Genomic DNA, 230,686 nt, shown 5'->3' on the forward strand with positions numbered 1-230,686 from the left:
GGTGCAGCCCTGGGTGGAAATTCCCGCTGTGTCGAGCATCCGGCCGGCTTCCTACCCTGCGCTGGCGGAAGGAGCCAACGACGGCGGCCGCCCGGCTTTGGCGGGCAAGCGCTTCGGAGTGCCGCGCATGTACATCAACGCGGATCCCGAGGCCGGCACGAGCGCGTCGCCGGGCATCGGCGGCCCCACCGGTCAGGGAATCCGGACCCGTGATTCCGTCATCGAACTGTGGGAAGCGGCCCGGCGCGACCTCGAAGCCTCCGGTGCCGAAGTGGTGCCCGTCGACTTTCCCGCCGTCTCCAACTACGAAGGCGACCGCCCCGGAGCGCCGACGATCGCGACAAGGGGCCTGGTGAGCCCCGAATACCTGCAGCGCGAAATAGTCGACCTCTCAGCCTGGTCCTGGGACGATTTCCTCGCCGCCAACAACGACCCCGCCCTCAACAGCCTCGCCGACGTCGACGGTTCAACGATCTTCCCGCACCCCGACGGCGCGCTCCCGGACCGCTACCACGGCTTCGACGACGACATCGCCGACTACCCCGCGCACATCCGGGCACGCAAAGTCTCCTCCGTTACCGAAATCCCGCACCTCGAACAAGGGCTGCGCGGACTCGAAGAGACCCGGCGCATCGACCTCGAGGAATGGATGGACGGCCTCGCGCTCGACGCCGTCATCTTCCCTGCGGCCGCCGACGTCGGTCCGGCCGACATGGACGTCAATGAAGCGTCCGCCGATCTCGGCTGGCGGAACGGCGTCTGGGTAGCCAACGGCAACCTCGTGCCACGGCACCTGGGAATCCCTACCGTCACCGTTCCGATGGGAACCATGTCCGATACCGGCATGCCCGTGGGACTTACCTTCGCCGGCCGCGCCTACGACGACACCGCATTGCTCTCGCTCGCCGCGGCCTTCGAAACCACCGGTAAACGCCGCACGGTTCCCCCGCGGACGCCGCGGCTCGACTGAGGGAAAGCCTCGCTGGGCCGGGTTACCCCGATCACGCAATCAGGTCGACTCGTCGTCGAACGGCGCCTTTTGCCCTTCCGCCAAGCGCACCACCGGGCGGGCAGGGGGCGCCGACGGCGGCGTCACCGGGACAGCCGCAGCCGCGCTCGGAACGGGCTCGTCCTCCAGGAGGGCTTCCCGGATGATCCGCCGGGGGTCGTATTGCCGCGGATCCATTTTGCGCCAGTCGATTTCCTCGAACTCCGGTCCGAGTTCCTGCCCGATCTTCTCCTGGGCTCCGGACGCCATGCGCCGGAGTTCGCGGATCAGCCGTGCGAGTTTCCGCGCATACTCGGGCAATTTCGTTGGTCCGAGGACAAAGACAGCGATGATCAGGAGAAGGGCAAGCTTCTCGATCGAAATGTCGATCATGGCTCCATTCTAAATCTGCAAACTTGGGCGGAAATCCGGGGTGCAAGGACGAACAACAGGACTACGATGCTGGCGCAGGGTCAAACTAGGACACTGCGTACAGCGCTACCGCCAACCCGGCCGCCAGGAAAGCCTCCCGCAAGCCTTTGATGCGCGGCACAGCGTGGGACTTGCTCTCAGCCGGCATGGCGAACGTAGCCAGGAGCCATCCGATCGCCGCGAAAAGCATGAGCAGCGCTGCGATGGCGTCCGCAACGATGACCCCGAGCTGGTGTGCCGGATGTTCGGTTACCGAAGCTGCGCTGCGCGCTGCCGACTCCAACACCCACGCAGAGAGTGCCGCAGTCACCGCGCCGTAGAACGCTGAGCCTCGCCCAAGGGCGCCCGGTTGCGCCTTTTCCGGTCCGGTTCCCGGCAGGAATATCCGCACTGCGAAAGACACGAAGACAAGTCCAATCACTATTCCGAGTGGAACCGCGGCAAAGGGAGCCCAGCCCAGGCCGACAATCACCATGGCCGCCGCGAGGACGAAAGCGGCAACCGCCTCCATCCGCACGGCCAGGCTCTTGGCCCGGAATCCTGCCCCGAAATCCAGCACCGCCGCGGCTCCGAAAAACAGCACCAACGCTGCCACAATCCACCAACTCCGGAACATTTCCTGCCAAACCTCCTGCACACTCTGCTTTGGATCCCACCCGCCTTCATATCACTTGAGGATGGGAGAATCCTGCCAGGATTCGCATTAATGAGAATGATTATTGATAGCATGTAGGAATTCCTCGCTCCCCGTCGAAAGTTCCCCCATGCACCACGCCCTCCTGGTTCACGAGCTGAGCGTCTCCCTTCGCGGACGCGCCTTGGTGGACAAAGTCAGTTTCACCATCGCGCCCGGCGAAAGCCTGGCCCTCCTTGGCGCCTCCGGATCGGGAAAATCCTTGACCGCCGCCGCACTGGCAGGCCACCTTCCCGCCGGCATGCACGCGACGGGCCGGTTGGAGATCGAGGGCAAGGAGAGGGACCTCGGCGAGCGCCGGATCGCCGGCACCGGGGTCGCGGCAATCCACCAGGATCCACTTCAGGCACTGAACCCCTTGGTCCGACTGGGAAAACAACTTGGCATCCCGCTGCGGAGCGCAGGATTGACGCCCCGCGATGCGCGCAGCGAAGCCGCCAGGCTCCTGCTCTCGGTGGGGTTGCAGGACACCGGACGAATCCTCTCCAGCTTCAGCGGCGAACTGTCCGGCGGCCAGTTGCAGAGGGTCTGCATCGCCTTGGCCCTCGCTTGCCGCAGCCGGGTCCTGGTGGCGGACGAACCCACCACGGCGCTCGACGTCGTGAGCCAATCCGCCGTCCTTGATGCGCTGTCCGGCTTCACCGGATCCTCCAGCGCAGGATCCTCCAGCGCAGGATCCTCCAGCGCAGGATCTTCCAGCGCAGGATCTTCCAGCGCAATGCTGTTCATCACGCATGACCTCGCCGTTGCCGCCGCCCTGTGTACGCGCGTCCTTGTCATGGAGTCCGGACGGATCGTGGATGAAGGGTCCATGGAGTCCTTGTTGAGGCACCCTCGCCACGTTTACACGAAGCGGCTCGTGGAGGCGGCCCGGCAAGGACTGCCGCCCCTGCAGAAGCAGTACCTCCGCCAGGACAAGCTCCATCAGGACATTCGGGCATGACATCCATACTGAGCGCCCACAATCTGGACGTCGCTTATTCCGCCCCGGCCTTCCTCAGGAAACGATTGGTCAGGACTGCGTTGTCTGGGGTTGGCCTCACGGTTGCCTCGGGGGACAGCATCGGACTGGTCGGCGGCTCCGGCGCCGGAAAATCAAGCCTCCTGCGCATTTTGCTCGCCTTGCAGAAGCCGGACGCAGGAGCCGTTACCTTCAACGGAAGGCCGGTAGCGCCCGGCCCGGCGTCGTCCCTGCGGTGGTATCGACGCGCAGTCCAGTACATCCCGCAGAATCCCGCAGCGAGCCTCGCTCCAGGCATGAGCGTGGAACGCCTCCTCCGTGAACCGCTGGAGCAACTGCGGATCGACGGCGACCACCGCCGCCTGATCCTGGACGCGTTGGAGCGGGTCGAGCTGGACAAGCGGCTCCTGGTGCGCCGGCCCCACGAACTTTCCGGCGGCCAAAACCAACGCGTCGCGATCGCCCGGGCCCTCGTCCCCTCGCCGGAGATCCTCCTCGCGGACGAACCGGTGAGCGGACTCGACCTCCCGCTCAGGAACGCCGTGTTGGACGTCATGGAGCAACTAGTCAGCCGGGACGGCCTTGGACTCGTTTTCGTCTCTCATGACCTGACGGCCGTGGCGCGGCTCTGTTCGCGGACCATCGTCCTGTCGCACGGGCGCATCGTGGAAGAAGGACCCATGGAAGCGGTGTATGCGGCACCGCGCAGTCCGGAAACCCGCGAGCTCGTAGCCGCCATTCCCCGACTGCCGGCGTTCGAAGAAGCCGAACGAACCGGGGGTACCGAATGAATGAGGGAGCATTTAAGGTACCGGACGAGTCCAAGCAACGAACGAATCCGTCGGCCCGGCTGCTGCTCGCCAGCCAATTGATCTTCAATCTCGGGTTCTATTCAGTTGTTCCATTCCTTGCGGCCACGATGCGCGGCGACTTCGGCCTGGGCGCCATGGCTGTCGGCGTCGTCCTGGGAGCACGGACCTTTGCGCAACAAGGCCTCTTCCTCCTGGGCGGCGCGGCCGCGGACAGGTGGGGAACACGGCCCGTGATGATTGCCGGCTGCGTGGCCAGGAGCGGCGGCTACCTGTTGTTGCTGTTGGCCTCCGATTTCCCTTTGTTCTTATGGGGAGCCGTGATGACCGGCATCGGCGGCGCCCTCTTTTCCCCCGCCCTCGAAAGCCTGGTGGGCGCGGCGGATGAACGGCGCCGCACCCTCCAGCCGGGCAAATCCACGCTGTTCGCCCTCTTGGTCGTATGGGGCGAGATCGGGGCCGTGGCTGGTCCGCTGCTCGGCTCCATCCTCTTCCACACCGGTTTCGACACCGCACTGCTCGCGGGAGCAGTGACCTTCGCCGTGATGGCCGTGGTCTTCCGGGCCTTCCTTCCCGGGCCCTCGCCACGCGCCCCCGAAGGGAACCGGCGGCACACGGGTCCAGTACCGCCGTCGGGAATCCTGGCTTGCCTCAAAGAGCGGAGGTTCCTCGCGTTCGCCGCTTTCTACGGGGTCAACCTGTTCGCCTACAACCAGTTGTACTTCGGACTGCCGATTGAGCTGGAGCGAAGCGACGCCGGGCAGGGCACCCTGCCGGCACTGTTTGCCTACGCCTCGGTCTTGACCATCGCGCTTCAATGGCCCATCGCCAGTGCCATGAAACGGACGGGTCCGCGATTGGCGCTCGCGCTCGGGTTTTCCCTTGAAGCGCTGGGATTCGCCGCCATGGCAGCCGTCCCCCCTCCAGCTGCGTTCCCGGCCCTTCCGGCACTGATCCTGGTGACCGGGCTTGCCCTCGGACACATGTGCGTGGCCCCCGTCGCCATGAGCCTGGTGCCCACCTTCGCTTCGGGCCGAGCCACGGGAGCCTTCTACGGCCTGCTCTCAAGCTGCGGCGGTGCGATGGTCCTCCTCGGCAATGTCTTCCTCGCTCCGCTCTACGAGCAGGCAAGCACCCCGACACTGGCCACGGCCTCGCCCTGGCTCATATCCGCGGCACTGGCCCTCGCCTCAGCGGCAATCATCCCGCGCTTCCCACCGGCCCGGGCCCGGGCGAGGGCAACCCAAAAGCTCCAAACCGCTTAAAACCAAGCATCAAAACAACGCACCACGAAAGAAAGGCACCAATCCATGGCACGTTCCCGTCTACGTCCACGTCCACACCTACGTCCGCGCCCACTCGCCACGATACTCATCACCTCAGCAATGGCGGCCGGGCTCAGCGGCTGCTTCGCCCCCGGAAACGCCTCGTCGGCCGGCAATTCCGATTCCCGGATCAAAGCGGCCATGATGCAACCGCCACGGTCCGGCCTCACTCCCCTCAGTGACGATGCATTCAAGCTCTCCCGCTGGAAAACCGCCGAAACCCTCGTTGTCCTGGACGCCCTCGGCGACGCCCAACCATCCCTGGCTACTTCGTGGCAACAACTCGACGGCAAGAACTGGCGCTTCGAAATCCGCCACGGCGTCACGTTCCACGACGGAACTCCCCTGACAGCCGAGCAGGTTGCGGCGTCGTTGACGGTTGCGGCGAAAGCGAGCCCCAAACCGCGGATCCTCGACGGCGTCCAACTGAGCGTCCGGGTGGAAGGCGGGGACGCCGTCGTCGTCACAACCCAGGCAGACGATCCCTTGGTTCCCCAAAGGCTCTCAAGTCCCCAGCTTTCCATCCTTGCCGCATCCGCCTACAAGGACGGAGGCGTCATCAGCCCCCTCCGGGCCGGCACCGGACCCTACGTCCTCACGGCAGCCAACGGCACAAGTTCCGCCACCCTTGACCGCTTCGACAACTATTGGGGCGGGAAAGCGGCAAGCAGCGGCGTCGACGTCCAATACGTGCCGGACGGCACGGCGCGCGCCGCCGCGCTGCGGACGGGAACCGCGGACGTCGTGGAGGCGATTCCCGTCGGGCAAGTTTCCCGGATCAAGCCCGAACTGGTCCACGAGGTTCCCATGCCCCGTACCAATACCCTGTACCTGAACACCAAGACCGGCCCTTTCGAGGACCCGGCCACCAGGGCGGCGGCCCGCGCCTCGGTCGACCGTCCGAGCATCGTTGAACGGGTCTATGAGGGTCGTGCCGACGTCGCCCAAGGCCTGCTTGGCCCCGCGCTCCCATGGGCCGCGGCAGAACGGGGCACCGATTCCTACCGGGAAGCGTTGAAGGCCCGGCCCGAAGCAACGAAACCCAACGGCCAGCGCATCAAGCTCGGAACGTTCACGGACCGTGCCGAACTGCCCGAGGTCGCCGTGCAGCTCGAGCAGCAACTCGAAGCAGCAGGCTTCGTGGTGGAACAGGAAGTCCGTGAATACCAGCACATCGAATCCGACGCCCTCGCCGGCAAGTTCGACGCCTTCATCCTGTCCAGGGCAACCGTGCTCGACTCCGGCGATCCGGTGGCCTACATGTTCAGCGATTTCTCCTGCAAAGGCTCGTTCAACATCTCCCAGTTCTGCGATGCCGAGGTAGATGCCGCATTGGCCAAAGCGGCGGCCGTCCCGGCAGGACCCGGCCGACGCTCAGCGATTGCCGCTGCGGAAGCACTGATCCTCTCGAAGGACGCCGCCGTGCCGCTCCTGCACGAACGCGTCATCCAAGGCGAATCAGCCCGGATCCGCAACGTGGAACGCGACCCCCGCGAACGGGCCTTGATCACGGGACAGACCGGACTCGCGGACTGATGTGGCGGGCGGCAATCGTCAAATCCACCGTTTCCCGAGCGGCGGCCCTGTGCGCGATCGTCTTGCTGATCGGGCTCTTGCCATGGCTTTCGGGGCATAGCCCGGAATACACCATCCTGCGAGCGCGGTACGCCGACAGGGAAGCGAACGATGAAGCGCTGGGGATGATCCGGGCGGAGCTGGGGCTCGACCAAGGTCCGTTGCATTTGTTCCTTTCATGGGCGGTGAACGTGCTGCGCGGCGACCTGGGCAGGTCTTGGATCACCAACACACCTGTTGGCCCGGGCACGATGGACGCTTTGGCGGTTTCCTTGACCTTGATGGCCTGCGCCGTGGTGGTTGCCACGGTTGTTGCCACGGCAGTGTGCGTTCCGTCGGTGGCGCGGGGACTGGCGGGCAACCCCGGGCGTGGTTCCGGCTTCGCGGCCACCGCCATGACGGCGCTTCCGGAATTCCTGCTGGCGGCGATGCTCCTGGTTGTCGGTGCGGTGTGGCTGAGATGGTTTCCGCCTTATGGCTGGCACGGAATACAGAATGCAGTGTTGCCTGCGCTCGCCTTGGGTGTACCGGCAGGCGGTTTGATGGGTCGCCTGCTTTCCGAAGCGATCAGCCTGGCGTTCGCGGAAAAATGGGTGGCGACGTGGGCTATGGCCGGGGCTGGCCGGGCCCGGTTGACAGCAGCCGTGTTGCGCCGGGCTTCGCCGTCGGTGATGAGCCAGATCGGCCTTGTGCTCATCGGCCTTACCGGCGGAGCAGTCGCGGTGGAGAAGGTCTTCGCCATTCCAGGGTTGGGGCGTGCTGTCCTGGGGGCTGCGAGCGCCCAGGACATTCCGGCCCTTCAAGCGGGGGTCCTCGCGCTCCTGGTGCTGGCCTTGGGAGCGGGCTTGCTCAGCGCCGCGGCGCGTCACCTCCTGATGGGATCCGCGGTGCGTTCGGGAACAGTTCCCGTTCCAGAGGAGTCGGGAGGATCACGACGGCGGGACGTCGCCGTTCCGTTCCTCGCTGGCGGTGCGTTGGTGCTTGTCGTCGTCGCGGGCTTGTTCCGGGACCCGTTCGCTACAGGCAACGGGAGGCTCGCCGCTCCGGACTGGGACCTGCCGTTCGGAGCGGATGCCAGCGGCAGGGACCTCCTGGCGAGGGTGGGGCACGGTGCCGTGTCGACGCTCGGCACGGCCATGCTCGTGGTGCTGGTGTGCCTGGTGATCGGCGTCGTCGTCGGGCTCTTCCCGCTGGCCGCCACCGGCCCCCTCGAAGTTGCCAACGCTGCTCCGCCGATCTTGGCGGGACTGCTCGTGGCCGTGATTACCGGGCCCTCGCCGGAAGGTGCCGCGCTCGCCGTCGCGGTCGTCAGTTGGGCGCCTTTGGCGGCCCACACGGCTTCCTTGGTCCAGGAGGCGCGGGCGCAACCGTATGTGAGGATCCTTCCTGTCCTGGGAGTCGGGAGGATCCGCGTCTTGTGGCGGTATATCCTTCCGGTGGTCCTGGGCCCGGTGTTCCGGCATTCGATGCTCCGGGTGCCGGGGATTGCGTTGGCCTTGGCGGCCTTGGGTTTCCTGGGCCTTGGCCCGCACCAGCCCTCACCCGAGTGGGGGCTCATCCTGGCCGAGGGGATCAATTACGTGGAGCGTGCTCCGTGGGCCGTCGTTGCCCCGGCGTCGGCATTGCTCCTCGCCTCGGTCCTGGCCGTCTCGATCTCCAGCCTCTCCCGCCCCTCCCGCCTCTCCCGCCCCTCCCGCTAGGAGTTTGTGTACACCTGACACCCCTTAAAAAGCCGAATAAGGGGCCTGATCTGTCCACAAACTCGAGGGTTGGGCGACACGCCCTTCAATTGACTTAATTCGAATATATGTTCGAAAATTGGGTATGCCTCACAGCCTGACTTCCGCTTCGACAGCTTCGCTGCGGGATGACCTGCAGGCAAAAATCCACCTCATGCAGGGCAAGCGCGGCAGTGAACGGTCCTTGCCCGTGCTCCCTTCCCTCAGGAGGCTGCTGCCGGGAGGCCTGCGTCCGGGTGCGGCCTATTCCATCCAGGGATCCATGTCCTTGGCCATGGCGTTGCTGGCCGGGCCTTCGCTCGATGGCTCCTGGTGTGGCGTGGCAGGGCTTCCGGATTTCGGGGTTGAAGCCGCGGCAGGCTTCGGCATCGCGCTTGACCGTTTGGTGCTGGTGCCGGACCCCGGTGCCTGTTGGTCTCCGGTGATTGCCGCCATGGCGGATGTCCTTTCAGTGGTCCTGGCCTGCGCCCCCGGCAAGGTTGCTCCGGCTGAAGCCGCCCGCCTGGGGGCGAGGCTTCGGGAGAGGAGTTCCACCCTCCTCGTCCTTGGGCCGTGGCCGCAAAGCGAAGCCGTGCTGCAAGTGAACGGTTATGAATGGGCGGGGCTTGGGGAAGGCCATGGGCATTTCGCCAAGCAAGAGCTTGAGCTCGAAATCGCCCTTCGCGGAAATACCCGCAGGGCTTCCATAGACCTTGCGGGCAACGGCACGGTGGAATTGTCCAGGCACAGGATGGGAGCCTGATGCTGGTCCGGGTCGACTCGCCGGTGCGCGCACTGGTCGCTTGGTTTCCTGATTGGCCCCTTGTCGCCGCCCGATTGGCAGATGACTTGCCTTCGGATGTACCGGCGGCAGTCATTGGGCAAGGGGTCATTGCCGCCTGCTCCGCGGAAGCACGGGCTGAGGGAGTGGTCAGGGGGCTGCGGCTGCGGGAAGCGCAGACCCGTTGCCCGGACCTGGTGGCATGTCCAGTCGATCCGGTGCGCGACGCCCGTGAATTCGAACCCATCATCACGTCCCTTGAAGAACGGACGCCTGGCGTGGAGGTTCTTCGTCCCGGCCTGTGCGCTATCCGGGCCCGGGGCGCCGCACGGTACTACGGCGGGGAACAAGCCGCTGCGGGTGCCGTGCTTGAATCCGCCGACAGCCTCGGGGTGGAGGCCCGGGTAGGCATTGCCGATTCCGTGTTCGCCGCAGAACAGGCAGCCCGGAGCACCACTGAGCTTTCTGCCGTCCTGGTACTGCCTCCGGGTTCCTCCAAGGACTTCCTCATGCCCTTTCCCGTGGATGTCCTGGGGCAAGCGAAACTTGCTTCCTTGCTCAAGCGCCTCGGTATCCGCACCCTGGGGAGCTTCGCGGCTCTTCCCGCCACAGATGTCCTTGCCCGTTTCGGAGCAACGGGCATCAATGCCCATGCTTTGGCCAACGGGCAAGATCCCCGCGGCGTGGTTCCCCGGACGCCTCCCCGAAAACTGGACCACGCAGTGGATTTCGAACCGGGCCTGGACCGGGTTGACCAACTCGCGTTCCAGCTTCGAGCCACGGCGGATGCCTTCGTGGCGGGATTGCAGACGGAGGGTTTGGTCTGCACGGAACTGAAAGTCCTCATCACTGATGAAGCAGGCAGCCGCTCAGAAAGGACCTGGGGCCACCCCCGCCACTTCACAGCCCTGGACGTCGTGGACCGGGTGCGGTGGCAACTCCAGTCTCCATCATCCGCTCCCCCGGGAAGCGGGGTGGGAAACGGGTTGTCCTCGCCGGTCACCCGGGTGGAGTTCCTCCCCGGCCGGGTGGACTCCATCGCCCATCACGGACGGGCACTTTTCGGCGACGGCGCCGAGGAACAGATCCATCATGGACTCAGCCGGATCCAAAGCATGCTGGGCCATGAAGCCGTTGTTGTCCCTGCGATCTCCGGAGGACGGCTGCTGTCCGAGAGGCGCCGACTGGTTCCCTGGGGCGACGCCCTGCCCGCCGGAAGCACCGGTTTGGCGGCCAGGCCTTGGCCGGGAAAGCTTCCTGATCCGCAACCCGCCACGGTGTTCGCTTCACTCATTCCGGTCCTGCTGCTGGATGCGAACAGGGAAAAAGTCCGCACGGATCACCGCGGCGGCTTGAAAGCGCCGCCAAAGTGGTTCTGTCCCACCGGAGACCCCGCACGACGGCGGTCGGTGACCAGGTGGGCAGGTCCCTGGCCGCTTCACCAAAGATGGTGGGACGCCGTCCACAAGCTCGAAGCGGACCGCTTCCAATTGGTGGACGGCGACGGAGAAGCCTGGCTCCTGCTTTTGGACGGACAAGATTGGTGGGCCGAGGCCAGGTACGACTGAGATGCAAGAACACTGGGATGCAAGAACAGGCGCCGGGCTTGAAGTAAGAACACTTGAAGTAGGAACAGGCGCAGGCAGAAAGGCAGGAGATGGGCTGGAACAACCCGCCAATGACCTGGCCTGAATTCGAAAGCACGCTTTCCGGCCGGCGAAAGCCGAACGCCGGCAAAGGCAAAGGGGACGGCGGGGACAGCCCGGCCTGGTCGAGGAAACGCGGGCCCTACCAGCGTCCGCCCCTCGATCCCGCACAGGCAGCCGCCAAGGCGAGTGCCGCCGTCGTGCCTTATGCCGAGCTGCACGCGCATTCGAACTACAGCTTCCTGGACGGTTCCTCCTCCCCCGAGCAATTGGTGGAAGAGGCCGTTCGGCTTGGCCTCCACGCGCTGGCGTTGACCGACCACGACGGTTTCTACGGAATCGTCCGCATGGCGGAAGCGGCCGAGGCCTACAGCCTGAAGACAGTGTTTGGCGCAGAACTGTCGCTCGGGCTCAGCAAGCCGCAACATGGCGAAGCAGACCCCGAAGGCGAGCACTTGCTTGTGCTTGCCCGCAAGGAAGAGGGGTACCACAGGCTGGCGGCGGCAATGACTGCCGCGCATCTGGCGGCCGACTCCGAAAAGGGGCGGCCCATCTACAACCTCGACGCCGTAGCGGAGTCCTTGCGCGGCCATTGCCTGGTGCTGACCGGATGCCGCAAAGGCGCAGTCAGGAGGGCACTCTTGCGGGAGGGCGAGCAAGCCGCCGCCCGCGAGGTCGACGCGCTTATTGAAAGGTTCGGGCGGGGGAACGTGGTGGTGGAGCTCTTCGACCACGGCAATCCCCTCGACAGCAGCCACAACGATGCCCTCGCCCGCGTTGCGGACCAGGCAGGCATCCCTGTCATCGCAAGCAACGCGGTGCACTATGCCGCCCCTGCCGGCTACCCCTTGGCCACGGCCATGGCCGCCGTCAGGGCCCGCCGCAGCCTTGACGAACTGGACGGATGGCTGCCCGCGAACAGCGGAGCCCACTTGCGGAGCGGTTCAGAGATGGCGGCCCGGTTCGCCCGTTACCCGGGCGCAGTCGAGCGGACTGTCGAGATCGCCGACGAAATCGCTTTCCAATTGCGGGCCGCCAGGCCAAAACTGCCGAAGCTCGACGTTCCTCCGGGACACAGTCTCATCACATGGCTCCGGAGCCTCGTCTCTGAAGGGATCAAAGATAAGTACCCCGACGCCGACGAACGGGTCCACCGCAGGATCGAGCAGGAGCTCGCTGTGATCGAAGCCAAGGACTTCCCCGGCTACTTCCTGATTGTGCACGATATTGTGCGGTTCGCCCGTTCCCGGGGCATCCTCTGCCAAGGCCGTGGTTCAGCGGCCAACTCCGCCGTCTGCTACGCACTGGGGATCACCGCCGTCGACAGTATTTTCTACAACCTCCCCTTCGAGCGCTTCCTTTCCAGCCTCCGCGAGGAAGAGCCGGACATCGACGTCGATTTCGACTCGGACCGACGCGAAGAAGTGATCCAGTACGTCTACGGCAAATATGGACGGTTCAACGCGGCCCAAGTGGCGAACGTCATCAGCTACAGGCCAAAGAACGCTGTCCGCGACGTCGCCAAGGCGCTCGGCTACAGCCAGGGCCAACAGGATGCCTGGTCCAAGCGGCTCGATCACTGGGGCGACCTCAGCGACGGAAAGACACACAACATCCCCGAGCCGGTCCTGAAGCTCGCCGAACAGATCATGGGTGCGCCCCGGCACTTGGGCATCCATTCCGGGGGGATGGTCCTCACCGAAAGGCCCGTCGGCGAAGTGGTACCGATCGAACGGGCCCGGATGGACAACCGCACCGTCCTGCAATGGGACAAGGACGACTGCGAATGGATGGGGCTGGTCAAGTTCGACCTCCTTGGCCTGGGCATGCTTGCCGCACTGCAATACTCCTTTGATTTGATTGACAACAATTTCGGCGAGCGCTGGACCATCGAGAGCATTCCGCGGGAAGAGCAGGCCGTCTACGACATGCTTTGCCGTGCCGACTCCATCGGGGTGTTCCAAGTGGAATCACGGGCCCAGATCAGCACCCTGCCCCGGTTGAAACCGCGGGAGTACTACGATCTTGTGGTTGAAATCGCGCTGATCCGTCCCGGTCCGGTCCAGGGCGGCGCCGTGCATCCCTACATCCGCCGCCGCGCAGGCACGGAGAAAATCACGTATCTTCATCCCCTGCTGGAGCCCGTGCTGAAAAGGACCATGGGCGTGCCCCTGTTCCAGGAGCAGCTCATGCAAATGGCTGTCGCCGTCGGTGGCTGTACCGCGGAGGACGCGGACCTGCTCCGCCGTGCCATGGGCTCCAAACGCGGACGGGAAAAGATCGAATCATTGGAAGCCAAGCTCTATGCGGGAATGGCCGCCAATGGGATCAGCAAGGACGACGCCGATGCCATCTACGCCAAGATCCAGGCCTTCGCGAACTTCGGCTTTGCGGAATCCCACTCCTTGAGCTTCGCGGTCCTTGTCTATGCAAGCTCATGGTTGAAGCTCCACTATCCCGGAGCGTTCCTCGCCGCCCTGCTTCGCGCACAACCCATGGGCTTCTACTCACCCCAGTCGTTGGTGGCTGATGCCCGGCGCCACGGAGTCCAGGTGTTGCGTCCCGACGTCCTCCGTTCCCGTGCCGAGGCAACCTTGGAAAAGATCGATGATCCGAAGGAAAGGGATCAGGGCGGCATGGATTCGTGCCTCGAGTTCCACCAGCCCCCCATCGGTCCCTTCCTGCAGGACCAACCCCGCGAAGACCACTTGCACCGCCGCGACGGTTCACATGCGGTGCGGTTAGGGCTCGACGGCGTGACGTCCATAGGCGCGGAGGTCGCGAAACGCATCGTCGCGGAAAGGGATCAAAACGGCCCCTTCCGGGACATGGGCGATCTGTCGAGACGCGCGGACCTCAGCGCGGAGCAATTGGAGGCACTCGCTTCGGCCGGGGCGCTCGATTCGCTCGGCATGAACCGGCGCGAGGCGCTATGGCAGGCCGGCGACGCGGCCCTGGAGCGGGAAGGGCAACTGCCGGGAACGCATGTCCCCGTCCAACCGCCCTTGTTGCCTGAACTCTCGCCGCAGGAAAACGTTGCCTACGATATGTGGGCAACCGGGATCAGCACGGATGACCACCCCATGCGGCACGTCCGTGGCGGCCTGGATTCAAGGGGCGTCCTGCGGGTGGACAGGCTCGCCCAGGTGAAGTCGGGCACCCGGGTGGAGGTGGCCGGCGTCGTCACTCATCGCCAACGGCCGCAGACCGCCCAAGGGATAACCTTCGTCAATCTGGAAGATGAAAGCGGAATCCTCAATGTCATCTGCAGCATCGGCTTGTGGAAGCGGCATCGTCGCGTGGCCAGGGAATCTTCGGCGTTGGTAGTCCGCGGGTTCCTGGAACGCACACAGGAAGGAGTCACCAACCTGGTGGCCGACAAGTTGGAGCCTTTGGTCCTGACGGTCAAGTCGGCTTCCCGCGATTTCAGGTAGCCGGACTGCCGGGACTCACGTGCCCAACTCCATCATGAGCGGCGGCAATTCGTCCGCGAGCTCCCGCGCAAGGTAGCCAACGCTGCCCTTCCGGCTGGCGAGCCTGTCGCCCGCGCTCGCGTGGAGGTGCGAACCCCAGCAGGCCGCCTGCGCCTCGGTTGTTCCCCTGGCCCGCAACCCGGCAACCGCCCCAGCGAGGACATCCCCGCTACCCGAGGTGCCAAGCCCGCCATACCCTGTGGTCAATTCCCACGGACCTTCCGATTCCGCGGCCGCACCATCGCCTTCCGCCACGACTCCGCGGCTCGCGACCACCGCCCCGTATTTTCGAGCGATCTCGACGGCGTCCATCACCGGATCGCCCGTTTCCCGCCCCAGGAGGTACGAGGCTTCCGTGGAGTTCGGCGTGAGGATCACCCGGCCACCCCATGGTTGGAGGTCCTCGCCGAGGTCCGGAAGGACTCCCAGGGCGTAGGCGTCGAGCACCAGGCATGTGCTCCCCCCGGGCTGGTACTCTGCGAGGAACCGCTTCAGCAAGGCGCGGGTTTCATTCGGGCTGTCCAACCCGGGACCGATGAGAACGACGTCGGCCGCGTCCAGTTCTTCGGAGAGGGCGTCGGTTCCCGGCCACCGCACCGAGCCGTTGCCGACTTCCGGCAGCCCAACCACCCCGGCCTCCGGGACCGCGACGGCCAACTGCACGGCAACGGCTTCCGAAACCGCCAAGGTGAGCCGTCCTGCGCCGACCCGAAGAGCCGAAATACCCGCCAACATGGCCGCTCCCGGCGTCCTCCTCGCTCCACCAAGGACCAGCACCGACCCGCGCTCGTATTTGTTTCCGGGGCCTGGAAGCCGCCACTTGCGCAGCATGTTCGGCGTGATCGGCGTCGGGCTCCGCTTCTCAGCGGGGGTGGACATCGGTGTTACCTCCATGCTCCGTCACGGTTACGCCCTGCGACGCCAAGTGGCCCGTCGAGTTGAACGTCTCGAGGGTCCACGGCTCCTCGCCCGGCGCACGTACATAGCGGGTCACGGAGGCGTTGAAAATGCTCGACGTTCCGGCGATGCCCAGCACTTGTGCTTCGCTGAGCCCTTCCAGGATGTAGCGAAGCAGCAGGATCACGGCATCATGGGTGACCAGCAGGATACTTCCGCCCGGCGTGGACCGTTCAAGGTCCAGCAGGAAGGAGCGAAGGCGCAGGACGACGTCGGCCCAGGATTCCCCGCCCGGCGGCCGGTAGTAGAACTTGCCCAGCCAACGCCGACGCCGGGCTTCCTCGGGGAACTTGGATTCCACACCGAGGGCCGTGAGCGTGTCCAGAATCCCCAGTTCCCGGTCCCGCAAACGCTCATCGATGTGGAGTGGCAGCTCCCACCCAGCGGTTCGGGAAGCGAGTGCCGCTGTCCGGTGCGCCCTCGCATACGGAGAGCACCAAATGGTGTCCGGAGCCCTGCCCTCCAACATCGCGCCCAAGGCCCTGCCCAGGGCCACCGACTGTTCCCGGCCCAGCGCCGAGAGATCGATGTCCGCATCCCGCGCCTCCACCGGGACTACTTCGGCAGCTGCCATGCTCGCGGTCGTCGCCGCGACATTGCCAAGGCTTTCACCGTGGCGTACCAACAGAAGCTCCACGGCCCCCTGCGAAACGTTCTTCCTGTTTTCGTTCACGGGTCTCCCTTCACACCGGCTGTGAACGCCACGCTACCGGCGTGAGGAGGAACGTTCCAGAGAAAACGCGTCCGGAAACCGGATGGGCTATATCAGGACGACAGTAAACTCAGCGTCCATCAGCACCAGGGCCTTTGGCCCCCCGGTCAATGGGGGATCCGGTGTCGCGTTTCTGAAGCGGCAAACAGAGACGCGGCCGATTCTTGCGCCGTGATTTCCAGTACGTATCGTGCGCCGCAATAGGGTGTCCATGATGCGTCAAATACTAGAGAAATTGAAAGAGCCACCCGACCGGGTGGCTCTTTCAATTTCCAAAAAGTTGAGGCCTTACTCGAAGGCACGAATTTAATCCGTGATTCGAGTAAGGCCTCTATGGTGGAGCTGAGGGGACTCGAACCCCTGACCCCCTGCATGCCATGCAGGTGCGCTACCAGCTGCGCCACAGCCCCATATTCTTGCTGCCTCGCCCGCTGAAACAACGGCTTTGACAGCCCCGTTCAGCTTCTCTTTCCTCCGAAGCAACTCCAATATCTTAGACCAGCGTTTCCGAAAATTCCAAATCGGGCATATTCCGTTCGGCGATGGCTTTCCGGCTACGATTCCTCGGCGGCCCGGGCCTTCGCCGACGCGTCGTCACCGAGCCCCAGGTCAACCACGGGGCAGTCTTTCCACAGGCGCTCCAGTGCGTAGAAGACGCGGTCTTCACTGTGCTGGACGTGCACCACGATGTCCGCATAGTCGAGCAAAACCCAACGGCCTTCAGCCCGGCCTTCACGGCGCACCGGACGGAGGTCCTGCTTGAGCAATTCCTCCTCGATGCCATCGACGATCGCGTTGACTTGCCGCTCCGTCGGGGCGGACGCGATGAGGAACACATCGGTCAGCGCCAGCCGTTCACTGACGTCCAGGGCGACGATGTCCTCGGCCAGTTTGTCCGCCGCCGCGCGGGCGGCGTGGCGGGCCAAGAGGACGGATGTTTCATGTGCAGTCACGGGACTCCTTGTAAGCGGCTTCGATGACGATCGAAGCCTGATTGATGGCCGAAAGCCTATGGTCAGCGTGATAGTCCGCTGCTGATCATGATGATGCCCACGATCAAGGCCAAAACTCCGACGCCCACGAGCCCCAGGACGATGAGGCGGGCACGCTGCGCCCGGCCAAGTCCTGCGGTCGCCGCGTCCAATGGCTCCAGTCCGTGTGCCGAACTCGCCGAAAGGGGCGGGTGCTCGGAGACTTCGGCTCCGGTCCCCCGCTCCGCTTCAATGTCCGACGCCGGACGCCGGACCGCCGCCTTCGCTGCGGCTTCCGCCCGGGCGAGGACTCCTGCCCTGCCGCGCAGCGTGCGTGGCTTGCCCGCTGACTGGCCGGGCTTCAGCTTGGGACCGGGCGACGTCACCAGGGGTACGAAGCTCGTGCTGGGCGGCTTCATGACCGGACGGTCCATGCCCGGAACCTTGACGAATTCCAAGGGCGTGACCATGGCGAGGTTGCTTGCCGCGGAAGGATCGGTCTTGGCCGGTGCCGCAGGACGACTGTTCTGCTCGGCCAGCTTCTGCTTGGCCATGGCCCTCTTGTTGAGGATCGCCTCGCGTTCGGCCTGGGCGATCTGCTCCGCCAACGCCTGTGGATCGGCCGCATCAGCGTCAGCGCCGGCTACTTGCGTATCAGCCCCGGACTGCCGGCCAGCGGTATCCACCTGGACAGCGGATTCCATCGCGGCGATGTGCTCAAGCTTGTTTGCCTGGTTGCTAGCCTGGGCGGCCAGGAGCTCTCGCGCCATGAGCGCCTGCTCCACGGTCATGTCGGGCGCGCCGGGCGGTGGACCGGCAGTCACGCGGACCGTTCCGTCAGGCGAGGTGGTGACGGGGCCACCGCCGGTCCTGGGCTTCGGGTTCGCGTTGCCCGGGGTGTTCGAAACAGGACCTTGCGACGGCGGTCCGCTGGTCACGGGACCACCTGCGCCAGGTCCGCCCGGGGTCCTTTGTCCCGGCGCGGGTGAACCCACAACCGGAATCATCGCGGTGCCCGGAGCAACTTCCTCTTGAAGCTCACGAAGCCGCATTTGCCGGCGGGTGGGCGGACCACCGCGGGAAAGCTGCTGCTCCTTGTCGGCCAGCTCCTTGATGGCCCGCAGCGCGGCACGATCGCGGGCACGCGCCTGGGAGGAACGTTCCGCCGCGGGCTGCGCGTCCAAGGGGGCATCGGCTACACGCCGGACCCGGTTCGCCGAGGCTGATCCGCCGCCCGGGTGCGCAGCCCGGGGGGTCGATTCCGGGGTCGCTGCGTCAGTGATCTCCAGGTCTGCGGTGTCCGGATCTACGGTCTCCGGGCTGGCGCCCGGCTGTTCCAGACGCGCATCCCGGGCTCGTCGAAGCTCACGCCGGCTACGGATAGGAGGCTGTTCCTGGCTCATTCACAACTCACTCGGTACGGGCTTGGTGGTCTGATCCGGTCATGGCATGCACGGACGAACCCAGGCCGGGTTTGCCCGAGTACAGCTTGTACTTGGCGATGTACTGCACCACGCCGTCGGGCACGAGATACCAGACCGGATTGCCGGCACCCACACGTGCACGGCAATCCGTGGAGGAAATCGCCATGGCGGGCACTTCCAGGAGGCTGACATCGTCTCCCCTGCCCATGTCGTCAAGGACGTGGCCTGGCCGGGTGACACCGACGAAGTGTGCCAGCGACCAGAGCTCGTCCACGTCTTTCCACGACAGGATCTGGGCCAAGGCGTCGGCGCCGGTAATGAAGAACAGATCGGCATCCTGCCGCAGAGTCCGGAGGTCCCGCAGCGTGTCGATGGTGAACGTCGGCCCGGGGCGGTCGATGTCCACCCGGCTCACCGTGAAGTTGGGGTTCGAAGCCGTGGCAATGACCGTCATGAGATACCTGTGTTCAGGTTCGCTGACCAGCCTGCTCGACTTCTGCCAGGGCTGCCCGGTGGGCACGAAGACCACCTCGTCCAATTGGAACTTGGCTGCCACCTCGCTGGCGGCAACCAAGTGGCCGTGATGGATGGGATCGAAGGTCCCGCCCATCACTCCCAAACGGATCCGGCGCCCCGACTGTTCGAAGGGTTTTGCAGCGGAAATGTCAGTGACCCAGCCCTGGGTGCTTGGCCGGGTGCTGGCGGTGCGGATCCGAGTGCTCCTCCACAGCATCGTGGCGGTTGCCGAGGTTCGTGTAGGAAACAGCGATGAACATCAGGATCAGCAGGATGCAGAACATCGTGCCTCCGATGACGAACGGAGGAGCCAACAACGGTGCAGGCGCCTCGCTTTCGCCTCCTCCTTGGGCGAGGACTGATATGGCGATCTGCTGAAACTGCATTTTCTCCCCTAGCGGTTCAAAGGATGTCGACGGCGGATCCCCACCGTCCAAGACTTCTGTTCTATGTTACAGCGTTGCTAGCCGCGGATCTGGCCTTCACCCTGGACGATCCACTTCGTGGTGGTCAGTTCGGTGAGGCCCATGGGACCGCGTGCGTGCAGCTTCTGGGTGGAGATGCCCACCTCTGCACCCAAGCCAAGTTCGCCGCCGTCGGTAAAGCGCGTGGAAGCGTTCACGATAACGGCCGCGGAGTCGATCTCGGCAATGAACTTCTCGGCGTTGGCAAGGTTGTTCGTCAGGATGGCTTCCGTGTGGCCCGTAGTCCATTTGCGGATGTGGGCGACGGCCTCATCCAGGCTGTCCACCATTGCGACGGCGAGGTCGAGGTCCATGTATTCGGTGGCCCAATCGACGTCGTCCGCCGGCACCGTTTCGACGGTACCGGTGAGCGCTGCCTGGACCCGCTCATCGGCATGGAGCGTGACCCCCGCCGACCGCAGGGCGGCCGCGACCGCGGGCAACACGGTGGATTTCGAATGCACCAGAAGCGTCTCTACCGTATTGCAGACACTGGGGCGCTGGGTCTTGGCGTTGAGCAGGATGTCCACTGCCATGTCTTCGCCGGCGGACTCGTCGATAAAGATATGGACGTTGCCCTCGCCGGTCTCAATGACAGGCACGGACGAGTTGTTCACCACAGTCTGGATCAGGTCACGTCCACCGCGGGGAATCAGGACGTCCACCCGGCCACGGGCGCGCATCAGGACGTTCGCACCCTCACGGCCGAACTGGTCCACGGTCTGGACGGCATCGGCCGGCAGCCCCACGGATTCCAAGGCATCGCGCAAGATGGCGACCAAAGCTTCGTTGGTGTGGGCGGCAGCGGAACCGCCGCGCAGGATCACGGCGTTGCCGCTCTTCAGCGCAAGTCCGGCGATGTCAACAGTGACGTTCGGGCGTGCTTCGTAGATAGCGGCCACCACGCCCATGGGGACGTTGACCTGGCGCAACCGAAGTCCGTTCGGGAGCGTCTGCCCACGGACCACGTTGCCCACGGGATCGGGCAAGCCGGCGAGGTTTTCCAAGGCCGCCACCAGGCCCTCGATGCGTGCCGTGGTCAGGGTCAGGCGGTCCAGCAAGGCAGCCGAAGTCCCGTTGCTGCGTCCCGATTCAACATCCTTGGCGTTGGCCGCAAGGATCAAGGCTTGGTTTTCCTTCAGGGCGGAACCGATGGCGTGCAAGGCACGGTCCTTCCAGGCGCGGTTTGCCTGGCCCATGCTCCGCGCCGCGTGGCGTGCGCGGTCCGCGATCGAGTGCACTGCCGCTTCCACCTGTTCAGGCGTGGACGGCACCTGCCCGGGCTCCGGAGCTTCCGGCGCCTGAGCGGCCTGGCCGGTCGTCAAGGAGTCGGTGATCACGGGAGAATCGGGGGTGAGTGCCTCAGTCATTCTCCAAGTTTAGTGGAGCGCGGCGGCTGGACCAGCACGAGGTCGTCAACATGGACAACCACGCGGTCATATCCACGGCCCAGGTCCTTGGCGAGTTCCTTCGTGGAACGGCCAAGCATGCGGGGAAGCTCCTCGGAAGAGTAGTTCACCAATCCCCGGGCAATCACGGTACCGGCAGTGGACAGCATTTCCACGGGGTCGCCGGGCTCGAAGTCTCCGTGGACGGAGGAGATCCCCGCGGGAAGCAACGAGGTGTGGCGGTCCCGCACTGCCCGGACGGCTCCGTCGTCGAGCACCAAACTGCCCCGTACCGACGCCAGGTGCGCCAGCCACAGGAGCCGGACCGGCTTGCGGCTGCCGTTGATGGCGAACCATGTGCCCACGTCCTCGCCCGCCAGGGCGGCGGCGGCGTTGGCGGTGGACGTTACCAATCCATGGATTCCGGAACTGGCGGCAATCGAGGCAGCCTCCACTTTGGTGGTCATGCCACCCGTTCCGACCCCCGCTTTGCCCGCCTTGCCGATGGTGACTCCAGCAAGGTCCTTGGGGCCGGTCACCAGCGGAATACGCTTCGCGCCGGCCGACGGCGGTCCGTCGTAGAGGGCGTCGACGTCGGACAGCAGCACCAGGGCGTCCGCGCGGACAAGGTGCGCTACCAAGGCAGCCAGGCGGTCGTTGTCTCCAAAGCGGATTTCGTGCGTGGCGACGGTGTCATTTTCGTTCACGACCGGTACGACGCCGAGATTCAGCAAGCGGTCAAGCGCCCGGTAAGCGTTGCTGTGCTGGGTCCGTCGCATCAAATCATCAGCAGTCAGCAGGACCTGGCTGACGGTGACCCCGTGCGCGGCGAAAGCCTGCGAGTAGCGCGCCATGAGCAATCCCTGGCCCACGCTCGCCGCCGCCTGTTGGGTGGCGAGATCCTTGGGCCGCTTCGCGAGGCCGAGGGGAGCCAGCCCGGCGGCAATGGCGCCGGACGAAACCAAAATGATCTCCGTGCCCGAGTTCCGCTTCTCCGCCAAAGCATGGACGAGCGCGGTCACGGACTTCTCGGAGATCCCGCCCTTGATACTGGTCAGCGACGACGAACCGACCTTGACCACGATCCGCTTGGCGTGGGCCAAGGCCCTACGTTCGACGGCGTCGCTCACCTCGCCGCGTTCAGCCGCTTCGGAAGTACTAGTGGTCATGGTCGTTGTCCAAGCCGCTTTCCTTCAGGGGCTGGGATGCACGACGGCGGTTGGCGGACTCGGTCCAGATTCCCGCCTTGCGCTCGGCTTCGAGCTCGGCGCGCGCCGCGGCTTTGGCTTCACGCCGTTCGATTTGTTCTTCGCGCTTTTGGGCGCGCGTGGGACGGTCGCCGAGATCGGCGACGCGGATGTCCGTGCCTCGCGGCGTGCCGAGGAGTTCGGCGCCGGCCATCATGGTGGGCTCCCAATCGAACACGACTCCGTCGTCTTCGCCGATCACCACGGTGTCACCCGGAACGGCGCCCATCTTGAACAACTCGGTTTCAATACCGAGTTTGGCCAAGCGGTCGGCGAGGTATCCAATGGCTTCTTCGTTGGTGAAGTCGGTCTGCTTGACCCAGCGGACCGGCTTTTCACCCAACACCCGGAAGAGCGGTTCGAGGTTCTTTTCCTCCCGGCGGATGCGGAAGCCGGTCTCATTGACGGCGCGCGGGCGGAGCACAGGGGCCGCCACCTTCGGAGGCGCAGCGGTAACAGCATCGCGGGCTGCCATGACGATCTCGGCCATCGCGAAGCTCAACGGGCGCAGGCCTTCGTGGCTCGTCGCCGATACTTCGAAGACGCGGTAGCCGCGTTCCTCCAATTCGGGACGGACGAACTCGGCCATGTCCCGACCATCGGGGAGGTCAACCTTGTTCAACACAACGAGCTTGGGGCGCTCATTCAAGGGCACTACCTCGCCGTCCACGCCGGCGTAGCTCATGTCCACCGCGTACCGGTCGAGTTCCTGCTCGATGATCGCAAGGTCGGAAAGGGGATCCCGGTCCGATTCCAGCGTTCCGCAATCGAGGACGTGCACCAGGGCGGCGCAACGCTCCACATGGCGGAGGAAGTTGTGGCCGAGGCCCTTGCCCTCGCTGGCACCCTCGATGAGGCCGGGGACGTCGGCAATGGTGAACCGGACATCTCCGGCCTGCACTACGCCCAGGTTGGGAATCAAGGTGGTGAACGGGTAGTCGGCGATCTTGGGCCGGGCTGCCGACATCGCCGCGATCAAGCTGGACTTGCCGGCGGACGGGAATCCCACGAGGGCGATATCGGCAATGGACTTGAGCTCAAGGACGATGTCGCTCGAATCGCCTTCGATACCGAGGAGGGCAAAGCCGGGAGCCCTGCGTTTCTGGGAGGACAGGGCGGCATTGCCAAGGCCACCTTGGCCGCCCGCCGCGGCGATGTACTCCGCGCCTTGGCCTACGAGGTCGGCGAGGACCACTCCGTCCTTGGTTTTGACAACCGTTCCTTCGGGAACAGGAAGGACCAGTGTTTCGCCGTTCTTGCCGCCTCGCCAGTCACCCATGCCGGGACCGCCGTTGGTGGCGTGGCGGTGAGGGGCATGGTGGTAGTCAAGGAGCGTCGTGGTCTGGGCATCGACCCGCAGGATGACGTCACCGCCGTTGCCGCCATTGCCGCCGTCGGGACCGCCCAAGGGCTTGAACTTCTCACGCTTGACAGAAACACAGCCGTGGCCGCCTGTTCCGCCGGATACATGAAGTACTACCCGGTCTACGAAGGTGGCCACGTGTTTCTCCTCAAAATGGATCCTGCTGCTTGATTGCGTTGGCGAAGCTGGCTCTCCGCCCCGCCCCAGTAGATTCTAGTGCGGTTAAAAAGACAGGTGGAGCGGGCCAACCGGCCCGCTCCACCCGTTCAGAACGTTGTATTACTCTGCAGCTGCAGCAGCAACGATGTTCACGACACGACGGCCGCGGCGAGTACCGAACTCAACCGCACCGGCCTGCAGTGCGAACAGGGTGTCGTCGCCACCACGGCCGACGCCGGCGCCCGGGTGGAAGTGGGTGCCACGCTGGCGGACGATGATCTCGCCTGCGGAAACAACTTGGCCGCCGAAGCGCTTCACGCCGAGGTACTGGGCGTTGGAGTCACGACCGTTGCGAGTGGAGCTCGCGCCTTTTTTGTGTGCCATGGGATATGCCTGCCTTTAAATTCTTGGGAATCTGTTGAAAGCCTGAACAGCAACCAGCGGTTACTTGATGCCGGTGATGCGGATCTTGGTCAGTTCCTGACGGTGACCCTGGCGCTTCTTGTAGCCGGTCTTGTTCTTGAACTTCTGGATGACGATCTTCGGACCACGGAGGTCTTCGAGGATCTCGGCCGTGACCTTGACCTTGGCAAGGTCTGCAGCGGCGGAGGTGACCTTGTCGCCGTCAACCAGGAGCAGTGCGGGCAGCTCAAGGGTGCTGCCGGCTTCACCGGCGACGCGGTTCAGGGTTACGTAGTCTCCAACGGAAACCTTTTCTTGGCGGCCGCCTGCGCGGACAATCGCGTACACCACTTGGGCACTCACTTCTCTCGACGTTTATTACTAAATTTGCGTGCGGAACCCCGAACCGAAACGGGCCTGGTTCACGCTGTGCCTCAACGCCGTGGACCCCTATGCGGAGTCCATGAGTTATCCCTGAACAGTCCCGAATCAAGGAACGGTTTCAAAGAAACAGTTCCGAACGAAAGGTTCTCTGGGCATAACCCAAGTGTTGGCGTAAGCACCGAGGATCTAGATTACGCTAGTTTCTCCCCCGGCTGCAAATGAGGCCCGGTCCGGAGGCCGCCATGTGATGGATGCCACGGACTGGCAATGCCGCCGTCCGGTACCGTGCCCGTACAGCTTACCCTTGACGTTGGCGAAACCCCGGACGTGCCGCCCGACACGCTGCGGCAGCGGCCCACACCGCGTACGGGGGTTGTCAGCCGTGAACCCGCGGCGCGTCGAAAAACGCTGTTTCATAGCGGCAGGACCGGGAAAACGCCTCCAACATCGCTTCCCGCTCCGCGGGCGACGCCGCGCCTGCGGCAACATCGATGATGCCGATGGCCGTGCGGGTGGCTTCGGCGAATGCTTCGTCAGCGTATGTGCGCAACCAATCGGCGTAAGGGTGCCCCGCCGGTGCGCCCGACTCGAGGTATCCGTCGTGGAGCTGCCGGCCCACCTCGGCGTACAGCCAATAGCACGGCAGGATGGCAGCGACCAGGACGGCATAGCTTCCCGATGCCGACGCCGCCACCAAGTGGTCCACGTAAGCCTTCGTGACGGGCCCCGGCTGGCTGCTGGATTCTCGGGTCGCCAGCCAGTTCCGGTGCAGCTCGGACTCGACCTCCAGGCAGGTTTGGGCTCCACGGGCCCAGAACAGCTGTTCAGCTTCGCTTGGAGCCAGTGCGCTTGCCCGCGCCAGGACCCGGGAGTATCCGTTGAGGTAAATGGCATCCTGAGCCAGGTAGTACGCGAAATGGTTTTCGCCAAGCGCCCCGGACTGCAGGTCCTTGATGAAGTCCAAGGCATGGATGGCGTCCAGTTCAGGGCGGGCCTCCTCCCACAACCGTGCCGCGAACTCCCCGGGCTGGAGGCCGTTGTCCAGCGCATGGAAGTGGTGGATCGGCCCGTTGCCCTTGCCGACTTCCAACACCGCTGATTCCGCCAGTGCCCCGTGGAGCCACGGCTTGACCACGCGAAGGGCGGACTCCCAATCGCCGGACCGCACCTTGGCGGTGGCCATCGCGGACGAGAGCGAGCAGCCCGTGCCGTGGCTGTTGCGGGTTTCCACCCGCTCGCCGGGGAAGACCACGACGTCCTGGCTCAGCAGTCCAACGGTGTTCACCAAGGCGTCCGGGCAGCCCGGTCCCTCCAAGTGGCCGCCCTTCACCAACACGGTGTTTCCACAGGCGGCGGCCAGCCGCTTGCCCTGCGCGAGTGCCGAGTCCCAATCAGCGGCTTCGGATTCGCCCAGGAGCATGGCCAGTTCCGGCAGGTTCGGGGTGATCAGATCGGCCAAGGGCAAGAGCTCGCGGAGCGCGGCTTCCGCGGATTCCGCGAGGAGGCGGTCGCCGCTGGTGGCGATCATCACGGGGTCGAGGACCACGACGGCGGGACGCACCTTCCCGAGCCAGCGGCGTACTTCCTCGATCACCGCGGCATCCCCGAGCATGCCGATCTTGACGGCGTCCACTTCGATGTCGTTGCCGATGGCTTCAAGTTGCTGGCGCAGGAAATCAACAGGCGGAACATGGACCCCGGTGACGCCTTGCGTGTTTTGGGCGGTGAGGGCCGTAATGGCGGCCATGCCATAACCACCTTGGGCGGCGATGCTCTTAAGGTCGGCTTGGATTCCCGCTCCGCCCGAAGGATCGGATCCGGCGATGCTGAGGACCCTGGGCACGCGTCGGCGCGTTGCCTTGAGCGGGTACACGAGTGAATGCGGTGATGAAGCCATGCGGGACATCCCTTCGCCGGTGCTAACCGGACAGGTTCAACGGGTCTGGTCTCAGCCGGCTTGGTGCGCGGCACCCCGTGTCAGTCCCTTAGCTTAACCCGGATCACACGAAGTCCGTGGATCGAGCGTTCGACGAGCCGCTGGGGGCCCGGGCCGCCCGAAGGCCGGAACGAAGAAGCCCCGGCAGTGTCCGCGGATGCGGAAACCACCGGGGCTTCGAATGAAGGTACCGTCAGAGCTCGGACTTCGGCACGCCGACGCCAAGGATGATCGGTTCCTCTGTCGACGTGGGCTTGGCGGATCCTTCAACAGGGACCTTGGCCTCGTGGGCGGAGCCGCCTGACGCAGCCGCGGAGGCCTCATGGTGTTCGACATCCGTGGCGTTGGCCGCGCCCTGCGCCCGGCTGGCGCTACGGTTGCGGCGTGCCCTGCGGCTGCGCGGTGCAGACTCCGCGGACCCGTTTGACACAGCAGGCCCAGGAGCGGGAGCTTCCTCCGCGCGAGCCTCGCCCTCGGAAGGCTTGCTTCCCGATGTTTCCGCTTCCGGGGCAGCCTGTTCGGGACCTTCCCCTGCCGGGGTTTCGTCTTCCGGGGCATGGCCGAGGCCGGCAAACGCCTTCGCCAGCAGGTCCAGGCTCATCGTCGGAGTGCCCGCAGCCTGGGGCTCCGGGTGGTGGACGAAGGGCAAGGCGACTTCTTCGCCACCAAACCGCAACACGGGCTTCACGCGTTCCTCGATGCCGAACGGGCTTGACGAAGGAGCAGCGGCTTCCTGTCCACCGGAGGACCCGGCCCCACCCGCGGACGAACCCGGCGTCGCGGCCGGAGCCTGGACGGGCGCTGCGCCGGACTCTTCCGCGGTTGCCTCGCCCGCGGCGAGTTCCGCGGCATGCCGCAGCTCGTCGTCGTGCACGTGTGCCGCATGGGCCGCGGCCGCAATGGTGGCAAGGGCCGCACGGGTGGCGGCCTGGCGGCCGGGATCCGTCGGTTCGACATGGACGGCACCCGCAGTGGTTACCGGGGCCTCGGACGAGCCCTGCCCCGACCCCCTGCTGCGGCGGCGCTTCCGCGGTTCAGTGCGGCCTGCCGGCTGGGATTCGGCGCGTGGGTGGTGGTGCTCGGCGGCCAAAACGTTGGCCCGGCGATGCTCCACGGGCTCGTCGTGGGTGACGACACCGCGCCCTGCACACACTTCGCACTGCTCGCCGAAGACTTCGAGCAGCCCGGTGCCCATCCGCTTACGGGTCATCTGCACCAGGCCAAGCGAGGTCACTTCGGCGACCTGGTGCTTGGTGCGGTCCCGGCCAAGGCATTCGACCAGGCGCCGCAGCACGAGGTCGCGGTTGGACTCGAGGACCATGTCGATGAAGTCGATGACGATGATTCCGCCGATGTCGCGCAGGCGCAGTTGCCGGACGACTTCCTCCGCCGCTTCGAGGTTGTTCTTGGTGACGGTCTCTTCAAGGTTGCCGCCGCTGCCGGTGAACTTGCCCGTGTTCACGTCAACAACGGTCATGGCCTCGGTGCGGTCGATCACGAGCGAACCGCCGGAAGGCAGGAAAACCTTCCGCTCCAGGGCCTTGTGGATCTGCTCATCCACGCGCCAAGCCGAGAAGATGTCCTGCTCGGACGTCCACTTTTCGAGGCGCCCCACCAGGTCCGGAGCCACATAGGTCACATAGGCTTCGATGGTGTCCCACGCCTCATCGCCCGAGACGATGAGCTTGGAGAAGTCCTCGTTGAAGACGTCGCGGACAACCTTGATGGTGAGGTCCGGTTCGCCGTACAAAAGTTCCGGAGCAAGGATCTTCGTGGACGTGGACTGGCTCTCGATGCCTTCCCACTGGGCGCGCAGGCGGTTGATGTCATGAGTCAGCTCTTCCTCGGAAGCGCCCTCGGCAGCGGTGCGGACAATGACACCGGCGTTTTCGGGAAGGCGGTCCTTGAGGATCCGCTTCAGGCGGTTCCTCTCGACGTCGGGCAGCTTGCGCGAGATGCCGGTCATGGACCCGCCGGGAACGTAGACGAGGTAGCGTCCCGGAAGGGAAATCTGGCTCGTCAAGCGGGCGCCTTTGTGGCCTACCGGGTCCTTGGTGACCTGCACGAGCACCGAATCGCCGGACTTCAGGGCGTTTTCGATGCGGCGCGGCTTGCCTTCCAGCGTCACGGTGTCCCAATTGACTTCACCGGCGTACAGCACCGCATTGCGGCCGCGTCCGATATCCACGAAAGCGGCTTCCATGGACGGCAGGACGTTTTGGACCTTGCCCAGGTAAACGTTGCCGATCAAGGAGTCCTGCTGCGTCTTGGACACGAAGTGTTCGGCCAGCACGCCATCTTCCAGGACCCCGATCTGGATCCTGTCGTCACGCTGGCGCACGATCATCTGCCGGTCCACGGATTCGCGGCGGGCCAGGAACTCGGCTTCGGTGATCACTTGACGGCGACGCCCGGTCTCCCGGGATTCACGCCGGCGCTGCTTCTTCGCTTCAAGGCGGGTGGAGCCCTTGACGCTCGTGACCCGATCCGGGCCCGTGGACTCCACGTGCGCGCGGGGAGCGCGGACGCGGGTCACAGTGTTGGGCGGATCGTCGTCTCCGCCGCCGGTGAGCTCGAGGTCCTGGTCGCCGCGACGACGCCGCCTGCGGCGACGCGAGGTCACGCCTTCTTCCAGGGCTTCCTCGGCCTCGGCTTCCCCGTTTTCTTCACCCTCGACAGAGGCCTCTTCACCGGGAACTTCATCGCGATCGGACCCACGGCGGCCACGCCGCCCGCGGCTGCGACGCCGACGGCGACTTCCGCCCTCATCCAGCTCGTTGTCATCGCCAGGCCGTTCGCCGCCCTCGGATTCTTCATCGACAACGGCAGGGCGCACAACCGTGCTCAAGTCCGGAGCCTGGAAAAGCATGGAGGTAATGGAGCCCGGTTCCAGGAAGAGCGACGCGGCAGGGCCGGCGGCAGCTGGCTCGGCGTTCCCAGCGACGGCCGGCTCAGCATTCTCGGCCAGCTCTTCGGCCTCTTCTTCAGTGACCGGTTCCGCGACTGCCACTGAAGGTTCTTCGGCGGGTGCTTCTTCGGCTGCGGGTTCAGCAGGGACTTCCTCCGCTGGTTCGGCTGCCGCCGCTTTCGTCGTACGACGGCGCCGCACCGGCTTTTCGGGTGCAGCTTCCGTTTGCGGGGTTTCGGGTTCGACGGCGGCAGCCTGCGCGGCGTCCCCGGAACCTTCAGGGGAAGTTTCTTCAGCGAAACCAGGCAACGGTTCGGCGTCGACCTTCTTGCGGGCCCGGCTGCGCCGGACGGGCGCCTTGGGCGCTTCAGGAGCCGTTGCGTCGGCGACCTGCCCTGCGGACGGGGCGTCAGCTCCGGCGTCGGGCGCTTCCCCGGGTGCCTCCGCAGCAGCTTTCGGAGCGGCCTTGCGGCGGGTGCGGGTGGCCTTCTTCGGCGTCTCCGGGGCTGCTTCCGGCGCCGCGTCTTCGGCGGCGGCTACAACTTGCTCATTATCCATATGTGGCAACACTCCTGCCCTTGCGCAACCGCCACATCCGGTGCCCAGAGGGGCAATATTTGTCAAAACCCGCAGGCGTTGACAGAAGTCAGTAGTTGTCTTTCCGGTTCGCACCGGCATGCGGGTGCGGCATCCACGGAAAGCCGGCCTTGCTCAAAACCCGTTGTTCTATTGCCACAACCAGGTGCCGTCCATTGCCGCTGCGGGCCTACCGAGGATCATCGGATCCGGCATGCCCTGCTGGCGGCTGGCGGTCTTGGGAACAAGATGCCGGACCGGAATCCGCATGTGGATCGGCTTCCGGCCATGTCCATTCTCTCATACGCCCGCGCCGCCAGCGGGAAAATGCGGTGTAAAGCTGCCGTGCCGCCGCGCACGCTGGACGCCGCCTTCAGCCTCCGCGGCTAGAATCCTCCCAAGAGCAGTCCCCGGTGAATGGCCGGGCCCCTCCAGAAAAGGACAGCGAACCATGCCGAGCCCTGCCAGCCCGAACCTGGCCAATGACGACGCCCGCCGCCTCAACGAGGACAAGGAAAGCAACAACAAATCCGGGAAGAACGCTGCGGCGGCAGCCTTGCCCCGCATGGTCCGCGATGTGCCGTTCGCCTGGCTGCTGCTGGCCACCGGCACGGTTGCCTGGTTGGCTTCCGGGTCCTTGGTCCTCGAGAAGCTGCAGGTCCTGATCAACCCCCAGGCCGGGACGTTCTGCGACGTCAATCCCTGGATTTCCTGCGGAGACGTAATGAAGACCCCGCAGAGTTCGGTCTTCGGCTTTCCCAATATGTTCATTGGCATCGTGGCGTTCGCCGTGATCATCACCACAGCCATGGCCCTGTTCGCGGGAGCCAAGTTTGCCCGCTGGTACTGGGTGGGACTCCAAATCGGTGTAACGCTCGGATTCATCTTCATCGTGTGGCTCTGGTCCCAGGCGCTCTACGCCATCCATATACTGTGCCCGCTCTGCATGGTGGTGTGGGCATGCATGATCCCGCTGTTCGTTTTCGTGACCATCCGGAACGTGGTCCACGGTGTCATTCCAGCCCCTGCCCGCTTGGCCAAGACCCTCGGCGAATCCGGTTGGATTATCTCGGCCCTGCTCTACGTGGGCGTCATCGCAAGCATCTTCTTCGCGTTCATCAACATGTTCATCGGGACTTCGGGCTACTGAGGACGTCACATACCGCGAGATTACAGTTAAGGCCGATGTTCACTCTCGAACATCGGCCTTAACTGTAATCTCGTTGAGCGGCGGCTACGCGCCGAACCAGATCTTGATCTCGCGCTCGGCGGAATCCACCGAATCGGAACCGTGGACCAGGTTCTGCTGGACAGCCAGGCCCCAGTCGCGGCCGAAGTCGCCGCGGATGGTGCCAGGTGCCGCCGTCGTCGGATCCGTGGTGCCCGCCAGAGAACGGAACCCTTCGATCACGCGGTGGCCCTCGAAGATCGCGGCGACAACAGGGCCGCTCAGCATGAACTCGACCAGTGGCTCGTAAAACGGCTTGCCGACGTGCTCTTCGTAGTGCTGCTCCAGCAGGTCGCGGGTAGCGTTCACCTTTTTCAGTTCGGCCAGAACGTAACCTTTGGACTCGATGCGGGCGAGGATGCTTCCGCTCAAGTTACGGGCCACGCCGTCGGGCTTGATCAGTACAAGGGTGCGCTCAATGCTCACAGTTGCTCCAATGATGGGTGTGTGGGTTTCCCAGCCAGTTTACGGGGTTTGGCTCAGGCGGATTGCCCGGTGGCGCCGTCACCGTGCGCGGCGTCCCACTCTGCCTGCTCGCGGTCACGCTGGACGTTCTCGCGGTCGATCCTCATACCGGCACGGATTCCGTACCACCAGCACGCCGCGAAGAGGATTCCGACCACGAACATCGTCGGTTCCGCGATTCCGGTCAGGATCAAGATGAGCTGCAACGCCCAGCCGACAGCGACTCCCCACGGCTTGTTGACGACGGCGCACGCGAGCACCAGCACCACGCTCAACGCGATACCGAAGGCCAATATCAAGCCCGGCGCCACTTCACCGCGTTTGAGCCCGAAAACGGCCAACGTGGCGAAGAACGCCACGAAAGCTTCAAGGAGCAGCACGGTGGAGGCGAACATCGCCTTGGTGGAACGGCGCTTCTTGGGCATGCCGGGGCGCCACTCGCGCTGGGCTTTCGTCAGCCTTGCCATGCTCAGGCACCTGCCTTTCCAAGCAGGATGCGGGCTTCAGCCACAACCGTGATGGAACCCGTCACGAGCACGCCGCCCGCGAGGTCGTCGTTGGATTCGGCACGCTCCACGGCCCATTCGATCGCGTCGTCAAGCTTCTCGGCGATGTGTACGTTTTCTTCGCCGAATCCGAGGTCGACAGCGAGATCGGCGAGTTCCCCTGCGGGAATGGCACGCGGTGAGTTGGACTGCGTGAAGCAGAACTCCTCGGCGAGGTCGCCCAAGGAATCCTTGAGCTGCCGGAGGATCTCTTCGGCGTCTTTTTCCTTCAGGATGCCGATCACCACCACAAGCTTGGTGAAGTTGAAGGACTCCTGGAGGGCTTCAGCCGAGACACGGATACCGTCCGGGTTGTGCGCTGCGTCCACAATGATCGTGGGGGCCGTGCGCACTACCTCGAGCCTGCCCGGAGAGGAAACGGTGCCGAAAGCTTCGCGAAGGACATCGGCGTCGAGTTCCCGCTCGCCGCCGCCAAAGAACGCTTCGAGGGCCGCGACGGCCACGGCAGCGTTCTCGGCCTGGTGGGCGCCGTGCAGGGGCAGCAAAAGGTCCTCGTAACGGCCGGCGAGTCCCTGGATGGTCAGCACCTGGCCGCCGACGGCGACGCTGCGGGATTCGACGCCGAATTCGACGCCTTCGAAGCGGAAGGGCACTCCTACTTCGCGGGCCTTCTCGAGCAAGACTTGCGCAGCGTCCACTGGCTGGGCGGCGCTCACGAGGAATCCGCCGGGCTTGATGATTCCGGCCTTCTCGTAGGCGATGTCCTCCGTGGTGTCGCCGAGGAGGTCCGTGTGATCGAGGGAAATCGGGGTGATGACGGAAACCTGGCCGTCGCCCACGTTCGTGGCGTCCGTGATGCCGCCGAGGCCGACTTCCACCACCGCGACGTCCACGGGCTGGTCCGCGAAGACCGCGAAACCAAGGATCGTCAGGCATTCGAAGTAGGTCAGCCGCGGCTGGCCGTCGGCCAGGAGTTCCTTGTCCACGATTTCGAGGTACGGCCGGATCTCGTCCCAGATCCGGACGAACGTCTCATCCGATACCGGCGCGCCGTCGATGCTGATGCGTTCCGTGACTTTGGACAGGTGCGGGCTGGTGTAACGGCCCGTGCTCAGTCCGTGGGCGCGAAGCCCCGCCTCGATCATCCGGGCTGTGGAAGTCTTGCCGTTGGTTCCCGTGATGTGGATGATCGGGTAGGCCTTGTTGGGCTCCCCCAACACGTCCATCGCCCGGTACAGCGGTGCAAGCCGCGGTTCCATCTTGTTTTCCGGGGCGCGGCCCAACAGTTCGGCGTAGACGCTTTCTACGGAGAATTCATCGCTCATGTACTAAGCCTCGATCTTGATAACGGTGATCTTCGGCTCGCCCGCGTCGCCCGAGACGACGGGGTCGAGCTTGAGGGACAGGGTTTCGGTCTTCACCAGCTCTTCGTTGGCACGCAGGGCGTCGACGACGTCGTGGGCGGCCAGCACTGAGGTGTGGATCCGGTCGCTGACGTTGAGCCCGGCGTCCTTGCGGGCCTGCTGGATGGCACGGACCATGTCGCGTGCCAAGCCTTCTGCGGCGAGCTCCGCAGTGACCTCGGTGTTCAGGACAACAAAGCCGCCCCCCGGCAGGACTGCGACAGCCGCGGACGATCCATCAGCCGATTCCGCGACGACAGTTTCCAGGGTGTACTCCTGGGGTTCCAGCTCAAGGCCGCCTGCGGTGACGACGCCCGCATCGTCCACGGACCAATCGCCGGACTTCGAGCCCTTGATGGCCTGCTGGACATTCTTGCCCAGGCGCGGACCGGCGGCCCGGGCGTTGACCACGAGCTTCTGCTCGATACCGAACTCCTCCGGCGAGGCCGTCGCGGCGTCCAGGAGCCTGACGGAGCGCAGGTTGAGTTCATCCGCGACGACGGCACCGAACCTTTCAAGTGCATCCGCTCCAGGTGCCACAACAGTGAGTTCCTGCAGCGGCAGGCGGACGCGAAGGTTGGCGGCCTTGCGCAGGCTGGAACCGGCGGAGCAGATCTGCTGGACACGGTCCATTGCTTCCACCAAGGCCGGGTTGGCCGGGAACAGCGACGCTTCGGGCCAGTCGGCGAGGTGCACTGAGCGGCCACCGGTCAGGCCACGCCAGATCTCCTCGGAAACCAACGGCAGCAGCGACGCAGAGACACGGCAGACGGCTTCGAGTGCCGTGTACAGGGCGTCGAAAGCGTCCACGTTCTCGTCGAAGAAGCGCTGCCGGCTGCGGCGCACGTACCAATTGGTGAGCATGTCCAGGTAGCCGCGCAGTTCGTCGCAAGCCCCGGAGATGTCGTACTCGTCCAGGCTCGCGGTGACATTGCGGACAAGGTCGCCCGTGTTCGCCAGCAGGTACTGGTCCAAGGTGTCTGCGTAGCCGTCGTACCGCAGCTTCGCGTCGTAGCCCGCACCGTTATTCGAAGCATTGGTGTACAGCGTGAAGAAGCTGTAGACGTTCCACAGCGGCAGGATGACCTGGCGGACGCCGTCGCGGATTCCTTGCTCGGTGACGATGAGGTTGCCGCCGCGCAGGATCGGGCTGGACATCAGGAACCAGCGCATCGCATCCGAACCGTCGCGGTCCAGGACCTCTGAGACGTCCGGGTAGTTGCGGAGGCTCTTGGACATTTTCTGGCCGTCGGAGCCTAGCACGATGCCGTGGCTGATCACGTTGCGGAACGCAGGCCGGTCGAAGAGAGCGGTGGACAGGATATGCAGCATGTAGAACCAGCCACGCGTCTGCCCGATGTACTCCACGATGAAGTCGGCCGGGTTGTGGGTGTCGAACCATTCCTCGTTCTGGAACGGGTAGTGCACCTGGCCGTACGGCATGGAGCCGGAGTCGAACCAGACGTCCAGGACGTCTTCGACGCGGCGCATGGTCGACTGTCCCTCTTCCGGCGAGCGCGGATCGTCCGGGTTCGGTCGGGTGAGTTCGTCGATGAAGGGGCGGTGCAGGTCCACCTGGCCGTCGTTGTTCAAAGGCAAGCGGCCGAAGTCGGCCTCCAGTTCGGCCAGCGAACCGTAGACGTCCGTGCGCGGGTATTCGGGATCATCGGACTGCCATACCGGGATGGGCGAACCCCAGTAGCGGTTGCGGCTGATGGACCAGTCGCGGGCGTTGGCCAACCATTTGCCGAACTGGCCGTCCTTGACGTTGCCCGGGATCCAGTTGATCTCCTGGTTCAGCTCGGACATGCGGTCCTTGAACTTGGTGACCTCGACGTACCACGAGGACACCGCCCGGTAGATCAGCGGGTTGCGGCAACGCCAGCAGTGCGGGTAGCTGTGTTCATAGCTTGCCTGGCGGACCAGCCGTCCGGCGGTGCGCAACGCCTGGGTGATGGGCTTGTTGGCTTCGAAAACCTGCAGGCCGGAGATTTCGGCAAGCGGGCCGTGGGCGAACAAATGGAGGAACTTCGCGCCTTCGTCCACGGAAAGGACCACCGGGATTCCTGCGTCTTCACAGACTTTCTGGTCGTCCTCACCGTAGGCCGGGGCCTGGTGGACGATGCCCGTACCGTCGGTGGTGGTCACATAGTCCGCCACCAGGATGCGCCAGGCGTTCTGCGTGCCGTACTTCTCCGTATCCGAGAAGTAGTCCCAGAGCGGCTCGTATTCGATGCCGGACAACTGGGCGCCCGTGTAGCTGGCCGTGACAGCGGCGGTGGCGGCAGCTACGTCGTCGTACCCAAGGTCCTTGGCGTACGTGCCAAGCAGGTCTGCCGCCAGCAGGAAGCTGCCGGTGACCGGCGCGTCCGCGGAGGCGGCTTTGACGCCGTTGGGACCCGCGGGCACCACGGCGTAGGAGATTTCGGGCCCGACGGCGAGCGCCAGGTTCGTGGGCAGCGTCCACGGCGTCGTGGTCCAGGCGAGGGCCTGCACGCCCGCGAGCGCCTTGGAGACCTCCGAACCGCCGGCCTTGAGGGGGAATGTCACGGTGACGGTCTGGTCCTGGCGGTTCTTGTAGACGTCGTCATCCATGCGCAGTTCATGGTTGGAGAGCGGGGTCTCGTCCTTCCAGCAGTACGGCAGGACGCGGTAGCCGTTGTAGGTGAGGCCCTTCTCATGGAGCTGCTTGAAGGCCCAGAGAACGGACTCCATGTATTCGACGTTGAGCGTCTTGTAGTCGTTGTCGAAGTCCACCCAACGGGCCTGGCGGGTGACGTAGCTCTTCCATTCGTCGGCGTACTTCATCACGGAGGCACGGCAGGCGTCGTTGAACTTGTCGATGCCCATGGCCTCGATCTGGGTCTTGTCCGTCATGCCCAGCTGCTTCATGGCTTCGAGCTCGGCGGGAAGGCCGTGGGTGTCCCAGCCGAAGCGCCGTTCGACCCGCTTGCCGCGCTGGGTCTGGTACCGGCCCACGAGGTCCTTGGCGTAGCCGGTCAGGAGGTGGCCGTAGTGCGGCAGGCCATTGGCGAAGGGAGGGCCGTCGTAGAAAACGAACTCGTTGCTGCCATGCGTGCCGCCGGGAAGATCAGCGCTGCGCTGGTCGATGCTGGCTTGGAACGTGCCGTCTTCATCCCAGTATTTGAGGATGCGCTCCTCGATCTCCGGGAACTTCACGGAGGCGGACACGCCGGATGCGGCGCCTGAGGGGGCTGCGGAGGCCTTGGGGTAATACGTCATCTCTTCATCCTGGGTTGAGCTGGTGAACACAAAGTTTCTTCAGGATGCGAGGACGGCGCCAGGCTGTCGTTTCCAACAGCGCAGGTACCGCGGTACCACCTCACTTACCGTCGACGGCGTGCCCTTCCAGCGGAGGGGCGGACCGGCGTCGGCCGCTCATTGGCTGCTGTGACGGGCTTACCCGTCCGGTTCTACTGGCCCCGTGTTGCCGGGGTGTTCTTCCGGAAGCTCACCGGTGATGTCCGGGTCGATGCTTGTGCCACAAGTCTAGCGGCAGCTGCGCCGCGAGCTCCACTTGGGAGCCGCGGCGCCGCGGCTGCGTTTTGATGGGCCGCAGAGTCAGCCCTTGCGGATCAGCTTGTGCGTGGCGGCCTGTGCCACGGGGCGGATGATGATCTCGTCGAGGTTGATGTGGTGCGGCAGGGAGACGGCGTATTTGACGACGTCGGCGACGTCCTCGGGGGTGAGCGGCTTCTCGACGCCGGCGTACACCTTCGCGGCGGCGTCCGCGTCGCCGAGGCGGTTGAGCGCGAATTCCTCGGTACGGACCAGCCCGGGGGCTACCTCGATCACGCGGATGTTGTTTTCGGCTTCCTCAAGGCGCAGGGCTCCGGTCATCGCGTGCTGGCCAAACTTCGCCGCGTTGTACCCGCCGCCGCCCTCGTAGGCGGTGAGTCCCGCCGTCGACGTCAGGTTCAGGACGGTGCCCTCGCCGTGCGCGCGCAGCATCGGGAGGAATGCGCGGGTCAGCTTCAAGGTGCCCAGGACATTCACCTGGTACATCCAGTCCCAGTCTTCGGTGTGCGCGTTCCCTATCGTGTCCGCGCCGCGGGCGCCGCCTGCGATGTTAATGAGGGTGTCCGCTCCCCCGGCTTCGACGACGGCGGAAAGCAGGGCCGCGACGTCGTCGTCGCTTGTGATGTCGGCTGCGAACGGGACGGCGCCGGTCTCGGTGCCGAGATCTTCAAGCCGTTCAGCGCGCCGGGCCACCGCGAAAACCTTCCACCCGTCCGCTGCGAGGGCGCGCACAGTCGCCTCGCCGATTCCAGTGCTCGCGCCCGTCACTACTGCCGTTTTGGTCCGTACTGCCTCAGTCATGGGACCACACTAACGTGCTTTGCGCGGGCTGATCGCACGGCCCAGAATGTGCTCGAACGACGGCGCAAGCGGAGCGGCACCGAAGCTGAAGCGCCGGTTTTGCACCACTTTGAAACCGGGCTCAAGACGGCGGTGTCCGCGCTGCGGTCCGGGGCGGGGATCTTTTCAGCCATGTGGCGTCACTTGCCGGCCTTCCCGTGCCGGTGCGCGGATCCGCGCTTGGAATCTTCAAGGTACTCGAGAAGGACCTTCGCGTGGTTGATCTCCGGGTCCTTGGCTCCGTAGAGCAGGGTCACTCGATTCTTTCCATCCGCCAGGTCCAGCAATTGGTCGACGGCGGGGTTGCTCTCCAGTTCGGCTTCATAGTGGTGCTTGAAGTCGGCGAAGTGTTCCTCCATATGCCCGAACTCCTTCCGCAGCGGCGGCGAGGGTGCGATTTCCTTGAGCCACAGGTCAAGGTGCGCATCATCCTTCGACACCCCGCGCGGCCAAAGCCGGTCCACGAGTACCCGGTATCCGTCGTCGTCGGCTGCTTCGTCATAGATCCGCTTGATCACGAAAACGTCCTTGGAAGCTCCCATGGAGTGAACGCTAGCGCAGTTCGACCTACCTGGCAGTGACGTTTTTGAAGTCGGCACTGCAGTTTGATGAAACAATGGGTCAATGGCTGAATCAACGCAGGGTACAGACACGCCCGCCACCGCCCCCATTAACGTTCCCGACAAGCCGGCCCTCGAGGGCCTCGAAGCCGCCCTGACCCGGCGCTGGCTGGACGAAGGAACCTATAAGTTCAACCCGGACACCACCCGGGAGCAGGTCTACTCGATCGATACTCCCCCTCCCACCGCCTCGGGTTCGCTGCATGTGGGGCATATGTTCTCCTTCACCCAGACCGACGTCCAGGCCCGTTACATGCGCATGACCGGGAAGAACGTCTTCTACCCGATGGGTTGGGACGACAACGGCCTGCCCACCGAACGCCGCGTCCAGAACTACTACGGCGTCCGCTGCGATCCCGCCGTTCCGTACAACGCCGACTACCGCCCGCCGGCACAGCCCGCCAAGAACCAGCGCGATTTCGACGTCGTCTCGCGTCAGAACTTCATCGAACTGTGCGAGGAACTCGCCGTCGAGGACGAAAAGGTCTTCGAAAACCTGTTCCAGACCCTCGGGCTGTCCGTCGACTGGGACCTGACCTACCGGACCATCGACGACACCTCCCGTGCCGTATCCCAGCGTGCCTTCCTCGCCAACCTCGCTGCCGGCGACGCCTACATGGCCGAAGCCCCGACGCTGTGGGACGTCACGTTCCGCACCGCCGTCGCGCAGGCTGAGCTTGAGGACCGCGAAGTGGCCGGCGCGTACTACCGCTACCCGTTCTTCACCGAAGACGGCGAAAAGATCTTCATTGAGACCACGCGTCCCGAATTGCTCGCCGCGTGCGCGGCTTTGGTGGCAAACCCCGACGACGAGCGGTACAAGCCGCTGTTCGGCAAGACCGTGAAGTCTCCCCTGTTCGACGTCGAGCTTGAGGTGAAGGCCCACCCGCTCGCCAAAGCGGACAAGGGCTCCGGCATCGCCATGGTCTGTACTTTCGGCGACCTCACCGACGTGACGTGGTGGCGCGAACTCCAACTGCCGACGCGCGCCATCATGGGCAGGGACGGACGCATCGTCTCCGAAACCCCCGAATGGATCACCACCGAGGCCGGCAAGGAAGCCTACGCCGCGATCGCCGGCAAGACCGCATTCTCCGCGAAGGAAGCCGTTGTGGAGCTCCTCGCGGCAGCTGAGTTGCTGGACGGCGAACCGAAGAAGATCACGCACCCGGTGAACTTCTTCGAAAAAGGCGACAAGCCCCTTGAGGTGGTCACGTCCCGCCAGTGGTACATCCGCAACGGTGGACGCGATGAGGACCGCCGCGAACGGTTGATCGCGCGCGGACACGAAATCGACTTCCACCCGTCCTTCATGCGGTCCCGCTACGAGAACTGGATCTCCGGCCTGAACGGCGACTGGCTCGTTTCGCGCCAGCGGTTCTTCGGCGTGCCGATCCCCGTCTGGTACCCGCTGGACGCCCAGGGCAACCCGGAGTACGAGAACCCCATCTTGCCGTCCGACGCGTCCTTGCCTGTAGACCCCGCCGCCGACGCCGCCCCCGGCTTCGACGAATCCCAGCGCGAGCAGCCCAACGGATTCATCGGGGATGCCGACGTTTTGGACACATGGGCGACGTCGTCCCTCACCCCGCAGATCGTCGGCGGATGGAGCCGGGACGAGGACCTGTTCGGGAAGGTCTACCCGTTCGACCTCCGTCCCCAGGGCCACGACATCATCCGGACCTGGCTCTTCTCCTCGGCCGTCCGCGCGGACGCCCTGCAGAACAGCGCGCCCTGGAAGCACGCCGCGATCTCCGGCTGGATCCTTGACCCGGACCGCAAGAAGATGTCCAAGTCAAAGGGCAACGTCGTTGTTCCCACCGATGTGCTGAACGAGTACGGTTCCGACGCCGTCCGCTACTGGGCCGCTTCGGCGAAGCTTGGGGCCGATACGGCGTATGAAATCGCCCAGATGAAGATCGGCCGCCGCCTGGCCATCAAGCTCCTCAATGCCTCCAAGTTCGTCCTGAACCTGGGCGCAACCGAGAACTCGGTGGTAGGTACGGACCTTTCCGTCCTGACCAACCCCTTGGACCGGGCATTGTTGGCGCAACTGGCCGACGTCGTGTCCCAGTCCACCAAGGCGTTCGACAACTACGACTACGCCCGCGCCCTGCAGATCACGGAATCGTTCTTCTGGCAGTTCACGGACGATTACGTCGAACTCATCAAGGACCGGGCCTACGGTGCTGCCGGAGAAACCGAGCAAGCGTCCGTCCTTGCGGCGCTCGCCACCACCCTGGATGCGTTGCTTCGCCTCTTCGCGCCGTTCCTCCCCTTCGCCACCGAAGAGGTCTGGAGCTGGTGGCGTGCCGGTTCCGTCCACCGCGCGGCGTGGCCGTCGGCCGTGGAAATCGTCGACGGCGACACCACCATGCTGGGGACCGTAGGCATCGCGCTCAGTGGCATCCGCAAGGCCAAGTCCGAGGCAAAGGTCAAGCAGCGCACCGAAGTGTTGTCCGCGACCATCACCGCGGGCGAGTCCTTCGTGGCCCAGTTGCAGGCCGGACTGGGAGACCTGAAGGCAGCAGCGAATGCCCAGGAAATCTCGCTGGTGGCAGCTGAAGGCGAACTTACCGTGAGCGACGTTGTCCTGGCACCTGCCGAGGAACCTGCCCAAGCCTAGTTCCTGGACACTGCCTTATTTCGGGCAAAGGGGAAGCCCCATCAGCGTTTCGCCGTTGGTGGGGCTTCGACTCTTTCGGCTGTCTGGTGACGTCTTGACAGTCTGGCGGAATCCTCAGACTTTCAGGTCTTCCTACCGTCGTCACTGGTAGCCTGTAACTAACTTTGCCGATGGCTGCGTTAGCTACAAATCACTGAATCTTTGGTTTCCGTGTCCCCCTTCTTTCGAAGTGGGTAAGTTCTATTGTTGACCTGAGGCACCGCCAGCACAAGCCCCCTCCGCGAACTACTCGCATGTAATTAGGGCGCGCCATTATGCGGCGGTTTGCCGGGTTCTGGCTGAAGTTCCTTTGTGGCACAGTGATGCTATGCCAGAACTTCCCGAAGTAGCCGGCCTGGGCGCCTTCCTTGGACGCAATCTTGTCGGCGCCAGGTTGACGAAGGTCCAGATCACGTCGTTTGCCGTCCTCAAGACCGCTGACCCGCCCTACTCGGCCTTGGAGGGACGGACCATCGTCGGCGTGGAACGCTTCGGGAAATTCCTCAGCCTCGACGCAGAGGGAATCCACTTCATCTTCCATCTCGCGAAGGCTGGCTGGCTTCGGTATACGGAGCAGCCTTCCACGACGCCGCTCCGCTTGGGTGGCAGCAACATCGCGGCCAGGCTCGCTTTCACCAAAGGCGACGGATCCACCCACGTCGGCGTAGACCTGACCGAGGCCGGCACGAAGAAAAGCCTCGCGGTCTATGTGGTGAACAAACCAAAGGACGTTCCGGGCATCGCGACCCTTGGCCCGGACCCGCTCAGCCCCGGGTTCACGGCCGAAACCCTGGCCGGAATACTCGCGGGCAGCCAGCAGCAGATCAAAGGACTGCTTCGAAGCCAGGCCGTGATCGCCGGAATCGGAAATGCTTACAGCGACGAAATCCTGCACGCAGCCAGGATTTCTCCGTTTGCCATCGCCAAGTCACTCGACCCGGAAACAGTCCAGGTCCTTTACCAGTCGATCGAATCCGTCCTGGGAGCGGCCGTTGAGGCTGCCATAGGGAAGGCCTCCAGCGAACTCAAGGACACAAAGCGGAGCAACATGATGGTCCACGGCAGGGCAGGTCAAGCCTGCCCTGTGTGCGGGACCACCATCCGGGAAGTGTCCTTCGCTGACACCGCGCTCCAGTACTGCCCGGGTTGCCAGACCAACGGGAAAATCCTGGCGGACCGGAGGACGTCGCGGTTCCTGAAGTGAAGCCGAACTCCGCGAAAATCCTGGCGGACCGGAGGACGTCGCGGTTCCTCAAATGAAGCCGAACTCCGAAGTCAGTTGAACTCGGGGCTTTCAGTCCGGCTGCGCTTCAACTCGAAGAAGTGCGGGTAGCCGGCCAAGGTCACAGTTGCGTCCCACAGCGCTCCGGCTTCCTCGCCACGCGGAATGCGGGTAAGGACCGGACCAAAGAACGCCGTACCGTTCACCGCGACAACCGGGGTTCCTACATCCTGGCCGACCAGGGAAATCCCGGCTTCATGGCTTGCACGCAACTGGACGTCGTAGTCTTCGATGTCAGCGAAGCGTGCCAAGTCGGCCGGCAGGCCTGTTTCCGCGAGTGCTTTGACGATGACCTCGTTGAAGTCTTTGATGCCTTGTTCGTGGATGAGGGAACCCATTGCGTCATAGAGCGGCTTGATGACCTGACGGCCATGCAACTCGCTCGCCGCGACGATTACGCGGACCGGCCCCCAGCCGTGGGTCATCTTCTCAGCATAGGCGGCCGGAAGGTCACGGCCTTCATTGAGAACCGAAAGGCTCATGACGTTCCATGTGGTCTCGATGCCGCGGACGCCTTCGACTTCGCCGATCCAACGCGACGTCACCCAAGCGAAAGGGCACATCGGATCAAACCAGAATCCAACCTTGTTAGTGGTCTGCTCAGGCACAGGAATCTCCTTCAATAGGATGTGAGGGGCGCGGCCAACCGGACGAAAGTACGTCCAGACCCACTAATGCCAACCTCGGCCTATGCGGACTTATTCCTGCGCTTCGCTACCACCTCATGGGCGATCATGGTTGGTTGCGCCTTCTTGGTGACGGCGTCCGCGGTGATGACAACGCTGGCGATATCGTCACGGCTCGGGAGGTCGAACATGACCGGCAAGAGGACTTCCTCCATGATGGCGCGCAAGCCACGGGCTCCCGTACCCCTTTCCAGGGCCTGGTCCGCGATGGCATCCAAGGCGTCGTCGTCAAAAGAGAGTTCCACGCCGTCTAGTTGGAACATCTTCTGGTACTGCTTCACCAACGCGTTCTTCGGCTTCGAAAGAATCTGGATGAGCGCCGGGCGGTCCAGGTTCGAGACCGTGGTGATGACCGGCAGGCGGCCGATGAATTCCGGGATGAGCCCGAACTTCAGGAGGTCCTCCGGCATGACCTCGCCGTAGCTGTCCACGCTGTCCTTGACCTCGTTGAGCGGAGCTCCGAAGCCGATGCCCTTGCGTCCGGACCGCGAGCCGATGATGTCCTCCAGGCCGGCAAAGGCGCCGGCCACGATGAACAGCACGTTCGTGGTGTCGATCTGGATGAATTCCTGGTGCGGATGCTTGCGGCCACCCTGCGGCGGAACGGAAGCCACCGTACCTTCGAGGATTTTCAGGAGGGCCTGCTGGACGCCTTCACCGGACACATCGCGGGTAATCGACGGGTTTTCGCTCTTGCGCGAGATCTTATCGATTTCGTCGATGTAGATAATGCCCTGTTCGGCCTTCTTGACGTCATAGTCGGCGGCCTGGATGAGTTTCAGCAGGATGTTCTCGACGTCCTCGCCCACATAGCCGGCTTCCGTGAGGGCCGTGGCATCCGCGACGGCGAAGGGGACATTCAAGCGACGGGCAAGTGTTTGCGCGAGGTAGGTCTTGCCGCAACCGGTGGGACCTATCAGCAGGATATTGGATTTGGCGATCTCCACGTCCTCGTGGTGGCCGCCTTCGCCAAGTCCGGTCTTGGGCGCGTGACCGGCCTGGATGCGCTTGTAGTGGTTATAGACCGCGACGGCGAGGGAGCGCTTCGCGGGCTCCTGCCCGATGACGTATTCCTGGAGGAAATCGAAGATCTCCCGGGGCTTGGGCAACTCAAAACTGCCCAGATCCGATACTTCCGCGAGTTCCTCTTCGATGATCTCGTTACAGAGTTCGATGCATTCGTCGCAGATGTAGACGCCGGGCCCGGCAATCAGCTTCCGCACCTGCTTTTGGCTCTTTCCGCAGAAAGAACACTTCAGCAGATCCGTGCTCTCGCCAATCCGAGCCATATGGGAATCCCTTCATTTCATGCGGGTGGAGAAACAGCCTGGCTTTCCGGCAAGATCACCGGCGAGCAGCGGGGACGCCACCATGACAACTTCCACTGTAGGACACAATCCGCCGCTTGGGTTGAAACAGAACGCCGACGCGGTCCAAATTTCTGGACCGCATCGGCGTCCGGGTTCCAGTCAAACTAGCGGGCGATGGCCTGCGGCTTGATCTTGCGGGAGTCAAGCACTTGGTCGATCAGCCCATAGTTCATCGCCTCTGCGGCGGTGAGGATCTTGTCACGCTCGATGTCGTTGTTGACCTGTTCGGAGGTGCGGCCTGAGTGGTGGGCCAGCGTCTCCTCAAGCCAGGTACGCATGCGCATGACTTCGGCTGCCTGGATCTCAAGGTCCGAAGCCTGCCCGCCCTGGCCACCCGAAAGGGCCGGCTGGTGGATCAGGACCCGGGCGTTCGGCAGGGCCAGCCGCTTGCCCGGGGTACCCGCTGCAAGGAGCACAGCCGCGGCGCTTGCGGCTTGGCCGAGGCAGACAGTCTGGATCTCGGGGCGGATGTACTGCATGGTGTCGTAGATCGCAGTCATGGCGGTGAAGGAGCCGCCAGGAGAGTTGATGTACAGGGTGATATCGCGGTCCGGGTCCGTGGATTCGAGCACCAATAGCTGTGCCATGATGTCGTCGGCCGAAGCGTCGTCCACCTGCACACCAAGGAAGATGATCCGGTCCTCGAAGAGCTTCGTGTACGGGTCCTGGCGCTTGAAGCCATACGGCGTACGCTCCTCGAATTGCGGGAGGACGTAACGGCTGGACGGGAGATTACCGGCAGACCATCCAAAGTTGTAGTTCATGTTCATTGCTCCTGATCTGAATGTTTCTTGTGCCGGTCAGTTTTCGGAAGGCGAGGAGTTGGCCGTTCCGCCCCCACCGGCCACGGAGCCTGCATGGGCCGAGATCTTGTCGAAGAATCCATAGGCAAGGGCTTCGGTGGCCGTGAACCATTTGTCACGGTCGTTGTCCTTGAGGATGGTTTCAACCGTCTGCCCTGTCTGCTCCGCGGTGAGCTCGGCCATGACCTTCTTCATGTGCAGGATCAGCTCTGCCTGGATCTTGATGTCCGATGCCGTGCCGCCGATGCCACCGGAAGGCTGGTGCATCAGGATACGCGCATTGGGAGTGGCGTAACGCTTGCCCTTGGTGCCCGAGGAAAGCAGGAATTGGCCCATGGAAGCCGCCAAGCCGGTAGCCACCGTCACAACATCGTTCGGGATGAACTGCATGGTGTCGTAAATGGCCATGCCCGCTGTCACGGAGCCACCGGGAGAGTTGATGTACAGGTAGATGTCCTTCTCAGGATCTTCGGCGGAGAGGAGGAGGAGCTGGGAGCAGATCGCGTTGGCGTTCTCGTCGCGGACTTCGGATCCGAGCCAGATGATGCGCTCTTTCAGCAGGCGGTTGTAGATGTAGTTGTCCTGGGCCGCCGGATCGACAGTTGCCATCCTGGGCGCCTCTGCTTGCTGTGACATAAGTACTTACCTCTCGCTGGTGACAGGGCCGTTGCTGAACTTGCCATCCCTGATCTTCACTACTTGGACACTAACCGTTTTCCGTGGTGATTTGTTCTCCCGAATCGCACTGTTCGCTGACGGCGCACGATTGCCGAATTACACGCCGGACCGCTGCTGACGCAACGTGAAACGCGGCCAAAAAAAGACGCCCCGGATCAAAAGATCCGGGGCGTCTTCAGTCAAAACTAGAACTTCACGGCTGCGGGGTCGTCGCTGGGGACAACAGCTGCCTCTTCGGTTTCTTCCTCGACCACAGCTTCTTCGGCTGCTTCGCCGGCGGGGCGGACGAAGTCGGTGAGGTCAACCTTGTTGCCTTCGCTGTCTACAACCTCGGCCTGGCCCAGCACTACAGCCAGGGCCTTGCGGCGGCGGACCTCGGAAACCATCATCGGCACCTGGCCGCTCTGGTCGATGATCTGCGCGAACTGGTTCGGGTCCATGCCGTACTGGCTCGCCGTGGAGACGATGTAGTCGATGAGCTCGTTCTGGCTGACGCCGACTTCTTCCTTGTCTGCGATCGCGTCGAGGATGATCTCGTTCTTGAACGCGCGCGCGGTGTTGGCCTTGACCTCTTCGCGGTGCTCTTCGGTGTCGTGCTCGCCCTCACCGTGGGCGTTCTCCGGGTTGAAGTGCGCTTCGAGCTGCTCTTCCACAACGGAGTCCGGAACCGGAACCTCGATGAGCTCTACGAGCTTGTCCAGAACCTTGTCGCGGGCTTCGACGCCCTGGCCCATCACCTTGGACTGGGCGGCCTGCTTGGCGAGGTCCTCGCGAAGCTCCGCAAGGGTGTCGAATTCGGACGCCAGCTGGGCGAAGTCGTCGTTGGCCTCGGGCAGTTCGCGCTCCTTGACGGACTTCACAACCACCTTGACCTGGGCTGCTTCGCCGGCGTGCTCGCCGCCCACAAGAGTGGTGTCGAAGATCGCCTCTTCATCGGCGGAAAGGCCGGTGACGGCTTCGTCGAGGCCTTCAAGCATGGTGCCGGAGCCAACCTGGTAGGACAGGCCGGTCGCGGAGTCGATCTCGGCGCCGTCGATCGAGGCAGTGATGTCGATCGACAGGAAGTCGTCCGTAGCGACCGGACGTTCGATGGTCTTGAGGGTACCGAAGCGGCCGCGGAGCTCGTCCAGTGCCTTGTCAACATCGGCGTCGGAAGACTCCGCAGCGGCAACCTCGACCTTGAGGCCGGCGTAGTCCGGCAGTTCAACCTCGGGGCGGACGTCGATTTCGACCTGGAACTTCAGCTCGCCGTCGGTGGCCGACGGGTCCGGAACCTCTGTGATCTCAACCTCGGGACGGCTCAGCGGGCGGACGCCGGTCTCCTGGACAGCGGCCTGGTACCAGCCGTTGAGGCCATCGTTGATGGCGGTTTCCAGGACGTAGCCACGGCCGACGCGCTGGTCGATGAGCTTGGCCGGCACCTTGCCCTTGCGGAACCCGGGAACCTGGATCTGCGAAGCAACGGTCTTGTAAGCGGCATCGATGCTCGGCTTCAGTTCCTCAAAGGGAACCTCAACGTTGAGCTTGACCCGCGTGGCGGTGAGGTTCTCGACAGCGCTCTTCACAGTCTAAGTACTCCTGGTTTTGTGGGATGGGTTTCTGCCGCGTCCCAGATTGGAACAGGCACACAGAGTCGGGGTGACAGGATTTGAACCTGCGACTTCCTGCTCCCAAAGCAGGCGCTCTAGCCAAGCTGAGCTACACCCCGTGAATGCACAGGACAGTCTACGGGCATCACGCCCGAGAATGCACATTTGACAGGTGGCCCATGTGTTAGGTTTAGTTATACCCGGCTTGGAGATACACGCTTCAGCCGCTCGGAGAAACACGGAATCCTTACAGGTTCAAGGTGTTGTGCCCGGGGACGTAGCTTAATGGTAAAGCCTCAGTCTTCCAAACTGATTACGCGGGTTCGATTCCCGTCGTCCCCTCCACTGGTAGCAAGCAGAAGGACCCCTCGTCTGAGGGGTCCTTCTGCATTTTCCCAAAGTACTTAGAATCCACGCCCTTGGATTTATGTCTGCGACTTTCGGTTTTATGTCCCGGCCAGGGGCCGATTTCGCAAACACGTCAGCCTTGGCAGCCGGCGCACCAATACAGCTTGCGGGCACTTATCTCGGCCATCCCGACAACTCCGGAGCAGCGCCGGCACGGCTGGCCCTCGCGCTTGTAGACGAAGTGGGCATCGTCGTCGGCAGCTTTCCCGCTCCCGACGCCCCACAGCGACGAAGGCGTGGTAACAATCCGGCCGTCGCGGACGCCGTCGGACATTGCCGCGACGGTATCGTCCCACACGCGCCCGGCGGTTTCGGCGTCGAGGGCACTACCGGGCGTCCACGGGTCGACGCCTTGCCGGAAGAGGACCTCAGCGCGGTAAATGTTTCCGATACCGGCCACGACGGATTGGTCCATGAGGAGGAGTCCGACGGCGGTCTTGCGGCGCCGGATGCGCCCGATGAATTCTTCTCGGTCGCCAGGACGAAGATGGAGGGGGTCGGGTCCGAGGCGGGCTATGACGGCGGCTGCCTCCGGCTCCGTGATAGCAGCGCAGGTCGTGGCACCGCGAAGGTCCGCCCAGCCGTGCCCGGAAACCAGACGCGCCCGGACAGCGCCGACGGGATCCGGCGGTCCGGAGTAGGGACCCGGGGCCTCCCCGCCCGGTTCACCGGGCCGGGAGGCGGTTTCACGCTCTCCGATCCGCCGGGGAGCCCCGATGCTGGAGGCTCCCCGGAACGATTCATCGCCGCCGAAACTCCACGCTCCGTAAAGACCCAAATGGACGTGCAGGAACAAGCCATGGTCAAAGCGGAGGAAGAGTTGCTTGCCGTGTGCACTCGCCGTGAGCAACTCATGGCCGTCCAGGAGCTCCGCGCCCGCAGCGAACCGGCCCTGTGGACTGGTCACGGTGAGCGTGTGCCCGGCGAAGACATCCTGGAACTGGCGTGCCAGGCGGTGGATGGAATGCCCTTCAGGCACTATTCGACGACTTCGCCACTGGTTTCGTACGTCGCGATCTTGCCGATGCGGCGGATGTGGCGCTCGTCCTTGCTGAAGGGCTCCTGGAGGAAGGCTTCGATCAGTTCGGTTGCCTCTTCCACGGTGTGCTGGCGACCGCCGACAGCGACCACGTTGGCGTCATTGTGCTCACGGGCGAGCTTGGCGGTGGAAAGGTTCCATGCCAGGGCAGCGCGGACACCCTTGACCTTGTTCGCCGCGATCTGCTCGCCGTTGCCGGAGCCGCCGAGGACGATTCCGAGCGCGTCAACGCCGGCTTCCTGGTCAGCGACCACTGCGGCGGCCGCGTTGATGCAGAAGGAGGGGTAGTCGTCCTGGGCGTCATACACCTTGGGGCCGTGGTCAACGACTTCGTAGCCCTTGGCAGACAAGTGGCTGACGAGGTGGGCGCTGAGCTCCATGCCGGCGTGGTCCGTGGCAATGTGGACGCGGGGTGTGGTCACGAGAAGTCCGTTCGGTCTGGCGCGCGAACACGGCGGAGCCGGGCGCGGCGGTGGTGGATGCGGTTCCTACGTTACTAGGAACGTGGGCAAGCCCGACCCGCCCAAACGGACAGGACATCACCGGTAGGGTCAGGTCATCATAGGCTCGGCGGCTCATCACTGCGCCGGGCTCGGGCGGCCACGCGGTTCAGCAAACCCGCGAGGCTGTCGGCCGCTGCCACGCTCCCCGCGCTGAGCGCGAGCTTTCTGCCGTCGACTTGCCGAACGACGACGGCGGGACCGCTGCTCACGAGCATCGCCGTGGCACCCCCGTGGTGCCGAAGACCCCAGCCGCCGAAATCCGCAGCGCGGACATCCTGTGCGGCGGCTCCCGCGATGTCGGCTGCGGACACCGTCATGACCTTCAGCACGCCGGCGAGGAATACCTGGAGTCCTCTCCTGTCGGCGCGCACCCGGACAAAGAGGAAGCTGGCCCCCACTATGGCTGCCACAGCAAGCAAGGCTCCCAACCAAGGAAGGGCGATGGCTATCAACGTAGCGGGAAAAACGGCGGCTACGGCGATCATCACAAAGACCGAGCTTCTGGCGTGGACCCACAGCAGCATCGAATCCTCCGTGAGGGAGGGATCTTTTGCATGGACAACCTCGATCGCGAGGGCGGCGTCGTCCTCGCTCGTCCAGCGGGGATCGGGCTTGAACGCCATCATCATGACAATCCCCATGGGCAACGCCGCGCCCGCGCCCAGCGCCAGGACAGTGGCGTCGACGTGCGACATCCGCGCGTCGGCCAACCCGGATTGCCCCACCAGTCCAGCGGCGAGAACGGCAGTGACAAAGAGGGAGACCATAAGCCCCAGTCCCATCATGATCCTCCGCATGATCACGGGCCGTGAGAGGGGCGCCGCTTGGATGAACACCAACCAGCCCGCGACCACCAGAATGCCGCCCCCGCCCAGCACATAGGCGGGGAAGGGCGCGAAGCTGCTTCCGCCGTCGGCGTTCCACGCTATTGCGACCGGTTCCGGGAGGGTGTTTCGGAGCATCAAGGCACAAACGGCAAAAGCCGCGGCCAGCAGGAGCGGGAAGGCAATGGCAAAGCGCAGTGCCCGCAGGTCCCAATTTTCGCGCATCTTCCCGCGCATTTTTCCCATAATCCAACGCTACCCCCGGCGGCCGACACTTTAGCCGCGCCTCCTTGCCAAGCAGTGTTCAAGTGAAAGAATGGCTTCACAGTGCCGGCGTCGGCTGAAGCCAGCCGGCTTTTTGCGAACCATCCTTGGAGGGACCACCTTGCCAGGCCTGAACCTGACGCGCGCCGAAGCCCGGCAGCGCGCGGAACTGCTCACCGTGACTTCATATGACGTCACCCTCGATCTGACGAAGGGCGCTTCTGTCTTCGGCTCCACCACGGTGGTCAAATTCTCCGCCGTCCAGGGTTCGTCGAGCTTCATCGACGCGATCACGGAAACCGTGCACAGTGTGACTTTGAACGGAGTGGAGCTGGATCCGGCCGAAGTGGCCGATGGCGTCCGCATCCTGTTGCCGGACCTCGCCGCCGAAAACGAGCTCAAAGTTGTCGCCGACGCTCCATACATGAACACCGGCGAGGGCCTGCATCGCTTCGTGGATCCCGTGGACAACGAGGTCTACCTGTACACCCAGTTCGAGGTCCCTGATTCGCGCCGCATGTTCGCAGTCTTCGAACAGCCGGACCTGAAGGCCTCCTTCACCTTCACAGTCACGGCCCCTTCCCATTGGGACCTGGTCTCGAACTCCCCCACTCCCCTTCCGGAAGAAACCGCGCCAGGTGACGACGGCGGTGCGCGCTCGGTGTGGCGCTTCGCGCCCACCCCCCGGATCTCCTCGTACATCACCGCGCTCATCGCAGGTCCTTACCAAGCGGTCCGCAGCAAGGTCAGCAGTTCCGACGGCCGGGAGATCCCGCTGGGAGTCTTCGCCCGCAAATCGCTCATGCAGTACTTGGATGCCGAGAACATCTTCGAACTCACGAGGCAGGGCTTTGAGTTCTTCGAAGCCCAATTCGGTTTCCCCTACCCCTTCGAGAAGTACGACCAGCTGTTCGTTCCCGAATTCAATGCCGGGGCCATGGAGAACGCCGGAGCGGTGACCATCCTCGAAGGTTACGTGTTCCGCAGCAAAGTCGCCGAAGCCCAAGTGGAACGCCGCGCCATCACGGTCCTCCACGAGCTCGCCCACATGTGGTTCGGCGACCTCGTCACGATGCGCTGGTGGAACGACCTCTGGCTCAACGAGTCCTTCGCCGAATACATGTCGCACCTCGCGGCCGTGGAGAACACCGAATTCGACCACGCGTGGACCACTTTCGCGTCGGTCGAGAAATCCTGGGCGTACCGCCAGGACCAGCTCCCCACGACCCACCCGATCTTCGCCGAGATCAACGACCTCCAGGACGTCGAGGTCAACTTCGACGGCATCACCTACGCCAAGGGCGCCTCGGTCCTCCGCCAGCTTGTTGCCTGGGTGGGACCTGAACAGTTCATGGCGGGCGTACGCGAGTACTTCCGGAAGCATGCGTGGAAAAACACCGAACTGGTGGACCTCATGACGGAACTCGAGGCCGCCAGTGGCCGCGACTTGGACCAGTGGGGCAAGCTCTGGCTCGAAACCGCCGGCGTCAACACCCTCGCGCCCGAGATCGAAGTCGGCACCGACGGCACCATAACCTCGTTCGCGATCCTCCAGACGGCGGTCGAGGAACAGCCCGTGCTGCGTCCCCATCGCCTCGCCGTGGGTTTCTACGAGCTGACTGCGGACAGCAAGCTTGAGCGTACTTTCCGTGAGGAGCTCGACGTCGACGGCCCGCGGACCGAGGTACCGTCCCTTGCTGGACGTGCACGGCCGGACCTCATCCTGCTCAACGACGACGACCTCGCGTATGCGAAGATCCGCCTCGACCCGTCGTCCTTGGCCACGGCGACAACCCATTTGAAGGACTTCGCCGCGAGCCTGCCCCGCACCCTGGTCTGGGGTTCGGCCTGGGATGGAGCCCGCGACGGCGAGACGCCAGCGCGCGGCTACGTCGAGCTGATCCTCGCCAACATCGCTTCCGAAACGGACTCTTCGGTCATCCTGGTCCAGCTTCGCCAACTGGCCACAACCCTGACTTACTACGTCGCTGCGGAACACAAGGAATCCACAACGATTGCCGCGGCGGACCGGCTCTGGGAACTCGCTTCCGCGGTGGCCCCGGGCTCGGACGCACAGCTTCAATTCGTGAAATCCTTCGCGCTCCTCGCCACGAGCAGTACCCAATTGGACACGGTCCAGGAGGTCTTCGAAGGTTCGACTGTCCTGGACGGCCTCACCGTGGACCAGGACTTGCGCTGGGAGCTCCTCACTTCCCTCGTGGTGGGAGGCCGCCAAGGACAGGAAAGCATTGATGCGGAACTCGCGCGCGACCATACGGCCAGCGGCCAGAACGCCGCGGCCCAGGCGACGGCAGCCCTGCCGACCGCCGAGGCGAAGGCCGAGGCGTGGAACAAGATCGTAGTCACCGGCGAAATGTCAAACGCCATCCAGAGCTCCGCCGTCGCAGGCTTCACGCGAGTCCTCGACACCGCGCTTCTGGAACCGTACGCCGAAAAGTACTTCGAGGCCGTTCCGGAAATCGTTGCAAACCGCACCCACGCACTGGCCCAGCAGATCGTCGTCGGGCTCTATCCGTCACAACTGACCACTCAGGCCACGGTGGACCGCACTGACGAGTTCCTCGCGGCGCTTCCCGCGGAAAGTGCCGCCCTGCGGCGCATGATGCTCGAAAACCGCGACGGCGTTGCACGCGCCCTGAGGGCCCGCGCCGCAGACGTCTAGCAACGGTGGCCCGGTTCCGTCAGCGGAACCGGGCCACCCTCCGACAGCACGGCCACTAGACTCTTGGCATGAGCCTGGATGAGCACCACTACTCCGTGACCGTCCGCTGGACGGGGAACCTCGGCAATGGAACCTCCAGCTACCGGGGATACTCGCGCGACCACGACGTCGAAATCCCCGGACTGCCGGTCCTGCCCGGGTCGGCAGACCCGACGTTCCACGGCGACAAGAACCGCTACAACCCGGAGCAACTGCTCCTCACGGCGCTTTCCCAATGCCACATGCTGTCCTTCCTGCACGTCGCGGTCAAGCGCGGCGTCGTGGTCACGGACTATGCGGACACCGCTGAGGGAACCATGCGGCTCAACCGCGACGGCAGCGGACAGTTCGAGAGCGTCGTCTTGAAACCGCAGGTGGCCTTCGCGGACCCCGCACACCTGCCGCTCGCCGACGAAATGCACCGTGAAGCGAACCAGCTGTGCTTCATCGCCCGCAGCGTCAACTTTCCGGTACACCACGAAGCGATCACGACGGCGGCACCAGGCCCACGGTCACAGTGAACCAACAGGCTCCAAGCGGTCCTGATGGCGCGTACCCCTGCGCGGCGGCGATAGGGTTGAACGTGGACAAAATGTTCAGCGCCCGGCAATTTCAGGGCCCGGCGAACAATTGGACCCCGTGAGGAGCTTTCCCGTAGATGAACGTCACCACATCGACCGAAAGCATCGTGGCCGATGCCGCAAAGATCGATTTCGTGTCAATCTTCGTCACCCTGGGCATCGGCTTGGTGTTCTGGATAGCAGCCCGGTTCATCATCCTTCGCATCACGCGCAGTGTTGCCGAAGGCACGAGCTTTTTCAAGAAACCGCATTTCAGATGGGTCCAACCTGCCTTCCGGGCCCTCGACCATGAACGGCGGTCCCAGCGGGCACACACCATCGGTTCGCTGCTAACGAGCGTCCTGAGCCTCGTAGTGGTGGTCATCGTCATCATCTACGTCCTCAAATTCCTGAACGTCGACATCGCCCCCCTCTTGACGAGCGTCGGTATCCTCGGTGTGGCCATCGGCTTCGGCGCGCAACAGCTCATCCGGGATTTCCTGTCCGGCATCTTCATTACGATCGAAGACCAGTTCGGGATCGGCGATGTGATCGTGACCGCCGAGGTGGTTGGTACCGTTGAGTCCGTAGGCCTCCGCATCACACGGCTACGGGCCGAAGACGGCGCGATTTGGTACCTCCGCAACGGTGAGATCCTTCGCGTCGGCAACCGCTCGCAAGGAGACTACGTACCGGTGGAAGCCCCTGCGGAGGATGACGCATCGGCCAACCCCGCCGTTCCGGGAAACGCCACGGCACCGACCGCGCCGCAAACCGCGAAGGGCGCGGCCAGGGAACAAGAACAGAAAGCCAGTGAGTGACATGAGCAGCCAGCAGGAATCCGCAGCCCCGAATCCGGACGGGCGTCCGCAGTTGATGCGGGGCGATCCCTTCAGTCAGCCCGCCTACACTGACAGCTTCTACGACGCCGTGGGGGGACACGAAACGTTCGTCAAACTCATTGACGTCTTTTACGACGGCGTGGCCGGGGACCCGCTGCTGCGCCCGATGTACCCCGAAGAAGACCTCGCCCCGGCCAAGCGCCGCTTCCTGATGTTCCTTGAGCAATATTGGGGCGGCCCAGGCACCTACAGCGAAGAACGTGGCCATCCCCGCCTGCGGATGCGGCACATGCCTTTCCAGGTCACCCCGGAAGCCAAGGACCGGTGGCTTTCCCACATGCGCACCGCCGTGGATTCCCTCGGCTTGTCGCCCTTGCATGAGGGCACCCTGTGGGACTACATGGAGCGGGCTGCCCTCACCATGGTCAACAGCCCGTCCCTCCAGCAGCCCTGATCGGCCAGGCACTAGGCCATTCCGAGGTTGTTGCGCCGGCTTGAATGATCATCCGGGCCGGCGCCGTCGTATCCAGCCCGGTGCCGCGGCTTGGTGGAGGCCGAGGCTGTCGTTAGAGGCCGAGGCCTGAGCCCGACCGGGCCAGGATGTGCCCGCGGCTTCCGCTCAAGCGGAACCACCGGCCATTACGGAACAGCCGGTGCTCGCCGTCGCCCAGGAAGCCCAAGGCCAGAGCGGCGAATGCGGCGCCGGCGGGGACGCCGCCCAAGCCGGGAATTTCCCGGCCCCACACCGTTGCCCGGGCGTTATTGACGATCAAGGCCCCCGGCTGTTCCGGCACGATCCCTGCCACCTCCGCCATACCGGCGTCGGCAACGGACTTGAGTTCGGCGTCGGGCACTGATCCAAGCGGCTCCCAGCCGCTGCGCGGAGCCCCGACGCCCGTCCAGGACTCGGAAACCGTCGACGGCGGGATCGGCAGTTCGACGTCGTCGGCACCGGACCGCGCGAGCCGGTCCAGGATCGACGCCAAGGTGACGGTAACGTCGACGTCGGCGTCCTCGGCCAGTGCCACGGTACGCAGCCCCAGGATGGTGGGGGTGGATTCGCCGAGCAGCCGCGGCCTCAGGACGCAAACGTAGGCAGCAAGGACGCCGCCGCTGGCCTGCAGGCGGATGGCGCCGTCGTCGATGCTCTTGGCGCGGGTGGCATAAGTGCGCAAATCGGCGAGATCCCGGGGATCGACGAAACGGAAAGACTGGGTCAAAACATCGGACACATCATTGACTCTACCGGCATGTCCGCGGTTGAGAGGGGTCCGGACGGCGTCTAGAGTCGAACCATGACTGACACCCATGCCGGCGCGGATCATCAGGTCGCCCTCGAGGACCCGACGTCCACCCTCATCGAGTTGTTGTCATTGGCCGACTTCGACGGCGCCAGGACGGCCGAGGACATCTTCCTTGGCCCCTCCCAGAAGCAGCCCCGCCACCGCGTGTTCGGCGGCCAAGTCCTCGCCCAATCCCTGGTGGCCGGCATGCGGACCGTGGACCAGGACCGCACTGTCCATTCGATGCATGGCTACTTCCTCCGTCCGGGCGACGCCAACCAGCCCATCACTTTCAGCGTTGAACGGCTTAGGGACGGTCGCTCGTTCTCAGCGCGTCGCGTCCACGCCTATCAGGAAGGGCAACCGATCCTGTCGATGATCGCGTCCTTCCAAGCTTCGGCGGACGGCGTGGAGCACCAGGCAGCCATGCCGAAGGGTATTCCGGACCCCGAATCCCTCCCGAGCACCGCCCAACTATTGCGGAAGTTCGACCACCCGTTGGCGCGCCATATGTCTTTCGAACGGCCTTTCGACGTCCGCCACGTGGACCCCGCCCTTTATGTGCAGGCGCCGAAGGAGCATACGGCCACCAACGCGGTATGGATGAAGACTTTCGGTCCCATGCCCGACGAGCCCAACCTCCACCTGGCCGCCCTTGCCTACGCGAGCGATTACACCATCCTTGAATCGGTTCTCCGGAATAACGGCTTGAGCTGGATGACTCCCGGCATGAGCGTTGCGAGCCTTGACCACGCGATGTGGTGGCATCGGCCTGTGCGCGTCGATGAGTGGCTGCTGTACGTCCAGGAGTCTCCCAGCGCCCAGGGCGCGCGCGGGCTCGCCACGGGCAAGATCTTCAGCCGGGACGGCCAGCACGTCGCAACAGTGGCCCAGGAAGGCATGATCCGGATTCCTTCGTGAACCGGGCTTTCGTGGACTGGATTGATTGTTAGGCGGCGCCGGTCCCGCAGCAAGAAGGCCGGTGCCCTGGCTTCCCAAGACACCGGCCTTCTTGCCGCAAACCCGTATTAGTCGCGGGTCAGCTTACGGTGCGTGACGCGATGCGGCTTGGCTGCGTCCGGGCCGAGCCGCTCCACCTTGTTTTCCTCGTACGATTCGAAGTTGCCCTCGAACCAGTACCAGCGGGACGGGTTTTCCTCGTCGCCCTCGTAGGCGAGAATGTGGGTGGCTACACGGTCGAGGAACCACCGGTCGTGCGAAACCACTACTGCACAGCCCGGGAACTCGAGCAGGGCGTTCTCAAGGCTGCTGAGGGTTTCGACATCGAGGTCGTTGGTGGGCTCGTCGAGCAGCAGGAGGTTTCCGCCCTGCTTGAGGGTCAGTGCAAGGTTGAGGCGGTTGCGCTCGCCACCGGAAAGCACCCCGGCCTTCTTCTGCTGGTCAGGACCCTTGAAGCCGAACGCGGCAACATACGCGCGGGACGGCATTTCGACATTACCCACCTGGATGAAGTCGAGTCCGTCAGAGACGACCTCCCAGAGGGTCTTGTTGGGGTCGATGCCGCCGCGGGTCTGGTCTGAATAGGAGATCTTGACGGAGTCGCCCACCTTGAGGTCGCCGCCGTCGAGCGGTTCCAGACCGACGATGGTCTTGAACAGGGTGGTCTTGCCAACGCCGTTCGGGCCGATGACGCCGACAATGCCATTGCGCGGCAAAGTGAACGACAGGCCGTCGATGAGGGTCCGGTCGTCGAAGCCCTTTTGCAGGTTCTTCGCTTCCAGGACGAGGCCGCCCAAGCGGGGTCCCGGCGGAATCTGGATTTCCTCGAAGTCGAGCTTCCTGGTGCGATCGGCCTCGGCTGCCATTTCCTCGTAGCGCGCCAAGCGGGCCTTGGACTTGGTCTGGCGGCCCTTGGCGTTGGAGCGGACCCATTCAAGTTCTTCGCTGAGCCGCTTGGCTTGCTTGGCGTCCTTCTTGCCCTGGATTTCCAGCCGGGCGCGCTTCTTCTCAAGGTACGTGGAGTAGTTGCCCTCGTACGGGTAGAGCCGGCCGCGGTCCACTTCACAGATCCACTCAGCGACGTGGTCAAGGAAGTAGCGGTCGTGGGTGATGGCGAGGACGGCACCCGGGTAGGTCGAGAGGTGCTGTTCCAACCAGAGAACGCTTTCGGCATCCAGGTGGTTGGTGGGCTCGTCAAGGAGGAGCAGGTCAGGCTTCTGCAACAGGAGTTTGCAAAGCGCGACGCGACGCCGCTCGCCACCGGACAAGACGGTGACATCGGCATCGCCCGGCGGGCAACGGAGCGCGTCCATCGCTTGTTCGAGCTGGGAATCGATGTCCCAGGCGTCGGCGGTGTCGATCGCTTCCTGCAGGTGGCCCATTTCTTCCAGCAGGGTGTCGTAGTCCGCGTCCGGGCTGGCCATTTCCTCGGAGATTTCATTGAAGCGCTGGATCTTGGAGTAGATCTCGCCTACGCCTTCCTGGACATTGCCCAGGACGGTCTTTTCCTCGTTCAGGGGCGGCTCCTGCAGGAGGATGCCCACGGTGTAGCCGGGGCTGAGGCGGGCTTCGCCATTCGACGGGGTGTCGATGCCGGCCATGATCTTCAGGATGGTCGATTTGCCGGCCCCATTCGGGCCGACGACGCCGATCTTCGCGCCAGGGAAGAACGACATACTGACATCGTCCAGGATAAGTTTCTCGCCAACGGCCTTGCGGGCCTTGGTCATCGTGTAAATGAATTCCGCCATGCCGTTAAATCTAATGGGTGGCACGGCAGAACTCACATTCGGTGCCCCTAGCGGGAGTCCCCCACGAAGCATTTGCCGCTGGCCAGCACGGGCAGCACGGACACTGAGACCTGGCTGTCCCTGATCTCGCCCATGACGCAGTCCTTGCCCGACCTGGCGGCGGCTTCGATGGCGTCCACATCCAAGCCGGTGGGAGTCTTGCTCGCCGATACTTCCACCGCGGAAGCAGGAATTCCTGCGGACTCGAGGCGCGACCGCAGGACATCCTGGGCAGGCTTGGAGGTTTCCGACACCACGGCTTTCAGCGTGGATTCCATGGTCTGGACCAGTTTCGCCGTAGCGGCGTTTGCCGACGGGGTACCCGTACCAGCCGAAGGCTGAGTCGAAGGAGTACCGGCGGAGCCGCTGGACGGCGGAGCCGGACTGGCCGAAACCGATCCGGATGCAGACGCCGAACTTCCACTCACAACCGGTGCGGGAGCAGAACAACCGGCCGCCATCCCGGCGACGGCCAGGGAGAAGACAAGGAACCTCATCAAGTTGGCGGGTGCTTGCTGGCGTCCTGGCGATTTTGGCGAAGTTCCCCTGGTGATCACCCGGCCATTCTGCCATGCGGCGCACCACGCGCTGCGCCGCACGGCATCCTTGGGCTCCGCAGTCCGCAGGGCGATCGGAAGGGCGATCGTTAGGCTCCGCACCCATGACGCTTTCCCACGCCTCAATTCAGGTCGCCTTGCGGGTCCCCTTGCCGGGTCCCCCTGCCGAGAGCCGATGAGAGCCGCCGAGCGCCGCCGGCGCGCCTGTCCCCGGGACAGCCATCGGGGCTTCCGCGACGGCTCACGACGGCGAGCCGACGAGCTCTCCCGTGGCTGCATTCACCCTAACGGGCTCGTTACCTGCACCGTTGACTACGATTTCGCGATCCGCATCAGGAGCACCGTCATCGTCGTCGTCCTCAGGTGATCCCCCATCGCCGTGGGTGTCGTCGCTGTCCTCCGCGGTGGGCCAAGGGTGGTTCTGTCCAGCGTCCACCACTGCCGGAGCGCCCTGCGGATTCGTCCCGCTCGTGGTCCGGATGAAGTTTGCCGATCCCCACATGAGGTCGTGCCCCACCGATTCAGCCACGATTTCGGAGGCGTGGTAGAACTTGCCCTCATGTTCCCACTGCCGCAACTTGAGCCGGCCGACCACAATGACCCGCTGGCCCTTCTTGACGCTGCAACCTATGTTTCCGGCGAGGTACCTGAAAGCCTGGACGGTAAACCAATTCGTATTCCCGTCCACCCAGATGTTGTTCTTGCGGTCGAACCTTCGCTCCGTTGAGCCAAGCCGAAACGACGAAGTTCCCGTTCCTCCCGGCGTGGTGGAACTTGTGATCTCGGATGCAACGAAGCCGCGGACAGTGATGAGGTCGTTCATGGTGTTTGTCCTAACGTAAGTTGAACTGCCTGTCTGGCCTTTCCAGCTTCACGCCCATCCGGTCTACATGGCATCGGCAACTTCGCCTATGTGGAAACCCGCCGCAAAATTGCGGATGTTGAGGAAAAGTCATCCACGCTGTGGGCTTTGTTTCGCGGTCAAATTTGCGTCTTTGAGTTTTTGGAAACTTGGACTAAATTGGGTGCCGTTGCCCGGATTGGGGCTTGCTTTTCTTGGGGGAAATCGTGAAAATCGCTCTGTCAAAGAGCGCCGCATGTGTCGGCGCTCTCATCCTGATGACGTTCCTCTCGCTCTGGCGGTTACCCCAAAACGCCCAAGGAGTGGTGTGGGCCGAAGATGGGGCAGTGTTTCTCACGGACGCCCTCGCGCCTGATCAAGCGTTCACGCCGCTCCGCCCCTACTCCGGCTACCTCCACCTGGTACCGCGGCTGGCGGCCGGGTTTGTGGTTCGGTTTCTCCGGCTCGAGCACTTTGGCATCGGACTCACTGTCCTGGCCTGCCTCGCAGTAGCCGGAATCTGCCTCCTGACCTACCACTGCGCTTCAGGCATCAGCAACAACCGATGGATCCGGGCCGCATGGGGTGCGATCCCACTGGTTGTCAACGTTGGGGCGATGGAGACGCTGGGTAATTTCGCGAATCTCCACTGGTACCTGCTCTGGCTCGCTCCATGGCTTTTGATGAAGCCGGCAAAATCGAAGCTTGAGGGCGGACTCCTCTTTGTCGTAGCAGCCTTGACATCGCTGACAGAGATCATTTCCGTCGTCTTTGTCCCGCTGTTCTTATACAAGATTCGACACAAGAACATGTGGCCGGCCCGAGCAGGCCTCGGCCTGGGGCTCGCCTGCCAGGCATACGCGACGTTGAGGCGCCCCCGGGGCGCCGCCGGACATTACGACCTTGACCCGTTGTCCGTGGTTTATGGTTGGTTCCTTAATACGGCCGGCCCGATCGTCCACGGCTCACCGGCCAAGGTCATGCAGCAGATTGTGAACTTCGGTGCCGCACCAATGATCGTTGCGGCACTCGTTGTCCTCGCCGGAATCGCGGCGGTACTGATCCTTGGCACAAGGAGCGAGAAATGGCTGGCGGTTTTCTTTGCCACGGCGTCCGTGGTCATTTGGGCAGCATGCGTCCTTTCCAATCCAGCGCAATACCTGGACTACGCAACCTTCTCCACGGCGGATTGGAAGCAGTTTTTCGTCTTCGGACGTTACTCCGTAGCGCCAACGATGTTCGTCCTTGCCATCGTTCCCCTCTTGGCCTCCGCGGTGGCCAAATTCGGGAAAACCGCTCCCTTCGCGGTCCTGACGGGGTTTTCCCTGCTGGCGGTTTCAATGTACTTCCCCGGTACCACCGCAACGGACAACGGGCCTGATTGGGCCGAACACGTCTCTATCGGGCGCGATCTTTGCGGAACTGTTCCCGAGACCGAGTTCTACGACATTCCTACATCTCCAACATTCTTCGAGGGCAGGGTCCGCATCCCGTGCGACGTCCTGCGGGCTCCGTAGACCCTGAATTGTTGCAGGACCGGCCCGGCGATACACTGGGGTGCGGTCCCTGCCCCAGTAGCTCAGAGGATAGAGCAGCGGCCTTCTAATCCGACGGTCGGGGGTTCGATTCCCTCCTGGGGCACCGTAAAAAGAGGTCCTGAACTGCGCAAACGCGGTTCGGGGCCTCTCGCCGTCCTGGACCCGCCCCCTTCGGTCTACGCTGATCCCATGCCGCCAATCCCAGCAGACCCGGCCCTGCCCATCACCACCAGTCCGGCAAACTGGCCTGACCTGGAAAAGCTGTTCGGCGTCCGCGGGGAGCCGTCCCGGTGCTGGTGCCGCTGGTTCGCCTTGCCCGGACAGGACTGGAAGGCCACCGCACCCGGGACGCGGAAGGAACAGCTCAAGGCAAAATTCGACGACGGCCCCGAACCAGGCGTCCTCGCCTTCCGCGGCGACGAAGTGGTCGGCTGGTGCGGTGTCGAGCCGCGGCAGTGCTACCCCCGCATTGAACGTTCCCAAGTATTGAAGGCCGCCGGCCCGGCCGCCAAAGCGGATACCGGTGTCTGGTCGGTCAGTTGTTTCGTCGTCGCTCCCAGCCATCGCCGGACCGGGGTGGCGGCCGCATTGTTGAGTGCCGCCGTCGGGCACGCTTTCGCCAATGGGGCCGACGTCGTCGAAGGCTATCCGGTAGATCGTGCGCTCCGTCCGAAGGCAGGTGCCGCGGACCTCTACCAGGGAACCGTTGGACTATTCACGGCTGCCGGATTCACGACTGTCTCGAAGAAAATACCCGGAAGGGAAGTCATGCGGCGATGGCACTGACCGGCATGCGTCGACGGGTGCCTTAGAGTCGTCGATATGGAAGGCGAACGAATCGCGATCATCAGGGATCGGCTGCGGGCGGAATCCGATCCGGAGCGGGCGAAAGCTGCGCAAGCCTACATGAGATCGTCCATACCATCCCTCGGGGTCAGGGTTCCGGTGGTCCGGCGCATGGTACTCGCGACGGCACGGGAACTGCCGTTCGGTTCTCCCGAAGAATTGCGCGACGACGTCCTGACGCTGTGGCGCGAAGCCACTTGGCGGGAGGAACGCTACGCCGCGATCGATCTCACCTCGCTCAAGTCCGTAGCGGGCGATCTCGAGATGCTGCCCCTCTATGAGGAGATCATCCGCACAGGTGCCTGGTGGGATTTTGTGGACGGCGTCTCTGAGCGGATTTGCACCCTTCTACAACACCACCGGAACATCCTGACACCGCTTCTGCGATCCTGGGCCGTGGACGAGGACTTCTGGATCCGCCGGGCCGCCATCACGGCCCAACTCAAGGCAAAGGCGGCCACCGACCTGGAACTTTTCGCAGCAGTTTTGGATCCGAACCTGCGGGACAAGGAGTTCTTCATCAGGAAGGCCATCGGGTGGTCCCTGCGTGAATACGCGAAAACGGACGCGCAATGGGTGCGGAACTACGTGGAATCGAAACGCGCGGCGCTCAGTCCGTTGTCGCTGCGGGAAGCGTTGAAGAACCTCGCCTGAACACCCCCGGGAAGCTCAGGACCGCGACTTCACAATCCCGCGTCGCGCACGGAACAGGACGTGGGTCTTCTTGTCGTAGAACACCAAGTACGCAATGAACAAGACCGCGATGGCGATCGCCACCCCGCGCACTACGGCAAGCGGAATCCAGCCGAAGACACTCAACTGGTCCGTCAGCCCGATGAGGGTGAAAAACGCGGTCAGGTAAAAGACCGTCCGGATCGCCGGGCCGTCCGGTATACCCGTTACGGCAAAGAATACGAGCAGCCAGACCACGTACCACGGCTGGATGACGGGTGCCAGGATCACGACGGCGGCAAATGCCCAGGCCATTCGGCGAAGGACGGTCTTGTTGAAGCCTTCTTCGTCGTCGATAGGTCGCCCCATCCCGATCCCCCGGCCCGGGGTACGCACGGTCAGCCAGACAATAACGAGGGCCGAGACAACAGTGAAGACGGTCTGGATGATCTCCTTCACCACGGGACCCGGACCACCTATGAGATCGACGACGGATCCCGCCGTGCGCGCAACCAGGCCAACCGGGGCGTACCAGATCCATACTGTGCCGGGGGTCTGGAGTGCGCCGAGCCAACCGAATCCCAGGCCGTTCACGACCCCGGCGACGGCTAGGAGGCCTACCGAAATCGCGAGAGTCGCGGCCCAGCGGAGGATCCGTCGGCCCCATCCCGCGCGGGCTCCCGCCCACAGCATCCCCGCGAAAGGCAACGCCACCAAAGTGATCGGCTTGATGGCGATCGATGCAGTGATCAGGACGATTCCAAGAACGGGCCGTTTGACTGAGGCGTAGTAGATGCCTGCGACCACCAAGCCCAACATGAGGGAGTCGTTGTGGGCGCTGGCGATGAAGTTGATCAGGAGGACAGGGTTCAGGACGGCGACCCAGAGCGCCCTGTCCGGGTTGATACCGTGGAGCGCGGCCAGGCGAGGAACGTAGACCGCCAACAGCCAGACGCCCGCGAGCGCTGCGAGACGGAATGGAATCAGTGCGAGTTCAGGGACTCCGGAATCGGGACTGCCGCCACTGATCCAGACCGCTCCCTGTTCGATCCACAGCCACAACGGTCCGTACGGGGTGGGCGCTTCGGTCCACATCGTGTCCGGGCCGAGGGAGAAATAGTTGCTCAGCGCCGAGATTCCGTTGGTGTACGGGTTCAGGCCCTGCAGCATGAGCCTACCTTGCCCGATGTAAGCGTAGACGTCCCTGCTGAACAGCGGCAGCGAGAACATCAGCGGCAGGGACCACATCCATAGTGCACGCATCAGGACCGGACGGGAGGACGGGTTCCACCCGCCAATGCGCTGGGCGATGCGAAGCCAGGAGCGCAGCAGCAAGAGCGCGCCCAGGCAGAGCATCACGGTGCAGAGGATGACGGCTACCGGCGAAGTGCGGGCCATGATGAAAATCGGCAGGCGGATGAGTGTGCCGCTCGTCGTGGCAAGCCAGCCCACTCCGACCGATCCCGCCACCATGAGCAATGAACCAACAAAGCCTTGGAGGATGGCGGTCCTGGCCGTCTTAGCGATCACAGCGCGGTGAGCCGGGGTGTTGGAACCGTCCAGAGCATCCGGATGAGCCAACGAACTCTCCACCTCACGCTCACGAGTCTTCGACGACGCCATCAAAAAAAATCCTGTCCGGTTCCCTGCTGCATCCATCCGAGGCGGCCGCGCCTGCCTCACGGATTATTGCAACTCTAGCATCGACGATTGCAGCCGCCGTGGGCCGTCAAACGCGGAGACGGTCCCCGAAAGGGGCCTGAGATAGGATTAACAAGGCCTTGGCTCGACGCCGAAGACCTGTGGCCACGCCGGTTCCGCGTGAAATTCATAGGAACCGCCATGTCCGAAGCGGCCAGCGCCGCTACGGTTTGCGGCACCTGTGACGACCACTACCTGACAAGGATCCTCCCATTTCAACGGACTCATTCTTCAGCGCGCTCACACGGTTCCGCCATCGTGTCATTCCCTCAGCTCTTGAGGCGAAGCTCAACTCTCCCGGCGGCCTGCTGGCAGCTTTCTGCGTGGTGCACTTGGTGTTCCTCATCTTCGCTTTGCTCGTTTCCCTCCGCGGCGAGGCCTTCAGCGACACCTTTATCTACCGGGATTGGACCACTGCGGGGTTCCGGGACGAGAACTTGAGCGGCGGCCCGAGCCCTTGGGTCTACCCTGTTTTGGCATTGGTTCCGATGGCCATTGCCGGCGTGGCCGGTCCAGGACCGTTCTTTTTCCTGTGGGTGGTCATGATCACGCTGCTGAACGGTGCGGCAATCGCGAAATTAACCGGTTGGGGTCGTCGTCGTGAGGCGATCCCCGCGGCATGGTGGTGGCTGGTTTTCGTCTTCATCCTGGGGTGGCTGGGCTTCGCCCGCGTGGATGGGTTCACCGCGCCAATCGTGCTGATCGCGTTGGCCTACGGAGTGTCGAACCCCTTCATCGCCTCGACGCTCCTCAGCGTCGCGACATGGATGAAGGTCTGGCCTGCGGCGGTTTTGCTCTCCTTGTTCACCGTGGTCAGGCAAAGGACCAAGGTAGTGCTTGCCGGAATTCTGACCACCGCCTTGGTGGTTGCCTTGACCGCTGCTGTCGGTCAACTGCCGAAGCTCTTCAACTTCCTCACCCAGCAGGGCGATCGCGGAATGCAACTGGAAGCCACTTTCACGACGCCGTGGCTGTGGCTCTCGGTCCTGCACGTCGGCGACTCGCGGATGTACATGAATACGGACATCAACTCGATGCAGGTGGACGGTCCGGGCACCGCATTCATGTCCTTCCTCATGCAGCCCCTTCTTGCTTTGGCGGCGATCCTGGTCGCGGCACTGACATTCTGGGCCCTCCACAACGGGAAGCTCAGCGGCGGCTCGGACCGCACTGAACTGTTGTTGGCTGGTTCCCTGACCATGGCAAGCGCCTTCGTGGTCTTCAACAAGGTCGGGTCACCCCAGTTCATGGTCTGGCTGGCACCCGCAGTCGCTGTGGGCCTTGCCCACAGCTGGAAGGAATGGCGGGTCCCTGCGGCCATGCTGATAGCGATCGGCGTGGCCACGTACTTCATCTATCCCCTGTTCTACGATGCCTTGAGCCATAACAACCCGTGGATGGCCTTCGTCCTGACCGTGCGCAACCTCCTCCTTGTGGTCTTGTTCTGTTGGTCCGTGCGCCGCCTTTACCTTTTGGGCAAGAAGATTCCGGCCGACGCACCGGCCCCCGTCGCCAAGGAGTCCTGAGATTTCCGTCCGATTCTTTGACGCGCTGGTCCGGGCGCGCTATACCGTAATGCCCCCTGCCGCCGTCGGGTGGTTTACCCGGCCGTCCAGCGTGTGGTGGGGCTTCGCCGTCGTCCATATCTACTTCCTTGGCTGGATGGCGAGCTTCTTCCTCGCCGGGAACACCTTCAGCGACACCGAGCAGTACCGCCAGTGGGCGATGAACGGCTACAACCCGGCGGACCTCAACGGCTCGATCAGCCCGTGGGTTTACCCCGTCCTTGCCCAGATTCCGATCTTCCTGGCCGATATCGCCGGCCCCGGCCCGTATCTGTTGGTCTGGACGCTGATCATCACCGCGCTCAACGCCGCGGGCCTGCTCATCCTGACGCGGGGACCACGCAAAACGAGCGGTATTGCGCCCGCATGGTGGTGGCTGTTCTTCACCGTTTTCATGGGCTACCTCGGTTTCGCCCGGGTGGAGGGAATCACGGCTCCCATCGTCCTCGTGGCGCTGCTTTACGCAGCCACGCGTCCCGTCGCCGCCGGAATACTCCTGAGCATCGCGACGTGGATCAAGGTCTGGCCGGCCGCGGTCCTGGCGCCGATCGTCATTGCAAGCCATGCGAGGTTGAAAGTCATCGCGTGCGGCGCAGCCGTCACCGCGGCTGTCGCTTTAGGCACCTACCTGTCCGGCGGGTTCCCGCACATCCTCGACTTCCTGACCAACCAGGGCGAGCGCGGAATGCAATTGGAAGCCACTTTCTCGACTCCGTGGGTCTGGCTGAGCGTTTTCAATATCGGCGGTTCCAAAATCGCGGACAACGTCGCCATCAACTCGACCGAGGTGTATGGTCCCGGCGCCAGTGTTGCCGCATTCATGATGCAACCGCTCCTGCTGCTGGCCGCCGTCGCCGGCGCGGCCCTCTTGGTGTGGGCCCTTCGACGCGGCGCCGAACCGGAAGAACTCTTCCTTGAAGGCGCCCTCATGATGACCACGGCATTCATCGTGTTCAACAAGGTAGGTTCACCGCAGTTCATCATCTGGCTGTCACCGGTGGTGGTCGCCGGCCTCACCCATGACTGGCAACGGTGGCGGGTGCCCGCGGCGCTCCTCATGGGAATCGCGATGACCACATTCGTGATCTATCCGTTGTTCTACACTCCGCTCATCCACGCCAATCCCGTGATGGCGGCCGTGCTCACAGCACGCAATGTCCTGCTGGTCGTCCTGCTGTGGTGGTCCGTGCAGCGGTCCCTCGAATTGGGGCGCAGCTCGGATGCTCCGGAAGCAATCCGGAGCGCCTGAGGCGCCGGCCCGGACTGAACGCCGGGCCGCTTACTGAGCCGGAAACCTGAGCCGGCGCTCGAGGCGGCGGAACAGTTCTGCCGGCGTCGACCGAATGAGCAGCTTGCGCGTGTGAATGTCCAGGACCATGAGGTAGATGGTGAATCCCACTGCCACCACGAACGCAAGGGAAGACACCTTGACGTTCAGTTCGACGAAGGACAACACGGAGATCTGGTCCTGGGCGCCGAACGCAACAAAGAACGTAATGGCAACGTAGAGGGACTTGATCTGCCAATCGTTCCGGATGCCCGTTAGCGCGAGCAGCGGGATGAACCACAGGATGTACCACGGCTGGATGATCGGTGAAAGCATCACGACGGCGGCAAACGCCAAGGCGGCGCGCCTCACCAGGCGCGAGTAGTCGCCACGGAACATCAGGAGCACCACCAGGCCGATCCCGGCCCACTTCATGAGAGTGCGCAGTCCTGTGGCCAGCGCAGACCCGGGAAGGCCAAGGAGGTTGGCGATCACCTCAACTTGCTGGCCCAGGAAGCCCGACGGCGAATAGCCGGTATAGCCAGGCGTAGGATCGAGGATCGCCCAGACCCATCCGAAGCCAAGGTTGTACGGGATCCCGCTCAATGCAAGCACCCCGAAACTTATGGCCGCGGTGGCACCCCAGAACAAGAACTTCCGGGCCCAGCTTGCGGCAGGGCCAGCCCACATCAGGCCGACAAAGGGCAAGAGGAGCACGGTGATGGGCTTGATGCCGATCGACGCCGTGACCAGAAGAATCCCGGTGATGTGCCGTCCTGTGGCGGCGAAGTACATACCGGCAACCGCCAGGCCCACCATGAGCGCGTCGTTGTGCGCGCTCGCGACGAAGCTGATCAGGAAGAGCGGATTCGCAACGGCGATCCACAGGGCCCGTCCCGGAATGATGCCGTGCAGTTCGGCGAGCCTCGGAACGTACACGACGCAAAGAAGCACGCCAACAAGTGCCACCAGGCGGAAAAGCAACACGGAGAGATCGGGTTGGGCCCCGGTGATCCCGACCACCCACTTAGCGATCCAGAGGAAGTACGGACCATAGGGCGTTTTGGCCTCGGCCCAGGCAGGGTCGGCTCCGAGCGAGAACCAGTTGCTGAGGGAGGAGATGCCGGTGGTGTACGGATCCTGCCCTTCCAAGACCAGTCTCCCTTGGCCGGTGTAGGCATAGACGTCGCGCGAATAGATGGGAACGGCGAACACCATCGGGGCAGCCCAGGCCGCAACGGCGATGACCACCGATCTCAGCGAGCCTGGACCCCATTCCTTGAGCCTTTGCCCGAGCCTGAGCCAGGACCTGACCAAGAGCATTGCCCCGGCCGTGAGCAAAATCGTGGAGGTGGTGACGCCCCACCCGTCCGTGCGAAGAGCGATCACCAGAGGGTGCCTGAACATCGGGGATCCATTGGCGATCCAACCCGCTCCGATCGAACCGGCGAAGATCATGAGGGATCCGAAAAAACCCTGCCAGATCGCCACGTAAGCCTTGGGTTGGCGGGGCATCTCCTCTTCGATGCGGGTAGTTTCGGACGATGTGGTCCCACGGGAATAGCCGGCTGCAGCTTGCCCCGCCGGCGGCGTACCGGGCTCCCTGGCATCATCGCGGCTATTTGGAGTGCCCACGCTCGTCCCGCCTGCCGTCATGATATTCCAGCCCCTACGTACTTTGGTCCAGCTCATCGATGCCGGCAACAACCGCTCGACAACGGCCCAGTTTACCAGCGGAGACTGCCGTGGACGTGGAATCGGGGCGTCCCGCCACGCTTCCGAAGCGGCCGAACGGTAGGCTTGGCGCGTGCCTATTACTAATGAACGCATCGTTTGGATCGATTGCGAGATGACCGGCCTGGACCTTGAAAACGATGCCTTGATCGAGGTGGCGGCCCTGGTCACGGACTCGGAACTGAACATCCTGGGTGACGGCGTCGACGTCGTGATCAAACCGGACGCGGCAGCCCTTGAGCAGATGAACGACTTCGTCCGTGACATGCATACGCGCTCGAAGCTCCTGGAGGAACTCCCCCACGGCAAGACCATGGCCGAAGCCGAAGCGATCGTCCTCGAATACATCGAGAAGTGGGTCCCGGATCCCAAGAAGGCTCCGCTTGGCGGCAACTCGGTGGGTACCGACCGGATGTTCCTCGCACGCGATATGCCCAATATCGTGGAGCACCTCCACTATCGGGTCATCGACGTCAGCACTATCAAGGAACTCTCGCGCCGCTGGTTCCCCCGCGCCTATTTCCAGTCTCCTGCCAAGCACGGCGGGCACCGGGCACTGGGTGACATCAAGGACTCCATCGACGAACTGCGTTACTACCGCGAAGCAGTCTTTGTTCCGGCGCCCGGACCCGATACCGCGACGGCCCAACGTATCGCCAAAGGGGTCGCTGCCAGCCAACAGGTAGCCAGCGAAACGTGATCTAGAGCACGTTTTCGGGAAATTTCATCTAAACGGCCAAAAGTGGCAAAACCAGCCCCCAACTCGGGGTATAGTTTTTGTCGTTGCCTTCGCAGCGAACGGGTCATCCGGTTGCGGTCAAGGCACATGGTGGGCGTAGCTCAGTTGGCAGAGCGCCTGGTTGTGGTCCAGGAGGTCGCGGGTTCAACCCCCGTCGCTCACCCTCATGAAGCCGGTACTGGTGTGCCGGCCGGGACAAAGGCCGTACTGGTATCCAGTACGGCCTTTCTCTTTTCCCGGCCATCTTGTCCCGGCACACCATGCTGTGTCTAAATATTTGCGGCCACTTCGTCGCCCGGACCGAGAACCAGAGGAATCCTGACATGACCGTCCTGCCAGTCACCATCTGGGGCGAACCCGTGCTCCACCGCCGGGCAAGCGAAGTGGAAGTCTTCGACGACGAACTCCGCACCTTGATCGCCGACATGTTCGAGACGAACGATGCCGCCAACGGCGTCGGGCTCGCTGCGCCCCAGGTAGGGGTCGGCAAACGCATTTTCGTGTTCAAGTATGCCAACGAAGACGACGCACCTGACGAAGGCGTTTTGGTGAACCCGGTCCTGACGCTTTCGAAGATCCCGGGAGCGCTTCCAGACCCCGAGGAAGACGTCGAAGGCTGCCTTTCCTTCCCCGGAGAGCACTACCCCCTGCAAAGGGCGGAGTGGGCGAGGGTCCAGGGCTTCGATGGACACGGCAACCCCGTGGATTTCGTGGCGACGGGTTGGTTCGCGCGGGTGATGCAGCACGAGTTCGACCACCTTGACGGCAAGCTCTACGTGAACCGCCTCGTTGACCGCTACGCCAAGAAGGCAATGAAACAGGCCAAGAAGAACGGCTGGGGAGTTCCTGGACTGACCTGGATGCCGGGGGTCGATCCGGATCCATTCGGCCACTGAGCCGGCAAGGCTCCGCGAACCGTCCTACGACGCCCTGATGGTCTGCTGGCCCGGGCAGGAATCTAAGACCCGTCTCATGGCGTCTTTCTCGGCTTGAGTAACCCACAACCGGTAGGCAACCTTGACCGATACCTGCCGCGCTACGTAGTGGCACCGGAAGCGCTTGTTCGCCGGCAGCCAGCTTGCGGCATCGCTCGCGCTCTTCTTTACGTTGGCCGGACCGTCGACGGCGATGAGGTTGACGGGATCGTTGGCCAGGCTTTGCCGCTGTTTCGGGGTCAGCTGCCGGGCTCCTTTTTGCCACGCGTCACCGAGCGCGACAACGTGGTCGATCTGCACGGCGGCACTGCTTTCGGAACCCCTGCGGAATTGCACGTCGTGCCCCACGTAAGGCTCCCGAAGCGTTCCTGAGGCGACTTTGCACGTTGAGCCTGCGGTGAACTCGACCGATTCGAGATCGCGCCTCAGGATGTCGTTCCGGGTATCGCAACCGTTGCGGTCGACGTCGAGCCAGGCCTGGCCGAATTCTTCGCGGCGGTAGTCGTCCTTCGCCGCACGCCCCTTCACTGGGAGGGTGTCAAGGGCGTCGACTGCCAGTCCAGTGGGAATTGCTTCGACTGCTTGGACCGTCTTCATCCAGGCCGGATTAACGACGGGCGCTTCGGACGGTCCGTTGCCGGGACCTTCAGATACGGTGAACTGGCCCTGCGCGAAGAACCAGACAAGGCCGGAGGCAGCGCCCACGACCAAGAGGGCGATCAAGGCCCAGGCTTGGCGTGACTGGCGGCGGGCACGCCGGTAAGCGGCCCAGGTTGTGCTCAAGGGATTGCGTCCTTTCGAGGGGAGCGTCTCCCTTGAGACTAGGGCAGGAGCTGATCATCGACGGCGAAATCCACAGTGGGGAGGGGAAGTCGCCGACGGTCTATTGCTCCTTGGTGACCCGTTTCACGTCTTCCGTGGCGACAGCAAGGAGCGACTCCAACTGAAGCACGCGTTCCTCGGAGATGTCTCCCGCGGCAAACGCTGCCTTGGCGCCGTCGAGCAAGCGCTGGGCTTCCTTCTGGTTGGCGAGCGCAACGTCGAGTGCGTGTTCCAGGGTGGTCTCGTGTACCAGGATCTTTTCGTGTTCCATGCGACCATTCTGGTCAGGATTCCCAGCTGGCGCTAGCGCCCCAGCTGGGAATCCCCTGTGTCTTTCCAGACTCCGCGCCTTGGCTACAGGGCGGTCCGGGAGCGGCTAAACGCCGGCCGTGGCGAGGGAGGCGGGCAGTTCGGCCACCACAACATCGCGAGCGGGGAACGACGGCGGATTGACGCCGGCCATTTCTTCCATGACGCGAACAACCTGGCAGCTGTAGCCGAACTCGTTGTCGTACCAGACGTAGACCACGAGGTTCTTGTCGTTGGCGATCGTCGCCAGGCCATCCACGATGCCGGCGCGGCGCGAGCCGACGAAGTCCGTGGAGACGACCTCGGGGGAATCGATGAAGTCGATCTGCTTGCGCAGGTTCGAATGCAGCGACATCTCGCGGAGGTAGTTGTTGACCTCTTCCTTGGTGGTTCCCTTTTCGAGGTTCAGGTTCAGGATCGCCATTGAGACATCCGGGGTAGGAACGCGGATGGCGTTACCCGTCAGCTTGCCCTGGAGTTCCGGCAGGGCCTTCGCCACGGCCTTGGCCGCCCCGGTTTCCGTGATGACCATGTTGAGCGCAGCCGATCGGCCGCGACGGTCGCCCTTGTGGAAGTTGTCGATCAGGTTCTGGTCGTTCGTGAACGAGTGCACGGTTTCCACGTGGCCGTGGATCACTCCGAACTTGTCGTTGAGCGCCTTCAGCACGGGCGTGATGGCGTTCGTGGTGCAGGAAGCGGCGGTGATGATCCGGTCCGTGTCCTCGATCGAGCCGTGGTTGATGCCGTGCACGATGTTCTTGAGCGCACCCTTGCCCGGAGCGGTCAGCAGGACGCGCGCGACGCCCTTGCTCTTCAGGTGCTGGGAGAGTCCTTCTTCATCGCGCCAACGGCCCGTGTTGTCCACCACGAGTGCGTTGTCGATGCAGTAGGCCGTGTAGTCGATCGTGGCGGGGTTGTCCGAGTAGATAACCTGGATCTCCACGCCGTTGGCGGTGATGGTGTTGGCTTCCTCGTCCACGCGGATGGTGCCTTCGAAGGAACCGTGGACGGAGTCGCGGCGCAGCAGGCTTGCCCGCTTCACGAGGTCGTTTTCCGCGCCCTTGCGGACAACGATGGCGCGCAGTCGCAGCCCGTGGCCACCGCCTGCCTTTTCGATCAGGAGGCGGGCGAGGAGCCTGCCGATCCGGCCGAAACCGTAGAGGACGACGTCGGTGCTGGTGCGGTCGTCCGCGCCGCGCTTTCCGACGATCTCGGCGAGCTCAGCTCGGAGGAAGTCCTCCAAGGAGATGCCGGCCGCCTCGGCCTTGTACTTCTCATTGAGGCGGGCAATGTCAATGGCGGCAGCCCCAAGCTCGAGGCCCGCGAGGACATTGAGCAACGGTGCTGTTTCTTCGAGCGGAAGTTCGGCGTTGCTCATCCGGCGGGCAAAGCGGTGGGCTTTCAGGATGTTCATCGACGACTTATTGATGAGGCTGCGTCCGTGGATGCTGGTGACCACGTTGTTTTCACGGTAAAGCCGGCCGATCACCGGGATCATGGCTTCAGCCAACGCTTCGCGGCTCATCCACGTATCAAGACAAGAATCTGACGACTGGCTCACAGAACTACCTTCCTAGGGTCAGCTACATACGCCCTCGTACATAGTTGGCGGCCGCCCGGAGTAATCCTGCGGCACTGGCATCGGCGGGACTTCGGTCTGCCCGGACACCTCGAACGTTGCAAGGAAAAACCGCCGGCTGCGAACGCAGACCCGGCGGTGGAACTTCTACGTTCACTGTCCATTCTAAAGTCAGGCAGGCAGCGCTTTGGCCGCGGGAGCGCGTGAATTCACTCACATGGCAGACCGGCGCTCATGGTGGATGGGCTGGCCGGTACGCCGGGTTCTGTGTTCCCCTGCCGTTGCCAACAAGGGAGTGGCGACCATCCATCTACGAACGCCGTTGCCGACGCCCTCCAGCGGCCTACCCGGACACTCGGGCGGGCAGCCCTCAATCGTGTCCTGTCTGGCCTTGCTCCGGGTGGGGTTTACCTAGCCTCCGCGGTCACCCGCGGAGCTGGTGGTCTCTTACACCGCCGTTTCACCCTTACCTGTTGCCTGCCTGTGCGGACACAAGCAGGCAACGGCGGTCTGTTTTCTGTGGCACTGGCCTGCGGGTTACCCCGAGTGGGCGTTACCCACCACCCTGCCCTATGGAGCCCGGACGTTCCTCGAGCCACTCGCGTGGCGCGCGGCCGCCTGGCCAACCCATCCGCCGTACAGTCTACCGGCGCTTGCCCGGCACTCTGACCGCTAATATCGTCAGGTGCTGATTCTCCTCCCGCCTTCCGAAGGCAAGACCCCTGCCGTCAAAGGCCCCTCCGTCGATTGGGAAGCGCTGAGCTTCCCGGAGCTCAACAGCTACCGCGCCAAAGTGCTCGACGCGCTCGGCCTGGTCAGCGCACACGAGGACGCCTTGGCGTTGCTGGGCGTCGGAGCGTCACTCAAGGACGACGTCGAACGCAACACCCGCTTGCACGCGGAACCGGCGGCACCCGCCCACCAGGTGTATTCGGGGGTCCTCTACGACGCGCTCGGCTACCGGAGCCTCACCGCGGCGCAACGGCGCAAGGCCGCCGAATCGATCCTCGTCGTCTCCGCGCTGTGGGGCGCCATCGGGTTCGGCGACCGGGTGCCCGCCTACCGCCTGTCCATGGGAACGGCACTGCCCGACGTCGGACGCCTCGCCTCGTTCTGGAAGCCGAAGCTCACGCAGGCCCTTGCCGCCCGCGTGGAAGGCGAACTGCTGGTGGACTGCCGGTCCAGCACTTATGCCGCGGCATGGGCTCCGCCAGCAGCCCAAACGGTTTCCGTGAACGTGTTTTCAGAGGCCAACGGCAAACGCACCGTCGTCAGCCATTTCGCCAAGCACACCCGCGGCGAACTTGCCCGTCACCTGCTCAGCCGGCGCGGCAAGGCTCCGTCCACCCCGGAGCAACTCCTGAAGGCCACGGAAGAAGCGTGGCCTGCCGAACTGGTAGAGGGCACGGTCCGCAAACCGCACAGCCTGAACATCATCCTCCGCGCCTAGCTAGTTCCATTCAGCAGAACGCACCAGAATGCAGCCGGAATCCGGGCAGAAGACGATATCGTCCTCCGCGGCCGCTTTGACTTCGGCTAGGTCCCCGGGGCTGAGGGTCATCCCCGAGCCTTCCGATTTGCCATGGAACAGCCGAGCTGCCCCGACTCCCCGCTTTGCGAGGGTCCGTTCGTAGATCGCGAGCATGCCGGCGTCGAGCCCTTCCGCGAAGCCGCTCCGCTCGGCGTGGAGGGCAGCTTCCTCGGCCGCAATCTCCGCGATGGCTTGGTCAAGTTCCGCACGGATCCCGGAAAAAGAGCCCTGGATATCGTCGACTATCTGCTGTTGGGCAGCTTGGCTCCCCCGCAGGGAGTCCAGTCGTTCCAGAATCTCCAGCTCGATGTCCTCAAGGTCGGAGCGGCGTTTGTTCAGCGATGCAATATCGTTCTGCAGCGCGACCAAGTCCTTCGAAAGCCCGGTGCCGCTGTTCAGCCGGGCCTCGTCCCGCTCGATGCGGCCGGCGACCTGCTCGACGTCGGCCTCGGACTTGCGCAGCTCGGCTTCGGCGTCATGGACGGCCAGTTTGGCGGTCCCGAGCTGCCCGTTGGCAACTGTAAGGGCGTCCTGAAGATCGACGATGCGGGGATCGTTTTCCAAAACACGACGGCGACTGGCCAGCGATTTGAGCTTGGCGTCCAACCCCTGCAGCTCAAGCAATTTCAACTGTTCCGCCGGTGCTGCCTTGGCCACGCGCTTACCTCCGCTTGATCGCGCCGGGTGAACTTCACTCCGGCCGGGCCATCGGCCCGTTTCTCGACTCTAGTCGCCGCCAGGAGTCAGAATGAAGTCCCACGGGTCGCTGTTGGTCGTAGCGACCCGGATCTCCACCTCGTGCCCTTGGTCGGTGAGCACGTTGCCGAGGGCTTCGGCCGCGGCCGGGAGCCACAGCCATTCGCTTGCGAAGTGGGATACGTCAATGAGGTACGGCCGGCTGTCGACGGCGGCCTCCCTGGCCTCCGAGGCGGGGTGGTGGCGCAAGTCGGCCGTAACGTAGACGTCGGCATGGCTTGCCCGTACGGCGTCGAAAAGGCTGTCTCCCGCCCCGCCGCATACTGCGACACGGCGCACGAGTCCGTCCTTGTCACCAGCCACGCGCACTCCGCCGGCCACAGCCGGGAGGACTTCGAATACACGTGCCGCGAAATCGCCAAGGGTCATGAGTTCGGCAAGGTCTCCAACCCGGCCGATGCCCTCTTCCGGCAGTCCGTGCGCCGCCGGAGCCAAGGGCACCACGTTTTCCAGGCCGAAGGCGTCAGCCAGGACGTCCGAAACACCGCCGACGGCGGAATCGCCGTTGGTATGAACGGTCAGGAGGCCGGTTCCCGACTCGATAAGGCGGTGCACCGCCAGGCCTTTGGCGCTCGTAGCAGCCACTGAAGTGACTCCTTTGAGGAGCAACGGGTGATGCGTGACGAGTAGCGCGGCACCCCATTCAATGGCTTCTTCGATAGCCTCGAGCGTCGGGTCCACGGCGAACATGATCCGGGAAACCGTGGCGGCAGGACGTCCGGCCACCAATCCGACCTCGTCCCACTCTTCCGCGAGGGACTCCGGCCAGAGCTCTTCCACGGCAAGCAACACCTGGCCAAGGGTCGGGATTCCCGTTCCTGGCGTTCCGCCTGCACCGTCTTCCGGCTCTTCTCCGGATCCTGCATCTGTAACGGCGGTGTTCACAGCTTCCATGCCTTCCATTCTTACCCATTCCGAAGGAAGGACACGCGTACGTCCTCCTCCGGATTCAAGTCCGGTTGCCACTCAACGCGGCTGCGACGTCATAGTCCTGTAAGTTTGTGCGGGAATCATCCAGCGTCCCCGGCCATTGAAGAGATCATGAAAACCTTTGTACTTGGCGGTGGTTGCTTCTGGTGCCTTGATGCCGTCTACCAAAAGACCAAGGGCGTCACGGCCGTCGTCTCCGGATACACAGGGGGCCATGTCCGCAACCCCGACTACTACGACGTCTGTTCCGGGATGACGGGCCATGCGGAAGTGGTTGCCGTGACATTCGATGAAGACACCATTCCCGCGGACATCGTCCTGGACATGTTCTTCGCCCTGCACGATCCCACAACGCTCAACCGGCAGGGTTACGACGTCGGGACGCAGTACCGTTCATCGATGTTCTACTCCACGACGGAAGAGAAGATCCTTTTCGAGGAAGCCATCCTCCGTAACCAGGAGCTATGGCCGAAGCCGATTGTGACCGAGGTAGTCCGGCTTCCGGAGTTCTACGAGGCAGAAGCGATCCACCAGAATTACTACGCGAAGTTTCCCGGACAGGGCTATTGCCAGGTCATCATCAACCCCAAGCTCGCCAAAGCCAGGAAATATTACTCTTCGTGGCTCCGCGCGTAGCAGCGTTTAGCACCGCTCGTTAGGCTGACCTCAGCAGTAGCTATTTCAGCGAATTCAGAGAATAGGCATGAATACATGGCACGGATCTACGACGACGTCACCCAGCTGATCGGCGGAACCCCCCTGGTCCGCTTGAACCGGCTCACCGAAGGCCTCGAAGCCCAGGTTGCCGTGAAGCTGGAATTCTACAACCCGGCCAACAGTGTCAAAGACCGCATCGGCGTGGCAATCATCGACGCCGCCGAGAAGTCCGGGTCGCTGAAGCCGGGCGGCACCATCGTCGAAGGTACGTCGGGCAACACCGGAATCGCCCTCGCATTGGTGGGCGCAGCCCGCGGCTACAAAGTCATCCTGACCATGCCGGAGACCATGTCAACCGAGCGCCGCGTCATGCTGCGCGCGTACGGTGCCGAGATCGTCCTGACGCCGGGCTCCGAAGGCATGCGCGGCGCCGTCGAGAAGGCCCAGGAAATCGTTGCCAACACTGAGAACTCAATCTGGGCCCAGCAGTTCGCCAACGAAGCAAACCCCTGGATCCACCGCACCACCACGGCAGAGGAAATCTGGGCGGACACCGACGGCGCAGTGGACATCTTCGTTGGCGGGGTGGGCACCGGCGGTACCATCACCGGCGTCGGGCAGGTCCTCAAGGAGCGCAAGCCTGAAATCCAAGTAGTCGCCGTTGAACCAAAGGACTCCCCCATCCTCAACGGCGGTGCTCCCGGCCCGCACAAGATCCAGGGCCTCGGCGCGAACTTCGTGCCGGAAGTCCTTGACACCAACGTCTACGACGAAGTCCTGGACGCCACCCTCGAAGACTCGGTTGCCACCGCCCGCGCACTCGGCACCAAGGAAGGCATCCTCGGCGGTATCTCGGCCGGTGCGGCCGTGTGGGGAGCCCTGGAATTGGCCAAGCGTCCCGAGAACAAGGACAAGCTCATCGTTGCAGTGGTTCCGGACTTCGGCGAACGTTACATCTCCACCGTCCTTTTTGACGACATTCGCGGCTGATTGCGGACTCCGCTCCACCGCGTTCTTTCATTTCCTGTAGAAAGGTCTTTGTGAGCTTCTTCGCAAGACTGAGGGAAGACCTCGAGGCCGCCCGGTCGCATGACCCGGCGGCCCGAGGCTCCTTTGAGAACTTTTTTGCGTACTCCGGGTTGCATGCCATCTGGGCGCACCGCCTGACCCATAAGTTGTGGCAGAACCCGGACCTCCGGTTCCCCGCGCGGCTTATTTCCCAGCTCGCACGGTTCCTCACCGGAATCGAGATCCACCCCGGAGCCACCATCGGCCGGAGGTTCTTCATCGACCACGGCATGGGAGTGGTCATCGGCGAAACCGCTGAAATCGGCGAGGACGTCATGATCTACCACGGCGTCACCCTTGGTGGCCGCTCCTTGGCCAAGGTCAAGCGCCACCCCACCATCGGAGACCGCGTCACGATCGGTGCAGGTGCGAAGGTCCTCGGACCCATCACCATCGGTGCGGACAGCGCCGTGGGTGCCAACGCCGTCGTCGTCAAAGACGCTCCGCCGGAGTCCATCATCACGGGCGTCCCCGCAACCTGGCGCCACCGCGACGCCAAGAGCGAAACCAAACCGGCGGTCGACCCCGCCGAGTACTACATCGAATACCGGATCTAGCGGGAAAAGCGAACGTAGGCGTTCCAGAAGACCGCGTCGAAGGCGCGGTCCGGAAGGATACGCCGCAAACCCAGAATGGTCCTGGCTCCCCTGCCCACCGGGTATCGGGTCTTGGGCCGACGAGCCGTGGCGGCGTGGAGCACTGCTCCCGCCACGGTTCGCGGATGCGTGGAAAGAGCAGTTCCCGACGTCGACGCCAAGGCCGTCGCGACAACGAGCGCCTGCTCCCTGTACGGACCTTGGCCGGATACCGCCAGCAACCCCTCACCGGCGATCGTGCCCCATTCGGTGTCCGTACCGGCAGGCTCAATGATGGCGACGTCGATCCCGTGCGGCTTCAACTCAAGGCGCAGCGAATCGCTGAGGCCCTCGACGGCAAATTTGCTCGCGTGGTACCAAGCGCCCAGGGGCTCGTACATTTTGCCGCCAATGGAGGAGACATTCACGATCCTGCCGGACCCGGCGGCCCGCATCACGGGAACCACCAATTGGCTCATCCTGGCGAGCCCGAAGACATTGACCTCGAATTGGCGGCGCCCCTCGTCCAGCGGCACCTCTTCGAGCGAACCATAAGATCCGTACCCGGCATTGTTCACAAGGACATCGATCCGTCCCTCCTCGGCAAGGATGAGATCCACCGCGGACCGCATGGAGTCTTCTTCGGTGACATCGAGGGACAAAACCTTGATCCCGGCAGCCTTCAGGGGCTCCATCCGTTCGACCCTTCGGGCACCCGCGTAGACCAGGAGTCCGGCCTTGCGGAGCCGCAGGGCCGACTCGAAACCGATTCCGGTTGATGCACCTGTCACGAATGCTACTCGTTTCGGCATGGACTGCTCCTTGTCTGCGAACGGTTGAGGCCCGGCCGACTTTGCAGCGTACGGCAAAGGCCGGCGCCTCCCACAGTATCGGGGAAGCACCGGCCTTTGTCAGGAGCGGAGCGGGGCAGCCCGCTTCACTCTTCTAAAGGTGCCTCAGTGAGTGTCGACGGCCGAAATTTCGGACTTGTCTTCGCTCCAGAGGGTGTGGAAGGTTCCTTCGGCGTCGACGCGGCCGTAGGTGTGAGCTCCGAAGAGGTCGCGCTGTCCCTGGATCACGGCGGCGGCCAGGCGCTTGCGGCGCAGTCCGTCGTAGTAGGCCAGCGAGGAGGAGAACACCGGTACCGGGATGCCCAGCTGCACGGCGGTGGCCACGACGCGTCGCCAAGCCGGCAGCGCTTCGGCGATTGCCCTGGTGAAGGCCGGGGCGAACAGCAGGTTCGCCGGCTTCTGCTCGGCAGCGTAGGCGTTGGTGATTTCCTTCAGGAGTTCGGCACGGATGATGCACCCGCCACGCCACAGCGAAGCGATCTCATCCAGCTTCAGCTCCCAGCCGTATTCCTTCGCGGCGGACGTCAGCATGTCCAGGCCCTGGGCGTAGGAGACCAGCTTGGAGGCGTAGAGCGCCTGGCGGACGTCCTCGACGAAGTTCTCCGGAACCTCGACGGCGATTTCCTCACCGGCGAGCAGTTCCTGGCCCAGCTTGCGCTGTTCGGCCTGGGAGGACAGCGCACGGGCGAAGACGGACTCCGCAATGCCGGATACCGGCGAGCCCAGCTCCAGGGCCGAGATCACGGTCCAGCGTCCGGTGCCCTTCTGGCCAGCGGCATCGACGACTACATCCACGAACGGCTTGCCCGTCTTGGCGTCCACGTGGCCCAGGACCTCGGCGGAGATTTCAATCAGGAACGAGGCAAGCTCGCCCTTGTTCCACTCGGCGAAGATCTTGGACTGCTCGGCCGGTTCGATGCCCGCACCCGAACGCAGGAGGTCGAAGGCTTCACCAATGACCTGCATGTCGGCGTATTCGATGCCGTTGTGGACCATCTTGACGAAGTGGCCGGCACCGTCGGTGCCGATCCAGGCGCAGCACGGCTGCCCGTCGACTTTCGCGGAGATCTTCTCCAGCAACGGGCCCAAAGCGTCGTAGGATTCACGCGAGCCGCCCGGCATGATCGAGGGGCCGTTCAAAGCGCCCTCTTCACCGCCGGAAACCCCGACGCCCACGAAGTGCAGGTCCTTCTCCGCCAGGGCGGCTTCGCGGCGGCGCGTGTCCTCGTAGTGGGAGTTGCCGGCGTCGATCACGATGTCGCCCGGTTCGAGCAAAGGCACCAACTGGTCAATTACTGCGTCCACCGGCTTGCCGGCCTTGACCATGATCAGCACCCGCCGCGGCTTCTCCAAGGAATCCACGAGCTCCTGCAGGCTCTCCGTACGGATGAAGTCCCCGTCGGAACCATGCTTGGCCAACAACGCATCCGTCTTTTCCACGGAACGGTTGTGCAAAGCAACGGTAAAACCGTTGCGAGCCAGGTTTCGCGCCAGGTTGGCGCCCATCACTGCAAGGCCAGTCACACCAATATGTGCAGACATCAAAACTCCAATTCTTCGTGTGCATCGAGTCCTGCTCAGCGCGAGGAAACGTTTTCCAAAGCAACAGCTGGAATAAACCATACGTATTTAATCGGCATCCTGGGAAGCTGATGTCCACGTTTCGGAACGCCCCGCGTCACAAAAGAGTCTATGTGCGCGGACCGTCCCGTGCGGAGCCGATAGCCGTGGACGGCGCCCAGTGGCGCCTAGCGGCGCCATTATGCTTACGACTATGTCAACCAGTCTCCACTTCCGCGCCATCGAGCATCTGGGCACCAGGATCGTCAGCGGAAAGCTCCCAACCGGCCACGTCATGCTGGCCGAACACCTCGAGGACGAACTCAAGGTGTCGCGATCGGTGGTCCGGGAAGCCGTCAGGGTACTGCAGTCCCTCGGACTGGTGGAAACCATCAAACGGGTTGGCATCAGGGTGCTTCCGGCACACCGGTGGAACCCGTTCGATCCCATGGTCATCCGCTGGCGTTTGGCCGGCGAAGGACGCGGCGCCCAGCTGCGCTCGCTCGCCGAACTCCGTTTCGCCGTCGAGCCCGCAGCGGCGGAACTTGCCGCGGACAACGCTCCCGACACCCTGCGGAGCGAATTGGTGGAGGTCTCCTTGGCCATGCGCGATGCCGGCCGTGCCGGCGACATGGCCACCTTCTTGGAACTCGATATCCGCTTCCACGCCTTGGTACTCTCTGGCTCCGGAAATGAGATGTTCGCCAACCTGATCGGCCAGGTCACCGAGACACTCACAGGCCGGACGGTCCACGGACTCATGCCCGAGCACCCAAAGGAAGCCGCGTTGCAATGGCATATGGAGGTGGCTCAAGCCATCAGCGATGGCGACGGCGACAAGGCGCGCGAGGCCTCGTCGAGCATCATGCGTGAGACCATCGCGGACCTGTCCCCCGGTTGGGAAGGCCAGCCGAGGGTGTTTGTTCCGGTCGAGCGGCGCTGACAAGGAACGCCAACGCCGCCCACAGAGCCGGAAGCCAGCGGACCCTACGCCGCCGGGCCGAAGTTCAGGAGCACTTTTCCTGATTCAGCGGAATTCCTGGCCACTTCGAAGGCTTCGAGGCCGTTGTCCAGGGTGAATTCATGGGTGACCACGGGATCGACGTAGAGCGAGCCGTCCGCGAGGGCGGTGATGACCTCGTCGATTTCGTCGTTGAAGCGGAACGAGCCGAGCAGTTCGAGTTCGCGCGTGATCGCCAGGGAGATGAAGACCGGCTGGGGTCCGGAGGGCAGCAACCCGACCATGACCACCTTGCCGCCGCGCACGGCGCCCTTGATCGCCGATGCCAGGCCGAAGTGGCTGCCGGAGGATTCGATCACGACGTCGGCCTCCACCGCCGCGATCGCCTCGGCGTCGTCACCCTTGAGGACCTCATCGGCGCCGACGGCGCGGGCAATCTCCAGCGGCTTGTCGTGCATGTCCACGGCCACGATACGGGACGCGCCCGCCCGCTTCAGGACAGCGACTGCCAGCGCACCGATCGGACCGCTTCCGATCACGAGCGCGGTCTTGCCTGCCACATCGCCGGCACGGGACACCGCGTGCCAGGCCACGCTGGCCGGTTCCACGAGCGCGGCCGTGCGCAGGCCCAGTGTTGCGGGAAGGGGCCGGAGCATCCGGGAGGGCAAGGCCGCGTAACGGCTGAAGGCGCCGTCGGTGTGCGGGAAGCGTGCCGCGCTGCCAAGGTAGGTGCAGCCCGGGGACAGGTTCGGCCGGTCCTCGGGGTACTTCGCAGCACCCGGGCCAGGGGTGGCCGGGTGGACCGCCACCGGGGTCCCGGCCACCGGGCCGGTTCCGTCTGCCGCTTGCTGCACCACGGTGCCCACGATCTCGTGTCCGAGCACCAGGGGCGCCTTCAGGATCGATTCGCCCGCTGCTCCGTGGAGCCAGTAGTGCAGGTCCGAACCGCAGATCCCGCCGTAGGCGATCTCGACGACGGCCTGATCGGCCGCGGGTGCCGCAAGTTCGATGTCCTCGATGCGCAGGTCCCCCGCGGCGTGCGCGACGACCGCGGGCGTGGACGCGGGAAGCTGGAAGCCGCTCATCAGACCACCACCGTCATTCCGCCGTCAACGAAGATCGTCTGGCCGTTGACGAAGTTCGACGCATCCGAGGCCAGCCAGACCGCCGGTCCGGCCAGGTCCTCAACCGTCCCCCAACGGTGCGCCGGAGTGCGGCCCAGGATCCAGGAGTTGAAGTCTGCGTCATCCACCAGGTTCTGTGTCATCTCGGTGTGGATGTATCCCGGAGCGATGCCGTTGATCTGCAGGCCCGAGGCCGCCCATTCGGCAGTCATCGCCCGGGTGAGGTTGCGCAAGCCGCCCTTCGCGGCCACGTACGGCGCGATCGTGGGACGGGCAAGGTCGGTCTGCACCGAACAGATGTTGATGATCTTCCCGCGCCCGCGCGGGATCATGTGCCGGGCAGCCTCCCGGCCCACCAGGAACGCGCTCGTCAGGTCGGTGGTGATGACCCGCTCCCAGTCCTTCACGTCCAGGTCCAGCATGGGGACGCGGTGCTGGATGCCGGCATTGTTCACCAGGATGTCCAGGGGGCCGACGTTCTCCTCCACCCAGGCCACGCCACGGGCAGCTTCGGCGTCATTGGTGACATCGAACGCCACGCTGTGGACGCGCCCCGGCCCGAAATCCGCGGCCATGGCCGCTTCCGCGTCCTTGAGCCGCTCGGCATTGATCCCGTTCAAGACCACCGTCGCACCGGCGTCAGCCAGCCCACGGGCCAGCGCGTTGCCGATCCCCCGACTGGACCCGGTCACGAGCGCCACGCGCCCCGTGAGGTCAAACATTCCACTCATTTTGTTCCTTACTTAGTTCAGCTGGCTGCGTAGGTGCCGCTGAGATTTGCGATTGCTTGCCTGACGACTGCGAGGTCTTTCTCGCCCAGGCCTTGATCGATCAGCTCACGGTAGAGTTCGACGCCGGCACTCGCCATGGGGACGGCGGCACCGACCGCTTCGGCGCTTTCGAGCACGAATTTGAGGTCCTTGTGCATGAACTTCGCCGGACCTGTGGGGACGTAGTCCTTCGCTGCGAGCCGCGGGCCGACGATCTCCAGCACACGGCTGGCGGCCAGTCCGCCGGCAAGGACCTCGAAGAGGGCCGCAGCATCCATGCCCGAGCGCTCGGCGAGTTCGGCCGCTTCGGCGAGGGCCGCCGTCGTGGTTCCGACGATCAACTGGTTGCACGCCTTGGCGAGCGACCCGGCGCCCAGGGCACCCATTCGCCGGACCGTGGTCCCCATCGCTTCGAACAGCGGAAGCAAGCGCTGGAAGACCTCCTCGGACGCGCCGGCCATGATCGCCAGCGTGCCATCCTGCGCACCCGTGGTGCCGCCGCTGACGGGGGCGTCAACAACGACGGCGTTCCCGCCGCTGGCGCTGTGGACTGTCCGGGCGAATTCCTGGACGCCCGTCGGAGACACGCTGCTCATCACGACGACCGCGGTTCCAGGTGCGGGTGCCAGCGAGCGCCATTCATCCAGCAGGCCCGAAGCTGATTCCTCGATGTAGGACAGGTCGGGAAGCATGAAGACGATGACGGGTTGGTCGCGAAGAGCCGCGACGGTCTCCGACGGTTTGCCGCCCAGTTGCCGCAACTCGGCCACTGCCCCGGCAGAGCGGTTCCATGCGGTCACTTCCCAGCCGGCCTTGAGCAAGTTGGCTGCCATCGGGAACCCCATAAGTCCAAGTCCCACAAAACCTGCGGTTTTGGCTGTCACGATCCGTTGCACCTCACTTCTTCGTGGTTCATGTTTCAAAAACTGTTCAATATCCTAGCCTCAATTCAGTATGATGAACACTATGACGACTGATGAACTCACCATCGCGATCGCTGTCCCGCTCGAAGCTGAGCATGTGGAGCGAATCCGTGCAGTAGATCCGCGCATCACGGTGCTCTACGAACCCGATCTCCTCCCTCCGGAACGCTTCCCCGCCGACCACGCGGGCGATCCGGATTTCAAGCGCACCCCGGAACAGGAGGAGCGTTACTGGTCGATGCTGAACAAGGCGCAGATCCTCTACGGTTTCCCGAACGAAAACCCGGCCGGCCTGGCGCGCATTGCCCAAAGCAACCCGCACCTGCAGTGGATCCACGCGATGGCCGCGGGCGCAGGCGGAGCCGTCAAGGCTTCCGGCCTCGACACCGAGACGCTGCAGAAGTTCAAGGTCACCACATCCGCGGGAGTGCATGCCCTTCCGCTCGCCGAATTTGCCGCTCTGGGCATCCTGAACGGATTCAAGCGGAGCGCCGAACTTGCCCAAGACCAGGCCGCCAAGGTCTGGCCCGAGCTTCGAATCCCCACCAAGCTGGTGAACGGCTCCAAGCTGGTGGTCACCGGCCTCGGCGAAATCGGCCTGGAAACCGCGCGTATCGCACGCGCGCTGGGCATGAAGGTCAGCGGGACCAAGCGGAATGTCGAAGCGATCGAGGGTATCGACGAGGTCGCGGACAACTCAGGCCTTCCCGGCCTGTTGGCGGACGCCGACGCAGTGGTGAACACGCTTCCCGGCACGCCGTACACCGAGAAGCTCTTCAACCGCGATGTCTTCTCGGCGATGAAGCCGGGAACGGTTTTCGCCAACGTCGGCCGCGGAACCGTGGTTGACGAGGAGGCGCTCCTGGAAGCCCTGGACAACGGCCAGGTCTCCTACGCCTGCCTGGATGTGTTCGCTGTAGAGCCGCTGCCCCAGGACAGCCCCCTGTGGAGCCACCCGCGGGTCATGGTCTCGCCGCACACTTCGGCGCTCAGCGCTGCCGAGAACCGCCTGATTGCCGAGCGCTTCGCCAGCAACCTGCGCACGTTCCTGGACGGCGGCGAACTCCCCCACCTCGTCGACACGGTCCACTTCTACTAAACGGCGCATTTTCTTTTACTAAACGGCGCATTTTCGCAGAATCCCGAACGGCCCTCCGGTACTCCGGAGGGCCGTTCGGCGTTTGGGCACGTCTTGCATCGTTTTCAAGGGCTGGTTCGCGGGCGGACTTCTACGCGCAAGGCGCCCGCCCTGGCCTGCGGGCATCGTGGCGCGAATCCTTTGGACCAAGACAGGGCGGCGGCCCACTCCAGGTCTTCCCGGAGCAGGCCGCCGCTCTTGGTGCCGGAACGCTGGGCGCTACTGCGCGTCCTCCAACTCAAGCATGTCGCGTCCAACAGTTTCAGGTGTGAAGAAAGTGGTGATGAACGAGATCAGGGACAGGACGAGCGAGTAGCCTGCCAGCACCATCCACGAGTTACCCGTAGCGGCAAGGAGCGCGGCGCCAAACAGGGGCACTAGCCCGCCCGCCAGGACGGCGGATATTTCACGGCTCAAGGCAACACCCGTGAAGCGGTATTGCGAACCGAACAGTTCCGGGAGCAGGGGGCACTGGGGGCCAAGCATCCCCTGGACGCCGATGGCGATGCCGACCGCCATCACAATCCACACGAGGGTGACGTTGCCAAGGGTGACCAGGTAGAACGCGGGCACAGCCGTGATGACCTGGAACAAAGCGCCGAATCGGTAGACCCGAACGCGGCCGAAGCGGTCCGAGAGCGCCCCGAAGGTAACAACCATGATCGCCGCGAAGCCGGCGGCAATCAGCAGGCCGACCGGACCGATGAACTTGTCGCCAGGGAAGACGCCTTCCTTGACCGACATGAAAGAGATCAGTAGCGCCGAGTAAATCGAAGAGTTGCCGTTCTCGCCCATGCGGAGGCCGATGCCGACGAGCACATTCTTCTTGGAGTGCCGCAAAAGCTCCGCAACCGGGTTCTTCACCACGTTCTTGTGCTTTTCAAGCTCCTGGAACACCGGCGTTTCCTTCAACCGGAGCCGGATGAAAATGGCCACGGCGATCAGGATGACGCTGGCAAGGAACGGTATGCGCCACAGCCAGCCTTCAAGGACACTCTTGTTTGCCAGGCCGATCAGGGCGAAGGTACCGGCGCCCAGCAGGGTGCCGAGCTGAATGCCGACGAATGGCAGCGATGCGAAATAGCCGCGGCGCCTTGGCGGTGCGACCTCCGAAATAAGCGTGGTGGCGCCTGCTTGCTCGGCACCGGCACCCAAGCCCTGGATGATGCGAAGCGCAACAAGCAGAATGGCTCCGAGCATGCCGGCCTGGTCGAACGTCGGCAACAGGCCGATGGCGAAGCTGGCGAGGCCCATCATGCCGATGGTGAGCAAAAGGACCATCTTGCGTCCGAAGCGGTCTCCGATGAAGCCGAAGAAGATGCCGCCGAACGGCCTGGCAAGGAATCCAACACCGTAGGTGGCAAACGACGCGATAAGCGCGCCGCTCTCACCCAGCGGCTTGAAGAACAGCGGTCCGAAGATCAAGGCCGAAGCGAGGCCGTAAATGTAGAAGTCGTAGTACTCCAGAGCGGAACCTACGGAACTGGCAAGAGTTGCCCTTCGCAGCTGTTCCGGCTCAACTACTGCGCCGTCCGTCTCAGCAAGCTTTGTCTTAGTACGAGTTGTCACTAGCACTCCCTCAAGAACACTCCAGGCCCCCGTTGGCCTGGCGAGATAGCGTCCGCCGCCATGGCGTGAATCACTATAGTGAACAGCGTACAGCACAATGAACAGCTTTCAAGTGCTGTAATCAGATTTAATCCGGAGAGCCACCGGTGCCCAGCGCACCAACGAGCGCCAGCCAACTAGCCCATCGGATTACCCAGCGAGTGCGCCAATTCCTTGAGCTCCTTGACCATGAGGGTGGCCTGCTCCTCGGAGAAGGTGGCCTTGAGGGCCGTGACGGACAGGCCGAGGCTCGGACCATGCGCTCCATGGGTGGGAACCGGAACGGCCAGGCAGACAACGCCAAGGGTCGATTCCTCGTCTTCCAGGGCGTAGCCCTGCTTGCGGATGGCAGCAACCTGGGCCTTGAGCTCGGCCGCCGTCCGGAGGGACTTGGGGGTCATGACGGGAAGTTCCACGTCGTCCGGGAACATCGCCTCGATATCGTGGTCGTGAAGTTGGGCGAGAAGGACCTTGCCTACGGCACTCAACGACAGCGGCATCTTGTCGCCGATATTGGACGTGAGCCTGACGGCCGGATGACCCTCGTAGCGGGCGAGATAGATGATGTGGTCGCCGTCGATCATGGCAATCCGCACCGTTTCCCCGGACAAGGTGGGTGCTTGTTCGCAGAACTTGTAGAACTCCTGCACCTCATCCAGACGGCTCAGATACGCGGCACCGAGCTCCACCAGTTTCCGGCCGAGTGAAAAGTCCGCACCTTCCCGGGTGATGAGCCGGGCCTCCTCGAGCGCGAGGAGCAAGTTGGAAGTGGACGATTTCGGAATGCCAAGCTCCCGAGATAGGTCGCTGAGGGTCAGTCGGCCCGCGGGAGCCTCGGCCAGGGCGTCCAGTACGGCCGCTGCGCGGGTCACGGCCGGCGCAGGCGAAGAACTCCCCAATCCTTCGGCGGAACGGGTTGTGCGGGAATCGACCATGATTCTCCTTCGCAATCGTGCGTGGGACGCAGTGTTGGGGCGGCTTGAGCGGATGCCCGGACCGGGAACCGAATCCGCCAGCTAGTGCCGCACTTGTTCAATCCGCGCGTGTTCAATCCACTGAACAACTACCATCATAGTGGCTCATTCCAGCAAGGAAGCGCCCCGGTCGCCAAAGCGCTTCCTTCCCATATCCAAAAATTGTCTGTATATTCATTTTTGAGCTCTCCACCGCGGCATCCCCCAATAGTCGCGGTGGAGAGCTCTTCCAGTTCCCGGACGGCCTTCCGAACAGCGCCCAGCACGCGAACACAAAGAAAAACCCCGCTGTCCAAGACTTTCGCCTGAGGACTGCGGGGTTTCAAATGGTGGGTCCTACCGGGATCGAACCGATGACATCCACGGTGTAAACGTGGCGCTCTACCAGCTGAGCTAAAGACCCATTCAGCGTGATTTCAGCACCTCAGCGCTTCAACCAACGATCATGTACTCTACCGGATCATTCGCCCGGAACACCAATCGGCTCTTGCGGGACCGGCAGCTCAGGGAGTTCTTCGGCCAGCCAGGTCAAAGCACCACTGACTCCGGCGTCCACTTTGAGGCTCGCGAATTCGTCACCGCGGGTTGGCCCCCTGTTGATGATCACTATCCCCTTGCCGCTCTTGGCAGCATGCCTGACGAACCGCAGCCCGCTCATCACTGTCAACGATGAACCCGCCACAAGGAGCGTCTCCGCGGCATCGACCATGGCGTACGCACGCTGCACCCTTTCCTTGGGCACGTTCTCGCCGAAGTACACGAAGTCCGGCTTGAGGGTTCCGCCGCAAACAGGACATACGGCCACGACGAACGAGCGGATCAGCTCCGGGTCCTCCACCAAGGCATCGGCGTCGGGAGCCATCTCGACGCCACCGGAAGCCTGCGCCGACTCCAGGAATCCCGGGTTGATTTCCTCGAGGATCGAGGCCACCAGCTGCCGGCTGAAGACGTGGCCGCCGTCGAGGCAAATCACGCGGTCGAAGCGACCGTGCAGGTCAACCACGTTGACGCTTCCCGCGTCCTCATGCAGACGGTCCACGTTTTGCGTGATGAGTCCGGTCATAAGCCCGCGCCGTTCCAAGCGCACGACGGCGGCATGTCCGGCATTCGGATCAGCGTGCCGCAGGTGGGACCAGCCAATGTGGTTCCGGGCCCAGTACCGTCGCCGGTTCGCGGCGCTTCCAACGAACTCCTGGTAGGTCATGGGATTCCTGGGCGCCGACCCCGGACCACGGTAGTCGGGGATGCCGGAGTCGGTACTCAAGCCCGCCCCGGTAAGCACGGCAATCCGCTTGCCGCCAAGTATCCCGACGGCGCGCTGGAGTTCCGCGATCTCCCCTGCCTCGATGTCCACGGGTGTCGCCGGCGGCAAAATGGCGAAACCCGTCATTCCGACGCCGGGCCGCTGCGCACTCATCCGGCTCAGGCCTCGCTGAGTGCGGAAATCGCCTCGCGGTATTCACCGAGGTCACGCGCCTGGCCCCGGGGATTGACGACGACGTAGCGGACTATTCCGGAGGCGTCGATGATGAACGTACCCCGCAACGACATGCCACTGGAGGAATCGAATACGCCGTACTGCTCGGCTACAGCTCCGTGCGGCCAGAAATCGGCCAGGAGGTCGAACTCATAGTTTTCCTTGTCCGCATAGGCGCGCAGTGCGAATTTGCTGTCCACGGACACCCCAAGGATTGTCGCGTTGCCGTGCTCAAAAACGGCGAGGTTATCGCGGATCTCGCACAGTTCACCCGTACAGATGCCGGAAAACGCAAACGGAAAGAAGACAAGCACTACGTTGCGCCCGCGAAGCGCAGACAAACGTACTGGTTCGCCATATTGGTTCACCAACTCGAAATCCGGGGCCTCTTGGCCCACGACGGGAACTCCGGGCCGCAGGCCGGCCTCAGCCGGTTTCGAGCGGGTCACTTGTTCTTCTTGCGCGCTACCAGCCGGGTAGCGCTCCAGTCCTTGGAAACACCTGCCGACGTAGTGCAGTGCAATCCGGCAGTCGGAGCAGCATCCTGAATATCGGAAGGAGAAACATAGTTTTCGCGGCCCGACTTGGGAGTCAGCACCCAGACGACGCCGCCTTCTCCCAGCGTGGTCAAGGAGTCAACCAAGGCGTCCACGAGGTCGCCGTCGCCATCCCGCCACCAAAAAATTACTGCGTCGACTACTTCATGATCGTCTTCGTCGAGCAGCTCGGAACCCGTTAGTTCCTCAATGTCATCACGCAAATCGAAATCGACATCGTCGTCGTAACCGAGTTCCTGAATCAGATCCCCATCCTTGAAACCCAATCTTTCCGCCACATTTACCGATGTGGCGGCGTCGGCCTCGCTCACGTTTCCTCCTCTTGAAGTGATTTCGATTACTACAAGCCAACACCCTTTGGGCGTGTGCTTCAAGCCATTGTCCCGCGTTCCACCACATTCCGCGGCATCCAGAGGGGATCGGGGAACGTCAATGCGCGATGCTGCAGTGGTTGCAACCGCCAGAGTGTGACATACAACGCGTTTGCCGAACCGCGGCTACGCATCCCGGCGCCGACGAAGCTACAGTGGCCAATGAAGACATTGGGCTGCAGGGCAACCGCCCGCCGCGAAAAGCGCAGCCCGAGTTCAAGAGAACCTGCCCGGCGCACCTGACCGGGCTGTTGTAACCGATATGTCGCACACGCCGCGATCATGACGGGCAGTTACCCTGCCAGACCTGAGGCGACGACAAGTGCGCCAAAAGAGAGGTTGGACGTGGCTGCAGGAGAAGAGACCTCACACATCCTTAGCGGGTTGACTTCCCAGTTGCCTGATCGTGATCCCCAGGAGACGGCCGAGTGGGTTGAGTCTTTGGATGCGTTGATCAGGGAGCAGGGTACGGAGCGGGCGCAGTTCATCATGCGCAGCCTGCTTCAGCGGGCGGGGTCCCAGTCGGTGGGGGTGCCGATGGTGACCACGACCGATTACGTGAACACGATCCCGGCGGACCAGGAGCCGGTGTTCCCGGGCAACGAGGAGTTCGAGCGCCGGTACCGGGCGTACATGCGCTGGAACGCCGCGGTCATGGTCCACCGGGCGCAGCGGGCCGATATCGGGGTGGGCGGGCATATTTCCACCTATGCCGGGGCCGCGACGTTGTACGAGGTCGGGTTCAATCATTTCTTCCGCGGCAAGGACCACCCCTCGGGCGGTGACCAGGTCTTCTTCCAGGGCCACGCGTCCCCGGGCATGTATGCCCGGGCGTTCATGGAAGGCCGCCTCACGGAGGAGGACCTGGACGGGTTCCGGCAGGAAAAGTCCAAGGCCGGCCATGCCCTGTCCTCCTACCCGCACCCGCGCCTGATGCCCGGGTTCTGGGAATTCCCGACCGTGTCGATGGGCATCGGCCCGATGAACGCGATCTACCAGGCCCAGTCCAACCGGTACCTGCACGGCCGGGGCATCAAGGACACCTCCGAACAGCAGGTCTGGGCGTTCCTGGGCGACGGGGAAATGGACGAGCCCGAGTCGAGGGGCCTGCTGCAGCTGGCAGCGAACGAGAACCTGGACAACCTGAACTTCGTGATCAACTGCAACCTCCAGCGCCTGGACGGTCCCGTGCGCGGGAACGGGAAGATCATGCAGGAACTCGAAGCGTTCTTCCGCGGCGCGGGCTGGAACGTGATCAAGGTCGTCTGGGGCCGGGAATGGGACGAACTGCTCGCCCGCGACACCGACGGCGCCCTGGTGAACATCATGAACGAAACCGTCGACGGGGACTACCAGACCTACAAGGCCGAGTCCGGCGGGTTCGTCCGCGAACACTTCTTCGGCAAGTCCCCGGCCACCAAGGACCTCGTCGCGGACCTCTCCGATGACCAGATCTGGAACCTCAAACGCGGCGGCCACGACTACCGCAAGGTCTACGCCGCGTACAAGGCCGCGACCGAATTCAAGGGCAAACCCACCGTGATCCTGGCCAAAACCGTCAAGGGCTACGGACTCGGACCCCACTTCGAGGGCCGCAACGCGACCCACCAGATGAAGAAACTGACCCTGGAGGACCTGAAGTCCTTCCGCGACCACCTGCGCATCCCCATCCCGGACGAAGCCCTGGAAAACGACCTCTACCGGCCCCCGTACTACCACCCCGGCACCGACGCCCCGGAAATCCGCTACATGCTCGACCGCCGCGCCGCCCTGGGCGGGTCCCTGCCCGAACGCCGCACCGCCCACACCCCGGTCACCCTGCCCGAGGACAAATCCTACGACGTCGCCAAACGCGGCTCCGGCAAACAAAAAGCCGCGACCACCATGGCCTTCGTCCGCCTCCTGAAAGACCTCATGCGGGACAAAAACTTCGGCCACCGCTTCGTGCCCGTCGTCCCGGACGAATCCCGCACCTTCGGCATGGACGCGTTCTTCCCCACCGCGAAAATCTACAACCCCAAAGGCCAGAACTACCTCTCCGTGGACCGCGACCTCGTCCTGGCCTACAAGGAATCACCCGCCGGCCAACTCATCCACCCCGGCATCAACGAAGCCGGCGCCGTGGCCGCGTTCACCGCCGCCGGAACCTCCTACGCCACCCACGGCGAACCCCTCGTGCCCATCTACGTCTTCTACTCCATGTTCGGCTTCCAACGCACCGGAGACTCCTTCTGGGCCGCCGCGGACCAAATGACCCGCGGCTTCATCATCGGCGCCACCGCAGGACGGACCACCCTCACCGGCGAAGGACTCCAACACGCCGACGGACACTCCCCCCTGCTCGCCTCCACCAACCCCGCCGTACGCACCTACGACCCCGCCTACGGCTACGAAATCGCCCACATCTTCCACGACGGCCTCAACAACATGTACGGACCGGACTCCCAAGACCGGAACCTGATGTACTACCTCACCGTCTACAACGAACCCATCACCCAACCCGCCGAACCAGCCAACCTCGACACCACCGGCATCATCAAAGGCATCTACAAACTCTCCGACGCCCCCGAACCCGGCACCAAACCCCGCGCCCAGATCCTCGCCTCCGGCGTCTCCGTCCCCTGGGCCCTCGAAGCCCAGCACATCCTCGACCAGGACTGGAACATCGCAGCCGACGTCTGGTCCGTGACCTCCTGGAACGAACTCCGACGCGACGGCCTCGCCGCCGAAGAACACCACTTCCTCAACCCCGGCGAACCCGCACCCACCCCCTTCATCACCCAACAACTCGCCGGAGCCCACGGCCCCGTCATCGCCGTCTCGGACTACATGAAAGCCGTCCCCGACCAAATCCGACAATTCATCCCCAACGACTTCGCCTCCCTCGGCGCCGACGGCTTCGGCTTCTCCGACACCCGCCAAGCCGCCCGACGCTACTTCAAAAACGACACCCACTCCATCGTCACCAAAACCCTCCAACTCCTCGCCCAACGCGGCGAAATCGATGCCCAGGCTCCGGCCCAGGCCATCGAGAAGTACCGTCTCCTCGATGTCAACGCCGGAACCACCGGTGGGGCAGGCGGAGAAAGCTAACCGCTGGGAGCTGGAAGAACCAGGAGCTGGCAAAGCCAGAAATACGGCGACGGCGGTCCGCACCGGAAGGTGCGCACCGCCGTCGGGCGTTAACCCCGCCGCGAGAGGAAGGTGACGCCACCTGCCAGCAGCAGACACAGGCTCCACGAAGTTGTAGCCTTCGCACAAATGGAGCTTGCTGAGGATGGGCCGTATGCTCAAGGCATGGCCGAGCCGATTCAAACTCCCGCAAAACGCAAAGCTGCTGCGCGCGCAGTGTCGCCGGAGAAGGCGGAAACCCTGAAGCGGCTGCGCGCAAATGTGGGGCAACTCTCCACCACCACCATGCGAAAGCTCGAAAAGTCGCTGCCTTGGTACAGCCGCCTGAGCTCGGATGAACGATCGGCCCTGGGCCTGGTTGCCCAAAACGGCATCGCGGCGTTCGTGACGTGGTACGAAAGGCCCAGTTCGCCGTCGTGGATTTTGACGGATGTCTTCGGCAACGCGCCCACGGAACTGACGCGTTCCATCAGCCTGCAAAAGGCCCTCCAGCTGATCCGGATCGTGGTGGAAGTAGTCGAGGACCAGGTACCCGTCATCGCGCCCGAGGCCGACCAGCCTTCGCTGCGCGAAGCAGTGCTGCGCTATTCCCGCGAGGTGGCCTTCGCCGCCGCGGATGTCTATGCCCGAGCCGCTGAATCCCGCGGCTCGTGGGACACCCGGCTCGAAGCCCTGATTGTCGACGCCATCCTCCGCGGCGAAAACACCGACGCTCTGCGCTCCCGCATTGCCGCCCTCGGCTGGAAAGCCCAGGAACGCTTCACCGTGATGGTGGGCAACTCCCCCTCCGAACCCAGCGCCAGCTACGTCAGCGAATTGCGGCGCACCGCGGGCCGCTACGCGGAGGACGCGCTGGTGGGCATCCAAGGCGACCGCCTCATCCTCATCCTGGGCGGACTGCAGGACCGCGACAACGCATATGTGAAGCTGAGCGAGCTGTTCGCGCCGGGCGCCGTGGTCTACGGACCTGAGGCCGGAACCCTCGTGGAAGCGAGCAGCTCGGCCCAGGCGGCCTTCGCGGGACTCACCGCGGCGAAGGCGTGGCCCTCGGCCCCGCGGCCGGTAGCCGCCGACGATCTCTTGCCGGAACGCGTTGTTTCGGGCGACGACGCGGCCCGCCGTTCACTCATCAAGAACATCTACCGGCCGCTCCTCGCGGCATCGAACGGACTCGTCGAAACGCTCGGAACGTACTTGGAGCTCGGCCACTCGCTTGAAGCCACGGCCCGGGAGCTCTTCGTCCACGCCAATACAGTGCGGTATCGTCTCAAGCGCGTCTGCGACGTCACTGGGTGGGACCCGCTCTTGCCCCGGGAGGCGTTCGTCCTCCAAACTGCCTTGGTTGTGGGCAGGCTTTCGGCCCAGCCGAAGGCGACGTCGGAGCGTCACGGTACCCGATCCGCGGGGTGAACCGTTGTAGACTTCCTACAAACTGACCCAGTGAGCTTGGTGTACGCAAACACCGGAAGTTCACGCGGCAATTTGGAAAGCTGGTTACGTGCTTGCAATCGTCTGCCCTGGACAGGGCTCCCAGACCCCTGGATTTTTGGCCCCGTGGCTGGAGCTCCCATCCGTAGAAGGCCACCTCGCCTCGCTGAGCGAAATCGCAGGCATCGACCTCAAGGCCCACGGCACCACCTCCGATGAAGAAACCATCAAGGACACCGCCGTAGCGCAGCCGTTGATCGTCGCCGCAGGACTCGTGGCGGCAAAGTCCCTGTTCGACGTCGAACTCAGCACGCTTCCCGTTGTCCTGGCCGGTCACTCGGTCGGCGAAATCACCGCTTCCGCCCTCGCGGGCGTCCTCAGCGAATCCGATGCGATGGCGTTCGTCCGCGAACGCGCGAACAACATGGCTGCTGCCGCCGCCGTCACCCCCACCGGCATGAGCGCCGTGGTGGGCGGCGATCCCGCGGAAGTGTTGTCGGCCATCGAGGCGGCCGGCGCAACCCCGGCAAACGTCAATGGCGCGGGACAGACCGTGGCCGCCGGCACTTTCGAGCAACTCCAGGCCCTCGCCGACAACCCGCCGGCCAAAGCCAGGGTCATCCCGTTGAAGGTTGCCGGGGCGTTCCACACCGTCCACATGGCCCCCGCCGTCGACGCCCTGGAAGCACTGCGGCCTTCGCTCAAGCCACAGGCGCCTACCGTTCCTTTGCTTTCGAACTTCGACGGCCAGCAGATCACGGACGGCGGTGCCGCCGTCGAAAGCCTGATCGCCCAAGTGTCGCGGCCGGTCCGTTGGGACCTTTGCATGGAGAACCTGGTCCAGCGCGGCGTCACCGGCCTCATCGAACTCGCCCCCGCAGGAACCTTGGCAGGCCTCGCCAAGCGCGGGATGCCGGGAGTCAAGACTGTCGCCGTCAAGACCCCGGACGATCTGTCCGCGGCACTCGCGCTCTTCGCGGAACTGGAAGGACAAGCATGAGCACCCCCGTACTCAAGCAAGCACCGACCCACGAATACTCGCGGATCATCGGCATCGGGGCATACCGCCCGGACGTCATCGTGACCAACGACGACGTCTGCCAGTGGATCGATTCTTCCGACGAGTGGATCCGCCAGCGCACTGGAATTGTGACCCGCCACCGTGCGCCGGCCGGGGTCAGCGTCATCGACATGGCCGAAGGCGCCGCACGCGAAGCCCTCAAGCAAGCGGGCATCGAAGCCTCGCAGTTGGGCGCCGTGATCGTCTCCACAGTCACCCATCCCTTCGCGACGCCGTCCGCGGCGGCCGCCCTCACGGACCGCCTGGGCGCCACGCCTGCCCCGGCTTTCGATATTTCGGCCGCATGCGCGGGCTACTGCTATGGCATTGCCCAGGCCGATGCCCTGGTCCGCTCGGGCACCGCGGAGTACGTCCTGGTAGTCGGCGCCGAGAAGCTCTCGGATGTCATCGACAACCACGAGCGCACGATTTCCTTCCTCCTCGGCGACGGCGCCGGCGCCGTGGTGATCGGCCCCTCCGAGACCCCGGGCATCGCCCCGTCAGTCTGGGGATCCGATGGAAGCAAATGGAACGCGATCGGGATGACGCATTCGCTCGACGACGTCCGGAAGCTGGGCGAGACTGCCCGCCACTCGGACGAATCGGACGACCAAGCAATCATTGAGGCGACGCAGGACATCTGGCCGACTCTGCGTCAGGACGGCCAGACGGTCTTCCGCTGGGCTGTGTGGGAGATGGCCAAGGTGGCCCAGCAAGCGCTGGACGCTGCAGGGATCGAAGCGACGGACCTAGCTGCTTTCGTCCCGCACCAGGCGAACATGCGCATCATTGATGAGATGGTCAAGAAGCTCAAGCTTCCCGAGACCGTGGTGGTTGCCCGCGACATCGCCGACGCCGGTAACACGTCCGCGGCTTCCATCCCCCTCGCCACGCACCGCCTCCTGCAGGAAAACCCCGGGCTCAGCGGCGGACTCGCCTTGCAGATCGGGTTCGGCGCAGGTTTGGTCTTCGGCGCCCAGGTAGTAGTACTTCCGTAGCTCCGTCCGTAACTGAATAGCACTTCGAAACCCAAGCCGTATCCGCGGTTTGCCCCATTTCCGGCAGCAGCCGGCATAACAAGAAAAGGAGCCGACAATGGCTAGCAACGAAGAAATCCTGGCCGGCCTGGCTGAAATCGTGAACGAAGAGACGGGCCTCGCCACTGAAGCCGTCGAGCTCGACAAGTCTTTCACCGAGGACCTGGACATCGACTCGATCTCGATGATGACCATCGTCGTCAACGCTGAAGAGAAGTTCGGCGTCCGCATCCCGGACGAAGAGGTCAAGAACCTGAAGACCGTCGGCGACGCCGTCAACTTCATCTCCAACGCGCAGGCCTAGTCTGGCCTCAACTGTGCCGGACTTCGGGTGCGCCCTGTTGCATCCGGAGCCCGGCACAGCTGCTTTATCTCCCAAAGTCTTCTTTTGGCGCCCGCTTGGAAACAGCACGCGGGCAGGCCGATCCAACAGAGAGTGATCGCATGGCACGCAAAGTAGTCATAACCGGTCTGGGCGCAACCACGCCCATCGGCGGCGACGTCCCCACTATGTGGAAGAACGCGCTCAAAGGGGTCTCCGGTGCCCACACGCTCGAGGACGAGTGGGTTTCCAAGTATGACCTTCCGGTCCACTTTGCCGCCCGGTGCTCGACTCCCGCACTTGATGTCCTGACCCGCGTCGAGGCCAAGCGCATGGATCCCTCGACGCAATTCGGCGTCATCGCGGCCCGCGAGGCCTGGGCGGATTCCGGCATCACGGATATCGACCACGATCGCCTGGCCGTGGCCTTTGCCACCGGCATCGGCGGTGTGTGGACACTTCTCGACGCATGGGACACACTGAAGGAAAAGGGCCCCCGCCGGGTGCTGCCCATGACGGTGCCCATGCTGATGCCGAACGGTGTCGCAGCCGCCGTCAGCCTCGACCTCGGCGCCCGCGCTGGTGCCCACACCCCGGTTTCAGCCTGCGCGTCCGGAACTGAGGCCCTCCACCTCGGGCTCGACCTCATTCGCTCGGGAAAGGCTGACGTTGTGATGTGCGGTGGCGCCGAAGCAGCGATCCACCCGATGCCCCTTGCCGCGTTCTCTTCGATGCAGGCGCTCTCCCGCCGCAACGACGATCCGGAACACGCGTCGCGCCCGTACGACCGTGACCGCGACGGCTTTGTCATGGGTGAAGGGGCCGGCGCCCTGGTGCTGGAAGCCGAAGAGCATGCCATTGCGCGCGGCGCCCGTATCTACGCCGAACTCGCCGGTACGTCCGTTACCGCCGACGCCTACCACATCACCGCTCCGGACCCGGAAGGGCTTGGCGCAACCCGCGCGCTGAAGGCCGCCATGTTCGATGGCCGGATCCAGGCCGAGGACGTGGTCCACGTCAACGCACACGCAACCTCCACGCCTGTGGGTGACAAGCCTGAATACACTGCCCTCCGCGCAGCGTTGGGTGCGCACGTCGACAACGTCGCCGTCTCGGCCACCAAGTCACAAATGGGACACTTGCTGGGTGCGTCCGGCGCCGTGGAAGCCGTGCTGACGGTGCTCGCCGTCTACGAACGCCAGGCCCCGTTGACTATCAACTTGGAAAACCAGGATCCCGAGATCCCGCTCGACGTTGTCACATCCGCCCGGACCCTTCCTGCCGGCGATATCGTCGCGTTGAGCAACTCTTTCGGTTTCGGCGGACACAACGCGGTCATCGCTATCCGAAGCCTCTGACGAACTTGAGTCATAGCGAAAGAAGAGGCCCCACCATGGTGGGGCCCTCTTCTTTCGCTATGGAAGAGCTGGCTACGGTACGGGACCGGAAGCCACGGCTGTATCCGGCCTAGCCAACCTGGTGGAGCCAGCGGACCGGGGCGCCCTCGGCCGCGTGCCGGAACGGTTCAAGCTCTTCGTCCCATGCCTCGCCCAGGGCCAGGGAAAGCTCATGGTAGACGGCTGCGGGATCGCCTGCGGCGGATTCGTAGGCGTAGCGGATGCGGTCCTCGGTCACCATGATGTTCCCGTGTACGTCCGTGACCGCGTGGAAAATGCCCAATTCGGGAGTGTGCGACCAGCGGCCGCCGTCCACGCCTTGGCTCGGTTCTTCAGTCACTTCGTACCGAAGGTGCGCCCAGCCGCGCAAAGCAGAGGCCAGTTGCGCGCCCGTCCCGGGAGCGCCTGTCCACGAAAGCTCGGAACGAAACATTCCGGGCGCAGCAGGCTGAGCGGTCCACTCCAAGTCGGTCCGCTTATCCACGACCGACCCGATGGCCCACTCAACGTGAGGGCACAGCGCCGTGGGGGCCGAATGCACGAACAAGACACCCCGGGTTATTGCAACAGACATTCCATCCTCCATAGCTGTAGGTACGTCTTCCCCAACGACCTCCGCCTGGATGAAAGTTTGTTGCGCGGGTGTCACGCGATTCGGTTGATCCTGGCTATCCCTGCTTCCTGCGATATTTGGCTTTTGCGTTGAATTCGATTTTTTGCACGCCGGAGAAACATTCAACTAGAAGGTGAGAGTTCCCCGACGTTGCTTTCATTTTGCCGTACCCGCCGGAATTACGCCAGTGCGATTCCGGCGTGGGACATTTGCGACGTTATGGGTCGAGCCCGGTTCACGAGCGGTCATGATTTACGCCCTCGGATGGGCTTGTTGGTAGCTATTCCGGAGCCTTTCCACAGATACATGAGTATAGATCTGGGTGGTCGCAAGGCTGCTGTGGCCAAGGATTTCCTGGACTGCCCGGAGGTCTGCCCCGCCGTCGAGCAGGTGCGTGGCGGCCGTGTGACGCAGGGCGTGGGGACCGCTCGCAGCGGTATCCCCCAGCGCTTCCAGAAGTTCGCTGACAACCGTCCGGGCTTGGCGCTGGTCCATCCTGTTCCCACGCGCACCGAGGAAAAGCGCCGGTCCACTGCGTTCCGTCACGAGCCGACCGCGGCCCCGCCGAAGCCAATCGTCGACGGCGAGCGCCGCCGGTACGCCGAAGGGGACCGTCCGTTCCTTGTTACCTTTGCCCAGAACGCGAAGGGTCCGGCGATCCGTGTCAAGGTCGTCGATGTCCAAGCCGACAAGCTCACCAACCCGGATTCCCGTGGCGTAGAGGAGCTCGACGACGGCCCGGTTCCGCACGGCGATCGGCGAGCCTTCATGGGCGTCTTCTTCCAAGCGTTCAAGAATCCTGCCGATTTGTTGCCGGTGGAGCACGCCGGGCAGTGGGTGGTCGCGTTTAGGGGCTTGGAGCCGAAGAGCCGGGTCGACTGAAATCAGCTCCTCCCTCAGTGCCCAGGACGTGAACGCCCTGGCCGTGGCAGCCCGACGGGCAAGGGTTGCCCGGGACATGCCGCCCTCGCTCTGCGAACCCAGCCAGCGCCGGAGCGTTCCAAGTTCCAGGGCAGGAAGATCGACAACGCCTTCAGCGACGGCGAAATACAACAGGCTTTCGACATCGGCCAGATACGCCCGCACTGTATGGACCGACCTGGCGCGTTCGCCCTCCAAGTACCGGCGAAAGTCCTGCACGGACCGGTCGAGCCTCTCGGGAAGCGGATTCTCCTGCACCATCCCACTCTGCCAGCTCTGTGGCGGTGCGGCTGGCATCGCCACGCTCAGCCGCATTACTCCACGCCGGCTTCAGCCTTTCTTCCCCGAGCGCTTCCAGCCACCGCTGACGGAGACGGCCAAGCCCAACAAGCCGAGACGCCCGAGCCCCGCTTTGACCGAATTCTGACTGAGTCCCGCGACCACAGCGAGTTTCTCGACCGAGCTCGTGGACCGGAGTGGCAGGGCGTCCAGAAGAATCAAATCTTCGAGTGTCAGTCCGTCGTGCTCGGAAGCCTCAGTGTCTTTGTCGCCGACGAGTCCCTCACCGCTGGCTCCGGCAAGTTCGACGATTTCGCCCACATCCGTGACGCAAACAGCACCACCGTCCCGGAGCAGCCGATGGCATCCAGCCGAGTTGGCGCTGTGAATCGAGCCGGGGACGGCTGCGACCACCCTGCCCATGGATTCGGCATGGTGCGCCGTGTTCAGGGCTCCCGAGCGCCAACGGGCTTCAACCACAACCGTCACGGATGCCAAAGCCGCAATGATCCTGTTCCGCTGGAGGAAGCGGTACCGGGTTGGCGCTGAGCCCGGTGGAACCTCGGCAATCACGGCGCCCTGATTCGCAACTGCACGAAGGAGGTCTTCGTTTCCCGCCGGGTAGTATCGATCCACGCCCCCGGCCATGACGGCCACGGTCGGCATGGCGTTGGTCCCTCCCGCCAAGGCGCCGCGGTGGGCATGGGCATCGATTCCGTAGGCGCCACCCGATACCACCGTGTAGCCGCGCTGCCCGAGGCCGTAACCGAAGTCGCCGGTGACCGAGGAGCCATAACTGGTACTGTCGCGGGAGCCGACTATTGCCACGGCCTTCTGGATGACGGGGAACTCCAGCTCGCTTCCCCGCCACCACAGGCACAACGGTTCATGGAGGTCAAGATCGGCCAACTGGGCCGGCCAAAGCCGGTCCCCGGGGACGAGCAAGCGGCCACCGAGGCGTTGCATGGTGGCCAGGTCCCGCTCGGGGGCCAGATCGCCAACACGCGGCTTCCACCGTTGCAAAGCAGAGGCCAGGCTGGCAGCTGCCGGGGCGGCCCCGCTGTCCACCAACAGGGAGGTGACCTCCTGCTGAAGGGCTGGACCGAAAGCCACTTGACCGCTCGCAATCCTCAAGGCGTCGGCCGGTCCAGCTGCACGCACCAAAGCGAGTCCAGTGGCGTCTTGCGGCTCCATCAGCCGCGACAACGCTGCCCGGGCTAAACGCTCGCTTGAAGGCGCCTCCGATTTGGCCAGGGCCGGTTCATGGTCAGTCATGGCGTTTCCTTTCATGCGGCCGCTACCGCCTGCCTCAATCCGAGGGCTTGCCCGATGTCGTCGGCGCCGGGCTGATCGCGATAGTCCAAGTCCGCCAAAGTCCACGCGAGACGCAAAACCCGGTCATAGCCCCTTGCCGTGAGGATTCCCCGCTCGAGGGAGGTGTCAAGGATGCGAGTGGCCGCGGCTGGAAGGCGCAATTCACCGCGCAGGATGCGCCCGGGAACCTGCGCGTTGGTCTCCATACCGAAGATCGCCAGCCGTTCGCGTTGCCGGGACCGCGCGGCCCCTACCCTTTGTGCGACAGTGGCGGTGTCCTCTTCCACGGTTGCCTGCCCGAAGTCCGCGAGCGAGACGCGTTCTACGGAAAGCTGGATGTCCACGCGGTCGAGCAACGGCCCGGACATGCGCCCGAAGTAGCGGCGCCGCATCACTGGCGTGCACGTGCATTCGACGCCTTTGCCAGTCGCCTTCCCGCATGGGCAGGGATTGGCGGCGAGGACAAGCTGGAAGCGGGCAGGGTACGCTGCTGTCCCCGCGGAGCGGTGGATGACGAGCTCGCCGCTCTCCAAGGGTTGCCGCAAAGCGTCGAGCACCCGGCGTTCGTACTCCGGGGCCTCGTCGAGGAATAACACTCCGCGGTGTGCCCGGGACGCCGCACCGGGCCTTGGAAGGCCGGAACCTCCGCCGATGATCGCCGCGGCCGTAGCGCTGTGATGCGGGTTCTCAAAGGGCGGACGGCGCAGCAGATGGACTGAATCGACCTGGACAGCCGCGAGCGAATGGATCGCCGTGACTTCCATGGCTTCCTGGTCGCCCAGATCCGGCAAGAGTCCCGGAAGGCGCTCCGCGAGCATCGTTTTGCCCGCCCCAGGCGGTCCGCACAGCAGTACGTGATGTGCTCCGGCAGCCGCCACTTCCAGGGCCCGCCGGGCATCGTGTTGCCCCGAGACGTCGCACAAGTCCGGGGCAATGAGGTCACCGGTGTCGGCGTCGCTGACCGGCTCCTCTTCAACGGGGTCGTAGTCCAAGGCCAGGTCCTTGGGTTCGGCGCCGAAATCGAAAGCAAGGCGGGCGAGGGTCTTGTAGCCTCGGACGACAGCACCGGGAACAAGCCGCGCCTCGGCGACGTTGGCTTGGGCTACGACGATCTGGTGGTGGCCCGCCCGCACCGCAGCCATTACAGCCGGCAGGACGCCCCGCACAGGCCTGAGCCTGCCGTCCAAGCCTAGTTCGGACAGAAAGACGGTATCTTCCGTCGAGCGGATATCGCCGGCAGCGCGCAAGGCCGCCATAGTGATGGCAAGGTCAAAACCCGAGCCTCGCTTTGGCAAGGACGCAGGAATGAGGTTTGCCGTAATCTTCCGGCGGCTCAACGGGATTCCCGAGTTTTGGGCGGCCGATCGAATCCGTTCCTTGGCTTCGTTAAGGGACGCGTCCGGCAGCCCGAGGATCACGAAGTTCGGGAGGGTCTGGCCGATGTCCGCCTCTACCTCGACGATGTAGCCGTTGAGGCCGAGCAACGCCACGGAATAGCTCCTGCCAACGCCCATCTAGCCCACGCCCTTGAGGTGTTCGAGCGTTGGTTCGTCCGAGCCGCCGTCGACAATGCCCACCACGTCCACCCTTCGCAGCGCCGTACGGAACTCGTGCTCACGGCACCAGTTCGAGGCCAGGCGATGAAGGCGCGCGAGTTTGGCAGCGTCGATGGCTTCGAAAGGATGCCCGTAGGCCAGGTTCTTCCGAGTCTTGACCTCGGCGATCACCAGTGTGTCGCCGTCGAGCGCCACGATGTCGATCTCGCCGTCTGGACATCTCCAATTGCGGTCCACAATGCGCATTCCCTGGTCTTCAAGGAATCCGACGGCCAATGTTTCACCGTGCCGGCCCAACAAGTCTTTGGCTTTCATAACCACCTCCACTACTAGCGTGGAGGTTCGGCAGGTCCGCTGGCAGGTGTCGGATCGGCTATGTGGAAAACTTCGTCAAACGAACGGTGTGGAGGAGCAGCGGGTAGGGTCAGTTGCCCAAGTCGCCGAGATCGCCCAAGTCTCCAAGGTCGCCGTCCTTCGGCAAGGAGAGCTCCTCGTTCCGCGGCAACTCCTCCACGTTGACGTCCTTGAACGTAATGACCCTGACGTTCTTCACGAAACGGGCCGAGCGGTACACATCCCAGACCCAGGCGTCCTGGAGCGTCAGGTCGAAGTAGACCTCGCCATCCGCGCTGCGGGCTTGCAGGTCAACGTGGTTAGCCAAGTAGAACCGGCGTTCGGTCTCGACAACGTAGCTGAATAATCCGACGACGTCGCGGTATTCGCGGTAGAGCTGCAACTCCATGTCGGTTTCATAGTTCTCAAGATCCTCGGCACTCATAGTTCCATCTTGCACCATGGAGCGGTTGAGTGCCGCCAGCTTCCCCTTGCGGGACAGGCCATGACGGAACCAACAGAAGCTAAATCAGGTTCCAGCTGGTCCGGTGGTATGGGGTCGGGCCGGCCAGTCGGAGCGCATCGCGGTGCGAGGCGGTTGCGTAGCCCTTGTTCTCGTTCCAGGCGAAACCCGGATATTCGGAATGAAGTTCGACCATAATACGGTCCCTGGCCACTTTGGCCAGGACGCTGGCAGCTGCGACGCTGAGGCAGCTCATGTCCGCTTTGACCCTGGTATGTACGGGCGCCTCGCATGCCGGCACGGCGGGCTCAGCATCGAAGAGCGAGATTTGGCTTGGCACCGAGAGCCAGTTGTGGCTGCCGTCGAGCAACACGATGTCCGGACTCACGCCCCCGGCAAGGATTTCGAACCACGCCCGTGTCCCTGCAAGTCGCAGAGCCCCGATAATCCCGAGCGTATCGATCTCAGCCGAGCTCGCATGGCCCACGGCCGAGGCGAGGGCCCATTCCCGGACCAGGGGTTCCAACCGCTCCCGGTCGTCGGGCTTGAGCAACTTGCTGTCGCGAACGTCGGCGAGCAATCCGTGGTCTTCGAGGTCCACGACCACAATTCCCACGGAAACCGGTCCAGCGAGGGCTCCGCGGCCCACTTCGTCCACGCCCGCGAGCAACCTGACGCCCGGGGCGAGGAATCCCCGTTCGACGTCGAGGGTAGGAAAGCCCGGAACCTTTCGGATCCGTGCGGCGACGGAGGCCACTATTTGCCCGCTGGAGCCGTAGGCGAGGACGTGTTTTGCGGGGACGGCGCAGGAACGTCGCGGAAGACGTCGGAATGGTTGTCGATGATCTGCCAGCGGTTGATGGGCCAGGCGATCACCGTGGCCTTGCCCTCGACGTCGGAGATGTTGATGAATCCGCCGTTGACCGCCGTGTGTTCGCGCGAGTCCGCCGAGTTGTTGCGGTTATCTCCCATAACCCAGATTTTCCCTTGCGGGACCACTACATCAAAGGGTTTGGCCTCGGGGACTTGGGCCGGATTGATGTAGGTTTCGTTGAGGACGGTTCCGTTGATGCTGACCCGCGCCGAACTGTCACAACACGTCACGTGGTCGCCCGGGAGCCCGATGACCCGCTTGACAAGGTGCTGGTTGGTCTCATCCGGAAGCAAGCCGACGAAGACCAGGGCGTCCTGGACCCACGAGAACGGGCCGGGCGTCGCCTTCTGGGTAGCCGGCAGCCAACCCTGCGAATCCTTGAAGACCACGACGTCTCCGTGCTGCAGCGCAAAAGGCTGCGGCACCAGGAGGTTGACGAAAATCCGGTCGTTCACGTCGAGCGTGTTGACCATGGATTCGGAGGGAATGTAAAACGCGCGGAACAGGAAAGTCTTGATCAAGAACGACAACACCACGGCAATGACAACCACAGTGGCGATTTCCCGAAGCCAGCTGAGGAAAGGGCTGCGTTGGCCTGCACTCTCCCCGTCCGGGGCCGTCCCGCGCCGGGCCGCACGCCGGGACGGTGGAGGTGCCGGTTCCGTCCGGCCGGGAACGTCGTCGGGATCGGCCTCGCCACCGGGAACAGACTGCGCGCCCAGGACCTCGGCCTCGTCTTCGTGCCGTTCTGGCTTCCCGGGAGTTATGTCCGGCATCTACTGTCCGTTCTTCGAAGGTGTGGCCTGCGCGGGGCGAGGCAGTGCTGCAAATCTATCAAGCGGCCAGAGGATCTGGACCGGACGCCCGATGACGCGCTCCAGCGGCACCATTCCCCCGCCCGGCGCACCCAGGAGGCTACGCGAGTCGGCGGACCGTGAACGATGGTCCCCCATCAGCCACAACCTGTCCTGCGGCACGATGACATCGAATTTCTCCTCGCTCGGCGTGTCCCCCGGATAAATATAGGGTTCCTCAAGCGGCTGGCCGTTGACTGTGAGCTTACCGCCGGCCCCGCAACATACAACGTGGTCGCCGGGAAGCCCTATGACGCGTTTGACATACGTCGTGTCACTACCAGTCAGGCCCAGCCAGTGCCCGAGTGCACCGACTGCGTCAGCGAGCGGACCCTTGCCGCTGTTCAACGGAGCAAAAGTACCCCTGCCGTCGAAAACCACGATGTCTCCGCGACGGATGGGGTCCGCGGCGAAGTCCGTCCGCGAGACGAGGATCCGGTCTCCAGTGCCCAGGAGCGGCTCCATTGATTCCGAAGGAATGAAGTAGACGTCGAGCCAAAGGGACCGGACAAGTCCGCTGATGGCCACCGCCAGGACCAACGCGAGCAAAACAAAACGCCAGCCCCGTTTCCGGGGCTGGCGTTCTGCGTGGTCCATGATTCGTTTCCTGTTGCGTTGCGGATTTCTCCGGCACGGGCCGGTCACGAATCCAGAACCCGCTGGCGGTCGCTAGACCTACTTGGCAGCGGTGAAGTCGCGCTTTTCCTTGATCTTCGCAGCCTTACCGCGCAGTGCGCGCATGTAGTAAAGCTTGGCGCGGCGGACGTCACCCTTGGTGACGACCTCGATCTTTTCGATGATCGGGGAGTGTACCGGGAAGGTACGCTCGACGCCGACACCGAAGGAAACCTTGCGGACGGTGAAGGTTTCACGGACGCCATCGCCCTGGCGGCCAAGGACGAAGCCCTGGAATACCTGGACACGGGTGTTCTTGCCTTCGATGATGTTCACGTGAACCTTGATGGTGTCACCCGCGCGGAACACGGGAACATCGGTGCGCAGCGAAGCTGCATCTACGCTATCGAGGATATGCATTAATCCACTCCTGGTGAACGCCACAGGTCATCCACTTTGGGTCACGGCGGGCAAGCCCGGGGCACAAGGCCATCCGGAAATAACCGCCGAAGATTCAATGCCCGATCCCACCGCTGTTTGATGGTTCCGGGTTGTCATGCTGTTGGTGTCGCTCCCCCTGTGGCAGGCGCGAACCCAGTAGACACAAGGGTTAATTCTGCCACACCTCGAAAGTTCCAGCCAATCCCGCGCTCAGGGCGCCTGTTGCGGCGGGGCATCAGGGGAAAGTGCCCGACGGCGGCGGGCTCAGTCCGCGGAACCGGCCTCCGGGCGGAGGAGCAGCCGGCCGTCGACGACGTCATAGCCCAGTTCCCCGAAAGCTGCCTTGTCCGCCCGGGTCAGCGCACCGGCGTCGAACTCTGCCAGCAAGTCGGGACGGCGCGCCGCGGTGCGGCGAAACTGCTCATGGCGGCGCCATTGCGCGATCTTGCCGTGGTTGCCGCTCAAGAGGATGGCCGGCACGTCCCGATCCCGCCAGGAAGAAGGCTTCGTGTAGACCGGATACTCAAGCAAGCCGTCCGAGTGGGACTCCTCCACGAGCGACTCCGGGTTGCCGACGACGCCGGGAAGCAACCGCCCGATGGCCTCAACCATTGCCAGGACGGCAACTTCTCCACCGTTGAGGACGTAATCTCCCAAGCTCATGGGCCGGACGGTGAAATGGCCGGCCGCCCACTCGATGACGCGTTCGTCAATCCCCTCGTACCGCCCGCAGGCAAAGACGAGTTGTTCCTCTTCGGCCAACTCGTAGGCGAGGGCCTGGTTGAAGCGCTCCCCCGCCGGTGAGGGGACGATCAGGACAGGCTTCTTGGCAGCCCCGCCTTCAGGGGTCGTCCCGCCCGTAGCGATGGATTCCAACGCCTGGGCCCACGGCTCCGGCTTCATCACCATGCCGGCCCCACCGCCATACGGGGTATCGTCCACAGTTCGGTGCTTATCCGTGGTGAAGGTCCGCAGGTCGTGGACATTCAGTTCCAGGAGACCATCCTGCCGGGCTTTCCCTATGAGCGAGAGCTCAAGCGGAGCCAGGTACTCAGGAAAGATGCTGACGACGTCGATGCGCATCTAGTCCCCGTTCGAGGAGCCGGCGCCTTCGGCGTCGTCGACGTTCAGCTCAAAGAGGCCGGCCGGCGGCGTGAGGAGGACATAGCCTTCTTCGAGGTTGACCTCGGGGACGATCTCCTCGACAAACGGCACGAGGATCTCACGGCCCGCAGCGTCTTCGATGACGAGGAGGTCCTGCACGGGCATCGTGTTGAGCGCGGTTACTTTGCCCACGGTCTGCGAGCCGACGCGCGCGTCGAGGCCGAGCAGTTCGTGTTCGTACCAGCCTTCGTCGTCGTCCTCGTCAAGCTCTTCGGTCTCGATGAACAGCTTCGCGCCCCGGAGTTCCTCTGCCTGGTTGCGCGTGGCGACTTCTTCGAAGCCAAGCAACAGGATGTCCTTGTTCCAGCGGGCGCTCTTGATGGTCAAAGGCCCGGCTTTTGCCGGTTCCACCACAAATTCGGTTCCCCGGACGAATCGCTCGTCGGGAGCGTCGGTGAGCACCTGGACGGTGACTTCGCCACGGATTCCGTGGGGTTTGCCGATTCGGGCAACCTGGACCTGCATGGGATTCCTCTGATTTCTCGCTGGGCCGGGGAGGGGCAAGGCTGGACCCGGCTGAAAATCGGTCCCGCCCTCGTAAAACAATCCGGCCCCTCCACCGACGTGCGGTGAAGGGGCGGGACCAAAGACAAGTACTGCTGAGCGCGTTACCGGCGGCGGTCGGTGTCGACGACGTCGACCCTGACCTGTTCGCCGCCCGCCAAGGCCGCAATCACAGTGCGCAATGCGCGCGCGGTGCGTCCTTGGCGACCGATCACCCGTCCGAGGTCGTCCTGGTGAACGCGCACCTCGAGGGACTCCCCACGGCGGTTGTTCTTGGCAGTGACCTTGACGTCCTCGGGGCTGTCAACGATCCCACGGACCAGGTGTTCGAGCGCTTCTGCCAGCAATCTACTCAGCCTCGGTGGTCTCTGCTTCTGCAGCTTCCTCGGAAGCCTCAGCCTGCTTCGCCTTCTTGGTGATGGCTTCCGGGATGATGACGGAACCCTTCTCCGGCGCAACGAAAGCAGGCTTCTCGACCTTGGTCTTCAGCGTGCCTTCCTGGCCCGGGAGGCCCTTGAACTTCTGCCAGTCACCGGTGATCTTCAGGATCGCGGCAACCTGCTCGGTCGGCTGCGCGCCGACGGACAGCCAGTACTGGGCACGCTCGGAGGCAACCTCGATGTACGAGGGCTCCTCGGTGGGGTGGTACTTGCCGATCTCTTCGATTGCACGGCCATCGCGCTTGGCGCGGGAGTCCATGACGACGATGCGGTAGTACGGTGCGCGCATCTTACCGAAGCGCTTGAGGCGAATCTTTACGGCCACTTTTGTGGTCACTCCTGTTTCTGAAACGGGGTTGAACCCGTCGTTCTGCTCCCGTGGGGCGGGCCATACTTGAGGGTTCCAAGGACAAGATGCACCCACGGAGAGAGGGGCCGCGAGGATCAAGTACCTGTCCATTGTGCCAGATGGCGGACAGGATTTCGAACCGCGGCCGGCCGGCGGGTCGGGCGGCGGCTACTCCCCTACGGACCAGACATACAGCCCGGCGCGGTCGACCTTGTCCACATCAGTGGCGAGCGCGGCCAACTGCTGGACGTACAGGCGTGATTGCCTCGCATCGAAAGGCATGTCCTCCTGGGCCGCCCACTGATCCGCGACGTCCTCGAGCACGCTTCCTTCGCCCTCGGTCTCGTAGCTCAGCAGTTCGGACAAGGCCCGCACCATGGCTTCAGGTACGCCAAGCAACGCATCGCTGGCAACATCCACCAAGGCGAGTTCGTAGTCGGCGCCTGCGGCATGCACGGCCGTTCCGGCAAGATCGCCGAGTTGCTCCACTTCGAAGTCGCTGATGTCCGGGATCCGCACCGCGCTTCCCGCAACTCCACTCCCCTTCTCGAGGGCGGATGCCCGCTTGATTGCTTCATCGTGGGTGGCAACAAAAATTTCAGCAAAGCCCATGGAAACTACCCTCATTCAGTGGTGCCGACGGAGCGCGGCGCGGCGCCTGAAACAGGCGCCACGCCATCAAGCCCCAAGTTTAGCTTGCTAGCGGACGGCGATCCGGAGGCGGTTGCGCCACGGGTCTTCGAAGCGCAACTCCGCTCCCGTGTGGTGGGAAGAAATTCCGGCGACCTTGAGGCGGTCGGCGAGCGCGCCGACGTCGTCACCTGACGGAACTTCGATGACCACTTCGCCAAGGCCGAGCGTATCCTTGCGCGGACCGGCGCCGCGGCTGTTCCAGACATTCATGGCCATGTGGTGGTGGTAGCCGCCGGCGGAGACGAAGAGCGCCTGCCCGTGCCAACCGGCAGTCTTCTCGAAGCCCAGGGTGTCGACATAGAAGTCGTGGGCGGTCTGGACATCGCCGACCTGGAGGTGGACGTGCCCGACGCCGGCACCGGCCTCATGCTGGCCCGTCACCGATTCTTCGCTCAGGAATTGCTGGAGGTAGCGCTGCGGCGGGAGCGGCAAGCTGTCCATCACTACGGAGGCGCCGTTCCACTCCCAGCCTTCGCGTGGCTTGTCGTAGTAGAGCTCGATGCCGTTGCCCTCGGGGTCGGTGAAGTAGAAAGCTTCGCTCACGAGGTGGTCCGCGCTTCCGGCGAAGGCGTGCGGCTCATACTGGGCGGCCGTTGCGACAGTCGCGGCCAAGGAAGACCGGTCTTCGAAGAGCAACGCTGTGTGGAAGAGGCCCGCTTCCCCACGCCCCGGGATCTGGAGTCCCGAAGCGGGCGCCAAGTGCACCAGCGGCTTGCCGAGCCTGCCGTAGTAGAGCCCGCCGTCCTGCTCCGCGACGACCTCCAGGCCCAAGGCCCGCTGGTAGTAGTCGGCCATGAGCTTCATGTCCCCCACTTTGAGCATCACGGTGCCCATGGTCAGGTCGGCAGGAAGGAGATCCTGGCTGGGTGTGGTGGTCATGTGAAACTCCCGGCTCTTGTGGTCGCCGCCCATCGACGACCCTTTACATATCTAAATTACTTGAAGCTTCAATTTATTCCTCATCGACGTCTTTGTCCACAACGCTCCCCCTAAGAACCACCGTCTGCGGATTCAGGACGACGTCGAGCGAAGCGCGCGGATCCTTCGCATAAAGCACGACGTCGGCACTGGCACCTTCGCTGATGCCGTCCGCTCCGAGCCAGTTCCGGGCGGACCAGCACGCGGAATCGAGGGCCGCCGCGGGAGGAAGCCCGGCCCGGTGCAACTCGAGGATTTCCTCGCCGATGCGGCCGTGCTTGATGACGCTGCCCGCGTCCGTTCCCGCGTAAATCCGGATTCCGGCTTCATGCGCCTCACGGACCCGCTCGTATCGGCGCTCCCACAGCGCCGCCATGTGGCCGGCGTACAAGGGGAATTTCGGCGCGGCTTGTTGCACAATGTCCGGAAAGGTCGCGATGTTGACGAGGGTGGGGACGATGGGGACACCCTGATCGAGCAATCGCGGAATATGCCTCGGAAGTAAGCCTGTGGCGTGCTCGATGCAGTCGATCCTGGCGTCAAGCACGTCGTCGATGGTCTGTTCGGCAAAGCAATGGGCTGTAACCCGGGCGCCTTCGTCGTGCGCGGCGGCGACGGCGTCCTTCACCACGGCCGCGGGGAACGACGGGCCGAGGTCCCCCACCGAACGATCGATCCAATCCCCTACGATCTTGACCCACCCGTCCCCGAAGCGGGCCTGCTTGCGCACCGCCTCCACCAGGCCTTCCGGCTCGACTTCTTCCGCCAGTCCCCGGATGTACCTCCCCTTCCTGGCAAGGTGCCGTCCGGCACGGATGATGCGGGGCATGTCCGGCCGGTGCTGCAACCAGCGCGTGTCGCTGGCGGATCCGGCGTCCCGGATGAGGAGGGTTCCGGCGTTCCGGTCGGTTGCGGCCTGCACGCGGGCGGTCTCTTCGTCTACCGCTCCGCCTTTGCCCAGGCCCACATGGCAATGGGCGTCCACGAGTCCCGGCAGCACCCATCCATCGAGGATCGCCGACGGCGCGCCGTCCGGCCGGACAAAGGTCAATCGTCCGTCGACCGACCACAGGCCGCGCCGTTCTTCTTCCGGGCCGGTCAGCGCCACGCCGCTGAATTCGATGATCTCTGGCATGTTTCCAGAGTAGGACCGCAGCGCATTTCGGCCGAGCCCTACCCGGCCGCGGGCATGTTCCTTCCTGTCATGTACGCCACAGCAGCTTCCGCGTGTGGTAGCTTCGTCTACGACCACACGGGGGCCCTTGCCAGGGGCTGAGATCAGGCTGACGCAGCCTGCGACCGTCGAACCTGTCCGGGTAATGCCGGCGAAGGAAGTGAGTACTCAAGTGAGCTCCAAAGAAGCACAGCTTAGCCCTACCCAAAATGAAGCGGACCGCGAGGTGACGCAGTCGCTGAAATCGCATTCGCTTGCGTTCATCGAGGACGCTGAGACCGGAATCCGGGTACCAGTAACGGAAATCGCCTTGGAACCCTCGCCGAACGGCGAGGGGAATGCTCCTTTCCGGGTGTACCGCACGGCCGGCCCCGGTAGCGATCCCGTAGTGGGCCTCCAGCCTTTCCGCAACGAATGGATTGAAGCCCGCGGTGACACCGAAGCGTACCGTGGCCGCGAACGCAACCTGCTCGACGACGGCAAGTCGGCCGTGCGCCGCGGCGCCGCCTCGGATGAGTGGAAAGGCGCGCAACCCGTCCCCCGCCGTGCCATCGACGGAAAAACCGTCACCCAGATGCACTACGCCAAACAAGGCATCGTGACGCCCGAAATGCAGTACGTCGCCCTCCGCGAGAACTGCGACGTCGAATTGGTGCGCAGCGAGGTTGCTGCCGGCCGGGCCATCATCCCGAACAACATCAACCACCCCGAGTCCGAGCCGATGATCATCGGCAAGGCCTTCCTGGTGAAGATCAACGCCAACATCGGCAACTCCGCCGTCACCAGCTCGATCGCCGAAGAAGTCGACAAACTGCAGTGGGCGACGCAATGGGGAGCCGACACGGTCATGGACCTGTCCACCGGCGACGACATCCACACCACCCGTGAGTGGATCATCCGCAACTCCCCTGTTCCGATCGGAACCGTGCCCATCTACCAGGCATTGGAAAAGGTCAACGGCGAAGCCAACAAGCTCACGTGGGAAATCTTCAGGGACACTGTCATTGAACAGTGCGAACAGGGCGTGGATTACATGACGATCCATGCCGGTGTGCTGCTGCGCTACGTCCCCCTGACGGCCAACCGGGTCACGGGCATCGTTTCGCGCGGCGGTTCGATCATGGCCGGCTGGTGCCTGGCGCACCACGAGGAGAACTTCCTGTACACCCATTTCGACGAGCTGTGCGAAATCTTCGCCAAGTACGACGTCGCGTTTTCGCTTGGCGACGGGCTTCGTCCGGGAGCGACCGCGGACGCGAACGACGCCGCGCAGTTCGCCGAGCTGGACACGCTCGCCGAGCTCACGAAGCGGGCATGGAAGTACGACGTCCAGGTCATGGTGGAAGGTCCGGGCCACATTCCGTTCCACCTTGTCCGCGAGAATGTCGAGCGCCAGCAGGAACTCTGTGACGGCGCGCCGTTCTACACGCTCGGCCCGCTCGTCACGGATGTCGCGCCGGGATACGACCACATCACCTCGGCGATCGGCGCCACCGAGATCGCCCGCTACGGCACGGCGATGCTTTGCTACGTCACGCCGAAGGAACACCTTGGCCTGCCGAACAAGGACGACGTGAAGACGGGCGTGATCACGTACAAGATCGCCGCCCATGCCGCCGACCTCGCCAAGGGACACCCCGGTGCTCACGAACGCGACGATGCTTTGTCCAAGGCACGCTTCGAGTTCCGCTGGCGCGACCAGTTCGCCCTGTCCCTGGATCCGGTCACGGCCGAAGCGTTCCACGACGAGACACTCCCGGCCGAACCGGCCAAGACCGCACACTTCTGCTCCATGTGCGGACCGAAGTTCTGCTCCATGCGCATCAGCCAGGACATCCGCGACGAGTACGGTTCCGCCGATTCCCAGGCTGCCATCGCGGAAATGTACAGCGGCATGCGCGAAAAGAGCGAGGAATTCCTCGCTTCAGGCGGCAAGGTCTACCTGCCGGAACTGTCAGTGCCTGGCGCAACGGCGGGCCCGGGAAACGTGAACTGATCAGGAAGCGTGGACAGATCCGGCACGGCTGACGTCCGCGATGAAGGAGCGGATAATCCGGTCTCCTTCAACTGAATCATTGGGCCGGTGCCCTCCTGCCGCAATGCGGTGGAGGGCACCGGTTTCCTGCAGGTAGCCGGCAATCTCCTCATAGAGTGGCTCCCAACCACCCGTCAGGACGAGCGTGGGAACGCCGGGGACAATGTGCAAGGGCGCCTCCCAGGGAGGGGCTTGCAAGCGCAGGCGGCGGGCCGTCCGACGGGCCTCCGGGGTATCGGGGACCGCCGCTTCGGAAGAAAAAGCCCGGCGCAGGTATTCGCGTTGGTAGTCGTCATCGCTGAGCTCGTGCCTGACACGGAACAGCGGCTCCATGAGCGCCTTGTACGCAGCAGTTGCCGGAAGCTCCGCCGTCAAGGACAAACACGCCGGCTCCACCAACACGAGCGAACGGACAAGGTCCGGCCGCTCCACCGCGGCGAGCATGGCGGAAATCGCGCCTTGGGAGTGCGCCACGACGTGGCCGCCCCGCGCCGAACCGCCGGCGGGTACGGTTTCGGAGGCTCCAAGGCACTCAAGGAGCATGTCCACATCTGCCGGGATATCCGATTCCAAGGGCTCGGCCTGGGCATCGAAACCGTGGCGCTTCAGGAAGAGCGCGTCAAAACGCAAGGCCATACCATGCTGCTTCGGCCAGGCGGCGGCCCCGAACGAGCCCGCCCCATGGACGAAGACAACACGGTGTTTTTGCATTCCTCAAGCCTAGGTCACGGGACTGACATCACCGCTGCCGGCGAAGCCGGCAGCGGGCACTTTACTTGCCGAGGAACTTGTCGAAGCCCTTGGGGAGGTTCAGCTGGGACGGATCGAAGTCCGCGCCGGGCTGGCCGAATGCCGCACCGCTCGGAACCGACTTCGACCGCCTGTTCTCGGCGTCGCGCAGTTCCTGGGCGGCCTTCGCCGGGTTTCCCGAACGTGCCTTCTTCTTCGGAGCGCTCTTTCCCTTGCGGGCGCCGCCGCCCCCGAGCCCGGGCATACCGGGCATACCCGGCATGCCACCGCCCTGGGCCAGCTTCTTCATCATCTTCTGCGCCTGGGCAAACCTCTCCAGGAGCCCGTTGACCTCGGAAACATGCACGCCGGAACCACGGGCAATACGCGCGCGGCGCGAGCCGTTGATGATCTTCGGGGCAACACGTTCGTGCGGCGTCATGGAGCGGACGATGGCTTCGACGCGGTCGATCTCGCGCTCGTCGAACTGCTCGAGCTGCTGGCGGATGTTCTGGGCACCCGGCATCATCATGAGCATCTTCTTCATTGAACCCATGTTGCGGATCTGCTGCATCTGGGCGAGGAAGTCATCCAGGGTGAAGTCTTCCTGGTCGGCGAATTTCTTCGCCATCCGGGCGGCTTCTTCCTTGTCCCACGCCTTTTCCGCCTGCTCGATCAGGGTCAGGACGTCGCCCATGTCGAGGATGCGCGAGGCCATGCGGTCCGGATGGAACAGTTCGAAGTCGTCCAGGTTCTCGCCTGTGGACGCGAACATGACCGGCTTTCCGGTGACGGACGCGACCGAAAGGGCGGCACCGCCGCGGGCGTCGCCGTCGAGCTTTGACAGCACCACGCCAGTGAAGTTGACGCCTTCGTCGAACGCGACCGCCGTGTTGACGGCATCCTGGCCGATCATGGAGTCGATGACGAAGAGCACTTCGTTCGGGATGATCGCCTGGCGGATGCGGCGCGCCTGGTCCATCATCTCGGCGTCGACACCGAGGCGGCCTGCGGTGTCCACAATGACGACGTCGTGCAGCTTCTGGCGGGCCTCCTCGACGCCGGCACGCGCGACGGCGACAGGGTCTCCGGTGGGAACGTCATGTTCGGAGGTGGTGCCGGGATGCGGCGCGAAAACGGAAACCCCCGCGCGCTGGCCGACGATCTGGAGCTGGGTCACGGCGTTTGGCCGCTGCAGGTCGCAAGCCACAAGCATCGGGCTGTGGCCCTGCGCCTTGAGCCACTTGGCGAGCTTGCCGGCGAGCGTCGTCTTGCCCGCACCCTGCAAGCCAGCGAGCATGATGATGGTGGGACCGGTCTTCGCCAAGCGGATACGGCGGGTCTCGCCGCCGAGGATCTCGACGAGTTCCTCGTTGACGATCTTGACGATCTGCTGGCTGGGGTTGAGGGCGGCGGCAACTTCAGCGCCCAGCGCCCGCTCACGGATGCGGGCAGCGAACTCACGCACCACGGGAACGGCAACATCCGCGTCCAGGAGGGCGCGGCGGATCTCCCGGACGGTGGCGTCGACGTCGGCCTCCGTGAGGCGGCCCTTGCCGCGGAGATTCTTGAAGGTTGCTGTCAACCGGTCAGAGAGTGAATTGAACACGCGCCGTGCACTTCTTTCAATGGTCTACGAATGGCGGCCAAGGCGGCACGCCAGCTTCTTGACGATTCCTGCCCCAAACAGATCTGGCTCAACGAAGGGACTCGACTATCTAGGGTACCAACTAGCACCACTTAGGTGCTCATACACCAACATAGGTACCCGATTTTCACCAACTGACACCAACAAGATGGCATGCTGGCACGGTGACCAACAAAACAACTGTCAAAACGTTGCTCATCCTCGGCGCTTCGGGGGACCTTACGGGCCGGCTGCTGTTGCCGGGCCTTGCCAGGCTGGTTGCAGGCGGCCTGGCTGACGGGCTCAAACTCGTCGGAGCAGGCTCGGACCCGTGGACCGCCGAACAATGGACGGACCGTGTGCGGAGCGCCTTTGAGGATGCCGGAAAAGACGCCGACGCGGCAGGACGCGAGTCGATCGCGGCCATGGAGGCAAACACCGAATACCACCAGGTCGATGTCACCGCGGACGGCCAACTGGCCGCGTTGCTTACCGGGCTCGAAGCTCCGGTGGCCGTCTATTTCGCCCTTCCTCCGCACGTCAGCCAAAAAGCCTGCGAGGTCCTGACCGCCGGCCAACTGCCGCCGGGAACGCGCCTCGTGCTCGAGAAACCCTTCGGTTCGAGCCCGGAATCGGCCGAAGACCTCAACAAAACCCTCGCCCGGCTCGTCCCCGAGGAACACATCTACAGGGTGGACCATTTCCTCGGCAAGGCCACCGTCCTGAACATCCTGGGACTGCGTTTCGCCAACCGCTTCCTCGAACCGGTGTGGAACCGGGACCACATCGAAAAAGTCGAAATCATCTTCGACGAAGACCTCGCGCTCGAAGGACGTGCGCGCTACTACGACACCGCGGGCGCGCTCAGGGACATGATCCAAAGCCATCTCCTGCACATCATGGCCCTGCTGGCCATCGATGCCCCCGCGACCATCGGCGAGCGCGACCTCCGCGACGCGATTTCCACGATCCTGCGCGCCAGCACCGTGGAGGCACCGTACGCGAAATCCACGCGCAGGGCCCGCTACGCAGCAGGCACAATCGGTGATCGCAAGGTGCCGGACTACGCAGAAGAAGCCGGCGTGGATCCATCCCGGAACACCGAGACCCTCGCTGAGGTCGAGGTCGGCATCGAGAACTGGCGCTGGAAGGGCGTTCCGTTCATCCTTCGCTCCGGCAAGGCCCTCGGCCTCATGCGGAAGGAAGCGATTATCACCTTCCGTCCGGTGCCGCACTTGCCATCCGGCTTCGAAGGCGTGGATGCCTCGAACCAGCTGCGTATCGGGTTTGGTCCGGACACCCTCCAGCTCGACGTCGATGTAAACGGTCCGGGCGATATCTTCACCCTGGACCGCGTTACCCTCGACGCGGAGCTTAGCGCCTCGGACCTCCTGCCGTACGGCGAGGTCCTGGAGGGCATCATCAAGGGCGATCCGCTGTTGTCCGTCCGCGGGGATACCGCGGTGGAATGCTGGCGCATCGTGGAGCCTGTGCTCAAGGCCTGGGCCGAAGATTCGGTTCCGCTCGAGGAGTACGACGCCGGTGGTGCCGGTCCCGCGGACTGGCCCACCGCCGTCGGGGGCTAAGCAAGCAAAAGCGGTCCGGCTACCTTCCAGGTAACCGGACCGCTTTTGCATATATCGGGTGCTTAGATGGCTGCGGCGCCCCGCTCGCCGGTGCGGACCCGGACGGCCTCATAGACATCGACGGTCCAGACTTTGCCGTCGCCCGCCCTCCCCGTGTTGGAGGAGGCGATCAGGACATCGAGGATGTCGTCCGCTTGCTCATCGGTGGCCAGGACCTCGACGCGGATCTTCGGAAGGAGGTCGACGTTGTACTCGGCCCCCCGGTACACCTCGGTGTACCCGCGCTGCCGGCCGTAACCGCTGGCAGCGCTGACCGTCAAACCCTGTACCCCGTATGCTTCGAGTCCCTCGCGAATGGAGTCGAGTTTCTCCGGGCGGACGATCGCCGTGATGAGTTTCATGCCTGGATACTCTCCTTGCCCTTGGCAGGTGTTTCGTCGGAGGCTTCGGCGGATGCCTTGCCGGTGATGAGGTCGTGGAGCGGCTGGAAGCTGCCACCGTGTCCGCCGACGCCGAATTCGTAGGCGGTTTCGGCGTGCAGGCTGAGGTCCGCCCCGGCGATTTCCTGGCGCTCGGAGATGCGGAAGCCCATGATCTTGTGGATCGGGTAGGCGATGACGAAGGTCATGACGCCGGTGAAGACGATCGAGCAGAGCGCCGCCAAGGACTGGGCAACAAGCTGTGTGGTGCCGCCGCCGTAGAAGAGGCCCGCCGCGCCCTGGGTCGGAGTGGCGAGGAAGCCGATGGCGACGGTACCGATGATGCCGGACACGAGGTGGACGCCTACGACGTCCAGGGAGTCATCGTAGCCGAGCTTGAATTTGAGGCCGACTGCGAGGGCCGAGGCGACACCTGCGGCGACGCCGAGGGCGATGGCACCGAGCGGGGAAACGTTGGCACACGCCGGGGTGATGGCAACAAGACCGGCGACGACGCCTGAAGCGGCACCGAGGGACGTGGGGTGTCCGTCACGGATGCGCTCTACTACGAGCCAGCCGAGCATTGCAGCCGCGGGCGCGACGAGCGTGTTGATCCAGATGAGTCCGGCCTGCTGGACTGTAGCCGCGGCACCGGCGTTGAAGCCGAACCAGCCGAACCAGAGGATGGCCGCGCCGAGCATGACCAGGGGCACGTTGTGCGGGCGGTGGTTCGGGTCCTTGCCGAAGCCCTTGCGGTTGCCGATGATCAGGACGAGGATCAGGCCGGCCACACCGGCGTTGATGTGGACCACGGTGCCACCGGCGAAGTCGATGACGGGAGCGAACGTCTGGCCAAACCAGCCAGTCGCAGAGAAGAGGCCGCCGCCCCACACCATGTAGGCCAGGGGTGCGTAGACCAGGGTCGCCCAGATGGGGGTGAAGAGGGTCCACGCCGAGAACTTCGCGCGGTCCGCGATGGCGCCGGAGATCAGGGCAACCGTGATGATGGCGAAGGTGGCGGCGTAGCCAACGTGGAGGAGGTCAGCCGGGTCCGTGAAGTTGTGCAGGCCGAAGTGGCTGAAGGGGTTGGCGAACAGCTGGAAGAAGTTGTCCGTGTTGCTGGTAGACATCGACGCGCCCCACAGAACCCAAACGAGGGTCACTGTGCCGATGGCGATGAAGCTCATCATCATCATGTTCAGGGCGGCTTTGGCACGGGTCATGCCGCCATAGAAGAATGCCAGGCCCGGGGTCATGAACAGCACGAAGGCTGAGGCGACCAGGAGCCAAACGAGACCGGCGGTGAAATCCATGTCTACGTCCTCTCTGCTTTAGATGCGGACTAAGCCCGCCTATCCCAACGCCATTTGCGTTCTACGTAAGATTTTTGCGGGGCAGTGTTTCACCTGCGAAGGTTTTAGATTGCGGGGCTGTTACAAGAACTTCTCGAACGTAAATGGTGCATATCACACTTGTTACGTGAGTGTTTCGTTCGCCGCACATCCGCGAAATTCCGCACGAACCAGAGGACGCAAGCACAATGAGAGCAAGCTCCAAATCCGGCCCAGACCAACGGATCGGGGCCACGAAGGCCGAAATGCCGCGGGACATCAGGGTGATGTTGGTGGCCGCGTTCCTGATCGCGCTCGGTTTCGGTTTGGTGGCCCCCGTGCTTCCGCAGTTCGCGACGACGTTCGACGTCGGCGCGACGGCAGCCGCCGTGATCGTGAGCATTTTCGCTTTCATGCGTTTGGTCTTCGCTCCAGCCGGCGGAGCCTTGATGGCCCGCTTCGGCGAGCGGCCGGTCTACATCACGGGCTTGCTCATCGTGGCGGCGTCGACGGCGGCCTGCGCCTTTGCCCGGAGCTATTGGCAGCTGCTGGTGTTCAGGGGTCTCGGTGGTGCCGGATCCGTGATGTTCACGGTGGCGGCGATGGGTCTGCTTATCAGGCTTGCCCCGCCGGAAAGCCGTGGCAGGGTCTCCGGCGCCTACGCCTCGGCCTTCCTGGTCGGAAGCGTGCTGGGTCCGGTAGTCGGCGGGCTGTTGGCAGGGCTCGGCCTCAGGGTGCCGTTCCTCGCATACGCAGGGGCATTGCTCGTAGCTGCCGCAGTAGTACGCACCCAACTCAAAGGCACCCCTGGTTCGGCCTCGAAGGCGGGCACGGACGCTCCGGCAATGCCCATGAAGGAAGCCCTCAGTGATTCGGCCTACCGCGCCGCGCTGTTCTCGAGCTTCAGCAACGGCTGGGCGACCTTCGGCGTGCGGATGGCCACTGTGCCGTTGTTCGCGGTGGAGGTCCTCGCGGCGGGGCCGGCCTCGGCCGGTTGGGCATTGGCGGTTTTTGCCGGGGGCAACGCCGCGGCCCTAACGTTTTCCGGGCGCTTGGCGGACACTTTCGGACGCAAGCCGATGATGCTCCTTGGGCTCACCGTCACTGGCCTCGCGACGGCGACCATTGGGCTGACTACCGGTCTGCCGACGTTCTTCGCCGCCTCCGCCGTGGCAGGATTCGGCGCCGGGCTGCTGAACCCTGCCCAGCAGGCCGGGGTCGGGGACATCATCGGCCGTGGGCGCTCCGGCGGCAAGGTGCTGGCCGTCTTCCAAATGGCCTCCGACGCCGGAGCGATCGTCGGGCCGGTCCTTGTGGGGCTCCTGGCGGACGGGCTTGGCTATGGTTGGGCCTTCGGGGCCACGGGAGGAATCGTCCTGCTGGCCGCCGTCGGCTGGTCGGTCGCCCGCGAACCCATGCGGCGGGCGACCGTGCCTGTTGATTCAGGCCGGCCCTAGTTCAGGTGTCCGGCTAGTTCAGGAGGGCGTCGACGAAAGCCTCGGCTTCAAAAGGTGCGAGGTCGTCCGGGCCCTCGCCCAGGCCGACAAGCTTGACGGGAACGCCGAGCGCCTTCTGGATCGCGACGACGATTCCGCCCTTGGCCGTGCCGTCCAACTTGGTCAGGACGATGCCCGTGATGTTGACTACCTCGGCGAAGACCTTGGCCTGGTTCAGCCCGTTTTGGCCCGTGGTCGCATCCAGGACGAGGAGGACCTCATCCACTTCGGCCAGCTTCTCGACGACGCGCTTGACTTTGCCAAGCTCGTCCATGAGGCCGACTTTGTTCTGCAAGCGGCCCGCGGTGTCGATCATCACCACATCCACTTCTTGCTCGATGCCGGCCTTCACTGCCTCGTAAGCAACCGAGGCGGGGTCCGCGCCGTCGATGTCCGACATGACCGTGGGTACGCCGACGCGCTGGCCCCATGTAGCGAGCTGGTGCGAGGCCGCCGCGCGGAACGTGTCGGCCGCGCCGAGGATGACGTCCTTGTCCTCTGCGACAAGGACACGAGCGAGCTTTCCCACCGTGGTGGTCTTGCCGACGCCGTTGACGCCGACGACGATCATGATGGCCGGATGGCCGCCCTTGCGATCGACGTTCAGGCTGCGGTCCATATCGGGATCAACCAGTTTGACGAGTTCATCGCGCAAAAGCGCCTTGACATGCTCGGGATCGCGGGTTCCCAGGACCTTCACGCGGTCGCGCAAGGAATCGACAAGATGCGTGGTCGGCTCGGTTCCGAGGTCGGCGAGGAGAAGGGTTTCTTCGACTTCGTCCCAGACGTTCTCGTCGATCTTGTCGCTCGAAAGCAAGGCGAGAAGGCCCTTGCCGAGGATGTTGTTGGATTTGACGAGCCGGGCGCGCAGCCTGTTGAGGCGCCCCTCGACGGGAGCTGGGGTCTCCACCGGGACCACTTCCAGGCCCGCCGCGTCGTCCGGTACGTCGATCTCCGGCAGCACAGCATCGGACGGTTCGACGACGGTACCCGGCGCCGGGGTGGCTGTGCCCGGGGCATCTTCGACAATTGTTCCGCCTGCCGGCGCGGCATCGGCGGGGTCGTTTGCGTCGCGTGGTCCCGCGTAGGTCGAAGTGGATTTCCGCCTCTTAAGGAAGACGGGAATCAACCCTCCGACCACGATGATGACAGCGACAATGGCCAGGATTATCGGAAGGAGATCATTCACTCCCTTAGCTTCTCACAAAGCTAGACCTCGGCAGCGAGCCTCTGGCTGATGACGGTGGACACCCCGTCGCCCCGCATTGTCACCCCGTAGAGTGCGTCGGCGACCTCCATGGTCCGCTTCTGGTGGGTGATGACAATCAACTGGCTGGACTCTCGGAGTTCTTCGAAAATGGTAATGAGGCGGCCCAGGTTGGTGTCATCCAAGGCAGCTTCCACCTCATCCATGACGTAGAACGGCGATGGCCTGGCCTTGAAGATGGCAACGAGCAGGGCGACGGCGGTCAAGGACCTTTCGCCGCCTGACAGGAGGGACAGCCTCTTGATTTTCTTTCCCGCCGGCCGGGCTTCCACTTCAATGCCCGTGGTCAACATGTCCTCGGGATCCGTCAGGACCAGCCGGCCTTCCCCGCCGGGAAAGAGCCGCGCGAACACGTGGTCGAACTGCTTGGAAGTATCGGCGAACGCCTCAGAGAAGACCTGCTGGACCCTGTTGTCCACTTCCTTGATGATGTCCAGAAGGTCCTTCCGGCTGGATTTGAGGTCTTCAAGCTGGGTGCTGAGGAACTGGTGCCGTTCTTCCAAGGCGGCGAATTCCTCAAGCGCCAAGGGATTGACCTTGCCGAGGGCGGCGAGGTCGCGTTCGGCTTTGCGGAGCCGTTTCTCTTGCTCCGACCGGGCAAAGGGAATGCCCTCGATGACGGGGTTGCCGTCCTCGTCAACAGGAGCCCGCAGCTCTGCCCATTTGTCCGTGGCAGCGGCGGGAACCGGAACGGGCTGATCGGGCCCGAAGCCGGCCACGAGTTGTTCCGCCGAAAGGCCGAGTTCATCGATGGCCCGGGCCTCCAGTGCTTCGATCTTCAGGCGGTGTTGGGCACGCGCCATTTCGTCGCGGTGCACGGAATCGGTAAGCTGCGCCAGTTCCCGGGCCAAGGCGTCGTTGCTGCTGCGCACCTCTCCCAATTCCTTTTCGCGCTGCTCACGGACCGATTCGGCGTCATCCCGGGCACGGGCTGCCAGTTCCACCGAAACGTCGACAAACCGCACCGCTTGTTCAACAGCGGCAGCGACGGCGGAAGCCCGTTGGGCCTGCGCCCTGCGACGCACTGCCCGCCGGGCGGCTTCCTCGCGGGCACGCCGCTCGCTCGCCGCGGCACGTTCCAAGGATGCCGCGCGGTTGCTGGTTGCTGTGAGTTGCTCCTCTGCACTGCGCAACCCGAGCCTGACTTCCATCTCATGTGCCCGCGCTTCGCTCGCCGCACGGGACAACGCATCCCTTTGCTCCGTGGACGGTTCTTCCTCTGCCGGGGCTTCCTGCGCCGCAGCCAGGCGCTCGGCCGCGACTTCAAGCGATTCCTCGGCCACCGCGATGTTCAGTTCCGCCTTGGCCAGGGACTCGGCCAAGCGATCCCTCTCCGCCACGGCGCTTCGCAACTGGGAGTTCAAGTGCCCGAGCCGTTCGGCAACGGCGGCCAAACGGGCATCGGAGTCATGGAGCTTATCGAGGGCGGCGTCGGCGCGTTCCTGGGCTTCGGCCCTGCGCGCTTGGGCACCGGCCAACGCAAACCGGCCACGCTCCAAGCGTGAGATGGTCTCCTGAAGGCGCATTTCGGCGTCGTCGACTGCCGCTTGGACTTCAAGGAGCGACGGCGCGCTTGCCGATCCGCCGTGCACGGTCAACGCAGCGAACACGTCCCCGTCCAAGGTGACGGCCGTGAGCCTGGGGTCGCCGGAAATGAGGCTTGCCGCCTCGTCCAAGCCATCGACGACGGCGGTGCGCGCCAGGAGCCGCACCGCGCCTTTGGCGTGGTCGTTGTTCGCCGTGACCAGCTCCGCGGCCCAACGGGCGCCGTACGGCAGCACCGGCAAATCGTCTGGCAGGACCGGCAACTCGGCGGGCCCGAGCTCCGGCTCCGCCGACCCGACCGGCCGCGAGAGCACCAGCGAAGCCCGGCCGGCGTCGACCTCTTTCAGCAACTGCAGCGCGGCAACTGCTCCCGCGCCGTCGGCCACCACCACGGCGTCCGACGCAGCACCCAAGGCCGCCGCCACCGCGGCCTCGTACCCCGGCTGCACGGCTAGGAGCGAAGCCAGCGGCCCGAGGACCGCGGGGTGCCCGGAAGAGAGGATGCGTTCGGATCCGTCCTTGCGGTTGAGCCCCAGCTGGAGCGCGTCACGGCGGGCGGTGAGGGCGTCGCGATCGCGGACGTCACGCTGCTCGGCAAGCTTCAAAGCCTCGATCTCGGCCTCGATCCCGTCAAGGAGGGTGCCTGCTTCCTCGTACTCGGCGTCGAGGCTTTCCTCACCGTCCTCCGCGCCTGCCACTTGTGATTCAAGGGCGACGAACTCGCTCTGTGCTTGGCGTCGGCGCTCTTCACCCGCGGACAGCGACTCCCGGAGCCTGCCGCGTTCGGCTTCGGCTGCCTCCGCCCGCGATCGGGCGGCCGCGAGCTGACCGACCAGCTTCGCCAAGCCTTCCCGACGATCAGCTGCTGCCCGCAGCACGGCCGTGAGGCGCCGTTCTTCTTCGGCCGCGAGGTTTTCCGCTTCCTGCTTCGCCGCGGTTGCATCCAGGAGTGCCGCCTGCTTGGCGAGGATATCGTGCTCGAGTTCGGCCTGCTCCTGCCTGACACGGGCGGCCTGGCGATCAAGGTGATCCGGGTCGCGGCCGGATTCCTGCGCCGCGTCCGAAGACCCCAAAAGGCGCCTTCGCTCTGTCGCGAGGGATCCCAACGCCCGAAGCCGGTCCCTGGACGCGGACAATTTGTACCAGTTGTCCCTCGCCGCGTTGAGCCGGGGCGTTGCCTCCGCCGCGAGTTGCTCGAGCCGCGCCTGGCGTTCGCGTCCGGCGCCCAGTTCCGTTTCAACGGATTCGCGGCGTTCCTTGAGCGCTGCCTCGTCGGCAACATCCTTTTCCAGCGCCATGGTGAGCTGGACAAGTTCATCCGCGAGCAACCTCGATTTGGCATCCCGAAGGTCGAACTGCACGGTCTGGGCCCGGCGGGCGACTTCGGCTTGTTTGCCGAGGGGCGTGAGCTGGCGGCGGATTTCGGCCGTGAGGTCGCCGAGCCGCTGGAGGTTCGCCTGCATGGCTTCGAGCTTCCGGACCGTCTTTTCCTTGCGCCGCCGGTGCTTGAGGATTCCGGCGGCTTCTTCGATGAAGCCGCGACGGTCCTCGGGGGTGGCGTGCAGGACGCGGTCCAATTGGCCCTGGCCCACGATCACGTGCATCTCCCGGCCAAGGCCGGAGTCGGACAGCAGTTCCTGGATGTCCAGGAGGCGGCACGACGAGCCGTTGATGGCGTATTCCGATCCGCCGGCGCGGAAGAGGGTACGGGAAATGGTGACTTCGCTGTACTCGATCGGCAGGGCGCCGTCGGCGTTGTCGATCGTCAAGGATACGTGCGCGCGGCCCAAGGGCGGACGGCCGGACGTCCCGGCGAAAATGACGTCTTCCATCTTTCCGCCACGAAGTGTCTTCGCCCCCTGTTCGCCCATGACCCAGGCCAGGGCATCAACCACGTTTGACTTACCCGAACCGTTGGGGCCGACCACGGCTGTGACGCCCGGTTCGAAGTCGAACGTCGTGGCTGACGCGAACGACTTAAAACCGCGAACGGTCAGACTTTTCAAGTGCAAAGTGTTTCGGATCTCCTGAGTGGCTGATATCCCATTCCCAATTTACTGCCAAGGGGCGAAAATCCGCGGATTTGCTGCTGTGGTTGGCCGGCAGCGGGGGTTGGCTACCAGCGGGCGTTGCGGGGCTTCGGTTGGCAGACGGGGCAACGATACGACGAGCGGTTCATGAATTGTTCGCGCCTGATGATGCTTGCCAGCCCGAGCGCGGCGCATCGCCTGCACGGCTCGCCGGCCCGTCCGTAGGCATCCAGGGAGCGTGCGAAGTACCCCGAGTCTCCGTTGACATTGACGTAGAGGGAGTCGAAACTCGTGCCGCCGGCGGCCAGGGCGTCGCCCATGACTTCCCTCGCGGCCTCGACAATCCGGACGGCATCGGCACGCCGAAGGGTGTCCGTGGGCCGCGCATAGTGGAGTTTCGCCCTCCAGAGAGCCTCGTCCGCGTAGATATTGCCTATGCCCGAAATAAGGCCCTGATCGAGCAAAGCGCGTTTGAGTCCCGTCTTGCGTCGTTTGACCTTGGTGTAGAAATCGTCAAAGGAAAAATACGGATCGAGGGGATCGCGGGCAATGTGTGCTGCTTCCTCCGCGATTTCCGGAAGAGGTGTTTCACCTTGGCCGCCCGGCTGCCCATCCGGGGTCGGGATGAGGGAGGTAACGAAAAGTCCGCCGAAAATCCGCTGGTCCACGAACCGCAATTCCTCCGGCATGCCATCGGAACTGCTGAGCCGAAGCCGGACTTTCAAGTGCTTTTCGTCAGGGACGTCCGGATCCTGCATGAGCAATTGCCCGCTCATGCCCAGGTGAGCCATGAGCGCGACGCCGGGCAGCGTGCCTTCGCGCGATCCCTCGGCCTGCAGCGGCATCCACAGAAACTTGCCGCGTCGGACAACGTCCAGCACCGTTGCATGCTCAAGGTTGCCGATGAAGTCTTCCGTGCCAAGGGCATGGCGGCGGATCGAGCGGGGATCCACGACGTCGACTCCGGTGATCGTCCGGCCCCGCACCCAACGGGCCAGGCCTCGACGGACCACTTCGACTTCGGGAAGTTCCGGCACGGGACCTCAGGCGCTGTGGGCAGGATCGGCTGAAGCGCCTGCCGTGCGTTGCGGCTTGTTCTTGCTGTTCAGGGTGCGCCACGCATCCGCCGCGGCTTCCTGTTCGGCTTCCTTTTTGGAGTGGCCTGAGCCCTTGCCGTAGGCGGTGCCGGCGATCTGGAGCACCGCTTCGAAGGTGCGCGCGTGGTCCGGCCCCGAACCTTCTACGGCGTAGTAGATGGAGCCCATCTGGCGGCTGGCGGCGAGCTCCTGCATGCTGGTTTTCCAGTCGGTGCCCGCGCCCAAGGCTGCGGCGTCCTTCAGTAAGGGGCCAACAAGGCGCATGACCAGTTGCCGCGCCGTCTCGATGTCGTTGGACAGGTAGGTCGCGCCGATGAGGGCTTCCATGGTGTCGGCAAGGATCGAGGACTTGTTCTTGCCGTCGGTGAGCCTTTCGCCCTGCCCGAGGTAGATGAACTCCCCCACGCCGAGCTCCCTGGCGATACCAGCCAACGCCCGCGTGCTCACGACGGCGGAACGGCGCTTGGCGAGTTCACCCTCCGGAAGCTCCGGGTTGTCCCGGTAGAGGGAATCGGTCACGGAAAAGCCCAGGATGGAGTCACCGAGGAATTCGAGGCGCTCGTTGGTGGGGATCCCGCCGTTTTCGTACGCGTAGGAACGATGTGTCAGAGCAAGACGAAGCGTCTCGGCGTCAATTGAGACACCGAGACGCTTCAGAAGCTCTTCAGTTGAAGACATCCTTTATCAGCCTGTATGGCGGATTTAGGCGTCTGCGACCTTGCGGCCCTTGTATTCAAGGAACAGCGCAGTGCCGGCAGAGTCGGTAACGACCTTTGCCTGGTGCGGCAGGCTGTAGACAACCTGGCCGTTTTCGATGGTCTTGACCAGGTTGGGGGCAGTTGCCTTCCACTGGGCACGGCGGGCGCGGGTATTTGCGCGAGACATTTTCCGCTTGGGAACAGCCACGGCTATCTCATTTCTCTCTTAGTCAACACTTACTAATCAGTTTGCCGGTCAGGCTTAGCCAGTTCAGCTAGGGCAGCCCAGCGAGGATCCAAGACCTCGTGGTGGTGCCCCGGCTCGTCTTCCAGACGCACTCCGCATTCGGAGCAAAGGCCCTGGCAGTCTTCCCGGCACACCGGCTGGAACGGCAGCATGGTTACAACTGCGTCCCGCAACACCGGTTCAAGATCGATTAGATCGTGCTCGACTCGACGTTGCTCTTCATCGTCTTCTTCGTCCGAAAGCTCAACACCTTCATAGAAGAAAAGCTCTTGCACATTGACCTCAAGGTCATACGCAAGGGGATCCAGGCATCGTCCGCATTCGCCCTTGACTTCGGCGAAAACGGTTCCGGATACCAGAATTCCTTCGTGTACGGCCTCAAGCTTCAGGTCGAGCTCGATATCCGAGCCTTCCTGAACGCCAATGAGTGCCACGCCAAGGTCGCTTGGCGCGGGTACATGTTCACTGAGCGTCCGCATGCTTCCTGGACTGCGTCCGAGGTCCCTGACGTCGAGCGTCAAAGGCGAACTTACATCTCGATTAATGAGAACTCCTGTAGAACATATGACCGACGTACCATCTTAGCCTGAACGCGGGAACGGACTCAAACCGGGTCCGTCGTTGAGCGCCCCGCCAGAGGTACCGACCCAGCTTACCCTTTACGTGGCTGCTCCGCTGCCGACTCGCCAGCCAGAATCCTCCTCAGCACGGACCTGGGGACGAAATCCGAGACATCGCCGCCAAGGACCGAAATTTCCTTGATGAGCGTGGACGACAAATGCAGGTAATGGGCTTCCGCCGGAAGGAAGACAGTCTCCACACCGGACAATTGCCGGTTCATGGTGGCCATCGGCAATTCGTAGTCGAAATCGGACGAGGAGCGCAGGCCCTTCACGATCGCTGAAATTCCGCGGTGCCGGCAGTACTCCGCCAGGAGCCCGTCCCCCATCGGTTCAACGATGATGCCCTGCAAGGACGCCAGGGTTTCACGCGCCATGTCCATGCGTTCTTCGAGGCTGAAACGATACTTCTTCGCGTAGTTTGTGGAAACCGCCACCACCACTTCATCGAACAATCCAGCGGCCCTTGCGATGACTTCCAGGTGTCCGTTGTGGATGGGGTCAAAGGATCCGGGGCACACTGCGCGTCTCATGGTTCGAACCTATCGCATCCATGGCCGGCCGCACTATGGGCGATACGATGACTGGCAGGGCGGTCCGGACCAGCCGGAGCCCCGTTCAGGAAGGCAATCCCACCGTGACGAGCCCGGTCCCCCTCAGCGTGAACGCACCTGCTTCCCCGTGGAAGCGTGCGGCCAGCGGCGCCAACCTCCTGTCAGCCCAGGGCGAGCTAGGCACCACGATCTTCGAAGAGATGACCACCCTGGCGCTCGCCACCGGAGCTATCAACCTGGGCCAAGGATTCCCCGACGAAGACGGTCCGGCCGAAATCAAGGCAGCGGCCCAATCGGCCATCGCGGCGGGATCCAACCAGTATGCTCCAGGCAAGGGCATCCCTGAGCTTCGGAGCGCCGTCGCGGCGCACCAGGAGCGCTTCTACGGGCTGGCGCTCGATCCACAGACCGAAGTCGTCGTGACCACGGGAGCAACCGAGGCGATCGCGGCGGCGTTGCTTGCCTTCGTCGAACCCGGCGATGAAGTCCTGACTTTTGAACCGTTCTACGACTCTTATGGCGCAATCATCGGACTCACCGGCGCGCGGCACGTCACGGCTCCCCTGCTCGCCCCGGATTTCCTTCCGGACCTCGACGCCCTCGAATCGGCCTTCACCGAACGCACGAAAGTAGTTCTCCTCAACAACCCGCACAACCCCACGGGTGCGGTCTTCCCGCGCGCCGTCCTCGAACGCGTCGTCGAGCTCGCCAGACGCCACGACGCCGTAGTTGTCAGCGACGAAGTCTACGAGCACATGACCTTCGGTGTCCCGCACATTCCTGTTGCCACCATCCCCGGAGCCGCCGAGCGGACCATTACGATTTCATCCGCGGGAAAGACGTTCTCCTTCACGGGGTGGAAGGTCGGATGGGCGAGCGGGCCGGCGCACCTCGTCGCAGCCCTCCGAACGGTCAAGCAATTCCTGACGTACAGTTCGGGAACCCCTTTCCAAAGCGCGATCGCCGGGGGCTTGGCCCTGCCTGACGACTTCTACGCCGGGATCATCTCGGAACTCCAGCGCAAACGGGACATCCTCGCGGACGGGCTTCGGGCAGCTGGCTTCGGCGTCTACGCGCCCCGCGGAACCTACTTCATCAACGTGGACACCGCGCCCCTTGGCATCAGCGATTCCGTGGAGCTGGCACGGCGCTTGCCATCACTTGTGGGCGTCGCGGCCATTCCCGTTCCCGTGTTCTGCCATCCGGAAGGCGCGGAGCGCACACGGAGCCTGCTCCGCTTCGCCTTCTGCAAGCGAACCGAGGTGCTCGAGGAAGCGGCCACCCGGCTCGCCACCCTTCGGGACAAGCTGTGACGGTGCCTGCCAAGGAAAGCCATGAAGGACGCAGGTTCCTCCGGACCACAGGGCAACATGCCGGGATCGAAGCCGACACGCTGATCGACGGGGCCTACATCCTGCGGATCGGGGGCGCCGAACAATCCCATGTCAACCTCGCCGAACCCGCGGAAATCTTCTACGAATACCTCCGCCGGATCGGCCACGTCGTGGATCTCGCCGCACCCCGGGGACAAGCGGTCTCCGCGCTCCATCTCGGGGCCGGAGCCCTGACCCTTGCCCGCTATATCGAGGCGACGCGCCCGGGATCGGTACAGCACGCCGTCGAACTCGAACGGGAACTGCTGGACTTCGTCCTTCAGAAACTCCCGTTGCCGGAAGGCACCCGGCTGACCACCCATATCGGCGACGCACGAGAAACCCTCGCCGAGCTGCCCGCGGAACTCGATTTCGACGTCGTCATCCTCGACATCTTCTCCGGCCCCGAGGCTCCGGCGCACATCGCCTGCCAGGAGTTCTACGAGGAAGCCGCCGCCCGTCTCCGGCCAGACGGCGTGCTCATTGTGAACATCGGCGACGAAGCCGCCTTGACGTTGGTCCGCAGCCAGGTCGCTGCCATGCGCAAGGCGATGACCGACGTCGCCGCCTTCGCCGAGAGCGGCATGTTCGCCGGACGGTACCCGGGAAACATCATCGTGATCGGAACCCGGCGGCCGTGGCCTGCCGAGTGGACGGCGGAACTGCTGGCCCGCGGGCCACACCCCGCAGCCGTCCTCACCGGAGTGGACCTGGACCGCATCTCCGACTGAGGCGCACTAGACGGGTTCAGCGAACCAGAGCTTGGTCTCGCCATATTTCTTGTCCGCAAACCGTTCGAGGGTGTCCGGCCAGTCCGGCTCAGGTGACCGTGAAGACCGCTCGACGACAACCACCGCGCCCTCGTCCAGATGGAAAGCCAGCTTCGTGAGGACGGCCCTGAGGGAAGGTTCGTCGAGGGGATACGGCGGGTCCAGGAACACAAGGTCCCACAGGACACTGTCCGCGGCCCGCTCCAGGAACGATTCCACCTTCGACCGGTGCACGGATACGGTCCTATGGCCGAGGACCTGGTTCGCCATGTCGGCGTTGCGCTGGCACACCTCCGAGGCGCGGGCGTCGAACTCGACAAGTTCTGCCGTCCTGGCTCCCCGGCTTGCCCCTTCGATCCCGAGCGAACCAGAGCCGGCATACAGATCGAGGACCCTGGCGTCGTCAATTGCGTCAAGTGCCTCAAGGCGCGAAAACAACGCCTCCTTGACGCGGTCCGTAGTGGGCCGCGTGGCATTCCCCGGAACGCTCGCCAAGGGGTTTCCGCCTGCGACTCCTGCGATGATCCTGCTCATTGGAATGTCCCCCGAACACGATTTATCGCTCTGGGTTCCTTAGCCGCGTTCAAGGAACGCCTCCTTCTCCGGGTTGAGGTACTCGTCGATTGCGGCCGCCAACGCCGGTTGCGCATCCAGCGCCGGATCGTCTGCCACCAGCAATTGCGCGTCGGTGCGGGCACGGGCAATGAGGTCCTCATGCTCCAGGACCCGCAACAGCTTCAAGGTGGAACGGCCGCCTGATTGCGAGGCACCAAGGATGTCGCCTTCCCGGCGCAGTTTGAGGTCTTCCTGGGAAAGCACGAAACCATCGGTGGTCGAAGCCACAGCGTCCAAGCGCCTGCGGCTCGGGTGGCCGGGCTCCAGCGTGGTGACCAGCAAACATGTCCCCGGAAGTCCACCGCGACCCACCCGGCCCCGCAACTGGTGAAGCTGCGAGATGCCGAAGCGGTCGGCATCCAGGATCACCATCAACGTCGCGTTATGGACGTCCACCCCGACCTCGATCACCGTGGTGGAAACCAGCAGTTGCGTGTTGTTGGCGGCGAACGATGCCATCGTTTCGGACTTGAGCGCAGGATCCTGCCGTCCGTGGAGGGGTTCCACCCGGACGCCGCGCAGCGCGGGCTCCCGGCCAAGGGTTTCGACGACGGCGGTCACGGACGCGAGCTCGCGCGCCGGCTCCTCATCGGAAAGGCCGTCGTCGGAAAGCCCTGCGTCGCTTGGTTCCGTTTCCCCGGGACTGAAGTCGCCGTCGTCGTCATCTCCGATCTTCGGGCACACCACGTACACCTGGTGGCCCGCATCGATCTCCTCCCGCGAGCGCTTCCAGATCCTCGCGGCCCAACCGGGGTTTTCGGCCAGCCCGACGACGTGGGTGGAGATAGGTGCCCTGCCTGCAGGAAGCTCATCGAGCACCGATGTTTCGAGGTCTCCGAAGACGGTCATGGCCACGGTTCGCGGGATCGGAGTGGCGGTCATCACCAAGAGGTGCGGTGGCCGGTGCGCCTTCGCCCGGAGCGCATCGCGCTGCTCAACCCCGAAGCGGTGCTGTTCGTCCACCACGATCAAGCCAAGATCCTGGAATGTGGTCTTGTCGCTCAACAAGGCATGGGTGCCGATGACAATGCCCGCGCTGCCCGAAGCGGCGTCGAGCATCGCCTGTTTGCGGGCGGCGGCGGGCATGGAACCAGTCAGCAACGTGACGTGGACTGAGCCCGCGCCGCTCCCGGAATCCTGGCCCAGCATTCCCGCACCGCCGAACACGGCATCGCTAGCGAGGTTACCCAGCGTTCGCCGGATGGAGTCGAAATGCTGCGCGGCCAGGACCTCGGTGGGGGCGAGCAGCGCGGCCTGCCCTCCGGCGTCGACCACTTGCAGCATGGCGCGCAGGGCCACAATCGTCTTCCCGGAACCCACCTCGCCCTGCAGCAAGCGGTTCATTGGTGAGTCTTGCGCCAGTTCGTGGGAGAGCGTCTTCCCGACGGCGGCCTGGCCGGCGGTCAGGGTGAACGGCAACTGGCGGTCGAATGCCGAAAGGACGCCGTCCGGCAGTGGCCGCCGCGCTGTGGCTTCTTCCGCGGCAAGCTGGGACCTGCGCCGGGCCAAGGCGGTCTGCAGCACCAAGGCTTCCTGGTAGCGGAACCGGTCCCGGGCGCGGCGCCAATCCGTGGCCGTCTCGGGCGAATGGATCAGGCGGTATGCCTGCCCTATGGAGAGGAATTCCTCGCGGGCGGCGATTCCGGGCGGCAAAGGATCGTCGATGGCGTCCGGTTCAATGGTGTCCAGCAGCGTGGTGATGGCCTTATGGATGGACCAACTGGTGAGTTTCGCCGTGGCCGGATAGACCGGGATGGGCATGGCGGCGAGCTTTTCCGGGTCGTTCGTTCCGCCGATGTCCGGCTCGGCGTCAAGCAGGATGAAGTCCGGGTTGGTCATGCTCAAAGAACCGCCGTACCGGACGACCTTGCCGGAGAACATCACCCGGCGTCCCGGTTGGAGTTCACTACGCGCGCGGAAGCCGTTGAAGAAACTGATCTTCAACGTCCCTGGAACGTGGTCACCGCCGGCGTCGTCGGTGACCATGACGTCGGTCAGTGAGCCGCGCCGGGCACGCATCTGCCGGGTCGAGTTGGAGAGGACCTTGGCGATGAGCGTGGCTTCCTCGTCCAAAGGCAGCTTGCTGATGGGAGTGAGTTCCCCGCGGGTCAAGTAGCGCCGGGGAAAGTAGTTCAATAGTTCCCCGACGGTGCTTAAGCCGAGGTGTTTCCCGATGACAGAAGCCGAGCGTTTGCCGATTCGCCGCTCGAGGGGAAGCTGGAGCTCAGGATTCATGCGCGTTTTGCACCACCGGGATGCCCGGATCGCGCGGCATGGACAATTGGCTGATCGTGATGTCCGTGGGATCGCCCAGGGACCGGATGAGCGCGACTGCGGGTTCCGCCTCGGGCACGTGGACATGCACGCGCCAGCGGTAGCTTGTTTCGGGAGCGTCGTCATCGTCGTCACCGTCGCGGGCCGAAACGCTTTCCCCATGGCCGGAGCGGTTTCCCAACTGGCTCATGATCACGGAGTCACCCAGTTCATCCAGCCGCTGGCGCAGCGTTGCCGCCGCCAGCGGCGGAAGGCTGATGGTGCACATGACTTCCACGCCGTCGTCGTTCGGCATCCCTGCGTGGATATGCGGATCCTGGACGTCGTAACCATGGAGGCCGTCGAGCAATTCGTCCTGGAGTTCTTCGCCGAGAACGGCTGAACGAAGGCAGTCGAGGATCAACAACATGCCCACTCCGCCGGCGTCGACAACGCGGGCTGCATGCAGCGGGGCGAGCTGGTCCTCGGTCCGCACCACGGCCTCGAGCGCGGCATTCACCGCGGCATCGAGGGCCAGGCCAAGCGCCTGGTTGCTGTCATCGCCGTTGTGCGCGGAATCGCATTCACCGGCGGCTCGCGCTGCAGCTTCGAGGACGGAGAGCATAGTGCCCGGGACGGGTTCGCTCAGTGCCGACCAAGCCCGGATCTGTGCCCGGTTCAGTGCACTGGCGAGCAACGGCGCGCTCAAGCGCGTATGTCCGACGAGGGGCTCGGCCGCTGCGCACAGGAAGACGGCGAACAGGGTTCCGGAGTTTCCGCGCGCCTGTTCCATGGCAGCCTGGCCTGCGGCGCCAAGGACGGCGCCGACGTCGTTGGCGGGTTCGCCGCCCGCGCCATTGACCAGCGCAGCCGCCGCCGCACGGACCGTGAGGTAGAGGTTGGTGCCGGTATCGCCGTCGGCCACCGGGAAAATGTTGATCGCATTGATGCGGTCGCTGTGGTTGCCAAGAGTCGTCTCGGCTTTGCCCAGCCACCGCTTCATGGCGTGCGCGTTGGCGGCAATCTTAGTCTGCAAAGTGATCCCATCCCACGGTGTCAGCGGGCATGCCGGCAATCCGGACGCCGCTGTGCTGCCCTTCGGCAACGGCATGGACCGAGCCTATCGCAGTGAAGCCGGAAGGTAACTGAACATTGGCTGGAAAAGTCGCCAACAGGCCGTGGTCTTCGCCGCCGCCAAGCACCCAGTCCATCGGATCGGTTCCGAGCAACGCGGAAGCGGCTTCCAAAGCGACAGCAAGTGATTTAAGGGCCACCGGATCAAGGTCGAGAATCACGCCGCTTGCCGCCGCGAGCCGTGAACCATCGCGCAACAACCCGTCCGAGACATCCATCATGGCCGTAGCGCCGGCGGCCGCGCCCTGCGGGCCGGCGGCCAAGGGCGGATTCGGACGGCACTGGCTGTCCATGAGTGCGCGCTGCACGGCAGTGAGCCCGGCCACGGGCACCTCGCTTTCAAGCAACGCGAGACCGGCGGCGGCGCGGCCGACAGTACCGGCGAGGGCCAAGCAATCGCCTGCCCGCGCACCTGAGCGCAGGACCGCGGGAAGTCCGTGCATGGTGCCGACGATCGCGACGGTCACGGCGAGTTCGCGGCCGCGGCCGAGGTCTCCCCCTGCCACCGAACAATCGGCGGCTCCGAGGCCTGCTATGCCGGCGGTCAGCCCGTCGGCAAAGTCTTCGACCCACGCCACCGGAGTTCCGGGCGGCATGGTCAAGCTCACCACGAGCGACAAAGCGGTTCCGCCCATCGCGTTGATATCGCTGAGGTTTTGCGCCGCCGACTTCCAGCCGACGTCGTACCCGGTGGTCCGGTACCCGTTGTTCCATTCCAGGCGGAAGTCCTGGTCCTGGGTCTGCGTGTCGATCGAAATGAGCGTCCGTCCATCCGGAGCTGCGACGACGGCGGCGTCGTCCCCCGGTCCGAGCAGCAGGCTGCCGCCAGCGTTGAGTGGCTTGTTCAGGGGCTTGTTCAGTGGCTTGTTCAGGGGTTTGCTCAGTGGCTTGTTCAGTCGCGGAAATATGCGTGCAAGGAGCTCCCCCTCGGACAGCTCGGCAACAGTCAGTTCTTCTCTGGACACAGCTCTACGCTATCGCGAACCACCGACAACGAACGGGACGATGTTGCCGGACAGGATGTGACTGGCCATGCCCGAACGGGATATGGGATGCTGCGCCTCCGCCGAGATTCCGGAGCCACGCAGCCGCGATACGCTTGACTAATGCAACAAACGAAAACCGCCGTGTACGTCCGCGCCCTTTGTACCGTGACGGCCGCCGCGGTTTCGCTCCTTGGCCTGTCAGCCTGTACACCCGCCGTCGATGTCCAGGCGGCTTCCGATGCCGCCAATCCCGCGTGTGCGCCCATGATGGTGGCCCTCCCCGACAAGGTGGGCGACGCGTCCCTGCGGAACACAAACAGCCAGGCCACGGCCGCATGGGGAGACCCGTCGGTGCTGATCCTCCGATGCGGTGTCAACATACCGGGCCCCACCACGGACCGTTGCGTCACGGTCAACGACGTCGACTGGGTCATCAAGGAAGGCGACCCCGTCTGGACGCTCACCACTTACGGGCGCGAACCAGCGACCGAAATCCTGATGGATCCGAACAAGATCAGCTCCGCCACAGTCCTCGCCGACCTCGCACCGGCGGCGGCCAAGATCAAAGCCGTCCGCAAGTGCGTGGGCCAGCCGGAGCTGCTGCAGGGCCTGCCGACCAGCAAGTAGCCGACGCCGGGCCGTCCGGAGTGCAGCTGCGGGCGGCTGCACTCCGCCGCCAGGGGACGCCCCACTGCTCGCGGAGGAACTGCTTCCTGGGGACCGCTGCTAGCGCAGGCCGGTTTTCCGGTGGAGAGCCAAATAGATGAGTTCGTCAATCAGTTCCGGATAGGCCAAGCCCGAGGCCGCCCACATCTGCGGATACATGCTCTTGGGCGTGAACCCCGGCATCGTGTTGATTTCGTTAATGATGAGCTCGCCCTCGGGCGTATAGAAAAAGTCCACACGGCTGAGGCCTTCAGCACCGACGGCGTCGAACGCCGCCGCGGCGAGCTCGCGGACACGCGCGATGGCATCTTCCGGGATGTCCGCGGGGCAACTCAGCGCAGCTGCGCCGTCTTCCACATACTTGGCGTTGAAATCGTAGAATTCATGTTCGCCGGGAGCGACTGCGATCTCACCGGGCATCGACGTGCGGGGCGCGTCAGTACCGCGGCCCTCGAGCACGGCGCATTCGATTTCCCGGCCAACAATACCTGCCTCGATCACAAGCTTGAGATCGTGCTTGCGGGCTTCCTCGATGGCGGCATCCAGCCCCTCCATGGAATCCACTTTGGAAATGCCCATGGACGAGCCCGCGCGGGCCGGCTTCACGAACACGGGGAAACCGAGGCGGTCCACACGCTTGCGAACCGCTTCGGCGTCGTTCATCCATTCCCGGTCCGTGACGGCCACATAGGGACCTACGGCCAAGCCGGCCGCTTCGAAGACGACCTTCATGAAGTGCTTGTCCATCCCGACGGCGGACGCCAGGACTCCGGCGCCGACGTATCGGGTGTCGGAGAGCTCCAGGAGTCCTTGGATAGTGCCGTCTTCGCCCCAGGGACCGTGCAGGAGGGGGAACACGACGTCGACGGCACCCAGTTCCTCGGGCACGGCGTTCGGAGCCGTGACAATGAGCTGGTGGGATCCGCCAACCTCGGCGAGCGTGACGGTCTTCGCGGAGGGACCTACTTCCGGCAAGGACGAAGCGCTTAGCGACCACTGGCTGACGTCGCCGGAGGGAATAACCCATTGGCCGCTCTTGGCGATCCCGATCGGAATGACGTCGTACTTTTCCTGGTCGATGGCCCCCAGGACTCCCGCCGCCGTCACGCAGCTCACCGCGTGCTCGCTGGACCTGCCCCCGAACAAGATCGCGACGCGTGGGCGGTTGCTTTCAGCCGGGCTCGCGGTGGCCGCCGCGCCAGCAGGCTCGGCGGTAGCGGCGGAAATGGATTCATTGGTCACGGTCAGTAATCGCCTTCGGACTTCAGGGATCGGGCCAAGAGTGTGGGCCCAAGTTGATCAACGGACAATTTGCCTTCAAGGACGGCTACCACTGCGGCTGTGATCGGCATTTCCACACCGAGTTTCCCGGCCAGTTCGTAGACAGCGTACCCGGATTTGATGCCTTCCGCGGTTTGCGTCATGCGCTCGGCCACCTGCTCGAGCGTCAGGCCTTGCCCGAGCAGACGGCCTGCCGTGTGGTTGCGGGACAGAGGCGAAGAACAGGTGGCCACGAGGTCTCCGAGGCCGGCGAGGCCGGCCATGGTGTGTGCTTCGCCGCCCAGCGCCAAGGCCAGGCGCGTCGTCTCCGCGAGGCCCCGGGTAATCACCGAGGCTTTGGTGTTGTCCCCCATCTCCTTGCCTTCGCAGATGCCGACGGCGAGGGCGATCACGTTCTTCACGATCCCGCCGATTTCGACGCCGATCACATCATTGCTCGTGTAAGGGCGGAAGTAGGGCGCCGTGCAGCAGTGCGCAATTGCGGCGGCGGTGGGCTCGTCGCTGCACGCCACAACGGAGGCCGTTGGCTCCTGGCGTGCGATCTCCATGGCCAGGTTGGGACCGGAAATGACGGCGACCCGCTCGTGCGGAATACCCAGTTCCTCCGAAATGACCTGGCTCATGCGCGAATCCGTACCGAGTTCCAAGCCCTTCATGAGGGACACCACCACAGCTCCCGGCGCAACAAACGGCTTCCATTCCCGTAGCTGCAGCCTGAGCGACTGGGCGGGGACAGCCAGAATCACGATTCCCGCGCCGTCCAACACCTTGGAAACATCCGTTGATGCCGTGATGGACTCGGGAAGCGCAACGTCTTTCAAGTACTGCTCGTTACGGTGCTCCGCGTTGATTTGGGAAACAACCTCGCTCCGCCGGCCCCACATCCGGATGTCCCGCCGCACCCCGGTTGCCGTGGCGGCATCGGCCAGGACCTTCGCGAAAGTAGTACCCCACGAACCGGCGCCAAGCACCGCGACAACGGCGGAGTCAGCAGCAAGCAATTCGCCAGCGGTCACTTCGGCCCGTCCGTGCCGTTGCGCTCGGCGGAGTCGCCGGCTTGGGATCCCTGGCTCTCAAAGCGACCGTGCTTGGACTGGTTATGTGCCGCAGGGTCCCAACGTTCGGCAGGCGGTTCTTCCCCCCGCAAAGTGGCAAGCAGTTCGGTAATGGCGTCCATGATGACGTCCGTTGCCTCCATCAGGGTGGTGCGGTCCATGGGCCGGTCCCTGAACGCGCTGAGGTCCACGGGGTCCCCTACCAGGATCCTCGAAGTCTTCCGGGGGAAGACATAAAGGCGCTTCGCGTATCGAGGGAACACCTCATGGGCACCCCAATGGGCGATCGGCACTACCGGGGCTCCGGTCTTGATAGCCAGGCGCGCTGCGCCCGTGTGCCCCTTCATCGGCCACAAGTCGGGATCGCGGGTCAGTGTTCCCTCGGGATAGATGATGATCGCTCCCCCGGAATCAACCACCGCCTGGGCGGCTTGCAACGATCGGTTCGCACCCGTCGTCGAACGCTCCACCGGAATCTGGTTGGTGGCACGCAGCAACGAACCCAGGACGGGCGCCTTGAAGAGACCGGCCTTCGCGAGGAAGTGCGGCGGGCGCTTGTTGTTGTAGAGCATGTGCCCTACGACGACGGGGTCGATCTCGGTGCAGTGGTTGGGGGCGGCGATGAAGCCCCCGGCGGGGAGCTTCTCCGTCCCTTCCCACTTTTTCGCCATCAAGAGGTTCATCAGCGGACGCGCAACGCCTGCGAGAACAGCGAACATGGCACGGCTCTGGGCCGATTCCTTCAAGGTATCCCCCGTTACTTGGCGTCGTTGATGTCGAAATCGGCGCCCAAGGCGGCCAGTTTTTCGGTGAAGCGCTCGTAGCCGCGATTGATGATGTCGATCCCGGTCACCCTTGAGGTGCCCGTCGCGGCGAGCGCGGCGATCAAGTGGCTGAATCCGCCGCGGAGATCGGGGATGTCGATATCGGTGCCCCTGAGTGGAGTCGGTCCCGAAATCACGGCGGAATGCAGGAAGTTGCGCTGGCCGAAGCGGCACGGCACGCTGCCCAGGCACTCGCGGTGGAGTTGGATGGTCGCGCCCATGCGGGCCAAGGCGTCGGTGAACCCGAAACGGTTCTCGTAGACCGTTTCATGCACGATCGAAACGCCTTCGGCCTGCGTCAAGGCAACCACCAAAGGCTGCTGCCAGTCCGTCATGAAGCCCGGATGCACGTCCGTTTCGAGGACGAGCGGGCTGAGCTTGCCGCCGGGGTGGTAGAACCGGATGCCGTCCTCGCGGATGTCCATGCCCCCGCCCACCTTGCGGTAGGTGTTGAGGAAGGTCATCATGTCCCGCTGCGACGCACCCTCGACGAAGATGTCTCCTCGCGTTACAAGTGCGGCCGACGCCCATGAGGCCGATTCGTTGCGGTCGGGCAAGGCCCTGTGGTCGTAGCCGCCGAGGTCCTTGACCCCTTCGATCCTGATAGTGCGGTCCGTCTGGACGCTGATGATGGCGCCCATTTTCTGCAGCACCGCAATGAGGTCGACGACTTCAGGTTCGGTGGCTGCACCGCTGAGTTCAGTAATTCCCTCTGCACGCGTAGCGCTCAGGAGGACTTGCTCCGTGGCTCCGACCGATGGGTATGGCAGGGAGATCTTGGCGCCGTGGAGCCCCTTGGGCGCTGAGATGTGGATCCCGCCGGGACGCTTCTCGACGACGGCACCGAACTGGCGCAGGACATTCAGGTGGTAGTCGATGGGCCGATCACCGATCTTGCAACCGCCGAGGTCAGGGATGAATGCTTCGCCGATCGCATGGATCAGCGGGCCGCACAGGAGGATCGGAATGCGGGAGTCGCCCGCGTGTGCGTCGATTGCCGTGCTTGACGCGGTCTTGGCGCCCTTCGGGTCCAGCGTGAGATCGCCGGTCACCGGGTCCTTTTCGACGGTCACTCCGTGGAGCTGCAAAAGGCTGGTGACGACCTCCACGTCCTTGATTTCCGGGACGTTCCGCAGCACCGAGGGTTCGTTGCCGAGGAGGGAAGCAACCATGGCCTTGGGAACAAGGTTCTTGGCACCTCTGACGGTGACACGGCCGGTCAAAGGGACTCCGCCGCGGATTGTCAGGACACTACTCATCTATACCGGTTTCCTCACACGTTGATGCCCCCACACTTACGAAGGCTCAAGCTAAGCATAAAAGCTGGCGTTACCGATTCGAAATGCATCGTGCCGAGGCGGGTTGCGGTGGGGCGGGGTGCCGGTGTTCGCGTAACCGGGGTTTTCCACATACGACGACGGCGGGCTGGCCACCGCGGGTTTCACGCCAGAGGCTGGAGGCATGGCACCCTTCAGGCCCGATACCTGGGTCACCCCGTACTCCAACCCCGACGACGACCACGGGAGTCGCACCGTCGCGAGGGCGGCCCGGCGTGGAGAGCTCGTGCGGATCCGACGTGGGCTGTACCGTCCTCCGGACCGTTGGGTGGATCTAGAACCGTGGGAACGATTCCGGGTCAAAATCCAGGCCGTCAACGACGCCGCCCGCAAGCCGCCGGTCTTTTGCGGCCAGTCAGCGGCGGCTTTGTGGGACCTCCCACTCGTCGACGTCCCGGACGAAGTGGAAACCTTGGTCTTCCCTGGCCGCGGCGGGGGCAGGTCCAAGAACGGCATCCGGCGCCGGACAGCAGGCATAGGAGATACAGAAATAGCCCGCGTGGACGGCTTGCTGGTGACTTCCGAGGACCGGACCATCAGGGATCTCGCCATTCGACTGCCATTGACCGGATCACTGCCGGCCGTGGACCGTGCAGCGTTGTTTTGGCAGAGGACGGGACGGCCTCCGGAGGAATTCGGCGACGGGATACGTTCCACGCTTGGCACCCTGAGCAACGCAAAGCAGCAGCGAACCCACCGGGTCCTCGCCGCGGCTGATCCCCGATCCGGCTCGTCGGGCGAGTCCCTCAGCCGGGCCGTCATGATCCAAGCGGGTCTTCCAAAGCCCCGGATCCAGGAGCCGCACCACGACTCCGACGGGCTCATCGGCTACTCGGACTTCTACTGGCCGGACCATGGCGTCGTGGGCGAATTCGATGGCTGGGCCAAATACAGCCGAGGCGAATATCTGGCCGGAAGGACTCCCGAAGACGTACTGGAAGCGGAAAAGATCCGTGAGGATCGGCTACGCGCAACAGGGCTGACAGTGGTCCGATGGATGTGGCCCGCTGCAAAGGATCCGGCCGAATTGCTCCACAAACTGCGCAACGCCGGGATCAGGCCATGAACATCCGGCAAACCCACATCGCACAAGGTGCCCGTTGCCCCGGGTCCTACTGCCCTCGGCCGCGTGCCCCAAAGGTCCGCACCCCAAAGTTCTGCACCGCAAAGTTCCGCGCCGCAAGTGCCCAAAAAAGGACAGGCGCACCCGATGCTTCGGGTGCGCCTGTCCTTTCAAGAAGCGGAGCATCCGTGCCGCGACGAACGGCCGGCAGGATGTTACTGCGTCCGCGCGGGGAGGGTCTTCGGCTTGAAGGATGGCCTCGTGGCCTCGTACGCCATGATGTCTTCCTCGTGCTGGAGCGTCAGTCCAATGTCGTCAAGGCCTTCGAGGAGGCGCCACCGCGTGTAATCGTCGATGTCGAACGGGGCCACGACGTTGCCGCATTCCACCGTCTTGGAAACGAGGTCCACTTTGACTTCGGTGCCGGGAGCGTTTTCGAGCACCTTCCAGATGAGTTCAATATCGTCCTGGGCCACCTGGGCCGCCAGGAGTCCCTGCTTTCCCGAGTTGCCGCGGAAGATGTCCGCGAACCTGGAGGACAGCACGGCCTTGAAACCGTAGTCCTTCAGCGCCCAGACTGCGTGTTCACGGGAAGATCCCGTCCCGAAGTCGGGGCCGGCCACGAGCACGGAACCCGCGCTGAAGGGCTCCTGGTTCAAGATGAAGGATTCGTCCTTCCGCCAACCGGCGAACAAGGCGTCTTCGAAGCCGGTGCGGGTGATCCGTTTCAGGTACACCGCAGGGATGATCTGGTCAGTGTCGACGTTGCTCTGGCGCAGCGGGACGCCGATACCGGTGTGGGTGGTGAATTTTTCCATGGGATCCTCCTAGGCGGCGTCGGTGGTGGTGGATGCCGGGACCGCGACGGGTTCGAGGTCCGACGGCGAACTGAGCGTTCCCCGGATGGCCGTTGCAGCGGCAACAACCGGCGATACCAGGTGGGTCCGCCCGCCCTTGCCTTGGCGTCCTTCGAAGTTGCGGTTCGACGTGGAGGCGCACCGCTCCCCCGGTTCGAGTTGGTCAGGGTTCATGCCGAGGCACATCGAGCAACCGGCGAAGCGCCATTCCGCACCGAATTCCTTGAAGACCTTGTCGAGGCCCTCGGCTTCGGCTTCCAAGCGGACCCGGGCGGAGCCGGGAACTACGAGCATGCGCACCTTGGGGTCCTTTTCCCGGCCGCGGATGATGTCGGCCGCCGCGCGGAGGTCCTCGATGCGGGAGTTGGTGCACGAACCCAGGAAGACGGTGTCCACCCGGATGTCCTTCATGGGCGTACCGGCCTCAAGTCCCATGTACTGCAGGGCGCGCTCGGCCGCGAGCTTGGCGTTCTCGTCGCCGAAGTCTTCCGGAGAAGGGACCTCGGCGGACAGGGAGACACCTTGTCCCGGGTTGGTACCCCACGTCACGAAGGGCTCCAGTGTGTCGGCGTCGAGGTCCACCTCAACATCGAAGCGCGCATCGTCGTCGGTGCGGAGCGTGTTCCAGTACTCCACAGCTGCGTCCCAATCGGCGTCCTGCGGAGCGTGGGGACGGCCCTGCATGTAGTCATACGTCGTCTGGTCCGGAGCGACCATGCCCGCGCGGGCACCGGCTTCAATGGACATGTTGCAAATGGTCATGCGGGCGTCCATCGACAAAGCCCGGATGGCGGAGCCACGGTATTCCAGGACGTAGCCCTGGCCACCGCCCGTGCCGATCTTGGCGATGACGGCCAGGATGATGTCCTTCGCTGTCACGCCGGGCCGCAGCGTGCCCTCGACGTTGATTGCCATCGTCTTGAACGGCTTGAGCGACAACGTCTGGGTGGCCATGACGTGTTCCACCTCGGACGTTCCGATGCCCATCGCGAGCGCACCGAACGCGCCATGGGTGGACGTGTGGGAGTCGCCGCAGACAACGGTCATGCCAGGCTGGGTGAGGCCCAACTGCGGGCCGACGACGTGCACGATGCCCTGTTCGGCATCGCCCAAGGAGTGCAGGCGGACGCCGAACTCCTTGCAGTTGTGGCGCAGGGTCTCGATCTGGGTCCGGCTCGTGAGGTCGGCAATCGGCTTGTCGATGTCCAGCGTCGGAGTGTTGTGGTCCTCGGTAGCGATGGTGAGGTCCGGCCGGCGCAGGGGGCGGCCGGCGAGCCGCAGGCCCTCGAAGGCCTGGGGCGAGGTGACTTCGTGCACGAGGTGCAGGTCGATGAACAAAAGATCCGGCTGGGCGTTGGCTCCTTCACCATCGCCCTTGCGCACAACGTGCGCGTCCCAGACTTTTTCGGCCAGTGTCTTTCCCACGGCCTGCTCCCTTCAGTGCGGTTGGCTTGACTACTTCAACTGAACATCAGCGCGTCGAACGGCGCCAGCGAAACAACTTGCATCTCAGATATTGAGACGGCAATATCATTACATGGACAATTCTAGTGGAGTCGGCGTCATCGATAAAGCGGCCCAAGTGCTCGACGCACTTGAGGCGGGACCCACCACCCTCGCGCAGCTCGTGGCCGCTACGGGACTGGCACGCCCGACCGTGCACCGCCTGGCCCTGGCCCTCGTCCACCACCGCCTTGTCAGCCGGGATATCCAAGGCCGTTTTGTCCTTGGCAGCCGCCTTGTCGAGCTCGCTTCCGCGGCGGGAGAGGACCGGCTGATTGCCTCGGCCGGACCCGTTCTCGTCCAACTTCGCGATGCGACCGGTGAAAGCGCGCAGATCTTCCGCCGCCAGGGCGACTGGCGAGTGTGTGTTGCTTCCGCCGAACGCCCCATCGGATTGCGAGACACCATCCCTGTAGGCACCCAACTGTCCATGAAGGCAGGTTCCGCCGCCCAGATCCTGCTCGCCTGGGAGGACCACGACCGCCTCTTGGACGGGCTCCAGAATGCGCGTTTCACGCCGACGGTCCTCGCGGGAGTTCGACGCCGGGGCTGGGCACAGAGCCTCGGCGAACGGGAACCGGGGGTCGCCTCAGTCTCCGCACCAGTGCGCGGACCTTCCGGCCGCGTCATCGCCGCCGTGTCCATTTCGGGTCCGATCGAACGCCTTACCCGCCAACCTGGCCGGCTGCACGCGGAAGTAGTGTGCAACGCTGCCCGCGTCCTGACCGAAGCCTTGCGGAAGAACAACGACTAAAGCCGTGCAGCCAGCCATTGCCAGTAGGGTTGGCGCATGAACAGCTTTGCGGTATTCCTCCGCGGCATCAACGTTGGCGGAATCAACATCAAAATGGGCGACCTGAAGGCTGCCCTCGCGTCCTGCCCTTTCACGGGCGTCAAAACCCTCCTGGCCAGCGGCAACGTCGTGCTTCAAAGCGAATTGGACGCCGCACAGGTCAAAGAAACCTTTGAAAAATGCTTGAGGGACACCTTCGGCTATGACGCTTGGGTCGTCGTCCTCCCTGCCGGCAGGCTCGCCGAGCTGGTAGACGTTTGTCCCTATCCTGCCGACGACAAAACGACGCACAGCTACGTCACGCTGGCTTCGGATACGGCCATGCTCGATGAACTGTTCGACGCAGGAGCGGCACTGGGAGAGCCTGGCAATGGCGGCGTCGAGCAGGTCCGGCTCGGTCCCGAAGCCACGGCATGGCTAGCTCCCGCCGGAGGAACGTTGGACAGCCCCTTCAGCAAGCTCTCCTCGAAAGCCCGCTACAAGGTGAGCACCACTACCAGGAACCTGCGCACCCTCATCAAAGTCCGGGACGCGGCAGCGGCGCTGTAAGCCCGTGAAGGCGCCAAAAGGGTAAGTACCCCGCAACCAAGTGGGTTTCGGGCAAAAAGAAAGCTTCGGAAAAAAGAAACCCCCGGAAACCCTTTGGGTTTCCGGGGGAATTTGTGACCCCAGCGGGATTCGAACCCGCGTTACCGCCGTGAGAGGGCGGCGTACTAGGCCGCTATACGATGGGGCCTTGCACTTTACTTCTTGCCGTACTTTATTTCTGGCCGTACTTTATTTCTGGCCGTACCTTATTTCTCTACTCGAACACCGTTTCCGCCATTCAAGCTGAATGAGTATTTCACACATTCCCTTTCGTTTCAAATCGGCGGACCTCTTCGAAACTCCTGAATTATCGGGCAAATACCCGAATTATTCAGAGCTGGGATACCAGGACTCGAACCTAGAATGACGGTACCAGAAACCGTAGTGTTGCCAATTACACCATATCCCATTGGCGCTTTTAGGCCGGATATTCAGGCCTAAACCTTCCCTCCGTGCCCCTCAGCACGAGTAATTACTCTACCCGAGACTTTCGATGCGCACAAATCGAGAGGAACCCGCGTCGGGCAAAAGCCCTGTTGGCTGCATCACATCCGACAGCTTCCGCTCCAGTTGAACCCGGGCAGCACCTGGTGCGGCCGGGTTCAACTGTTCAGGCAAGCAATCGGGACAAGGAGTCGATTTCGGTGCCCTTGAAATCGACGACGACTTCCCCGGTCCGGTTCAGCCAAACACCGAGCAATCCCGCCGCGGTGGCGCCGTCTGCGTCGAGCAGCCGGTTGTCCCCCACGAAAAGGGTCTCGGCCGGATCGGTGCCAAGGCGTCGGACGCCTTCGAGGTAGATGGCGGGGTCCGGCTTGGGCACCCCGACGGTGTCGGTCCCGACCAGCACCGAGACGCGTTCGAGCCCGGCGCTGTCGAGCTTGACCCGCTGGTAATCGTGAACGTTGTTGCTGACGGCACCGTATGGGATCCCAGCCGCGTCAAGCGCATCGAGGATCGGCGCGACATCGCTGAAAGCCCTCACCAGGCTGGGCTGCAGGAGGGCGTAGTCGTTGAGCCACACGTGGGATTCCTCGCCGCTGAGTTCGACGCCGAAATGACCCAATGCCGCCCGTCCCCGCAGGAGCCTCTGCTCGTTGAAGGTCAATTCACCCGCGAGGTAGCGGTCGTAGAAATGAGTGGTCTCGTGCGTGAAGATGCGGCCGAACTTCTCCCACCCGGCCTGGTCAAGGCCGGGCAGGAGATGTTCGCTGACGTTACGCAATGCGGTGGTCATGGCAAACTCGAGGTCCACCAAGGTGTCGTCGATGTCGAACAAGACACCTTTGACCGTGCCAAACGAAGCGTGGAATGTGCTGCTCACGGTTTGCCTGGTCTAGCCGCGGAACGAACGCAAACGCGTGAGCGAGGATTCCTTGCCCAGGATGACCATCGATTCGAAGAGCGGCGGCGAGATGCGGCGGCCCGAGATGGCGGTCCTGACCGGGCCGAACGCGAGGCGCGGCTTGATGCCGAGATCCTCGACGAGTGCCTGCTTGAGCGCCGTCTGGATACCCTCGGCGCTCCAGTCTTCCACGGGCTCCAAGGCTGCCAGCGCTGCGTCGAGCACCTCGCCCAGATTCTCGGGAAGGCCCTTGCGGGCGTCCTCGGCGATGTCGATCTTGTCGTCGCCCTTGAACAGGAAGGCGAGCATTTCCGGCCCTTCACCCAAAAGGGTGATCCGTTCCTGGATCAGGGGTGCCGCTTCGGCGAGGATCTCCTCCTCGCGCGGGGTCAGGATCTCACCCACGAAACCGGCGGTGCGCAGGTACGGGACAAGCCGCTCCCGGAAGTCCCCGGGCGTCAGCATACGGACATGGGTGCCGTTGATGGCTTCGGCCTTCTTGAGGTCGAAGCGCGCCGGGTTGCCCAGGACATCGTGGATGTCGAAATGCTCCACGAGCTGTTCGACCGTGAAGATGTCCTCGTCCGCGCTGAGGGACCATCCCAGCAACGACAAGTAGTTGAGCAGTCCTTCGCGGATGAAGCCACGCTCGCGGTGAAGGAACAGGCTGGATTCGGGATCGCGCTTGGAGAGCTTCTTGTTGCCCTGGCCCATGACGTAGGGAAGGTGGCCGAACTCCGGCATGTACTCGGCCACACCGATCGCGTACAGGGCGCGGTAGAGGGCGATCTGCCGCGGGGTCGAGCTGAGCAGGTCCTCGCCGCGGAGGACGTGGGTGATTCCCATGATGGCGTCGTCCACTGGATTCACCAGGGTGTACAAGGGCGCACCGTTGGCGCGCACCACGGCGAAGTCCGGCACGGAACCGGCCTTGAACGTGATTTCACCGCGGACGAGGTCGTTGAAGGTCAAGTCTTCATCCGGCATGCGAAGGCGCAACACAGGCTGGCGGCCTTCGGCTTTGTACTGCGCGAGCTGTTCCTCGGTCATGTGACGGTCGAATCCGTCGTATCCGAGCTTGGGGTCGCGGCCGGCCGCACGGTGCCGGGCTTCAATTTCCTCGGGGGTGGAGTAGGACTCGTAGATGTGCCCGCCGGCCTTCAGCTTGGCGATGACGTCCTGGTAGATGTCGCTGCGCTGCGACTGGCGGTACGGTTCGTGGGGACCGCCCACCTCGACGCCTTCGTCCCAGTTGATGCCGAGCCACTTCAGCGCCTCTAGCAACTGGTGGTAGCTCTCTTCGCTGTCACGGGCGGAATCGGTGTCTTCGATGCGGAAAACCAGCTTGCCGCCCGTGTGCCGCGCGTACGCCCAGTTGAAGAGTGCCGTACGGATCAATCCGACGTGCGGGGTTCCCGTGGGCGAAGGGCAGAACCGGACGCGGACAGGGGTTTCGGCGTTGACGGCGGGAATTGACGAAGTTGAAGAGTTCGACGTGGCAGCAGTAGTCATAGTGGTTCCAACTTTACCGCGTGGAACCTGCCGGAATTCGCCGGAGGAAGCGCCCGACGGCGGCACCCGGCTTTCCGTTCACCGCGCCGCCGGGTGCCGCCGTCGGACCTTACATGCAGTGTCGCCTAGCGGCGGACCACCGGGTTGGACAAGCGGCCGATGCCTTCGATCTCGACCTCGTACCGGTCGCCTTCCTGCACGAGGCCTACGCCGGCCGGTGTTCCAGTCATGATGACATCGCCGGGCAACAGCGTGAATGCCTGCGAAACAACGGACACGAGCTCGCGCACGCCGCGGATCATCTGGTTGGTGCTGCCGTCCTGGCGGAGTTCGCCGTTGAGCCAGCCCTTGATCGCCAGGTCCTCAGGATCCAGTTCCGTCTCGATCCACGGACCCAACGGTGCCGAGGTGTCAAAGCCCTTCGCGCGGGCCCACTGCAGGTCGGTCTTCTGGACGTCCCGTGCGGTGAGGTCATTCCCGCAGGTGTAGCCGAAAATGACGTCGTCGGCGCGGTCCTCCGGCACGTCTTTGCAAATCCGGCCGATGACGACGCAAAGTTCGGCTTCGAATGAGACTTCCTCCGAGAATTCCGGAAGGACGATGGGATCGTTGGGGCCCACCACGGCGGTATTCGGCTTCAGGAAGAGCAGCGGCTGCTGCGGCACCTCGTTGCCAAGTTCCTTCGCGTGCTCAGCGAAGTTTCGTCCGACGCCAATGACCTTGCTGCGGGGAATGATGGGCGCCAGGAGGCGAACGTCCTCAAGCTTGTGGCGGACGGAAGTCCGCTCAACACCGTTGAAGAAGGGATCCCCGTGGATCGCAGTGACAAACTCACTGCCGGGCTCACCTTCGACGACGCCGTAGACGGGATCAGAATCAACAACAAACCGGGCGATACGCATGGCTCCTACCCTACCGTCCGGGAGTAGCCGGTCGGCGCCCGGACGCCACGCCCGCGTCAGCCGCGGAGGTAGTCCAACTGCGCCGCAACCGAAGTTTCCGCGGCCCACCGCACGGAAGGGTCGACGTCGGGATACACCACGTCGGTGACGGCATGGACGTCTGCTTGCGCGCCGATTCGCGAGAGGGCGGCACGGATCTGGTCCAGCCGCATTTCCCGGTGGGCACGGTACTCGCGGCACACCGCATCCACCGCCGGAAGGACCGGTCCGTGCGCGGGCAACAGGGTTGCCGGACCAAGTGCCTCAAGGACGTCGAGGCTCGCGAGGTAGTCGCGCAAGGTGCCGTCGGGATAATCCAGGACAGTGGTGCCGCGGCCGAGGATGGTGTCGCCGGTCAGCACGGAGCCGCTCGGACCGTCACCCGGCAGGTGGAAACAGACCGAATCCGAGGTGTGCCCGGGAGTGGACAAGACGCGGATCGGGACTCCGCCGGCCTGGATGACCTCGCCGTTGCGCAATGGTTCGCCGCCGTGGCAGTGTGCAGGGTCCGCTGCCCGGACGGGCGCCCCGGTGAGTTCCCGGAATCGCACGGAGGCCTCGGTATGGTCCTTGTGGCGATGCGTGATGAGGACGAGTTCGACGGCGCCGCTCGCGGCCAGCGCGGCAAGGTGCGTTTCGTCGAGCGGACCGGGATCCACAACCACCACCCCGGCGGAACCAGGCGCTCCGATGACGTACGAATTGGTGCCGTCGAGGCTCATCGGGCCCGGATTGGGCGCCAGCCGGTACCGGGTCAGGGTGCTGCTTTTGACGAAGGAGGCGTCATCGACCGAACTCACGACTCCATCTTTGCATAAGCCCCGAACCCCGAAACCCCGAACCCCGTAGCATGGGTCCAGGCAGTAGGGGGATTTCAATGTTGCGAATCTGCGGGGCCCGCAGGCGGCTCTGGTGGGCGGCGATGGCAGTTGCAGCCGCCCTCGTGCTGAGTGCTTGTTCCACAGACACCGGTCTGCCCTCCCCTACGGCAACCCCACGGACCACGGTGGTGATCATCGGCGATTCGCTCAGCACAGGCCACGGCACCTCCCCCGCGGACGCCTGGCCAAACCTCGTGGAAAACGATCCCGCCTTCCAGCAGTACCAGGCGACCATCGTCAACGCCGCGCAGGACGGAAGCGGATACGTGAGCATCGGCAACGGCGGCTCGACCTTCGGATCACAAGTCGTCCAGTCAGTAACCTCCGATGCCCGATTGGTCCTGTTCTTTGGTTCCGAGAACGACATGGGCTCCCCGCCTGGGCAAACCGAACTCGCGGCATCGCAGGCATTCGCCGCCGCCAAGGAACATGCTCCCCGAGCCGCGATCCTCGTCGTGGGCCCTCCCGCCTACAGGAGCACTCCCGAGCAGGAATGCCTCGATATCAGGGACGAAGACAAGGCAGCTGCCTTGAAGGCAGGCGCCGAGTTCGTGGACCCGATCGAGCTTGGCTGGATCGTTGACGACGTCGCGAACCTCATCGGCCCTGACGGCGATCATCCTTCAGTCGCGGGACAGCATTACCTGCAGGCGCACATGGAAGCGCTCATGGAACCGATGATCAAGCGGCCGCTGCCGCAGTAGCGGCGCCCGCTGCTCGTCCCGCGGGGATAAACGCCGACGGCGGCCAGGCCACCGAAGTGGAGGGCCGCCGTCGGGCTCCAAGACAGGACCCACGCCGGCGAGGGACCCGAGCCGAGCTTTCGAGGCTTGGGAGCCGGTGGGGACTTAGGCGAGGCGCGTCAGCCAGCCGTGCCGGTCCTCGATGCTTCCCGTCTGGATGCCCAGGAGCTGCTCGCGGATGGCCATGGTGGTCTCACCGGCCTTCGCGTCCTCGGAACCGATGAATTCCGTCTCGTCCTTCAGTACGCCGATAGGCGTGATCACGGCCGCGGTGCCGCACGCGAAGACCTCTGCGATATCGCCGCTGGCCACGCCTTCACGCCACTCGGCGAGGGTGATTTTGCGTTCGGAAACCTCGCGGCCCATGTCCTTGGCCACCTGGATGACCGAAGAACGGGTCACTCCTTCGAGGATGGTGCCCGTGAGCGCCGGAGTGACCAGCGAGCCGTCCTTCATGACGAAGAAGACGTTCATGCCGCCAAGCTCTTCAACGGCGTCGTCGTTGAAATGGTCCAGGAAGAGGACCTGCTTGCAGCCGTTGGCTTCGGCTTCCATCTGGGCAATGAGCGACGCGGCGTAGTTGCCGCCGCACTTGGCAGCGCCCGTACCGCCGCGGCCCGCACGGGCGTATTGGCGGGAAATCCAGATGGACACCGGCTTGAGCTCGCCGCCGAAGTAGTTGCCGGCCGGCGAAGCGATGACCCGGAAGGACACTTCGCGGGCTGCGCGGACACCGAGGAAAGCCTCGGTGGCAATCATGAAGGGCCGCAAGTACAAGGCCTCGCCGTCTCCCGACGGAACCCATTCCTTGTCCGCCTGGACGAGTTCACGAATAGCGCCGAGGAAGTACTCCTCCGGGAGTTCTGGAAGGGCCAGGCGACGGGCCGACTTGTTCAAACGGGCCGCGTTCGCCTCGGGACGGAACGTCCACACCGAGCCGTCGGCGTGGCGGTAAGCCTTGAGTCCCTCGAAGATTTCCTGGCCGTAGTGGAAAACGGCCGCCGAAGGATCCAGGGAAATCGGTCCGTAAGCCTCGACCCGGGCGCTGTGCCAGCCGCCCTTGCCCTCTGCGTCGACGCTGTAGTCGACGATGACGGTGTTGTCGGTGAAGTAGTCGCCAAATCCCGGGTTTGCCAGGATTTCTGCACGCTCCTCAGCAGACTTCGGGTTCTCCGAGAGTTGCTGGCTGAATTCGACGCCGTGGGCAGTCTGAGTCATGTTTCCTCCAGTCGGCTACCTGTCAGAGCGAACCTTCTCTTGGAGGATATGGTTCAGCGACGGACCACGGCAGCAGGTAAATAATCCAAGTAAAGCTTACGCCCGAGTAGGGGAACTAAAGTGCGGCCGCGATGGCGTCGCCAATGGCAGCCGTCTTGCGGGTTTCGCCGGTCCGGCTTTCAATGTCTGCCACCACCGCTGTTTCGATCCTGCGGGCCGCGTTCGAGTAGCCAAGGTGGTCAAGCAGGAGCGCAGCGGACAGAATGGCGGCGGTTGGATCCGCCTTCTGCTGGCCGGCGATGTCCGGAGCGGAACCGTGGACCGGTTCGAACATGGATGGAGCAGTGCGGTCCATGTTGATGTTTCCGGAAGCAGCCAGGCCGATGCCACCGGTGACGGCTGCGGCGAGGTCCGTGATGATGTCGCCGAACAGGTTGTCGGTGACAATCACGTCGAAGCGCGAGGGGTCGGTCACCATGAAGATCGTGGCCGCGTCAATGTGCAGGTAGTCGTGGGTGACCTCGGGGAATTCCTTGGCTACGGCTTCAACCGTGCGCTTCCACAGGTGGCCGGCGAAAACCAGGACGTTGTGCTTGTGGACCAGGGTCACGTGCTTGCGGGGCCGCTGGCTTGCGCGCCGGAAGGCGTCCCGGACGACGCGTTCGACGCCGTGGGCCGTGTTGAGCGAAACTTCCGTTGCGACTTCGTGCGGAGTGCCTCCACGCAGGGTTCCGCCGTTGCCCACATAGGGGCCTTCGGTTCCTTCGCGGACCACGATGAAATCGATCTCGCCCGGGCTGGCCAAGGGGCTGCCGACGGTGCCGTACAGCCGGGACGGCCGCAGGTTCACGAAGTGGTCCAGGCTGAAGCGGAGCTTGAGCAGCATCTCGCGTTCAATGATGCCCGAAGGGATGCGGGTATCGCCGGGGGCAGCTCCAACCGCGCCGAACAGGATGGCGTCCCGGGTGCGCAGGTCCTCCAGGACTTCGTCCGGAAGAGTCTCTCCCGTCTCGAGCCAGTGCTGGGCCCCGAGCTTGTACTCGGTCTGCTCGAGGGCAACGCCTTCCTCGGCGACAACCTTTTCCAAGACCTTGAGGGCTTCGGCGATGACTTCGGGGCCAATGCCGTCACCGGGGATGACGGCCAGGTTGATCGTTGCGGAGGGGTGTGTTGCGCTCATGCTTTCAGGGTGCCAAGGCATCCACATGCTGGTCAAAATCGTCTCGCCATTCGAACAGCTGTCGCCCGTTCCCGGCCTTCTGGTGCGTTATCCGCCGGGAACCGGTGAAGCAACCACTGCAACATTCTTGCCCCACAGGTCCTGCGTGTAGCAACTGATGATCACCAAACGGTTGGCTACCGCGTTCCAGATAGGACTGTCCTTCAAATTCGATTTTGTGTAGGTGGTGACGGACTCGACTTTGTAGGTCATCGTTCCCGTTGCCGTAACCACCTTGAGATCATCTCCGGTGGCTGCTGCCGAACTGAGATGGTTGAACGGAGCATCAAGTCCTTCCCAACTGTGCCCGATCACGTAGGTGGTGTTCGTCGATCCAGCACCCGGGGTGCCAAACGTACTGAGCCAATATCCGTCCATGGTCTCCGGCGGCTCAATGCCGTCCCCGCTCGCTGCAGCCGGGTCTGGCTGCAGCGGGTGTATCGCCACGTCAAGGTTGGCCGCCGGATAAGTAATCCTCACCGGAGCCGACGCGGCCGGCAACGAGATTCCCGGCGCGGAAGGTGCGCCCAAAGCCTCGTGGATCGCTGAGGGCTTGTCCGAAGGAGCCGGCGATGACGGCGTCCGGGTCCCGGCAACGGCGTCCGCCGTTGAACTCGCCGGGAAAGCCGAAGGGACCGCCGCACCGATCGATGCCCCCGCCGTCTGGCCCGCGCCGAACGCGGGTGGACTGCCGGAGCCTGAAACGCCATAGACCACCCAGGACACGAGCAGGCCACCCGCGCAGATCGCCAACACGAGAAGGTCCCTGGGACTGATCAGGACGCCGCCGATGCCACGTGCACGGGGCTTACGCGTGGAGCGGTGACTGGCCATGATCACTCCTGGAGATTGTGAAGCAAGTGGCTGGGTGCCGAACATTCGCGTGCGGCACCCAGCCGGGTCTGCCTAGCGGTGGGCCTTCCGGGCCCGCATGCCGCTCTTCGAAATCACGAAGGCGGCAACTGCGCCGAAGAGCCCAGTCAGGCCGGCAAGCCAAGCCGGGATACCGGCGTCCGGCCGCGCACCGACGGCTGTCTGGACGTTGTAGCCCACATTGGTTACCGGGGCGGTAGGCGAAACAGCGGGCGCCCCACCGGCTGCGGCAGGAGTAGCGGCGACCGGTGCCGATACGGGCACCGGCGCGGCCGCAGGTGCGGCGGCCTCGGGCGCTGGCGCCGCGGCCGGTGGAACCACGGATGTCACGGGCACCGACTGATCCACTGGCGGCGTGGTCGCGGGCGGGGTGCTCGCCGGCGAGTCAACCGGCGGGGTGGTCGCGGGCGGGTCGACCGGCGGGGTGGTCGCGGGCGGGTCGACCGGCGGGGTGGTCGCCGGCGGGTCAACCGGCGGGGTGGTCGCCGGCGGGTCAACCGGCGGCGTGGTCGCCGGCGGGTCAACCGGCGGCGTAGTCGCGGGCGGGCTAACCGGCGGTGTAGTCGCCGGCGGGCTAACCACAGGCGGGTCTGCAAGCTTGCACCCTGAGTTGAGGATTGCGATGTTTTCCGGAGTCAAGTTCTGGCCATTGGGCAGAATATTGCCGGAGTTTGCGGGAATAATGTCGTTAGCATCCCCTGCATGCCCGGACAATGTACTGAGTTTAATGGTCAATTCCACGTACGGGTTCGTCGCTGAATGAGTTGCATGGCAGATCGTGATCTTGTCTGTTGTTGCTGCGTTGGCCGACACGGCGGCACCCAGCAACCCCAGACCCACGACCCCCACGGTCGCAATAGTTCTTTTCATTTCGGTTCCTCCCGGCAAATCAGGTTCGAATTGACCGGACTTTGCGGAGTAACCATCTATGAGACCAAGTAGGAATAAGTGCGGTGGACCTCAAGCAGCGAGATGAATCTTGACAGTTACTCCCCAGAAAGTGCCATCAATTCGCTTGCTTTTCAGGCTAGGTTTTTGCCTCCTGATTAACGCGAGTGGAGTGTACGCGTTTAGGTACAGGTTCCAGCGCGTCTTGTCCTGGCCGCTACCTGCACCGGGCCGGCCCCCACTCGCCCGCACGAAGAGACCACTTGGAAACACAACGAGCTGTCGACGTTGTCCCCGAAGGCACGCAGCCATAGGACGGGAACAAAAACGCTCCCCCACTCGGCCAGGTCCGGCCAGGTGAGGGAGCGCTTGAAAACGCAACTCGAAGCGAGCGCCTAGGACTCGGCGGGCTCCTCGTAACGCGGGAAAACCGGCACTGGTGCCGGGAGCTGCGTGTCGGCGGCAATCGGCGTGGCCAGGGCGGTGAACTGGCGCGCCTCGCCCTCCATCTGCCCCAATGCGTCCAGCAACTTGGCGGCCGACGTCGGCATGACCGGCTGGGCGAGGATCGCCACCGTGCGGACTACCTCCAGCGTGACGTACAAAACCGTGTTCATGCGCTCGACGTCGGTCTTGCGCAGGACCCACGGTGCCTGCTCGGCGAAGTACGCGTTGGTGTCACCCAGCACGGACCAGATCGCCTCAAGGGCACGGCTGAATTCCTGCTTCTCAAAAGCTGCGCGTGCGGCATCAAGGAGGCCGGAAGCCTGCGCCAGCAACGCGGAGTCCTCGGCCGTGAATCCGCCCGGAACCGGAACTTTGCCTTCGCAGTTCTTGGCCACCATGGACAACGAACGTTGAGCGAGGTTGCCGAAGTTGTTGGCCAGATCCGCGTTCATCCGGCCCACGATGGCCTCGTGGTTGTAGCTGCCGTCCGCACCGAACGGCACCTCACGCAGGAAGAAGAACCTCACTTGGTCCAGGCCGTATTGCTCCACGAAGTCCTGCGGAGCAACCACGTTGCCCAGGGACTTGGACATCTTGACGCCGTTGTTCGTCAGGAAGCCGTGGATCATGACGCGCTTGGGCAGCTCAAGGCCTGCGCTCATGAGGAATGCGGGCCAGAAGATGGCGTGGAAGCGGGAAATGTCCTTGCCGATGACGTGGACGTCCGCGGGCCAGAACTTGTTGAAGCGCTCCGACTCGACGTCCGGGTAGCCGACGCCGGTCAGGTAGTTTGTCAGGGCGTCGACCCACACGTACATCACGTGCTTGTCGTTGCCGGGAACCGGGACTCCCCAGTCGAACGTGGTGCGGCTGATGGACAGGTCCTGCAGTCCTTGCTTGACGAAGCTGATGACTTCGTTGAAACGGTAGTTCGGCGCCCCGAACTCCGGCTGGGATTCGTACAGGGCCAGCAACTTGTCCTGGTACGCGGAGAGGCGGAAGAAGTAGCTCTCCTCTGCTGTCCAGGTCACTTCGGTGTCCGTACCGACCGAGTAGCGGACCCCGTCGTCCTTCACCACGGTCTCGTCTTCCGTGTAGTACGCCTCGTCGCGCACCGAATACCAGCCCTCGTACTTGGACAGGTAGATATCGCCGTTGGCTTCCATCTTCTTCCAGATGGCCTGCGAGGCAGCATAGTGGTCGGCGTCGGTGGTGCGGATGAAGCGGTCGTACGAAATCCCCAAAGCGGCGTGGGCGGCCTTGTAGATTTCGGCGTTCCGGTCCACGAGTTCCTTCGGCGTGATGCCTTCCTTGTCGGCAGCCTGGGCGATCTTCATGCCGTGCTCGTCCGTACCGGTCAGGAACATCACATCGAAGCCGTCAAGGCGCTTGAAGCGGGCCATCGCGTCAGTGGCGATGTACTCGTAGGCGTGGCCGATATGCGGTTCGCCGTTGGGGTACGTGATGGCCGTAGTGATGTAGAACGGGGTTTTTTCTGGAGACGTCACTCTACGAAGTTACCTTCTCTTGGAGATGGAAGACGGGACCGGCCGAAATCGACGGCCGGCCCCGATGGCATCGGTTGCTAGTTCAGTTCAGTCAGCGTATCGCTGAGCCGGACAAGCTCATGATCGTGCGACGCCACAAGTACCGCAATGCCGTCGTTGGTGGTGTCCTTGAGGATGCTGATGATGCGGTTGGCCGAAGCCCGGTCAAGGCTCGCCGTGGGCTCGTCCACCACAAGGACCCGGGTGCCCAGGATGAGTGCGCGGGCGATCGCGACGCGCTGGCGTTCCCCACCGGACAACTGCGCGGGACGATGGCGCATGCGGCGCCCCAGTCCCACGAGGTCCAGAAGGTCCTTGGCCATTTCCGTCCGCTGTTCGACTTCGCCGTCGGGAACCGCTGGCAGCAGCACGTTTTCCAAGGCGCTCATGCCGTCAATCAAGGCACCGCCCTGGTCCACATAACCGATCAGCGCGCGACGGCGGTCGGCGATTTCGTCGTCGCCCATCTGTTCAAGCGAGTCGCCTTCCCAGAGCACCCGGCCCGACGTCGGGAACGTGAGTCCCGCGCCCACCGTCAGGATGCTGGTCTTGCCCGATCCGCTTCGGCCGGCGATGCAGTGCATCTCACCGGCGTGCAGCGTGAGGTTGAAGTCCTCGACGACGGTGACCGGCTCGGCGCCGCCCCTGTCGCCACCGTACCGGATGGTGATGTTGCTCAATTGCAAGGGCCTCGCGTGGTCCTCGGCCTTCACGATCGTGTTGGCACGGGTCAGCTGCGACTCATCGGTGGATTCCGTCGTCGTAGTCAGCTCGGGGTTGAGATTGTCAGTCATTTGACCACTTTCGTTGCGATGGGAATCCAGCAAAGTACAGCCACAAAGCCGGCCAGGGCTGCCCACAAGGCGGCATACGGGGCGAGGAGGAGGCCAAGGCCCAGGGCGCCAAGGATGGCGAGGACCAGCGCGACGGCGCCCACGAGGGCATTTTCGAAGAACCGGACCTGGCCCAGCATGTCCGGGTTCCAGCCCATGGCCCGGAGCGTGCCGATTTGTTCACGCTTGGCGTGGAGTTCGAAGCGCCCGGTCACCAAGGTCAACACCAGCCCGACGAACACTCCGCCGATCGCGAGGACCACGCTCGGCAGGGCAATGGAAGCGGCGGCAAGTCCGCTGAGTGCGCTCGCTCCAGCCGCCCGCGGAATGTCGATCAGCAGGGCGATCAGGGCACCGACTGCGGTGCCGAACACTCCGACCGCAATAGCCAGCGCAATCGAGTTGAAACGGTTTGTTGCCAATTGGCGGTAAGCGAACGTGAGGGGCGAGTCGATGGCGATGAGTCGTTCATCGTGTTGCGGTTCCTGGTCCACCACATCCCGGTGCCGCAATTGCTGGGCGGCGAAGAAAGCGGCAGCGAAATAGATGAGCAGCACGGAGGCGGAAACAATGGCTGTCGCGAGGTTCCAGCTCAAGAGGCTCAACGCGATGCCCGCCACGGCGATAATCGCCGCCCCTATGCCGAATTCCTCAAGGACCCAGCTGCGTATCTTTTTCTGGTTCCACCCCATGGCCCGCAGGATGCCTGCTTCGCTGCGGCGTTGCCGGATGTAGCTCACCGTGGATGCACCGGTCAGCAAGGTGGCCCCGCACAGCGTCAGGAACAACAAAGTGATGTTGGTGCTCGTCAAGGAACCCGAAACGGCGTCGGCTGCGTCCTGCCGTACCCACGACTGCTGGACGGTGCCCAGCGCGGCTTCCTTGCCGGCGTCGTCCTTCGAGTAACCCGGGACGAAAATGTTGGCGTCTTCGCGCGCGGACCCGGCCACGACGGTCGCCTCAAGCCCCATATCGCGGATCTCGGCAGCCAACTTGTCCACCTCCGGTTGAGCCTGCTTCCAGTTGCCCGGAGCGCTGGCGCGGACGCGGACGGCGTCGATCACGTCGGCGTTGGAGGTGTAGCCGCGGGCCGCAGCCAAACCGTAGTAGTCGGTAATTGCGCCTGCGGACTGGCTGACGAGGCCGGTGGCGCTCAACGACGGCTTGAGGACTTCGGCGGCGGTGCTGTTGCCCGAGCCATCCTTCTCAAGCGTCATCGGAGCAGGATCGTAGCCACCCAAGGGCAGTTTGTTGACATCGCCCGCGGCCTTCTGGATCTGGGCCGGGTCGAATGTCCCATAGACCATAGGCAAGGGAGTGGCCGGCTTGGAGCCGGTCGCGAGGTTGTCACGGTAGGAGCGTTCCTGCACTGGCGTGCGCTGGGCCTGGTCCACGATTGCCCCGAAGGCAGACTTCTCGGGCAACTTGTTAACCGTCACCCAGTCGCCGGGGGTGGCGGATTTTTGCACCGAGCCGTTGGCGGAAGTGTCGCCGTCCTTGTACTTAGGCGCGGCGGCGAAGTCCGTGGTCCACTGCGCCGGCTGATACAGGCCCTGGCTGAAGTTGCCGGTGTTCCCGAGCAATTGGCTGTGGTCCGTGGACCCGGGCCATTCGAGCGCGAACGGCGACCGTGAAACGAATGGCAGGTAGTCCTTGTCCAAGGAACGCGAGACCGTGCCTACGTCCTTGACGACCTTGCCCGAATCGTCGATTTCCTCGATCTTCACCGAGTACTTGAGGTCAAGTGACGTGCCCTGGCGGACAATCAGCGGAATCGCCTGCGATGAATCGGTGAGCTGCCCCGCGAGCTTGGCCTGCTGGTACTGGGTCATAAGCGGCGCCCAATACTTGAGCTTCACGCCAAGGAAGTCCGGGCCGTCCTCGAGTTCCTGCTGTGTGGGGCTCTTGGCAAAGAGCTGCTCGAAGTAGCGTCCGATCGCCCCTGCATTACGGGCATCGGCAGGTGGCGCCTTCTGCAAAGGCGCCAGGAAGTCTCCCGCCGAGCCGAGGAGGGCGCGTTCGGCGGTGGGGTCGACGGCGACCACGGACTCGGTTACTTGGGGAGCCATCGGCAGCGCCACTGAAAGGTTGAACAGATTGTGCTCGGAACCGCCCGCCGGTGCCGGGAACTTGATGCCGGTCTCCCCCGCGGGACCGGTGATCTGGATGCTCTTGCCGCCAGCCGTCTGTTGCTCGACAACCTTTCCCTTGCCCAGGGTGCCCTCGGCGCTGGTGGTGAACAGGGTGTGGTCGGAGACTCCGTCCGAACTCACGGCGGTTGCCGTCAGCCGGTATTTCTTGGGTTGGTCGGAAAGGACCGATTCCGGAGCCGGCCAGTTCTTGGCGTCCGTTCCGGTCGGGTCTCCCGCAGTTGCCCCGCCGGCAAGGCCGGCGTTGTAGCCCAGGTAGTCCATTGCGTCGAGCCGGGGCGTCTCCAGGTTCTGGGTGACGCGCGAAACGAGGCTGATCGGTGCGGCGACCGAAGTGCCGTCGAGTCCACGGATCTTTTCAAGCTGTTGGAAGCTGATCCCGCCTTGGCCCGTAGCGATGTCCGGCTGGATGAGTGCGCCGCCGTCCTTGGAATTGGCCGACTTGGCCTGCACAAGGATGTCGTACAAACCGCGTGAATTTTCATCCACCGTCCGGTTGAGCGCAGCCTGCGATTGGGTCTGGATGAATACGGACAAGCACATGGCGACGATCAAAATGGCCGCGGTCAGCAGCAGCACACGGCTTCTGATGAACCTCTGGACGGCGTTCATAGGGCTCCCTGAGTCCTGGATTGCGGGCGTGCACACAGCTCTCCCTGGATCCATGCAAGGCAAAAGGAATCCACCGGGCGTGTGTAAAAGGTATTGGCCGGCCTGCCGCCGGATCCGATTTTCGGACCAAGCCATTGTAGGCAGACCGGCCAACTATCTGTGTCCGATGTGAACCCGGGCACATTTTGCTATCGCGAACGCGGAGAGAGGCTAGTCCTCCAGGTCCACTTCCCGGACCATCTCGGCCCCGATGCCGGCCTTGATGGCCTCGAGCACCTGCTGGGGCACAGAGCTATCGATCGTCAGCAGCGCGAGAACCTGGCCGCCTTCGCTCTGGCGGGCAACCTGCATGCCGCCGATGTTGATGTTGTTCATGCCGAGGATGTGGCCAATGGTGCCAATGACGCCGGGACGGTCCGCGTAGGAAACCACCACGAGGTGTTCGCTGATCGGAATTTCGACGTCGTAGCCGTTGACGCCGACCAGCTTCTGGACCTGCTTGGGTCCAGTGAGCGTGCCGGCCACCGAAATCTGCGAGCCGTCGCTCAATGCGCCGCGGATGGTCAGGACGTTCCGGTAGTCCTCTGCTTCGGAGGTGGTGATCAAGCGGGTGTTGATTCCACGCTGCTCGGCGATCACGGGAGCGTTGACGTAGGAAACCTGCTCGGTGACGACGTCGGCGAACACGCCCTTCAAAGCCGCAAGCTCAAGGACCTTGACGTCCAAAGTGGAGATTTCGCCGGCAACTTCGACGTCGATCTGCGTCAACGATGCATGGGTCAACGCGGTGAAGATGCGACCCAGCTTTTCGATCAGCGGGATGCCCGGCCGTACGTCGGAGGCGATGACGCCGCCGGCAACGTTGACCGCGTCCGGCACGAGTTCCCCGGCAAGTGCGAGCCGCACGGACTTCGCGACGGAGACGCCGGCCTTTTCCTGGGCTTCATCAGTGGAAGCGCCCAAGTGGGGCGTGACGATGACGTTGTCCAGGCCGAAGAACGGGAGTTCGGTGCTCGGTTCCTTGACGAAGACGTCGATGCCGGCACCGGCGATCTGGCCATCCTGGAGCGCCTCGTGGAGAGCCGCTTCGTCAATCAGTCCACCCCGTGCAACGTTGACCACGTACGCCGTTTCCTTCATCTTCTTGAAGGCGTCCGCGCCCAGCATGCCGACCGTTTCGGGGGTCTTGGGCATGTGGATGGTGATGAAGTCGGACTTCTCCAGCAGTTCGTCCAAGGTGACGAGCTTGACGCCGAGCTGCGCTGCCCGGGCCGAGGTGATGTAGGGGTCGTACGCCAGGATCTCGGTCTCGAAGCCCTGCAAACGGGCAGCCACAAGGGCTCCGATGCGGCCAAGGCCGATGATGCCGATCTTCTTCTCGAAGAGCTCGATGCCCGTGTACTTCGAGCGCTTCCATTCGCCACCCTTGAGGGCGGAGCTCGCCTGCGGGATGTGGCGGGCAAGGCTAAGGATGTGGCCGACCGTCAGTTCGGCCGCGGAGACGATGTTCGACGTCGGTGCGTTGACCACCATGACACCGGCCTGGGTCGCGGCCTTGATGTCCACGTTGTCGAGGCCGACGCCCGCGCGGGCAATGATCTTGAGGTTCTTGGCTGCGGCTATTGCTTCCGCGTCAACCTGGGTAGCTGAACGCACCAGGATGGCGTCGACGTCGACAATTGCGGAGAGCAGCTGGGAACGGTCCGCACCGTCGGTTTGGCGGATCTCGAAATCCGGACCAAGGGCCTCGATCGTGGCGGGCGAAAGTTCCTCGGCGAGGAGTACTACTGGCTTGGTGCTAGTCACCGGTGACCTCTTTAGCTCTCTTTTTTCAGGTGGGGTTTTGGTGAAACGATTCCGTTACGACGAAGGCCGGACCCGGTATACCGGGTCCGGCCTCCATGCCGGGCGGCTTCTTTTCGAGCCTATCCCGAACGGCGTTCTTTGTTTAATTGCTACGGCAACTGCCGTACCGCAAAGATCCCTGGGTGAAGGGGCTTAGCGGGCCGCGGAGCCATCCACGTAGTCCTCGTCCTGCTGCTTCCAGGAGAAGAGCGAGCGCAGTTCGCGGCCGACGGCCTCGATCGGGTGCTGCTCTGCCTTGGCACGCAGTTCCTTGAACTCGACGGCGCCGTTGTCCTGGTCGTCGATGAAGCGCTTGGCGAATGCACCGGACTGGATGTCGGCAAGGACGCCCGCCATGTTCTCCTTGACGCGCGGGTCGATGACGCGCGGGCCGGAAACGTAGTCGCCGTACTCCGCGGTGTCGGAAACGCTCCAGCGCTGCTTGGCGATGCCGCCTTCCCACATGAGGTCAACGATGAGCTTGAGCTCGTGGAGCACCTCGAAGTAGGCGATCTGCGGCTGGTAGCCGGCTTCGGTCAGGGTTTCGAAGCCGTACTGGATGAGCTGGGAAACGCCACCGCAAAGGACAGCCTGCTCGCCGAAGAGGTCGGTTTCGGTCTCTTCGGTGAAGGTGGTCTTGATGACGCCTGCGCGGGTGCCGCCGATGGCCTTGGCGTAGGACTTTGCCAGCTCCCAAGCCGAACCGGAAGCGTCCTGCTCGACGGCGATGATGTCCGGGATGCCACGGCCGGCTTCGAACTCGCGGCGCACGGTGTGGCCCGGAGCCTTCGGGGCGACGAGGATGACGTCAACGCCTTCCGGTGCCTCGATGTAGCCGAAGCGGATGTTGAAGCCGTGGGCGAAGGCGAGGGCCTTGCCGGCCGTCAGCTTGTCCTTGATCGAGTCGTTGTAGATCGAGCGCTGGTGCTGGTCCGGCGCGAGGATCATGATGACGTCGGCCCATTCGGCGGCGTCGGCAACGTTCTTCACCGTGAAGCCGGCGTCCTGCGCCTTGGCGATCGACTTCGAGCCTTCCTTGAGCGCGATGACGACCTCGACGCCGGAATCGCGAAGGTTCAGCGCGTGGGCGTGTCCCTGGGAACCGTAGCCGACGATGGCAACCTTGCGGCCCTGGATGATCGACAGGTCTGCATCGTCGTCGTAGAACATTTCAGTCACTTGCGTAACTCCTCTTGAGTGGTTTTGTAGATGGTGTCTTTGGTGCTGCGGTAGCGGACGCGGCGCCGCCAAGCCAAGGCCGAAGCCATGGCTTAGGCGGAGCGAAGCGCCCTGTCACTCATGGAGCGGGATCCGCGCCCGACGGCCAAGGTGCCGGACTGCACAATTTCGCGGATGCCGAAGGGCTCCAGCACTGAAAGCAGTGCTGCGAGCTTTTCCGGAGTACCGGTTGCTTCAATGACCAACGAATCTGTGGAAACGTCGACCACCGAGGCACGGAACAAGTCTGCGGCTTGGGTGACCTGCAGGCGTGTCGAGGCATCCGCACGTACCTTGACCAGGATGTGGTCACGTTGCACGGAAGATTCTGAGGTCAGCTCAACAATCTTGATGACATTGACCAGTTTATTGAGCTGCTTGGTGACCTGCTCGATGAGGTCGCCATCGGCGTCGACGACGACGGTCATGCGGGAGATACCCGCGACCTCCGTGGGGCCGACGGCCAGGGAGTTGATGTTGAACGCGCGCCGGGCGAAGAGGCTGGCCACGCGGGTCAACACGCCGGGCTTGTCTTCGACCAGAACGGACAGTGTGTGGCGGCTCATGGCTTAGTCCTCCTCTTCCCATTCCGGGGTCATGTTGCGGGCAACCTGGATCTGGTCGTTCGAAACACCGGCGGGGACCATCGGCCACACCATGGAGTTCGGGCTGACCACAAAATCGATGACCACGGGGCGGTCATTGATCTCCAGGGCTTTCTGGATGGTGGCGTCGATGTCTTCGTCCCGCTCGCAGCGCAAGGCTGCACAGCCGTAGGCATCTGCCAGCTTGACGAAGTCCGGGATCCGGATGGTGTCGTGGCCGGTGTTGAGGTCGGTGTTGGAGTAGCGGCCCTCATAGAAGAGGGTCTGCCACTGGCGCACCATGCCCAGCGAGGAGTTGTTGATGATGGCAACCTTGATGGGGATGTTGTTGATCGCGCAGGTTGCCAGTTCCTGGTTGGTCATCTGGAAGCAGCCGTCGCCGTCGATCGCCCAGACCACACGGTCCGGTGCGCCGACCTTGGCACCCATGGCGGCCGGCACGGCGTAGCCCATGGTTCCGGCGCCGCCCGAATTCAGCCAGGCGTGCGGACGCTCGTACTTGATGAATTGGGCAGCCCACATCTGGTGCTGGCCGACGCCGGCAACGTAGACGCCCTCCGGACCAGTGAGCTTGCCGATGCGTTCAATAACGCGCTGCGGAGCGCTGAGTCCGTCTTCCGGTTCCGTCCAGCCCAAGGGGTACGTCTCGCGGAGGTTCTTGAGGAACGCCCACCAAGCGTCGAGGTCCGGAGTCCCGGACTGTTCGAACGCAGCCCTGACCGCTTCGGTCAGTTCCGGAATGATCTCCTTGACGGAGCCGACGATCGGAACATCCGCGATGCGGTTCTTGGAAATCTCGGCGGGGTCGATGTCAGCGTGGATGATCTTGGCATGTGGAGCGAAGGTGCTCAAAACGCCGGTCACGCGGTCGTCGAAACGAGCGCCGAGGGTGACCAGCAGGTCGGCCTGCTGCAGGGCAGTGACCGCGGACACGGTTCCGTGCATGCCGGGCATCCCAACGTGCTGGGGGTGCGAATCCGGGAATGCGCCGCGGGCCATGAGGGTGGTCACCACGGGCGCGCCGGTCAGTTCAGCCAGTTCCCGCAGTTCAGCCGACGCGTGGCCCTTGACCACGCCGCCGCCCACGTACAGGACGGGCTTGCTTGCTGCCGCGATCAGCCGGGCGGCCTCACGGACCTGCTTGTTGTGGCCGCGGACTACCGGGCGGTAGCCTGGCAGGTCGATCTTCGGCGGCCAGGAGAAGGTCATGGTGCCTTGCTGCGCGTTCTTTGCGATGTCGACAAGCACGGGACCCGGGCGACCGGTGCTGGCGAGGTGGAAAGCCTCCGCCATGACATGCGGAATATCGTTGGGGTCCGTCACCAGGAAGGAGTGCTTGGTGATCGGCATGGTGATGCCGACGATGTCCGCTTCCTGGAAGGCGTCCGTACCGATGACGGAGGCCGATACCTGGCCGGTGATGGCCACAAGCGGCACGGAGTCCATGTGGGCATCCATGATGGCGGTAACGAGGTTGGTGGCTCCAGGACCGGATGTGGCGATGCAGACGCCCACCCGTCCGGTAACCATGGCGTAGCCTTGGGCTGCGTGGCCGGCTCCCTGTTCGTGACGGACCAGGACGTGATTCATCTTGGAGGCCATCAAGGGGTCGTAGGTGGGGAGGATCGCGCCACCGGGCAAACCAAAAATATCGTCGACGCCGAGTTCTTCGAGCGAGCGGACAATAGCTTCCGAGCCGGTCATCACCGTTGGGGGTACAACGTTGTTCGGCCCGAGTACAGGAGAGAGAGTTGCAGCATTGTCGACGACGGCGTCAGCCGGACGGTCGACCTTTTCCGGAGCTTTGTGTGCTCCAGCGGACTTTGCAGCCATCAGCGAGGGGCTGATCGGCGATCCTTTGCTCATCGGACTCTTCCTTTGGGGATCTTCAGTTAGTGAAAGTTACTGCTAGGTGCTTCTTGTTCTTGCTGATTGCGCCATCTCCCGGGGGGAAATAAAAAAACCCCTCAGCCTTCCGGCTCTTCGAGGGGTTGCGCGTGACGGTTCGTTACCGGGTCGAGGCTAGGAAGCCACGCGCTTGGTAAGGACGACAGTGCCCACGTTGGCGCCGACAGTAACGAATGCGATCATGCGTTCAGTGTTCCCTCTTTGTGAGATAGGTGTCAAACGCCCCACCCCCGATCTCAGTATGTGGACTCCACTGTCCACAAGCTGGGCACAACGAACCGGCGAGGCGACCTCACGGCCGCCTCGCCGGCGCGGGAATCAGCCGCAGTATGCGCCAGTGGATGCGCTATGCACCAGCTTGGCGTATTTGGCAAGCACACCCTTGGTGAACTTCGCCGGAAGGGGCTCCCAGCCTTGCTTGCGCGACTCGAGCTCCGCTTCGTCCACGAGGAGGTCGAACGAACGGGCGGCAATATCCACTCGGATGCGGTCCCCGTCCTTCACGAAGGCGATCGGACCGCCGTCGACCGCTTCCGGCGCAACGTGACCAATGCAGAGGCCGGTAGTGCCCCCCGAGAAGCGGCCGTCCGTCAAGAGCAGGACGTCCTTGCCGAGGCCGGCACCCTTGATGGCACCGGTGATGGCGAGCATCTCCCGCATTCCAGGCCCGCCCTTCGGCCCTTCGTAGCGGATTACTACGACGTCGCCGGCCTTGATCTCACCGTTGTCAAGCGCATCGAGGGCACCTTGTTCGCGCTCGAAAACGCGGGCTGTGCCTTCAAACACATCGGCGTCGAAACCGGCGCTCTTGACCACGGCACCTTCCGGCGCCATGGAACCGTGCAGGATGGTGATGCCGCCGGTCTTGTGGATCGGGTTGTCAAGGGCGCGCAGGATCTTGCCGTCGAGGTCCGGCGGGTTGATGGCGGCCAGGTTCTCGGCAAGGGTCTTGCCGGTTACGGTGAGGCAATCACCGTGCAGCAGTCCGGCGTCGAGCAGTGCTCGCATGATGACCGGCACGCCGCCGATCTTGTCGACGTCGGTCATCACGTAGCGGCCGAAAGGCTTGAGGTCGCCGAGGTGCGGGATCTTGTCGCCGACTCGGTTGAAGTCGTCCAAGGTCAATTCGACGTTCGCCTCGCGGGCGATCGCTAGCAAGTGGAGGACGGCGTTGGTGGAACCGCCGAAGGCCATGGTGACCGCGATGGCGTTTTCGAAGGCCTTCTTGGTCATGATGTCCCGCGCCGTGATGCCGAGGCGGAGCAGGTTGACCACGGCTTCGCCGGACTTGCGTGCAAAATCATCACGACGGCGGTCTGCCGACGGTGGCGCCGCCGAACCCGGCAGGGACATGCCAAGGGCTTCCCCAATGCACGCCATGGTGTTGGCCGTGTACATGCCGCCGCACGCACCCTCGCCCGGACAGATCGCTTTTTCGATCCGGTCCAGGTCCTCGCGGCTCATCTTGCCGGCAGCACACGCGCCCACGGCTTCGAACGCATCAATGAGGGTGACCTCCTTCTCGGAGCCGTCCTCGAGCTTGACCCAACCCGGCATGATGGAGCCTGCGTAGAGGAAGACGCTGGCGAGGTCGAGGCGCGCAGCCGCCATCAGCATTCCCGGAAGGGATTTGTCACAACCGGCGAGCAGGACTGATCCGTCGATGCGTTCGGCTTGCATGACCGTTTCGACGGAGTCGGCAATGACTTCGCGGGAAACGAGCGAAAAGTGCATGCCCTCGTGTCCCATCGAAATACCGTCGGAAACGGAAATTGTTCCGAATTGCATCGGGAAACCGCCACCGGCGTGAACGCCTTCCTTAGCTCCTTGGGCAAGTCGGTTGAGGGAAAGGTTGCAGGGCGTGATTTCGTTCCACGAACTCGCGACGCCGATTTGGGGCTTTGCGAAGTCGTCGTCGCCCATGCCTACTGCCCGGAACATTCCGCGCGCCGGGGCGGCGTGTATACCGTCCGTTACAACCCGGCTCCGTGGCTTGATGTCAGGCTTGCTGTCAGTCGCACTTGTGGTGTGGTCACTCATGGGCATGAGTCTATGGCGCTTGGCTCCAGCTAACGAGCATGCCCGCAGAATTAATGCAAATTCGGCCATTTTCCGTCAATGTTTCATTCGCAGGCCGAAGATCCGTTCCGCTTCGCGAAACACATTGCCGCCAGGCCGCCATTGACAAAGCTAGACAGCCCCCTGACACGCACGTAACGTCAAATTACGACAACTGCGCCACTCGAACAGAAGGGCTCCTCCATGGATTGGTTGATCTGGGCCATCGTTATTGTGTTGATCGTCGCGATTGCATGGTGGCTCTTGAGCCGCAATAACGCGAAAACATCGCGAGCAGGCACCACCCCGCCATCTCCGTCGCCAACCGCCGCATCCCCGCAAATGGACTCCACTACCGCAGCCTTGACGGGCTCCGCTCCCCTGCTGGGAACGGCAGTCCCTTCCGAACAACCCCTCGACGAAACGCGTCCTACCCAAAAAGCAGCGGAAGCGGAACCGCAGGTCGAACCCCAGGCCGAGCCGAAGGGCACACCGCAACAGGACGGATTCGACGTCGACGATTGGGAGGGGCCCGACGCAGCCGCGGATTCCGGAACGGTAGCGCCCGCAGAGGAACCACTTGCCGGAATGGTCCGTGAAGAACCCGTCATCGAAGAGCCCAAGCTCGCCGAACCAGTCCTGTCCGAAAGCGTTCCCGAATCCGCCGCTTCCTCCTGGCCCGAACCGGAGCCCGAAGGAGGGGTCACTGCCGACGACGTCACCGCCGCAGACTCCGGCCCCTCCGGAAGCGCGGTGACTCCGGCCGGCACCGTTTCTGCGACCGACGCCGCATCTCCTGCGAACACTCCGTCTCCTGCAAGCACAGCGCAGCAGGCGGACAGCGCCGAATGGGAAGCCACGTGGAGCGAAGGGAGTGCTCCCGCGGCGCCAGTCCACCACCGCGAGTACACCGAGCCGCACGCCCCGACGCTTCCCGGCGCGGAAACCGCAGCGGCGGAGACGGACGAAACGGCAACCGGGGGCGGTCAGGCCGCGTCCCTGGGCGGCCATCTCGCCGCGGACAAGCCATACGGTGAGGGTTCAGCGGCTGCCGGAGCGGATGGCAGCGGACCCGAAGGCTACACGGTCAAAGGCAACGTGGACACCATGATCTACCACGATGAGGACAGCCCGGCCTACGACGAGATCCAGGCCGGGGTGTGGTTTATTTCAAGCGCCCATGCCGAGGCCGCCGGCTTCCGGCCACCCCGGAGAAGCCGCCGCTGAACGGCTCGGCCGCTAAACAGGCGAAGGCGGGATCCCGGAGCGTTCTCCGGGCCCGCCGATGAACAAACCGGACAAACGTGGCACACTTCACAGGTGTCGCGCGGACACCGCGCCGCGCTTTGTGGCTGCTGAGCAACAATCAAAACCCCGATTTCGCGCTGCTTTTAACGCCCTTCCCAGAGGCGCGGGAACGCACTCCGTATCGATTTCACACTTCGGCAAGTGTCGTGTAGAGTTACATGTCGTTGCGGAGATCAACGAGGAAGAAAAGCCTACCGAGATCGCCATCAACGAACGCACCTCTAGCTCAATTGGCAGAGCAATTGACTCTTAATCAATGGGTTCCGGGTTCAAGTCCCGGGGGGTGCACCAAGGGAAGGGCCCTTGAACGGCTTCGGCTGCTCAAGGGTTATTTCTTTGCGTTGCGAACAACAAACAATTGCACCTCTAGCTCAATTGGCAGAGCAATTGACTCTTAATCAATGGGTTCCGGGTTCAAGTCCCGGGGGGTGCACCAAGGGAAGATCCCTGGAAGGCTGAATGGTCTTCCGGGGATCTTTTTTGCATTCGCAACAAGCTGGGGTTTGCGCGGCGGGCGAAGTGACCGACGACGGCGCCAGCCACCCGCCGTCGGGACGGAACCGTTGCAGCGGGAGCACCGCCGTCGGGACCTGCGCGCCTCCGCAACAGGTGGGGCGCCGCGGCAAGTGCGGCGAATGGAAGCTAAGACCCCGAGGGGGAAATGTCGGCGGGCGCCACTCGAGGGTCCGCGGCGGCGACGATTTCCTTCACGGCATCCGAGGAATGGTTGTTCGCCAATTCGCGCACCAAGGCCTGGAGTTCGCGGCGCAATTTCCCGGTGTCCACCGGAACAGGCGCAAGCACTTCGAGCTCGAGTCGGCTGGCAAGGCCCAGCGTGCGCTCTCCCTCTTCAGTCAGGCTCACTACCTGGCTTCGGCGGTCGGAGAGGCTGCGCGTGCGGCTGATGTGTCCGTGGACTTCCAACCTCGCAAGGGTCTTGCCCATCGTCTGGGCTTGAACCTGAACAATCTGGGCGAGCATCGTCTGGGTGGTGGGTCCCTTGACGGCGAGTACTTCCATGACAATGACCCCGGCATGGGTCAGACCCATGCCTCGGAGTTTCTCGTTCCATGCGTGCTCCACAAGGCGCGCCGCAGTGGAGAGCAGACGCCCGGTGGGCCAGCGTTCCATATCGGGCATAAGGGCCAGTATATCGGTCACACGGCTCGTCGATGCCCCAGGCGCAGATTCGTGAAGCAAGCCACGTGTCACTAAGCTTGGTGGTCGCGAATGTTAGCAAGGAGCGCATCATGGCTGAACGGCTTGCCGCGGGCGATACCGCCCCGGATTTCACCCTCAAAGACCACACTGGGCACGACGTCAGCTTGGCGTCGTATCGTGGCCGCAGCACGGTGGTCTACTTCTATCCGGCAGCATCCACTCCGGCGTGTGCGAAACAAGCCTGCGACTTCCGTGATTCGCTGGCAAGCCTGCAGGCTGCAGGCTACGAAGTGATCGGGGTATCCCCGGACCCGGTGGAAGACCTGGCGAAGTTCGTCGTCGAAGAATCACTCACTTTTCCCTTGTTGTCCGATGAAGGACACCAGGTTGCCGACGCCTACGCGGCCTGGGGCGAAAAGAAGAACTACGGCCGGACCTACGAGGGTCTGATCAGGTCGACCATCGTGGTGGACCCCGACGGGAAGGTCGCCCTGGCCCAGTACAACGTGCGGGCCACCGGACACGTCGCGAAACTCCGCCGCGACCTCAAGCTGGACAAGTAACCCCTCCTCCGGGAGTTTGTGTACATGTAACACCCCTCAACGGCGTTTTTAACGGGTGTTAGGTGTACACAAACTCCTTGGGGCGGGGATGGTCTGGGGCACGGCGGCGCACGGGTAGAATGGAGGCCGGTATACGCGGGACGCACGATCGAGCCCCCGATACCAGCCCGGCGCGAGTGGTGAAATTGGCAGACACGCAGGATTTAGGTTCCTGTGCCTTCGGGCGTGGGGGTTCAAGTCCCCCCTTGCGCACATCGGAAGTGCCCCGGTCCCCGGACCGGGGCACTTCACGTTTTCAGCCTGGACTCAGGGCCCTGAACTAGACTGGACTGCGGTCCGGCTGCCACGGGCCCCAACCCGTCCGAACTGCCTTGAGGGGACAAGAGTGGTAAGCAGCAAGCTTCGCCGAACCATGCTACAAATCGGCGCAGGCCTACTGGCCGTGGCCCTGACCTCTTGCACAGCTGCCACCGGACCGGCACCATCGACGTCGTCGTCGGGTGATGTCCAGGCAGCACCGAGCAAGACGTTCAACTTCGGTACGCCGTCCATGCCGCTGGGCCTCGATCCGGCACTCACGAGCGACTCCGAGTCCTACCGCATTACCAGGCAGGTCATGGAGGGCCTCGTTGGTGTTGATCCTGCGACAGGCCAGCCGACGCCGTTGCTCGCCACCTCCTGGTCGCAAGGGAGCGACGGCCTGAGCTACGACTTCACCCTTCGCAGCAAGGTCACTTTCCAGGATGGAACCGCGTTCGACGCGGCGGCTGTCTGCACCAATTTCAACCGTTGGTTCAATTTCCCCGCGACCGTCCGCCAACAAGTGCAAGCAATTCCCTTTGAGAGCGTCTTCAAGTACTTCGCGGACGAAGCTCCCCTCTCCATCTACAAAAGCTGCAAGGCCGTCTCGACAGACCATGTCCAGATAAACCTGGCAAAGCCGTTCACCGGATTTCTCCAGGCGTTGACGCTGCCGGCCTTCGCCATGTCTTCCCCGAAAGCCATGGCGGACGGCAAGGCAGACATCCTGGACCAGAAACTGACCGGACAGCCGGCGTCGAGCTACGCTGCCCATCCCGTGGGCACAGGACCGTATGCGTTTACCTCCTGGGGCAAGGACAGCATCACCCTCACGAGTTACAAGGGCTACTGGGGCAACCGCGGACAGATCGAGACGGTCAACTTCATTCCCTTCGACTATCCGCAGACCGAGCTTCAAGCACTCCTCGCCGGCAAGATCGACGGCTACGACCTCGTCACCGCGGGCACCTTCGACCAGTTGGTCAAGAAGGGCATGCAAATTGTCCAGCGGGATCCGTTCTCCGTCATGTACCTGGGAATAAACCAGTCAGTGGCGCCGCTCGACAAGCTCGAAGTCCGCCAGGCAATCGAGATGGCGATCGACAAAGACACGCTCATCCATAAGTTCTTCATCGACAACACCGCGCCGGCTTCGCAGTTCGTCCCGCCAAAGCTGAGCGGGTTCAACAACAACGCGCCTTCGTTGGGATATGACCCGGACAAGGCCAAGCAGTTGCTCGCCAAGGCCGGGTACAAGGGCGAAGAGATCAAGTTCTACTACCCCCTTAACGTCACGCGCGCCTACATGCCCACGCCGGAAAAGATCTATGCGGAGATCAGCGCCGAGCTGACCGCCGTCGGGCTCAACATCAAACCGGTTCCCGTCCCTTGGGACCAGGGGTACCTCCAGAAGGTCCAGTCCCCCGGCGACCACGGGCTCCACCTGCTGGGCCTCAACGGTTCCTACTCGGATCCGGACAACTTCGTGAGCACCCTTTTCGGCGAAAACAACGGTGAGTTCGGCTACAGCGATCCCCAGGTGTTCTCGAAGATCGACCGGGCCCGCGGGCTCCCCGACGGCTCCGACCGCAACTCGCAGTACCAGACCATCAACAACCAGATCGCCGCGACGGTCCCGGCCGTGCCGATCGCGTTCCCCATCTCCGCTTTGGCCCTCTCCGACCGCGTCGAAAAGTACCCTGCCTCGCCAGTCTTAAACGAAGTTTTTACAAACGTTCGCCTGAAGTCTTGACGATCCGCCGCAATTTCAGTTATGTGCCACCGCGGGGATATTCTGTGACAGCCAGTGCCGCCGCTATCGGAGATAGATCGTGACCTTCATTTCCAAGACAAACCACGCTGACGTCGTCCTTATTGGGGGCGGAATCATGAGCGCAACCTTGGGCGCGTTCATCAAGCAACTCGAACCCAACTGGACCATCTCCCTTTTCGAGCAGCTCGACGAAGCCGGCCTTGAAAGCTCCGGCCCGTGGAACAACGCGGGAACCGGCCACGCCGCACTTTGTGAACTTAATTACTCCCCCGCGGCGAAAGACGGCTCGGTCGACCCGTCCAAGGCCCTCCACATCAACGAACAATTCCAGCTTTCCCGCCAGTTCTGGTCCCACCTCGTGGACAACAAACTGATCGGCTCCCCCAAGGGCTTCATCAACACCGTTCCGCACATGAGCTTTGTCATCGGCGACAAGCACGCGGATTTCCTCAAGACCAGGTACGAGGCCCTCAAGCCCAACACCCTCTTCCGCAGCATGGAGTACTCGGAGGACCAGGCCCAGATCGCCAAGTGGGCTCCACTGATCATCAAGGGCCGGGACGCCAAGCAGCGCGTCGCCGCGACCCGCGCGGCCGAGGGCACCGACGTCGATTTCGGTGCCCTGACGCGTGAACTCACCACCTACCTCGCCAACAACGGCGTAGAGGTCAATTACGGTCACGATGTCACCAACATCAGAAGGGCGTCCGACGGCGGCTGGGACCTTTCGATCAAGTACCCGGCTTCCGGCGAGCACGGCCACATCCGCGCCAAGTTCGTCTTCGTGGGAGCCGGCGGCGGCGCCCTCCACCTGCTGCAGGCTTCGGGCATCCCCGAGAGCAAGGGATACGGTGGGTTCCCGGTCTCGGGCCAGTTCTTCCGCTGCACCGACGAGTCCATCGCGAGCCAGCACAGCGCCAAGGTCTACGGCCAGGCTTCCGTGGGTGCCCCGCCCATGTCCGTCCCCCACTTGGATACCCGCTACGTCAACGGCAAGCGTTCCTTGCTGTTCGGCCCCTACGCCGGGTTCTCGACGAACTTCCTGAAGTCCGGCAGCTACCTGGACCTCCCCTTGTCCATCCGCCCGGGCAACATCATCCCGATGCTCGCCGTGGCCAAGGACAACATGGACCTCACGGCCTACCTCATCAAGGAAGTGGCGAAGCGTCACGAAGCCAAGGTCGAGGCGCTCCGTGAGTACTACCCGCAGGCTGAAAGCGGCAACTGGGAACTCATCACGGCCGGCCAGCGCGTGCAGATCATCAAGAAGGATTCGAAGAAGGGCGGAGTGCTGCAGTTCGGCACCGAAGTCATCACGGCCCGGGACGGGTCCATCGGCGCACTTCTCGGAGCTTCCCCGGGCGCTTCCACCGCAGTTCCGATCATGATCGAGATGCTTCAGCGGTCCTTCCCCAAGTACTTCAAGGGCTGGCAGTCCAAGCTCAAGGAAATGATGCCGGGCTACGGCGTCAAGCTCAACGACAACCCGGAGCTCGCCACCGAGCTGGAAGAGAGCACGGCCCGCTCCCTGCAGCTTGAGGCCGTCGACGCCGTCCAGCGCTAGCAACCGTCCTGGCTACGGCCGGTTCCCTACACGAAACAGACCGTAGATCCAGGAGACAAGGCAATGTTCCGTCTGGCAAGGCTTTCACTCGCGAACAGGGCATTGATCGCGCTGATCACCGTCTTCGCGGCGGTGTTCGGCGTGATCACTATGTCTTCGCTCAAGCAGGAACTCATCCCGTCGGTCGAGTTTCCGCAGATTTCCGTGATTACGTCCATGCCGGGAGCTTCCCCGGACGTCGTTGACAAGCAGCTCAGCCGTCCCCTCGAAGCCGCCTTGAACAGCGTCGAGGGCCTGGAATCCACCACGTCGACGTCGCGGAGCGGTGTTTCGCAAATCACCATGGTCTTCATCTATGGTTCGGACCTGGACCGGGCCCGCAACCAGATCGATCGCGCCATCTCCAATGCCAAACGGGTGCTGCCGGCCGACGTCGAGCCCCAATCCTTCGCCGGCAACATCAGCGACTTCCCTATCGTGTACTTGGCGGTGTCGTCCGACAAACCGTTGAGCGAGCTCAACACGGACTTGCAGCGGCTTAGCGTTCCCCGTCTCCAAAAGCTCGACGGCGTGCGCAGCGCCGACGTGACGGGCGGCGCGACCCAGCACATCCTCATCCAGCCCAAGGTTCCCGCCATGGCCGCCAGCGGCGCCTCCGTCCAGTCGATCACCAGCGCCCTGAAGAACAACGGAACCCTGGTTCCCGCAGGAACCATCCAGGACCAGGGCAAGACACTCTCGTTGCAGGTCGGAAGCCCGTTGGATTCCCTCGACGTCATCAAGGGCTTGCCGCTCACGGGAGCCAAGGCGGGCACGACCATCGGCGCCGTCGCAGACGTGAGCATTGAGGACGACGCCGCGACGTCCATCACCCGGACCAACGGAAAGCCCACCTTGGCGCTTTCCGTCACGAAGAAGCCCGACGGCGACACCGTCGCCATCTCGCACGCCGTCCAGGACGCCATTCCCCAGATGGAGTCGGAACTCGGCTCCAACGCGCACTTCACCCCAGTGTTCGACCAAGCACCCTACATTGAGAAGTCCATCAAGGACCTCACCACGGAAGGGCTCCTGGGACTCGGTTTCGCCGTGGCCGTGATCCTCGTCTTCCTGATGTCCGTGCGTTCCACCTTGGTGACAGCCGTATCTATCCCGCTGTCCCTGCTCATTACCTTCATCGGGATCTTCGCGACGCACTATTCCCTCAATATCCTCACGCTCGGAGCGCTGACTATCGCGATCGGCCGCGTGGTTGACGATTCCATCGTGGTGATCGAGAACATCAAGCGCCATTTGAGTTACGGGGAGCACAAGCTCGCGGCGATCCTCAATTCCATCCGGGAAGTGGCGGGCGCCATCACGGCGTCGACGCTAACGACGGTCGCGGTCTTCCTTCCGATCGCCTTTGTGGGCAACCTGGCCGGCGAACTGTTCCGGCCTTTCGCGTTGACTGTCACCATCGCGCTCCTGTCCTCGCTCCTGGTGTCTCTCACGATTGTTCCGGTGCTTGCTTACTGGTTCCTCAAGTCGCCTTCCCCGTCAGGGACCGCCGAAGACGCCGCCCGCGCCGAGAAGGCCCGCGCCGCGGCGCATGAGGCCGAGCAACGCAGCATCCTGCAGCGCGGCTACCTGCCCGTCCTCGCCAAGACCCAGAAACACCCGGTCCTCACCATCGTGGCCGCAGTGTTGGTCCTGGGCGGGACGGCGGCCATGTCTCCCCTCCTCGCGACAGATTTGCTGGGCGACTCGGGCCAGAACAGCATGACCGTGCGCCAGGTCCTTCCCGCCGGCACAAGCCTTGACCAAACCAGTGCCGCCGCCGAAAAGGTCGAATCGGTCCTGAAGGGCATTGACGGCATCAAGGACGTCCAGGTCACCTCCGGCAATGCCCAAACCGGCTTCGCCGCGCTGACGTCCAGCGGAGCGTCCAATTCGTCATTCACGGTAGTGACCGACGAAAAAGCCGACCAGCAGAAATTGCAGGAGACCGTCCGCACCCGACTGGCTGACGCTTCGGCCGCGGGAAAGATCACGGTGGGATCCCAACAGGGTGGCCTGGGAACGTCGTCGAGCGTCGACATCACCATCAACGCGGCCACCTCGACCGACCTGAAGACGGCCAGCGATGCCATCGTCAAGGCAATGGACGGACTGCCGGGCAGTTCCGAAGTTTCCACCAACCTTGACGCAAGCGCTTCCGTGGTCCAGGTTCGCGTGGACCGTGCCAAAGCCGTGGCCGCGGGGCTGAATGAGGAACAGGTTGCCGGTGTCCTCGCAGCGACCGTCAGCCCTGTCCCCGCGGGAACGGTGCGCATCGACACAACCGACTTCCCGGTGCAGGTCGGCGAGGGGACGCATTTCACCAGCATCGCGGACGTCAGGGCGATCAACATCCCGACGCCGGTGGGCCCGGTACCGCTGTCAACCATCGCGTCCGTGGATCAAGTAGACACTCCAGTCACCATTACGAGCAGCAACGGGCAGCGCACCGCCAAGGTGACCATTACGCCGTCGGAGTCCAACCTCGGCGCGGTCAGCGCAACCGTCAAGGACCGCCTGGCGTCGGTCCAACTGCCGCCGGGCGTCACGGCGACGATTGGCGGGGCGACCACCCAGCAGGCTGATTCGTTCAAGCAATTGGGCCTCGCGCTGCTTGCCGCGGTAGCAATCGTCTACGTGATCATGGTGGCCGCTTTCAAGTCGCTCATCCAACCCCTCATCTTGTTGGTGTCCGTGCCTTTCGCCGCGACGGGAGCTATCGCCCTGCTCCTGGTGACGGGTGTCCCGCTCGGCCTGCCCGCACTGATCGGCATGCTGATGCTGGTGGGAATCGTGGTCACGAATGCGATTGTGTTGATCGACCTCATCAACCAATACCGAAAACCCCACGACGGCACCCCGGGAATGAGCGTGGCCGAGGCGATCACGCACGGCGCCCGCCAACGCTTGCGCCCCATCCTGATGACGGCGCTCGCTACCGTGTTCGCCCTGACTCCGATGGCGTTGGGCATCACCGGTGGCGGCGGCTTCATTTCCCGGCCGCTGGCCATCGTGGTGATCGGCGGCCTTGTTTCATCGACGGCGCTGACCCTCGTCCTGGTGCCCGTCCTCTACAAGTTGATAGAGGGCCGCCGCGAAAAGAAGGCCCTGCTCAAGGTCCTCATGCGACGTCCCAGCGGCACCGGGGACGGCATCGCCGGCCACGCCGACGCGGAACGCTTGGACTGGACCACTGGAATGACCCCCAGGGTCACCGGCCGCCGGTCCGCTTCCGGCCCCGCCGAGTAGGACAACACACCGGGAACAAATAGCTGCCCAACCCTGTTACAGCCATCGATACATGCAAATGCATCTATCTTGGGATAGACTGTTGGTAGGTCCTCAACACCAGCAGGGCAGGCAGAAAGGCACACATCATGGAGATCGGCGTATTCAGCGTCAGCGACATCACCACTGACCCCACCACGGGCCGGACCCCCACGGAGAACGAACGCATCAAAGCGTCCGTGGCCATCGCCAAGAAGGTCGAAGAGATCGGCATGGACGTCTACGCGATCGGCGAGCACCACAACCGGCCGTTCTTCTCGTCCTCCCCCACTACCACCCTGGCCTATATCGCGGCGCAGACCGAACGCATCACCCTGTCTACCGCCACCACCCTGATCACCACCAACGATCCCGTCAAGATCGCGGAAGATTTCGCGATGCTCCAGCATTTGGCCGACGGACGCGTGGACCTCATCATGGGCCGGGGAAATACGGCGCCCGTCTACCCGTGGTTCGGCAAGAACATCCAGGACGGGATCGAACTCGCGATCGAGAACTACTCGCTCCTCCGCCGGCTCTGGGATGAGGACACCGTGAACTGGAGCGGCAAGTTCCGCACGCCGCTGCAGAACTTCACGTCCACGCCCCGGCCGCTCGACGGCGTCGCGCCCTTCGTGTGGCACGGATCCATCCGCAGCCCGCAAATCGCCGAACTCGCCGCCTACTACGGTGACGGCTTCTTCGCGAACAACATCTTCTGGCCCAAGGAGCACTACCAGCAGCTCATCGGCTTGTACCGCGAGCGCTTCGAGCACTACGGCCACGGCAAGGCGGACCAGGCCATCGTGGGACTCGGCGGGCAGTTCTTCATGCGCAAGAATTCGCAGGACGCGGTGAAGGAGTTCCGTCCGTACTTCGATAACGCCCCGGTCTACGGCCACGGTCCCTCGCTGGAGGACTTCACGTCCCAGACACCGTTGACGGTCGGCAGCCCGCAGGAAGTCATCGAAAAGACTCTCACGTTCCGCGAGTACTTTGGCGATTACCAGCGCCAGTTGTTCCTCGTGGACCACGCGGGACTGCCGCTCAAGACGGTCCTGGAGCAATTGGACCTCTTCGGCGAAGAAGTCCTGCCGGTCCTGCGGAAGGAATTCGAGGACCGCAAGCCGGCCCACGTCCCGGACGCCCCAACGCATGCATCACGGGTGGCTGCGTCGGCCTTGGCTTCCGCGGCTGAAGACGCCGTTGCCCACGCCTCCGGGGGGACCGCGTGACCACCAAGGCGACAACTTCGTCGTCGGTACGCCTCGCCGCCGAAACCTGGGAGTCGTTGTTCCGCTCCCAGGTGGCGGTGATGCGCCGGCTCCAGGCGGGGAAGGCCTTCAAGAAGCTTCCCATCAAGGAGTACGACGTCTTGTTCACGCTCTCGCGCTGTCCTACAGGCAAGCTGCGCTTGAACGAGATCAATGACCACGTGCTCCTGAGCCAATCCAGCCTGAGCCGTTTGGTCGAGCGGCTGGAGAAGCGGGGGCTCCTGGAGCGCAGCGTCGCCCCCGACGACGGTCGCGGGATCCTGCTCGGGCTGACCGACGCGGGGCGCGAGTTGCAGAAGGAGATCGGCCGCGAGCACGTGCGCGATATCGCCGAACTGGTGGCCCCCGCCCTGACGGCGGAGGAACAGCGGGAGCTCCTGCGGCTCACGGAGAAGCTGCAGTCGTTCGTCGCGGGCAAGTAGCGGCGCGGAACCGTAGCGTCGCAGGCGCGTTCCCGCCGTCGTCGGTCCCCCGGGATTCGGTCCCGGACGCCCCGGCGGGCGGCCGTCAGCGGAGGATGACGAGCCGGTCCGGATCGTCTTCCGGCAACTCGTCGGCAACTTCGGCGGTAACTTTCAACGTTTTCAACGAGAGGCTCCCGCCCACCGTGGAAAGGAATGCCGTGTCCGATGAGTCCCGTCCGGCGGTAATCCGCAGCATGGCTTCACGGGGAGCAAGGCCCGTGGGATCGATGACGTACCAGGTTCCGTCGATGTTCGCTTCGGCTACTGCGTGGAAATCCATGGGGCTAAGTCCCGGCGCGTAGACCGCGGTGAGGCGGGCCGGAATGTCCTTGGAGCGCAGGAGGGCGATGGCCAGGTGCGCGAAGTCGCGGCACACTCCCTTGCGGTGCAGGAGCGTCTCGACGGCGCCGTCCGTTCCCCGCGACGAACCGCTGACATACCTGAGTTCGCCCTTGACCCAGTTCCTGACGGCGTGCAATAGCTCCTCCCCGTGCAGGCCGCCAAACTCAGCGTAGGACGTCGGGAGGAGCCGGTCCGATTCGGCGTAGCGGCTGGGACGGACGTACCGGATGAGTTCCATCCGGGAGGAATCGTCGGGGACGCCGAAACCGCGGACCGACGCCTTGTAATCGACGGTGACTTCACTCGGTTCGTCGAATTCCATGTAATGGAAACGACCGCCGTGGTGGTCGGTCAATTCTGTCAGGGGAACGGCTTCGCCTTCCACCGTGACGGTAAGCTCCTCGGTCATCGATTCGTAGCCTGGGTTGCTTGCTACAGCGATTGCCATGGCCACTTTGGTGTTGGCGACGGTCTTGAAAACGAGCTTGGCGGAAACGTTGCGTTCCATGGATCTCCGGAATGTTGCGGCTGGACATCCCCCATGTCGCCGATCTGCTGTTGCGTCAATCGCGGTTCTACAGATTGACCTTCAGAGACAGTAGCATCCGTTGGACGTTGGCGAATTCCGAGCTATCGTCCACGTACTTGGCGGCCTGGTCAAGGGTGTCGAAGGACTTCGCCGGAGCGACCACTTCGTCCGTGGCAAATGCGTGGATGGCGGACATGTCCCCGAAAGAGTAATTGCCTTTGCCGGCCGGAGCGGCCACGAGGTTGCGAAGTTCACAGGCTTTGCCATCGGTCCCGGCCACCATATTGGTGATGCCGTATGAACCGAAGAATTTGTACCCTTGGATGACGCGGAACACCACGTGCGGAGGAATGGTGGAATCGTTGTCCGCGTGCGGAAGGTCGACAGGGACGCTGCTGACCACCACGTAGGGCCGCTTGGCGGCGTCGTCGCACGCTGCCGGACTTGCCGCGGGCAAGCCGGTCTCCAAGGTTGCCATGTAGGTGCCTTTGGAATCCTTGACCACGATCTTGAGGGCGCCGGGCAAGGTGCCGGCGCCGGGCGGGAGCGATTGTGCGATCCAGTCGCTCGGGAGGTCGAAACTGACCGACTTGGCAGCGTCCGTATAGGTCTTCCATGCAGCGGCGGTGGCACCGGAAGTTGCCGCGCTAGGTGAGGGGCTGCCGGCGCCCGCGCTGGCTGAGGAACTGCCGGTAGTGCCCGACGGCGGGACCGCGCCAGCGCCGTTGGGGCCCGGTGCCGTACTGGTTCCGGCTGTCCACGTCGAACCGGCCTTGCCATCGGCACTGCAGCCCGCAGCGGCGATGGCGACGACCGCCGCCAGGACGGCTATTGAAAAACTCAACGGAATCCGCTTCGCTCCCATGGGCAACAGCCTAGCGGCGGATGGACCCGGTCCGGTCTTGCCGTGCCGCGTTTTGCTCCACAGCGGGGTCGAGCAGCGCACGGCCCACAGGGTCGCGGCGCGAGGACTAGGCTGGACCTCATGGATCCCGATCAGCGCGAAGAGGACGAAAACAGTGTGGCGGGAATCTCCGCCGTCGATATAGCCGACTGGCGCCTGCGGACGTTCGCGCTCTATGACCAGGTCCGGAAGATCGCCGTCGGAGATCCTTTCCAAGCCCACGTGTATTGGCGCCAGGAGCGGGACCGCATGTTCGGAACGCATCCGGCGTCGGCCTTGACCGCGGCGGCGAAGTCGAACTTCTCCGGACTGCGCACCGCGGACTACGATCCCCGTTTCCGGCGCTTCGCGGCGCTCTCTCCCGAAGGCGCCGGGCAGGAGATGAACGTCCAGACCGGTACCGACGGCGTTGTGCCGTTCGTCCGCCTGGGTACCTTCGACCTCGACGAACTCGGGTCCCTCGCGGTGTGGCGCCTCCGCAGCTATGGAGGCGGGATCTTCGTGCCCTTCCGCGATGCCACGGCGGGCAAACCGGGAGGAAGCTACGGCGCTGGCCGGTACCTCCTGGACACCATCAAGGGCGCCTACCACGGCTTGCGCGGTTCGGGGCAGCAGGAGTTCATCCTCGACTTCAACTTCGCCTACAACCCGTCCTGCGCGTACAACGAGGCGTGGGCATGTCCCTTGGCCGGGCCCGCGAACCGCCTCGCGGCGGACGTCCCGGTGGGCGAGCTTTACGTGCCGGACTGAGCAGCCTCGAGCTGTTGCAGGCATCGCCGGAACTAAAACCGGCCGCGCAGGACGGGACCCACCCGTCACAGGACGTAGGATGTCTTCATGACTTCCTCACGCCCCCGCCGGATCGCCCGGGTCCGGCCCGTCCATCCCGCGTCGCCGGACGAACAGTTTTTCGTGGCGAACGACGCCGCTGACTTCCATTCCGAAGGCGGCCGGAAGTGGACAGTGGTCGAAAGTCCGTTCCCTGGCTCCCCCGCAAATGCCGGCAGTCCCGCCCGCACAGGATGGGAGGCAGGCGCCGAGGTGCTGGAGGACGGGTTCGTCTTCCTCGCACCGTCCGTTCCCGCAAACGTTCTTGGTATGGCGCACAACACCGGCCAGCCCGGCAGGGATTTGCCGGCCCAGGCGTTCCACAAGGCCGCAACGAGCGTAATCGGACCCGGCGAGGCCATCGAGATCGGCACGGATGTGGGGCATGTGGACCCCGAAGCCGAGCTGACCGTCGTCGTCGGCCGGAAGGTCCGCGGATTGACCCTCGACAACGCCCGCACGGCGATCCTCGGATTCACGATCGGCAACGACGTCTCCGCACGGGACCTGCAGAAGAGCGATGAACTGTGGATCAGCGCGAAGAGCCAGGACACCTTCACGCCGGCGGGACCATGGATCGTCACCGATCTTGACGAAGGCGACGTTTCGATCGCGGTTGTGCACAACGGCCAGGAGCTGCGCCCGGCCAGTTCCGCGGACCTCGGCTGGAAGGTGGACGAAATCCTCGTCTACCTCAGTTCGTTCATGACGCTGCACCCCGGCGACCTCGTGCTCACCGGCTTTCCGGCCGAGAGCGCGCGGATCCTTCCGGGGGACACCGTGACCTGCAAAATCGGCGGCATCGGCGAGCTGAGCAATCCCGTCACAGCTGCTTCATGGGAGAAATACAGTTTGATGTGACAGGCTTGGCCCATGGACTCGTCAGCTGCACCCGTCACCACATCGCGGCAGGAGTCCCATGTCCGCCCGCCGGCGGGCGAGCAGCTCAAGGGCCTCATGCGGTATCCGGTGGTCCGCCAACTCGTACGGTTCACCGGCGTCGGGATCGTCTGCACGGCGTCGTCGCTGGGCCTCTACGCGGTGTTCCGTCCATGGATGGGACCGCAATTGGCGAACGCGGCGGCGCTCATCATCACGTCGCTCATGAACACCGCATTGAACCGGCGGCTGACCTTCAAGATCAGCGGCAAGCAAAAGAGGACCCGGGACCATGTGAACGGGCTGATCGTCATTGCGGTCGCTTTGGTCATCACTGGCGGAAGCCTGGGCGTGCTGCATGCCTTCCGGCCCGAGGCCACGGTCACCGAGGACCTCTGGACCACCACGTTGTCCGGACTCTTTGCCACGGCCGTCCGTTTCTCCATGCTGCGGCACTGGATCTTCCGGCGGGCTCGCAACGCGTGACCGGCTGCCGGCACGCGCCCGGCTGCCGGCACGCGCGCGCGCGCCGAACCCACCGCCCACCGAACCAGCGCCCGCGAACTCAGCGCTTCCCGAGCCCTTGCACGCTCCCGACGGCGGCAGCCACGGCGTCGGCGGCTTGCTCCAGTTCGACCGCGGTCACCGTGGAATCGAAACTGAAGCGGACCGCGGTCTGCGCCACTTCCGCCTCGATGCCCAATGCCGTCAGGACTGGCGACGGCGCATCGGATCCCGCGGCGCACGCCGATCCGCTCGAGCAGACCACGCCGAAACGCTCAAGCTCAAGCAACACCGATTCCCCGCTTGTGCCCGGGAAGCAGAATGACGCGATCGAGGGCAGCCGCTGCGAAGGATGGCCCGTGAGCAGGGCTCCGGGAACGGTTTCGAGGATCGTGCGAATGAAGGCGTCCCGAAGCTGCGAGACCCGGCCGGCGCGCTCGGACTGCTCGGAAGTCGCAATGGCCAGGGCGGTAGCCAACGACACTGCGCCTGCCACGTTTTCCGTTCCTGACCGTCGTCCCCGTTCCTGGCCGCCGCCGTGGACCAACGGCTCCAGCCGCAACCTCCCCTTGGCGTAGAGGACACCGCTGCCCTTCGGGGCGCCAAGCTTGTGGCCGGAGATACTCATGGCGTCCACGCCCAACTCCTTGGCGTCGATCGGCAGCCACCCGGCGGCCTGGACGGCATCGGTATGGAAAGGCACGCCGTATTCGGCGCTGACCTCCGAGAGTTGCCGCACGGGTTGCACCGTGCCGATCTCGTTGTTTGCGTACATGATGCTTGCGAGGGCCGTTTCCGGTCGCAGCGCGGACCGGAAGGCTTCCGGCGTCACCGTCCCGTCGCTGTCGACCGGCACGACGTCCACGACGAACCCATGGACCCGCTCGAGGTAGCGGGCGGATTCCTCGACTGCCGGATGCTCGATGGCGCTGATGGCAATCCGGTTGAGCGCGGCATCCCGCGCGCGCCTCGCCAGCGCGATCCCCTTCACCGCGAGGTTGTCGGCCTCCGTTCCTCCGGACGTGAAGGTGATCTCCCCCGACCTGCATCCGATCGCTTTCGCCACAGTCGCGCGTGCCGCGGAAAGTGCGTTGGCGGCGGCTTCCCCGAGACCGTGGTGGCTCGACGGGTTTCCGAATTCACCGGTCAAATACGGCCACATCGCTTCGAGGACTTCCTTGCGGACCGGAGTGGTCGCCGCGGCGTCGAGGAAAATCACGGGACTAGCCGACGCCGGTTGTCGCCGCCAGCGGCGATTCACTGGCCACGTCCAGCGTCACGTCGAGTCCGAGGTCCAACGCCGAGACGCTGTGCGTCAGCCCACCGATGGAGATCACATCGACGCCTGCAGCCGCGATGTCAGCCACGGTGTTGGTGTTGACGTTGCCGCTCGCTTCGACCACTGCGCGTCCGGCCACCTGACGCACGCCGGCACGGAGTTCCTCAAGGGAGAAGTTGTCCAGCATGATGGTGCCGACGCCTGCCGCGAGCACCGGTTCGATCTGTTCAGCGCTGTCCACTTCCACTTCGAAGTGCGTCGTGTGTCCGAGCTGGGCTTTCGCGGCAATCAGCAGGGCGGTAAGTTTCGCGGAATCGCCACCCGTCATGACAGCGAGGTGGTTGTCCTTCGCCAAGACGGCGTCGGACAAGCTGTAGCGGTGGTTGGCTCCCCCGCCGCACCGCACGGCGTAGCGTTCCAGGACACGGAGCCCGGGAGTTGTCTTCCGCGTGTCCGTGATGCGGGCCTTGGTGCCGTGGACGAGCTTGACGAATTCGGCGGTCTTGGTGGCGATGGCGCTCATTCGCTGCACGAGGTTCAGCCCCACGCGTTCGGCGAGGAGCACGGAGCGTGCGCGGCCGCTGACCCGGGCGAGGTGGGTACCGGCGTCGAACGCTTCACCGTCGGCGACGAGGAGCTCAACGTCGGTGTCCGGATCGATGAGCAGCATCGCGTCGCGGAACACGGTTCCGCCGCTGAAGACGCCCGGAACGCGGGCGTTGAGCACCGCAGTGGCGCGGGCGTCGGCGGGAATGAGCAATTGCGAGGTGATATCGCCGTTCGGGGCGTCCTCCGCGAACGCCCGCTCAAGGATCTCCCGGACAGGTGCTGAGGGGAGGGTCAGGCTAGTCATTGACGAGGCTCGCTTTCCGGCGGATGGTGTATCGCTGTTGGGTGGATTCGGTGGTGGTCCCGGGCTCTTGGCCGGAATCGTTTCGGTAGTGCGCGCCAAGGGAGCCGCGCCGCGCTTGCGCGGCTTGCACCAGCAATTGCGCCGCGAGGAGCAGGTTTGCGTCTTCGTGCCGCTGCTGGTCAAGGGAGTCGGGCACGCTTTCAGGGCGTACGACGTCGGCCCACGCGCCGAGTGCCCCCGCCGCCTCCCTGAGGAGCTCACCGGAGCGCAGGACGCCGGCTTTGGCAGTCATCAGCCGCCGAAGGGCAGCCCGCGAGAAGGGCTCAGGGACAAGTTCAGGCTGCCACGCGGTGAGCGCCTCAACCAGCGAGCCGGTCCTCCGACCGTTCGGCGGCGTCCCAAGGAATCCCTCAACAGCCCGCCGCCCAAAGACGAGCCCTTCGAGCAACGAGTTGCTCGCGAGGCGGTTGGCCCCCTGGACTCCGGTGCACGCGACTTCACCGGCCGCGAGCAGGCCGGGCACGGAGGTCCGGCCGTGCAAGTCGGTGACCACGCCGCCCATCCAGTAATGCGCCGCCGGCGCGACGGGAACGGGTTCGCGGGTCCAATCGATCCCGGCTTCACGGGTCCTGGCGCTGATGGTCGGGAAGCGCCTCTCCAAGTAGCCGGCCCCCTTGGCGGTTTCGACGACGCGCGCGTCAAGGAAGACGTGGCCGCCGGGATCGCCCAGGGACGCCAAATGGAAGGCGATGCTGCGCGAGACCACGTCTCGGGGAGCGAGCTCAGCATCGGGGTGGTAGGCCGGCATGAACCGCTCGCCCGTCGCGTCCACCAGGATGGCGCCTTCACCGCGGACGGCTTCGGAAACCAGGAGAGGCTCGGGCTCGGTGTCACCAGCCGCGGCCAGTACCATGCTCGTGGGATGGAACTGGAAGAACTCCAGGTCCGCGAGTTCGGCTCCGGCCCGCCAGGCGAGCGCCAGTCCATCCGCGGTTGCCACCGAAGGGTTGGTTGTCTGGGAGAAAAGCCGCCCGGCTCCGCCGGTGGCAAGCAGCACCGCGTCAGCGTGCAGGCTCTCCAGCCGGCCGCCCCTGAGGAACTCGACGCCGGCAACCCGCCCCTCGGACTGGATCAGCGACGTCACCTGCGCGTGGCCTACGACCCTCAATTTCCCGGCTTCCTGCGCGTCAAGTGCCGCGAGGATGAGCGCCTTCGCGATTCCCGCCCCCGTGGCGTCGCCGCCGGCGTGGAGGATCCGCGGAGCCGAGTGGGCGGCCTCGAGTCCCAAAGCGGGACCGCCGTCGGGACCCACATCGAAACGGACGCCAAACCGCTCAAGGCCGAGGATGTCCTGCCGGGCTTCGCTGCACAGTACCCGCACGGCCTGGGGGTCGCAATGCCCGCCGCCTGCCTTGATGGTGTCCGCGATGTGCGCCGCCACGGTGTCGCCCGGAGCTGGAGCATCGAGCACTGCCGAGATGCCGCCCTGGGCGAGGAAGGTGTTGCTGTCTGCGAGCGCGCCCTTGCTAAGGAGGATGACATCCTGCCCGGCTTCGGCCGCGAGCAGGGCCGAATAGAGTCCGGCGATGCCGCTGCCGACGACGACAAGTCGCCGCCGTGCCGAAGCACCGGGAAAGCGTTCTGCGGTCATGTGAAGCTCGATTCGGCTGAGTGGGGGCGGGTGTGGACTTAGAGCGGCTTGGCGGCCAGCATGCGTTCGAGGGCGATCTTGGCGTTGTCCTTGACGGACTCGTCCACCGTGATGCGGTTGACGACGCGGCCCTCGACCAGTTCCTCGAGGACCCAGGCGAGGTAGCCGGGGTGGATGCGGTACATGGTGGAGCACGGGCAGATGACGGGGTCGAGGCAGAAGATGGTGTGCTGCGGGTTTTCGGCCGCCAGGCGGTTCACCATGTTGATCTCGGTACCAACGGCGAAGGTAGTGGGCTCGGTGGCTGCTGCGATGGCCTTCTTGATGAAGTCCGTGGACCCTGCGCCGTCTGCCGCGTCAACCACCTCCATGGGGCATTCGGGGTGCACGATGACGTTGACGCCCGGGAAATCGGCGCGCGCCTTCTCGATCTGGGCAACGTTGAAGCGCTTGTGGACCGAGCAGAATCCGTGCCAAAGGATCACGCGGGAATCCACGAGCGTCTGTTCGTCGTTTCCGCCGAGTTCCTTGCGCGGGTTCCACATGGGCATTTGCTCCAGCGGAACGCCGAGTGCCTTGGCGGTGTTGCGTCCAAGGTGCTGGTCCGGGAAGAACAGGACCCGCTGGCCGCGCTCGAAGGCCCATTCGAGGACAGTCTTGGCGTTGGAGGATGTGCAGACGATGCCTCCGTTGCGGCCGCAGAAGGCCTTCAAGGCCGCAGAGGAGTTCATGTACGTGACCGGGATGACGGGGGCCCGACCTTCGGAATCGGGAGCGGAACCGAAGAGCTCTTCGAGCTGTTCCCAGCATTCCTCCACGGAGTCTTCGTCGGCCATGTCGGCCATGGAGCAGCCGGCGGCAAGGTTCGGCAGGATCACGGACTGCTCGGCGTTGGACAGGATATCCGCGGTCTCGGCCATGAAGTGCACTCCGCAGAAGATGATTGCCTCTGCGTTCGGCTTGGTCAGGGCAGCGTTGGCCAGCTGGAAGGAGTCACCCACGAAGTCGGCGTACTGGACCACTTCGTCGCGCTGGTAGAAGTGGCCCAGGATGACGGCCCGGTCCCCCAGGGTCGCCTTGGCGGCACGGATGCGGCCGTCCAGCTCGGCGTCGCTGGCCAGCTTGTACTCTTCGGGGAGCTGGCCTTGACGGGGCGTAGCCTTCGGGGCGGCGTCGGAACTCGAAGCGCCCGGCCCGTAGGCGGGGATACCGGCCGCGGCTTCGGCGAGGTCGTATTCCCACGGGCCCTGGGCCAGTGCGGGGCTGCACGTCGCACCGGCGGCCGAACGGCCGTTCTCGGCTTCCTCCCGCGTGATCAGCTGGATAGCCGTGTTGACGCTGCTCATGGTGTACTCCTGTTGTCTGGCCCGAGTCCGGGCGTGCCGGTGAAGCGGTAGAGGCGTGGTGGGCGGTGTTTTCCGCCTTGGAGGTATTCACCGGTTTCCTCAATTTCCGGCGTTCCCTTGATTTGGCGGCGGAAATTCGCCGGATCCAGTTGGCGGTCCAGGACGGCCTCGTAGACCTCGCGGACCTGGGCCAACGTGAAGAACTCTCCCAGCAGGTGGTAGGCGATGGACCCGTAGGCCATCTTGTTGCGCAGCCGCCACAAGGCGTAGTCCACGATCGCATTGTGGTCGAAGGCCAGTTCGGCGAGCCTGTCGGCGCGGAACCAGCGGACGTTCTCGGATTCATCGGCCAGGGCGGCCTCGGTGGGTTGGACGAGGGCCCAGTAGACGATCGACACGACGCGTTGGGCGGGCGATCGGTGGAGGCCGCCGAAGGCGTAGAGCTGTTCCAGGTAGTGCGGGGTAAGTCCTGTGGTTTCGCGCAGATTCCGTGAAGCGGCGTCCTGGAGGGATTCGTCGTGCTGCAGCGGGCCTCCGGGCAACGCCCACAGGCCCTTGAACGGTTCGCGGATGCGCCGGACCAGCGGCAGCCACAGCGTGGGGCGGCCGGATCGTTCGCTCGGGCGGAGGGCGAAAATCACCGTGGAAATAGCCAACGACGGCGGCGCGAGCCTGCGCTCTGCCACATTGGCCGAGTTTGCGTACACGCTATTCACCCCGCTCCATTGCCGTTGCCCGGTCTCGACTGCACCCTCGCCGGGACAGCCCCTCGCAGGCGTCGTCGAGACCGCCGGAGTCCGGAAAATTAGTTAAAGTCAAAATGACTAGAACTAATGGTACGACCGTGCGTGGACGGTGTCCAAATATTTCAGCCCGCGCTCCCCTTCGCGGCGGCTTCAAGAAGGGGCAGGGTGCGGCCTTGGAAGTGGGTGTTCAAGACGATCACCGACGATGAGCGCAGCACCGCCCGGGTGGCGATGAGGGAATCGAGTACCCGTTGGAGGTCCGAATTCGACTTTCCTACTACCCGCACCATGAGGTCCGAATTTCCGGACACAGTATGGACTTCGATGAGCTCCGGAATGGCGGCCAAGGCCTCGACGACGGCGTCATGGCCAAGGTCCTGGTTGATGGTCAACGAACAGAAGGCCACAACCGGGTAGCCAAAACCCGCAGGATCGGGCTGCGGAACCCACGGGGCCACGACGCCGCGTTCGGCCATCCTGTCCAAGCGGGCTTGGACAGTTGCGCGCGCGATTTTCAAGACCCTGGATGCCTCAAGGATCGAGGCCCGTGGAGCGTCAGTGAAAAATCGAACAATCTTGGCGTCAAGCTCGTCAACTATTGCCAATTTTTCCTCCATCCGCGCCATCACTGCGCAAATCGATACCCGAGCGGCGATAACGGTTCCACACTGCGTCCATGTTCTCACACGTGTCCTTCGCCACTTCTGCTGCGAAGCGGTAAATTCGATAAGTCCCATAAGGACCTCGCGACAATCCGTCCACAAGAAGGTAAACACGAATGACAACGAAGTCCACCGCTGTTCAACCATCCATTCCTTCGCAACAGCTTGGCCACTCGATGAAGCCCCGGCAACTCACCATGATGGGTCTGGGCAGTGCGATCGGCGCTGGCCTGTTCCTCGGCTCCGGCGCGGGCATCCACGCGGCCGGTCCCGCCGTCCTCGTTTCCTACCTCGTGGCCGGAACGTTGATCATCCTGGTGATGTGGGCCTTGGGCGAAATGGCGGCCGCCAACCCGAACAGCGGCGCATTTTCGGTCTATGCGGAAAAGGCCTTGGGGAAGACGGCCGGATCCACGGTCGGCTGGTTGTGGTGGCTTCAGTTGGTGGTGGTGATCGCGGCCGAAGCGCTCGGGGCAGCAGGCTTGCTGTTCTCCGTCTGGCCGGTCATTCCCGTCTGGGCGCTGGCCCTGGCCTTCATGGTGGCGTTCACGGCGATCAACCTTGCGGGCGTCCGGAACTTCGGCGAATTCGAATTCTGGTTCGCCATCCTGAAAATCGCGGCGATTGTGGCTTTCCTCATCATCGGCGCGGCATTGCTGTTCGGCTGGCTTCCCGGCGTGGCCTCGCCCGGCCTCGGGAACATCACCGGGAGCTTCGCACCCTCGGGCTGGGGTGGAATCGCTTCGGCCCTCTTTGTGGTCATTTTCGCCTTCGGCGGCACTGAAATCGTGAGCGTCGCCGCTGCGGAAACCGCAGAGCCGGCCCGGAGCGTCGGGCGGGCCATCCGCACCGTGGTGTGGCGCATCCTGGTCTTCTACATCGGATCGGTCTTCGTCATCGCCGCGGTCCTGCCGTCGACATCCCCGCAGCTGAAGTCTCCGTTCGCCGGCGTCCTGGACCTCGCCGGAATCCCGGGTGCCGGTACGGCCATTACCCTCGTTGCCGTCGTCGCCCTGCTGTCGGCCCTCAACGCGAACCTCTACGGCGCGTCCCGCATGGTCTTTTCCTTGTCCGAGCGCGGCGAAGCCCCTGCTTTCCTCTCGCGCCTGCGCGGCGCCCGGGTGCCCATGGCCGCCGTCGGGGTTTCCGTCGCATTCGGCTTCATCGCAACGATCCTCGAATTGCTCTTCCCGGACCACGTCCTTCCGGCACTGCTCAACCTGGTCGGCTCAACGTGCCTCGTGGTGTGGGGCACCGCGCTGGTCTCGCAATTGATCCTTCGACGCCGGGCCGACCGCGAAGGTACGCCGTTGCCGTTGCGCATGAAGGGCTTCCCGGCCCTGACGATCCTCGGCCTGGCACTCCTTGCCCTCATTTTTGGCGTGGGGTTCTCGGACGCCGGCAGCGCGGGCCAGTTGCTCGGCACGTTCCTGCTGGTCGCCTGCATCGCGGTGGCGTGCCGCCTCGGAGCCAAGGCCAAGGCAGCCCGCTCGCCGCAAACCGCTGAACTGCCACTCAGGTAGGCGAGCCATGACTATGCAAACTGCCTATTGATCAAGACATTCCACTGACAGTTCTTGGCAGTTTGCCCACCTACGAATAGGCTGATTGCCTACTGGTCGGCAAGTGACTACGGTCACGTCCATGGACATACTTCAACCCGGCCCGGCGACTGTGGGGACAGTGCCGACGGCTTCGGAAACGACCCCCGGCCTGGCGCCGGAGCAGCTCAGGGAGCTGTACTCCCTCATGGCCGCTGTCCGGCTCCTCGACACCTCCGCCGTTGCCTGGCAACGCCAAGGCATCATTCCCGGCTACGCCCCGGAACTCGGACAGGAAGCAGCACAGGTGGGCAGCGCGTATGCCCTGGACCTGGACTGTGACTTCGCCTTTCCGACCTACCGCGAGATGGGCGTCGCCAGGACCATGGGCGTGGACATGGTCGCGTACATGTCCACGCACAAGGCCACGTGGCACGGCGGAATGTACGATCCGCAGGAAAGCCGGCTGGCACCCATCCAGGCGGTCGTTGCCGGGTCCGTCCTCCACGCCGTCGGCTGGGCCCACGGCCAAACACTCCAAGGGACCCCTGGCGTGGCACTCAGCTACTTCGGCGACGGCGCCTCGTCGCAGGGCGATGTCCATGAAGCGATGAACTTCGCCGCAGTGATGAACGCCCCTGTTGTCTTCTTCATCCAGAACAACGGCTGGGCGATTTCCGTCCCCACCGAAAAGCAAGTAGCCGGCGGCTCGGTCTCCGCCAGGGCTGCCGGCTACGGCATGCCGGCCATCCAAGTGGACGGCAACGACGTTGTCGCGGTTTACGAGGCCACCCGTCGCGCCTTGGACCACGCCCGCACCGGGCAGGGACCCATGGTTGTCGAAGCGATGACCTACCGCCGCGGCCCGCACTCCACCGCGGACGATCCGGGACGCTACCGCAGCCTCGACGACGAACGCATCGACGCCGGCGAAGACCCCTTGGAACGGCTGCGGAAGCGCCTGCTGGCCGAAGGAATCGCCGACGACGGCTTCTTCGCGGCCGCCCACGAAACCGCCCGGTCCGAAGAAGAAGCCATCCGGACCGGAATCGAAGCCCTCGGCCCCCGGCCCGGAAGCGAAATGTTCGAGTTCGTCTTCCAGGAAACCACCCCGTCCCTTGAAACCCAGGCCAACCGCTGGCGAGAGGAGTCCGACCATGCTTGAGAGCACCACCGCCACCCTCGACGCCGCCGTCGAATATGCCGAAGTAGAGCACCTGTCCATGCAGCAAGCGCTCAACCGCGCGCTGGACGACGTCCTCACCGCCGATCCGAAAACCCTGGTCTTCGGTGAGGACTGCGGCCGCTTGGGCGGCGTTTTCCGGATCACGGACGGGCTGCAGGCAAAGCACGGCGATGCCCGCGTTTTCGATACGCCCCTCGCAGAATCGGGCATTCTCGGCATGTCTGTCGGTTTGGCCATGGCGGGTTTCCACCCCATCCCGGAAGTCCAGTTCGACGGTTTCGCGTACCCGGCCATCAACCAGATCGTCTGCCAGATCGCGCGGATGAACTACCGCAGCCGCGGCAAGCTTCCCATGCCCGTGACCCTCCGCGTGCCCAGTTTCGGCGGCATCCGCGCTCCGGAACACCACGGCGAAAGCCTCGAGGCGTTGTTCGCCCACGTTCCCGGGCTCAAGGTTGTTTCGCCTTCCGACGCGCATGACGCCTACCACCTGCTCAAGTTCGCGGCCACCCGGCCGGACCCGGTGATCTTCATGGAACCCAAGTCCCGTTATTGGCAAAAGGGCGCAGTCGACATGCGCGACGGCGGTACCTTGCGCGGCGCGCGCATCGTCCGGCCGGGCCGCCACCTCACTCTGGTGGCGTGGGGCGCCATGGTTGCCCGCTGCCTGCAGGTGGCTGAACTCGCCGCGGAGGACGGCATCGACGTCGAAGTCCTGGACTTGCGCTGGCTCAAGCCGATCGACGCCGACGCCCTGGCGAGGTCCGTCGGGAAGACGCGCCGCGCCGTCGTCGTGCACGAGGCTCCGCTGACCTCCGGACTAGGCGCCGAAGTCGCCCAACTGATCACGCAACACTGCTTCGACACCCTCAAGGCGCCGGTCGAGCGGGTCACCGGTTTCGATGTGCCGTACCCCTCCGGCGACCTGGAGGACGAATACATCCCGAATATTGACCGCATCCTCTTGGGGATCCAACGAGTACTGGAGTATCGACGTGGCTGAAATCAGCTTCCCCCTGCCCGACCTCGGCGAAGGCCTCATTGAAGCAACTGTCCTCGACTGGCTCGTCTCGCCCGGGGACCAAGTGGAGCGGAACCAGCCGCTCGTCGAGGTGGAAACGAGCAAGTCCGCACTCGAGTTGCCCAGCCCGCAGGCGGGTAAAGTGATCCGTATCCACGGTGAGCCGGGCGAAACGATCAACGTCGGCGAGCCGCTGGTGGTGTTCGAGGTGCCGGACAACACGGCCGGCATCGTGGGCACTGTTCCAAAGGATGACGCACCCAAGCGCCGGGTCCGCCTGAGCACCGTACTTGATGAGGACTGACACCATGAGCGGCAGGCACACAGGAGAGCACACTCACACAGTGGAAGGAACGGACCCCCACTTGCATGTGGAAGTCCATGAACCCGCCGAAGGTGCCGACGCCGGGTTGCGTCCCGTCCTGCTGATTCACGGTTTCTCTTCGTCCAGCAAGCTCAACTGGGTTGACACCGGCTGGATTTCAACGCTCCAGGGCGCGGGCCGCCGGGTCATCAGCGTGGATCTTCCCGGACATGGCCGCAGCGCTTCACCCGAGGACCTGGATTCGTACTCCCCCAGCCGGATCCGCGCGGATCTCCTGCAGATAGTGTTCGACGCCGGAGCCCGCCCGGTGCGTCCCGGCGATCCTTCCAGCGGTCTCGACGTCATTGGATACTCCCTGGGGTCCCGGCTCGCCTGGGAGTTCGGGGCAACCCAGCCCGAACTCGTACACCGGCTGGTACTTGGAGGTCCCAACAAGGAGGATCCCCTGGCGTCCTTCGACCTCCTCGCCGCCCAGCGCTACCTCGCTGACGGAACGCCCATCGAAGACGAATCCACCGCCGGATTGCTCAAGATGGCGCAGCTCTTGCCCAGCAACGACCTTTTCGCGTTGCTTTCACTGATCGAAGCCGTCAAGAGCGAACCGTTCGATCCCGCCGAAGCTGTCCCCCACATGCCGATGCTGCTGGTGGCGGGCGAGAAAGACGAACGGGCAACAACCATGCCTGCGCTGGCCGAACTTGCTGCCAACGCCGGAGGACTCGCGGAACAACTGCTGGTCCCCGGCCGGAACCACACCAACGCCGTGACCAGCAGGGTTTTCAAGGACGCCGCGGTGGCTTTCCTCGGCGCCTAGGACGGACCCGCTTAACGCGTCAGCCGCTCGGCGTTCAGGGTCATGCGCTCCAGGACACTGAGGGCCATGGCATACTCGTCGATGCCAATCCCCATCGAGAGGTCCTTGCGGGATTCTTCGACGATCCGCTGTGCCTCGAGGTACTTGGCATGGCCCGATTCGCTGAGGGTGATGCGCTCGTCGATCATGATGATCAAGCCGTGCCCCACCAAAGCGGCCAATTCGTTTTCGCGGCGCCGCTTGTCGCTACCCCAGAGGGGATTAAGGATGCCTTCCAACTGGCCGGGGCTGAGCGGGGACTCGGCAAGCACTTTGAGTGTTTGCCATTGCCTGCGGGTGAGCTTCAGCCTCGCCAGGGTAGCGTCAAGATGCCCCTCCAGCGCGGCGTCCAGGCGTTTGATCCAGTAACCGATGGGCTTGTTCACACGGCAATCGTGGCAGTGGAGAGCGGTCCCGGCAAGAAAGGTAGGCTTGATTCAGCGCCGGATTACGTGGAAGTGAGACGAATGGGCATGCGTTTCAAGGACCGCACTGAAGCGGGCCGCCGGCTTGCTGCAGGTCTTCCCCAACTGCGGGAGCGGCCGGACACCATTCTGCTGGGCCTCGCGCGCGGGGGGATTCCCGTAGCTGCCGCGGCCGCCGTCGACCTCTGCCAGCCTTATGGCGCCGTCCTGGTTCGCAAGCTCGGCATGCCCGGGCGGGAGGAGACAGCGTTCGGCGCGCTCGCCTGGTCCAACGGCAGGGTGGTCCGGATCGTCAACCGGCCGCTTGCCGAACGGATGTTCCAGCACGGAATCACCCAGGAATCCCTCGATGCCGTGGAGGTGCGCGAGCGCGGAGAACTCCTCAGGCGCGCCAGGACCTATCCCGGCATCAACCTCAACCTCGAGGGCAAGACCGCCGTCCTTGTCGACGACGGCCTGGCAACCGGCGCGACGATGCGTGCCGCCGTCGAAGGTGTCCGGGCTGCCGGCGCGGCGACGGTCATCGCAGCGGTTCCCGTGTCTTCCTTGGAGGCGCAGGCATCCATCGCCCGCGTCTGCGACCTCGTAATGAGCCTCCACACCCCCGGCCGGTTCAATGCCGTGGGCGCGTTTTACGAACATTTCGAGCAACTCACGGACGACGACGCCGTGCGCCTGCTCGAGCGGGCCGGACAACCCTGACCGCCCCGCTCCCTGGGCTGGTCCTGTGCGCTAGTCCTTACGCTCGAGGAATTCCCGGACCCTGGCACGGGCGGGCTCGCGGTCATAGCTGTTGACCAGTGCGCCGGCCATCCGGACGGGATCGCCGAAGAAGAAGTACTCATACAGCGATTGACGCCCGGCGAACGAGGAAATGCTGGCATCGAAGGCAAGCTTGAAGAGCCGCACGCGCTCGGGCCCGGTCAGCGTCTTCGCCTGCAGGTACATCTCGATGTCCGGCAAAGCCTCACTGGCGACGTCCGCTTCTCCCGGAAGGGCCATGAGTCCCGACGCCGAGAACTTCCGGATGATGGCCGGGAAACGTTGGGCAACCTTGGGGTACCAATTTCGGGCGGCGTTCAGGGTGGGCCAGTGCGGCAGCAGCACACCATCCGGGCTCGGTGCCGCCTGGGCCTCCGCGGCGACGATCAGCGCTTTGCCGATCTCCACCGTTTCGATGAGCTCGGCAAGGTCCTCCTGGATGTGCTGGAAACCGTCGACGCCGATCGACGCGGCTATTTCCGAAGCAAGGCCCAGGTAGAACTCGCTTTTCGCGATGGTCCGGGTCACCACTTGATGCGTCATGAGGGCGCCCGCACCCGTTTCCGAATAGAAGGCGTTGCACAGCTCCGGGTGGCCGAGCATGAAGACACGCTCGTTGGGAACGAAGACGTGGTCGAACACCACGACGGCGTCCATTTCCTCGTAGCGGCCGGCAAGGGGTTCATCATGGGTGCTTCCACCGTTGTACAGGGACGTGCGGCACAGGTAGCGCATGCCCGGTGCATCGTTCGGGAGGGCGAAGGCGTAGGAGTAGGGGGCGTCCTCGGGCGTGGCGCGAAGGAGGGTCGAGGGGAAGACCAGGAGCTCGTCGGCAATGGGGGCGATCGTGGCGAGCATGCGTGCGCCCTGGATGACGATTCCGTCCTCCCGCTCCTCAACCACCCTGGCGGACAACTGGCCGCCAAGCTGTTCGGAGCCGGACACGGACCGGTTGGCCTGTGGTGGAATCAGCGTGTGGGTGGCGAGGAGGTCGTTCTCGCGGCAGTGCTCGTAATACCGGCGGATGTTCTCGCCGAACATTGGATCAGCCTGCGCAAACCACTTTTCCGCGGCCGCGAGCGCGGTGAGGGCTCCGTTCATGTAGTCCCCGGTTCGTCCCAGGAATCCGTTGGAATACTCTGCCCAGGTGCGGATGGCCGCGTGCCGGTGCTCAAGGTCTGCCTTGGTCCGCGGCACCAGGAACGAGGCGCTGACCCGGTCTCCCGTGGACGGGGATTCGTAGGTGAGTGCGTCCGCGTACTTGGGGTCATGCTGCATGTCGAAGAGCTGCGCATAGCTGCGAGCCACATTCTTGAAAGCCGGATGGTCCGCGATCTTTTCGGTAACCATCTCGCCGTTGATCAGGACGTGCGGGTTCATCGAATTGAGCTTGTCCAAGTACTGCTGTCCGGTCCGGATTCCCATGGTCGTCTCCAATGCTGGTCAGGCTGAATGCCCATCGCGGGCGATGGGCGCGGCGGGAGTGCCAAGCGGTTACAGAAGCTCCTCCATTCCCAGCTGGCTTTCCGGGATGGTGGTAAAGGAGCTGTTGGCAAAGGCGAGCGCATCGCCGTTCCGGTAGTTGAAGTCGACAACCTCGCCGACATAGAGCGTGTGGTCTCCGCCGTCGTAAGCGGCCCACGGCGTGCATTCGAAATATGCAAGGACGTTTGAGAGCCGCGGAGCGGTTGCGCCTTCCACCCACACGGGATCGGGGCCCGGGCGGCCGGCGAAGTGGAGGGCGAGTTGCTTCTGCTCCGCGCCAAGGATGTTGACGCTGAACGGGCGCCCGGCGAGTTCGTCGTGGGCTTTGGTGGAGCGGGCGATGCTGACGAGCACAAGTGGAGGTTCCATGGACACCGAGGTGAAGGAGTTGACGGTGATGCCGTGCCTCTTGGTGGCTCCATCGAACGTGACGATCGCGACTCCCGTGGCGAACCGGCCCAGGCTTCCGCGGAAATGGTGTTCCCGCGGTCGCGTGGTGCGGCCCGCGGCGCCGGTTTCCGCGTTATGGCTGGACTTGGCAATCATCATTGATCCCTGTTGAATGTTCTATAGTTGAACACTATATTCTCATATAGACCATAGTCTTTCGCCAAGCACAGCACAAGACGGCGGTAACCCGCGAAACACGCGGCCGGTTGCAGGATACCGCCAACATAGGATGGAGCCCATGATGTCTCCCAGCGCTACCAAGAAGCCACAGGAAACGACGGCGGCCGCCTCGCCTTCGCAGACCCTCTCCCGTGGAATCCAGGCCCTGGAAATCCTGTCCGCCGCGGAGCATCCCTTGACCATCGCCGAACTCGCCGCTGCACTCGGTGTCCACCGCTCCGTTGCCTACCGGATCCTGCGCACCTTGGAAGACCACTCCCTCCTCATCCGTGACGACGGCGGACGTGTCCAGCCCGGCCCAGGTTTGGCGGTGTTGGCGCGCGGCGTCTCCCGCGACCTCCAGACCGCGGCCCTGCCCGAATTGACCCAGCTTGCCAACACACTGAACATGACTGCCTTCGTTGCCGTGTGGGACCATCAGGACTGCGTCACCCTCGTCACGGTCGAACCGCGCCATTCCGCCGCGACCCTGGCACAGCATCCGGGAACACGCCACCCCGTGAATACGGGAGCCCCTGGAATCGCCATACAGTCCACCATGAGCGAGGGCGAGTGGGCTGACCGTGTGCCGGGGATTCCGTATCGGCACGAGGCGCTCGAAGCGCGACGACTCGGCTACGCGGCGAGCCACGACGAAGTCATCGCGGGCTTGTCTTCCCTCGCCGCCCCGATCCTGGTTCCGGGCGGCAGGCCTGCTGCCATCGCCGTCGTCTACATCCGCCGCGAACAGGACCAGGCCGCCGTCGGGGAAGCCCTGGCCGCGAGCGCTGCCCGGATCGAGTCTCAGCTCGCCTAGGGGCTATGCCTTCTTGTGTCCCAGGATGAGGCCGGCCACGATTCCGAGGACCAGGAGCGAAGCCGACGCGGCACAAGATACCGCAAAGGCCGCGGCAGGTCCTTGAGCTTGCGCCAACTGCCCGGCGAGATAAGCGCCCAACGCAGTTCCGGCAACGATTCCGCTCGCGAGCGCCGTCATGACGGTAGCGAGGCGACCGTCCGGCGCCACTATTCCCCCGATGCTGAAGACCGTCACCATGACGGGACCCACGGGAATTCCCAGGACCAGGAGCACGCCGACCATGGGCCAGATCCCGGACGGCAGGAACAACAACAGCGAGGACGCCGTCATCAAGGCCGCGGCTGCCACCCAGCGGGCGGCAAACCCGAAACGCCGGGGCCAGTAGGCAACCGACAACGCCGCCACGGCGGAGCTGAGACCGACGACGGAATACATCAGTCCTGCGATTTCCGCTGTGGCGAATTGCGCCGAGAACGCGCTCAATGCGTTCTGCGTGGCACCGAAAAACGTTCCCATGCACACCATGGCAAGGACCGGAATAGCCACCTTCGCCAGTGCCCGCGAGCGCACGCCCGGCTTGGTTCCACCCCGGACGTGCCCGACGGCGGCCGTCGCCTTTCGCCGGGGCGGCACCACCGCGAGGTGGGAGGGATGGACCGCGAACGCGGGAACGAGCGTGGCGGTGAGTGCTGCTGCCAGCGCGAGCGGCAGCCACGGCGCAAAGAGGCTGGCGAGGAGACCGACCAGGGCCGGCCCGAGGACGAAGGTGATCTCGTCAGCCGTTCCTTCGTAGGACAGGGCCGTATCCAGGTCTGCCCGGCTTCCGGCAACGCTGTGGGCCGCCGGACCGAGCGGACCCGGAGCTGGACGTCCGGCGTCGTTCCCCGGTCCAGCAGAAGCGTTTCGGGTGAGGTTTCGGGTAGTGAGGCCCATCCAACGGACCCTCGCCATCGGCCCTACCTGTGGGCAGCTCGCGCCCGCCAGGAACGCCGCGAGGAGCGTGGCGATCGGATCTGTTGGCGCGTCGAACCCCGGGGTCAGGTAGGCCGCCAGCAAAAGTGCCACAACCATCGCGGTATTGAGCGCGGCCGCAACGAGGAGAATGGATCGTTGCCCCAGCCTGTCGGCCAGCGAACCGAGGATGGGCGCACCTACAGCCGATCCGATTCCGACAGCTCCAGCGGCCATGCCTCCAATGGCGTAGGAGTGGCTGACGGCGGTCACGAGGGTCAGCGTGCCAACGGTCAGCATGGCGAGGGGAAGCCTGGCGAAAAGGCCCAACGGCAGGAAGCCGCTACCGGCAAGTTCCGGAAGCCTCGCGAAGCGGCCTGGCAGGCGCGAACGGCGAGGTGCAGCGGGAGTGCCGTGAATTGTAGCGGCAGCAGAGGAGGCTTCAGGATCAACGGTTGACTGAAGAGTGTCTGCGTGTGTGAACGCGGAAGTAGCCGCGGCGTTTTGTGGAGTGGTGTTCATCTTTCCAGGCTCGCTGAAGGGTGCGCATCGTCCCTCCTCCCGATGCGCGCGACCCGGTATAACCCTCCAAGCTTAGCCGATGGCCCGGCTTTCGGAGGTTCGGGCCCGGCGTTCCTAGGCGGCTACCGCTGCTGCGTCGACTATGCGCACTGTGGATCCGTTCCGGCCTTTCAGGACCTGCAGTTGGCTAGTGATCCGCTGCTTCATGTCGGCCACGTGGCTGACGAGCCCCACTACCCTGCCACCGTCACGCAAGCCCTCAAGGGCATCCATCACTTGTTCCAGGGACTGTTCGTCAAGGCTGCCGAATCCCTCATCAACGAACAGAGTTTCGATGTCCACGCCGCCCGCTTCCTGTTGGACCACATCGGCGAGCCCCAATGCCAGCGAGAGCGAAGCCATGAATGATTCGCCGCCGGACAAGGTAGCGGTGTCCCGGCGCTGGCCGGTCCACTCATCCACCACTTCCAAGCCAAGCCCGGATTTCGCTCCCCTTGCCGCCTTGGCATCCGTGTGCTGAAGCGTGTAGCGGCCATCGCTCATGGCAACGAGCCGTTCAGATGCGGCAGCGGCGACCTGCTCGAGGCGGGCAGCCAGGACGTAGCTGTTGAGGCTCATCTTGTAGGCGTTGTTGCCCGACCCACGCGCGGTATCGGCCAGGTCCGTGAGCATCCGGGCACGCTCGCGGGGTTCGCGTCCAGCGTCCGCTGCATCGAGGTATTGCCCGCGGATCATCGCAAGGCTCGCCACGGTCCTGGTGGCAAGGCCTGCCGCGAGTGCGAGCCGACGCGCCGTTTCCTCCGCTTGCCCTGTTTCGCCTTCGAGGGCGGCGAGTTCTGCCGGGCCAAGGGGCAGCTCCCCGTTCCCGGCTTCCTTGGCGGCGAGGACAAGGTCTTCCGATTCGAACAGCTCCGCAAGCCGGGCGGTTTCGGTCTCTGCATCCCGGATGGCTTTCTCCAGCGAACCGGCTTCGTTGTCCTCGAGGATTTCGCGCCGAACAGTTTCTGCGTCTTCAAATCCGTTGACCGAAAGTGCACGGCCCAGCGCTGCGGACGCATCTTCCAAGGATTCGCGGGCGGCCTCCACCAGGCGGTCAGCGGCGACGGCGGCTTGGAGTAAATCCCGTTGGCGTGCCAGGGCGTCGATCCTTCCCCGCAAATCGGGGAAGTCCGCGCGAAGTCCGGAAAGCAGGGCTTCGAGGGATTCCTGTTGTTCCCTGAGCAGCCGCATGGCCGAGTCTGCCTGGGCGGCAGCCGTGGCCTCCCGGTCCTGCTCTTCTTCCAAGCCTTCAACCCGGGCTGCCGCCGAGGCAAGTTCCTCTTTGCATCGTGCGTGCCTTTCAACGTCGGACCGAGTGGACGCCAAGGCCTCCCGCGCCGCGGCTTCAACGTCCGCAGCCACCTTCGGATCGACGCCTCCGCCCTGGCCGGCGAGAACCGCAACCTCTTGCTCGGCAGAAGCGAGTTCGGCCGCTGCCTGGAGGAGCTCGTGTTCGCTTTGCTCATAACGCTCGTGCGCGGCCTGCTCCTTTTCGGCGAGCGCGAGGGCTGCTGGTCCGGCAGGCGCAGGGGCCGGGTGGTCCCCGCTCCCGCACACCATGCATGCTTCGCCGTCGCGCAATTTCGCCGCGAGCTCGGCTGCTGCGTTCGCCAAACGGGCTTCGCGCAGGTCAAGCCACTCCTGGCGAAGGTCCTGCGAAAGCGCCCGGGCGAGCGCGTGATCCTTACCGGCGACGGAGCGGGACTCGATCGCGGCAGCATGGCGGGCCACCACGGCGACAGTGTTTTGCGCGGCGGCGAGTTCGCCTTCCCGCAGCGGCAAGTTCCGTGCGGCCTCCTCCAGGAGTGCGCATTCTCCCTCCAAAGCCAGGCTCTGGGTGCGCAGCCCTTCCAACGCGACGGTCCTGGACTTTCGGGCCACGTCCCGCCGCTCGGCGGCGGCTTGGAGGTCACGAAGCCGTTTGGCGATGTCCTCAAGCTGGCCTTCGTCCGCGATCCGGGCTTCCAGGACGGCCATTGTTTCCTGGATTCCGCTCAGGGCTACAGCGGACTGGCCCGGGTCCAAGCCCGCCCCACGAAGGTTCGCCGAGGCGAGTTCAGCCTTCGATTCCGCAGCCCGTAAAGCGCCGGCTGCACGGTCCGCGGCTTCCAAATGCCCGCCGAGGACGGCCGCTTTCCGATGCCGGCCAAGGCGGTCCCGGTATTCCTCGACGTCGGCCGCACGCTCGGTGAGCGCCTCACGCCGGCGGGTGGCGGCGTCGAGCTTGGAATGCCGTTGGACGCGTTCGCGGGCGGAGGCGAGTTCGTCAGCGAGCCGAAGCCGCACGACTTCGGCGGCAGCGGAATCATCCCCCCGCTCCGCAGACGCAGCGCGCGCCTGCTCCTCCAGCTCCTCGAGCCGCGCTTCCGGTGCGGCTTCGGCCGGGAGGGGTTCCCGCGCACCAGTGGCTTCCCTTTCCGGGTGCTGGTTGCCCCGGTGCTGGTCCGCGGTATCCGGGCTCGCGAAATCCTGGCTCCCAAGATCCTGGCCCGCAGCTCCGGCGTCGATGCCCAGTTGCGCGAACTCCGATTCCGCGCGCTGGAAGAGCACTTGGAGTGCCGAGCGTTGTTCCTCCACCTCAGCACGGGCAGCATTGGCCTGGAGCGAGAGTTGCCGCTCAATGGCTTCGAAGCGCTGGGTCCCGAAGAGCTTCTGGAGCAGGTCAAGCCGGTCCGAGGCCTTCGATCGCAAAAAGGCGGCGAAGTCCCCTTGCGGGAGCATGACTACGCGGGTGAATTGCTCCCTGTCCATCCCGAGGAGGTCCGTTATTTCGGCCCCGGCTTCATCGTTGCGTGAGGTCTTGTCTTCCCAAAAACCATTCACGCGTTCGCGAAGCAGTGTTTTCGCCTGCTGTGTGGTGAAGCCGTTGCGTCCCCGGGCGCTGGGACGCTCCCAGGCCGGCGAACGGGTCACTTCGAAACGCCTCCCGCGGGCCGAGAATTCGCATACGACCCTAGGCTCGGCAGCCGGGGCCGCGTGGTCGCTGCGAAGTCGCTTGCCGTCTTGACGCGCGCCCGGTACCGAGCCGTACAAGGCGAAACAGATGGCGTCGAGCACACTGGTCTTGCCCGCACCGGTGGCACCGTTCAGGAGGAATAGCCCTTGCGCTCCCAAGTGATCGAAGTCGATCCGCTGTTCGTCGGCAAAAGGGCCAAAAGCCGCGATCTCAAGGCGATGGATCCTCACAATTCCGCCCCTTCCAACCGCACCGCTTCCAGGGCCGTCAGCAGCGCCCGCTGCTCCGCCTCGTCTGCGGGTCTTCCCCGGACGTGATCCAGGAAGCCGCAACACACACCGAGGTCGTCTTCAGCTTCGGAGATCCTGGAACTGTAGCTGGCTTTGGATTTTCCTTCCGCGCCCTCGGGATCGAAGCTGAGGACAAGCGTGTCAGGAAAGCGGACACGAACCTGCTCCATCGCTTGTGCCGGCCGCACGGGATCTGTGAGGGTGACTTGGCAATACGCAGATTCAGCCCACGCGTGTTCAGCGGACTCCAGGAGTTCGCCGAGCTTTCCGCGAAGGACCGCAAGCTCACGCGGCGCCTTCCACAGGACCTCTTCGATGTTCCCTACGCCGCCTGGGCCAACCTCGACCAGCCAAGCGCCCTTCCGGTGCTTGGCTTCGGAAAACGAGTATGCCAGCGGCGATCCCGAATACCGGACGTGCCCGGCCAATTCCTGGCGCCCGTGCAAGTGGCCCAAAGCCGTGTACCCAAAACCGTCAAGCAGGTCCAGGGGCACCGCGCCCAAGCCGCCGATGCTCACATCGCGTTCACTGTCCGAGGTGATTCCCCCGCTCGCGAAGGTATGGGCAAGCACCACGGAATGGACGGGACCGGTTTCGCTTCGCCGGGAAAGATCCTCGCGGATCAGGCGCACAGCGGCCTGTGTCACCTCAAAGTGACTCGCTGCCTCGACGCCGAGTTTGTCCGCGACGAGCCGCGGTTCAAGGTACGGAATGCCGTAGACCGCGAGCATGGCCGTTTCCCCGGCTTCGCCTTCAAGCGGAAAGAGCACCGGAGAATGAAGATCCTCCACGCGGGTCCGCAGATGCACTCCCCCGCGTTCAAGCAATCGCGAAGCAAAGCCGAGCCGGATCGCGGAATCGTGGTTACCGCTGGTCAGGACCACCTTGGCGCCGGCATCGGTGATCCTCACCAAAGCGTCATCGAGAAGCTTCACGACGTCCAACGCCGGGAGGGCGCGATCGTAGACATCACCGGCAATCAACACGACGTCCACCGAACGTTCGCGGACGAATGCCACCAACTGCTCGATGAAGTCGCGTTGGGCGTCCAGCATCCCGACCCCGTGGAACGAGCGGCCGAGATGCCAATCCGAAGTGTGCAGAAGCTTCATATTTTTACGCTAACGGGAGCCACCGACATTATTGGCACGGCGCGGCGGCATGGGCCGCAACTGCCCCCAGCTGTCCTTTCCGGGACCCCGATCCGGGCGCGGCGGCAGCGCCCCGTAACTTATGGATGGACGTCCGGCGTCAGCGACGCTTGCCGTCGAAGAAGTCGCGGGCAGGATCGGCTTCAGGCTCGGGTGCGGGCTCGACAGACGGTACCGAAGCGTCGCTGATGCCCTCGGCACCAACGCCGGGTTCGTCGTCGGGCACTTCTTCGTCATCGGCCGCCTCGTCGGTCACCTCGGGTTCGCCGTTCCAGGATTCGACGATGCGCGCCGGCTCGCCGAAAACCCGGAAAAGCAAGCCCGCAATCGCGGCACCAACCAACGGCCCCACCCAGAAGAGCCACAGCTCCTCCGCCGCCCAGCTTGAACTGAAGATCGCGGACGCAGTGGCGCGGGCCGGGTTGAAGGCGAGGTTGCCGGTGGACTGGCCAAGCTGCATGAGCACGGCTACGGTCAGGCCCACCGCAAACGGCGCGGTAACCCTGGCGGGATTACGACGGGCAGTGGCCCCAAGGAAGACCCCCACCAGGAGGGCTGCGCCCAGGATCTCCACCAAGGCCACGCCCCAGAAGGCGACCTGGAAGCTGGAATGCGTGCCGAAACCGGAAGTCGCGGTGTCAAAGACGGTCCGGCTGTCGGTGATCCCGGGCACGGACCGCACGACGGCGTAGATCGCCAAGGCACCCGCCAACGCCCCGATGACCTGGGCCACCAAGTAGGCGCCGCCGTCGGCGAGCTTGAGGCGGCCGGCGATTACATGGCCGACGGTGACCGCCGGATTGAAGTGGCCGCCCGACACAAAGCCGAATGCAAGCATGGCCGCCGCGACGGCAAGGCCACTGGCAAGGGGCGCAGGGACGGGAACGGCTTGGGGGTTGATGAAGATCAGGACACCGAGGCCGATGACCACAAGGAACAGCGTCCCCAATGCTTCAGCGCAGGCACGGGCAATGAGCCCGGTCCCGCGGGGGGAGGAATTGGGCGCAGTGGTGGTCATATCGAAAGTTCCCCTAAATCGAAGTTGAGTCGGAGTCCGGCGGACGTTCGCGGAGGCGCGTTCCACGGCATGGCGCGGCGTTGTTGGCGCAGGTGCCTTGAAGCATCCTGTCAGCCGAGTCTGGATACTTCCTGTATCAGAGCCTAGCCGCCCCATGCGATTGCGGCGACCGCGGAGCAACCGGGCGCAATGATGGACACCATCAAAAAGGGCAGGCGCTTCCTCCGTAAAACTTTGGTCGGGCGGGGAGGCGAACGGCCCACGGTAGATTTACCACTATGAGTGCTGAACCGTCCCCCGCCGTGCCGTCGTTCGAGTCCCGCATCCACGGCACCCTGTTGGGCGGCGCCTTGGGCGATTCGCTCGGCTACGCAGTCGAGTTCGACGACGTCGCCGCCATCCGCTCACGCTACGGCGCCGCCGGGCTCACGTCTTTTCAACAGCTCGACGGCGGCAGCCACTTTTCGGACGACACCCAGATGACGCTGTACACCGTGGACGGCCTCGTGGAGGCCCTCGAATGGGCCAACGGCGGCGTGGCCGCGGACGAGGCCGCGTGCTTGTGGCTTGCCTACTTGCGATGGCTCGGGACCCAAGGTGTCGCCCTCCCGGCTTCCGCTCCCGTCCCGCAACCGCGGTGGATTGATGGCCACGAAGTCCTCAAGCACGCCCGGCATCCCGGAAAGGCCTGCCTCAGCGGGCTCGGGACCGGCGAGATGGGCACCCTTGCCCGTCCCGTCAATCCGGACGCCAAGGGCTGCGGCACGGTGATGCGCTCCGCCCCGTTCGGGCTGGTCCCGCATATTTCCGAGGCAGCCGTCTACAAACTCAGCACGGACGGCGCAGCCTTGACTCATGGCCACCCTTCAGCCAGGCAGAGCGCTGGCGCATTCAGCCTCCTGATCCACAAAGTGGCCGCGGGTTCTCAAGTGCGGGCGGCAGCCGAACACGCGCTCGACGTCGTGGAGGCGTTGCCGGACGCTGCCGCGGAACTCCCGCAGCGTTTGCGCGCCGCACTCGAATTGTCGGCGTCGGGATCGCTGCTCAGCCCGGAGGAACTCACAGCCCGGCTCGGTGAGGGTCGGGTGGCCGAGGAGGCACTCGCCGTCGGGCTCTACGCGGTTTTGGCGACGGCCGACGCACAGGGAGATCCGGCGAGCCATTTCCGCAGCGCCGTCGCGGTGGCGGTGAATCACAGCGGCGACAGCGATTCCACGGGGTCGATTGCGGGCAACATCCTCGGCGCGCTCTACGGAGAAGCCGGTTTGCCATCCGAATGGCTTGATCACCTTGAGGGCCAGGACATCATCCGGGGAATGGCCCAGCGGCTGGTCGCGGTCACCCTCGGATAGCCGCTGCCGCGCGATCGTCCTAGCTTCCGCCGACCATCTGGAGGAATTCGCCCTCGGACAGCACTTCGATCTGCTGCCCGCGGCTATGGAGTTCGAGGACCCGCTTGGCCTTGCCCGTAAGGCGGCCCGTGCGAAGATCACCCGCCACGAAACCATCGCCCACCACCAGGACTGTCGTCCTTCCCGTCACGCGGCTTTCGGGCCGCGCGCCCATCTCCGCCGCCCGTTGTTTCGCATCTGGCCGGGCAATGCCGAGCTCGCCCGTGAACACCACTGTCTGGCCGAACAACGGGTGGCTCGGCTCCGCGGCGGGGTTGGGCTCCGGATTCAAACCTTCTTCGGGCCAACTGCTCCAGCTTCGGCCGTTTCCCGCGGCGGACGGCTGAGCGCGGCGGGTCCCGACGGCTGCGAGCGCGGCGAGCGTTTGCTTCGACAACGCTTCGCCGGGACGGAATGCCGGCTGCACCGGCAAGGACAAGCCAAGCGACAAATAGAGTTCGGCGATGCTGTTGGCATTGTTGCGGCGCGCGATGTCCACCAGGATACCGGCGCACGCCCTTGCGTCCTCCGTGGCATCGTGGTGGTTCACCAGCGGCACGCCTGCCTCTTCGGCGGCGTAAGGCAAGGAATTGGACACCAGGGAGTAGCAGCGCCTGGACAGCATCACGGTACAGACGTACTCGTATGCCGGGCCGGGTAGTCCGGACACTTCCAGGCCGGAACGGATGACGCCGAGGTCGAATGCGGCGTTGTGGGCCGCCAGGATGTCTTCCCCGATAAACGCACCGATTTCCGGGAAAACCTCGGCGAAACGCGGGGCATCCGCGACGTCCTCGGCCCTGATGCCATGGATCCGGGTGTTGTGGAAGTCGAAGTGGTCATGGTTCTCCGGAGGCCTCATGAGCCAGGAGGCTTCTTCCACCACCACTCCGCCACGGACCTTGGTCAACCCGACCGAACACGGCGAGCCCCTGAAGCCATTCGCAGTTTCGAAGTCGATCGCCGTAAAGTCCAATGCCACCCGTCAAGGTTACAGGCGCCCCGGCCCCGCCCGGGTTTCGCCGCGCGACGCCAACGGCCCGACGCCGGATGTCCCGTACCCTTGAAGGGTGACCCTTTCTGCGATAAACGACTTTGCCGTATCCGCTCTGGGGGGCGCAGGACCGGTGCAGCCGCATATGTCCTCGCTCCTCCCCTCCTGGTTGGACCCTAAGATCTTTTTGTCCGACCCCGCACTGGCCCCTTGGGTGGTCCTGCTCGTGTGCGGCATCGTGTTCGCGGAGACGGGGCTGCTGGTGGGATTCTTCCTGCCCGGCGACTCAATGCTTTTCACCGCCGGCTTGCTCGTGGCCACGGACACCATCAAGTTCAATATCTGGGCTCTCGCGGCCCTTATTGTCGTTTCGGCGATCATCGGCAACCAGTCGGGATACTTCATCGGGGCCAAGGCAGGCCCTGCCCTCTTCAACAAGCCCGACTCCAAGCTGTTCAAGCGCGAAAACGTGGAAAGCGCCCATGCCTTCTTTGAAAAGCACGGCGGCAAGGCCCTGATCATGGCCCGCTTCGTGCCGATCATCCGGACGTTCGTTCCGGTGATCGTGGGCGTCGCCCAAATGGACAAGCGCAAATTCTTCCTCTTCAACGTCATTGGAGCCGTCCTCTGGGGCGGCGGGGTCACGTTGCTCGGATTCGTCCTGGGCGACCGCGTCCCGTGGGTCAAGGACAACCTGGACATCATTTTCATCGTGATCGTCCTGATCTCCGTGATCCCGGTGGCCGTCGAGGTCATCCGCGGTGTCCTGGCCAAGCGGAAGGCCACGGGCGATGCCGCAAGCCCCGAGTCCGGGTTCGCCGAGGAACAGGAGGCCGGCAAGCGCGGCGAGCACTAGGACCGGCACTCTTAACGAGAGAGGCACCCTGCGGACGGATCCCCGTCCGCAGGGTGCCTCTCTCGTTTGGGCTGGCGCCTCTCTTTTGGGCTGGCGCCTCTCTTTGGTCTGGCCCTTATTTGGGGCCTCGTGCCTGGCTAGCGCAGCGCCGCCACAATGGCCGGCAGGAGGGCGCGAAATGCCTTGCCGCGGTGGCTGATGGCGTTCTTTTCCTCCGGGCTGAGCTCGGCGCAACTGCGGTCCAGTCCGTGGGGCAGCAGGACCGGGTCATAGCCGAACCCGCCCTGACCGCGCGGTTCGCGCAGGAGGACGCCTTCCAATTGGCCGTACTCGACGGTCTCAAAACCGCCGCCGTCGTCTGCTGACGGCACAGCGAGGGCTGCCGCACAAACAAACGCCGCGCCGCGGTGGACATCCGGGACGTCCGAAAGCTGCGCAAGCAGGAGCTCCAGGTTCGCGACGTCGTCGCCGTGCCTGCCGGACCAGCGTGCGGAGAAGATGCCCGGGGCGCCGCCCAGGACATCGACGGCGAGGCCCGAATCATCCGCTATTGCGACGATCCCGGTAGCTTCAGCGACGGCCCGCGCCTTGAGCAGGGAATTCTCCGCGAACGACACCCCGGTTTCGGCGACGTCCGGAGCTCCCGCGGCGGCAGCGTCGATCACTTGGGTATCGACGTCGAGGCCCGGTATCTGGTCCCTCAGCAGGTCCCTGAGTTCGCGAAGTTTTCCTTGGTTGTGCGTGGCGAGAACGAGCCGCGGCTCCTGGGCTGTTCCTGCCCCGGTCACGGGGCTTCCGCCAGGGTTTCGCGCTGGATCGCCGCGAGTTCGCCGGTTCCGATGAGCGCGAGGTCAAGCAGCGCGTTCAGTTCATCCCTGTCGAACGGCGCCCCTTCTGCCGTTCCCTGGACCTCAACAAACTTCCCGGAGCCCGTCACCACAACGTTCATGTCGGTTTCCGCTCGGACGTCCTCAACGTACGGCAAGTCCAGCATCGGAATTCCGTCGATGATTCCCACGGACACAGCCGCGATGGTATCCGTGAGCGGCTCGGCGTTCTTGGAGATCATCTTGTTTTCGCGGGCAAAGCGGATCGCTTCGGCGAGCGCCACGTAGGCGCCGGTGATCGCCGCGGTGCGCGTTCCGCCGTCGGCCTGCAGGACGTCGCAGTCCAGGACGATCGTGTTCTCGCCCAGCGCCTTCGTGTCGATGATCGAGCGCAAGGAACGGCCGATCAGTCGCGAAATCTCATGGGTGCGGCCACCGATCCTGCCCTTGACCGATTCGCGGTCCGAACGGGTGTTGGTGGCACGCGGCAACATCGCGTACTCCGCCGTGACCCAGCCGCGGCCTTCGCCCTTGAGCCACCTCGGAACGCCTTCGGTGAGGGAAGCCGTGCACAGGACCCGGGTGTTGCCGAACTCGATCAGGGCCGAGCCTTCGGCCTGCTTGGACCAACCGCGGGTGATGCTGATGGGACGGAGCTGGTTGGGCGTGCGGCCGTCGGCACGGATGACGGGGACAGATGTGGCTTCGGAAGTCATACTGCAAGCTTAGCGATCGCGCGGCCCCGCTCGGACTCCCATGTCAGACGCTGTAGTGGACTCCCGCGACCGCGACGGCGACATCACCGGAAAACTCGGGCCTCGCCTCGGCCATGACTTTGGTTTGCGAGGTCCACACCGGGATGTGGGTCAGGAGCAGGCGGCGGGCGCCCGCGGCGGTGGCGGCTTGTCCTGCGCGCTTGCCAGTCAAGTGCACGTCCTTGATCCCGTCGTCGCGCCCTTCCTCGAATGCTGCCTCGCACAGGAAGAGATCGGCGTCCCGCGCGGCATCCTCAAGGCCCTGGCACGAGTCTGTGTCTCCCGAATAAGCCAGCACCCTTGTGAGGGGCAGGCCGTCTTTGTCCGGCTCCGTAACCTCCACGCGCAGGGCGTAGGCTTCCTCGACGGGATGGTTAACCGCGTACGGCGTCACCGTGAAGGGCCCAAGGCTGACGGACTCGCGCTCACTCCAATTGGTGAAATCGAATTCCTCATGCATTCCCGGGTCCAGCTCCAAGCCGTAGGCCGTGGCCATGCGGTCAGCCGTGGCGGCCGGACCCCACACGGGGATCCTGTCGCGGCCCCAGCCGCCCGGCTTCCAACGCACCGCCACGTGCAGTCCGCACAGGTCCATGCAATGGTCCGGATGAAGGTGGGTGAGGAAGATCGCGTCGATGTCCTCCAGGTCCGTGTAGCGTTGGATGGCCCCCAAGGCGCCGCTGCCCAGGTCCATGACGATTTTCCACTTGCGCTCACCATCGTGCGCGGTGAGCAAGTAGCACGACGCAGGCGATCCCGGCCCTGGAAATGAACCCGTACAGCCAACAATGGTCAATTTCACTGGATGCGGCCCCCGCGTGATGCGCCGAATTCATTCCCGGCAAAGGGTGCGGGGGAAACGAAGTTGGACGTCCTCGCGTGCTGGCCGCCGGCGCGTGCGGCCTCCAGCATCTCCGGGGTGATCCGCGCGAGGCTTCCTGTGGGGTACTGGGCCGCGACGTGGTCCACGTGGCGGACCGAGAGCACCTCGGGACCGAGGAAGCGCCGGGCAAGGGTTTCGAATTGGGCCGCATCGCCCGTGGCCATGAAGTCGTGCCGGGGCTGGCCGGAATCGCTGCGTTGAATCCCGTGGGTGGCGAGCGCCCGGTAAACATCCTTGGCGGTTTCCTCGGCACTGGATACCAAGGTGACGTCCTCGCCCATGACATACGAGATGACGCCGGTGAGCAGCGGATAGTGCGTGCACCCCAGGACCACGGTGTCCACTCCGGCAGCCTTGAGCGGTTCGAGGTATTCGTGCGCGGCAGCCAGGAGTGCGGGACCGGTGGTGATGCCGGCTTCCACGAAACTCACGAACTCCGGGCAGGCAGCGGACGTGATGTCGAGGTCGGGAGCGGCGGCGAAAGTATCCTCGTAAGCCCGTGAACCCACTGTGGCCGAGGTGCCGATGACGCCGATTTTCCCGGACCTCGTAGCGGCGACGGCACGCCGGACCGCCGGCTGGATCACCTCGATCACCGGAATTCCGTAGCGCGCCGTGTAACGTTCCCGGGCATCGCGCAACACCGCGGCCGACGCCGAGTTGCAAGCTATGGTCAGGAGCTTGACTCCCGAATCCACCAGTTCGTCCATGACACCCAGCGCGTTGGCCCGGACTTCGGCGATGGGCAACGGTCCGTACGGGCCGTTCGCGGTGTCCCCGACGTAGATGATCGACTCATTCGGCAATTGGTCGATGATTGACCGCGCGACGGTGAGTCCGCCCACGCCGGAGTCGAAGACACCGATGGGCCGTGATCCCAGCAAAGCCTTGTCCGCATTGTCGTGTAAGGACTCCGGCGCCGTGGCGGCGCCCTTTCCGTCAGATACCAAATCCGATGCTGAGTTCATGATTCTTAGAGAATAAGGCAAGGCATGAGCGGCAGCCATGACTTGTGGTCCGGCCCTCGTGTCTGTTTTGTCACACGGAAGGACGCGGGCGCGCCGTCTCCGCCTTAGCCTTTCCGGTCCATCGAGGCCATCATGGCCTGGACCAGCGACTCCTGGAGCCAGGTGGTGAAGTTGTAAACCAACGCCAAGTAGCTCTCGACGTCGTCCGCTTGTGACCAATCCTGCATGGTGTGCACGTGGTCCGCGTCGGCTTCATCGCGGATGTCGAGGCGTTCGGCCAAGACGAGCCGGACATCGTTCAAGGCCATCGACCACAGCCTCGCCTCCTCCGGAGTGAGTACGAGGTCGTTCCGGTCCAAGCCCATAGCCGTCGCCCGGAGCGCCCCGATTTTGCTCTCCCGCAGGGAACGCTCGGTGAGTTGCCGGAACTCGAGGGACGCGGCGCCGTCGTTCTTCATGACGTTCGGCAAGAGCCGCAGCAAGGCGCGGTCGGACGGTTCCCGCACGTTCATGTCGAGGCCGATCAGGGCGGTCAACGGGTCCTCATCGGCCGACGACGGCGGTTCGAGCATCGAGATGACGTCGTCCACTAGGCCGCGAAGGAGTTCGCGCTCGGTAGGTTCGAGGTGGCCCGTGATGCCTTTAAGTCCGTACTTGAAGGACTTAGCCACGCGAACCGCCCTTCCGTCCTTGGCCGTCTCCACTGCTGCTCGCCTTTTCGACCGTGGCCCACAGCCCGTAGCCGTGCATAGCGACGGCGTGCTGCTCCACTTGTTCCTTGCCGCCGTAAGCGACGATGGACCGGCCCTTCCTGTGGACCTCCAACATGAGCTTGTTCGATTTGGCCTCCGAATAGCCGAAGTAGCTTTGAAACACGTAGCTCACGTAGCTCATGAGGTTGACGGGATCATTCCAGATCACCAGGTTCCATGGAACGTCCGCCGCGGTGAGGAGGTCGGTAGCCGATTCCTGCGCGAGATCCGTGCGTTCTTCTCCCTTTAAGCCTGCGTCCGTCACTGCGTTGGTTCCTGTACAGATGCCAGAGGCACGCCCGGGGGCAACGGTAGTGGTCATCTGTCCATTCTAAGGCGAGGGACGGGGCCACGACGGCGAGGGCCCCGCGTCGAGCGGAGCGAGACGAGGGAGCCGGTGGGTGGGGCCACGACGGCGAGGGCCCCGCGTCGAGCGGAGCGAGACGAGGGAGCCGGTGGGTGGGGCCACGACGGCGAGGGCCCCGCGTCGAGCGGAGCGAGACGAGGGAGCCGGTGGGGACTAGAGTAAATTTCGTGAGTAGATCCGTTGCCTGGGACCACCCCCGCACGTCGCTGTACACCGATCACTACGAGCTGACGATGCTGGAAGCCTCCCTCCGCTCGGGTGCGGCGCACCGGCGCTCCGTCTTCGAAGTGTTCGCCCGTCGCCTTCCCGACGGCCGGCGCTACGGGATCGTCGCCGGAACGGGCCGCCTCCTGGAAGGGATCAAGGACTTCAAGTTCGGAGACGCCGAACTCGCCTTCCTGGACCAGCACGAAGTCGTGGACAAGGAAACGCTCGATTACCTCGCGGATTACCGGTTTTCCGGCGACATCTGGGGTTACCCGGAAGGGGAAGCTTACTTCCCCCACTCCCCCATCCTGATCGTCGAGTCGACGTTCGCGGAAGCATGCATCCTCGAAACGTACGTCCTCTCCGTCCTCAACCACGACACCGCCATCGCCTCGGCGGCCTCCCGGATGACCAGCGCGGCGGGGAACCGCCCCTGCATCGAGATGGGCTCCCGGCGTACCCAGGAGGAATCGGCGACGGCGGCAGCCCGCGCCGCCGTCATCGCGGGCTTCGGCAGCACCTCCAACCTTGAAGCCGGCCGGCGCTACGGGATCCGGACGGTGGGCACAGCGGCCCACTCGTTCACGCTCCTGCACGATACCGAGCGCGAGGCCTTCGAAGCCCAGATCTCCGCTTTTGGCCCGGGTACCACCCTTTTGGTGGACACCTACGACGTCGACGCCGGGGTCCGGACCGCCGTCGAACTCGCCGGGGATAAACTCGGCGCAGTCCGCCTCGACTCCGGCGATCTCGTCGCCCAGGCGCAATGGGTCCGCGAACTCCTCGACAACCTCGGAAACGTCAATACCCGGATTGTCGTCACTTCAGACCTCGACGAATACGCGATCGCTGCCCTGCAGTCGGCACCCGTGGATGTCTACGGCGTCGGCACGTCCCTGGTCACCGGATCGGGAGCCCCGACGGCCAGCATGGTCTACAAACTCGTGAGCCGTACCAACGACGCGGGCGAATTCGTCTCCGTGGCCAAAGCCGCGATGAACAAGGCGAGCGTCGGCGGCCGCAAGTACGCCCTCCGCAAGCTCGATGAGCACGGAATCGCGACGCACGAGGTCGTGGGAATCGGACACCCGCCGGAAGACGACGGCAATGACAGGCCCCTCCTCCAGCAGTTTGTGAAGAACGGCGAACTGCTCCCGGGATGGACCGGACATGAGGGCGTGGTCCGGGCACAAAAGCGGCACGCAGACACCATGGCCGAACTCCCGCCCGTGGTCCGGAGGCTGCAACGCGGCGAACCGGCGATCCCCACCATCTACGAGGAGGACTGAATGTCCCGCGCCTTGATCATCGTCGATGTCCAGAACGACTTCTGTGAAGGCGGTTCCCTCCCGGTGGAGGGCGGCGCGGCCACGGCAGCGGCCATCAGCGAGTACCTCGACACCCACTACCAGCAGTTCGACCACATCGTGGCCACCCAGGACTGGCATGTGGAACCCGGCAGCCACTTTTCGGACACTCCGGATTGGGTGGACAGTTGGCCTCCGCACTGCCGGGCCGGAAGCAAGGGAGCTGAACTCCACCCTGACCTGGACGTCGAGTACATCCAGGCCTACTTCCGCAAAGGACAATTTACGGCGGCCTACTCCGGATTCGAAGGGGTCCTGGCTCCCGAGGACGAAGTGCCCACCGGCGAACTCACTCCCGGCGGTGCCCCTGCGCTTGAGGCTGACGAAGACGCTCTAGGGCTCGATGACTGGCTGCAAAGCCACGGCGTGGAGGACGTCGTGGTGGTGGGGATCGCCACTGACTACTGCGTCAAAGCGACCGCCCTCGACGCCGTCCAGGCCGGCTACGCCGTAACAGTGATCGGTGACCTCACGGCGGGGATCGCCGACGACCTCGCAGACACCTACGCGGAACTCGAAGAGAACGGCGTAGAGCTCAGCCAGGGCTGACGCGGACGCCGGACCTACAGTTCCGCCGGACCCGGTTCCTCCGGACCTACAGTTCCGCCGGGCTACTTGCGCCCGACGAACCAGTCCTGGAGCTTCCGGAGCCGGGCCTGCAGTTGTGCTTCGTTCGCCTGGGCAACGGCCGGTCCTCCGCACACCTCGCGCAGTTTGGTATGCACGACGCCGTGCGGCGTGCCAGTCCTGGCGGACCAGGCGGAGACGTTCTTGGCGAGCTCATTGCGAAGGTCCATGAGCATGCGGTGGTCCGGAACGGTCGGCGCCGCGGGTTCGGACGAGGCGCCCTGGCGCTTCTTGCGCGACTGCTGGTCGTGCTGTCGCTGCCGCAGCAGGGTTCCCACCTGCTCAGCGTCAAGAAGGCCTGGAATGCCGAGAAAGTCCAGTTCGTCCTCCGAACCGATATCCGCTCCCGTACCGAACTCGCCGCCGTCGAACAGCACGCGGTCAAATGACGCTTGGGAATCGAGTGCCTCGAACTTGCCCTTTTCCAGGGAGTCCGAAGCTTTCTCCTCACGGTTGGCTTCATCCATAAGGCTCTCTTCGGGGTTGAAGAGTCCGTCCGGATCTTCCTTCTCGGGCCGGTCCAGCGCGTGGTCGCGCTCGGCTTCCATGGAGTTGGCCAAGATCATGAGCGGTGGCACGGACGGCAAGAAGACAGAAGCCGTTTCCCCGCGCTTACGAGCACGGACGAAGCGGCCCACAGCCTGCGCGAAGAACAGTGGCGTGGAGGTGGAGGTTGCGTAGACCCCGACGGCAAGCCGGGGAACGTCGACGCCTTCGGACACCATGCGGACGGCCACCATCCAGCGTTTGTCGCTGGCAGTAAATTCCTCGATCTTGTGCGAAGCCTTCGAATCGTCCGACAAGATGACGGTGGGTGACTGGCCGGTGATTTTCTTGAGCTGTCCCGCGTAGGCGCGGGCGTCCTCGTGGTCGGTGGCGATCACAAGCCCGCCGGCGTCGGGTACGGTGCGCCGCACTTCGCTGAGGCGCTTGTCCGCCGCCGCCAGGACAGCGGGGATCCACTCGCCGTTCGGGTTCAGGGCGGTGCGCCACGCCTGGGAGGTGACGTCCTTCGTCACAGCCGCTTCTCCGAGGGATGCGGCCATTTCGTCACCGGCACTGGTGCGCCAGCGCATTTGGCCCGAGTACGCCATGAACAAGACCGGACGGACGACGTGGTCCTTCAGGGCGTTTCCATAGCCGTAGGTGTAATCGGCCTTCGAGCGCCGGATACCGTCGCGGTCCTCGGCGTACTCGACGAACGGAATGGGCGAGGTATCTGAGCGGAACGGTGTACCGGTGAGGGCGAGGCGCCGCGCTGCGGGGTCAAAAGCCTCCCGAAGGCCGTCGCCCCAGGACAATGCTTCGCCGCCGTGGTGGATTTCATCGAGGATTACCAGGGTCCGGGCGGCTTCCGTCTTGGCCCGGTGCAGCATGGGCTTGCTGGCCACCTGGGCGTAGGTCACTGCGACGCCGATGAATCCCCTGCCGTGCTGGCCGTCGGAATTCTTGAAGTTGGGGTCGATCGCGATGCCCACCCTTGCCGCCGCATCCGCCCACTGCCGCTTCAAGTGATCGGTCGGGGCGACGATCGTCACCCGGTTCACCGTTCCGTTATCGATCAGGGTGGAAGCGATGCGGAGCGCGAAGGTGGTCTTTCCGGCGCCTGGCGTTGCCACCGCCAGGAAGTCCCGGGGACTGGCGTTCATATACAGGTCCAAAGCTTCCTGCTGCCAGGCGCGAAGCTTCGGGGCAGTTCCCCACGCAGCCCGCTCCGGGTAGGCAGGAGGCAGCGCGGGGCCGCCGAAAAGGGTTTCGGTCATGCGGAATTAACACCAATCTGTTCCGGATGCGCAGGATCACGCTGGGGCAGAAACAAAGACTCAGGCTAAGCGCCAAGCGAGCGGCGCACAAAATAGCGGCCACCGCGAACCGCGGCCATCACCCGCGGGGTGGATGGCCGGCGCGGCAGGCATCATTGCCGGCGGAGGAGGGCCCGCCTACTTGTTGTTTCCCTTGTCTCCGCCGTCGTTTCCAGGGCGAAGTCCGTCATAGATTTCTTTGCATTCCGGGCAGATGGGGAATTTCTGCGGGTCCCGGCCTGGAGTCCACACCTTGCCGCACAAGGCGATGACAGGCTCGCCCGTCATCGCGGATTCCATGATCTTTTCCTTGCGGACGTAGTGCGCGAACCGCTCCCGGTCGCCGGGCTCCACTTCCTGGCGCGTTTCCTCGCGCTCAATGGTTGCAGTGGAAGTTCCGGCTCCGGAAAGCTCGCGCATGGGGTCGTCTTCGAATGGGTCCGGAGGCAGCGTTGTCATGCTTTCCATCTTAGCGGCTCGGCCCTCGCCGTCAGATGACCTGCCATTTCGGCTTGTTGTCATAGGTGTGGCGATAGTAGTCGGCAAGCTTGAGGGACGAGGCAGCAGCTTCGTCGATCAGGATGGTCGCATGCTGGTGCATCTGGAGCACGGAAGCGGCACAGATGGCGGCGACGGGACCTTCCACGAAATCGCGGACTGCCTGGGCTTTCTGCGCTCCAGTGGCGATCAAGACAACGTGGCGGGCATCCATGATGGTGCCAAGCCCCTGGGTGACCACGTGGTGCGGGACCTCGTCGATGTTCTTGAAGAAACGGGCATTATCCTTGCGCGTCTGCTCTATCAATGTCTTGATCCGGGTCCTCGAGGCGAGCGAGGATCCCGGCTCATTGAAGCCGATATGCCCGTCGGTTCCCACGCCCAGGATCTGGAGGTCGACGCCGCCAAGCGCCCGCATGGTTTCCTCGTACGCTTCGCAAGCCGCGGGCAGGTCAGCCGCCATGCCGTCCGGGCTGTGGACATTGGCGGGATCGATATTCACCTTGTCGGTGAATTCACGGCGAATCACTTCCCGGTACGACTCATGGTGGCCTGGCTCAAGCCCGACGTATTCATCCAAGGCGAATGCGTGGGCTTGGCTGAAGTCCAAGCCGTTTTCCCGGTGGCGCCGAGCGAGCTCGTCGTAAACGGGCAACGGCGACGATCCCGTGGCCAGGCCGAGGACGGCGTTCGGCTTTCGCCGAAGCAGCGCCTCGATGGCGTCAGCCGCGAGCGCCCCGATCTGCTTGCTTCCCGTCAGGATGACAATTTCCATCGGCGAGGACCTCTCTGGTGGTGTTTCCGGCAGTGGACCAATTCAAACACGAGGTTATCCCATGTCCCATGACTTGTCATTGTTTGTGCATGTTCATCGGTTGACGATCAGTTGGGCAAAAAGTTCCGGGCCGCGGCGGTCCAGCCACCCGCCGCCAATGCGGATACCAGTCGCGAAAAGCACCGAACCGAGCACGAGGCCTATGCCAAGGGTGACCCAGCCCCAAGCGGACTCCCCCGTGACGGCTTGGACGATCACGAAAACCACTTCCGGAACGACGAGCAGCAAGAGCACCCCCATGCCACCCAGTTGGACTGCGAGCGTCTGGGCGACATTTCCCGGAGGCTTCTTGAAAGGACTGTCTCCAGGAAGCGGCACGCTTGAGGTATATCGCGCCGAGACGATCGAAGACAAGCCCAATCCCGAGAACAAGACTCCAAGGGACAATCCCAGGATTCCAGGCAACCAGGCCCAATCGCCCGTCAGGAAGAAGGGACCGACCGCGAAGACCAGCACCACCGGAAGGGCGAGCGCAAGGCACGCCAAGGCCCTTCCCAAACGGTCATGGACCCCACGCACGCCCGTTGCCAAGTGCAGGGCGAACGCCGTGTTGTCGTAGGAAACGTCCGCGGCGATCGACCACGCGAAGATGAAGGCACCCATGGGACCCAGGATGACAAGCATGGAGTAGCTGCCGGCCTGGGCGGACTGGAAGAGGAAAATCACGGGCAACAACGGAATGACCAGCAGGGATGCAGCGTACCGCGGGTCCCGGATCCAGTAGCTGAGCGAACGCGCGGCGATGGCACCCGTAGGCGTCGCCGGAAACAGCCCGAACACGCCGAGCTTTCCGCCGCGCTTTCCCGATCCCCCTGAATATGGCGGAGTGACCAGAGCACGCTTGAGCAACGCGTTCCAACAGAAGAACAACACCCCGAGGGTTGCCAGGGCGATGAGCGCTTTCACGATTGCGGCCAGGACATCGCCGGACGCCAGGTCCCCGCCGATGGACCACGGCGCACCGAGCGGCGTCCAGGAGACTGTCCGGGCCAGCTCCGGTAGATAGTAGGTGGATCGGGAAACCCCCTGCACAACGCTGGCAAAAATCGGCCCCATCAGTATCAGCGGGACAAAGATAACGATGCTGCTCACGTCCTTGAAGCGACGGGACGCAGCCAGGCTCGAGGTTGCCGTCGTCACTACCTTGGATAGAACCACGCAACTGAGGACTCCGACGACGGCCCCCAGCAGCGCACCGGCCACGGCAGGAACGCTGCGCCACCACGTCACGGTAGTGAACAACGCCACAACCAAGGTGGCCGCACCCGGCAGTCCGATCAGGCCTGCAAGGGCCAGGCCGGCCAACAACTGCCGCATCGGGATGGCCGACGTCGCGAAACGGGCTGGATCCAAGGTCATGTCAGCAGCCGAGGCAAGCAACGGGACCACAACCCACCCCAGCATCGCGGCCGCCCCGCCGAGGACAACAGCACTGTGGGCGGTCTGCACGTCCGCCCACCGCAACACGACAAGGGCAACAGCGAGCCCTGCCACGGCTCCGAAAGCGTAGAGCGCTCCGATCGCCATGCCGACGAGCTGCGCCGGACTTCGGCGGACGCCATTGAGCAGGAGCCGCCACTTCAAGCTCAGAAGGTGCGCAACCATTCCAGGCCTTCCGTCCGGGATCCGCCGCCCACCAGCTGCACAAAGCGGTCCTCGAGCGACGCGTCGCCGCGCACCTCGTCCACCGTTCCCGCAGCCAGGATCCTGCCAGCCGCCACCACAGCGACGTGGTCGCACATGCGCTGCACCAGGTCCATCACGTGGCTTGAGACAATCACGGTGCCGCCCGAGGACACGTAGCTCTCGAGAATTCCGCGGATATTGGCCGCGGACACCGGATCCACCGATTCGAAGGGTTCGTCCAGAACCAGCAGCCGCGGGGCATGGATGAGGGCCGAAGCCAACGCGATCTTCTTGGTCATGCCGGCGGAGTAGTCCACCACGAGCGTGCCCGCGTCTCCTCCGAGGTCCAGCGCCGCCAGCAGTTCGCCAACCCGTTGGGCAACCACTTCCTTGTCCATCCCCCGCAAAAGCCCCGCGTAGGTAACCAGCTGTTCACCGGTCAATCTGTCGAAGAGGCGCACCCCGTCAGGCAGGATGCCCATCAGCTTCTTGGCTTCCAACGGCTTGGCCCAGACATCCACGCCATGGATGAAAGCCGTACCAAAGTCCGGGCGGAGGAGGCCAGTGGCCATGGACAAGGTGGTCGTCTTGCCTGCACCGTTAGGTCCCACTACTCCGTAGAAGGAACCGGCCGGGACGTCCAAGTTGATGCCGTCGACGGCGATCTTCGAGCCAAAGCGCTTCGCGAGTCCACGCAGGGCTAATGCCGGAACCGGTGGAACGGCGGGGGAATCGGGGTGCGGGTGCGTCATTCAGCCAGCCTAGCCCTGGCGGCATCTCCGGGAGTCGTCCTGGAGGGGGAACTCACGCAGCGGCTTGCGGGGCTTCCTCATCCCAAAGGACTACAAGAGGAAGCCCGCACACCTAGAAACTGTGGCGCGGAACTGCACGCTGGTACTGGGGTGCCCATTCGAGGGGATGGCCGAGTTCGAAGGCTGCGCGAAGCCACCAATGCGGATCCCGCAACGCCGCCCTCGCCATGAAAACGCCATCCGCCTGGCCGGTGGCAACGGTGTGCTCAGCCTGCCCCGACGACGTCAGGAAACCCACAGCACCGGTGGGAACGCCCGCTTCGCGCCGGATCTGCTCCGAGAACCCCGTCTGGTACCCCGGACCGGCTTTGATCCGCTGGTGGGCCACCGCGCCCCCGCTGGATACATCCACCAAGTCCACGCCCCGCGAAGCGGCTTCCCGCGCCAAGCGGACCGAGGCCTCGATGTCCACTCCGCCTTCGGCCCAATCGCTGGCGGAGATCCGGAGCAGCAAAGGCATGGAATCGGGAATGACAGCCCGTACGGCATCCACCACGGCTAACATCAGGCGATTGCGGCCAGGCTCGCTTCCGCCCCAGGCGTCCTCGCGGTTGTTGATCAGAGGGCTTTGGAATTCATGCAGGAGGTAGCCGTGGGCACCGTGGATCTCGACGGTATCGAACCCGGCATCCACGGCCCGTTTGGCCGCCGCGGCGAAGTCGGAAATCACGGCTTCAATGTCGGCTTCGTCCATTTTGGCTGGGCTCGCGAGTCCGGCAAACGCCTCGCTGCCCGGTCCCTGCGTAACCCAGCCGCCGTCGTCCTCCGGCACTGATCCGCCCTGCTCGGCGAAAGGCCAATATGTCGACCCCTTGCGGCCGGCATGGGCCAATTGGGCTCCGATCTTGCCGCCGACCGCGCTGTTCCGGTGGACAAAATCCACAATCCGTTCCCACTCGGCAGCTTGTTCATCGGTGTACATTCCCGCGTCCCGCGGGCTGATGCGCCCGGCAGGATTGACCGCTGAGGCCTCCGTGAGGATGAGCGCCGCGCCGCCGGTTGCGAACGCGCCAAGATGGACCAGGTGCCAATCGTTCGGAACGCCGCCGCCGTCGTCGGGCGAGCAACTGTACTGGCACATCGGCGACACCCAACCGCGGTGCGGAAGGGTCAGGGAGCGCAACTGCAGCGGACTGAAAAGGGCCGACTGGGTCATTAGAAGAGGACCCGGGCCAAGCCTTGGCGGGCCTTGGCCACGCGTTCGTCCGAGATGCCCACGACGTCGAAGAGTTCCAGCAGCCGTACCCGGGCGGTTTCGCGGGCCGGACCGAAGTTGCGCCCGATGAAGGCAATGATGCGGTTGAAGGCGTCCTCGATGTGCCCGCCCGAGATGTCCAGGTCCGCCACGCCCAACTGGACGTCAACGTTGTCTGGTTCCTGGGCCGCTTTCTGGCGCAACGCCTCCGCGTCCGGAGCGGTCAACGACTCCAGCCGCCCCATCAGCTCAACCTGCGCGAGGCCGGCCTTGGCGTCGGCATCGGCCGGTTTCTCGGCGAGCGCCTGGCGGTAGGCCGCGGCCGCGGCCGCGTAGTCGCCGGCCTCGATCGCGTCGAAGGCTGCTTGGTGGAGTGGCGGCAACGGCGGCGCCTCGCCGGACGGAGCGCCGCCGCCGATGCTGCCGGTGACCCCGTTGGCTTCGGCCACTTTGAGGAGTTCATCGATGAGGCTGCGGATCTCCGGATCCGAAGCGGGCCCCTCGAAGAGCGGGACAGGCTGGCCCTTGAGGACCGCCACGGCAGTCGGAATGGCTTGGATCTGGAAAGCCTGGGCAAGTTGCGGGAAAGCGTCGATATCCGCGGCCGCGAGCACGATCTTGCCCGCGTAGCTGTCGACCACCGCTTCAAGGCCACGCAACAAGTCCGCAGCTTCGAGCGAGCGCTGGGACCACAGGAGGAACAGGACAGGAACCTGTGCGGACAATTGCACAAGGTCCTGGAAATTGCCCTCGGTGGCATCCACGCGCAAGGGCTGGCCATTCGCGTTGCCCTCGGCGGAAGCGGCAGGGGTGCCGCCCGACGGCGTCGGCGCCGGCCGACGCAAAGTAGAGAGGTCGACGGCGCCGCGAAGGTTGAGCTGGCTGGCGGCGGCTGGAGAGACGGGACGGGAACCTGGCGAACTCATACCGTCCACTCTAGCCGCTGCGCCAACAGCGTTTGCCTACTGGAAGCTTGCCCCCACCAGGCCGCGGACGGCCGCAACCAGCTTCATCGGGCTGGTGGTCCCGGCCGGCGGAATGTAGATTGCCACCGATTCGGCGAAGTTCTGTACCAGTCCGACCTTCGTGGAATCACCGCCTGCAAGCACAGCGGCCGCCTTGTCTACGTTCAACGTGTCGCCGTCGGCCTTCGGCTTGCTGGTGAAAGTGAAATCCAGCCTTCCGAGGACCAAAGCACCGCCGTCGGACGTGCGGAACACTGACGTTTCCGGGGCAGCCGGTGTGTGGGTGAAGGTGAAGTCGCCGTTCGTGCCGGATTTCACGGTGCTCGACTGGTAGTCCAGTACGTCCGCGATGTAAGGCGAATTGGTGCCCTCCACCAGCTTGTCCTTGAACGCCGAGTCAGGCTTGGTGAGGCGGTCGGCGAGCGCTGCCATGGCTTCGGTCCCGGTGTACTGCAGTCCGGTCTTGTCCCCGGCGGCGATCTGCTGGGTTCCGCCCAGCGGAATCGCCGGGAAGGACGTTCCAGGCTGGAGCGGGGCGGTGTCCTTGAGCTTGTAGTTATCGCGCGGAGAGGCCTGCACGAGGGTCAGGACCTGGGGAACCACGTTGCCGTCGCCTTGCGTCACGGCGATTACCGTTCGTGGCCACGAACGCTGCGTGGTGATGACGCTGCCCAGCAGTTTGGTGGACCGGACCGGCATCCGTGCCTCAAACGTCGACACCTGGGAGCGAATCTTGTAGTTCTGGGTCCGCACCTGCAGCTCAGTGCCGTCTACCCGCGGGCCGAGCTTGGCGGCGTCCCGCGCAGCGTCGCCGGCTGCAACGGCGCTGGAGACCTGCTCGAGGATGCGCTTGAGCTGCGAGTCCAGGAGGACGGGAGAAGACTGCGCCGCGTCTTGGGCGGACGGGCTCGCCGTCGAGGATCCCGACGGCGACGGCGAGTCCGCGGCTTGGGCGCCTACCGCGGTACCACCTACGAGAGAGGCCGCAACAGCGGCTGCCACCACGGAAACCCGCAGTGCCGCACCGCTTCCCGATCCCTCTTTGGAGTCTTTGCCCGGGGCGGTTTCAGGAACGTCGCTTCCAGCAGCGTCGGTTTCCGGAGTTTCGAGTACGCCGGTTTCGCTCGGGCTGTCTGCAACGGCCGGCGTTCCAGCCCGGTTCAGGAACGGATTCCGGGGACCGCTGCCCTTGCCGCCGATGAACCTGCCGATGAACGGCAACGCGGCGCCGGCGAGAATGAGGATTGCGCCGATCACGATGAGGGGGACGGCCCACGGCATGCTCGTGTCGTTGGGGAACGTCAAAGACACCGTTGACGGCGCCGGTTTGGTTCCGTCACTAGCCACCAGGAGCGACCAATTTCCGCTGGCCGGCGGCGTCCAGGTGTAGTCCAACTGTCCGTTCGCGTTCTCGGTCTGCACCCAAAGATCCGAATTCGCCGGCGACGGGGCCTTCGCATCACCTGCGGCAGCAGAGACCTGCAGGGACTTGCCGTCCTCGGAAACTCCCGTGACACTGTTGTGTGCCGTCTTGCCTACCCAGGCATCCACGTCGTCGGGACGACCGACCGCCAGCACGAAGTTTCCGTCACCTTTGATGCTGATCTTCGTGGGGCCGCCCTTGTGGGTCAGCACGCTTTGGTCGATAACGGTCAGCGGAGCGGATTTGGTGTCGGCCGGAGCGGACGCGGTAACGGTCTCGGCCGGAGCCCAAAAGGTCAGCTGGCCGATGCCGGCCAACAGTGTCAGCAGGCCAAGCAGCACCAGCGAAACTGCAGTCTTCAATCGCACAGGAATACCTATCATCAGCGGTCGTTGAACTTCAAGGGTAACGGTTTCGTTACCTTCGAGTCAGTTCGGCGTCGTCCGCCAACGAGTTGCCGACCCGCGGTCTACCGCGGGAAACCGGCAATTCCGGGCGGCTGATAGTGTGGCGAACAACATGATATCGGGCGCCGCCGGGGCCTGATCGCGGAACGAAAAGGCAGCGAAACCACGTGAAAGAGCGCAAGGATCCGAGTCTCCCTGGCCCCGGGGACGGCCGGGAGGGTTCGTCCAATGGCGCAGGCCCCAACGGCAACGGCTCCATCGGCCCTGGCCACGACGTCCGGGACCATGGAGACGGCCTGATGGCGTCCTTCGTTCGGCGATTGCGCCAGCCGATTCCCGGCGCACAGCCCAGGGTCCGTTTCGAGATGCCGCCGGAGCTCGAACGTGACATAGCCTCCGACGTCGAAGAGGAGGAAGCAGACGGTCCACGTTTCGGCTCCCCTGGCCCGCGGATGTCTTCGCAGCATCCGCTGTACGTCGGATTCATGGGAACCGCGGGCGTGGGCGTTGCACTCATGCTGTATTACATCGGCATGAACACAGCGCAGTTGCTGTTGTGGATCGTGACCGCGCTGTTCATTGCCTTGGGTCTCGACCCCGTGGTCCGCTGGTTCGAAAGCCGGAAGGTCCCGCGGCCCGCCGGCGTCTTCATTGCCGTAGGAGCCCTCGTCGCCGGAGTGGCGGCGTTTTTCGCCACCCTCATTCCCACGATCGTGGAACAGGTGACCCAGATCGTCCGCGAGGCGCCGGACTGGATCCGGGGCTTCGTGGATTCCGATTTCTTCCGTTCGTTGGACAGCCAATTCGGCGTGCGCGACAGGATCAGCCAGGAGCTGGACAAGTTCGTCAAGAACCCGGACGCCATGGGCGGTATTTTCGGCGGCGTCGTCGGATTCGGGTCCACGGTTGCCAACGGAATCTTCGGTACGCTCATCGTCCTGGTCCTGAGCCTCTACTTCCTCGGCGCCCTTCCTGCCATGAAGAGATGGGGCTACCGCCTTGCTCCGCGCTCCCGGAGGGTGCGTGTGGAGGCGTTGTCCGAGGAAATCACCCGTTCCGTGGGCAACTACGTCATCGGGCAGGTGTGCGTGGCTTTGCTCAACGCCCTGTATGCCTTCATCGTCATGAGCATCCTGCGCATTCCGTTCAGTGTCCTGCTGGCGTTCGTCGTGGCGCTGCTCGCCTTCATCCCCCTGGTCGGCGGCATGATTGCCGCCGTCGTGGTCATCCTGGTTGCCCTAACTGCCGGCTGGCAGACGGCGTTGGTCTATGCCATCTGCTATTTTGCCTACCTCCAGTTCGAGGCGTACTTCATTTCGCCGCGCATCATGCAGAAGGCAGTGGCCGTTCCCGGAGCAGTCGCCGTCATCTCGGTGATCGCCGGCGGCAGCTTGCTCGGAGTCCTCGGCGCCTTGATCGCCATTCCGACCGCGGCAGCCGTCATGCTGCTCATGAAGGAAGTCTTCATCGCCCGGCAAGACCGGCACTAACCAGACCGGCACCGACCAGGCCGCGGGCCGCCGTCGGGCACTGACCGGCCCGTGGACGGGAACCGCAGCTATCTAGGCCGTGGCGACCGGGCCGTTCCATTGGCGCGCGAGTCCTTCGACGCCGGATCCCGACGGCGTGACGTCGTCCACAATTTCGTCCAGGACACGTGCCGCGTACTTCTCGCCCACCCAAAGGTGCTTGGCGCCGTCGACTCCCAGCACGCGCGCCTGGGGCACGAGCGCGAAGCGATCGGCGGCTTCCGCGGGTTGAAGGTAATCGTCGTGTTCCGGAACCAGGACGGTCAGGGGCATGCCCGACGCCGCCCACTCCTTCAAATGGACGTCCGTGGCCCGGTGCAGGGGTGGGGACAACAGCACGGCACCTTCGATCTGTGAGGCCACGGGTTCGACCGCGCCGTACATCAAAGCCAGTTCCGTGCCGAAGGACCAACCCACCAACCACCGGTTCGGAAGCCCCCGCTCGACGGCGAAGCGAACGGCGGCCTCGACGTCGTAACGCTCGCCAATGCCCTCTTCAAAGTGCCCTTGGCTGGTGCCCCGCGGCGAGTGCGTGCCACGCGTGTTGAAACGCAGGACGGCGACGCCGGCCAGCGCCGGAAGCCGGTAGGACGCTTTGCGGTAAACGTGCGAATCCATGAAGCCGCCGTGCGTGGGCAAGGGGTGCAGGGTGATGAGCGTCGCCACGATTTCCCCGGATTCCGGAGTCGCT

204 protein-coding genes, 11 tRNA genes, 1 other RNA gene and 2 riboswitches (2 of these 218 cut by a window edge) are annotated in these 230,686 nt (G+C 64.1%); of the genes, 74 read left to right on the forward strand and 142 right to left on the reverse strand.

The annotated features are described in order from the left end of the window. Positions 1-970 carry the 3' portion of an amidase gene (locus ABCW42_RS12545; protein ID WP_423184881.1) on the forward strand. Its footprint begins 752 nt before the window's first position, so 970 of the gene's 1,722 nt are visible here — the last part of the coding sequence; its start codon lies beyond the left edge, outside the window; its stop codon occupies positions 968-970. Positions 971-1,009: 39 nt separating this feature from the next. On the opposite strand, the gene ABCW42_RS12550 is transcribed toward ABCW42_RS12545, so the two are convergent. Both ABCW42_RS12550 and ABCW42_RS12555 read right to left on the reverse strand, forming a co-directional pair. Next, complete coding sequence (locus tag ABCW42_RS12550) at positions 1,010-1,381, reverse strand: twin-arginine translocase TatA/TatE family subunit (RefSeq protein WP_423181565.1); 372 nt, start codon at positions 1,379-1,381, stop codon at positions 1,010-1,012. An 85-nt stretch (positions 1,382-1,466) separates the two neighbouring features. Then, the gene (locus ABCW42_RS12555) at positions 1,467-2,036 is read right to left on the reverse strand and encodes a hypothetical protein (RefSeq protein WP_423181566.1); all 570 of its coding nucleotides are present in this window, start codon (positions 2,034-2,036) and stop codon (positions 1,467-1,469) included. A gap of 148 nt (positions 2,037-2,184) precedes the next feature. On the opposite strand from ABCW42_RS12555, the gene ABCW42_RS12560 reads away from it, so the two are divergent. From ABCW42_RS12560 to ABCW42_RS12595, 8 genes are all read left to right on the forward strand, one after another. Further along, positions 2,185-3,057: an ATP-binding cassette domain-containing protein gene (locus ABCW42_RS12560; protein WP_423181567.1), complete on the forward strand. Its 873-nt coding sequence runs from the start codon at positions 2,185-2,187 to the stop codon at positions 3,055-3,057. Then, a complete protein-coding gene (locus tag ABCW42_RS12565; RefSeq protein WP_423181568.1) occupies positions 3,054-3,866 on the forward strand; it encodes an ABC transporter ATP-binding protein in 813 nt (270 codons plus the stop codon). The genes ABCW42_RS12560 and ABCW42_RS12565 overlap by 4 nt, the downstream gene beginning before the upstream one ends. Further along, on the forward strand, positions 3,863-5,149 hold the full coding sequence (locus ABCW42_RS12570; RefSeq protein WP_423181569.1) for an MFS transporter: 1,287 nt from the start codon (positions 3,863-3,865) through the stop codon (positions 5,147-5,149). Before ABCW42_RS12565 ends, ABCW42_RS12570 begins: the two co-directional genes overlap by 4 nt. A 45-nt stretch (positions 5,150-5,194) precedes the next feature. Continuing rightward, positions 5,195-6,745 carry an ABC transporter substrate-binding protein gene (locus tag ABCW42_RS12575; RefSeq protein WP_423181570.1) on the forward strand — a complete coding sequence of 517 codons (1,551 nt, stop codon included), beginning with the start codon at positions 5,195-5,197 and terminating at the stop codon, positions 6,743-6,745. Further along, entirely contained in the window at positions 6,745-8,484 is a 1,740-nt protein-coding gene (locus ABCW42_RS12580; RefSeq protein WP_423181571.1) for an ABC transporter permease subunit, read from the forward strand. The genes ABCW42_RS12575 and ABCW42_RS12580 overlap by 1 nt, the downstream gene beginning before the upstream one ends. A gap of 124 nt (positions 8,485-8,608) precedes the next feature. Next, on the forward strand, positions 8,609-9,265 hold the full coding sequence (locus ABCW42_RS12585) for a hypothetical protein (RefSeq protein WP_423181572.1): 657 nt from the start codon (positions 8,609-8,611) through the stop codon (positions 9,263-9,265). A gap of 86 nt (positions 9,266-9,351) precedes the next feature. Further along, positions 9,352-10,851, forward strand: a complete 1,500-nt coding sequence (locus ABCW42_RS12590) for a DNA polymerase Y family protein (RefSeq protein ID WP_423181573.1) — start codon at positions 9,352-9,354, stop codon at positions 10,849-10,851. Positions 10,852-10,940: 89 nt separating this feature from the next. Next, complete coding sequence (locus tag ABCW42_RS12595) at positions 10,941-14,363, forward strand: error-prone DNA polymerase (protein ID WP_423181574.1); 3,423 nt, start codon at positions 10,941-10,943, stop codon at positions 14,361-14,363. A 15-nt stretch (positions 14,364-14,378) separates the two neighbouring features. Here the strand turns inward: ABCW42_RS12595 and ABCW42_RS12600 are convergent, their stop codons facing one another. The 14 genes from ABCW42_RS12600 to ABCW42_RS12665 form a co-directional block, all read right to left on the reverse strand. Beyond that, positions 14,379-15,281 (reverse strand): NAD(P)H-hydrate dehydratase, encoded by a 903-nt coding sequence (locus ABCW42_RS12600; protein ID WP_423181575.1) that lies wholly within the window; start codon positions 15,279-15,281, stop codon positions 14,379-14,381. Next, entirely contained in the window at positions 15,265-16,032 is a 768-nt protein-coding gene (locus ABCW42_RS12605; RefSeq protein ID WP_423181576.1) for a histidine phosphatase family protein, read from the reverse strand. The genes ABCW42_RS12600 and ABCW42_RS12605 overlap by 17 nt, the downstream gene beginning before the upstream one ends. Positions 16,033-16,405: 373 nt before the next feature. Beyond that, positions 16,406-16,481: transfer RNA gene (locus tag ABCW42_RS12610), tRNA-Ala, on the reverse strand. Between the two features lie 144 nt (positions 16,482-16,625). Continuing rightward, complete coding sequence (gene rsfS, locus ABCW42_RS12615) at positions 16,626-17,024, reverse strand: ribosome silencing factor (protein WP_133203089.1); 399 nt, start codon at positions 17,022-17,024, stop codon at positions 16,626-16,628. A gap of 62 nt (positions 17,025-17,086) precedes the next feature. Further along, positions 17,087-18,445: a hypothetical protein gene (locus tag ABCW42_RS12620; protein WP_423181577.1), complete on the reverse strand. Its 1,359-nt coding sequence runs from the start codon at positions 18,443-18,445 to the stop codon at positions 17,087-17,089. Positions 18,446-18,452: 7 nt separating this feature from the next. Continuing rightward, positions 18,453-19,076, reverse strand: a complete 624-nt coding sequence (gene nadD, locus ABCW42_RS12625) for a nicotinate-nucleotide adenylyltransferase (protein ID WP_235835445.1) — start codon at positions 19,074-19,076, stop codon at positions 18,453-18,455. A gap of 55 nt (positions 19,077-19,131) precedes the next feature. Beyond that, on the reverse strand, positions 19,132-19,368 hold the full coding sequence (locus tag ABCW42_RS12630) for a hypothetical protein (protein ID WP_423181578.1): 237 nt from the start codon (positions 19,366-19,368) through the stop codon (positions 19,132-19,134). A gap of 77 nt (positions 19,369-19,445) precedes the next feature. Beyond that, positions 19,446-20,816 carry a glutamate-5-semialdehyde dehydrogenase gene (locus ABCW42_RS12635; protein ID WP_423181579.1) on the reverse strand — a complete coding sequence of 457 codons (1,371 nt, stop codon included), beginning with the start codon at positions 20,814-20,816 and terminating at the stop codon, positions 19,446-19,448. Beyond that, positions 20,813-22,003: a glutamate 5-kinase gene (proB, locus tag ABCW42_RS12640; protein WP_423181580.1), complete on the reverse strand. Its 1,191-nt coding sequence runs from the start codon at positions 22,001-22,003 to the stop codon at positions 20,813-20,815. Before proB ends, ABCW42_RS12635 begins: the two co-directional genes overlap by 4 nt. Continuing rightward, positions 21,993-23,582 (reverse strand): GTPase ObgE, encoded by a 1,590-nt coding sequence (gene obgE / locus ABCW42_RS12645; protein WP_423181581.1) that lies wholly within the window; start codon positions 23,580-23,582, stop codon positions 21,993-21,995. The genes proB and obgE overlap by 11 nt, the downstream gene beginning before the upstream one ends. 141 nt (positions 23,583-23,723) lie before the next feature. Beyond that, complete coding sequence (rpmA, locus tag ABCW42_RS12650; protein ID WP_003803426.1) at positions 23,724-23,987, reverse strand: 50S ribosomal protein L27; 264 nt, start codon at positions 23,985-23,987, stop codon at positions 23,724-23,726. A gap of 60 nt (positions 23,988-24,047) precedes the next feature. Beyond that, a complete protein-coding gene (gene rplU, locus ABCW42_RS12655; RefSeq protein ID WP_423184882.1) occupies positions 24,048-24,356 on the reverse strand; it encodes a 50S ribosomal protein L21 in 309 nt (102 codons plus the stop codon). Positions 24,357-24,765: 409 nt separating this feature from the next. After that, positions 24,766-26,286, reverse strand: a complete 1,521-nt coding sequence (gene thiD / locus ABCW42_RS12660) for a bifunctional hydroxymethylpyrimidine kinase/phosphomethylpyrimidine kinase (protein ID WP_423181582.1) — start codon at positions 26,284-26,286, stop codon at positions 24,766-24,768. Next, positions 26,278-26,374, reverse strand: a riboswitch (TPP riboswitch). Its footprint overlaps the gene before it by 9 nt. Positions 26,375-26,518: 144 nt before the next feature. Beyond that, a complete protein-coding gene (locus ABCW42_RS12665) occupies positions 26,519-29,791 on the reverse strand; it encodes an Rne/Rng family ribonuclease (RefSeq protein WP_423181583.1) in 3,273 nt (1,090 codons plus the stop codon). Between the two features lie 469 nt (positions 29,792-30,260). Between ABCW42_RS12665 and ABCW42_RS12670 the strand changes: the two genes are divergently transcribed. Continuing rightward, a complete protein-coding gene (locus ABCW42_RS12670; protein WP_423181584.1) occupies positions 30,261-30,959 on the forward strand; it encodes a vitamin K epoxide reductase family protein in 699 nt (232 codons plus the stop codon). An 84-nt stretch (positions 30,960-31,043) separates the two neighbouring features. Here ABCW42_RS12670 and ndk read toward each other — a convergent pair whose 3' ends face one another. The 6 genes from ndk to ABCW42_RS12700 form a co-directional block, all read right to left on the reverse strand. Further along, positions 31,044-31,463 (reverse strand): nucleoside-diphosphate kinase, encoded by a 420-nt coding sequence (gene ndk, locus ABCW42_RS12675; RefSeq protein ID WP_423181585.1) that lies wholly within the window; start codon positions 31,461-31,463, stop codon positions 31,044-31,046. Positions 31,464-31,516: 53 nt separating this feature from the next. Further along, on the reverse strand, positions 31,517-31,969 hold the full coding sequence (locus ABCW42_RS12680) for a DUF4233 domain-containing protein (RefSeq protein WP_423181586.1): 453 nt from the start codon (positions 31,967-31,969) through the stop codon (positions 31,517-31,519). Between the two features lie 2 nt (positions 31,970-31,971). Then, the gene (locus ABCW42_RS12685; RefSeq protein ID WP_423181587.1) at positions 31,972-33,333 is read right to left on the reverse strand and encodes a bifunctional folylpolyglutamate synthase/dihydrofolate synthase; all 1,362 of its coding nucleotides are present in this window, start codon (positions 33,331-33,333) and stop codon (positions 31,972-31,974) included. Between the two features lie 3 nt (positions 33,334-33,336). Continuing rightward, on the reverse strand, positions 33,337-36,654 hold the full coding sequence (gene ileS, locus ABCW42_RS12690; protein WP_423181588.1) for an isoleucine--tRNA ligase: 3,318 nt from the start codon (positions 36,652-36,654) through the stop codon (positions 33,337-33,339). A gap of 339 nt (positions 36,655-36,993) precedes the next feature. After that, positions 36,994-37,752 carry an SDR family oxidoreductase gene (locus tag ABCW42_RS12695; protein WP_423181589.1) on the reverse strand — a complete coding sequence of 253 codons (759 nt, stop codon included), beginning with the start codon at positions 37,750-37,752 and terminating at the stop codon, positions 36,994-36,996. A gap of 179 nt (positions 37,753-37,931) precedes the next feature. Next, entirely contained in the window at positions 37,932-38,333 is a 402-nt protein-coding gene (locus ABCW42_RS12700; RefSeq protein ID WP_423181590.1) for a DUF488 domain-containing protein, read from the reverse strand. A gap of 82 nt (positions 38,334-38,415) precedes the next feature. On the opposite strand from ABCW42_RS12700, the gene valS reads away from it, so the two are divergent. Together valS and ABCW42_RS12710 are read left to right on the forward strand one after the other, a co-directional pair. Beyond that, entirely contained in the window at positions 38,416-41,037 is a 2,622-nt protein-coding gene (gene valS, locus ABCW42_RS12705; protein WP_423181591.1) for a valine--tRNA ligase, read from the forward strand. Between the two features lie 367 nt (positions 41,038-41,404). After that, positions 41,405-42,280, forward strand: a complete 876-nt coding sequence (locus ABCW42_RS12710) for an Fpg/Nei family DNA glycosylase (protein ID WP_423181592.1) — start codon at positions 41,405-41,407, stop codon at positions 42,278-42,280. Between the two features lie 71 nt (positions 42,281-42,351). On the opposite strand, the gene ABCW42_RS12715 is transcribed toward ABCW42_RS12710, so the two are convergent. The 6 genes from ABCW42_RS12715 to ABCW42_RS12740 form a co-directional block, all read right to left on the reverse strand. Then, a complete protein-coding gene (locus ABCW42_RS12715) occupies positions 42,352-42,921 on the reverse strand; it encodes a disulfide bond formation protein DsbA (RefSeq protein WP_423184883.1) in 570 nt (189 codons plus the stop codon). 125 nt (positions 42,922-43,046) lie between these two features. Then, positions 43,047-44,333, reverse strand: a complete 1,287-nt coding sequence (clpX, locus tag ABCW42_RS12720; RefSeq protein ID WP_423181593.1) for an ATP-dependent Clp protease ATP-binding subunit ClpX — start codon at positions 44,331-44,333, stop codon at positions 43,047-43,049. Positions 44,334-44,518: 185 nt separating this feature from the next. Then, positions 44,519-45,178, reverse strand: a complete 660-nt coding sequence (locus tag ABCW42_RS12725; RefSeq protein ID WP_423181594.1) for an ATP-dependent Clp protease proteolytic subunit — start codon at positions 45,176-45,178, stop codon at positions 44,519-44,521. Positions 45,179-45,214: 36 nt separating this feature from the next. Next, positions 45,215-45,826: an ATP-dependent Clp protease proteolytic subunit gene (locus ABCW42_RS12730; RefSeq protein ID WP_423184884.1), complete on the reverse strand. Its 612-nt coding sequence runs from the start codon at positions 45,824-45,826 to the stop codon at positions 45,215-45,217. A gap of 254 nt (positions 45,827-46,080) precedes the next feature. Further along, a complete protein-coding gene (gene tig, locus ABCW42_RS12735) occupies positions 46,081-47,460 on the reverse strand; it encodes a trigger factor (RefSeq protein ID WP_423181595.1) in 1,380 nt (459 codons plus the stop codon). Between the two features lie 68 nt (positions 47,461-47,528). After that, a tRNA-Pro gene (locus ABCW42_RS12740) sits at positions 47,529-47,603 on the reverse strand. Positions 47,604-47,755: 152 nt separating this feature from the next. On the opposite strand from ABCW42_RS12740, the gene ABCW42_RS12745 reads away from it, so the two are divergent. Further along, a tRNA-Gly gene (locus tag ABCW42_RS12745) sits at positions 47,756-47,829 on the forward strand. Between the two features lie 136 nt (positions 47,830-47,965). Here the strand turns inward: ABCW42_RS12745 and ABCW42_RS12750 are convergent. The 3 genes from ABCW42_RS12750 to ABCW42_RS12760 form a co-directional block, all read right to left on the reverse strand. Then, entirely contained in the window at positions 47,966-48,871 is a 906-nt protein-coding gene (locus ABCW42_RS12750) for an Fpg/Nei family DNA glycosylase (protein ID WP_423181596.1), read from the reverse strand. Beyond that, positions 48,871-49,311 (reverse strand): ribose-5-phosphate isomerase, encoded by a 441-nt coding sequence (locus ABCW42_RS12755; protein ID WP_423184885.1) that lies wholly within the window; start codon positions 49,309-49,311, stop codon positions 48,871-48,873. Before ABCW42_RS12755 ends, ABCW42_RS12750 begins: the two co-directional genes overlap by 1 nt. 179 nt (positions 49,312-49,490) lie before the next feature. Next, entirely contained in the window at positions 49,491-50,504 is a 1,014-nt protein-coding gene (locus tag ABCW42_RS12760) for a hypothetical protein (RefSeq protein WP_423181597.1), read from the reverse strand. A gap of 139 nt (positions 50,505-50,643) precedes the next feature. Here ABCW42_RS12760 and pepN point away from each other — a divergent pair, with 139 nt between their 5' ends. The 4 genes from pepN (at position 50,644) to ABCW42_RS12780 (ending at position 55,100) form a co-directional block, all read left to right on the forward strand. After that, entirely contained in the window at positions 50,644-53,205 is a 2,562-nt protein-coding gene (gene pepN, locus ABCW42_RS12765; protein ID WP_423181598.1) for an aminopeptidase N, read from the forward strand. A gap of 68 nt (positions 53,206-53,273) precedes the next feature. Next, positions 53,274-53,765 (forward strand): OsmC family protein, encoded by a 492-nt coding sequence (locus ABCW42_RS12770; protein WP_423181599.1) that lies wholly within the window; start codon positions 53,274-53,276, stop codon positions 53,763-53,765. 137 nt (positions 53,766-53,902) lie between these two features. Next, complete coding sequence (locus ABCW42_RS12775) at positions 53,903-54,625, forward strand: mechanosensitive ion channel family protein (protein ID WP_423181600.1); 723 nt, start codon at positions 53,903-53,905, stop codon at positions 54,623-54,625. Between the two features lies 1 nt (position 54,626). Beyond that, positions 54,627-55,100 (forward strand): globin, encoded by a 474-nt coding sequence (locus tag ABCW42_RS12780; protein WP_423184886.1) that lies wholly within the window; start codon positions 54,627-54,629, stop codon positions 55,098-55,100. Between the two features lie 112 nt (positions 55,101-55,212). On the opposite strand, the gene ABCW42_RS12785 is transcribed toward ABCW42_RS12780, so the two are convergent. Continuing rightward, on the reverse strand, positions 55,213-55,878 hold the full coding sequence (locus ABCW42_RS12785; protein WP_423181601.1) for a hypothetical protein: 666 nt from the start codon (positions 55,876-55,878) through the stop codon (positions 55,213-55,215). 63 nt (positions 55,879-55,941) lie between these two features. Between ABCW42_RS12785 and ABCW42_RS12790 the strand changes: the two genes are divergently transcribed. Further along, a complete protein-coding gene (locus ABCW42_RS12790; protein ID WP_423181602.1) occupies positions 55,942-56,850 on the forward strand; it encodes an acyl-CoA thioesterase in 909 nt (302 codons plus the stop codon). A gap of 107 nt (positions 56,851-56,957) precedes the next feature. Here ABCW42_RS12790 and ettA read toward each other — a convergent pair whose 3' ends face one another. The 3 genes from ettA to ABCW42_RS12805 form a co-directional block, all read right to left on the reverse strand. Then, positions 56,958-58,640: an energy-dependent translational throttle protein EttA gene (gene ettA / locus ABCW42_RS12795; protein WP_423181603.1), complete on the reverse strand. Its 1,683-nt coding sequence runs from the start codon at positions 58,638-58,640 to the stop codon at positions 56,958-56,960. A 47-nt stretch (positions 58,641-58,687) separates the two neighbouring features. Further along, on the reverse strand, positions 58,688-58,957 hold the full coding sequence (locus ABCW42_RS12800) for a DUF6993 domain-containing protein (protein WP_133203161.1): 270 nt from the start codon (positions 58,955-58,957) through the stop codon (positions 58,688-58,690). A gap of 520 nt (positions 58,958-59,477) precedes the next feature. Next, on the reverse strand, positions 59,478-60,059 hold the full coding sequence (locus ABCW42_RS12805) for a single-stranded DNA-binding protein (RefSeq protein WP_423181604.1): 582 nt from the start codon (positions 60,057-60,059) through the stop codon (positions 59,478-59,480). Positions 60,060-60,304: 245 nt separating this feature from the next. On the opposite strand from ABCW42_RS12805, the gene ABCW42_RS12810 reads away from it, so the two are divergent. From ABCW42_RS12810 to ABCW42_RS12825, 4 genes are all read left to right on the forward strand, one after another. Continuing rightward, positions 60,305-61,594, forward strand: coding sequence for a hypothetical protein (locus tag ABCW42_RS12810; RefSeq protein ID WP_423181605.1), 1,290 nt, complete (start codon positions 60,305-60,307; stop codon positions 61,592-61,594). Between the two features lie 51 nt (positions 61,595-61,645). Next, positions 61,646-61,718, forward strand: a tRNA-Arg gene (locus tag ABCW42_RS12815). A gap of 86 nt (positions 61,719-61,804) precedes the next feature. Continuing rightward, positions 61,805-62,401, forward strand: coding sequence for a GNAT family N-acetyltransferase (locus tag ABCW42_RS12820; RefSeq protein ID WP_423181606.1), 597 nt, complete (start codon positions 61,805-61,807; stop codon positions 62,399-62,401). A gap of 36 nt (positions 62,402-62,437) precedes the next feature. Further along, positions 62,438-63,115, forward strand: coding sequence for a DNA alkylation repair protein (locus tag ABCW42_RS12825; protein WP_423181607.1), 678 nt, complete (start codon positions 62,438-62,440; stop codon positions 63,113-63,115). A gap of 15 nt (positions 63,116-63,130) precedes the next feature. Here the strand turns inward: ABCW42_RS12825 and mptB (ABCW42_RS12830) are convergent, their stop codons facing one another. Continuing rightward, a complete protein-coding gene (mptB, locus tag ABCW42_RS12830) occupies positions 63,131-64,756 on the reverse strand; it encodes a polyprenol phosphomannose-dependent alpha 1,6 mannosyltransferase MptB (protein WP_423181608.1) in 1,626 nt (541 codons plus the stop codon). 290 nt (positions 64,757-65,046) lie between these two features. On the opposite strand from mptB (ABCW42_RS12830), the gene ABCW42_RS12835 reads away from it, so the two are divergent. Then, entirely contained in the window at positions 65,047-66,360 is a 1,314-nt protein-coding gene (locus ABCW42_RS12835; protein WP_423184887.1) for a glycosyltransferase family 87 protein, read from the forward strand. Between the two features lie 49 nt (positions 66,361-66,409). Beyond that, positions 66,410-67,648 carry a glycosyltransferase 87 family protein gene (locus tag ABCW42_RS12840; RefSeq protein WP_423181609.1) on the forward strand — a complete coding sequence of 413 codons (1,239 nt, stop codon included), beginning with the start codon at positions 66,410-66,412 and terminating at the stop codon, positions 67,646-67,648. Between the two features lie 30 nt (positions 67,649-67,678). Here the strand turns inward: ABCW42_RS12840 and mptB (ABCW42_RS12845) are convergent, their stop codons facing one another. Beyond that, positions 67,679-69,322, reverse strand: a complete 1,644-nt coding sequence (gene mptB, locus ABCW42_RS12845; RefSeq protein ID WP_423181610.1) for a polyprenol phosphomannose-dependent alpha 1,6 mannosyltransferase MptB — start codon at positions 69,320-69,322, stop codon at positions 67,679-67,681. Positions 69,323-69,515: 193 nt separating this feature from the next. Between mptB (ABCW42_RS12845) and orn the strand changes: the two genes are divergently transcribed. The 3 genes from orn (at position 69,516) to def (ending at position 71,035) form a co-directional block, all read left to right on the forward strand. Further along, on the forward strand, positions 69,516-70,100 hold the full coding sequence (gene orn, locus ABCW42_RS12850; RefSeq protein ID WP_423184888.1) for an oligoribonuclease: 585 nt from the start codon (positions 69,516-69,518) through the stop codon (positions 70,098-70,100). Positions 70,101-70,229: 129 nt separating this feature from the next. Next, positions 70,230-70,302: transfer RNA gene (locus ABCW42_RS12855), tRNA-His, on the forward strand. 160 nt (positions 70,303-70,462) lie between these two features. Then, positions 70,463-71,035, forward strand: coding sequence for a peptide deformylase (gene def, locus ABCW42_RS12860; RefSeq protein ID WP_133203127.1), 573 nt, complete (start codon positions 70,463-70,465; stop codon positions 71,033-71,035). A 24-nt stretch (positions 71,036-71,059) separates the two neighbouring features. Here def and ABCW42_RS12865 read toward each other — a convergent pair whose 3' ends face one another. From ABCW42_RS12865 to rnpB, 4 genes are all read right to left on the reverse strand, one after another. After that, entirely contained in the window at positions 71,060-71,857 is a 798-nt protein-coding gene (locus tag ABCW42_RS12865) for an HNH endonuclease family protein (RefSeq protein ID WP_423181611.1), read from the reverse strand. 100 nt (positions 71,858-71,957) lie between these two features. Then, positions 71,958-72,167: a hypothetical protein gene (locus ABCW42_RS12870; RefSeq protein ID WP_423181612.1), complete on the reverse strand. Its 210-nt coding sequence runs from the start codon at positions 72,165-72,167 to the stop codon at positions 71,958-71,960. A gap of 105 nt (positions 72,168-72,272) precedes the next feature. Then, positions 72,273-73,730, reverse strand: coding sequence for a glyceraldehyde-3-phosphate dehydrogenase (locus ABCW42_RS12875; RefSeq protein WP_423181613.1), 1,458 nt, complete (start codon positions 73,728-73,730; stop codon positions 72,273-72,275). Between the two features lie 292 nt (positions 73,731-74,022). After that, positions 74,023-74,414: RNase P RNA component class A (gene rnpB, locus ABCW42_RS12880), an RNA gene on the reverse strand. Positions 74,415-74,469: 55 nt separating this feature from the next. Here rnpB and ABCW42_RS12885 point away from each other — a divergent pair. Then, the gene (locus ABCW42_RS12885) at positions 74,470-75,234 is read left to right on the forward strand and encodes a YaaA family protein (RefSeq protein WP_423181614.1); all 765 of its coding nucleotides are present in this window, start codon (positions 74,470-74,472) and stop codon (positions 75,232-75,234) included. On the opposite strand, the gene ABCW42_RS12890 is transcribed toward ABCW42_RS12885, so the two are convergent. Beyond that, positions 75,235-75,972 carry a zinc ribbon domain-containing protein gene (locus tag ABCW42_RS12890; RefSeq protein WP_423181615.1) on the reverse strand — a complete coding sequence of 246 codons (738 nt, stop codon included), beginning with the start codon at positions 75,970-75,972 and terminating at the stop codon, positions 75,235-75,237. A 69-nt stretch (positions 75,973-76,041) separates the two neighbouring features. Continuing rightward, positions 76,042-76,965, reverse strand: coding sequence for a Nif3-like dinuclear metal center hexameric protein (locus ABCW42_RS12895; protein ID WP_423181616.1), 924 nt, complete (start codon positions 76,963-76,965; stop codon positions 76,042-76,044). Between the two features lie 147 nt (positions 76,966-77,112). Between ABCW42_RS12895 and msrA the strand changes: the two genes are divergently transcribed. The 3 genes from msrA to epsC all read left to right on the forward strand — a co-directional run bounded on the left by msrA (position 77,113) and on the right by epsC (position 79,283). Then, entirely contained in the window at positions 77,113-77,637 is a 525-nt protein-coding gene (msrA, locus tag ABCW42_RS12900; RefSeq protein ID WP_423181617.1) for a peptide-methionine (S)-S-oxide reductase MsrA, read from the forward strand. Between the two features lie 75 nt (positions 77,638-77,712). Next, on the forward strand, positions 77,713-78,648 hold the full coding sequence (gene cysK, locus ABCW42_RS12905) for a cysteine synthase A (RefSeq protein ID WP_423181618.1): 936 nt from the start codon (positions 77,713-77,715) through the stop codon (positions 78,646-78,648). A 50-nt stretch (positions 78,649-78,698) separates the two neighbouring features. Beyond that, positions 78,699-79,283: a serine O-acetyltransferase EpsC gene (epsC, locus tag ABCW42_RS12910; protein ID WP_133203136.1), complete on the forward strand. Its 585-nt coding sequence runs from the start codon at positions 78,699-78,701 to the stop codon at positions 79,281-79,283. Here the strand turns inward: epsC and ABCW42_RS12915 are convergent. Further along, positions 79,280-80,113 (reverse strand): oxidoreductase, encoded by an 834-nt coding sequence (locus tag ABCW42_RS12915; protein WP_423181619.1) that lies wholly within the window; start codon positions 80,111-80,113, stop codon positions 79,280-79,282. The genes epsC and ABCW42_RS12915 overlap by 4 nt on opposite strands. A gap of 144 nt (positions 80,114-80,257) precedes the next feature. Continuing rightward, a complete protein-coding gene (gene gndA / locus ABCW42_RS12920; protein WP_423181620.1) occupies positions 80,258-81,694 on the reverse strand; it encodes an NADP-dependent phosphogluconate dehydrogenase in 1,437 nt (478 codons plus the stop codon). A gap of 232 nt (positions 81,695-81,926) precedes the next feature. On the opposite strand from gndA, the gene ABCW42_RS12925 reads away from it, so the two are divergent. After that, a complete protein-coding gene (locus tag ABCW42_RS12925) occupies positions 81,927-82,655 on the forward strand; it encodes a FadR/GntR family transcriptional regulator (protein ID WP_423181621.1) in 729 nt (242 codons plus the stop codon). Between the two features lie 44 nt (positions 82,656-82,699). Here the strand turns inward: ABCW42_RS12925 and ABCW42_RS12930 are convergent, their stop codons facing one another. From ABCW42_RS12930 to ABCW42_RS12940, 3 genes are read right to left on the reverse strand one after another with little or no spacing between them, the layout of a single operon-like run. Then, positions 82,700-83,758: an L-idonate 5-dehydrogenase gene (locus ABCW42_RS12930; protein ID WP_423181622.1), complete on the reverse strand. Its 1,059-nt coding sequence runs from the start codon at positions 83,756-83,758 to the stop codon at positions 82,700-82,702. Next, a complete protein-coding gene (locus ABCW42_RS12935) occupies positions 83,758-84,528 on the reverse strand; it encodes an SDR family oxidoreductase (protein ID WP_423181623.1) in 771 nt (256 codons plus the stop codon). Before ABCW42_RS12935 ends, ABCW42_RS12930 begins: the two co-directional genes overlap by 1 nt. Positions 84,529-84,545: 17 nt before the next feature. Then, positions 84,546-85,400, reverse strand: coding sequence for an NAD(P)-dependent oxidoreductase (locus tag ABCW42_RS12940; RefSeq protein ID WP_423181624.1), 855 nt, complete (start codon positions 85,398-85,400; stop codon positions 84,546-84,548). A 121-nt stretch (positions 85,401-85,521) separates the two neighbouring features. Here ABCW42_RS12940 and ABCW42_RS12945 point away from each other — a divergent pair, with 121 nt between their 5' ends. After that, positions 85,522-86,589, forward strand: coding sequence for a D-2-hydroxyacid dehydrogenase (locus ABCW42_RS12945; RefSeq protein WP_423181625.1), 1,068 nt, complete (start codon positions 85,522-85,524; stop codon positions 86,587-86,589). 258 nt (positions 86,590-86,847) lie between these two features. Here ABCW42_RS12945 and ABCW42_RS12950 read toward each other — a convergent pair whose 3' ends face one another. The 6 genes from ABCW42_RS12950 to ABCW42_RS12975 all read right to left on the reverse strand — a co-directional run bounded on the left by ABCW42_RS12950 (position 86,848) and on the right by ABCW42_RS12975 (position 91,555). Beyond that, positions 86,848-88,203, reverse strand: a complete 1,356-nt coding sequence (locus ABCW42_RS12950; RefSeq protein ID WP_423181626.1) for an MFS transporter — start codon at positions 88,201-88,203, stop codon at positions 86,848-86,850. Between the two features lie 170 nt (positions 88,204-88,373). Then, complete coding sequence (locus ABCW42_RS12955) at positions 88,374-89,171, reverse strand: IclR family transcriptional regulator (protein WP_423181627.1); 798 nt, start codon at positions 89,169-89,171, stop codon at positions 88,374-88,376. A gap of 366 nt (positions 89,172-89,537) precedes the next feature. Continuing rightward, positions 89,538-89,613: transfer RNA gene (locus tag ABCW42_RS12960), tRNA-Val, on the reverse strand. 57 nt (positions 89,614-89,670) lie between these two features. Continuing rightward, complete coding sequence (locus tag ABCW42_RS12965) at positions 89,671-90,627, reverse strand: NAD-dependent protein deacetylase (RefSeq protein WP_423181628.1); 957 nt, start codon at positions 90,625-90,627, stop codon at positions 89,671-89,673. 5 nt (positions 90,628-90,632) lie between these two features. After that, entirely contained in the window at positions 90,633-91,136 is a 504-nt protein-coding gene (locus ABCW42_RS12970) for a peroxiredoxin (protein ID WP_423181629.1), read from the reverse strand. Further along, complete coding sequence (locus tag ABCW42_RS12975) at positions 91,133-91,555, reverse strand: DUF3052 domain-containing protein (RefSeq protein ID WP_133207084.1); 423 nt, start codon at positions 91,553-91,555, stop codon at positions 91,133-91,135. Before ABCW42_RS12975 ends, ABCW42_RS12970 begins: the two co-directional genes overlap by 4 nt. Before the next feature lie 405 nt (positions 91,556-91,960). On the opposite strand from ABCW42_RS12975, the gene aceE reads away from it, so the two are divergent. The 6 genes from aceE to fabF all read left to right on the forward strand — a co-directional run bounded on the left by aceE (position 91,961) and on the right by fabF (position 99,952). Continuing rightward, positions 91,961-94,708, forward strand: a complete 2,748-nt coding sequence (gene aceE / locus ABCW42_RS12980; protein ID WP_423181630.1) for a pyruvate dehydrogenase (acetyl-transferring), homodimeric type — start codon at positions 91,961-91,963, stop codon at positions 94,706-94,708. 204 nt (positions 94,709-94,912) lie between these two features. After that, positions 94,913-96,157 carry a PucR family transcriptional regulator gene (locus ABCW42_RS12985; protein WP_423181631.1) on the forward strand — a complete coding sequence of 415 codons (1,245 nt, stop codon included), beginning with the start codon at positions 94,913-94,915 and terminating at the stop codon, positions 96,155-96,157. Between the two features lie 88 nt (positions 96,158-96,245). Further along, the gene (locus ABCW42_RS12990) at positions 96,246-97,175 is read left to right on the forward strand and encodes an ACP S-malonyltransferase (protein WP_423181632.1); all 930 of its coding nucleotides are present in this window, start codon (positions 96,246-96,248) and stop codon (positions 97,173-97,175) included. Continuing rightward, a complete protein-coding gene (locus ABCW42_RS12995; protein WP_423181633.1) occupies positions 97,172-98,233 on the forward strand; it encodes a beta-ketoacyl-ACP synthase III in 1,062 nt (353 codons plus the stop codon). Before ABCW42_RS12990 ends, ABCW42_RS12995 begins: the two co-directional genes overlap by 4 nt. A 97-nt stretch (positions 98,234-98,330) precedes the next feature. Continuing rightward, positions 98,331-98,576 carry an acyl carrier protein gene (locus tag ABCW42_RS13000; RefSeq protein WP_028267518.1) on the forward strand — a complete coding sequence of 82 codons (246 nt, stop codon included), beginning with the start codon at positions 98,331-98,333 and terminating at the stop codon, positions 98,574-98,576. Between the two features lie 140 nt (positions 98,577-98,716). After that, positions 98,717-99,952 carry a beta-ketoacyl-ACP synthase II gene (fabF, locus tag ABCW42_RS13005; RefSeq protein WP_423181634.1) on the forward strand — a complete coding sequence of 412 codons (1,236 nt, stop codon included), beginning with the start codon at positions 98,717-98,719 and terminating at the stop codon, positions 99,950-99,952. A gap of 109 nt (positions 99,953-100,061) precedes the next feature. Here fabF and ABCW42_RS13010 read toward each other — a convergent pair whose 3' ends face one another. The 17 genes from ABCW42_RS13010 to ABCW42_RS13090 all read right to left on the reverse strand — a co-directional run bounded on the left by ABCW42_RS13010 (position 100,062) and on the right by ABCW42_RS13090 (position 113,457). Further along, positions 100,062-100,565 carry a DUF3145 domain-containing protein gene (locus ABCW42_RS13010; RefSeq protein WP_133204328.1) on the reverse strand — a complete coding sequence of 168 codons (504 nt, stop codon included), beginning with the start codon at positions 100,563-100,565 and terminating at the stop codon, positions 100,062-100,064. Positions 100,566-100,856: 291 nt separating this feature from the next. Next, positions 100,857-101,786: a tyrosine recombinase XerC gene (locus ABCW42_RS13015; protein WP_423181635.1), complete on the reverse strand. Its 930-nt coding sequence runs from the start codon at positions 101,784-101,786 to the stop codon at positions 100,857-100,859. A gap of 69 nt (positions 101,787-101,855) precedes the next feature. Continuing rightward, positions 101,856-103,079, reverse strand: a complete 1,224-nt coding sequence (gene dprA, locus ABCW42_RS13020; RefSeq protein ID WP_423181636.1) for a DNA-processing protein DprA — start codon at positions 103,077-103,079, stop codon at positions 101,856-101,858. Between the two features lie 11 nt (positions 103,080-103,090). Then, positions 103,091-104,632 (reverse strand): YifB family Mg chelatase-like AAA ATPase, encoded by a 1,542-nt coding sequence (locus ABCW42_RS13025; RefSeq protein ID WP_423181637.1) that lies wholly within the window; start codon positions 104,630-104,632, stop codon positions 103,091-103,093. Next, on the reverse strand, positions 104,633-104,989 hold the full coding sequence (locus ABCW42_RS13030; RefSeq protein WP_423181638.1) for a YraN family protein: 357 nt from the start codon (positions 104,987-104,989) through the stop codon (positions 104,633-104,635). Between the two features lie 109 nt (positions 104,990-105,098). Further along, entirely contained in the window at positions 105,099-105,452 is a 354-nt protein-coding gene (locus ABCW42_RS13035; RefSeq protein ID WP_133204366.1) for a DUF2469 domain-containing protein, read from the reverse strand. Between the two features lie 79 nt (positions 105,453-105,531). Further along, on the reverse strand, positions 105,532-106,227 hold the full coding sequence (locus ABCW42_RS13040; RefSeq protein ID WP_423181639.1) for a ribonuclease HII: 696 nt from the start codon (positions 106,225-106,227) through the stop codon (positions 105,532-105,534). Further along, positions 106,227-107,120, reverse strand: coding sequence for a signal peptidase I (gene lepB / locus ABCW42_RS13045; RefSeq protein WP_423181640.1), 894 nt, complete (start codon positions 107,118-107,120; stop codon positions 106,227-106,229). Before lepB (ABCW42_RS13045) ends, ABCW42_RS13040 begins: the two co-directional genes overlap by 1 nt. Further along, positions 107,121-107,795, reverse strand: a complete 675-nt coding sequence (lepB, locus tag ABCW42_RS13050) for a signal peptidase I (RefSeq protein WP_423181641.1) — start codon at positions 107,793-107,795, stop codon at positions 107,121-107,123. It abuts the gene before it with no gap. 78 nt (positions 107,796-107,873) lie between these two features. Further along, positions 107,874-108,233: a 50S ribosomal protein L19 gene (gene rplS / locus ABCW42_RS13055; RefSeq protein WP_133204370.1), complete on the reverse strand. Its 360-nt coding sequence runs from the start codon at positions 108,231-108,233 to the stop codon at positions 107,874-107,876. Between the two features lie 285 nt (positions 108,234-108,518). Next, positions 108,519-109,337 (reverse strand): tRNA (guanosine(37)-N1)-methyltransferase TrmD, encoded by an 819-nt coding sequence (gene trmD, locus ABCW42_RS13060; protein WP_423181642.1) that lies wholly within the window; start codon positions 109,335-109,337, stop codon positions 108,519-108,521. After that, entirely contained in the window at positions 109,338-109,883 is a 546-nt protein-coding gene (gene rimM, locus ABCW42_RS13065; protein ID WP_423181643.1) for a ribosome maturation factor RimM, read from the reverse strand. A 143-nt stretch (positions 109,884-110,026) separates the two neighbouring features. Continuing rightward, positions 110,027-110,269 carry an RNA-binding protein gene (locus ABCW42_RS13070; RefSeq protein WP_133204373.1) on the reverse strand — a complete coding sequence of 81 codons (243 nt, stop codon included), beginning with the start codon at positions 110,267-110,269 and terminating at the stop codon, positions 110,027-110,029. 1 nt (position 110,270) lies between these two features. Then, a complete protein-coding gene (gene rpsP / locus ABCW42_RS13075; RefSeq protein ID WP_423181644.1) occupies positions 110,271-110,687 on the reverse strand; it encodes a 30S ribosomal protein S16 in 417 nt (138 codons plus the stop codon). Between the two features lie 192 nt (positions 110,688-110,879). Beyond that, positions 110,880-111,323, reverse strand: coding sequence for a hypothetical protein (locus ABCW42_RS13080; RefSeq protein WP_423181645.1), 444 nt, complete (start codon positions 111,321-111,323; stop codon positions 110,880-110,882). A gap of 87 nt (positions 111,324-111,410) precedes the next feature. Further along, positions 111,411-112,283, reverse strand: coding sequence for a VOC family protein (locus ABCW42_RS13085; RefSeq protein WP_423181646.1), 873 nt, complete (start codon positions 112,281-112,283; stop codon positions 111,411-111,413). A 73-nt stretch (positions 112,284-112,356) separates the two neighbouring features. Further along, positions 112,357-113,457, reverse strand: a complete 1,101-nt coding sequence (locus tag ABCW42_RS13090; protein ID WP_423181647.1) for an amidohydrolase family protein — start codon at positions 113,455-113,457, stop codon at positions 112,357-112,359. A gap of 107 nt (positions 113,458-113,564) precedes the next feature. Continuing rightward, positions 113,565-113,673: riboswitch (TPP riboswitch) on the forward strand. Between ABCW42_RS13090 and thiC the strand changes: the two genes are divergently transcribed. Further along, a complete protein-coding gene (gene thiC / locus ABCW42_RS13095; protein WP_423181648.1) occupies positions 113,669-115,492 on the forward strand; it encodes a phosphomethylpyrimidine synthase ThiC in 1,824 nt (607 codons plus the stop codon). (Overlaps the previous riboswitch by 5 nt.) On the opposite strand, the gene ABCW42_RS13100 is transcribed toward thiC, so the two are convergent. Both ABCW42_RS13100 and ffh read right to left on the reverse strand, forming a co-directional pair. Then, a complete protein-coding gene (locus tag ABCW42_RS13100) occupies positions 115,493-116,242 on the reverse strand; it encodes an alpha/beta hydrolase (RefSeq protein WP_423181649.1) in 750 nt (249 codons plus the stop codon). 61 nt (positions 116,243-116,303) lie between these two features. Then, on the reverse strand, positions 116,304-117,869 hold the full coding sequence (gene ffh, locus ABCW42_RS13105) for a signal recognition particle protein (protein ID WP_423181650.1): 1,566 nt from the start codon (positions 117,867-117,869) through the stop codon (positions 116,304-116,306). A gap of 203 nt (positions 117,870-118,072) precedes the next feature. On the opposite strand from ffh, the gene ABCW42_RS13110 reads away from it, so the two are divergent. Beyond that, the gene (locus ABCW42_RS13110; RefSeq protein ID WP_423181651.1) at positions 118,073-119,473 is read left to right on the forward strand and encodes a glucose-6-phosphate dehydrogenase; all 1,401 of its coding nucleotides are present in this window, start codon (positions 118,073-118,075) and stop codon (positions 119,471-119,473) included. 62 nt (positions 119,474-119,535) lie between these two features. Here the strand turns inward: ABCW42_RS13110 and ABCW42_RS13115 are convergent, their stop codons facing one another. Together ABCW42_RS13115 and ABCW42_RS13120 are read right to left on the reverse strand one after the other, a co-directional pair. Beyond that, positions 119,536-119,874, reverse strand: coding sequence for a P-II family nitrogen regulator (locus ABCW42_RS13115; RefSeq protein ID WP_133204382.1), 339 nt, complete (start codon positions 119,872-119,874; stop codon positions 119,536-119,538). Continuing rightward, positions 119,871-121,205, reverse strand: coding sequence for an ammonium transporter (locus ABCW42_RS13120; RefSeq protein ID WP_423181652.1), 1,335 nt, complete (start codon positions 121,203-121,205; stop codon positions 119,871-119,873). Before ABCW42_RS13120 ends, ABCW42_RS13115 begins: the two co-directional genes overlap by 4 nt. A gap of 227 nt (positions 121,206-121,432) precedes the next feature. On the opposite strand from ABCW42_RS13120, the gene ABCW42_RS13125 reads away from it, so the two are divergent. Beyond that, positions 121,433-122,680, forward strand: a complete 1,248-nt coding sequence (locus ABCW42_RS13125) for an MFS transporter (protein WP_423181653.1) — start codon at positions 121,433-121,435, stop codon at positions 122,678-122,680. A 13-nt stretch (positions 122,681-122,693) separates the two neighbouring features. Here the strand turns inward: ABCW42_RS13125 and ftsY are convergent, their stop codons facing one another. The 7 genes from ftsY to coaD all read right to left on the reverse strand — a co-directional run bounded on the left by ftsY (position 122,694) and on the right by coaD (position 130,756). After that, entirely contained in the window at positions 122,694-123,908 is a 1,215-nt protein-coding gene (gene ftsY / locus ABCW42_RS13130; RefSeq protein WP_423181654.1) for a signal recognition particle-docking protein FtsY, read from the reverse strand. A 20-nt stretch (positions 123,909-123,928) separates the two neighbouring features. Beyond that, positions 123,929-127,543 (reverse strand): chromosome segregation protein SMC, encoded by a 3,615-nt coding sequence (gene smc / locus ABCW42_RS13135; RefSeq protein ID WP_423181655.1) that lies wholly within the window; start codon positions 127,541-127,543, stop codon positions 123,929-123,931. Positions 127,544-127,647: 104 nt separating this feature from the next. Then, the gene (gene mutM / locus ABCW42_RS13140; protein WP_423181656.1) at positions 127,648-128,598 is read right to left on the reverse strand and encodes a bifunctional DNA-formamidopyrimidine glycosylase/DNA-(apurinic or apyrimidinic site) lyase; all 951 of its coding nucleotides are present in this window, start codon (positions 128,596-128,598) and stop codon (positions 127,648-127,650) included. A gap of 6 nt (positions 128,599-128,604) precedes the next feature. Further along, entirely contained in the window at positions 128,605-129,336 is a 732-nt protein-coding gene (rnc, locus tag ABCW42_RS13145; protein ID WP_423181657.1) for a ribonuclease III, read from the reverse strand. Between the two features lie 24 nt (positions 129,337-129,360). Then, on the reverse strand, positions 129,361-129,564 hold the full coding sequence (gene rpmF, locus ABCW42_RS13150) for a 50S ribosomal protein L32 (protein ID WP_090818901.1): 204 nt from the start codon (positions 129,562-129,564) through the stop codon (positions 129,361-129,363). Positions 129,565-129,596: 32 nt separating this feature from the next. Beyond that, entirely contained in the window at positions 129,597-130,124 is a 528-nt protein-coding gene (locus tag ABCW42_RS13155) for a YceD family protein (protein ID WP_133204389.1), read from the reverse strand. 131 nt (positions 130,125-130,255) lie between these two features. Continuing rightward, positions 130,256-130,756, reverse strand: a complete 501-nt coding sequence (gene coaD / locus ABCW42_RS13160; RefSeq protein WP_423181658.1) for a pantetheine-phosphate adenylyltransferase — start codon at positions 130,754-130,756, stop codon at positions 130,256-130,258. A 104-nt stretch (positions 130,757-130,860) separates the two neighbouring features. Here coaD and ABCW42_RS13165 point away from each other — a divergent pair, with 104 nt between their 5' ends. Next, positions 130,861-132,090 carry an aminotransferase class I/II-fold pyridoxal phosphate-dependent enzyme gene (locus tag ABCW42_RS13165; protein ID WP_423181659.1) on the forward strand — a complete coding sequence of 410 codons (1,230 nt, stop codon included), beginning with the start codon at positions 130,861-130,863 and terminating at the stop codon, positions 132,088-132,090. Between the two features lie 2 nt (positions 132,091-132,092). Then, positions 132,093-132,881 (forward strand): spermidine synthase, encoded by a 789-nt coding sequence (locus ABCW42_RS13170; protein WP_423181660.1) that lies wholly within the window; start codon positions 132,093-132,095, stop codon positions 132,879-132,881. Positions 132,882-132,887: 6 nt separating this feature from the next. Here ABCW42_RS13170 and rsmD read toward each other — a convergent pair whose 3' ends face one another. Genes rsmD through thiL form a run of 4 tightly spaced genes read right to left on the reverse strand, consistent with a single transcriptional unit; the run spans position 132,888 to position 137,887 of the window. Further along, entirely contained in the window at positions 132,888-133,454 is a 567-nt protein-coding gene (gene rsmD, locus ABCW42_RS13175; protein ID WP_423181661.1) for a 16S rRNA (guanine(966)-N(2))-methyltransferase RsmD, read from the reverse strand. A 39-nt stretch (positions 133,455-133,493) separates the two neighbouring features. Beyond that, positions 133,494-135,770, reverse strand: coding sequence for an ATP-dependent DNA helicase RecG (locus tag ABCW42_RS13180; RefSeq protein WP_423181662.1), 2,277 nt, complete (start codon positions 135,768-135,770; stop codon positions 133,494-133,496). Next, positions 135,760-136,791, reverse strand: coding sequence for a DAK2 domain-containing protein (locus ABCW42_RS13185; protein ID WP_423184889.1), 1,032 nt, complete (start codon positions 136,789-136,791; stop codon positions 135,760-135,762). Before ABCW42_RS13185 ends, ABCW42_RS13180 begins: the two co-directional genes overlap by 11 nt. 22 nt (positions 136,792-136,813) lie before the next feature. Further along, positions 136,814-137,887, reverse strand: a complete 1,074-nt coding sequence (gene thiL / locus ABCW42_RS13190; protein ID WP_423181663.1) for a thiamine-phosphate kinase — start codon at positions 137,885-137,887, stop codon at positions 136,814-136,816. A gap of 141 nt (positions 137,888-138,028) precedes the next feature. On the opposite strand from thiL, the gene ABCW42_RS13195 reads away from it, so the two are divergent. Next, the gene (locus ABCW42_RS13195; protein WP_423181664.1) at positions 138,029-138,535 is read left to right on the forward strand and encodes a DUF3515 domain-containing protein; all 507 of its coding nucleotides are present in this window, start codon (positions 138,029-138,031) and stop codon (positions 138,533-138,535) included. A 99-nt stretch (positions 138,536-138,634) separates the two neighbouring features. Here the strand turns inward: ABCW42_RS13195 and ABCW42_RS13200 are convergent, their stop codons facing one another. Genes ABCW42_RS13200 through murA form a run of 4 tightly spaced genes read right to left on the reverse strand, consistent with a single transcriptional unit; the run spans position 138,635 to position 142,993 of the window. Next, positions 138,635-139,801, reverse strand: coding sequence for a D-alanine--D-alanine ligase family protein (locus tag ABCW42_RS13200; RefSeq protein WP_423184890.1), 1,167 nt, complete (start codon positions 139,799-139,801; stop codon positions 138,635-138,637). Positions 139,802-139,818: 17 nt separating this feature from the next. Further along, complete coding sequence (locus tag ABCW42_RS13205) at positions 139,819-140,871, reverse strand: NAD(P)H-dependent glycerol-3-phosphate dehydrogenase (RefSeq protein ID WP_423181665.1); 1,053 nt, start codon at positions 140,869-140,871, stop codon at positions 139,819-139,821. Then, complete coding sequence (locus ABCW42_RS13210; RefSeq protein WP_423181666.1) at positions 140,868-141,656, reverse strand: lysophospholipid acyltransferase family protein; 789 nt, start codon at positions 141,654-141,656, stop codon at positions 140,868-140,870. Before ABCW42_RS13210 ends, ABCW42_RS13205 begins: the two co-directional genes overlap by 4 nt. Before the next feature lie 11 nt (positions 141,657-141,667). Beyond that, on the reverse strand, positions 141,668-142,993 hold the full coding sequence (murA, locus tag ABCW42_RS13215) for a UDP-N-acetylglucosamine 1-carboxyvinyltransferase (RefSeq protein WP_423181667.1): 1,326 nt from the start codon (positions 142,991-142,993) through the stop codon (positions 141,668-141,670). A gap of 202 nt (positions 142,994-143,195) precedes the next feature. Between murA and ABCW42_RS13220 the strand changes: the two genes are divergently transcribed. Next, the gene (locus ABCW42_RS13220; RefSeq protein ID WP_423181668.1) at positions 143,196-144,137 is read left to right on the forward strand and encodes a hypothetical protein; all 942 of its coding nucleotides are present in this window, start codon (positions 143,196-143,198) and stop codon (positions 144,135-144,137) included. A gap of 212 nt (positions 144,138-144,349) precedes the next feature. Here ABCW42_RS13220 and leuD read toward each other — a convergent pair whose 3' ends face one another. Together leuD and leuC are read right to left on the reverse strand one after the other, a co-directional pair. Next, positions 144,350-144,952: a 3-isopropylmalate dehydratase small subunit gene (gene leuD, locus ABCW42_RS13225; protein ID WP_423181669.1), complete on the reverse strand. Its 603-nt coding sequence runs from the start codon at positions 144,950-144,952 to the stop codon at positions 144,350-144,352. A gap of 9 nt (positions 144,953-144,961) precedes the next feature. Then, complete coding sequence (gene leuC / locus ABCW42_RS13230) at positions 144,962-146,416, reverse strand: 3-isopropylmalate dehydratase large subunit (RefSeq protein WP_423181670.1); 1,455 nt, start codon at positions 146,414-146,416, stop codon at positions 144,962-144,964. Between the two features lie 112 nt (positions 146,417-146,528). Between leuC and ABCW42_RS13235 the strand changes: the two genes are divergently transcribed. Together ABCW42_RS13235 and ABCW42_RS13240 are read left to right on the forward strand one after the other, a co-directional pair. Then, entirely contained in the window at positions 146,529-147,248 is a 720-nt protein-coding gene (locus tag ABCW42_RS13235; protein WP_133204403.1) for an IclR family transcriptional regulator, read from the forward strand. Positions 147,249-147,284: 36 nt separating this feature from the next. Further along, positions 147,285-147,836: a DUF1697 domain-containing protein gene (locus tag ABCW42_RS13240; RefSeq protein ID WP_423181671.1), complete on the forward strand. Its 552-nt coding sequence runs from the start codon at positions 147,285-147,287 to the stop codon at positions 147,834-147,836. 114 nt (positions 147,837-147,950) lie between these two features. Here ABCW42_RS13240 and ABCW42_RS13245 read toward each other — a convergent pair. The 6 genes from ABCW42_RS13245 to ABCW42_RS13270 all read right to left on the reverse strand — a co-directional run bounded on the left by ABCW42_RS13245 (position 147,951) and on the right by ABCW42_RS13270 (position 152,473). Beyond that, positions 147,951-148,023, reverse strand: a tRNA-Glu gene (locus ABCW42_RS13245). A 189-nt stretch (positions 148,024-148,212) separates the two neighbouring features. Beyond that, a tRNA-Gln gene (locus ABCW42_RS13250) sits at positions 148,213-148,284 on the reverse strand. A gap of 201 nt (positions 148,285-148,485) precedes the next feature. Next, positions 148,486-149,199: an HAD family hydrolase gene (locus ABCW42_RS13255; RefSeq protein WP_423181672.1), complete on the reverse strand. Its 714-nt coding sequence runs from the start codon at positions 149,197-149,199 to the stop codon at positions 148,486-148,488. 12 nt (positions 149,200-149,211) lie between these two features. Next, positions 149,212-150,732 carry a glutamate--tRNA ligase gene (gene gltX / locus ABCW42_RS13260; RefSeq protein WP_423181673.1) on the reverse strand — a complete coding sequence of 507 codons (1,521 nt, stop codon included), beginning with the start codon at positions 150,730-150,732 and terminating at the stop codon, positions 149,212-149,214. Between the two features lie 125 nt (positions 150,733-150,857). After that, positions 150,858-151,634, reverse strand: a complete 777-nt coding sequence (locus ABCW42_RS13265) for a fumarylacetoacetate hydrolase family protein (protein ID WP_423181674.1) — start codon at positions 151,632-151,634, stop codon at positions 150,858-150,860. A 56-nt stretch (positions 151,635-151,690) separates the two neighbouring features. Next, positions 151,691-152,473, reverse strand: a complete 783-nt coding sequence (locus ABCW42_RS13270) for an MBL fold metallo-hydrolase (protein ID WP_423181675.1) — start codon at positions 152,471-152,473, stop codon at positions 151,691-151,693. 122 nt (positions 152,474-152,595) lie between these two features. Here ABCW42_RS13270 and ABCW42_RS13275 point away from each other — a divergent pair, with 122 nt between their 5' ends. Next, positions 152,596-153,258: an SGNH/GDSL hydrolase family protein gene (locus ABCW42_RS13275; protein WP_423181676.1), complete on the forward strand. Its 663-nt coding sequence runs from the start codon at positions 152,596-152,598 to the stop codon at positions 153,256-153,258. Between the two features lie 144 nt (positions 153,259-153,402). On the opposite strand, the gene ABCW42_RS13280 is transcribed toward ABCW42_RS13275, so the two are convergent. The 12 genes from ABCW42_RS13280 to ilvD all read right to left on the reverse strand — a co-directional run bounded on the left by ABCW42_RS13280 (position 153,403) and on the right by ilvD (position 170,700). Beyond that, positions 153,403-154,515, reverse strand: a complete 1,113-nt coding sequence (locus ABCW42_RS13280; RefSeq protein WP_423181677.1) for a branched-chain amino acid aminotransferase — start codon at positions 154,513-154,515, stop codon at positions 153,403-153,405. Between the two features lie 115 nt (positions 154,516-154,630). Then, positions 154,631-155,695 (reverse strand): 3-isopropylmalate dehydrogenase, encoded by a 1,065-nt coding sequence (locus ABCW42_RS13285; protein WP_423181678.1) that lies wholly within the window; start codon positions 155,693-155,695, stop codon positions 154,631-154,633. A gap of 87 nt (positions 155,696-155,782) precedes the next feature. Next, a complete protein-coding gene (locus ABCW42_RS13290) occupies positions 155,783-156,568 on the reverse strand; it encodes a sortase domain-bontaining protein (protein ID WP_423181679.1) in 786 nt (261 codons plus the stop codon). A 72-nt stretch (positions 156,569-156,640) separates the two neighbouring features. Continuing rightward, a complete protein-coding gene (locus ABCW42_RS13295; protein ID WP_423181680.1) occupies positions 156,641-156,943 on the reverse strand; it encodes a hypothetical protein in 303 nt (100 codons plus the stop codon). A gap of 947 nt (positions 156,944-157,890) precedes the next feature. Next, positions 157,891-159,450, reverse strand: a complete 1,560-nt coding sequence (gene metG, locus ABCW42_RS13300; RefSeq protein WP_423181681.1) for a methionine--tRNA ligase — start codon at positions 159,448-159,450, stop codon at positions 157,891-157,893. A 77-nt stretch (positions 159,451-159,527) separates the two neighbouring features. Continuing rightward, entirely contained in the window at positions 159,528-160,283 is a 756-nt protein-coding gene (locus ABCW42_RS13305; RefSeq protein ID WP_423181682.1) for an ABC transporter ATP-binding protein, read from the reverse strand. Further along, positions 160,280-163,084: an ABC transporter permease gene (locus tag ABCW42_RS13310; RefSeq protein ID WP_423181683.1), complete on the reverse strand. Its 2,805-nt coding sequence runs from the start codon at positions 163,082-163,084 to the stop codon at positions 160,280-160,282. The genes ABCW42_RS13305 and ABCW42_RS13310 overlap by 4 nt, the downstream gene beginning before the upstream one ends. Positions 163,085-163,294: 210 nt before the next feature. Then, a complete protein-coding gene (gene serA, locus ABCW42_RS13315) occupies positions 163,295-164,890 on the reverse strand; it encodes a phosphoglycerate dehydrogenase (RefSeq protein WP_423181684.1) in 1,596 nt (531 codons plus the stop codon). 192 nt (positions 164,891-165,082) lie between these two features. Continuing rightward, positions 165,083-166,108, reverse strand: coding sequence for a ketol-acid reductoisomerase (ilvC, locus tag ABCW42_RS13320; protein WP_133204417.1), 1,026 nt, complete (start codon positions 166,106-166,108; stop codon positions 165,083-165,085). 92 nt (positions 166,109-166,200) lie between these two features. Then, positions 166,201-166,713, reverse strand: a complete 513-nt coding sequence (gene ilvN, locus ABCW42_RS13325; RefSeq protein WP_423181685.1) for an acetolactate synthase small subunit — start codon at positions 166,711-166,713, stop codon at positions 166,201-166,203. A 3-nt stretch (positions 166,714-166,716) separates the two neighbouring features. Next, complete coding sequence (locus tag ABCW42_RS13330; protein WP_423181686.1) at positions 166,717-168,618, reverse strand: acetolactate synthase large subunit; 1,902 nt, start codon at positions 168,616-168,618, stop codon at positions 166,717-166,719. Positions 168,619-168,978: 360 nt separating this feature from the next. Next, positions 168,979-170,700 carry a dihydroxy-acid dehydratase gene (gene ilvD / locus ABCW42_RS13335; RefSeq protein ID WP_423181687.1) on the reverse strand — a complete coding sequence of 574 codons (1,722 nt, stop codon included), beginning with the start codon at positions 170,698-170,700 and terminating at the stop codon, positions 168,979-168,981. A gap of 222 nt (positions 170,701-170,922) precedes the next feature. On the opposite strand from ilvD, the gene ABCW42_RS13340 reads away from it, so the two are divergent. The 3 genes from ABCW42_RS13340 to ABCW42_RS13350 all read left to right on the forward strand — a co-directional run bounded on the left by ABCW42_RS13340 (position 170,923) and on the right by ABCW42_RS13350 (position 172,462). Further along, the gene (locus tag ABCW42_RS13340) at positions 170,923-171,945 is read left to right on the forward strand and encodes a hypothetical protein (RefSeq protein WP_423181688.1); all 1,023 of its coding nucleotides are present in this window, start codon (positions 170,923-170,925) and stop codon (positions 171,943-171,945) included. Between the two features lie 296 nt (positions 171,946-172,241). Further along, positions 172,242-172,317 (forward strand) — tRNA-Lys (locus ABCW42_RS13345). A 69-nt stretch (positions 172,318-172,386) separates the two neighbouring features. Then, positions 172,387-172,462: transfer RNA gene (locus tag ABCW42_RS13350), tRNA-Lys, on the forward strand. Positions 172,463-172,668: 206 nt separating this feature from the next. Here the strand turns inward: ABCW42_RS13350 and ABCW42_RS13355 are convergent. After that, positions 172,669-173,157, reverse strand: coding sequence for a MarR family winged helix-turn-helix transcriptional regulator (locus tag ABCW42_RS13355; RefSeq protein ID WP_423184891.1), 489 nt, complete (start codon positions 173,155-173,157; stop codon positions 172,669-172,671). A gap of 119 nt (positions 173,158-173,276) precedes the next feature. Between ABCW42_RS13355 and bcp the strand changes: the two genes are divergently transcribed. The 7 genes from bcp (at position 173,277) to ABCW42_RS13390 (ending at position 182,390) form a co-directional block, all read left to right on the forward strand. Further along, complete coding sequence (gene bcp, locus ABCW42_RS13360; protein ID WP_423181689.1) at positions 173,277-173,750, forward strand: thioredoxin-dependent thiol peroxidase; 474 nt, start codon at positions 173,277-173,279, stop codon at positions 173,748-173,750. A gap of 170 nt (positions 173,751-173,920) precedes the next feature. After that, positions 173,921-174,002 (forward strand) — tRNA-Leu (locus tag ABCW42_RS13365). Positions 174,003-174,162: 160 nt separating this feature from the next. After that, positions 174,163-175,803 (forward strand): ABC transporter substrate-binding protein, encoded by a 1,641-nt coding sequence (locus tag ABCW42_RS13370; RefSeq protein ID WP_423184892.1) that lies wholly within the window; start codon positions 174,163-174,165, stop codon positions 175,801-175,803. A 79-nt stretch (positions 175,804-175,882) separates the two neighbouring features. Continuing rightward, positions 175,883-177,388, forward strand: a complete 1,506-nt coding sequence (locus tag ABCW42_RS13375; protein WP_423181690.1) for a malate:quinone oxidoreductase — start codon at positions 175,883-175,885, stop codon at positions 177,386-177,388. Positions 177,389-177,451: 63 nt separating this feature from the next. Beyond that, positions 177,452-180,676 carry an efflux RND transporter permease subunit gene (locus ABCW42_RS13380; protein WP_423181691.1) on the forward strand — a complete coding sequence of 1,075 codons (3,225 nt, stop codon included), beginning with the start codon at positions 177,452-177,454 and terminating at the stop codon, positions 180,674-180,676. Positions 180,677-180,804: 128 nt separating this feature from the next. Beyond that, the gene (locus ABCW42_RS13385; RefSeq protein ID WP_423181692.1) at positions 180,805-181,929 is read left to right on the forward strand and encodes an LLM class flavin-dependent oxidoreductase; all 1,125 of its coding nucleotides are present in this window, start codon (positions 180,805-180,807) and stop codon (positions 181,927-181,929) included. After that, positions 181,926-182,390, forward strand: coding sequence for a MarR family winged helix-turn-helix transcriptional regulator (locus ABCW42_RS13390; RefSeq protein WP_423181693.1), 465 nt, complete (start codon positions 181,926-181,928; stop codon positions 182,388-182,390). Before ABCW42_RS13385 ends, ABCW42_RS13390 begins: the two co-directional genes overlap by 4 nt. A gap of 85 nt (positions 182,391-182,475) precedes the next feature. On the opposite strand, the gene ABCW42_RS13395 is transcribed toward ABCW42_RS13390, so the two are convergent. Next, positions 182,476-183,282, reverse strand: coding sequence for a transglutaminase-like domain-containing protein (locus ABCW42_RS13395; RefSeq protein ID WP_423181694.1), 807 nt, complete (start codon positions 183,280-183,282; stop codon positions 182,476-182,478). Between the two features lie 67 nt (positions 183,283-183,349). Next, the gene (locus ABCW42_RS13400) at positions 183,350-184,168 is read right to left on the reverse strand and encodes a hypothetical protein (protein WP_423181695.1); all 819 of its coding nucleotides are present in this window, start codon (positions 184,166-184,168) and stop codon (positions 183,350-183,352) included. Between the two features lie 120 nt (positions 184,169-184,288). Between ABCW42_RS13400 and ABCW42_RS13405 the strand changes: the two genes are divergently transcribed. The 3 genes from ABCW42_RS13405 (at position 184,289) to ABCW42_RS13415 (ending at position 186,400) form a co-directional block, all read left to right on the forward strand. Continuing rightward, positions 184,289-184,957, forward strand: a complete 669-nt coding sequence (locus ABCW42_RS13405; RefSeq protein ID WP_423181696.1) for a DUF1684 domain-containing protein — start codon at positions 184,289-184,291, stop codon at positions 184,955-184,957. A gap of 87 nt (positions 184,958-185,044) precedes the next feature. Continuing rightward, the gene (locus tag ABCW42_RS13410; RefSeq protein ID WP_423181697.1) at positions 185,045-185,896 is read left to right on the forward strand and encodes a fumarylacetoacetate hydrolase family protein; all 852 of its coding nucleotides are present in this window, start codon (positions 185,045-185,047) and stop codon (positions 185,894-185,896) included. A gap of 12 nt (positions 185,897-185,908) precedes the next feature. Then, positions 185,909-186,400, forward strand: coding sequence for a GtrA family protein (locus tag ABCW42_RS13415; RefSeq protein ID WP_423181698.1), 492 nt, complete (start codon positions 185,909-185,911; stop codon positions 186,398-186,400). A 79-nt stretch (positions 186,401-186,479) separates the two neighbouring features. Here the strand turns inward: ABCW42_RS13415 and ABCW42_RS13420 are convergent, their stop codons facing one another. The 6 genes from ABCW42_RS13420 to ABCW42_RS13445 all read right to left on the reverse strand — a co-directional run bounded on the left by ABCW42_RS13420 (position 186,480) and on the right by ABCW42_RS13445 (position 192,898). Beyond that, positions 186,480-187,637, reverse strand: a complete 1,158-nt coding sequence (locus ABCW42_RS13420; protein ID WP_423181699.1) for a cysteine desulfurase family protein — start codon at positions 187,635-187,637, stop codon at positions 186,480-186,482. 4 nt (positions 187,638-187,641) lie between these two features. Next, positions 187,642-188,550 (reverse strand): carboxylating nicotinate-nucleotide diphosphorylase, encoded by a 909-nt coding sequence (nadC, locus tag ABCW42_RS13425; protein WP_423181700.1) that lies wholly within the window; start codon positions 188,548-188,550, stop codon positions 187,642-187,644. After that, positions 188,543-190,201: an L-aspartate oxidase gene (gene nadB / locus ABCW42_RS13430; protein ID WP_423181701.1), complete on the reverse strand. Its 1,659-nt coding sequence runs from the start codon at positions 190,199-190,201 to the stop codon at positions 188,543-188,545. The genes nadC and nadB overlap by 8 nt, the downstream gene beginning before the upstream one ends. Before the next feature lie 38 nt (positions 190,202-190,239). Further along, on the reverse strand, positions 190,240-191,547 hold the full coding sequence (gene nadA, locus ABCW42_RS13435) for a quinolinate synthase NadA (protein WP_423181702.1): 1,308 nt from the start codon (positions 191,545-191,547) through the stop codon (positions 190,240-190,242). Beyond that, entirely contained in the window at positions 191,544-192,263 is a 720-nt protein-coding gene (locus ABCW42_RS13440; protein ID WP_133204444.1) for an NUDIX hydrolase, read from the reverse strand. Before ABCW42_RS13440 ends, nadA begins: the two co-directional genes overlap by 4 nt. A 152-nt stretch (positions 192,264-192,415) precedes the next feature. Then, positions 192,416-192,898 carry an Lrp/AsnC family transcriptional regulator gene (locus ABCW42_RS13445; RefSeq protein WP_423181703.1) on the reverse strand — a complete coding sequence of 161 codons (483 nt, stop codon included), beginning with the start codon at positions 192,896-192,898 and terminating at the stop codon, positions 192,416-192,418. Positions 192,899-193,071: 173 nt separating this feature from the next. Between ABCW42_RS13445 and ABCW42_RS13450 the strand changes: the two genes are divergently transcribed. The 5 genes from ABCW42_RS13450 (at position 193,072) to ABCW42_RS13470 (ending at position 197,842) form a co-directional block, all read left to right on the forward strand. Then, complete coding sequence (locus tag ABCW42_RS13450; protein ID WP_423181704.1) at positions 193,072-194,478, forward strand: amino acid permease; 1,407 nt, start codon at positions 193,072-193,074, stop codon at positions 194,476-194,478. Positions 194,479-194,704: 226 nt separating this feature from the next. Further along, positions 194,705-195,661: a thiamine pyrophosphate-dependent enzyme gene (locus tag ABCW42_RS13455; RefSeq protein WP_423184893.1), complete on the forward strand. Its 957-nt coding sequence runs from the start codon at positions 194,705-194,707 to the stop codon at positions 195,659-195,661. After that, on the forward strand, positions 195,654-196,685 hold the full coding sequence (locus ABCW42_RS13460) for an alpha-ketoacid dehydrogenase subunit beta (RefSeq protein ID WP_423181705.1): 1,032 nt from the start codon (positions 195,654-195,656) through the stop codon (positions 196,683-196,685). Before ABCW42_RS13455 ends, ABCW42_RS13460 begins: the two co-directional genes overlap by 8 nt. Continuing rightward, a complete protein-coding gene (locus ABCW42_RS13465; protein ID WP_423181706.1) occupies positions 196,678-197,007 on the forward strand; it encodes a biotin/lipoyl-containing protein in 330 nt (109 codons plus the stop codon). The genes ABCW42_RS13460 and ABCW42_RS13465 overlap by 8 nt, the downstream gene beginning before the upstream one ends. A 4-nt stretch (positions 197,008-197,011) precedes the next feature. Continuing rightward, on the forward strand, positions 197,012-197,842 hold the full coding sequence (locus ABCW42_RS13470) for an alpha/beta fold hydrolase (RefSeq protein ID WP_423181707.1): 831 nt from the start codon (positions 197,012-197,014) through the stop codon (positions 197,840-197,842). 11 nt (positions 197,843-197,853) lie between these two features. On the opposite strand, the gene ABCW42_RS13475 is transcribed toward ABCW42_RS13470, so the two are convergent. Continuing rightward, entirely contained in the window at positions 197,854-198,267 is a 414-nt protein-coding gene (locus ABCW42_RS13475; protein WP_423181708.1) for a MarR family transcriptional regulator, read from the reverse strand. Positions 198,268-198,348: 81 nt separating this feature from the next. Here ABCW42_RS13475 and ABCW42_RS13480 point away from each other — a divergent pair, with 81 nt between their 5' ends. Then, complete coding sequence (locus ABCW42_RS13480) at positions 198,349-199,008, forward strand: phosphoribosyltransferase (RefSeq protein ID WP_423181709.1); 660 nt, start codon at positions 198,349-198,351, stop codon at positions 199,006-199,008. Positions 199,009-199,038: 30 nt separating this feature from the next. Here the strand turns inward: ABCW42_RS13480 and hpaB are convergent, their stop codons facing one another. Further along, entirely contained in the window at positions 199,039-200,493 is a 1,455-nt protein-coding gene (hpaB, locus tag ABCW42_RS13485; protein WP_423181710.1) for a 4-hydroxyphenylacetate 3-monooxygenase, oxygenase component, read from the reverse strand. Between the two features lie 69 nt (positions 200,494-200,562). Then, the gene (locus ABCW42_RS13490) at positions 200,563-201,099 is read right to left on the reverse strand and encodes a flavin reductase family protein (protein WP_423184894.1); all 537 of its coding nucleotides are present in this window, start codon (positions 201,097-201,099) and stop codon (positions 200,563-200,565) included. A gap of 145 nt (positions 201,100-201,244) precedes the next feature. Between ABCW42_RS13490 and ABCW42_RS13495 the strand changes: the two genes are divergently transcribed. Beyond that, positions 201,245-201,979: an IclR family transcriptional regulator gene (locus ABCW42_RS13495; protein WP_423184895.1), complete on the forward strand. Its 735-nt coding sequence runs from the start codon at positions 201,245-201,247 to the stop codon at positions 201,977-201,979. A gap of 3 nt (positions 201,980-201,982) precedes the next feature. Here ABCW42_RS13495 and ABCW42_RS13500 read toward each other — a convergent pair whose 3' ends face one another. From ABCW42_RS13500 to ABCW42_RS13515, 4 genes are all read right to left on the reverse strand, one after another. Then, the gene (locus ABCW42_RS13500) at positions 201,983-203,455 is read right to left on the reverse strand and encodes an MFS transporter (protein WP_423181711.1); all 1,473 of its coding nucleotides are present in this window, start codon (positions 203,453-203,455) and stop codon (positions 201,983-201,985) included. Positions 203,456-203,569: 114 nt separating this feature from the next. Continuing rightward, on the reverse strand, positions 203,570-206,680 hold the full coding sequence (locus tag ABCW42_RS13505; protein ID WP_423181712.1) for an AAA family ATPase: 3,111 nt from the start codon (positions 206,678-206,680) through the stop codon (positions 203,570-203,572). Next, positions 206,677-207,852, reverse strand: a complete 1,176-nt coding sequence (locus ABCW42_RS13510; RefSeq protein ID WP_423181713.1) for an exonuclease SbcCD subunit D — start codon at positions 207,850-207,852, stop codon at positions 206,677-206,679. Before ABCW42_RS13510 ends, ABCW42_RS13505 begins: the two co-directional genes overlap by 4 nt. 139 nt (positions 207,853-207,991) lie before the next feature. Continuing rightward, a complete protein-coding gene (locus ABCW42_RS13515) occupies positions 207,992-208,909 on the reverse strand; it encodes an MIP/aquaporin family protein (RefSeq protein ID WP_423181714.1) in 918 nt (305 codons plus the stop codon). A gap of 278 nt (positions 208,910-209,187) precedes the next feature. Here ABCW42_RS13515 and ABCW42_RS13520 point away from each other — a divergent pair, with 278 nt between their 5' ends. Further along, positions 209,188-210,261: an ADP-ribosylglycohydrolase family protein gene (locus ABCW42_RS13520; protein ID WP_423181715.1), complete on the forward strand. Its 1,074-nt coding sequence runs from the start codon at positions 209,188-209,190 to the stop codon at positions 210,259-210,261. 19 nt (positions 210,262-210,280) lie between these two features. On the opposite strand, the gene ABCW42_RS13525 is transcribed toward ABCW42_RS13520, so the two are convergent. Then, a complete protein-coding gene (locus tag ABCW42_RS13525) occupies positions 210,281-211,282 on the reverse strand; it encodes an exonuclease domain-containing protein (RefSeq protein ID WP_423181716.1) in 1,002 nt (333 codons plus the stop codon). A gap of 103 nt (positions 211,283-211,385) precedes the next feature. Between ABCW42_RS13525 and ABCW42_RS13530 the strand changes: the two genes are divergently transcribed. Next, positions 211,386-212,150 (forward strand): DedA family protein, encoded by a 765-nt coding sequence (locus ABCW42_RS13530; protein ID WP_423184896.1) that lies wholly within the window; start codon positions 211,386-211,388, stop codon positions 212,148-212,150. A 137-nt stretch (positions 212,151-212,287) separates the two neighbouring features. Here the strand turns inward: ABCW42_RS13530 and rdgB are convergent, their stop codons facing one another. The 6 genes from rdgB to clpS form a co-directional block, all read right to left on the reverse strand. Beyond that, positions 212,288-212,938, reverse strand: a complete 651-nt coding sequence (gene rdgB, locus ABCW42_RS13535; RefSeq protein ID WP_423181717.1) for an RdgB/HAM1 family non-canonical purine NTP pyrophosphatase — start codon at positions 212,936-212,938, stop codon at positions 212,288-212,290. Then, on the reverse strand, positions 212,935-213,693 hold the full coding sequence (gene rph, locus ABCW42_RS13540; protein WP_133204037.1) for a ribonuclease PH: 759 nt from the start codon (positions 213,691-213,693) through the stop codon (positions 212,935-212,937). The genes rdgB and rph overlap by 4 nt, the downstream gene beginning before the upstream one ends. A 43-nt stretch (positions 213,694-213,736) precedes the next feature. Next, the gene (locus tag ABCW42_RS13545) at positions 213,737-214,534 is read right to left on the reverse strand and encodes an MBL fold metallo-hydrolase (protein WP_423181718.1); all 798 of its coding nucleotides are present in this window, start codon (positions 214,532-214,534) and stop codon (positions 213,737-213,739) included. Next, positions 214,531-215,583, reverse strand: coding sequence for a glutamate racemase (murI, locus tag ABCW42_RS13550; RefSeq protein ID WP_423181719.1), 1,053 nt, complete (start codon positions 215,581-215,583; stop codon positions 214,531-214,533). The genes ABCW42_RS13545 and murI overlap by 4 nt, the downstream gene beginning before the upstream one ends. A 104-nt stretch (positions 215,584-215,687) precedes the next feature. Continuing rightward, a complete protein-coding gene (locus ABCW42_RS13555; RefSeq protein ID WP_423181720.1) occupies positions 215,688-216,254 on the reverse strand; it encodes a DUF2017 domain-containing protein in 567 nt (188 codons plus the stop codon). Continuing rightward, complete coding sequence (gene clpS / locus ABCW42_RS13560) at positions 216,247-216,657, reverse strand: ATP-dependent Clp protease adapter ClpS (protein ID WP_423181721.1); 411 nt, start codon at positions 216,655-216,657, stop codon at positions 216,247-216,249. Before clpS ends, ABCW42_RS13555 begins: the two co-directional genes overlap by 8 nt. A 212-nt stretch (positions 216,658-216,869) precedes the next feature. On the opposite strand from clpS, the gene ABCW42_RS13565 reads away from it, so the two are divergent. Next, a complete protein-coding gene (locus ABCW42_RS13565) occupies positions 216,870-218,198 on the forward strand; it encodes a nicotinate phosphoribosyltransferase (RefSeq protein WP_423181722.1) in 1,329 nt (442 codons plus the stop codon). Further along, on the forward strand, positions 218,199-218,825 hold the full coding sequence (locus tag ABCW42_RS13570) for an isochorismatase family protein (protein ID WP_423181723.1): 627 nt from the start codon (positions 218,199-218,201) through the stop codon (positions 218,823-218,825). A gap of 62 nt (positions 218,826-218,887) precedes the next feature. Here the strand turns inward: ABCW42_RS13570 and ABCW42_RS13575 are convergent, their stop codons facing one another. From ABCW42_RS13575 to ABCW42_RS13610, 8 genes are all read right to left on the reverse strand, one after another. After that, on the reverse strand, positions 218,888-220,666 hold the full coding sequence (locus ABCW42_RS13575) for a DEAD/DEAH box helicase (protein WP_423181724.1): 1,779 nt from the start codon (positions 220,664-220,666) through the stop codon (positions 218,888-218,890). Between the two features lie 177 nt (positions 220,667-220,843). Then, positions 220,844-221,173 (reverse strand): DUF3039 domain-containing protein, encoded by a 330-nt coding sequence (locus tag ABCW42_RS13580; protein ID WP_423181725.1) that lies wholly within the window; start codon positions 221,171-221,173, stop codon positions 220,844-220,846. Between the two features lie 22 nt (positions 221,174-221,195). After that, a complete protein-coding gene (gene nagB / locus ABCW42_RS13585) occupies positions 221,196-221,978 on the reverse strand; it encodes a glucosamine-6-phosphate deaminase (protein ID WP_133204030.1) in 783 nt (260 codons plus the stop codon). A 93-nt stretch (positions 221,979-222,071) separates the two neighbouring features. Further along, positions 222,072-223,643: a transporter gene (locus ABCW42_RS13590; RefSeq protein ID WP_423181726.1), complete on the reverse strand. Its 1,572-nt coding sequence runs from the start codon at positions 223,641-223,643 to the stop codon at positions 222,072-222,074. Further along, positions 223,625-224,416, reverse strand: coding sequence for an ABC transporter ATP-binding protein (locus ABCW42_RS13595; RefSeq protein ID WP_423181727.1), 792 nt, complete (start codon positions 224,414-224,416; stop codon positions 223,625-223,627). Before ABCW42_RS13595 ends, ABCW42_RS13590 begins: the two co-directional genes overlap by 19 nt. A 112-nt stretch (positions 224,417-224,528) precedes the next feature. Next, the gene (locus ABCW42_RS13600) at positions 224,529-225,632 is read right to left on the reverse strand and encodes an NADH:flavin oxidoreductase/NADH oxidase (protein ID WP_423181728.1); all 1,104 of its coding nucleotides are present in this window, start codon (positions 225,630-225,632) and stop codon (positions 224,529-224,531) included. Further along, a complete protein-coding gene (locus tag ABCW42_RS13605; RefSeq protein WP_423181729.1) occupies positions 225,632-226,597 on the reverse strand; it encodes a co-chaperone YbbN in 966 nt (321 codons plus the stop codon). Before ABCW42_RS13605 ends, ABCW42_RS13600 begins: the two co-directional genes overlap by 1 nt. A gap of 36 nt (positions 226,598-226,633) precedes the next feature. Then, entirely contained in the window at positions 226,634-228,442 is a 1,809-nt protein-coding gene (locus ABCW42_RS13610) for a hypothetical protein (protein ID WP_423181730.1), read from the reverse strand. Positions 228,443-228,765: 323 nt separating this feature from the next. Here ABCW42_RS13610 and ABCW42_RS13615 point away from each other — a divergent pair, with 323 nt between their 5' ends. Continuing rightward, positions 228,766-229,956 (forward strand): AI-2E family transporter, encoded by a 1,191-nt coding sequence (locus ABCW42_RS13615; RefSeq protein ID WP_423184897.1) that lies wholly within the window; start codon positions 228,766-228,768, stop codon positions 229,954-229,956. A 72-nt stretch (positions 229,957-230,028) separates the two neighbouring features. Here the strand turns inward: ABCW42_RS13615 and ABCW42_RS13620 are convergent, their stop codons facing one another. Continuing rightward, on the reverse strand, positions 230,029-230,686 hold the 3' portion of the coding sequence (locus tag ABCW42_RS13620; protein ID WP_423181731.1) for an alpha/beta hydrolase. It continues 137 nt past the right edge of the window; 658 of the gene's 795 nt are visible here — the last part of the coding sequence; its start codon lies off the right edge, out of view — the gene reads right to left on this strand; it ends in the stop codon at positions 230,029-230,031.

Origin of the sequence: Arthrobacter sp. NyZ413, from assembly GCF_049390645.1 — a bacterium.
GTDB lineage: Bacteria > Actinomycetota > Actinomycetes > Actinomycetales > Micrococcaceae > Arthrobacter.

Bases quoted from the DNA above. Each gene is read 5' to 3' on its own strand.
- ABCW42_RS12600 (WP_423181575.1), bottom strand. From the start codon at position 15,281: ATGTCCACCCCCGCTGAGAAGCGGAGCCCGACGCCGATCACGCCGAAC.
- ABCW42_RS13460 (WP_423181705.1), top strand. From the start codon at position 195,654: ATGCTTGAGAGCACCACCGCCACCCTCGACGCCGCCGTCGAATATGCC.
- ABCW42_RS13035 (WP_133204366.1), bottom strand. From the start codon at position 105,452: ATGAGTGCCGAGGATCTTGAGAACTATGAAACCGACATGGAGTTGCAG.
- leuD (WP_423181669.1), bottom strand. From the start codon at position 144,952: ATGGAAAAATTCACCACCCACACCGGTATCGGCGTCCCGCTGCGCCAG.
- mptB (WP_423181610.1), bottom strand. From the start codon at position 69,322: ATGACGGCAGGCGGGACGAGCGTGGGCACTCCAAATAGCCGCGATGAT.
- ABCW42_RS13275 (WP_423181676.1), top strand. From the start codon at position 152,596: ATGGCAGTTGCAGCCGCCCTCGTGCTGAGTGCTTGTTCCACAGACACC.
- trmD (WP_423181642.1), bottom strand. From the start codon at position 109,337: ATGCGCATCGACGTCGTCAGCATCTTTCCTGAGTACCTGGCTCCGCTT.
- ABCW42_RS13605 (WP_423181729.1), bottom strand. From the start codon at position 226,597: ATGAGTTCGCCAGGTTCCCGTCCCGTCTCTCCAGCCGCCGCCAGCCAG.
- def (WP_133203127.1), top strand. From the start codon at position 70,463: ATGACCGTCCTGCCAGTCACCATCTGGGGCGAACCCGTGCTCCACCGC.
- ABCW42_RS13235 (WP_133204403.1), top strand. From the start codon at position 146,529: ATGGACAATTCTAGTGGAGTCGGCGTCATCGATAAAGCGGCCCAAGTG.
- ABCW42_RS12575 (WP_423181570.1), top strand. From the start codon at position 5,195: ATGGCACGTTCCCGTCTACGTCCACGTCCACACCTACGTCCGCGCCCA.
- ABCW42_RS13415 (WP_423181698.1), top strand. From the start codon at position 185,909: ATGGACTCGTCAGCTGCACCCGTCACCACATCGCGGCAGGAGTCCCAT.
- ABCW42_RS13405 (WP_423181696.1), top strand. From the start codon at position 184,289: ATGGATCCCGATCAGCGCGAAGAGGACGAAAACAGTGTGGCGGGAATC.
- ilvN (WP_423181685.1), bottom strand. From the start codon at position 166,713: ATGAGCCGCCACACACTGTCCGTTCTGGTCGAAGACAAGCCCGGCGTG.
- ABCW42_RS13330 (WP_423181686.1), bottom strand. From the start codon at position 168,618: ATGAGCAAAGGATCGCCGATCAGCCCCTCGCTGATGGCTGCAAAGTCC.
- ABCW42_RS13185 (WP_423184889.1), bottom strand. From the start codon at position 136,791: ATGAAGCGGTGGCTGGGCAAAGCCGAGACGACTCTTGGCAACCACAGC.
- ABCW42_RS12580 (WP_423181571.1), top strand. From the start codon at position 6,745: ATGTGGCGGGCGGCAATCGTCAAATCCACCGTTTCCCGAGCGGCGGCC.
- ABCW42_RS13495 (WP_423184895.1), top strand. From the start codon at position 201,245: ATGTCTCCCAGCGCTACCAAGAAGCCACAGGAAACGACGGCGGCCGCC.
- ABCW42_RS12930 (WP_423181622.1), bottom strand. From the start codon at position 83,758: ATGAGCGGCTTCCAGCTTCCCGCGTCCACGCCCGCGGTCGTCGCGCAC.
- ilvD (WP_423181687.1), bottom strand. From the start codon at position 170,700: ATGAGTGACCACACCACAAGTGCGACTGACAGCAAGCCTGACATCAAG.
- ABCW42_RS12825 (WP_423181607.1), top strand. From the start codon at position 62,438: ATGGAAGGCGAACGAATCGCGATCATCAGGGATCGGCTGCGGGCGGAA.
- ABCW42_RS12985 (WP_423181631.1), top strand. From the start codon at position 94,913: ATGGCCGAGCCGATTCAAACTCCCGCAAAACGCAAAGCTGCTGCGCGC.
- ABCW42_RS13490 (WP_423184894.1), bottom strand. From the start codon at position 201,099: ATGATTGCCAAGTCCAGCCATAACGCGGAAACCGGCGCCGCGGGCCGC.
- ABCW42_RS12945 (WP_423181625.1), top strand. From the start codon at position 85,522: ATGATGAACACTATGACGACTGATGAACTCACCATCGCGATCGCTGTC.
- ABCW42_RS12955 (WP_423181627.1), bottom strand. From the start codon at position 89,171: ATGGTCGATTCCCGCACAACCCGTTCCGCCGAAGGATTGGGGAGTTCT.
- ABCW42_RS12715 (WP_423184883.1), bottom strand. From the start codon at position 42,921: ATGTGCCCTTTCGCTTGGGTGACGTCGCGTTGGATCGGCGAAGTCGAA.
- ABCW42_RS12780 (WP_423184886.1), top strand. From the start codon at position 54,627: ATGAGCAGCCAGCAGGAATCCGCAGCCCCGAATCCGGACGGGCGTCCG.
- ABCW42_RS13340 (WP_423181688.1), top strand. From the start codon at position 170,923: ATGGATTGGTTGATCTGGGCCATCGTTATTGTGTTGATCGTCGCGATT.
- ABCW42_RS13515 (WP_423181714.1), bottom strand. From the start codon at position 208,909: ATGACCACCACTGCGCCCAATTCCTCCCCCCGCGGGACCGGGCTCATT.
- ABCW42_RS13590 (WP_423181726.1), bottom strand. From the start codon at position 223,643: ATGGTTGCGCACCTTCTGAGCTTGAAGTGGCGGCTCCTGCTCAATGGC.
- ABCW42_RS12665 (WP_423181583.1), bottom strand. From the start codon at position 29,791: ATGGATAATGAGCAAGTTGTAGCCGCCGCCGAAGACGCGGCGCCGGAA.
- ABCW42_RS12630 (WP_423181578.1), bottom strand. From the start codon at position 19,368: ATGCAGTTTCAGCAGATCGCCATATCAGTCCTCGCCCAAGGAGGAGGC.
- gltX (WP_423181673.1), bottom strand. From the start codon at position 150,732: ATGACTACTGCTGCCACGTCGAACTCTTCAACTTCGTCAATTCCCGCC.
- ABCW42_RS13080 (WP_423181645.1), bottom strand. From the start codon at position 111,323: ATGGGCTTTGCTGAAATTTTTGTTGCCACCCACGATGAAGCAATCAAG.
- ABCW42_RS12840 (WP_423181609.1), top strand. From the start codon at position 66,410: ATGCCCCCTGCCGCCGTCGGGTGGTTTACCCGGCCGTCCAGCGTGTGG.
- ABCW42_RS13090 (WP_423181647.1), bottom strand. From the start codon at position 113,457: ATGCCAGAGATCATCGAATTCAGCGGCGTGGCGCTGACCGGCCCGGAA.
- ABCW42_RS13115 (WP_133204382.1), bottom strand. From the start codon at position 119,874: ATGAAACTCATCACGGCGATCGTCCGCCCGGAGAAACTCGACTCCATT.
- ABCW42_RS12555 (WP_423181566.1), bottom strand. From the start codon at position 2,036: ATGTTCCGGAGTTGGTGGATTGTGGCAGCGTTGGTGCTGTTTTTCGGA.
- ABCW42_RS13580 (WP_423181725.1), bottom strand. From the start codon at position 221,173: ATGGAAAGCATGACAACGCTGCCTCCGGACCCATTCGAAGACGACCCC.
- ABCW42_RS13025 (WP_423181637.1), bottom strand. From the start codon at position 104,632: ATGGGCGTTGGCAGGAGCTATTCCGTGGCGTTGCTCGGCCTCAACGGC.
- ABCW42_RS13100 (WP_423181649.1), bottom strand. From the start codon at position 116,242: ATGCAAAAACACCGTGTTGTCTTCGTCCATGGGGCGGGCTCGTTCGGG.
- ABCW42_RS12790 (WP_423181602.1), top strand. From the start codon at position 55,942: ATGACTGACACCCATGCCGGCGCGGATCATCAGGTCGCCCTCGAGGAC.
- ABCW42_RS13000 (WP_028267518.1), top strand. From the start codon at position 98,331: ATGGCTAGCAACGAAGAAATCCTGGCCGGCCTGGCTGAAATCGTGAAC.
- rnc (WP_423181657.1), bottom strand. From the start codon at position 129,336: ATGTCTTCAACTGAAGAGCTTCTGAAGCGTCTCGGTGTCTCAATTGAC.
- ABCW42_RS12635 (WP_423181579.1), bottom strand. From the start codon at position 20,816: ATGACTGAGGCACTCACCCCCGATTCTCCCGTGATCACCGACTCCTTG.
- ABCW42_RS12800 (WP_133203161.1), bottom strand. From the start codon at position 58,957: ATGGAATCCACGCTGAAAGCCGTGGTGTCGGAAACCTCCAAGCCTGCC.
- ABCW42_RS12775 (WP_423181600.1), top strand. From the start codon at position 53,903: ATGAACGTCACCACATCGACCGAAAGCATCGTGGCCGATGCCGCAAAG.
- rph (WP_133204037.1), bottom strand. From the start codon at position 213,693: ATGACTTCCGAAGCCACATCTGTCCCCGTCATCCGTGCCGACGGCCGC.
- ABCW42_RS13280 (WP_423181677.1), bottom strand. From the start codon at position 154,515: ATGACTCAGACTGCCCACGGCGTCGAATTCAGCCAGCAACTCTCGGAG.
- ettA (WP_423181603.1), bottom strand. From the start codon at position 58,640: ATGGCGGAATTCATTTACACGATGACCAAGGCCCGCAAGGCCGTTGGC.
- ABCW42_RS13015 (WP_423181635.1), bottom strand. From the start codon at position 101,786: ATGGTGCAGGAGAATCCGCTTCCCGAGAGGCTCGACCGGTCCGTGCAG.
- hpaB (WP_423181710.1), bottom strand. From the start codon at position 200,493: ATGGGAATCCGGACCGGACAGCAGTACTTGGACAAGCTCAATTCGATG.
- ABCW42_RS13310 (WP_423181683.1), bottom strand. From the start codon at position 163,084: ATGAACGCCGTCCAGAGGTTCATCAGAAGCCGTGTGCTGCTGCTGACC.
- orn (WP_423184888.1), top strand. From the start codon at position 69,516: ATGACCGGCCTGGACCTTGAAAACGATGCCTTGATCGAGGTGGCGGCC.
- rimM (WP_423181643.1), bottom strand. From the start codon at position 109,883: ATGCAGGTCCAGGTTGCCCGAATCGGCAAACCCCACGGAATCCGTGGC.
- ABCW42_RS13615 (WP_423184897.1), top strand. From the start codon at position 228,766: ATGGCGTCCTTCGTTCGGCGATTGCGCCAGCCGATTCCCGGCGCACAG.
- ABCW42_RS13395 (WP_423181694.1), bottom strand. From the start codon at position 183,282: ATGGAACGCAACGTTTCCGCCAAGCTCGTTTTCAAGACCGTCGCCAAC.
- ABCW42_RS12560 (WP_423181567.1), top strand. From the start codon at position 2,185: ATGCACCACGCCCTCCTGGTTCACGAGCTGAGCGTCTCCCTTCGCGGA.
- ABCW42_RS13125 (WP_423181653.1), top strand. From the start codon at position 121,433: ATGAGAGCAAGCTCCAAATCCGGCCCAGACCAACGGATCGGGGCCACG.
- ABCW42_RS12585 (WP_423181572.1), top strand. From the start codon at position 8,609: ATGCCTCACAGCCTGACTTCCGCTTCGACAGCTTCGCTGCGGGATGAC.
- ABCW42_RS13290 (WP_423181679.1), bottom strand. From the start codon at position 156,568: ATGGCCAGTCACCGCTCCACGCGTAAGCCCCGTGCACGTGGCATCGGC.
- ABCW42_RS12875 (WP_423181613.1), bottom strand. From the start codon at position 73,730: ATGAGCCGCGAAGCGTTGGCTGAAGCCATGATCCCGGTGATCGGCCGG.
- lepB (WP_423181640.1), bottom strand. From the start codon at position 107,120: ATGCCGGACATAACTCCCGGGAAGCCAGAACGGCACGAAGACGAGGCC.
- ABCW42_RS12820 (WP_423181606.1), top strand. From the start codon at position 61,805: ATGCCGCCAATCCCAGCAGACCCGGCCCTGCCCATCACCACCAGTCCG.
- ABCW42_RS12570 (WP_423181569.1), top strand. From the start codon at position 3,863: ATGAATGAGGGAGCATTTAAGGTACCGGACGAGTCCAAGCAACGAACG.
- nadB (WP_423181701.1), bottom strand. From the start codon at position 190,201: ATGACCGCAGAACGCTTTCCCGGTGCTTCGGCACGGCGGCGACTTGTC.
- ABCW42_RS13085 (WP_423181646.1), bottom strand. From the start codon at position 112,283: ATGACCACCACACCCAGCCAGGATCTCCTTCCTGCCGACCTGACCATG.
- ABCW42_RS12915 (WP_423181619.1), bottom strand. From the start codon at position 80,113: ATGCCGAAACGAGTAGCATTCGTGACAGGTGCATCAACCGGAATCGGT.
- bcp (WP_423181689.1), top strand. From the start codon at position 173,277: ATGGCTGAACGGCTTGCCGCGGGCGATACCGCCCCGGATTTCACCCTC.
- lepB (WP_423181641.1), bottom strand. From the start codon at position 107,795: ATGGACCACGCAGAACGCCAGCCCCGGAAACGGGGCTGGCGTTTTGTT.
- ABCW42_RS12935 (WP_423181623.1), bottom strand. From the start codon at position 84,528: ATGAGTGGAATGTTTGACCTCACGGGGCGCGTGGCGCTCGTGACCGGG.
- ABCW42_RS13510 (WP_423181713.1), bottom strand. From the start codon at position 207,852: ATGAAGCTTCTGCACACTTCGGATTGGCATCTCGGCCGCTCGTTCCAC.
- ABCW42_RS13265 (WP_423181674.1), bottom strand. From the start codon at position 151,634: ATGCGTATCGCCCGGTTTGTTGTTGATTCTGATCCCGTCTACGGCGTC.
- fabF (WP_423181634.1), top strand. From the start codon at position 98,717: ATGGCACGCAAAGTAGTCATAACCGGTCTGGGCGCAACCACGCCCATC.
- ABCW42_RS12700 (WP_423181590.1), bottom strand. From the start codon at position 38,333: ATGGGAGCTTCCAAGGACGTTTTCGTGATCAAGCGGATCTATGACGAA.
- ABCW42_RS13455 (WP_423184893.1), top strand. From the start codon at position 194,705: ATGGCCGCTGTCCGGCTCCTCGACACCTCCGCCGTTGCCTGGCAACGC.
- ABCW42_RS12725 (WP_423181594.1), bottom strand. From the start codon at position 45,178: ATGAACTACAACTTTGGATGGTCTGCCGGTAATCTCCCGTCCAGCCGT.
- nagB (WP_133204030.1), bottom strand. From the start codon at position 221,978: ATGGAAATTGTCATCCTGACGGGAAGCAAGCAGATCGGGGCGCTCGCG.
- ABCW42_RS12595 (WP_423181574.1), top strand. From the start codon at position 10,941: ATGGGCTGGAACAACCCGCCAATGACCTGGCCTGAATTCGAAAGCACG.
- ABCW42_RS12710 (WP_423181592.1), top strand. From the start codon at position 41,405: ATGCCAGAACTTCCCGAAGTAGCCGGCCTGGGCGCCTTCCTTGGACGC.
- rpmA (WP_003803426.1), bottom strand. From the start codon at position 23,987: ATGGCACACAAAAAAGGCGCGAGCTCCACTCGCAACGGTCGTGACTCC.
- clpX (WP_423181593.1), bottom strand. From the start codon at position 44,333: ATGGCTCGGATTGGCGAGAGCACGGATCTGCTGAAGTGTTCTTTCTGC.
- ABCW42_RS13575 (WP_423181724.1), bottom strand. From the start codon at position 220,666: ATGACCGAAACCCTTTTCGGCGGCCCCGCGCTGCCTCCTGCCTACCCG.
- ABCW42_RS13240 (WP_423181671.1), top strand. From the start codon at position 147,285: ATGAACAGCTTTGCGGTATTCCTCCGCGGCATCAACGTTGGCGGAATC.
- ABCW42_RS12940 (WP_423181624.1), bottom strand. From the start codon at position 85,400: ATGGCAGCCAACTTGCTCAAGGCCGGCTGGGAAGTGACCGCATGGAAC.
- ABCW42_RS13595 (WP_423181727.1), bottom strand. From the start codon at position 224,416: ATGACGCACCCGCACCCCGATTCCCCCGCCGTTCCACCGGTTCCGGCA.
- ABCW42_RS13195 (WP_423181664.1), top strand. From the start codon at position 138,029: ATGCAACAAACGAAAACCGCCGTGTACGTCCGCGCCCTTTGTACCGTG.
- ABCW42_RS12965 (WP_423181628.1), bottom strand. From the start codon at position 90,627: ATGAGTGCGCAGCGGCCCGGCGTCGGAATGACGGGTTTCGCCATTTTG.
- ABCW42_RS13180 (WP_423181662.1), bottom strand. From the start codon at position 135,770: ATGAATCCTGAGCTCCAGCTTCCCCTCGAGCGGCGAATCGGCAAACGC.
- cysK (WP_423181618.1), top strand. From the start codon at position 77,713: ATGGCACGGATCTACGACGACGTCACCCAGCTGATCGGCGGAACCCCC.
- ABCW42_RS12870 (WP_423181612.1), bottom strand. From the start codon at position 72,167: ATGGAACACGAAAAGATCCTGGTACACGAGACCACCCTGGAACACGCA.
- ABCW42_RS13220 (WP_423181668.1), top strand. From the start codon at position 143,196: ATGGCACCCTTCAGGCCCGATACCTGGGTCACCCCGTACTCCAACCCC.
- ABCW42_RS13030 (WP_423181638.1), bottom strand. From the start codon at position 104,989: ATGAAAGCCAAAGACTTGTTGGGCCGGCACGGTGAAACATTGGCCGTC.
- ABCW42_RS13285 (WP_423181678.1), bottom strand. From the start codon at position 155,695: ATGAGCGCAACACACCCCTCCGCAACGATCAACCTGGCCGTCATCCCC.
- thiD (WP_423181582.1), bottom strand. From the start codon at position 26,286: ATGGCTTCATCACCGCATTCACTCGTGTACCCGCTCAAGGCAACGCGC.
- ABCW42_RS12695 (WP_423181589.1), bottom strand. From the start codon at position 37,752: ATGACTGAGGCAGTACGGACCAAAACGGCAGTAGTGACGGGCGCGAGC.
- nadA (WP_423181702.1), bottom strand. From the start codon at position 191,547: ATGAGCAGCGTCAACACGGCTATCCAGCTGATCACGCGGGAGGAAGCC.
- ABCW42_RS13120 (WP_423181652.1), bottom strand. From the start codon at position 121,205: ATGGATTTCACCGCCGGTCTCGTTTGGCTCCTGGTCGCCTCAGCCTTC.
- ABCW42_RS13500 (WP_423181711.1), bottom strand. From the start codon at position 203,455: ATGAACACCACTCCACAAAACGCCGCGGCTACTTCCGCGTTCACACAC.
- coaD (WP_423181658.1), bottom strand. From the start codon at position 130,756: ATGAGACGCGCAGTGTGCCCCGGATCCTTTGACCCCATCCACAACGGA.
- nadD (WP_235835445.1), bottom strand. From the start codon at position 19,076: ATGGGCGGGACCTTCGATCCCATCCATCACGGCCACTTGGTTGCCGCC.
- ABCW42_RS12770 (WP_423181599.1), top strand. From the start codon at position 53,274: ATGAGCCTGGATGAGCACCACTACTCCGTGACCGTCCGCTGGACGGGG.
- rplS (WP_133204370.1), bottom strand. From the start codon at position 108,233: ATGCATATCCTCGATAGCGTAGATGCAGCTTCGCTGCGCACCGATGTT.
- ABCW42_RS12550 (WP_423181565.1), bottom strand. From the start codon at position 1,381: ATGATCGACATTTCGATCGAGAAGCTTGCCCTTCTCCTGATCATCGCT.
- rsmD (WP_423181661.1), bottom strand. From the start codon at position 133,454: ATGAGCAGGATCATCGCAGGAGTCGCAGGCGGAAACCCCTTGGCGAGC.
- ABCW42_RS13480 (WP_423181709.1), top strand. From the start codon at position 198,349: ATGGGCATGCGTTTCAAGGACCGCACTGAAGCGGGCCGCCGGCTTGCT.
- ABCW42_RS13520 (WP_423181715.1), top strand. From the start codon at position 209,188: ATGAGTGCTGAACCGTCCCCCGCCGTGCCGTCGTTCGAGTCCCGCATC.
- ABCW42_RS13370 (WP_423184892.1), top strand. From the start codon at position 174,163: ATGCTACAAATCGGCGCAGGCCTACTGGCCGTGGCCCTGACCTCTTGC.
- ABCW42_RS13355 (WP_423184891.1), bottom strand. From the start codon at position 173,157: ATGGAACGCTGGCCCACCGGGCGTCTGCTCTCCACTGCGGCGCGCCTT.
- ABCW42_RS13385 (WP_423181692.1), top strand. From the start codon at position 180,805: ATGGAGATCGGCGTATTCAGCGTCAGCGACATCACCACTGACCCCACC.
- ABCW42_RS12730 (WP_423184884.1), bottom strand. From the start codon at position 45,826: ATGGCAACTGTCGATCCGGCGGCCCAGGACAACTACATCTACAACCGC.
- ABCW42_RS13380 (WP_423181691.1), top strand. From the start codon at position 177,452: ATGTTCCGTCTGGCAAGGCTTTCACTCGCGAACAGGGCATTGATCGCG.
- ABCW42_RS12895 (WP_423181616.1), bottom strand. From the start codon at position 76,965: ATGGAAGCTGTGAACACCGCCGTTACAGATGCAGGATCCGGAGAAGAG.
- ABCW42_RS12685 (WP_423181587.1), bottom strand. From the start codon at position 33,333: ATGAGCGATGAATTCTCCGTAGAAAGCGTCTACGCCGAACTGTTGGGC.
- ABCW42_RS13470 (WP_423181707.1), top strand. From the start codon at position 197,012: ATGAGCGGCAGGCACACAGGAGAGCACACTCACACAGTGGAAGGAACG.
- ABCW42_RS12565 (WP_423181568.1), top strand. From the start codon at position 3,054: ATGACATCCATACTGAGCGCCCACAATCTGGACGTCGCTTATTCCGCC.
- nadC (WP_423181700.1), bottom strand. From the start codon at position 188,550: ATGACTAGCCTGACCCTCCCCTCAGCACCTGTCCGGGAGATCCTTGAG.
- proB (WP_423181580.1), bottom strand. From the start codon at position 22,003: ATGACCACTAGTACTTCCGAAGCGGCTGAACGCGGCGAGGTGAGCGAC.
- ABCW42_RS12620 (WP_423181577.1), bottom strand. From the start codon at position 18,445: ATGAGCCAGGAACAGCCTCCTATCCGTAGCCGGCGTGAGCTTCGACGA.
- dprA (WP_423181636.1), bottom strand. From the start codon at position 103,079: ATGACTGACCATGAACCGGCCCTGGCCAAATCGGAGGCGCCTTCAAGC.
- gndA (WP_423181620.1), bottom strand. From the start codon at position 81,694: ATGTCTGCACATATTGGTGTGACTGGCCTTGCAGTGATGGGCGCCAAC.
- ABCW42_RS13400 (WP_423181695.1), bottom strand. From the start codon at position 184,168: ATGGGAGCGAAGCGGATTCCGTTGAGTTTTTCAATAGCCGTCCTGGCG.
- clpS (WP_423181721.1), bottom strand. From the start codon at position 216,657: ATGACCACTACCGTTGCCCCCGGGCGTGCCTCTGGCATCTGTACAGGA.
- ABCW42_RS12670 (WP_423181584.1), top strand. From the start codon at position 30,261: ATGCCGAGCCCTGCCAGCCCGAACCTGGCCAATGACGACGCCCGCCGC.
- ABCW42_RS12680 (WP_423181586.1), bottom strand. From the start codon at position 31,969: ATGGCAAGGCTGACGAAAGCCCAGCGCGAGTGGCGCCCCGGCATGCCC.
- ABCW42_RS12805 (WP_423181604.1), bottom strand. From the start codon at position 60,059: ATGAACGACCTCATCACTGTCCGCGGCTTCGTTGCATCCGAGATCACA.
- ABCW42_RS12755 (WP_423184885.1), bottom strand. From the start codon at position 49,311: ATGGAGCTCAGCGCCCACCTCGTCAGCCACTTGTCTGCCAAGGGCTAC.
- ABCW42_RS12925 (WP_423181621.1), top strand. From the start codon at position 81,927: ATGTCAACCAGTCTCCACTTCCGCGCCATCGAGCATCTGGGCACCAGG.
- ABCW42_RS13600 (WP_423181728.1), bottom strand. From the start codon at position 225,632: ATGACCCAGTCGGCCCTTTTCAGTCCGCTGCAGTTGCGCTCCCTGACC.
- ABCW42_RS13010 (WP_133204328.1), bottom strand. From the start codon at position 100,565: ATGTCTGTTGCAATAACCCGGGGTGTCTTGTTCGTGCATTCGGCCCCC.
- ABCW42_RS13305 (WP_423181682.1), bottom strand. From the start codon at position 160,283: ATGACTGACAATCTCAACCCCGAGCTGACTACGACGACGGAATCCACC.
- ABCW42_RS12995 (WP_423181633.1), top strand. From the start codon at position 97,172: ATGAGCACCCCCGTACTCAAGCAAGCACCGACCCACGAATACTCGCGG.
- ABCW42_RS12760 (WP_423181597.1), bottom strand. From the start codon at position 50,504: ATGGGAAAAATGCGCGGGAAGATGCGCGAAAATTGGGACCTGCGGGCA.
- ileS (WP_423181588.1), bottom strand. From the start codon at position 36,654: ATGACGTATTACCCCAAGGCCTCCGCAGCCCCCTCAGGCGCCGCATCC.
- ABCW42_RS13410 (WP_423181697.1), top strand. From the start codon at position 185,045: ATGACTTCCTCACGCCCCCGCCGGATCGCCCGGGTCCGGCCCGTCCAT.
- valS (WP_423181591.1), top strand. From the start codon at position 38,416: ATGGCTGAATCAACGCAGGGTACAGACACGCCCGCCACCGCCCCCATT.
- mptB (WP_423181608.1), bottom strand. From the start codon at position 64,756: ATGGCGTCGTCGAAGACTCGTGAGCGTGAGGTGGAGAGTTCGTTGGCT.
- murA (WP_423181667.1), bottom strand. From the start codon at position 142,993: ATGAGTAGTGTCCTGACAATCCGCGGCGGAGTCCCTTTGACCGGCCGT.
- ABCW42_RS13610 (WP_423181730.1), bottom strand. From the start codon at position 228,442: ATGATAGGTATTCCTGTGCGATTGAAGACTGCAGTTTCGCTGGTGCTG.
- ABCW42_RS13450 (WP_423181704.1), top strand. From the start codon at position 193,072: ATGACAACGAAGTCCACCGCTGTTCAACCATCCATTCCTTCGCAACAG.
- murI (WP_423181719.1), bottom strand. From the start codon at position 215,583: ATGAACTCAGCATCGGATTTGGTATCTGACGGAAAGGGCGCCGCCACG.
- ABCW42_RS13570 (WP_423181723.1), top strand. From the start codon at position 218,199: ATGTCCCGCGCCTTGATCATCGTCGATGTCCAGAACGACTTCTGTGAA.
- msrA (WP_423181617.1), top strand. From the start codon at position 77,113: ATGAAAACCTTTGTACTTGGCGGTGGTTGCTTCTGGTGCCTTGATGCC.